The sequence below is a fragment of the Nocardia sp. NPDC006982 genome (assembly GCF_042869435.1).
Lineage (GTDB): Bacteria > Actinomycetota > Actinomycetes > Mycobacteriales > Mycobacteriaceae > Nocardia.
The window spans coordinates 57,672-244,972 of sequence record NZ_JBIAFV010000014.1; the positions used below are offsets into that span (position 1 = coordinate 57,672).

The following is a 187,301-nucleotide window of genomic DNA, read 5'->3' on the forward strand; positions in this document are numbered from 1 at the left end:
GGCGAGGTCACATCCCGACTGCTAGGGTTCCCCGGCGTGGCGGGATCGAGCTTTTCCCGCACATTCGCAAGTGACCTGTACGTCGACAATTGGGAGTTATCCACTGATGTCAACGATTCTTTTCGATTACCTGATGCCTCTGCTCGGTCCCGAGCAGGCGGCGTATTGGGCTCAGGTTTTCATGGTCAACCCGCTCTGACCTCACCGTCAACGATGCGGTTTTCGTCGCCTTCCGTTAACCGGACGGGAGGCGACGTTTCCCAAGTGCCGCTAGCATCCCGCTGCGTGACCAGAACTACCGCCGCTATCGCGGCCAGCTCCGCCGTGTTAGCCCTGCTCCTTGCCGGTTGCGGCGATGACAAAGACTCTTCCGCCGCTCCCGCGACGACCTCGGCGGCCAAGTCCGCGGGCGGCGAGACAATTGACAACATCAAGGCGGGGACGTTCGTCGTCAGCTACCGCAGCGCCTTCCCCAAGCTCGCCGAGGGCAAAGACGACGTCAAGATCAGCGGCATTCTGGTCGACACCTGCAAGGACATCAAGGGCGGCAAGGGCGAGGACGAAGTCGTCCAGAACGTCATCAAGCGCACGAAGGGCACCACCGAGGCCTCCAAGGAAGAGGCCCAGGCGATCTATCAGATGGCGAAGATGCTCTGCTGAGCGAAAACCTTCAATCCTTCAGCCACGGAAAGTAATTGGGCAGGTATTTCAACACATACCCCACGGTGATCATGAGAATGATCGCGATCACGGGAATCAGTATGGACATCGGCCCGGTTTCCTTACGTTGTGCTACCGATGCGGTGGTACGGCATTCAATAGCTGCCGTACCCGTATCGGTATACGCCTGTTGTGTTACGGGCGCGTTCCATCTTGTTCGACCGCTGGCGTGTTGCCCTGGCCGAGCGCCTGTGTCGGGTCGGGCGGGTTGATCTCCGGTGTGGATTCGGATGCGGTCGGGGTGGGCTCGGCGGTGCTCGCCGCGGACGGCGTACCGCGTTCCAGGAACCGCAGCAATTCCACCGGGAACGGCAGCACCAATGTCGAATTCTTTTCCGCCGCAACCTGAACCACGGTTTCCAGCAATCGCAGTTGCAGTGCCGCCGGTGATTCCGACATCTGCGCGCCCGCCTGCGCCAACCTCTTCGACGCCTGGAATTCCCCCTCTGCGGAAATCACTCGCGCCCGCCGTTCCCGCTCCGCCTCGGCCTGCCGCGACATCGAGCGCTTCAGCGAATCCGGAATCGAGACATCCTTGATCTCCACCCGATCGATATGGATACCCCAGGAGAGCGCAGGGCTATCGATCATGATCTCGAGCCCCTTGTTCAGCTCCTCGCGATTGGACAACAAGCTGTCCAGATCGCTCTTTCCGATGATCGAACGCAAGGACGTCTGCGCCACTTGCCCGACGGCGAACAGATAGTTCTGCACTTCAACCACCGCGCACACCGGATCGATCACCCGGAAATAGACCACCGCGTCGACGCGCACCGTCACGTTGTCTCGGGTGATGCCGTCCTGTGCGGGCACCGGCATGGTGACGATCTGTGTCGAGACCTTGCGCATCCGGTCGACGAACGGAATCAGCATGCGCAGTCCGGGATCTCGGGTTCCGACCACCCGGCCGAACCGGAATACCAGCCCTTTCTCGTATTGGCTGACCACGCGTGCGCTCATCGCGGTGAGCACCCCGCCCGCGATCGCCCCCATCCCGAAAATCGCCCCGATAACAGAAAGAATATCCATGGCTACACCCCATGCGAAGTGCCCGACCGCACCGAATTCCGGCTCAGCGGTCACTTCCATCATGGCACCGGCGAGCACCGGATTGCAGGGGCGGACGAGTTGACCTGTAAGCCGGATCCTGTCCCCGGTTCACACCGGGTGACGGCCATCCATCTGGACACACCGTTGCCGGGTGCCTCGAGCGGTCCACCCGCAGGCTCGGGCGAGCAACCCTCGAACACCTGCGCAGCCGCACCGCGAACGGTGCGACCTTCGACCTTGCTCCGGGCGGGGTTTACCTAGCCGCCCCGGTCACCCGGGGCGCTGGTGCGCTCTTACCGCACCGTTTCACCCTCACCGCACGATCCCGAGGGATCGTGGGCGGTCTGTTTTCTGTGGCACTTTCCCGCGGGTCACCCCGGGTTGCCGTTAGCAACCGCCCTGCTCTGTGGAGTCCGGACTTTCCTCGGCGACGGGCGGCGGCACTCGCGTGCCCGTTCCCATCACCGCGGCCGCCCGGCCAACTCGTCCGCAGCGTTTAGCCTACTTTGATCTAGGGGTACGTTGTTCACTGGCCTGACCCGCGATCGGTCGGGGGGCAATAGTTCGGACCGAAACAGTACGGTGAGGTGCCATGGAACGTGTCGAGGTCAGTTTTCCCTCGGGTAGCGAGCACTGCGCTGCCTGGCTGTATCCCCCCGCTGGCATTCCCAAGCCTCGCCCACTTGTCGTGATGGGGCACGGACTCGGCGCCAACCGGGAAATGGGTCTGGATAGGTACGCACGGCGTTTCGCCGCCGCCGGGATGGGTGTGCTGGTATTCGATTACCGGCATTTCGGGGCCAGTCAGGGTGCGCCGCGTCAGCTACTACATATCGCCCGGCAGCGTGAGGACTGGCGCTCGGCCATCGCTTACGCGCGTACGCTGCGCGGCTTCGACGCGACCCGAATCGCGCTGTGGGGTACCTCTTTCGGTGGCGGCCATGTGCTGACGGTCGCGCCCGATGACGACTACATCGCGGCCGTCGTCGCTCAGGTTCCGTTCACCAGTGGCTGGGCATCGGCCGTGGCGAAGGGGCCGACCAGCCTGACCAAGGTGGCCACCATCGCGGCCACGGATCTACTTGTCGGTCCGATCCGGCGCAAGCCCGTTCGCGTTCGGTTGGCCGGGCGCAAGCGTTCGGCGGCGCTGATGAGCGCGCCGGATGCGCCGGAAGGTTATGGCAGGCTCGCCGACGAGAGCGAGACCTACGAACCGAAAGTCGCCGCCCGCGTGGCATTCTCGACACTGTTCGATTCCCCCGGCCGCCGGGCGAAGGCATTGAAGATGCCGGTTTTCTACGCGATCGCGGACAACGACACCATCGCACCGCCGAAGCCGACACTGCGCGCGGCCGAACGCACCAAGCACGCGATCGTAAAGCGTTATCCGGTGGGGCATTTCGATGTCTACTTCGACGATGTCTTCGAGCAGACGGTGTACGACCAGACCGAGTTCCTGGTGTCGGTGCTGCGGCCCTAGGCTTGTTTCGAAGTGAAGTGTGGGGTGGAACCGCGTAGCGGTGCCACCCCACAGTTGATTTTGTTGAAAGATGTTGCCCGCGTTGGCGTATGCGTGAGATCTCCGGTCGGCGGTCAACCCGATACGAACGCCGACGCGGCGGGGTATTTGGCCAGCGCTTCGCCCGCCGCGATTTCTTCGGCGTCGGCAAGCAATTCGTAGATGGTGGCGTTGACGCCGGTGGCGTGGGTTTGGGCGGCGCGGGCCAGGATGGCTTCGCGAGATTCGACGGCGTCGCGGTGGTCGCCGAGTACGGTTTGCAAACGTTTCGCTTCGGTGCCGAGATCCTTTGCGGCACTGCCGAGTACGTCGGTCGCACCCTCGCATGAGTAGCGCAGGCGCTTGGCGCCCTTGCGGATATCGTGTAGCAGTTCGACGCGCTCGGCGGGGGAGACAGCGGGTTCGGCGTAGACCAGTCGCTGTAGGCGTTTGCGGTCCTTGCGCAGGATGCGTTCGAAGACTTCGGCGGCGGGCTGTTTCGACTTCTCGGCATCGAGGGGCGGGTCGGTGCGCCAGGCCGAAAGACGGTGGCGCAGTGCGTGATAGCGATGGTGATCGAGGGCGTCGAGGATCTCGGCATGCGCGCTTCGGTACCGGTTTCGCTCCGCGTCGACCAGATCGGTGCGCACGTACTCGGTGGTGCCGGGCACATAGGCGCTGCCCGCCGCCCTTGGCACAGCTGATTCCGTTGCGAGCCTGGCGAATTCATCCTGCGGTGCGTGTGCGGCCAGCAGTGCCGCGAACCGTTCCGCCCGCACCTCGGCATCGCGGGCAACACCGAGCAGGTCGGCCAGCCACTTCAGTTCGTCCTGCATCTCGGCGATCGGCGTGGCCTCGAAGAGCGTGCGGTACGAGCGCAGCACGCTGCGCAGTCTGCGCGTCGCGACTCGCATCTGGTGCACCGAATCCCAGGCGTCGGCGCGGACGTCCGGTTCGGCGGCCAGCAGCCGGTCGACGTCGTCGCGCAGTGCCGCGACGATGGCGGTTCCGGCCCTGACCATGATCAGCTCACTTTCGCGAATCCGTCGGTCGCCTCGACGAGATGGTGGGTGATTCCGGGTTCGGCGGCGGCGTGACCGGCGTCGTCCACGATGTGCAGTACCGATCCGGGCCACGCGCGATGCAGTTCCCATGCACTGGTCGCCGGGCAGACGACATCGTGGCGACCCTGCACGATGACGGCCGGGATGTGCGCGATCTTGTCGATATCACGCAGGAGTTGTCCCTCGTCGAGGAATCCGCCATTGACGAAGTAGTGGTTCTCGATCCGAGCGAAGGCCAGCGCGAACCGCGGCTGGGCGCTCTCCTGCACCCGATCCGGGTGCGGCAGTAGCGAACTCGTCGCGCCCTCCCAAGTGGACCAGGCGATGGCGGCCGCTTCGGCGACCTGCTCGTCGGGGGAGTGCAGCAGCCGGTGGTACACCTGCACCAGATCGCTGTCGCGCTCGTCCACTGGCACCGGGGCCAGGAACTTCTCCCACTCGTCGGGGTAGATGTTGCCCGCGGCGCCGTTGTAGTACCAGTCGATTTCCTTGCGCCGCAACAGGAATATCCCGCGCAGCACCAGTTCGGTGACCCGCTCCGGATGCTGTTGCGCATAGGCGAGTGCGAGCGTGGAACCCCAGGAGCCGCCGAATACCTGCCAGCGGTCGATGCCGAGACGAATACGCAGCGCTTCGATATCGGCGAGCAGATGTGCGGTGGTATTGGTCTCCAGGCTCGCACCGTCGGCGATATGCGGGGTGGACCGTCCGCAGCCGCGCTGATCCAGCAGCACGATCTTGTAGGCGGCCGGATCGAAGAACTGCCGGTGGAACGGTTCGGTGCCGCCACCGGGTCCGCCGTGCAGGAACACCACGGGCTTACCGTCGGGATTGCCGCTGACCTCCCAGTACACGGACTGGCCCGCACCGACATCGAGCATGCCGGTTTCGTACGGCTCGATCGCGGGGTAGAGGGTTCGCATCAGAAGGCGATTCCCGAAGCCAGATCGGGCAGTTCCAGCGCCTCGATTGCCTGCTGGTGTACATCGGCGCAGCTCTTGGTGGTGATCCGGTCGATCATCGCCTTATCGGCGAGCACATGGCCGTTGATGCCGCCATTGCGCAGCGCCCATTCGTGCACCAGCGCATTGAGCCCGATCCGGCCCAGCGTCGGACCCTGCACCCGCCAGTTCGACAGTTCCGGGCGGATCATGTCGCACAGCTGGGTGGCCGACGCGTCGGAGATCTCCAGGGTCGTCGTCGGTGCGCTGGTGGTCTTGCCCGCGCTGGTGGCTGTCGCCGATCCGGTGGTGGAACTCGAGCTGCCGGTGGGCGCCGGGCTCGAGTCGCTCCCGCAGGCGGTGAGCGCCGCGGCGGCGAATAGGCCCGCCACCACTAGCGTGCTGCGTGAAATCCAACGGGGTTGCGGCATCGGTACCTCTGCTCGTGTCGGCATTGTCGGCTTCGAGTCTGCCATTATTTGCCGCGCCTGGCCCGCGCGAGTTTGCTGTGCGCCGCCGATCAAACCGGGCCGAAGCCCGCGCGCAGATCGTCGAGCAAGCCCTGCAGGAAGCGCGCAAACCGCGGTGGTGACGCGTCGATGGTGCGCCACGGATGCAGGGCGACCAGCGGTGCCAGCCGGTCGACAAGGGCGATTTCGGCATCGGTGACGGCGCACGACTGCCGCCACCGGTCCAGGTATTCCGAGCGGTGCGGACCGCGCAGCACGCGCCAGGACAGCAGCGGATGGGTGATTACCGCATCGCCCCAGTCGAACAGCATGTCCGAATCGGTGAACACGTTTCCCGGATGCAGATCATTGTGTTCGATGCTCAGCCTGCCGAATTCGGCAAGCGCCGCGCCGGCTTCGGTGATCGCCGCGCCGAGGCCGGGAACGCGTGGCTCGAAATGCCGATACACCGTGATCAGTTGGGACGGTGGCAGATACGGTGTGCCGGTGGCGCGCAGCTCATCGATGTGATCGCCCATCGCCAACTGGAGGTCGGCGTAGCGGCGAACCAACTCTGACCACGTGGCCGCGGAATCTTGCGCGGTGGCACCACCGTCGGGACTGAGCAACCAGCCGTGATCCGGTTGCACCGCAAGCGGTTCGAGCACACTGCCGGGCCGCAACCGGGCCAATGCCCGCAGCAGCGGACCCTCGTGTGCACCGGCGCGAGCGTTCGCCTTCAACCAAGTCGGACCCGCATCGGTCGGGATGCGCACGATCAACGACCACGCCCGCCGTCGCGTTTCCTCCGGCGTACCAACGATTTTCACGCCGCGATCGGTGAGAACGCCCGTGGCCCAGTCGAGCATCGGTTGCACGGGTTGGCCGAGCAGTGCCGCTGGTGCGTGCACTGCTCGGCCGGTCATCGTGAACTCAGAAGCTGTGCTCGGGGCCGGGGAAGGTCCCTCGGCGCACCTCGTCGGCGTAAGTGGCTGCGGCGGAACGCAATTCATCGCCGATCCGGCCGAACCGCTTGACGAACTTTGCGGTCTTGCCGCTGGTGAAGCCCGCCATATCCTGCCAGACCAGCACCTGCGCATCGCATTCCGCGCCGGCGCCGATGCCGACGGTCGGGATGGTCAGCTTGCGGGTAACCTGCCCGGCCAGTTCGGCGGGCACCATCTCCATCACCACGGAGAACGCACCGGCCTCCTGGACCGCGATGGCATCGGCGATGAGCTGCTCGGCGCCGTCGCCGCGGCCCTGCACCCGGAAACCGCCGAGGGTATTGACGCTCTGCGGGGTGAAGCCGATATGCGCCATCACCGGAATACCGGCCGAGGTGATCAGCGCGATCTGCTCGGCGACCCGCTCACCGCCCTCCAGCTTGACCGCGTGCGCACCGCCCTCTTTCATGAACCGGGTCGCGGTGGCCAGCGCCTGCTGCGGCGAGGTTTCGTAGGTGCCGAACGGCAGATCGGCCACCACCAGCGCATGCGGTGCACCACGGACCACGCCGCGCACCAGCGGGATGAGCTCGTCGACGGTGATCGGCACAGTCGTGTCGTAGCCGTAGACGACGTTGGCGGCGGAGTCGCCCACCAGTAGCACCGGAATTCCGGCTTCTTCGAAGATGCGAGCGGAGGAATAGTCGTAGGCGGTCAACATCGACCACTTCTCGCCATCGGCCTTCATCTGCTGCAGATGAGGTACCCGCGTCTTGCGCTTGGCAGGCTTGGCAGCGGGGGCAGCGCCGTAGGCAGGGGTCTCCGATTCGGATACGGACATCATCGTCCCTTTCGTAATTGTCGCCTCGAGGCCCGTCCGGGTCCCCGGGTTGTGTGACCAATCCAGTCTGCCACCCGTGCGATCGCGACTTAAGGGCGATGACGGTGCATTTGGTCACAGCCGTATCCGCGCCGCCGGGCGACCGGACGCACGGCAATGGCAGGATCTTTCCCATGTCTGTGGTGCGGAGTGGGTCGCGTGGTGTGCTGGTCGCGGTGACGTTGGCGGTGGTGGCGGCCGGATGCAGCGCATCCAAGGATGCGCCGGACAATGCGTTACCCACACCTCCCCAGGGTCTCGAGAAGTTCTACAGCCAGACCGCGAACTGGGGTTCCTGCGACGATTTCGGCTCCCCGGACGACCGCCCCGCACCCAATACCGAATGCACCCGCATCACCGTGCCCGTCGACTACACAAAGCCCGACGGCGCGACCGCACAGATCGCGCTGGCCCGAATACCGGCCAGCGGCAAGCGGATCGGCTCACTGCTGCTCAATCCCGGCGGGCCGGGCGTATCGGGTCTGTCGATGGCGGGTATCGCGGGTAAGACGCCGCTGGCCGAGCGCTTCGACAGGGTCGGCTTCGATCCACGCGGTGTCGGCTCCTCGACCCCGACCATCGCCTGTCTGACCCCGCAGCAGAACGACGCCGAACGCGCCGAACCCCCCACCGACAACACCCCGGACGGCATCGCCAAGGCCGAGGACGAGAACCGTCAGTTCGTCGGTCACTGCGTCGAGCGCACCGGCACCGAATTCCTGGCCCATGTCGGCACCCGCGAGGTGGTGCAGGACATGGATGTGATCCGCGCCGTCCTCGGCGATCCGAAGCTCAGCTACCTCGGCTACTCCTACGGCACCAAGCTCGGCTCGGCCTACGCCGAGAAGTTCCCGGACAATGTGCGCGCGCTGGTGCTCGACGGTGCGGTGGACTCATCCCAGGATCCGGTGCAGGAATCACTGCGGCAGGCGGCGGGCTTCCAGCAGGCATTCGAAGCCTATGCCGCGGAATGCGCCAAGCAGGCGGACTGCCCGGTCGGCACCGATCCGGCCCAGGCGGTCGCGAAGTTCCGCGCGCTGGTGAATCCGCTGGAGACCAAACCGGCCGCGACCACCGATTCGCGCGGACTCAGCTACGGCGATGCCATCACCGGTGTGCAGCAGGCGCTCTACTCCGATGATTTCTGGCGGGTGCTCACCGTCGGCCTGTCCGAATTGCGCGACGGGCGGGGCGACACGCTGCTCAAGCTGGCCGATCTCTACGACGGCCGCCGCGACGACGGTAACTACGACAACACGCAGGAGGCTTTCAACGCCATCCGCTGCGTCGACGATCCGCCGATCAACGATCGTGCGGTGGTGGGTCGACAGGACACGGAATACCGCAAGGCGGCGCCGTTCCTGGACGACGGCCGCGGCACCGGGAGCGCACCGCTGGAACTGTGCGCCGTCTGGCCGGTGCCGAACACCGGCACACCGCACAAGGTTTCGGCGCCGGGTCTGCCGAAGACGGTGGTGGTGTCGACCACTGAGGATCCCGCGACGCCGTATCAAGCCGGTGTCGATCTGGCCAACCAGTTGGGAGCCGCACTGATCACCTACAAGGGCACCCGACACACCGCGGCACTGGTCGCGGGTGACCAGTGCCTTGACGACGCGGTGATCTCCTACCTCACCGATCTGAAGGTCCCTGAGGCCGGTCTGACCTGCTGATCCCCCGGCTCACAACGCGATCTTGCACCCCGTGCGATTCATTCCGAATGTTGGGATTGCAATCCCTAAGCGTGTATGTAACACGGATTTAACGCCGGGTGCTTACGCTCGGCGACATGGATCGCCAGAAGGAATTCGTGCTGCGGACGCTCGAAGAGCGGGATATCCGCTTCGTGCGTCTCTGGTTCACCGATGTGTTGGGCTATCTGAAGTCCGTTGCCATCGCTCCGGCGGAGCTGGAGGGCGCCTTCGAAGAGGGCATCGGCTTCGACGGCTCGGCCATCGAGGGCTTCGCCCGGGTGTCGGAGGCCGATATGGTCGCGCGGCCGGATCCCTCGACCTTCCAGGTGCTGCCGTGGTCGACCAGTAAAGGCCACCAGCACTCCGCGCGCATGTTCTGCGATATCACCATGCCCGACGGTTCGCCGTCCTGGGCCGACCCGCGCCACGTGCTGCGGCGTCAGCTCAACAAGGCCGGTGACGTCGGGTTCAGCTGCTACGTGCACCCGGAGATCGAATTTTTCCTGCTGAAGGACAGCCCGCAGGACGGCTCCATGCCGATCCCGGCCGATTCGGGCGGCTTCTTCGATCAGGCCGTGCACGATTCCGCCCCCAACTTCCGTCGCCACGCCATCGACGCGCTGGAGTCGATGGGCATCTCGGTGGAGTTCAGCCACCACGAGGGCGCCCCGGGGCAGCAGGAGATCGACCTGCGCTACGCCGATGCGCTGTCCATGGCCGACAACGTGATGACCTTCCGCTACCTGATCAAGGAAGTGGCGATCGACGAGGGCGTGCGCGCGACCTTCATGCCCAAGCCGTTCGCCCAGTACCCGGGCTCGGCCATGCACACCCATATGAGCCTGTTCGAGGGGGAGGCCAACGCCTTCCATGATCCGGACGATCCGATCAACCTCTCCGCGACCGCGCGGGCCTTCATCGCGGGCATCCTGGAGCACGCCCCGGAGATCAGTGCGATCACCAACCAGTGGGTGAACTCCTACAAGCGGCTCATCCACGGCGGTGAGGCGCCGACGGCGGCCTCGTGGGGCCGGTCCAACCGCTCCGCGCTGGTGCGGGTGCCGATGTACACCCCGAACAAGTCCTCCTCGCGCCGTGTCGAGATCCGCAGCCCAGATTCGGCCTGCAACCCATACCTGACCTTCGCCGTGCTGCTTGCCGCCGGTCTGCGTGGCATCGAGAAGGGTTACACGCTGCCGCCGGAGGCCGAGGACGACGTGTGGTCGCTGACCGTCGCCGAGCGGCGCGCCATGGGCTTCCGTGAGCTGCCCGGCACGCTCGACGAGGCGCTGCAGTCGATGGAGCGCTCGGAGCTGGTCGCCGAGACGCTCGGCGAGCACGTTTTCGACTTCTTCCTGCGCAACAAGCGCCGGGAATGGGCGGACTACCGCAGCCAGGTGACCCCGTACGAGCTGAAGGAGTACCTCGGCCTCTAGTCGGTTAAACCCGGCTCAGTCGGCTACGTTTGCGACTCTTTCCACCCGGGCGGGTGGAAAGAGATGATCGGCCATCTAAGTTGGACTTATGGTCCGGCCGCCGTCTGCTCGTTCTGCTGTCCCCGGTGTCGGTCGGCTCGGCTTGCTCGAGCCGACCGCCGCCGCCTCGTTACGAGAGTTGGCTTGGGACAATATCGACTCCATTCCGGTGCTGTGGGCGCTGTCTCGCGCGCCCGATGCGGATCTCGCACTGCTGACGCTGACGCGGTTGCAGGCGGCACTCGGCGAGGACTGGTCCGAACTCGATTCGACGCTGCGGATCGATACCGCCTTGCGCGGCAGGCTTTTCGCGCTCATCGGGTCATCGAGCGCATTCGCTGATCATCTGGTCGCAGACCCTCCCGCATGGCGAATTCTGCTGCGCGACAAGTTGCCCGCGCGCGAGGAGCTGATCGCCGATCTGTTGGCGGCTGTGCAAGCGGTACCGGCCGAGAGTCCGCACGCGGATGCCGTGCTGTACCGGGCCGAGCTGTCCGGTCCCGAGGCAGTTGCGCTGCTGCGCAAGCGATATCGCGATCAGCTGATGCTCTTGGCCGCGCTGGACCTGGCTGCCACCGTGGAGAACGAGCCGGTGCTGCCGTATCAGGTGGTCGGCCGCCATCTCACCGATCTCGCTGATGCCGCACTGACCGCGGCGCTCGCGGTAGCGGTGTCCCGGGTCTGCAAGGACGCGCCGGTGCCGGTGCGGCTGGCCGTGATCGCCATGGGCAAGAGCGGTGCTTGCGAACTCAACTACGTCAGCGATGTCGATGTCGTCTTCGTGGCCGAACCGGCCGATGCCACCGCCACCCGGTTGGCCGCCGAGATGATGAGCGTGGGTAGCGCGGCCTTCTTCGAGGTCGACGCGGCACTGCGGCCCGAGGGCAAGGCGGGCGCGCTGGTGCGCACCCTGGACTCGCATATCGCGTACTACAAGCGCTGGGCCAGGACCTGGGAGTTCCAGGCACTGCTCAAGGCGCGGCCGATGACCGGCGATCTGGCACTGGGAGAGCAGTACCGCGACGCGCTGATGCCGATGGTGTGGACCGCCTCCGAGCGCCCCGACTTCGTCGCCGATGTGCAGGCGATGCGGCGCCGAGTGGAGGATCTGGTGCCCGCCGATCTGCGCGAACGCGAACTCAAACTCGGCCACGGCAGCCTGCGCGATGTCGAATTCGCCGTGCAGCTACTGCAATTGGTACACGGACGGGTGGACGAGACCCTGCATGTGCAGGACACCATCGAGGCGCTGACGGCGTTGGCGGCGGGCGGCTATGTCGGCCGCGACGATGCCGCGAATCTCACCGCCTCCTATGAATTCCTGCGCCTGCTCGAACACCGGCTGCAGTTGCAGCGGCTCAAGCGCACTCACACGTTGCCCGCCGCCGATGACGAGGAGGGCATGCGCTGGCTGGCGCGCGCGGCCCATATCCGCCCGGACGGACGGCAGGACGCGGTCGGCGTGCTGAGCAATGAGATTCGCCGAAATGCGGTGCGGGTGCGGCGATTACACGCCAAACTCTTCTATCGGCCATTGCTCGAATCGGTGGTCAAGTTGGATCCCGACGCGCTGCGCCTGAGCCCGGACGCGGCGATCCGGCAGTTGGCGGCGCTCGGCTATGTGGCCCCGGAAAACGCGCTGGGACATCTGAAAGCGCTCACCGGCGGGGTATCGCGCAAGGGCCGGATTCAGGCGCTGCTCTTGCCGACCCTGCTCGAATGGCTCGGGGACACACCGAATCCCGATGCCGGACTGCTCGCTTACCGGCGGGTCTCGGAGGGCCTGGACGATCAGATCTGGTTCCTGCGCGAATTGCGCGACGAGGGCGCGATCGCGCAGCGGTTGATGATCGTGCTCGGCTCCTCGGAATATCTGCCGGATCTGCTGATCAACGCACCGGACACGATCCGGATGTATGCCGACGGTCCGGGCGGGCCGCTGTTGCTCAGCCCGCAGCCGGAAGACGTTGCGCGCGGGATCCTTACCGCGGCGGCACGCTACGACGATCCGAAACGTGCTGTGGCCGCGGCCCGTTCGCTGCGCCGGCACGAATTGGCGCGGGTGGCCTCGGCCGATCTGCTCGGCATGCTGGACGTGCCGCAGGTATGCCGGGCGCTGTCCTCGGTGTGGGTCGCGGTGCTGGAAGCCGCGCTGCGCGCGGTGATTCGAGCCAGCGAGGTCGAACTCGGGGCGCAGGCACCGGCCGATTTCGCGGTGATCGGCATGGGGCGACTGGGCGGCCTGGAACTCGGTTACGGCTCCGATGCCGATGTGCTCTTCGTCTGCGACCCGCGTCCCGGCGAGGACGAGACCAAGGCCGTGAAATGGGCGATCGGCATTGCGGAGAAGGTGCAGCGGTTGCTCGGTGCGCCGAGTACCGATCCGCCGCTGCAGGTCGACGCCGGACTGCGCCCGGAGGGACGCAACGGCGCGCTGGTGCGCACGCTGGCCGCCTATGCCGCCTACTACGAGCAGTGGGCGCAGCCCTGGGAGGTGCAGGCCCTGCTGCGCGCGCATCAGGTGGCCGGGGACCAGGACCTCGGTGTCCGGTTCCTGCACATCATCGACAAGGTGCGCTATCCCGAGGGCGGGGTATCGGCGGAGGCGGTGCGCGAGATCCGCCGGATCAAGGCCAGGGTGGATGCCGAACGCCTGCCGCGCGGTGCGAATCCGGCGACCCATACCAAACTCGGGCGCGGTGGTCTCGCCGATATCGAATGGACCGTACAGCTGATGCAGCTGCGCTACGCCGACGATGTACGCGCACTGCACAACACCTCGACGCTGGAATGCCTCGATGTCATCGAGCAGACCAAATTGCTTGCGATCGAAGATGTTTCGCTGCTGCGCGAAGCCTGGATCACGGCGACCAGGGCACGCAACGCACTGGTGCTCGTGCGCGGCAAGCCGGCCGATCAACTACCCGGCCCGGGCCGTCTACTATCGGCCGTCGCACGCGTCGCCGGCTGGCCGAACGACGACGGCAGCGAGTTCCTGGACAACTACATGCGCATCACCCGCCGCGCAAAAGCCGTGGTGGAGCGCGTCTTCGGCGGCTGACCCGCGCCGACGGTAGTCGAAAGGTGGTTCTCAGTGGGCGCGGCGGCCGCCATTTGACTACCGTCGTGATTTCGCTCAGGGCAGGGGGATGCCTGTGCGGTCGGCGCGTTTTTGGCCCCATTCGTAGAGGGCGGTGAGCACCGGGACCAGGCTCCAGCCTTCCTCGGTCAGGTCGTATTCGACCTGGGGCGGCACGGTATCGAAAGTGGTGCGGCGGATCAGGCCGTCGGACTCCAGGTCGCGCAGTTGCTGGACGAGCATTTTCTCGCTGGTGCTCGGCATCAGGCGCCGCAACTCGCCGTAGCGGCGCACGCCCTCCTTGAGGTGAGCCAGGATGACCGGCTTCCATTTGCCGTCGATGAGATCGACGGTCACCTCCACCGCGCAGTAATAGCGCTTCTCCGGCATTGCTCGCCTCCCGGTACTCACCAAAAAGTGCGTTCTTGTAACACTGTAATCATCGGGCTTACATGGAACTCGCACTGCGGCGCGGCCGCACCACATTCTGCAGACATGGAGTTCGATTCCCGTGAAAGTCATCGTTTTCGACAGCTTCAAGCCCGGCGTGACGATGGAGACCATCACCCCTTATCTCCCCGAGGAGGTCGCCAATGTGTGGCGGCTGTGGAAGGCGGGCATCGTGCGCGAGAACTATGCGCGCGCCGATGAGCCGGGCGTGGTGATCGTATTCGAGGTCGACAGCGTCGAGGAGGCGAAACGTTATGTCGCCGATTTCCCGCTGACCAAGGCCGGTCACCTGGAATGGACCTACGTTCCGGTGCAGGCGCCCTTGCCGCTGGAGGCGCTGATGGATCCGTCCGTCGACGTCGCCGAGCCCTACGACAGGACGAAGGTGGGGTCGGCCTGATGCAATACGCCTACGGTCTGAGCATTCCGCAGACTCTCGCGGATGCCTGCGATCCGACCAGGATGGCGCTGATCGTCTACGACATGCAGGTCGGCATCGTGCGGCAGCTGCCGGACGGCGACAAGATCGTCCAGGCCTGTGTGCAGCTGCGGGATGCTGCGCGGGAGAACGGTTTTCGCGTCTTCTACACCCGGCACATGTCCTTGCCGCCCGCGGCGGCCGGTGTCGCGCAACTGCGCACCGCCATGGAGTGGCAGCGGGTCGACAACGCTAACGAGGTGAATTCCAGCTTCCCGCAGGGGTCGCCCCAGTATCAGCTCGTCCCCGAGCTGACGCCCGGTCCGAACGAGGTGGTCATCGATAAGATCACCATGTCGGCCTTCTCGGCGACTCCGCTCGATATCGCCTTGCGCGACTTGGGCATCGACACTTACGCCATTGCGGGCATCGCTCTGGAGGTCGGCATCGAACCCACCGTCCGGCACAGCCTTGACCTGGGCTATCTCCCGATTGTGGTGACCGATGCCTGCGGCGCGGGCCATCCGGATGCGGCCGAACGTTCCTTGGCCACACTGGCTTTCGCTGGGGGCTCGCTCACCACGGACGCCGCGACGCTCGTCGAGCGGATGCACCGCCACTGAGCGCAAGTCGCGCCGGATCGACCGCGGTCAGCACCTGGAAGTGGCGCACGAATTCCCGCAGCGCAATGCGGTCCTCATCGTCGGGCGGGCGGTACCCTCGCTCGGCGGTGATCGATACCGTGCTGCCCGCGCACACCCGCAACTCGTCCCAACACGACGGCAGCACCGGTGTCAGCACCGTGTGCCCGTTGCACGTCACCGTGATCCGCGAGGTGAACCGGCCCGCGGTGTGGGCAAGATCTTCGGCCGCGTCCGCGGTGAGCGTACCCATCGCCGTGAACTCCTCGACATACATCGCGACCACCTCACTCTCTGCAGGCCAGTGTAGGAGGCGTGCTTCCACACGAGATCTCCACAATCGCCGCACGTGGCCTCCATGGCTGCCGGTTAGGGTCGGGGCATGCGTAAATGGGTGGACCGGGTGGTGCTCGGGCTGGGGTGGTGCGCCTTGGCGGCGGGAGTTCTGGGGATCGTGCTGCATTTCGGGACGTGGCGGCGGCAGGCTTTGGTGCTGTTGGCATCGGGTGCGTCGTATTTGATGCTCGGGGCAGGGTTGGGGTTGCTGTTGTTGCTGATCGCGCGGGGGTGGAAGAGTGCGGCGGCGGCCGGCGTGATCGTCGCGTCGGTGTTGTGGATGCAGGTGCCGATGTTCGTTCCGGAGGGTCGGGCGGCGAGTGGGCCGGAAGTTTCGGTCATGCAGTCGAATCTGTTGTTCGGGAAGGCGGATGCGGCGGCGGTGGTTCGGGCGGTGCGGGAGAACCGGGTCGAGGTGCTCACCGTCGACGAGCTGACACCGGAGGTGGCGCAGCGACTCGCGGCGGCCGGAATCGAAGAGTTGCTGCCACATCAGTTCCTACAGCCCCGTGGGGGCGGCAACGGCACCGGGATCTACAGCCGATATCCGTTGCGGGACACCAAGAAATACGACGGATTCTGGATGAACAATCTGTCCGCCACCATGGAGCATCCACAGCGCGGACCGGTCGCGGTGTTCGCATTCCATCCGGTGCCGCCGTCGGTCGACTTCCCGGCGTGGAGTTCCGAGCTGGACAGGATTCGCGAAATACTGGACGCGCAACAGGGTCCCGCGATCGTCGGCGCGGATTTCAATGCCACCCGCGATCATTCGGCATTTCGCGATCTGCTGCGCGGCCGGTTCGTCGCTGCGGCGGATCAGGCGGGTGCCGGGCCGCTGCTCACCTATCCGGCGGATCGCCGGTGGGGTCCGGTGATCGGCATCGACCACATTCTGGTCGCCGATGGCACGTCGGCCGACGTCCGCTCGCTTACCATTCCCGGATCCGATCATCGCGCGATACTGGCACAGGTGCAGTTGAACGCCTGACGGAGCGAATGCGCTCAGACGTATACGCGCGCAAGGGTTTCTGCGATTACCATGTGATCGCTCGACGGGCAGGCGTATGACCCATCGGGTCGGGGTTCGCCGAGGACGGACCCACAGTGAGTTCGGGGAGGAAAGACCTGATGAGGACTAGACGGCTGCGGTTCGGGGTGGTCGCGGTATTGCTGTTGGTCGGCGCGGCGCTGGTCGGCTGTGACAGCAAGGCGGGCCGGCCGGGGGCGAGCGCGGTGACCGCGGACAATCCGTGGGAACTGACCGGCGCGGTCTCCAACAGCGGTCCGAGTGGCCCGCGCAAGGGGGTCCCGGACGCACCGCTCACCGCGGAGAACGGCGACGGCGGCGCGGTCGACAAACTCGCCCTCAACACCATCGCCGATCTGGAAGATTTCTGGAAGACCGAGTACGGCAAGAACTTTCCCGGCACCTTCAAGCCGGTGAGCCGCTATATCTCCTGGGATGCCAAGGCCTCCAAGGAGCAGGCGATCACATTCTGCAAGTCCAGCACCTACCATCTGGTCAACGCCGCCTACTGCAGCGTGGACCACACCATCGGCTGGGACCGCGGTGTGCTGCTGCCGCTGTTGCAGGAAAAGTACAGCGATATGGCGATCGTGATGGTGCTCGCGCACGAATACGGTCACTCCATTCAGGGGCAGGCCAAGATCGCCGGATTCTTCACGGGGACACTGGTGAAGGAGCAGCAGGCCGACTGCCTGGCCGGTGTATTCCTGCGCCATGTGGCGGAAGGGAATTCGGCGCATTTCACGTTGAATATGACCGACGGGCTCAATGCGGTCCTCGGCGCGACCATCGCGGTGCGCGATACCGATCCGGATAACCCGAAGAATGTGCACGGTTCGGCCTTCGAGCGGGTGACCGCGGTGCAGATCGGCTACACCGACGGTGCCCAGGGCTGCAAGAAGATCAACAAGAAGGAGATCGAGCAGCGTCGGGGCACCCTGCCGACGACGTACGAGAACGGCGAACAGGACGCCCAGCTTCCGGTCGACGTGGCATCGCTGACCAGCCTGAGCAAGGCGCTGGCGAAGATCTTCCCGCTGCAGCAGGCGCCGCAGTACGACTACAACGGGATCATCAAGAACTGCTCGAAAGTAACTGCTACCGAGCCGGTCTCGTACTGCCCGAGTTCGAACAAGATCGGCACCGATGTGCCCGAACTCGCCAAACGCGGCGGGGCGATGAAGGGCGACGACGAACCGCTCTCAGCGGTGGTGGACGGTGATTACAACGCCTTCGCCGTGTTCATCTCCCGCTATGTCCTTGCGGTGCAACAGGAACGCAAGCTCTCCCTCACCGGGGCCGAGTCCGCCGGATTGCGCACCGCATGCCTCACCGGAGTCGTGACGACCAAGCTGAGCGAACCGGCCAGCGATCCGCGGCTGTCGGCGAACGATCTCGACGAGGCGGTCTCCGGACTGCTCGCCGACGGTCTGGTCGCCAGTGATGTGGACGGCAAGGTGGTGGGGAGCGGGTTCCAGCGGTTGGAGGCGTTTCGCACCGGAGTCCTCGACGGCGAGCAGACCTGCCTGACGAACTACCGCTAGCGGCTCACTCGTCCGCTACGTGGGCCTGCAGCCACTCCAGGACATCGGCGAGCACCTTGTCCTGTTCGGGCTCATTGAAGACTTCGTGGTAGAGGCCCTCGTAGCGGATCACCGTGAGATCCTTCGAACCCGCGCCCTGCTCGATCAGATCGGTGCTCGACGGTGCCGCGATGGCGTCGGCAGTGCCGTGCAACACCAGCAGCGGCACGGTGAGCTTGTCCAGACGGCTCTTGACGAACTCGGTGGCATTCAGCATCTCCATACCGGTTCGGGCCGGGAGCATGCCGCGGAAGACCAGCGGATCGTTGTCGTAGGCGCGCACCACCTCGGGATCGCGGCTGATCATCGACGAATCCAGTTTCAGCACACCGACATTCGGCGCGAACCGGGACAGCAGCGGACCGAGCAGGCGCTGCAGCGGATTGCCGACCGCGATATCCAGCGGCGGCGCCGACAATACGATGCCGTCGACGTCGATCGGCGCCCGGACCGCCAGATACAACGTGATCAGGCTGCCCATCGAATGCGCGAGCAGGAACCGCGGCACATCCGGATGCTCGCGGCTCGCGATCTTCAGCATCTCCGCGACATTGTCGGCGGAGCCGGCCATCGAACCGATATTCGCGTTGTTGCCCGCCGACTTGCCGTGGCCGAGATGGTCGAGCGCGTAGACCGCGAAACCATTGTCCGCCAGTCGCTTTCCGACATGGGCGTAGCGGCCGGAGTGTTCGGCGACGCCGTGCACGAGCACGATCGTCGCGCGCGCAGTTGTGTCGGGAAGCCATGCGCGCCAAGCGATTCGGCTGCCGATGCCGTCGAATTCGCCCTCGGTGACCGGTGTCGGCTCGGCGAACTCGCCGGCCTTCGGATCGGTTGTCATGCATCGGCTCCTCGGGTAGGTGTCGGCGCCGCGAGCTGATCTATCAGCCGCCGGTTGAACTCGATGAGCCGAGCGTAGTTCACCAGGGAGATGCGCTCGTCGGTTCCGTGGATCGTTTCCACACCCGCCTTGGTCAGCAGGATGGGGGCGAAGTTGCAGCGGGTGGCGGCGAGGTCGTCGTAGTGCCGGGAATCGGTGGCGCCGGGGACGATGCCGGTGGTCACCGCGATGCCCGGGACGACGGACTCGGCCAGGCCCGCGATCATGTCGAATGCCGGGCCGGGCGGTTTGCCGGGGGAGGGCTCGGAGGTCATACCGACGAGTTCGATCCGCACGTCCGCGTCGCGCACCACCTTGCGGCAGTGTGCGAGCACCGATTCGACCGAATCGCCGGGCAGGATGCGGAAATTCACCAGGGCCTCGGCCTGCTGTGGCAGCACATTGGGTTTGACGCCGCCACGGATGACCGTCGGCGCGGTCGTGGTGCGCACCATTGCCTCGGTCTGCGGACGGGCCGCGAGTATCCGGATGATCACCGGCGTGGCCAGTCCGGCGAAGCGGAGCAGGAGGCGGCGATATTCGGGCATGACGTGGCGCAGTCTGGCGACCATGTCGGACACCACCGGCGTCAACCGCAGCGGCATCGGATGGTCCTGGATTCGGCCGACCGCGCGGGCGATCCGTCCGACCGCGGTCTGTCTGCCGGGCATGGACGAATGTCCGCCCACCGCCGATACCGAAAGGCGAACGGTCGCATAGCCTTTCTCGCCCACCATGATCGAGGCCACCGGCCGGTCTATGCCATCGGCGATATCGTCGAGGATGACACCACCCTCGTCGAGCAACAGATCCGCGTGCACACCGGATTCGCGCAGCCGTTGCGCCATGCGCACCGCGCCGTCGTCCCCGAACACCTCCTCGTCGTGCCCGAATGCCAGATAGATGGTGTGCCGCGGGCGAACTCCCGCGGCGAGTGCGGATTCGACCGCCTCCAGAATCGCGATCAACCGGCTCTTGTCATCGATTGCCCCACGGCCCCAGATGAATTCGTCATCCACCACGCCCGCGAACGGCGGATGCGTCCACCGCCCCAGATCATCGACCGGCACCACATCCTGATGGGCGAGCAGAATCGCCGACACCCGATCCGGTTCGACGCCCGGCCAGCGATACAGCCTGCTGTGCCCGAACCGCTCCAATTCCAGTTCGGCGTGGACCAGTGGGAACGACTGTTCCAGGTGCGCGCCCAGCCGGACGAATGCTGCGTCGCTGGGTTCTGTGGGCTCCGCGGTATCCGATGGCTCGTAGGAAACCGTCGCGCAGCGCAAGGCCTGCGCGAGGCGTTCGGCGACGTGCGTATCGACGACCACCCGCGTGGTGTGGGTCTGCGCGGCGTTACCTGTCATCGAGGGCCGGTCTCATTCGGCAAGTTCATGGGCACCACTGCATTCAACACCTCGGGGCCGAGTGCGCGGACCTTCTGGTCGCGCCACTTCGCCCAGGCCTCGCTGGTGCCGGCGGTGAGGTCGGGGGTACGCGGGGTGCTGAGCAGAGGCAGGTCCAGGCGCGCCGAGACGACGGTGACCTGGGCATTGGCGGCGGTGTGGGACCAGACGTCGTCGACGACATCGGTGATCCGCACGCCGAGGCGGTGCCCGGCAATGATCGGCCAGTCCTGCGCCAACAGTCTGATCTCGGCGGTATCGGCGACCGGAGCAATGCCGCGGGTGATGATGGTGCCGCGGCCGTCGGGAGCGATATCGAACAACTCGACCGCGACCGTCGCGGTCGGCGGACCGGACAGGCGCAGCGACGCCGTCGGAATTCCGGAGATGTGCTGGGTGGTGCTCAGCTGTTCGGAAATGGACCAGATCTCGCGATCGGGTCCCGGCAGCAGGCCGCGATCGGTATAGGTGCCGGTGCGCAGGTCGATCGGAATGCGGCGCGAGTCAGGGGGCGGCCATGCGGTTTCGGAGCGCCAGCCGCCATCGAATTGGCCGACCGTCACGCGCGGGCCGGGCACCTCGATATCGCGGTCGGCGACATGCTTGTCGAAGAAGGCGAGTAGTTGGGTATCGAAATCCGGTGCGCCGCATTTGCTGTCGCAATCGCTGTGGCCCCATTGGCCGAACCAAGCACGATGATCGCCGGGACCGAGCGCATTCCAGACGTCGAAGATGCGATACGCCCGGGTGTTGTAATCGAGGAAGCCCTGGCCGACGAACAGCGGAATGGTATTGCCGCGCAACTCTGCCACGAGGTCGCGATCGCGCCAGAACGCAGTGGTGGCGTCATGGTTGGTGGTGTTCGCCGCGAATTGCTCGTAGCACCCCGCCGAAACCTGGACGGCATTGGACTGGTACTCGGGGGAGTCGTCGGGCCGGCCCGGTGTGGAGGCGATGAGCAGGTGCTCGAAACCGGTCATTTCGGCTGGGCGAATGCCGCTCTCGGTGACCGGCTTACCGGAGAACTTCCATGCGACCCCCTGCATGTACATGTACGCGTACGGGTCGACATCCGGTCCGAACGCCGCGACGGCGGCCAGCCCCGCGGGTTTGGCGGCCAGCCCCATCATCCCGGTCCAGGCCTCGTAGGAGGTGCCGATCATGCCGACCCGACCGGTCGACCACGGCTGCCCCGCCGCCCACTCCACGGCGGTGGCCACATCCGAGCGTTCACCCGGCCCACCGAAATCCGGACAACCGGACGAGCCGCCGTAGCCGCGCAGATCCACGATGACGTAGGTGTAGCCCGCATTCAGGAACATCGCGACGTGCAGGTCGTCGGTGGACGGCCCACCCTCGAGACGCGGCACGCTCAGATAGGCACTATGCGAGCGATACGGGCTGACGGTCATCACCACCGGCGTGCGCGCATCCGCGGAAATGCCCTGCGGGCGCAGGATATCGGCGTGCAGCCGGGTACCGTCCGGTGCGGTGATGAAGCTCTGCGACCACTGGAACGGCACACCGACCGGGTCCGCCGCCGATACCGGCGCCAGCAATCCGAGCATCAACAGAACCCCGGCCACACCACGCAACAGCACAGTCACCCGAGAACTATCGACCGCTACTGGTCGATAGTCCAGCCCCCGGAACGGGGGGTGTCACTCAGCGCTCAGCGGTCGGACCGAGCACCGGTTTCAGATCCAGCACCGGGGTGCCGTCGATCGCTTCCAAACCGTGCACGGTGAGCGTCGCCCCATCGATATCGGCGATTGTGACCCGGTGCAGCCCGATCGGATTCGGTCGATGCGGGGCGCGCGTCGCGAACACCCCGGTGACCGGGCGGGTGGGGTCGCCGCGCGGATGCACCGCGAGCACGTCCCGATCCGCCCGGTGCAACCAGGTGAACACCAGCACCTCAGCGCCGGGCCGCAAGCCCGCCGCGCCCGCCGCGACCTCGGGCTCGAGCACGATCTCGGCGGGCGGTGCGCCTTCGTCGCCTTGTTTCGGCGCATCCGCCGGATCGGTCAGCGGCGAGCGCACCCGGCCGATCGGGCGCACGTCATAGGTCTCGGAGGGCATGGTTCGATCCTCGCCTACGGCTGCATCAGGCCGAAGACATTCCCGTCGGCGTCCTCGACGGTCGCGATCAGCTTTCCGCCGCCGACATTCGTCGGCTGCTGGGTCACCTCGGCGCCGGCCTCGACCAGGGTGGCCAGCTGCTTGTCGATGTCATCGACGGTCCAGTAGCCGATCGGGCCGGTCATACCCTTCTTGTGGCCGTTCGGGTCCAGGCCGATGTCCTGGCCCGCCACCCGGTAGCCGACGTAGTACGGGGTGTCGGCGGTGGGCTCCGAGCCGAACAGCGCGCCGTACACGCTCTTCGCCTTGACCAGGTCGGTGACGGGGTACACGATGGTCTGCAGTCCAGTGGTCATCATTCGCTCCTCGTTCGCGGTTGCGGTTTCCGGTTCACGTACATGACCAGCCCGATCGGGAGAATGTGACAAGTGGACGAGAAATTTCTTGCCGAGCGCTTCGAGGAGCACCGCACGCATCTGCTCGCGGTGGCGTATCGCATGCTCGGCTCCGGCAGCGAGGCCGATGACGCCGTCCAGGAGGCCTGGCTGCGACTGAGCCGTTCCGATAGCGACGAGATCGAGAATTTGGGTGGCTGGCTCACCACCGTGGTAGCCCGGGTCTGCCTGAATATGCTGCAGTACCGCAAGACGCGGCGCGAGGAACCGCTCGACGAATGCGAACCGGTGCCCGATGTCCACGGCCCGGAACAGGAAGCGGTGCTCGGCGATTCGATCGGGCTGGCCCTACTCGTCGTGCTCGACACCCTTGCCCCACCGGAGCGGCTGTCTTTCGTACTGCACGATATGTTCGCCGTGCCGTTCGACGAGATCGCGCCGATCGTCGGCAAAACTCCCACGGCCGCAAGGCAATTGGCCAGTCGGGCGCGGCGGCGGGTGCAGGGTGTCAGAGCCGCCGCCGACCGCGATCGCCAGCGTGCGGTGGTCGACGCATTCCTCGCCGCCTCGCGCAGCGGTGAATTCGAGGCGCTGCTGACCCTGCTCGATCCGGATGTGGTGCTGCGCGTCGACGCCGCGGCCATCGCCACCGGTGCCGCGGGCGCGTCCGGTGCGGATGCCGTCGCGCAGACCTTCTCCGGCCGGGCCAGGGCGGCGCAGCTCGCGCTCATCGACGGACGGGCGGGCCTCGTGTGGTCCGTTGGTGGCGAACCGCGCGTGGTCTTCGATTTCACCGTGTCCGAGGGCCGGATCGTGGCGATCGACCTGCTGGCCGACCCGGAGACCTTGGCACTCATGGAACTGCAGGTGGGCTGACCCGTGCCTGTCACATCTCGGCCGCCGCGCTGGTCAGGGGTGTGACAGCGGGAAACGCTCGCGCACGAGGCAGGACCATGAGCAACGCACGATCGATCGGCTACTGGACCACTACCGGGTTGACGGTATTCGTCCTGGCATCGGGCGGTATCGCCGATCTGCTGCATCGCGGCGGGACCGCGGCGGGCATGACGGAATTGGGTTATCCGACCTATGTCATGACCATCCTCGGATTCTGGAAAGTGCTCGGCGCCATGGCACTTGCGGTCCCGCGCTTTCCGCTGGTGAAGGAATGGGCCTATGCCGGTGCGTTTTTCGACCTGACCGGCGGATTCGCCTCACATATCGCGCACCGTTCCGCCGCGAATCATCTGATCTACACCGGCTTTTTCGCGCTGTGTGTGGTGGCGTCGTGGGCAATGCGGCCTGCGAACCGCAGGCTGGACGTGCCCGTTTTCCGCGGGCTCGGCCGGGTTGCGGAATCGGAGGTTGTGACGTCCCGGCGGATTGCCGCGACCGCGTGAGGCAGGAGCCTGTCGTTCGCGAGAACGGCAGGCTATTTGCTCTTGCTATCGCCCAGCGGGAACGGCACATTCGGTCAATCAGATTCGGCTGGTGTCCCAGGCAGCGCGGCGTATGATCGGCCCAGTGCGAGTCCCCGGGGGGAGTATGAGTGAGCCGGTGACCACGGATTGGGATCTATTCGTGCGGTCGCTGGCACAGTGCCTATCGGAACTGCCTTCGCGGGCAACGCTGGTCATCGCCGCGCCCGGCAATCGATACGTCCAATTCGTGCAATACGACATCAAACTGTCCGTCGAACTGGCGGGCAATTCCTATCTCGCCCAGCCCATCTCGCCGACCGCCGAACGTATGCTGCGCGATCTCGGCTGGCGCGAACCCGTCGCACGGCGCGAGATCGACAATTGGACTCGCACCCTGCTCTGGCCACTGTCTTTGGAAACTTTGCGCGGACTCGCCCGCTCGGTCGCGGTCGGCCTGCGTGACGCGCTCGGTGTCGGCACGCCCGCGGAGTTGCGTGCCATGGGGTGGACCGAGACCTCAGGTGATCTGGATCTCACCGCTTTAGGTGAGATCGCGCGTCGCGGCGTCAACTGACGCGGTGGGGGCACCCATCCGACGTGCCACTATTCTGTGAATATGGCAGTAGGCAAGGGCGGCACGCCGTCGAAGGAAGCGAAGGCCGCGGCTAAGGCGGCCCGCAAGCAGCAGTCGAAAGAACGCCGCCAGCAGCTCTGGCAGGCGTTCCAGATGCAGCGCAAGGAAGACAAGCTGCTGCTGCCTTTGATGATCGGCGCTGTCGTCGGCATCACGGTCGTTTTCCTGGTGGTCGGCCTGATCTTCGGGCTGCAGTGGTTCCTGCTGCCGCTCGGTCTGCTGCTCGGTGTGCTCGTCGCGTTCATCATCTTCGGTCGCCGGGTGCAGCGGAATGTCTACGCCAAGGCCGAGGGCCAGGCGGGTGCGGCGGCCTGGGTGCTGGACAACCTGCAGGGCAAATGGCGGGTCAGCAATGGCATCGCGGCCACCACTCAGTTGGATGCGGTGCACCGGGTGATCGGTCTGCCGGGCGTCATCCTGATCGGCGAGGGTTCCCCGCAGCGGCTGAAGTCGCTACTGGCGCAGGAGAAGAAGCGCACCGCGCGACTCATCGGCGACACCCCGATCTACGACATCATCATCGGCAACGATGAGGGCCAGATCCCGCTGAAGGAGCTGCAGAAGCACCTCACCAAGCTGCCCCGCAATATCGACGCCAAGCGCATCGACCTCATCGAGGGTCGCCTGGCCGCGCTGAGTTCGCGCAGCGGTCCCGCACTGCCCAAGGGCCCGATGCCCGCGGGCGCCAAGATGCGCGGGGTGCAGCGCACCATCCGCCGGCGCTGATCCTGTTTCGAGGCCCGCATCCCATGGGATGCGGGCCTTCGCATTTCTAAGGAGTCGTTCCGGTTCGCCCGGTGCCGAGCAACCAGGTGATCCGGTCGTAGCCGACGACGTGGTAGACGACGAGTACCGCGGTGAAGACCAGGGCCCAACGCGGCAGCCCCGCGAGCCAGAATGCCGCCGCGCCACCGAACAGCACCACGATCTCGACCAGCAGACGCACCCAGCCGTCCACCGCGACCGGGGCATTTCCGCTGCGGCTCGGATCGCCGGGCACCGCGAACGTCCCCCAAGCCGCGGCGGCGGCGAGCGGCAGCAGTACAACCAGCACATAGCGCCAAGGCGAATCGAACGCGAGCCAACCGCAGACCGCGAACGACGAGATGGCGGCGAGTTCGAGGAACAGGCGGACCGCCAGCATGACCGGATTCAGAGACACCGCCGCAGCGTACTGTTCCGACGCCCGCCCGGAGGTGCTAGCGCGAGCGGACGACCGCGGTGCCGGTGGCGCGGTCGTGCATGCCGCGACCGTCGGCGTCGGTGAACAGCGCCGGAACCACGAAGACCAGCAGCACCTGGCGGGCCAGCGCGCGCACGAAGCCGACGGCCACCGGCGCATCGACGCGGATGACGCGCAGGCGCAGGAAGTACTGCCCCGGCGTGTACCCGAACAACGACACCGCGACGACGCCGATCACGAACCAGACGAGCAGGTTGGGTGTGGTGAGCGCACTCACAATCGCCTCGAAATTCGACGGGCGCGGCTTCCCGGCCGGAATATCCATGCCGGCGATGATCTTGTCCGGGTTCGGTCGAACAATGATTGCGGTCACACCGAGCGAGATGAACCAGTCCACCATGAGCGCGACGATGCGCCGCAACATGCCGACCAGTGACCCCGCGCCCGAGCGCGGCAGACCCAGGTGCTGACCGGGGAACTCGGGGGTTGCCGGATCGCCCGGGTCGGCCGAAGGTCCGGAGAGCCAGGATCCGCTGATGCGTGCCATGATCCCCAGAATAGGCCTCTACGACCGGTCGTAGGACATCGCATTAACCCAAGTGACCTCGGCGGGCGCTGGTAAAAAGGACAGGATTACGATGCTGTTCGAGCCCGGGTGGCCATCAACGCCCGGCCAGCCGCACGTGTAACACTGGCGAAACACAGCCTTGATTGCTGGGAAACATCGCGTCCATAGCGTCTGGACGCGACGAACCCATGCAATCGACACTGGCTGGGAACCGATCCGTAAGGAGAACAAGTGACGTTCAGCACGGCCGACGAGGTCATCAAGCACATCAAGGAAGAGGAAGTCGAATACGTCGACATCCGCTTCAGTGATCTTCCGGGTGTGCAGCAGCACTTCTCGATCCCCGCGAAGGCTTTCACCGCTGACCTCGCTGAGGAAGGGCTAGCGTTCGACGGCTCCTCCGTCCGTGGCTTCCAGTCCATCGATGAGTCGGACATGCTGCTGCTCCCCGACTTCAGCACCGCGCGGCTGGACCCGTTCCGCCAGGCCAAGACGCTGAACCTCAACTTCTTCGTGCACGACCCGTTCACCCGGGAGGCCTACAGCCGCGACCCGCGTAACGTCGCGCGCAAGGCGGAGGAGTACCTGAAGAGCACCGGCATCGCCGACACCGCCTACTTCGGTGCCGAGGCCGAGTTCTACATCTTCGACTCCATCCGTTACGACTCGGGCATGAACGGCGCCTTCTACGAGATCGAGTCGATCTCGGGCTCCTGGAACACCGGCGCGGAGTTCAACCCGGACGGCACCCTGAACCGCGGCTACAAGGTCCGTAACAAGGGCGGTTACTTCCCGGTCGCCCCGTACGACCACTACGTCGACCTGCGCGACAAGATCTCGACCAACCTGCAGAACGCGGGCTTCGAACTCGAGCGTGGCCACCACGAGGTCGGTACCGCCGGTCAAGCCGAGATCAACTATAAGTTCGGCACCCTGCTCGGCGCGGCCGACGACCTGCAGCTGTTCAAGTACATCGTGAAGAACACCGCGTGGGCCGAGGGCAAGACCGTCACCTTCATGCCGAAGCCGCTCTTCGGCGACAACGGCTCGGGCATGCACGTGCACCAGTCGCTGTGGAAGGACGGCAAGCCGCTGTTCCACGACGAGGCCGGCTACGCGGGCCTGTCGGATCTGGCGCGCCACTACATCGGCGGCATCCTGCACCACGCCCCGTCGCTGCTGGCGTTCACCAACCCGACCGTGAACTCCTACCACCGCCTGGTCCCGGGCTACGAGGCCCCGATCAACCTGGTGTACTCGCAGCGCAATCGCTCCGCCGCGGTCCGCATCCCGGTCACCGGTAACAACCCGAAGGCCAAGCGCATCGAGTTCCGTGCGCCCGACTCCTCGGGTAACCCGTACCTGGCCTTCGCCGCCATGATGATGGCCGGCCTGGACGGCATCAAGAAGAAGATCGAGCCGAAGGCTCCGGTCGACAAGGACCTCTACGAGCTCCCGCCGGAGGAGGCCAAGGGCATCCCGCAGGCCCCCACCAGCCTGGCTTCGGTCATCGACCGCCTCGAGGCCGACCACGACTACCTCACCGAAGGTAACGTGTTCACCCCGGACCTGATCGAGACCTGGATCAACCTCAAGCGCGAAAACGAAATCGCGCCGGTGAACCTGCGTCCGCACCCGTATGAGTTCGAGCTCTACTTCGACGTGTAAGTCGTTGTAAGGCAAGGAGCCCCATCCGTTTCGGCGGATGGGGCTCCGTCGTTTCTCGGGGAGCTTTTGGCTCGAAGCGCTGGTTATAGTGGGCACACCGGTTCAGTTACAAGGCAATTCGGAACCGGGAGTGCTGAGGGGGGTAGACGAGCGAAGTTTCGGTAGAGCCGGAAAAGTTGCGGACGCACGCCGCGAATGTGGAGAAAGTCGGCCAATCCTTGTCGCAGGCACTGGAGGCTGCGCAGGCGGTATCACTGCCGACGGATGCGTTCGGCAAGCTGTGTGCCTTCCTCCCCACCACTATTCGTCGATTCGGTGGAGACCGACGGCGTCGACGCGATTGAATCGGCGCAAACGGCGTTGTGGGAAGATGCGGGCAAGCTCCGCAGCGTCGCCGACAGCTTCGAAACCGTCGACGCCTCGCGAGCCGCACAGTTGAAGGCGGTCACCCCTGACGGGGCGTCGAATTGACCGAGACCTCATCGAACCCGCTGATCGCGCTGCGGGAGGATTCGGCGCAATGGTATTCGGGTGTCTCGGTTTTCGAAACGGTCTCGGACCTGCACTCGGCGATTTCGTCGGGATCGTACGGGCCAACTTGGTCGGCGTTGCCCAACGTCGTGCGGCTCAGAAGTAACGCGCGTCGTTTGCTCGCGCAAACACTGTGCTGGTCGGTGATACGCCGAACGACCTACGCGCTGGCCTTGACGGCGGAGCCAAAATTATCGCTGTCGCTTCTGGCAGTGACAGTGCCGACGTACTCGCCAACGCCGGGGCGGATCTGGTCCTTTCCAGCCTCGCCGATACAGCCGCTTTCCTGACGGCAATCGAGCAGACGCTCGGGGTCTGAGGTTCGCCGAGAACGCCTTCCAGAATGTGGAATCCATGATGGGCGAAGCGGTTTCCCATAGACGAACTACGAAGGGCGCGCGAGCAGTTCGATCGAGCGCGGGGGGAGGCGGTGGCGTCGGAAAACGTACGCGCGGTAGCCGGTAATGGTAATCGGTGCCGTGCAATCAATTTCGAGTAGGCATATACTGCTTCGGCACTGCCGCAACCGATCTCGGGTTTCGCTGGCTGGCGGTCCGCGTTAGTGCCGAAGGAACAGTCTGAATCTCATTGAGCGGCATGGGAATACCGGTGAGTGGGGTAACGGCGGCGGGATCGGTGGGAAGTGGCGCGCGAGGGGTGGGGTGGGTTCTACTGTCCCGCGCCATGAGGATTTCACTTGTTTCACTTATAGGTGCTGCTGCGGCGGCGTTGGCGTTGACTGCGACGGGGGTGCAGCCTTCGGCGGTGGCTGAGCCGAGTGTTGCGGCGGTCGGTGGGAAGATCGATTTGCAGGGGGCGGTCAATGTTCGGGATATCGGGGGGTATCGGACTTATGACGGGGCGAAGGTCAAGGCGGGAAAGGTTATTCGGTCGGATTCGTTGGAGAAGTTGACGGACTCCGATGTGCAGAAGCTGGGAACCCTGAATCTCAAAGCCGTTATTGATCTGCGGACGCCGGCGGAGGTGCAGTTCGCGGGGGCCGACAAGGTGCCTGCGGGGGTGCAGAAGGTGGCGCGGCCGATTGATGACACCGGGTTGTTCCAGCAGATGTTGGCGGCGATTCAGTCTCGGGATCCGCAGATGCAGGAGGAGCTGCTCGGGAACGGGAAGGCCGAGGAGATCATGGCGAACGTGTATCGGAGTTTCTTCACCGATGATTCGCGGGCGAAGTTCGGGCAGACGATTCGGGATCTGGCGGCGACCGATCGGGCGACGCTGTACCACTGCACCTCGGGTAAGGATCGGACTGGCTGGCTGACGTATGTGGTGTTGCGGGCCGTCGGGGTGCCTGAACAGACTGCGCGGCAGGATTATCTGCTGTCGAATCAGTATCGGGCCGCGGCGGATGCCAAGTTGCGCGAGCAGGTGAAGCAGGCGGGGCTGATGCAGAATCCCGATCTGCTGATTCCGCTGCAAGTGGTCAGCGACGAGTACCTGGATACCGCGATCGCTACGATGGAGCAGGCCTACGGCGATTTCGGGAAGTTCCTGACGCAGGGCTTGGGCCTCGACGGCGGCACCCTCGTACAACTTCGGAAGAACCTGGTGAGCTAGCGAGAACGGTTCGGGCCCATCCCTTTCCGAAGGCGTGGGCCCGACCCGCGTCCGCCGCCCTCGGACCGTCGCACAACCAATCACGATCGCGCACACCGTATAGAGCCTGTTGCCGATTATCGCGGATTTTGGTCGTGACATAGGTCATGCCTCTATTTCAACCGCTGCCGTGCAATCATCCTCAGCTGGAAGTGATTTGATCCCCCGACTGTGACGTTGATATGACGGAACAACCGCCCCGCGGCGCATTCGGCAACAGGCTCTACAGCCTGTGCGAACTCCTCACACTCTGTGCGACAGCAGGAGTTCAGATCGGGAGCACCATCTCCACCAGGTCCCATAGCGATACGCCTCCGGTGCCGAAAGCTGTGACCAACGCGTAGGCGATGAGCGCGTCCTCCAGGGTGGGCTGGCGAACGGTTACTCCGGGATCGCGCACGGTGAATGGCAATGCCCAGACGACCTCGATGTGGTGCGACCCCGTCAACATGAATTCGCCGAGCACGTGCTCGCCCCGATCCCGCTGTCCGACCACCAAGGCGCTGGAGTGCAGATTCGTCGGCATCAGCCGCAAAATCGTGCCATCGACCTCGGCGGCCACGCGATAGGTCCACCGGTAGTAGAAATGTCCGCGCCCGACCGTCAACCTGATCGGGCGATCATTGATCGATGCCCGCAGCCGCTTGGCATTTCGCGTACCGATGGGAACGCGCTGACGAGTGCGTGGACCGATCCGCTCGATGGTCACGGCAGTGGCATCGTCGAATACCGGTGTGGCGACCACTTTTTCGTCGGTTCGCGTGATCACGATCTTGCCGAAATGCTCGGTGTCGACGACGAAACGCTCTGGACTGCTCACCCGGCTCCTTCGACGCTAGCGAAAACATCCTGCGGCGCTGGGGATCAGCCCGACTTCCTGGCCTGCTCGCGGACCGAGCCGGCCAGCGCGTTCGGCATCGGTTCGTGCCGGATATACGAGCGCGTGAAATCACCCGCGCCATGTGAGATGGAGCGCAGATCTATTGCGTAGCGGGTGAGTTCGAGTTCGGGCACCTCGGCGTGGATGCGGGTGCGGCCGGTGCCGTGCGGTTCGGTGCCGAGGACGCGTCCGCGGCGTCCCGACAGATCGCTGAGTACCGGACCGACATAGTCGTCGGTTACCACCACCCATACTTCGGCGATCGGTTCGAGCAGGTCGATACCGGCGGCGGCCGCGGCCTCGCGCAACGCGAGCGCACCCGCTGTCTGGAAGGCGGCATCGGAGGAATCGACCGAATGCGCCTTGCCGTCGAAGAGGGTCACGCGCATATCGACGAGCGGGTATCCGGCCGCCACTCCGCGCCCGGCCTGGGCGCGGACACCCTTCTCCACCGACGGAATGAATTGTCGCGGTACGACTCCGCCGACCACCCGGTCGACGAATTCGATGCCCGAACCGCCCGGCAGCGGTTCCACTTCGATCTCGCAGACCGCGTACTGTCCGTGCCCGCCCGACTGTTTGACGTGCCTGCCCTTACCGGTCGCCTTGCCCGCGAACGTTTCTCGCAGCGCGACCTTGTGATCGATCACGTCGACCTGCACGCCGAACCTGGTGCGCAACCGCTCCAGCGCGACATCGCGGTGCGCCTCACCCAGGCACCACAGCACGATCTGGTGGGTGTCGGGATTCTGTTCCAGCCGGATCGCGGGATCCTCGGCCGCCAGCCGGGCCAGGCCGCTGGAGAGCTTGTCCTCATCCGCCTTGCTGCGCGCCTGAATGGCGATGGGCAGCAGGGGATCCGGCATCTGCCATGGTTCGATCAGCAGCGGCGCGGCGGTGCCGGACAGGGTATCGCCGGTTTCCGCGTGGCTCAGTTTGGTGACATAGGCGATATCACCGGCGATGGCCTGGCCGAGTGGACGCTGCTGTTTACCGAACGGTGCGGTGATGGCGCCGATGCGCTCGTCCACATCGTGGCTCTCGTGGCCGCGGTCCTCCAGGCCGTGACCGCAGACATGCACGGTGTCGTCGGGTCGCAGGGTGCCGGAGAATACGCGAACCAGCGAGACCCGGCCGACATATGGATCCGAGGCGGTGCGGATCACCTCGGCGGCCAGGGTGCCGTCCGGATCGCAGTGCAAGGGTGTCGACGCCGCGCCGTCGGAGGTGTTGATCGCCGAGACCGCATGTTCCGACGGTGTGGGAAATCCGCCGGTGATCAGCTCCAGCAGTTCGATGGTGCCTAGGCCCTGTTTGGCCCCTTCCGGGGCGGGCGCGCCGAACAGGACGGGATGGAAGCTGCCCCGGGCGACCGCGCGTTCGAGGTCCTCGACCAACGCCGCCAGCTCGATCTCCTCGCCGCCGAGATAGCGCTCCATCAGGGTTTCGTCTTCGCTCTCGGCGATGATGCCCTCGATCAGCCGGTTGCGCGCGTCCTCGAGCGGCGGCAGCTGATCGGCGGACGGTTCGCACTGGACCTCCTCGCCGGAGGAGTAGTCCGCGATGCAGTGCGGCAGCAGCTCGACCAATCCGGTCACCGGGCGATGACCGTCCGGACTCTTCGGTCCGTACACCGGAAGATGCAGCGGCAGAATGTTTTCCGAGGAACCGCCGCCGAGTACCTGTCGACAGGTCTCGGTCATCTCGTCGAATTCGGCGCGTGCGGTGTCGAGGTGGGTGATCACGATGGCCCGCGGCATCCCGACCGCCGCGCACTCCTCCCACAGCGCGCGGGTCGCACCGCTCACGGCCTCGGCGCCCTCGGCCGCCGAGATGACGAACAGGGCCGCATCCGCCGCACGCAGACCCGCGCGCAGCTCACCGACGAAATCGGCGTATCCGGGGGTATCCAGCAGATTGATCTTTATCCCGTGCCACACCATCGGCACCACCGACAGCTGCACCGATCGGTGCTGGCGGTGTTCGATCTCGTCGTAATCCGATAGCGACGTCCCGTCCTCCACCCGGCCCGCGCGATTCACCGCGCCCGCCGTGAGCGCCAACGCCTCCACCAACGTGGTCTTACCCGACCCGCTGTGCCCGACCAGCACTACATTCCGGATGTCCTCCGGCCGCTGTGCCATCACAGCCTTACCGTTGGTCCCTGCGGACGCACTCGCTTTCTCGACCATGTGTCTCGCTTTCTCGGTCGACACTTACGGTCCTTCGAGCTTCCCACCAGCCGTCCCGTCGCGTGCACGGATCGGGCGATCCGATGTGTTCATTTGCGTTTGGGTTGGCGTGTACGTGGGGTTCAGCATCCGGCCAGACGCGGCCCAGGTCTGTGTAAGTGTGCGACGCGACGGTGCGGTCGGCTGTTGCGCGTAATCGGGATAACAACTCGGGGCGCGAGCCGTTCCAGCAAGTCAGGTCGACCGACCAGTCTGTACAAGACTGGAGCGTCCGGGGGTGTTCGAAGATCAACGCTGGCCCAGCCGGATGCCAACGAACCGCACCGCCCCTTGGGGACGAAATCGGCGCCAGACCGCTGGCTCTCGCTTGGCCGGCTCGTATACCGATGGCGTGCGGCCTGGTCAGCGCCGTGCTCGCTCAGGTAGATCCGAAAGCTCGAGGTTGCGGCACTTTGTTGTGCACGCAGCGACAAATCCAGGACCGCGACTCTCGGGCAAGGTCAAGCGTGGCACTGAATGCGCGATGCTCAGCGCATGTTCGATACAGGACCCCGGTGCCGCGAATCCACTCATTTCGACGACCGGGGCGGCGGGCGTTGTGTCTGTTGCGCCGAATTTTCCTGCAGCGCCGGAGATCGGCAGCGGCGTGCCGGGCTCGATAGGTGGAACTGCTACGTTTGCGGACATCTGCGGAATCGACGCGGCTGGAAGATAATCGGGTGGTTGGGGCGGAATGACCGAGGACACTGAAGAGTTGGCCGCGCGGATCAAGCGGATCAATGAGGCGACCGAACGGGTGCGGGGGCGTGCGCAGTCCGCCGACGGCACTGTGTACGTCGAAACCGATGCCCGCGGGGCGATTACGGATCTGCGACTCGCACCCCAGGCGGTGGAGCATGGAATGAGCCGACTGGCCATGCTCATCGCCGATCGGCATCGGGTGGCGTATACGAACGCCGAAGCCGAGGCCCAGCAGATCTTCACGGAGCTATCGGCCGCGCCGTCGACGTACGTCCCGACGCACCTCCGCGGCAACAACGGCACTGACCGCAGTTCGTTTGGCGACCACGAATACGTCGTCTGAGGTCGTGGGATGTTCGAGATCGATCCTGGGCGAGTTCGTGAACTCGCAAACGGTGTGCGCGGACGCGCGACCACCATCGCAGGCAAGGCGCCGGTGGCCGTCCCGGCTCGCGATCAAGCCCGTGCCGGGGCGAAGGAATCGCTGGCACTGACCCGGGCCGAGGAGACGCTGAAGGCTCTCGATGAAGTACTGAAGTTCCATGCTGGTCGGTTCACTGGAATCGGGGATCTCGCGGAAAAGGCGGCGAACGAGTTCGAGGAGTTGGACAGGCAGCGCGCTGTAGAACTCGATCAGGCCGGGCCGCGATGAGTGAAACGGAGCCGCTGACGATCTCGAAGGTTCTGGCGTGGAATCTCAACCCGGCTCGGGACTTGGTCGCTGCCCTCAATCGGGTTGCCGGGGACGTCGAAGCCGAAGTCGAAGCTGCAGCCGGCGCGCTCGCCGGCTCGTATGAGTACTTCGACAGCGAGTCCGGTGAATCCGCTCGTCAGCGCGCTCAGGATGACCGCAAAGACGCGCTCACCACCGTCGATATCTACCAAGAACTGGCCGGGGTCATCAATTCAACGACAGCCGTTTTCGAAGGGATGATCCTGCTGATTCGCGCGGCGATCAAGGAGGTAGAGGATTCCGAGTGGGATCTCTTCTACCGAGATGACGGCGAGGTGATGTCGAGGAAGTCCAATTGGGAGTGGATGAAGAAGTACTGGTGGTCGCCGGGCACGGCCATCGCGCATAAGGAATTGGAGGAGGCTCGGCTGGGCGGTGGGCTGCGCGTCTGCTTGAACCGAATTCAGGAAGCGGACTTGATGGCAGAGGGAACGATTCAGGGTGTGCTCGAGAAGGTCCCGAATTCGGCCCGGCAGGCGCTCATCGCTATACCCGCCGATATCGAGCTGGCGAAGATTCTCACCGACTATCAAACCGATGCCACCAAAGAAACCGTGGTGTGGCCGAGCGGCTGGCTCCTCGATATCGTCCGCGGCTGGGATCCGACCTTCAAAGCGGGTGCGATGCCGCGTGAGGAAGCCACCGCGCTGGAAAACCTGGTCGGCAGGCACGGGGTCATCGGGCTCAAGGAGTTCTATGACATCAAGACCGAGGCAGAGCAGGCCGCTGAGGACCAATTCTCGGGATTGGATCCGAAGACGCAAGAACGAGTGCTCGCTGATGGTCATGGTGATGCGTTCCGGCATGCGTATTGGAACGCGCGGATGACGCAAGAATTCGGTGCGGAATGGACCCAAAATTATACAACGGCGCACGAAAAGACGGGTGGAAATCCGCCGGCGCGTGAGGCGATGGATCTGTACAACAATAAGCTCGGTCGTGAAATCGCGCTCGATAACCCCGATGCAAGCCCTGAACAGTTGCAGACCAAGATTGCGGAGTCGATTCGGGATGGGCATGCGGTCGTGCTCAAAACGCCGGACGGGCAATCTCAACCGCAGATCACCTGGAGCAATCAGGTGCAGGTCGGCACTACTGATATTCAATCCGGAGTTGGGCTTCCGCTGCCCGGGAAGCGATGAGGACTGATATGAAGATTCGGTTTCTTGCCGTCATTGCGGTAGTGATGCCGATGATGAGCGCGTGCTTCGGGAAGGTACCGCCGTCTGCGGAGGAAGTATGTGGCTCGGATATTTTCAATTTCAACAGCCGTAGTGAACCATTGGGATCTGGTCGACGCCTCGTGGAGGAGATCGGCAAGGCAGCCGCGGCGAACACCGCGACCACCCTCGGCGATATCGCTCACGCTGCCGGATGGTCTGACAGTTGGGACCGGATGATCACGGTCTACGCGGATCAGAAGGTCGACGCACTGAACAAGGCGGCACAGATCGACCGGCCCGCAGCATGTTGGCAGAACCTCCCGTATCGCACGAATTCCGATGGCCCAACGACGGCCTACTATCTCTTCCTCTCGAACGGAAAACGCGTACAGGCGGTGGAATGGACTACCGACGCCTGGCCTCCGCTGAATCCGCACTTTCTGCCATCACTCACCCCGCTGTCCGCGCTGGTTGTGGACGAAGAGGGGGAACTCGTACCCGCCGATTGACAGCAGCCATTGGCGAGGAGTGGCCCGATATCGGGTATCCCGGTGTTTTCTTAGTGTGCAGGCCCATGCTTACGTCCACGGATCGAGCAACCCAAGGGCATTGGATCGGGCGCGGCGCCCGGCGCCGGGTCTGGTAGAGCCCGATTCCCGCATTCCCACAGTTTTCCTGGCCGAGGTCGCTCATAGCTGATCTCAAATCAGCTTGTCGAACTATCCACCCGCAGGTAGACATCATGCGAGCACGTGACGGGTCCGCCGCGGGCTCCGTTGCCCCTTACCTCGCGTACGAAAGAGGCGCACAATGATTGCGGTACACCGGTTTCAGGGATTGTGATCGGCGGGTAGCTGGATGTCCGCCGACAACATTCGGACGGGCATCTGCCGTGATGAGAGCGTCCACATACCGGGTCGCGGCGCCTGGATCCGCTGCTGGCATCGCGGCCGCGCTCCAAACCACACTCAATGCCGGGCACCGCGAATGCTGCCCGTAGCGACTATGGCCGCCGCCAGTTCGGCACTATCAATCGAAAGGGAAGCGCCATGTCAGAGCAGAACAAGGCCACCGCCAAGCGCATCTTCGACGCATGGAACGCGCGAGACCTCGATGTATTCGACGAGGTGATCGCGGCTGACTGCATCAACCACGACCCACAGAACCCGTTCGCCGAGGTCCATGGCCCCGACGGCTTCAAAAGGCTCGTGCAGATGTATCTCGCCGCGTTCTCGGATCAACGGTTTTTGGTCAACGAACAGATCGCCGAAGGCGATTTCGTCACCACCCGGTGGACGGGGACAGGCACCAACGACGGCGAGATGATGGGCATGTCCCCGACCGGCAAATCAGCGGTCGTTCAGGGAATCACAATCAGTCGCTTCCAGGACGGCAAGATCGTCGAAAACTGGGCATGTTGGGACACACTCGGGATGATGCAGCAACTCGGTGTCGTCCAGGCGGCGCACTCTGCAACCACCTGACCCGCACCGTATCCCCGCTGCTGTTGGATAAAGTCAAGTGCGGCAGTGAAATTCGAGTGGCCGGTTGGGTACGCCCACTCCGTGCACCTCGCCAGAATGCGGCGGCTCGTCCGCGCGGCTGCCGCTCTTGACGATGTCTTCGGGGGAGAAGACTCGACTCGCCGCGGGGATCCGGCCTCCTCTGAACCGACAACACCGACCCGGTGGCTCGCCGCGACACTCGCGTCTGTCGCCGCCACGCCGGCGTAGTGACACCTTTTGTCGCCAAAACCACACTCTTACGGTGCCTTTCGAATTCTCGTCGGGCGGTCGCGCTGAATACCGTTGGTGGGTCGACTGCGCGGACGAGAGGGAGGGTGACCTCGATGCTGGTTGTCAACGAACGGGCGGCGGTTACGCGATCCGAGCAGTGCGTGCTCGACTGGATGCGAACGTGGACCGGTCAATATGTCATTGTGGGGCTTGCTATTTCGGGATGGCCCCGGCCCGACCGCGACTCCGGGGAGACTGTGCGGGAGGCGGGCCTGGTGGTGCTCACACCACGCGCGATGGTCGTGATCGAAGCCGAGGAGGCCGCCGCCGAGGTGGCTACCGGGGTTTCGGGCCAGGCCGACGGGCGTTCGCGGCTCCTCGAGTTCCAGGGCGATCCGGTTCCTGTCCGCGATTGCGACACCAGTCCGTTCGACCGAGTGACGAGCCATGTGCTCGATCTCGAGGAGTTGGTACGCAAGCGGCATCCGGACGCCTTCGTCGACGGATTGGTCGTGGTTGTGCCAGCTCGGGACGCGTCGGTCATGCTGGATATCGAAGCGTCCGAGCATGGCAACTGTGTGGTCCTCGGGTCGTCGGCCGGATTGCGGGCTTGGTTTCATCGGACGGCGAATCGGAAGCTGATCTGGACCGCGGAGCAGGTGCATGCGCTCCTCGGTGAGCTTCACCTGTCGCACGTGGTCACCGTCGAGGATCTCGCGGCCGAGGGATTTCCGTCAGAGTCGGGACGTCGTATGCGTTCGGAATCCAGGGCGCTGGTCGGCGCTGCCCGCGCATCTGCTCCGCTCGGTGCTATCTATGCTTCGGTCGACAGTTCGAGTGTGGCCGCCGGACAGCCGGACGCGGATGGGCTCTCCGAACCACGGTTCGAGTCGGCCCTGCCGCGGCCTTCCGATGTCACCGAAGTTCTTGTCGACGATCATTCGACAACGACGGTGGACAACTCGACGGCGCTGGTCGGAGCGGTATCACTGTCGAAGCACGATGGGGCGCAGTCTGTTTCGTCCGCGAAAGGTGATACGGGGACAGTATCCGCCGGACTGCAGCCGCCTCCCTCGGCTCCGTACCCACCATGGCTCGCAGCCGACATCGCCAGGGCTCAGGCGAGGGGTGCGCAACGCTCGCGGCTTGCGGTTCGCTCGGATACGGGGCATTCGCACGTATCCGTGCTACCGGCAGAGCCGGAACCGATCGCCGCTGTCGATGCCGATCAGGCGCAGTCGGCACCGCCACCGTCGTCGCCCTACGCCGACGCGTGGTCGTCGTGGGTCGACTCCGACCCGCAATCGATACCGACTCCACCACAGGCTGAGCCGGAACCCATGCGGCCGGCAACCCCGCGGCCGGCAACCCCGCCCGCCGCCGAGCGGGCGAACCAGGATCTGTTTCGCCGACAGGTGTCCGCAGTGCGCAGGCGTACTTCGACCGCGTTGGCGAAAGGAGTCGAGCTCATTCCCGGCCTCCCGCAACACCTCGCGACCTTGCTGATCGCTGCGGTCGTCATCGGCACGATCTGGATCCTGGTTTCCGCGGGGGTGAACCAGCGCGGTAGCGGCCTTCAGCCGCACCTCGTGCCGAATACCGAGACGGTTGCGCCGCCGGAGCCACCGGCTCCGGCTCGGCAGGCTGAACCGCAGTGCTTTCCGTTCCAGCCGGGATGTTGATCGACTAGCCGCCGAAGCGGGCCAATACGGAGCTGGCCTCCTGTGAGGCGGTGCCCTCCTGTGCGAGATGCGCCATGGCAGGGGCGATTTCGCGGCCGTGGTGGGCCATTGCCTGGGCGTAGAGGCGGCCCGCGCGGTACGAGGAGCGGACCAGCGGCCCGGCCATGACACCGGCGAACCCGATTTCCTCGGCCATGCGGGAGTGCTCGACGAATTCCTCGGGCTTGACCCAGCGGTCCACCGGATGATGGCGCGGCGAGGGCCGCAGGTACTGGGTGATGGTGAGGATGTCGCAGCCGGCCTCGTGCAGGTCGCGCATGGCCTGGGTGACTTCCTCAGGGGTTTCACCCATGCCGAGGATCAGGTTCGACTTGGTGACCAGGCCGTCTTCGCGGGCGGCGGTCAGCACGGCGAGGGAGCGCTCGTAGCGGAACGCCGGGCGGATCCGCTTGAAGATGCGCGGCACCGTCTCCAGGTTGTGCGCGAGCACCTCAGGGCGTGACGAGAAGACCTCGGCCAACTGCTCGGGGACCGCGTTGAAGTCCGGGATGAGCAGTTCGACGCCGGTGTTCGGGTTCAAAGCCTTGATGGCGCGGACGGTTTCGGCGTAGAGCCAGGCGCCACCGTCCTCGAGATCGTCGCGCGCGACGCCGGTGATGGTGGAGTAGCGCAGGCCCATCGCCTGGACGCTTTCGGCGACCCGGCGCGGCTCGTCGCGATCGAGTGCGGCGGGTTTGCCGGTGTCGATCTGGCAGAAGTCGCAACGGCGGGTGCACTGTTCGCCGCCGATGAGGAAGGTGGCCTCACGGTCTTCCCAGCATTCGAAGATGTTGGGACAACCCGCCTCCTCGCACACCGTGTGCAGGCCTTCGCGTTTCACCAGGCCCTTGAGTTCGGTGTACTCGGGGCCCATCTTGGCTCGGGTCCGAATCCATTGAGGCTTGCGCTCGATCGGGGTCTCCGCGTTGCGCGCCTCGATGCGTAGCAGTTTGCGTCCTGCCGGTGCTGAAGCTGAGGTCACTCGATCGACCTTACGCCTGCCGTGCGCCGCCGTCGGATGCAGTCCGTCACTGTCCCGGGCAACGCGACAGCAGCCGACTCATTCGGCTTTCGCGGGCTCCACGACCGGTGCGGCGCGCACGATGTCGCGTGCGGTCACCGGAAGTTCGCCATTGAGCGCACGGGTGATCGCATCGGCGACGAGCGGCTTGACTTCGGCCACCGTGACCTCGCGACCGAGTTCGCGCGTCAGCGTGGTGACACCGGCGTCGCGGATGCCGCACGGGACGATCGCCTGGAAGCCGTCGAGCGCCGAATTGCAGTTGAGCGAGATGCCGTGCAGCGCGACGCCCTGCTGTACCCGCACGCCGATCTGGGCGACCTTGCGCTCGGAGTAGAGCTCGGTCGCGGCCAGCCAGACACCCGAGCGACCCTCGACCCGTCCGCAATCCAGGCCGAGGCCGGTGCAGACGGTGATCAGCGCTTCTTCCAGCCTGCGCACGTAGTGCACGACATCCACCGGCTCGGCCAGCCGCACGATCGGGTAGCCGACCAGCTGGCCCGGACCGTGCCAGGTGATCTTGCCGCCGCGATCGACCTGCACCACCGGGCTGCCGTCGATCGGCAGATCCTCGGCCTCGGTGCGGCGACCAGCGGTGTAGACCGACGGGTGCTCCAGCAGGAGCAGATAGTCGGACCCCTCACCGGCGGCCCGCTGCGCGGCGATCGACCGCTGCATCTCCCAGGCGCTGTGGTAATCGATGAGTCCGAGATCCTCGACCACGATCGGGGTCGTATCGAATCTGGCGGACCAGGTGGTGCGCGTGTCGTTCACGTCCTCGACGGTACGCCGAGTGTGTCGATTCGATAAACCAACCCGATGTGGGCGATGCCACATGGTTGCCAGGTTTGGCATCGGTGCAAGTGGGTGCACTGGTCCGTGCGGCTCAGTCGCCCTCGACCGGCAGGGTCAGCTGCATCAGCGTCAGATCCATCCAGCGACCGAATTTGCGGCCCACTTCCGGCAGTTCCCCGACCGTGCGGAAATCGAATCGCTCGTGCAGCGCGATCGAACCGGTATTGCCGGATTCGATGGCGGCGACCATGGCGTGCACGGTACCCGCCTGGCGGGCGCGCTCGATCAGCTCGGTGAGCAGGGCACTCGCAATACCGCGGCGGTGGAAACGATCGGCGACGTAGACCGAATTCTCCACGGTGAAGCGGTAACCCGATCGGGTCCGCCACGGGCCGTAGCTGGCGTAACCGGCGACCTCGCCGCCGATATCGGCTACCAGAATCGGCAGCCGGGCGGCGGTGCGGTCGCTGAACCAGGCGCGCCGATCGTCGAGATCGACCGGCTCGTGATCCCAGATGGCGGTGGAGGTCGCGATATTCGCGTTGTGGATAACCAGGATCTCGGGCAGATCGCCCGCGCGCGCGTCACGGATGACGGTGGCGGGTCGGGTGTCCAGCTCGGTCATCGATCTACTCCATGGGGTCTTCGGATGCGGCGTCAGCGTTCGTCGTCGCGGCCGAGGGCGGCCGCAAGCGCCGCACCGATCGTCTGGTGCTGGAACGGATAACCCGCCTCCTCCAGCGCCGTCGGAATCGCGCGCGGCCCGTTCAGGATCGCCTCTTCGGCGAATTCGCCGATCAGCGCGCGTAATGCGAACGCGGGCACCACGAATGGGGCCGGCCGGTGCAGCACACGGCCCAGGGCCCGATTGAATTCGGCATTGGTGACCGGTGCCGGACCGACGGAATTGACTGGCCCGGCAATGCTGTCGTGGGTGAGCGCGAAGATGATCGCGCCGATCTCGTCGGCCATCGAGATCCACGGCGTGTACTGCCGTCCATTGCCGAGTCGGCCGCCGAGGCCGAGCGAATACAGCGGCTGCAGCATGCCGAGCATGCCGCCGTGATGGGACAGCACCACGGCACTGCGCAGCAGCACCGTGCGCACACCCGCATCGACGGCCGGTTTGGTCGCGGCCTCCCAGTCCCGGCAGAGGGTGGCGAGGAAACCCGTTCCCGCGGGGGTGGTTTCGTCGACCACCCGGTTGCCGGTGGCACCGCCGTAGTAGTGCACGCCGCTGGCATTCACCAGCACCGGCACACCAGCGGCGGCGACCGCATTGGCCAGGACATCGGTCGGGGTGAGCCGACTGTCACGCAGCTCCTGTTTGTAGCTGCCGTTCCAGCGCCGCCCTCCGATGCTCGCCCCGCAGAGGTTGACCAGTGCGTCGGCGCCCCGCAGGGCCCGCTCGTCCAGTTCGGCGCGAGCGGGATCCCAGCGGTATTCGTCCGGCGCGTTGGGTGAGCGGCGTACCAATCTGGCGACTTCGTGCCCCTCGCGGCGCAGCGCCGCGACGAGTGCCGTCCCGATCAGCCCGGACGAACCGGCGATCACCACTTTCATACGCGACAGACGACCCTTTCCGACTACAGACCGAGGTCCGCCTCGAACGCCGCTTCCTCGAGCCGGTGCCGGATCGTGGTCAGGAAGCGACCGGCGTCGGCGCCGTCGATGAGGCGGTGATCGTAGGTGAGTGGCAGGTAGCACATGGACCGAACGCCGATGGACTCGTTGCCGGTCTCATCGGTGACCACCACCGGACGCTTGACGATCGCGCCCGTGCCGAGCATGCCCGCCTGCGGCGGAACCAGGATCGGGGTGTCGAACAGCGCGCCCTGGCTGCCGATATTGGTGATGGTGAAGGTGCCACCGGCCAGCTCGTCCGGCTTGAGGCCGCCGGTGCGGGCGCGATTGGCGATATCGGCGATGGCGCGGGCCAGTCCGGCCAGCGACAGGTCGCTGGCGTTGTGGATCACCGGGGACAGCAGACCCTGCTCGGTGTCGACGGCGATGCCGAGGTGCACCGAGGCGTGGTAGGTGATCTCCTTGGTGGACTCGTCGTAGCTGGCGTTCACATTCGGGTGCACGCCGAGCGCCTCGACGACCGCCTTGGCGAAGAACGGCAGGAACGTCAGGTTGACGCCCTCGCGGTCCTTGAACGCGGCCTTGGCCTGGCTGCGCAGTGCCGCGATCTTGGTGACATCCGCCTCGTGCACCTGGGTCAGCTGCGCGGTGGTCTGCAGCGATTCCCGGGTCTTGGTGGCGGTGATCTGGCGGATGCGGCTCGCCTTCTGCACGGTGCCGCGCAGGTGCGCCAGCTGCGACGGGGCCGCGGGGGCGGGCGCCTTCGCAGCCGGTGCGGCCGCCGCGGGGGCGGCTGCGGCCGGTGCCTTCTTGGCCTCGACGGCGGCGAGCACATCCTGCTTGCGGATGCGTCCGCCGACACCTGAGCCGGTGACTGTGGCGAGGTTGACGCCGTTCTCCTCGGCCAGCTTGCGGACCAGCGGGGTGACGTACGGGGTCGCGCCGTTGCCGGAGGTGTCCGGGGTCGGCGCCGGAGCCGTGGCGGCCGGAGCCGGAGCAGGCTTGGGTGCCGGGGCGGGAGCCGGAGCAGGGGCAGGTGCCGGAGCGGCGGCCGCGGGGGCCGGAGCAGGCGCAGGCGCAGGAGCCGGAGCAGGCGCGGGGGCCGGAGCTGCCGGGGCCGGTGCGGGGGCGGCGGGTGCCGGTGCGGCGGCCGCGGGGGCGCCGCTGCCGATCACGCCGAGCTGTCCACCGACGGCGACGACATCGTCTTCCTGCGCGGAGATTTCCAGCAGGGTGCCCGCGACGGGCGAGGGGATCTCGGTGTCGACCTTATCGGTGGAGACCTCGAGAAGCGGCTCGTCGACGGCGACCTGGTCACCGACCTGCTTGAGCCAGCGGGTGACGGTGCCCTCGGTGACCGACTCGCCGAGTTCCGGCATCTTGACCGGGGTGCCCGACGCGGCGGCGGGGGCGGGGGCGGCCGGAGCCGCGGGGGCGGGGGCCGCAGCGGCGGCGGCCGGCGCGGGGGCCGGTTCCGGCTCCGGTGCGGGGGCGGGTGCAGGCGCGGCTTCAGGTGCGGGTGCGGCGGCGGGCGCGGGCGCTTCGCCGGCTTCGCTGATCACACCGAGCTCACCGCCGACCTCGACGACGTCATCCTCGGCGGCGACGATCTTCGACAACACACCCGCCGCCGGCGACGGGATCTCGGTGTCGACCTTATCGGTGGAGACCTCGAGCAGTGGCTCGTCGACCTCGACCGTGTCTCCTTCCTGCTTCAGCCACCTGGTCACCGTTCCCTCGGTGACGCTCTCACCAAGAGCCGGCATCTGGACGGAGAAGGCCATGTCCGTTGACTCCTCTGACTGCTCGACGGGTTCTACAACAGTTGATCTCACTGCGAACACCCACCGCGGGTCGCGATGGGTGTCCGAAAGCCACCGATCATTGTGCGTGGCACCGGAGATCTGTGTGGTTCTTGTACCGCGATCCATCCTTGCACTCGACCGCGAGACGTGTAGCACAGGGCAGCGAACTACACGGGGCTGGCAAGATGGAATGACCGATGCCGAGCACTCGGTCACCGGTGGAAGGAGGTCGGCGTCGTTGGGTTTGCTGGATCGTTTCCGAGGCGGCGCGGCGCGGGGAGGCAAGGCTTTACGTGCGGGTTCGGGTAGCGGCGACGATGCGCGCTATCTCGCCGAGTGGGTGCGTACCCATACCGGGGTGGAGGGCTACGTGGAGCCCAAGACGACCGTGACCGATGTCACTGTCGTGCTGGTCGCGGCCGACGGTGAATGGACTCGTCGCGTCGTCGGCGAGCGCGGTGCGCAGCGGCTAGCCGGAGATTTGCGGATTCCCGTTTACGACGTCCGCAAGACCGGTTATCCGCAACGGATGCGCGACTACGACGCCTGCAAGCGGATCGAGCGCCAGCGGGCGCTGGAACGCGAATTGGGCGACCTGTAGGGCTGTTCGTTTCGTTCAATTTGTTCGCGGCCCGCGGTGCGACGCCCGGGAATCCGGACGCCGCACCGGCATTCGATTACTCCGCCGCGACCTCGTGCGCGATGTCCTCGATCACCGAGACCAGGGTGCGGACCGGAACCCCGGTGCCGCCCTTGCCGATGTAGCCGAACGGGCCGCCGGTGTTGTACGCCGGACCCGCGACGTCCAGGTGCGCCCACTGCACACCCTCCGGGACGAACTCCTTGAGGAAAATCGCGGCCGAGAGCATGCCGCCCCAGCGGTGCGATGCGACATTCGCCAGATCGGCGACCTTGGAGTTCAGATCGGCCCGCAGTTCGGCGGGCAGCGGCATGGCCCAGCCGTTTTCACCGGCCAGCCGCGACAGCCGCGCGACCCGGTCGCGGAAATCGTCGGTGCCCATCACGCCGGGGGTACGGGTGCCGAGCGCGACCATCTGCGCACCGGTGAGGGTGGCGACGTCGATGAGGTACTCCGGATCGTCCTCACCCGCGCGCACAATGGCGTCGGCCAGGATCAGGCGGCCTTCGGCATCGGTGTTGAGCACCTCGACGGTCTTACCGCCGTACTGGGTGAGCACATCGCCGGGACGCTGCGCGGTGGCCGACGGCATGTTCTCGGCCATCGGCACGGTCGCGATCACGGTGACCGGTAGTTCCAGCTTGGCGGCGGCGATGGTCGCGGCGATGACCGCGGCGGCGCCCGCCATATCGGAGGTCATATTTTCCATATTCGCGGCGGGCTTGATGGAGATGCCGCCGGTGTCGAAGGTGATGCCCTTGCCGATGAGCGCGATCTTCTTGGCGCCGCCGTTGTAGGTCAGGCGCACCAGGCGCGGCTGGCGCGAGGAGCCCTTGCCGACGCCGAGCACGCCACCGTAGCCGCCGTCGGCCAGCGCCTGCTCATCGAGCACCTCGACCTGCAGACCCGCCGACTCGGCCAAAGCCTTCGCGCGGGTGGCGAATTCGGCCGGGTACAGGTGACTCGGCGGAGTGTTGACGAAATCGCGTGCGGTGGCGATGGATTCGGCGATCACCCAGTCGTGGCTGAAGCCCTTGCGGTAGGACACGCTCGGATCGCCGACCAGGAGTTCGACCTTGCGCACCGGCTGCTCGTCCGGCTTGCCGTCGGCACTCTCGGATTTGAACGCGGTGAAGGTGTACGCGCCGAGGAAGAACCCTTCGGCGGTGGGGCCGATGCCGCCCTCGAGACCCGACAACGTGGTCACGGCCCGGCCGACACCGGTCAGCGCACGTCCTGCGACACCGGCCGAGCGGCGGATCTGTTCGGCATCGATCTTGTCCGCGGCGCCGAGTCCGACGGCGAGCACGCTCTTCACATCGAGGCCGGTGGGGGCGGGAATCCGGGTGAGTTCCTCGGCCTTACCCTTCGCGCCGACGGCACGCAGCTGTTCCTGCAGCGCCGCGCGGACCTCCGGGGTGAGGATGTTGTCGACGAATTCGTCCTCCAGTGTGGCGATCGTCGGGCCGTCGTCACCGGACACCAGGCCGATCACCAACACATCGGTGTCGGCGCTGATGGTGTCGACCAGGTCCAGGTCCGGTCCGAGCGAGCGATCTGCAACAGCGGTCATGAGCACAGGCTATTCGGTCTGCTCCGGGTGGCGCATCGCGACGCCACCGCCGGGCTAAGCTCGGCCGGTGACCGATGCGAACCTGCTGCAAGGCCCGATCCATGGTGTCCACGTCGAACTCGGGGCGAAGTTCGCACCGTTCGGCGGATGGGAAATGCCGGTGTCATACGCGGGGACGGTCGGCGAACATCAGGCAGTTCGCACGACCGTCGGCCTGTTCGATGTGAGTCACCTCGGCAAGGCCACTGTCCGCGGCGCGGGCGCGGCGGATTTCGTGAACTCGGCGCTCACCAACGACCTCGGTCGGATCCGGCCGGGCAAGGCGCAGTACACGCTGTGCTGCGCGCCCGACGGTGGTGTGATCGACGATCTGATCGCCTATTACGTCAGCGATGACGAGATCTTCCTGGTGCCCAATGCCGCCAACACGGCCGCGGTGGTCGCGGAACTGCAGAAGGTCGCGCCGGACGGCATCACGGTCACCGACGAGCACCGCGATTACGGGGTGTTCGCGGTGCAGGGACCGCGCTCGACGGAGGTGCTCGCCGCGCTCGGGCTGCCGACCGATATGGAGTACATGGCCTACGCCGACGCCGAATGGGACGGCCGCCGGATTCGGGTCTGTCGCACCGGATACACCGGCGAACACGGCTACGAACTGTTGCCGCGGTGGGCCGATGCCGAGCCGCTGTTCCGCGCGCTCGTCGAGCAGGTCCGGGCGCACGATGGGCAGCCCGCCGGGCTCGGCGCCCGCGATACGTTGCGCACCGAAATGGGTTATCCGCTGCACGGACATGAACTGTCGCTGGAGATTTCGCCCGTGCAGGCGCGCTGCGGGTGGGCGATCGGCTGGAAGAAGGCCGAGTTCTGGGGTAAAGCCGCACTGGAGCAGGAGAAGTCGGCCGGTCCGCGTCGAATCCTGTTGGGGCTGAAGGCGCTTGATCGGGGCGTGCTGCGCCAGGGACAGACCGTGCTGCGTGCCGGTGCGCCCGTCGGCGAAACCACCTCCGGCACCTTCTCGCCGTCGCTGCAGATCGGTATCGCCCTCGCCCTGCTCGATACCGCGGCGGGCCTCGAACCCGGCGCGGAGGTCGAGGTCGACGTGCGCGGCCGCCGCCTGCGCTGCGAGGTCGTGCGTCCGCCGTTCGTCGACACGAAGACCAAATAGTCGGCGTCTCGCTGCGCACCGCGGATGTCGGCAGGGGACGCGGGTACATTCGCGGCGCGCCGACACTCGCACCGCGACGAAATCGCGCCCGATAGGATCTGCCTCATGACCGTTGCTGCACAGTTCACCCATGTTCCGCATCCCGCGCCCACCCCGGCGCAGCGGGTACAGGAGATTCTGGCGGCACCGGGCTTCGGACGCTTCTTCACCGACCACATGGTCTCCATCGACTACACCGAGGGCGAAGGCTGGGGCAATGCCAGGGTCGAGCCGTACGGGCCGTTGGCGATGGATCCGGCGACGATGGTGTTCCACTACGGCCAGGCCATCTTCGAGGGTCTGAAGGCCTACCGGCAGAACGACGGCAGCGTCTCCTGCTTCCGCATCGACGCGAATGCGACGCGCTTCCGCAACTCCGCGCGCCGGATGGCGATGGCGGAACTGCCCGAGGAACTATTCATCGAATCCGTGCGTCAGCTGCTCGAGGTCGACGGCGGCTGGGTGCCCGCGGCCGGTGGTGAGGAGTCGCTGTACCTGCGGCCGTTCATGTTCGCCACCGAGGCCGGGCTCGGCGTGAAGCCCGCCTCCGCCTACAAATACCTGCTGCTGGGATCGCCTGCGGGCGCCTACTTCCCGCGCGGTGTGAAGCCGGTGCGGGTCTGGCTGTCGACCGAATACGTGCGTGCGGCACCGGGCGGTACCGGTGAGGCGAAGGTCGCAGGCAACTACGCGGCCTCGCTGCTGGCGCAGGCGCAGGCCTCCGAGAAGGGCTGCGATCAGGTCGTCTGGCTCGATGCCTGTGAGCGCCGCTATGTCGAGGAGATGGGTACCAACAACCTGTTCTTCGTCTTCGGCTCCGGTTCCGAGGCCCGACTGGTCACCCCGGAACTGTCCGGATCGCTGTTGCCGGGCATCACCCGCGATTCGCTGCTCACCCTCGCCGCCGATTCGGGCTATGTGGTTGAGGAGCGCAAGGTTTCGGTGGAGGAGTGGCGCAAGGGCGCCGAATCCGGTGAGATCACCGAGGTTTTCGCCTGCGGTACCGCCGCCGTGATCACACCCGTCGGCTGGGTTCGGTCCGCCGATGGTGAGTTCACCATCGGTGGTGGTGAGCCGGGCGAGGTCACCATGGCGCTGCGTGACACTCTCACCGGGATCCAGCGTGGCACCTTCGCCGATATCCACGGGTGGATGCGCGGCATGTGACTGCGGCAGTCTCGTGAACGCCGCAGCCGTGTGCCGTTCGTGGGTCAGCTGGGCATGAAGGTGCGCCATTCCTCCAAGGTTTGCGGGCGCATGACGTAGTTGGCGTCCTTGACCGTGGAGAGCGCGGCGAAGGGATCCTGGGAATACCAGTGACCGGGGTAGACGACCGGGTCGCCGGATAGGTCGGCTAGGTAGCGCAGGCTACGGAACATGGCGTCGGAGTCGCCGCCGGGGAAGTCGGTGCGGCCGCAGCCGTCGATGAAGAGGGTGTCGCCCGCGATGAGGCGATTGTCGAACAGGAAGCACTGGCTGCCGGGGGTGTGGCCGGGGGTGTGCAGCAACTCGATCTCGAAGGCGCCGACGCTGACCTTGTCGCAGTGCTCGTGTCCGGTGAGTTCGCTCGGCGCGATACCGGTGACATTGGCAACCCAGGACAGTTCCTCGGCATTGACGTGCACCGGAACGCTCGTCTTTTCGAGCAGTTCCCGCACCCCGCGCAGGGTGAATCCCAGCATGGTGCCGCCGACATGGTCCGGGTGGTGATGGGTGGCGAGCACCCCGGTCAGCCGCAGCCCGTCGGCCTCGGCGATATCCACCAGATCGCCCGCCGCATACGCCGGATCCACCACCACACACTCGCCGGTCTCCCGATCGCCGATCAGATACGCGAAATTTCGCATCTGCGTCGCAATCGGATCACCCACGGCAAAATCTCGACCGGACAGCAGTTGACGAAAATACAGACGCTCGGAAGACATACCGTCCACTGTATTGCCTGACCCAGACAATGCGCGCACCGTGCCAGCTATCTCATCGCGGGAGTGCGTCCGCATGCGAGTGACGACATGCTCGTGTGCGTGATAAGCGGACTGAGGAAGCTGCGGTGCTGGCAGGCGCGGGCCCGATGCGAGTGAACACCGCCGCCGTTCGGGCCCGAGCGTTCACCTTTCCGCCGAGTCCGCACACCTCGGCGCTGCGTTCGGGGCGATGTACGGGAACACGATCCCCGAAATGTCCAGGGCGGCACGGTAACACGTTGCTGGCACGGGTCGGCCGAGTCAGGTGCCCGAGGCCAGTCCTGCGGCTGTGATGGCGACCGATATCTCTTATGTGACGCTACGGATATCGCCGGTTATGCAGCCGAAGGTGGGTGAAGTGCGATGACAGAGGCCGAAACGTCCGGGGCGGCACCGTAATGTAGGTATTCGCCGGTGCTTGGTGCGCGTTGGCCGACTCAGGCGCCCAGGGTCAGTCCGGCGGCGGTGATGGCGACGGATATCTCGAGTGTCGCGCCGAGGATGTCGCCGGAGAGGCCGCCGAAGCGGTGGGTGCAGTGTCGAATCAGTAGGGCTGAAATGCCCAGGGCGACAAGGACAACGGCGGGGCCGAGCCAGCGATGGTCCGGAACGGCGAGTATGCCCGCGGCAACGGCGAATGCGGACCAGAGTGCGATGGTGATCGGGTGCTGGGTCCCGGCGACCAAAGCGCCGAAGCCGGTGCCGGGAGCAGCGGCGGTGCCGCGCCGACATGCGAGGACCACCACCACTCGGCCGACGGCCACCGCGAGCAGCACCGCGAACCAACGCTCGGCCTGGGCCAGCGCGGCGAACGAAAACGCTTGGACCCCAACGGCGAACACAATTGCCGCTACCCCGAACGGCCCCGTGTCACCACTCTTCAATATCTCTCTGGCCCGCTCGGGTGAACCATACGACCCCAACCCGTCCAGCGTGTCGGCCAACCCATCCAGGTGCATCCCCCGGGTGATGAGCGCCATCCCCGCAACTACCACCAGCCCCGCGACCGCTGCACTCGTCCCACCCCACACCAACGCCCAGAGCACCCCGACCCCGGCCGCCCCGAGTCCCACGCCCACCAACGGCGCCAACGCAATCGCCCGCCCCGCCGCGCTCCGATCGACACTGTCCGGCCCCCGCACCGGCAGCACTGTCAGCCACGACACCGCAAGCCGCACACCGTTCATATTTGCCGACCTGTAATCGCTCGACCGTCGCCATCGTCGGATCCACGCAGCGAAACCGCCGCCGCGCTCGCTGTACGCCGTACGGCGTACATGCTGAGCGTTCCGCCGGCTCGGAGTGCCAGGTCCGCCTGTCGCTCGACGCGTGTGTTGCCGCTAACGGCCAGGATCGACCTGCAGGACGGGATCGTCTGCGGGTGATGGCGGTCGTCGCGGTGCTTCCGACCGAGAGCGCGGTCCGCTGGTCCGAGGTGCGAGTTTCGCTCGTCGCTGGAGGCGCGGGCAGCCAAGGTCTATTTCCGCAAGTCCGGTTGCGCGGTCGCTTGGGCGGCGATGCTGGTCCCGGCTTCGGCTTCGGCTTCGGCTTCGGCTTCGGCTTCGGCTTCGGCTTCGGCTTCGGCTTCGGCTTCGGCTTCGGCTTCGGCTTCGGCTTCGGCTTCGGCGGCCGAATCGGCTGTGCTCACACCGGCTTCCGCGAACGTGGCCATCTCGGCGAGGGTGGCTACGGCGGCGCGGAGGACGGGGAGGGCGGTCAGGGCACCGGATCCTTCGCCGAGGCGCATGTCCAGGTCGAGGAGGGGCTCGAGGCGGAGGTGGCGCAGAGCGAGGGTGTGCGCGGGTTCGGTGGAGCGGTGGCCCGCGAGCCACCAGGCGCTGGCACCGGCGGCCAAGTCCTCGGCGACCAGGGCGGCCGCGGTGACGACCACGCCGTCGAGGATGACCGGAGTCCGTCGGGTCGCGGCCTGCGCGAGGAAGCCCGCCAGGGCGGCGAAGTCGGCGCCTGCGGCTACCCGCAGCAGTTCGACCGGGTCCTTGGCCACCGGGCGGGCGCGGCGCATGGCATCGCGGATCGCGGCGACCTTGCGGATCCAGCCCGCATCGTCCACACCGGTGCCCCGGCCGACAGCGGCGATGGGTTCGGTATCGGTGAGGGTCGCGATGAGGACGGTGGCGGGTGTCGTATTGCCGATGCCCATATCGCCCGCGATGAGCAGGTCGGCGCCCGCATCGATCTCGTCGTCGGCGATCGCCTTGCCGGCGGCGAGCGCGGCATGGATCTCATCCTCGCTGAGCGCGTCTTCGCGATCGATCGCCCCGCTCGACCGCCGCACCTTGTGCTTGGCGACCTGCGGATCGGTGTCGGCGTCGACGGAAATATCGACGACCCGCACGCTCGCCCCCGCCACTGCGGCCAGCGTATTCACCGCCGCACCGCCGCCGAGGAAATTGGCGACCATCTGCGCGGTCACCTCACTCGGGTATGCCGAAACGCCGTGGCGCGCGATGCCGTGATCCCCGGCGAACACCACCACCCGCGCCCGCTCGAACTGCTTCGGCGGACACACACCTTGACATGCCGACACCCAATTCCCGAGTGTTTCCAGCCGCCCGAGCGCCCCACCGGGTTTGGTCAGCTGCGCCTGCCGCTGCTCCGCCGCCGCCCGAACCCCCGCATCGGGTGGCACAACCGGTCCGAATCCGTCTGTCACTATCGAGCCTTTCCGGGTCGGGGCAGTTCATTCCTACACCGCGCAGTCCATACCGGGCCCAATCTTGCCGCCACACCCGCCAGTCCGCACCACCACCCCGCACCTGATGTCTCGTCCCGCGTGCTCGCGGTCGGACCCGACGGTCCGACGGCGCAGCGTGCACGGCTGGCATGACACCGGATAGGGCGTGGCTCCCGCTGGTGACGCGACATGATCGTCGCAGCAGTGCGCTCGGACTGCACCACCCATGCCCTACCTGATGTCTCGTCCCGCGCGCTTGCGGTCGGACCCGACGGTCCGACGGCGCAGCGTGCACGGCTGGCACGACACCCCACAGGGCGCGGCTCCCAGTGACACGACATGATCGCCGCAGTCATGCGCTCGTATTTTGAGGCGGACTGCACCGTCCGCGCCCTACCTGATGTCTCGTCCCGCGTGCTCGCGGTCCGACCTGACGGTCCGCACTGCGCATCCTGCACGGCTGGCATGACACCCCATAGGGCGCGGCTCCCGCGAGTGACGCGACATGATCGCCGCAGCCGTGCGCTCGGACTGCACCACCCATGCCCTACCCGAGGCCTCGTCCCGCGTGCTTCCGGCCCACTCGGCCGTCGCATACTGCACGGTTGCGATGCGACAACCGGTAGGGCGTGGCTGTCGCGAGTGATCCGCGGTGCGTGGTCGCCGCCGGAGTTGCCTGCGCCGCGGAATTGGCGCGGTGCCCTACGGCCGGCCGAGGTCGTGACATGATCGCCGCAGCCGTGCGGTCCTATTTCAAGCGGAGGGGAAGCCCGGCGACAATTAAGAAGGCTTCATCGCAGGTTTGCGCGAGGCGCTGGTTGAGGGTGCCGATCTCGTCGCGGAAAAGGCGCCCGGAGCGGGTGGCGGGGATGACGCCCATACCTACCTCGGGCGTCACGATCACCAAGCGGCCGGGGTAGGCAGTGACCGCGGCGACCAAGGCGTCCGTGTCTGGTGCGATGGTGCCGCGCGGGGCATCCCAGGCCGCGCGCGCGTCGATGCGGGCGGTGAGCCAGGTCCCGATATCGTCGATCAGCGTGGTTCCGGCCGGGGAAGGGGCGGTGAGAACCGTTGCCGGATCAGCGCTTTCGAGGACCTTCCAGTCCGCGGGCCTGCGGTCGCGGTGGCGGGCGATGCGCTCGGCGAAGTCGAGATCGGCCGGATCGGGAATCGCGGTGGCGACATAGCGCACCGGGCCGCCCTCGGCCGCCAACACCTCCGCGAATGCCGACTTACCGGATCGCGCGCCGCCGAGCACGAGGATGCGGTGCGCGCGGCTGCTGGTAGATGAGCGATCCGACACGGCAGCACCGTATCAATCCGCCGCGCTCAGGCCCGCTGCTCGGTCGCCTCCGCGCCGCCGAACCGGCGGCGATACTCGGTCGGCGCGATGCCGACGACCTTCTGGAAGTGATGCCGCAGCAGCGCACCGGATCCGAAACCGGCTTGTGCGGCAATCTGTTCCAGGCCTTCGTCGGTGTCCTCCAGCAGATGCTTGGCGTACAGCACGCGTTGATTGGTCAGCCATTTCACCGGTGTGGTTCCGGTTTCGGCGGCGAAGCGGCGGGCGAAGGTGCGGGTGGACATCATCGAACGCGCGGCCAGATCGTCGATGGTGTGCGGCAGGTCGAGATTTTCGTTCATCCACTGCAGCGTGGAGCTGAGACTATCGGAGGTGCACTCTGGCACCGGACGCTCGATGAATTGGCGCTGTCCGCCGTCACGCTGCGGCGGCACCACCATCCGGCGGGCGATCGCATTCGCGACGGAGCTGCCGATCTCCCGGCGCACCAGATGCAAACAGGCGTCGATGCCCGCGGCCGTGCCCGCCGAGGTGATCAGATTGCCCTCGTCGACGAACAACACATCGGGATCGACCGTGGCCTGCGGAAACCGCGCCGCCAATTGATCGACATAGCGCCAATGTGTCGTGCATTTGCGACCGTCGAGCAGCCCCGCCGCCCCGGCCAGGAAAGCACCGGAACATACGGTGAGCACGATCGCCCCACCGTCCGAGGCGTCCCGTATCGCGTCGACGACCCGCGGATCGAGCCCCTGTTCCAAGGCCGATGCGGGGAAGGCCGGGATCGCCACCAGATCGGCCTTCGCCAACTCCTCCAGCCCGAACTCCGGTGTGACGGTGATACCGGGGGTGGTGGACGGCAGCGGCTTCCCCGGCTTGGCCCCGCACACCTTGAAATCGAATCCGGGCAGTCCGTCCGCGGTCCGATCGAGCCCGAAAACCTCGCAGACCACACCGAATTCGAACATGGCCAGGCGCTCCGACAGCACCACCGCGACCTTGGACAGCATGCGGACAGCGTACCTGGCTGGATCTTTACGAACAATGTCAGAACAGCCACTTTCGGCGGTAAATCACCGAGCGCAAAATTACTGCCATGATTACTTTTCTCGTAAGCATGGCGGTCGTGGTGGGCTTCGCGGTCCTTATCACACGAGGCGGCGGTCGCGCCGGATCAGCGAATGTCACCGATCGCGACGCCCAGCGCCTGCAGTCCGATCTGTCCGCCATCATCGCCCACTCGCATCACCACTGACTTGGAGTGCGATGGGCTGTGGGCTCGTCGCCGCTCTCGATGCCACCACGGAGCGAGTCTTACGAGCGACCGTTCGCGGCCCGTCTCGCGGCCGAGTCGTCGAAGCGCATGCGACGAAGTCGCGAGTCTCGACGGCTCGGCCGCGAGACAGCAGGGGGCCGCGAACACGCAGCGCCGAAGGCGCTGCAATCAAACACTGTCGCCGGGGCCGACCCGCGGCTTCGGCGCCCGCATCTTGCGGATCTGCGAGGCGCGGACGAAGGCGTACCACCCCAGCTTGTAGCCGGTATCGGTGCTCTCCGGGAAGCGCTCACGCACCCGTCCGTTGACGATCCGGCCCAACAGGAAGCCCTCGGCGATCATGAAGAACATCATCACCAGCATGGCCAGCGTCACAATCGTCTGCAGCGCGGGCGCGACGAACATCGACAGGATCAGGACCAGCGCCATCGGCATGAACAACCCCACCAGGTTGCGCCGGGCATCGACGATGTCGCGCACGAACGCCCGCACCGGGCCCTGATCGCGGGGCAGCAGGTATTTGTCCTCACCGGCCAGCATCCTCGCGCGCCGGTCCTGGGCCGCCAGTCGACGCTCGGCCGAGGCCGTCTTGCGGTCCTCGCGGCTGCCGCGGGTGGCCTTGCGCCGGGCCCGCGCCTCCTTCGCGGTGAGCGGGGCCGGAGCCACTGGGCCGCGCCGCTTGCCTTGGGCGTCACGGCGTTTCGGAGTAGGTCGGCCCTTGCCCTCGGTGGCGGTGGCCGCTTTCGTGATCGAGACTGCGGTCGAGCCGCCGTCCGAGCCCGCCGTCTGGTCGGCGCTCTCGTCGGTGGTGCTGGACTCGCCGCGACGGAACAATTTCACGCGACCAGGCTATTCGATGCGGTACCCCGCGGGAAATGAGGTCGGTGGGAGGTTGTGTCCACCGCAGTACCCGGTGGTGGCAAGATGGGGGAATAACAGCCCGCTGAGTGGTGTTGTAGCCACGAGCCGTGCGCTGTTCACGGGTTGAACACAGCTGTCCTGAGGAGAGTTCATGACTGTGCAAGACGAGACGACCACCCACGGTGTGACTCTGACCGACGCCGCCGCCAGCAAGGCGAAGGCACTGCTCGACCAGGAGGGTCGCGACGACCTCGCCCTGCGTATCGCCGTGCAGCCGGGCGGCTGTGCGGGCCTGCGCTACCAGCTCTTCTTCGACGACCGCTCGCTCGATGGCGACCTGACCGTCGACTTCGGCGGCGTCAAGCTGGCCGTCGACCGGATGAGCGCGCCGTACGTACAGGGCGCCTCGATCGACTTCGTCGACACCATCGAGAAGCAGGGCTTCACGATCGATAACCCGAATGCGACGGGTTCCTGCGCCTGCGGCGACTCCTTCAACTGACACCTCAGCCCCCGGCCGGTTGTCGCCGGGGCGAAGAAGTCGTTAGTGCTCGGCGGATGCAGTAGTTGATACGGTGAAGGCGCGGGTTTTGTGTCCCGCGCCTTTCGTCGTCTGCCGCCTACTCGAAGGGGCTCAGCCTCGTGTCTATCGCCGTGTCCGCGTCCATTGCAACCGACCACCTCATGCGTTTCCCCGGACGGTTCGCCGACGCGCTGCTGGCCGATCAGCTCGACCACGTCTCGGTGAGCTTTCTCGTCGATGATCTGCAGATCCGCAAGGGCGGTGTCGCGGGCAACATCGCCTACGCCATGGGCGTTTTGAACCGCACGCCGCTGCTCGTCGGCGCGGTCGGCGCCGATTTCGCCGAGTACGGTGCCTGGCTCGAGAAGCACGGTGTCGACTGCTCCACCGTCCGGATCTCGGATCGGGCGCATACCGCGCGCTTCGTCTGCACCACCGACGACGACATGGCCCAGATCGCATCGTTCTACCCGGGCGCGATGAGCGAGGCCCGCGACATCTCGATCGGCGAACTCGCCGAGCAGCACACCCTGGACCTGGTGCTCATCGGCGCCAACGATCCCGAGGCGATGCTGCGCCACACCGCCGAATGCCGTGAACTCGGCATTCCGTTCGCCGCCGACCCGTCCCAGCAGCTTGCCCGCCTCGACGGTGATCAGGCCGTGCAGCTGATCGACGGTGCCGCATACCTTTTCACCAATAAGTACGAGTGGGCACTGCTGCTGCAGAAGACCGGTTTGGCCGAGGAAGAGATCGCGCGCAAGGTCGGTATCCGGGTCACCACGCTCGGCAAGGACGGCGTACAGATCGTCGACCGCGACGGCACAGAGGTGACTGTCGGTGTGGTCCCCGAGGTGAACAAGGTCGAGCCCACCGGCGTCGGCGACGCTTTCCGCGCGGGCTTCCTCACCGGCCACACCACCGGGCTCTCGCTGGAGCGCTCCGCCCAATTGGGTTCGCTCATCGCGGTTCTCGTACTCGAGACCATGGGCACCCAGGAGTGGACCCTCAACAAGGACGACGCCCTCGAGCGCCTTACCAAGGCCTACGGTCCCGAAGCCGCCGCCGACATCAAGCCCCTGCTCTGAACGACGCCAACCGCAACGGCCGCACCGTATTCCGGTGCGGCCGTTCGCATCTGCTCACCGCGCGCCGCTCAGCGCTGCCCGTGCATCCGGTGCCGCGCACGCTATAGCGTGCCGCGCGCGATTCACCGGGCGTGCGCGTCGTGTGAAGGGTTTGCGCGGCGCAATCGCGTTGCACCGAGACGACGGTGCCGCGTTACCGCGGCACCAGCACTACAGCGAGACCGGGTAGACCGGCTCCTGGATGTCGGGAGTGATGCGCTTCTCCACGAAGATCCCGTGCCAGACCATGAAGACCAGCAGCGTCCACAACCTGCGGCTGTGGTCGCCGCGGCCTGCGCGGTGGTCTTCGAGCATGCCCTTGATCGCGCCCTTGTCCAGCAGGTGATCGGTCTGCGATTCGGCGATCTGCAGGTGCGCCCAGTCGTAGAGTTCGGTGCCGCGCAACCAATGCCGCAGTGGGACAGGGAAACCCAGCTTCGCCCGGTGCAGCACATGCGGCGGGACGATGCCCTCGAGTGCCTGGCGCAGCGCGTACTTCGTGGTCTCCTTGGTGATCTTCTGCTCGTAGGGCAGCTGTTCGGCGACCTTCAGCACCTCGGAATCCAGGAACGGCACGCGCAGCTCGAGCGAATTCGCCATGGTCATCTTGTCGGCCTTGACCAGGATGTCGCCGCGCAGCCAGGTGTAGAGATCCAGATGCTGCATGCGCGCGACCGGGTCCCAGCCGCGCGACTGCGCGTAGATCGGCGCGGTGACGTCCTGGTGGGTCCATTCCGGCCGGAATTCGCGCAGCACCGCACGCAACTGCGCATCGCTGAAGCTGCGCGCATTGCCGTAGTAGCGCTCCTCCAAGGGAAGCGAGCCTCGGTGCAGCAGGCTCTTACCGCGGGTGCCGTCCGGAATCCGCTCCGAGAGCTTGCCCGCCAGCTTGCGCACGCCACGCGGCAGGTATTCGAAGGGCTTGAGCGACAACGGTTCCCGGTAGATCGTGTATCCGCCGAACAGCTCGTCCGCGCCCTCGCCGGAGAGCACCACCTTGACGTGCTTGCGTGCCTCCTTGGCGACGAAGTACAGCGGAACCAGCGCCGGGTCGGCCACGGGATCGTCGAGGTACCAGACGATTTCGGGGATCGCGGCCGCGAATTCGGCGGGGGAGACCACCTTCACGATGTGCCGCGCGCCGATCGCCTCCGCGCTCTCGACGGCCACATCGACCTCGGAGTAGCCCTCGCGTTCGAAGCCGGTGGTGAAGGTGATCAGCTTCGGGTTGTGCCGCATGGCCAGCGCCGCGACCGCGGTGGAGTCGATGCCGCCGGACAGGAACGATCCGACCGTCACATCCGCGCGCATATGTTTGGCGACCGAGTCCTCCAGGGCCTCGGCGATATCGCGATAGCGGGCGGCCGCCGAACCGGGTGCGAACGCCCGCACCTTGAACTGCGGGTCGAAGTAGCGGGTGACCTGCGGCGCCTCGCCCGCCCGCACGGTCGCGTAGTGCCCGGATTCCAGGCGACGGATGTCCTTGTGCAGGGTCTCCGGCTCCGGCACGTACTGCAGCACCGTGTAGTGCTCCAAAGCCCGCGGATCCAGTGCATCGGACAGCCCGAGTGCGGGCAGCAGCTCCAGCAGGCTCTTCTTCTCACTGCCGAACGCGGTGCCGCCGGGACCCGTCGCCAGGAACAACGGCTTGATCCCGAACGGATCGCGCGCCAGGAACAGCTCCTGGGTTTCGGTATCCCAGATCGCGAACGCGAACATGCCGCGCAGCTTGCGCACCGCCTCCGGACCCCAGTAGTGGAAGGCCGCGACGATCGCCTCGCTATCGCCCTCGGTCTCGAAGATCTTCCCGTCCGGGTACTCCTCGGCGTGCGCCTTCGCGAGTTCCTCGCGGATCTCGATGTAGTTGTAGATCTCACCGTTGAAGGTCAGCGCGTAGCGCTCCCGGTTTTCCGCCGGACCCCAGCGCAGCGGCTGGTGCGAATGCTCGATATCGATGATCGACAGCCGGTTGAAGCCGTAGATCACATGATCGTCGTGCCAGGTGCCGCGCTCGTCCGGGCCGCGATGGCGCACGCAGTGCAGGGCGTCGTACACCCGCTCCACCACGTCCTCGGTTGCCGCATCAGATGTCAGAAATCCGAGCAGTCCACACACGGCGTCGGCAACCTCGTTTCCGCTTCGGTACGGGCGCTGGCCCGATTCATTGGGTGGCTGCGCCCGATAGGTGGGCGCGCAGGACGAAATCTCGTGTCCGAGTATGCCGCACCGGGCGGATTCGTGTGTCACGCCCACCGGACAGTTCCGCTGCGAAATGTTGTGTCCGCCTGCATCGCACCTGCCCGATCCGGTCGCGTCGCACGCCTTGTACTGCGACGATGTCCGGGTGACCGGATCAACCCCGCGTCGGCGGAGTGTCGAATGCGACCCGACGTCAAACGGGGCGCCGGTTTGGTCTACGCTGCGTAGTACTCAGGACATTCTCAGTTGGATCGCGCGCGAAGCAAGCGGCCGACGGAATGCCCTGAAACGTGCTTAGGACGTACCGCCGGGCGATCGCAACCCGTGCGGTGCACTGTCGGAATGTGTGGCGACCAGGAAGGCGTGAGCGTGGCGCACAAGGCGAGCGAAGAGATCGGGGCACGACCCGTGAAGGGTCGGCAGGGCCGTCTCCTTCGACGGGCCGGGCTGGCGGTGTCCCTGGGGATCACCGCGATGCTCGTCTCGGGCTGCTCGATCGACAATGTTTGGCTGCGATTCGGCTGGCCCTCTGGCATCACGCCGCAGGCCACCCGGATGCGGGAGCTGTGGACCTGGTCGGTCATCGCGGCATTGGCGATGGGTGTGCTGGTGTGGGGTCTGACCTTCTGGACCGTCGCCTTCCACCGCAAGAAGAAGGACTCCCCGGAGTTCCCGCGCCAGACCGGTTACAACGTGCCGCTGGAGCTGACCTACACGGCCGTGCCGTTCGTCATCATCGCGGTGCTGTTCTACTTCACCGTGGTCGTGCAGAACTACGTGCACGAGAAGGTCGACAACCCGGACGTGACCGTCGACGTGACCGCCTTCCAGTGGAACTGGAAGTTCGGCTACCGCAATGTCGACTTCAAGGACGGCTACCGCTTCGACGGCATCGACAAGGCCCGCGAGGACGCCAACCAGGAGCAGCTCGAGGAGTACAAGGAGCGGACCAAGGACGGTCACCCGCAGCCGGGCCCGGTGCACGGCAAGCCGGAGAACGAGATCCTGTCCTACCTGCACTACGACAAGGTCGAGACCGTCGGCTCCAGCACCGAGATCCCGGTGCTCGTGCTGCCGACCGGCAAGAACATCGAATTCCAGCTGGCCGCGGCCGATGTGGTGCACGCCTTCTGGGTGCCGGAGTTCCTGTTCAAGCGCGACGTGATGCCGAACCCGAAGGAAAACCACTCGGATAACGTCTTCCAGATCACCAAGATCGAGAAGGAAGGCGCGTTCGTCGGCCGCTGCGCCGAGATGTGCGGCACCTTCCACTCGATGATGAACTTCGAGGTCCGTGCGGTATCGCCGGAGAAGTTCACCAAGTACATGGATGCGCGCAAGGCGGGCAAGACCAACGCCGAGGCGCTCGAGTCCATCGGTGAATCCCCGGTCGCGACCACCACACAGCCGTTCAACACCAAGCGCGACATCAAGAGCGCGTCCGCGGTAGAGAGCAAGTGAGGACTGATCTGAAATGAAGATCGAAGCGCGGATTTTCGAACTGCTCACGGTGTTCTTCGTCATCGTGGCAATCGTGTACGGCTACTTCACCGGCCAGTCGCGGACCGGTGTCGAGTGGGCGGGCACCACCGCGACGGTGCTGACCGCCGGTCTGTCGCTGATCATCGGCACCTACTTCCGTTTCGTCGCACGTCGCCTCGACCTGCGCCCGGAGGATTACGAGGATGCCGAGATCGTGGACGGTGCGGGCGATCTGGGCTTCTTCTCGCCCGGCAGCTTCTGGCCCATCACCCTGGCAGGCGCGGGCGCCATCACCGCCCTCGGCCTGGCGTTCTTCCAGTTCTGGCTGATCGGCATCGGTGTGGTGTGCATCCTCGGTGCGGCCGCCGGTCTGGTGTTCGAGTACTACCTAGGCCCCGAAAAGCACTGAGCGAATAGCTCTTTCCGAAGCGCCCCACCGGATTCCGGTGGGGCGCTTCGGCGTTACTGGGGCTGGGATGTCGCCGACGGTAGTCGAATGGTGGTTGCCGAGGGGCCTCGAAGCCACCATTGGACTACCGTCGGCGCTGCTGCCGCGTGGGGTCAGAGCGAGGCGAGGCGGGACAGGATGCGGTTGGTGGAACGGGGGGCGACACCGGCCAGTCCGCGCAGGGTGCGCGCGAAGCGGGGTTGGAGGCGGGCCGGGCGGGTGCGGATGGCCGTTTCGATCAGCCGGGCGGCATCGGTCGGTTCCATAGCGGGCTCGGTGACGTAGTGCGCGATTGCTCCGGTATCCGGTTGGACGGCCGGATATTGGACGGCGGTCACCTGGATGCCGCGTGGCGAGAGCTCGGCGTCCGCGCATTGACCGAAGGTGGTCCAGGCGGCCTGGGAGCTGGCGTAGGAGGCGAAATTCGGTGTGGCACCGGTCTTCAGGCTCAACGGGCCCACATTGATCACGTGGCCGGAGCCGGATTCCAGCATGGCGGGCAGCAGGCCGAGCGTCAGGCGCAGCGGACCGAAGTAGTTGGTCGCCATCATGCGCTGGTAATCGCGGAAGCGGTCCAGGGATTGCGATACGGGTCGGCGCAGCGGACGGCCAGCATTGTTGATCAGCACATCGACCCGGCCGAAATCGCTGAGCACCCAGTCGACGAGCTGATCGACATCACCGAGTGCGGAGATATCGCAGCGGAACCAATTCGCCGCACCGCCCGCATCGACGATCTGATTGCAGCCGGCGACGAGTTGGTCCCCGCGCCGGGCGACCAGCAGCACCTGTGCACCGTGTGCGGCAAGCAGTGTGGCTGTGGCGTGACCGATTTCGGAACATGCGTCCGTCACGAGAACCCGCAGCCCCTCGACGGATTCGGGCCGCTGACGCTTACGATCCGGCAAACGGGTCGGGGCAGTGCGGAATTCGAGCATCAGAGCAACCTTCACCGTAGATGGGCTGAACCAACGCATCGACACCCCGCCGACAGTGCCGAGTCGACCGCCGTCGCCAACAGATAGCCGAACCGCCGCATGGGCGGTGAAGCTATTTGCTGGCGACTATATGCGGCGCGACACAGTCTAATCCGTGGAGTCGTACCGCAGGGCGTGTTCGGATGCGCAGATCTCATCGATTCCGGTAACGATGTCGCGCAACAGTTCTGAGGGCAGCGCCGAGGGCCGCAAACGGCAGGTGAAGGTGATCAGGCCGTGGTCCTCGACCGCGAGTCCGCGCGCTTGCGCCTCCTCACGCAGGTACTTCGAGCGCACGCCGTAGGTCATCGCGGAGATGACGGTGAAGCATCCGGTCCGCTCCCGGTGTCCAGCAAACAAATCGTGCAGTCTGTAGAAAACCGAGGTGTAGGTCGACAGTGGCGCGAAAATCGCGACCCGGTAGGCGGGCCCGCGTTCCGAGGAGCTGATGACCGTATCGGCCAGATACTCCGCATCGCGCAATGTCAGCACCTTCGGGGCGAACATGAGCGCGCCCGCCGCGGCATTGCGCACCGGTGCACCCGCGCGGCCGCCCGCGGCAGAGGCGATGACGCCCAACGACTTCCTGGTCTTGGTGCCGACCTCACGGCGCGCCCGCAGCGAGCGGGTGGGCGTGGTGGGATAGAGGCTCGACCACTGACCGAACCGCACGGTCCCCAACTGCACATGGCCGGTGCCGACCGGGCGCGAAACCTTCAGTGGCGCGGTATCGACCCAACGACCGACCTGCAATGCGACATTGCCCGGCCGGGCGATTTCGGCGTAGGCGTGTTCGACGAAGGAGTCGAAGTCCAGGAAGCGGTCGGCGTCGGTGGTGAGCCAGGTGTGGTCCTTATCGATATCGACCGCATCGAGGGTGAGTGCGGTGATGATGCCCGCGCGTCCGCCCGCGCCGAGGATCCGGTGGAAACGCTCGGTGTGGTGGTTGCGACCGCAGGTGCCGATGCGTCCGTCCGGATCGACGTACTCCAGGTCCACGATCTGGTCGATGAACATGCCGTACTTGTGCGATGCCGTGCTGACACCGCCGACCGAGGCGAAACCGCCTGCGGTGATATCGCGGTGGTCGCCGACGATCGGCAGACCGAGCCCGTGTGCGCCGAGGCGGCGATCGATATCGGAGAGTTTGGCGCCCGCCTGCACTCGCACGGTGCGCCTGCCGAGGTTGATATCGAGCACCGCATTCATCTTTCGCAGCGAGACCACCGCGCGCGGATCGGGTAACGACAGACCGTCGTCGATCGGTTCGCCGCCACGCACCGTGAGGTTTTCCGCGCGACCGCGTGAATTCCGCACCGTACGAACGACATCCGCGGTGTCACGGGGTAGATATTCTTCGGCGGCGACAGTGTGCGGCGTGCTCATGGACCGAAAGCTAACCACAGCGCGGCCTCCGATGCTCGTTCGATCTCTACGGTTACCGGACCGGCGGCGCGAGCCGCTGGCTGAACAGGACGGATCCGGTCGCATCGCACAGATTGACCGTCAGTTCCCTTGACCTGCCGTCGATCAGCACCTCACCGAAATGTTGGAAGCTGTCCAGCGGTGATGCGTTCTGAACGGTCGGTGCGTGCACGAAGACCGCCTCCGGACCGAAGGTGCCGTCGAGCGGATTCGGGCCGAACGCGCCGGCATTCAGCGGTCCGGACACGAACTCCCAGAACTCGTCGAAGTCGGTGAAGGCGGCGCGCTCGGGCGAATAGTGGTGGGCCGCGGTGTAGTGCACGTCCGCGGTCAGCCAGACCACGCCGCCCACCTTGTTCGCCTTGATCGCCGAGAGTACTTGGGCGATTTCGGTTTCCCGGCCGGACGGGGCGCCGTTGTCGCCATTGGCGGGGCCCTCGTAGGCCGTGACTTTTTGTTCACCGTCCTTGACGACAAGGCCGAGCGGTAGGTCGTTGGCGACGATTTTCCAGGTGGCCTTGGAATCGCGCAGACCCTCGATGAGCCACTTCGTCTGTTCCGGGCCGAAGATGCGACCGGTGGGTCCGTTGTCGATGTCGTTGGTGTCCTTATAGGTCCGCATATCCAGGACGAAGATGTCCAGCAGCGGGCCGTAAGAGATCTTGCGGTAGAGGCGGCTGTCGACCGCCTCCTTGGGCTCCAATGGCATCCACTCGTGGAAGGCCTGCCAGGAGCGCGTCGCGAGGGCGTCCATGCTGCGCTCGCTGTAGCCCTTGGTCTCGGCGACCAAGCCGCCGTGGTACCAGTTGTTGACGGTTTCGTGGTCGTCCCACTGGACCACCTGGGCGACCGAGGTGTTGAAGCGGCGGTAGTTCTGGTCGGTCAGGTTGTAGGCGTAGTTGCCGCGGAACTGGGCCAGGGTCTGCGCGACAGCGCTTTTCGCCTCGGAGACGGTATTGCGCCAGATCCGGCCGTCGGGCAGCGTCACCGATTCCTGCAGTGGGCCGTCGGCGTAGATCGAGTCACCGGAGTGGATGAACAGGTGCGGGTCGCGCGCGGCCATGGCGGAGAAGATCTTCATACCGCCGATTTCGGGGTTGATGCCGTAACCCTGGCCGACCACATCGCCGGACCACTGCAGTTTGATATCGGACGCGCCGGCGGGCACGGTGCGGAACACACCGGTAATCGGTTCGGAGGCGGCGCCGTCCTCGCCTTCCAGAGTGACCCGGTAGTGCACCTGCTGGCCTGCGGGCAGACCGTTGACGCGCACGCGTCCGGTGCCGTCGGAGTCCGGGGTGAGCATCGGGCCGGTGAATCGTTTGGCGTCGGTGAAGGATTCGGTGGCCGCGGTCTCCACGATCAGCTTCGCGGGCTGATCCGAGCGCGCCCAGATCAGCGCGCCGTCGGTGCGCGGATCGCCCACCGCGACGCCGTGGGTGAGTTTCGGGCGCGGACGGACCAGTGTGGGTCCGTCGTTCGAGCAGGCGGCGAGTGCGGGGACCGCGACGAGACCGAGGGCGGAGGAGCGCAGCAGGGTGCGCCGGGAGATGCCGAAGTCCGAACCAGTCATTGGCCCACCTTGGCGCAGGGAGTCCAACACCGTGTGAACTCCCATCGTCGGCTCGGCCAACAGGCGCCTGGTATCAGTTGCGCGGTCGGAGTTCGATGATCGGGATGAGCCGGTCGGTCTTCTTCTGGTAGCCGAGATAGCGCGGTTGCACAGCGGTGATCTGCTTCCAAGCCTGCTCACGCCGTTGCTCGTCCAGCTGTTCGGCCGTGACGTGGTACTTCGTACCGCCCACCTCGGCCCACACCTGATCCGGATGCGCGGCGATATTGTGATACCAGCCCGGATGTTGGATCGCGCCGCCCATGGAGGCGACGATCAGCCAGCCGCCGTCATCGGCCGGAAACCGGCTCACCGTCACCCGACGTTCCTGACCGCTCTTCGCGCCGACGGTGGTCAGATAGACCAGGTCCATGCCCATGAATCGGTCGTGGCGGAATCGGTGGTATCGCTCCATCGCCTGGATGAGGAAACGGAACACCGGATTGGGTGACGGCGGTCGGGATCCCCGGGTCCCCGGTGGAATCTTCTGAAAACTCATGATTCGCTCCCATACCGCTCGGAACTGTCTACCTGACAGCATTGCACTTCGGTGATCATTTCGTGGCTGGACGCCGGATGACCGAAGACCCCGAACCCGGATGGTTCGGGGCCTTCTGGTGCGAACCCTCAGATGGTGTTGTCGCAGAGGATTCCGAATGCGCGCACGGCGTCTTCCGGGAAGACGAGTACCCGGTGTCGGGCGGGCTGAGCCGGGCCGATGGTGGCGCGGATTCCGTTGTCGCGCAACAGGTCGCGGACCGTGCGGGCGGTGGCTTCGGCGGCCACCGTCGCGGCCGCGACGAGCAGGCCGTAGTCCTCGGTAGCCGGCTCATGCGAGCGCGTGAGCCACATCATGGGGTGTGCCTTTCGCCGTCGGTGCTTCGGTCCTGGTACTTCTGCAGCACGGCGAGCTGTTTGCGTTCCTCGGCGTGCTCGATCTCGAAGTGTCGCTCGGATTCCGCCACGGGATCGGGTCGCAGGAAGCTGCCGGTGCCCGGTTTGCCCGCCGAACCGAGTTTGTTCATTTTCTTCGGGATCGCCGCGCCCTGGTAGACCAGCGGCACCGGATGGCCGTGCTCGTCGACCGGTCCGAGCGCCTGGTGCACCTCGACGTACTCACCGTGCGGCAGTCGCTTGATTATGCCGGTCTCGATGCCGTGCTCGAGCACCGCCCGGTCGCTGCGCTGCAGACCGATGCAGAACCTATAGGTGATGAAGTACGCGATCGGCGGTGCGATCAACAGGCCGATGCGGCCCATCCAGGTGGTGGCATTGAGCGAGATATCGAACTTCAACGCGATGATGTCATTGACACAGCTGAGCGTCAGCACCAGATAGAAGGTGATCGCCATCGCGCCGATTCCACTGCGCACCGGCACATCTCGCGGCCGCTGCAACAGATTGTGGGCCGCGTAATCCTTGGTGAGCCGCTTCTCGATCCACGGGTAGGCGGGCAGGATCACGAGCACCAGGCCCATCACCATGGCAACCCAGAAAGCCGCCGGGATGGTGTAGTTGCCGAGGTAAATCTCCCACGGCGGCATGAGCCGGGCCAGGCCGTCGGTCCACATCATGTAGAAGTCCGGTTGTGAACCTGCCGACACCTGCGCCGGGTTGTACGGCCCGAGTTCCCAGATCGGATTGATCTGGAATACCCCGCCCATGATCGCCACGGTGGCGAGGGTGAACATGAAGAACGCACCCTGGTCCGCGGCGAAGACCGGCACGATGCGCGCACCGATGACATTGCCCTCGGTGCGCCCCGGTCCCGGGAATTGCGTGTGCTTCTGATACCAGACCAGCGCGATATGCGCGGCGATCAGCGCGAGCATGATGCCGGGGAACAGCAGCACATGTGTGATGAACAGCCGCGGAATCAGCACCTCGCCCGGAAATTCGCCGCCGAAAAGGGCGAAGTGGATCCAGGTTCCGACGATCGGGATGCTCATCGTGATCCCGCCGAGCGGTGAACGCAGGCCGGTGCCCGACAACAGGTCATCGGGCAGGCTGTAGCCGAAGTAGCCCTCGAACATGGCCAGGACCAACAGGGTCGAGCCGATCACCCAATTCGCTTCGCGCGGTTTGCGGAACGCGCCGGTGAAGAAGATCCGCAGGCAGTGCACGATGATCGCGGCCAGGAACATCAGTGCGGCCCAATGGTGTACCTGCCGGACGAACAGACCGCCGCGCACCTCGAACGATATGTCGAGGGAGCTCGCATAGGCCGCCGACATGTGCACGCCGCGCAGCGGTTGATACGCGCCGTCGTAGACCACTTCGGTCATCGACGGATCGAAGTACAGCGTCAGGTAGACACCCGAGATCAGCAGAATAATGAAGCTGTACAAGGCGATTTCGCCGAGCAGGAAGGCCCAGTGCGTCGGGAAGACCTTGTTGATCGAACGTTTCACGAAGGCCGCGGCGCGGTACCGCTCGTCCGCGGCGTCGGCATGCTGCGCCGCCTTCGAGCTCATCGCGGGCTCCCGTCCGAGCCGCGTGGCGCCACCTCGTTACGAATGAACAGCACAGGCATTGTCATCTCCTTCTCGATCGACAGCCGGCTACGCATAAGACGGTCGAGCGGTCCGAAACGTGACGGCCTGGATGCGAGAGGTACTACCGTGTGACGTAGATCTCGTCAGGGCTCGGGGAGTTCGTTCAATGCGGTGAGGAAGTCCTCCGACGGATAGATGCAGAGCGATTCACCGGTGTGCTGCGTGGCGGCGGCCAACTCGATGGTGCCGCCGTGCCACCAGTAGACGTCCTGGCTGACCGGCCACGGGCGCTGCGTGTAATCGAGCACCGCGACCTGGGCCAGCACCGTGGTGGCCTGGACCACCTGGAGATTCGCCACCGGGTGCGCGTAGATATGGCGCTGCGACGGCACTACGAATACCGCGCCCGCCGGTCCGATCACCGGATACGCGTCGAGCCAGCACGCGTGCGCGGTGATGTAGTCGGAGATGCCGGACAGCATCGTGATTTCGACACCGTCGGCACTCGGCGTATCGATCTGATGAGTGAGCACATCCAATGCACCGTCGCTGCGGGTGTTCCGCTGGGCGAGGGCGAACAGCTCGTATTCGTCGATCGGCCATTGCCGCAGCATCGGATAGGTGACCGGAGCCATGGTGTGCACCTGGTCGATCAGTACCCGCTGGATCAGGCCCGGTGCGACCTCGCGACGCACCACATCGGGCGCACCGCCGTGCCCGGAGTAGAGCCGAGTCCGGATGAGTCCCTGCATCATCGCGAAGTCGCCGGTATCGAGCGGCTCGCTGTCGACCTCCAGATCGACCAGTCCGGTACTCAGATAGTCCGCCACCAATGCCGGCCACTGATCCGGCGGCTCATCCGCGGCCATCCGCCGCAAATTCGTCAACCCGACCATCACATCCCCAGCGGGCCCGGACAACATCACGTCATCGGCCGCCGCCACCCGGCACGAATACCCCAACTGATGCGCCGCCGCCACGGCGAGAGACAACAACAGATCCGGCGCTACCTCCGACACCGTGACCCCCTCGCTCGTCTTGCGGTGCACCAGCTTTCGCCACTGCATGCCCGCAGTTGCCGCACTCGGAACACGCACACCGTGATTGTGCCTCCCCGGTGAGACCCGCACCCAGCTGTTGCCGAGATCGCTCGCTCCCGAGACACCACGGGCACGCGGTTACCGGTGGGCGTTGCGGCGATCGGATGCCACGACCACCGGGATTATCGGCGGCAAAAGGCCATTGTCGGCCCTGTGATCGCGGGCAGCCGCGGCGACGCTGCTCGCCGGACCCGGGGGCTCATGGCCGTGGAACTCGAGGTACGAATGCCCCGTGCGCCGCTGCCACGAACGTGGCACATGCGTCGGGATCTTTATCCCCGGTGGCAGTTTCGACGCCGCTATTGACGTCCACCGCGAACGGACGCACCCGTGCGATGGCATCGGCGACATTGTCCGGACCGAGACCACCGGCGAGGATCACCGGGCAGCCCAGCTCGTGCAGCGCTGTCACGACGGCCGCGCTCACCGACCAGTCGTGGGTGCAGCCGGTGCCGCCCAGGCGGTCGGCGGTGCGTGAATCGAGCAGTACCGCATCGCAATCCACGGCGGCCTGACGCGCGGTATCGACGGCTTCCGGTCCCGTGACGTGCACCGCCTTGATGACCTTCCGGCCACCGGCGGTCTTGCGGACTTCACGAACGGTGTCGATGGTGACGAGTCCGTGAACCTGGATCGCATCCACCGCGACTCGGTCGGCCAAGTCCACGATGGCGGCCGCGTCCTCCAGATGGGTGACCAGGACACGGGTGACGAAGGCCGGAGCGAGTCGTGACAGCGCCGCCGCGCGCGCGGCATCGAGGGCATCTTCGCTGAAATGGGTGATCCCGGAGATGAATCCGATGGCGTCGGCACCGGCGGCCAGCGCGATCCGCAGATCGTCTTCGGATCTGATCCCGCAAATCTTTGCGCGCACCGTCACGACTCAACGATATGTGCCGGGCTGTGGAACCGCCGAAAACCGAACGAGCCCGGTGCGTTCGGCACCGGGCTCGTGGAAGTGGAAGGGGCTAGCCGGCGGCCGTCTCCGGGATGCGGGTGGCTTCGGGGGCGGAGCCGCTGGGGACGCCCTTCTTCAGGCTGGCGGCGTAGACGTCGACGTATTCCTGGCCGCCGAGCTGCATGAGGTCGTACATGACCTCATCGGTGACGGCGCGTTCGACGAAACGGTTGCCGCCCATGCCTTCGTAGCGGGAGAAGTCGATGGGGGCGCCGAATTTGACGGTGACCTTGTGGCGGCGCCAGCGGAACGGGCCGGGCGGGCAGACCTCGAAGGTACCGATGACGGCGACCGGGATGACGGGCACGCCGGTCTCGAGCGCGAGCCGCGCCAAGCCGGTCTTGCCCTTGTATAGGCGACCGTCGGGGGAGCGGGTGCCCTCTGGGTAGAGGCCGACGAGGTGACCCTTGTCGAGCAGTTTGCGTGCGGCATTGAGCGCGTCCTCGGCCGCGGAGGCGCCGCTGCGGTCGATCGGGTACTGGCCGGTGGCGCTGAAGAAGAACTTCTGCAGCCGACCCTTGAAGCCGGGGGCGGTGAAGTACTCGGCCTTGGCGAGATAGCTGATCCGACGCGGGCTCATCAGCGGAGCGAACAACCAGTCCGAGAAGGACAGGTGGTTCCCGGCCAGGATGGCCGGTCCTTCGGCGGGGATATGCTCCACGCCTTCGACCGTCGGACGGTTGTAGAGGTGCATGAACGGTCCTGGGAACAGGTACTTCAGCATCCAGTAGAGCATGGCGTCCTAACCCCCGCGGCCGGGATCGTTTACGAGTACAACCGTCTGTTGCCGACTTTACCGCTGGGTACAGATCACATCCAAGCCGAGCGGTGTATCTCACCACATGTTCTCGAGGACTGATAACCGACCGCTCAGTGGGTGGAACGAGCCGCCCAGGAACGGCCGCGGCCGGTCTCGGCGAGGGTGGCCCTGGCGAGTTCCGCCGCGCCGATCATCCCCGCCGCCTCACCGAGCTGTGTGGTGCGGATCCTGGCGAGCGGCCGATGCCCGGCGCCGGTGATCGCCCGCGCGTACTCCTCGCGCGCCTCGTCCAAAAACTGCGGCGCCGAACTGCTTACGCCACCGGCGATCACGATCAGCCCGGGATCGAAGATATCGCTGACGAAGGCCAACCCGAGCCCGAGCCAGCGCGCGAAATCGGCCATGACCGCAACGGCCAACGGGTCGCCGTCCTGGGCGGCCCCGGCCACCCGGCGTCCGGTCAGCGAACCGGGATCGCGCAGCACCTCGCGTGCCAGCACCGTCGAATGCACCGGATCGGTGGCCAGCATTTCGATCGCGGTATCGACCAGAGCCGTTCCGCTGCAATACCTTTCCCAGCAGCCGCGTTTACCGCACGGACAGGACCGGCCCTGCGGCACCACCTGCAGATGCCCCAGCTCCGGTGCGACGCCGTGCGTGCCCCGATACAGTTCGCCGTCGATGAGCAGCGCCGCGCCGATGCCGGTGCCGATTGCGACGAGCACCGAATTGTGCCCGCCCGCTGCCGCGCCGAAGCGGTACTCGGCCCACATGGCGGCATTGGCGTCGTGTTCGAGGATCACCGGTAGTTCGAGGCGTTCGGTGAGCCGCTGCGCGACCGGGGTGTCCTGCCAGGGCAGGTGCGGTGCGAAGCGCACCGTCGAGCGATCGGCGTTGATGAATCCGGCCACCGCGAGGCCGACCGCGCTGATCGGATGTCTGCGGCACAGTTCGCGGACCGCGCGGTCCAGCGCGTTCTCCAGTGCCCGCGCCGAATGCGGTGTGGGCGCGACCACGGTGTCGAGCACCTCGCCGTCGCCGTCGACCACCGATGCGCGAATATTGGTGCCGCCGACGTCGATTCCGACGGTCAGCGGTCGCGCATCTGCTACTCGCGCCGTCATGCCTTGATCGTCACGGGGATGCCGACATAGCGGGATCGCTGGCGCCCGGACGAGTTCGACTGCCGTGTGTGGGTATCCGCGTCGGCGGGTGTGGATTCCGTGTCCGGTGGGTCGTCGTGCTGGCCGGCGGCAAACGAATGATCGTGCGGCACATCGTCTTCGGGCATCACCGGATCGACCGGCACACCGGCGAGCGCCTCGCGCAGCACCGTGACGATCGCGGTGCCGTGATCGGCCACCACCGAGAGCACATCGTGATGCTCACCGCGCACCAGCGCCGCGGCGGCACAGACCGGGCACCAACTGCAACTCGACCAGTCCGGCTCTCCGTCGGCGGCGCGCCGCAGCACGGGTTCGACCCGTTCGAGCACCGCCTCGGCCAGCAGTTTCAATTCCGCGGCGAATTCGCCGAGGCCGTCACCGGGCTCGGCAGCGCCGGGCCAGTCGTTCGAATCACTCATGCCCGCGCCTCGCTAGCGCTCGGCTCCGGCATGCGCGATGCGCGCTGTGACATGATTCGCTCGCTCATACCGGCCACGCCTCCGGGTCCGGGTGGAATCGAACGATCAGATAGCCGCTGTCGAGTTCGGCGCCGTCGACCGTGCACCGTCGCAATACCGGCGCCAGGCGCACCCGGCGCCGGACCCCGTCCGCTCCCACGATCAAATCGTCCTCCACTCGTCCCAGTCGCAGCGTCGCCGGATCGACGACGGGCAGGTGCATCCGCAACGCGTACACCGAATGCAGACCGGTGCCCGATTCCAATCGAACCACCGGCTCGCCGGAACTTGTGCGAACCTCCGCCGGATTGTCGCTCAGCTTCGAGTCGGCATTCAACCGCTCACCCGAATCCATCGCATACGACAGCGCGGACAGGGACGTGAGCCCGACCGGTTCGGGCCCGGTGTGCTGTGCGATCAGCACCCGTGTCTCGTTCATACCCCGTTGCAGCCGGTTCACCACATCCAATTGCTCGGCGCGTCGATTCACATACCACTGCACGGCGGGATGGGCGGCCACCTCGAGTGCGGTCGGCGGGGGCACGGCGGGCAGCACCTTGTTCACCACCACCGCGTCCAACCGCAGACCGAGCAGTGCCGCTGCCGAACGCACCCGCTCCGATTCGGCGATGGCGACCTGTTCGGCGACAGTGATCAGTCGCGCACCGGTTCGTCCGTGATCGGCGAGCAGATCGCGCACCTCGGTGACCGCCTTGACGATCCGCTCGACCGTGGTGGCCAGCACCGCGCGCCGCAGATCGGTGCCGACCATGCTCATCGTCCGTGCACGCGGCGGCCACATCCGCTCCACGTATCCGAGCAGGGTTTCCGGCGCGGTGATGATGCGCAACATATCCGCCGAGGGCGGGCAGTCCACGACGATCACATCCCAGTCGTCCTCGGCGGCGAACTGGGTGATCTCCACCAGCATCAGCAGTTCCTGCACACCGGGCAGCCCGGTCAGCTCGGCCGGATCCAGTGCGGCCAGGTCGATGCCGTGATCGTGGTCGGTTCCGGTCGCGAGCACGCGCACCACCTCGCGGAACCGATCCTCCAGCAGCGCAAGGGAATCGACCTCGATTACATCGAGTCCGGACAGTACGCTCGCGATCCCGGGCACGGTGCCGGCATCGTGCGGAAATCGGAAGCCGAGCGCGTCGCCGAGCGAATGCGCCTGATCCAGCGAGGCCACCAGCACCCGCTGCCCCGCCCGGGCATAGGCCATGGCGGTAGCGCAGGCCAACGTCGTCTTGCCGACTCCGCCTTTGCCGATGAATAGTTCGACCCGAGTACCGGCCGCCTCGGGCTTGTGTGTGATCAGCCTTCGACCCGTTTCTTCAGTTCCTTGAGCGCGGTATCGGTGATCACCTTCTCGGCCTTGCGCTTGAACATGCCGATCATCGGGATATTCAGGTCGACGGTCAGCTCATAGGTCACCTCGGTGGTGCCGTCGGGCTGGTCGACGAGTTCGTAGGTGCCGTCCTGCGCCTTCTGCAGTTCGCCGCTGATCAGCGTCCAGCTGACCGATTTATCGTCGGGCCGCCAAGTGTAGGACAGCACGTAGGTGTCCTTGACGACTCCGGCGTCGAGCACGAAGCGCGCGGTCCGGGCCCGGCCGTCGGCGCTCTTCTCCAGCACCTCAACGGTTTTCGCCGCCGAGACCCACTCCGGGTAGGACTCCAGATCGGCGATGACGGACATCACCCGCCGCGACGGTGCATCGATGATGATCGACCTCTGGGTCCTGTCGGCCATGGCGGACAACGATTCCTTTCAGCTGCTTTGCTGTGCGTCAGCGGGCGGTCGGTGCGGCGTGTGCCGGCGCGACACCGGCCGCGCGGCCCGCCTCCAGCCTCGTCTTGATCTCGAACGACATATCCTTGCCCGCGACCCGGCGCGCCCGGTTCGCGGCAGCCAGATCCCGTGTCGGCGCCTTCGGCTCGGCGTGCAGGAAGTAGTGCAGGATCACCCCGTCGAGTGCGGGCTCGAGCCATACCTCCATGGTTCCGGTCAGCGCACCGGTGACCGACCAGCGAATACCCTTGTCGGCCCGGTCTTCCCGGACGCCGAGGGTCAGATCGGGCCACCAGCGGCGCCAATTGTTCGCCCCGGCCAGGATCTCGGCGACCGCGGCCCCGGGGGCGGCGACAAACGTCTGATCAGCGACCTGAATACTGCTCACGGCTGCGCCTCGCTGACGCTCGGCTCCGCAGTGCGCAAATGCGCGCTGTGTCTTTGGTTCACTCGCTGACGCTCGTTCACAGCCCGAGCGTAGTAGATCACAGCGCGAACCTGTGAGCCGCCGTCGCCTTTATTGCAGCAGCTGACGCAGTCGCGCGCCCAGACTGTCCCAGCGCCACTGTTCCTCGACCCAGGCGCGTCCCGCCGCGCCCATCTCGGCGGCGGCGTCGCGGTCGGACAGGATCTCGACGATGGCGTCGGCGATCTCGGTGGTCTTACGTCCGTCGACGACGCGGCCGGTCTTGCCCTCCAGCACGGTCTCCGGCGCACCGCCCGAACGTCCGGCGACCACCGGTACTCCGGATGCCGAGGCCTCCAGGTACACGATGCCCAGACCTTCGACATCGAGTCCGGCCCCGCGGGTGCGGCTCGGCATGGCGAAGACATCGGCCAGGGTGTGATGGGCCGCCAGCTCGCTGGACGGGACCCGTCCGGTGAAGATCACGTCATCGCTGACGCCGATGGCTGCCGCGAGCCCGTGCAACTTGTCCTCGTACGGTCCGCCGCCCGCGACCACCAGTACCGCACCGGGAATCCGCGCGCGGATCTCGAGCATGGCGACGATCAACGCGTCCTGGCCCTTGCGCGGAACCAGCCGGGACAGGCACAGGATGGTCGGGCGATCGCCGAGGCCGTAGCGCTCGCGCAATTCCGCGCGCGCGGCCGGATCCGGCCGGAACACATCGGTATCCACTCCCGGCGGCAGATATTCGAGCGCGGCATCAGGCCCGAACGCCGAGGCGAACCGACCACGGGTATATCTGCTGACATAGGTGACGACATCGGTGTGCTCACCGATCGCGCGCAATGCCTGCCGCGCACCCGGCAGCATGGACCAGCCGACCTCGTGACCGTGCGTACTGGCCAGAATTCGAGTGGCGCCCGCTCGCCGCAGCATCGGCGACAGCAGTGCCAGCGGCGCCGCCGCACCGAACCACACCGTGTCGCAGTTCTCGCTGCGCAGCAGGCGCGCGGCCCGCCGCAGCACCAGCGGAGTCGGCAGCATCAGTGTGGTCGGGTGGCGCACCACCTGGAACTTCTGCATCGCATCGAATTTCAGATGACTGTCGCCACGCCACCGCGGGGCGTAAACGACCAGATCATCGGGCGGCAGCTCACCTGCCAACGCTTGCAGATACGACTGGATACCGCCCGGCCGCGGCGGGAAATCATTGGTAACCAGCAGAGTTCGGGCCATGCGAACAAACTACTGTGTTGGATTTGCCGCGCCTGCGGCGCTGTGTCTAATTTGCGGCGCATGCGCTTCGGCCACTCGGACGCGAGACGGGCCGCGAACGTCGCTCGTAAGACTCGCTCCGTGTGGGATGAGTTAGCAGTGGAAGTCGGGGCTTCGTGCACTGCGGTCGGTCGGCCGCAAGATAGGCCGCGAACTCCTCGCTCGTACGACTCGCTCCGTCGTGGTCAGGAGTGCAACGACGCTCGACTCAGGTGGCTCGGGCCGATAGCCAACTGCGCCAGTCGGCGACCAGATCGTCGCGGCTGGTGCCGAGCACATCGCGCAGGATGCGGTCCTCGCTCGCGTGGTCCTGTTTGCCCGCGGCGATGCGGCGGTACAGCTCGACCAGGCGCGGTTGGTCGAACTTATCGGCGACGAACGCGCAGACCGACCACGCCTGCTCATAGGCGGTGACGGCACCGCTGCCCGCGAAGTCGGCGGCGGAGGGGAGATCGCGGGGGACATCTCCGGCGCGAATGCGGGTGGCCACTGTCGGCGCGATATCGGCGAATTGATGTCCGGTGCCGAGGTGGGCCACGAATTCGGCGAACCCCTCGAGCATCCACTGCGGTGCGCCGTCGATGGTTTGGGCTCGCGTGGCGATATGGGTGAGTTCATGGCGCAGCAGGGTGCGCAGACCGTCGGCGTCGAGGCGGCGTCCGGCATCGGAGCTGAAAACGACGCGCTGGCCGGTCGGCTGAGTGCCGGGCACGAACGGATCGGCGACCGAGGCTGCGGCGACATCGGCGGGCATGCTCGCACCCGAGCGGACCAGCGCGGCGAACTCCGACGGATTCGACGCGACCACCACCATCGCGGACTGGGCCCAGCCCGGCCCCCATACACCGGTGACGGCAGTGGTCGCGGCGGCGAGTTCGCCCGCGAGCGTATCGATTTCGGCCCGCTGCGCCGGATGACCGACCACGAGGGACTCCTGGCCGTTCCCGGTCGGCACCTGCTCCGTGACGAGTTGCCCGAAAGGTTCGAGCGTGCGACGCACCGAGGAAAGGCGCGGATCGTCATCGGCGGCGCGCAGACTGCCGATCGAAGTCGGCTGAGCCGCACGCAGTTTCGGCAGTACCGAATTCGGCATCATCAGCAGTGCACCGCAGGTCCCCGTCAGTACGGTGACCATCACGACGGTGGCGACGAACTGGAAGCGGCGCCGCGCGAACAACCAGGCGTGGGCCCGCCGAAAGCTACTCATAGCTGATCAGTATCGCCGAGCCGAGTGATAGGGCGTCGACCCCATCGGCGCAACGGCTACTGGAACCCCGAATGTGGAGGCGTGCAGCATCATTCCATTGCCCGCATAGATGCCGACATGGGAGATATCGGAATAGAAGAACACGACGTCGCCAGGTTGCAGATCCGCCTTGTCCACCGGGGTGCCGTAAGAGGCCTGCTGTGAACTGGTCCGCGGCACATCCTTGCCGACCTGTTTGAAGGCCCACTGCACCAGGCCGGAGCAGTCGAACTGGTGCGGTCCGGTCGCGCCCCAGACATACGGGTCGCCGATGCGGGTGAGTCCGGCGGCCAATGCGCTGGTGCCGCTGCCGGGAACCAGCCCGCGCAGCAGGGTGTCGGTATCGAAACCGGGCGGGAACGGCGATCCGGCCAGAGCCGATTTGTCCTTGGTGGACAACTGACCCCACGCCTCGACTACCTGCGCGATGGATCCGGACAGACCGGCCCGCTTGCGCTCGAGATCGGCGCGCACCTGGTCGGCCTTATCGGAAGCGGCGCGGGCGGTGTCGGCGGCGGCACGTGCGGCCTTTTCCGCCTCGGTCGCGGTGGCGGTCGCCTGCCGGTAGAGATTGAGCTGCTCGGAGTTCTTGGCCGAGATCACGTCGATGGTGGACATCTGGTCCAGCAGACGCTGCGGCGAATCGCTCAACAGGACAGCGGCGAGTCGGCTCGTGCGCGCGCCCTGGTAGGCGGCGATCACGGTGCGATCGACGATCGGCTGGAACTTGCGGACTTCTTCGCGGGCCCCATCGGCGGTCTGTGTAGCCGCGGCGAGTTTGGCGTCGGCATCGTGCAGCACGCCGAGTTTGGTATCGAGGTCGGCCTGTGCGTCGAGTGCCTGTTGATTGAGCTGCTCGGATTCGCGGGACAGGTCGATCATCCGCTGTACGGCCTCACCGGCCGTGGTCGGCATGGCTGCCGGATCGGCTCCGGCTGGACTGCCACCGGAGAGTGCGGCGCCCAAGATCGCGGCCGCTAATGCCCCTCCCACCAGACGTTTCCTGCGATGTCTCCGGTGATGTGCTGTCACAGCGCGCCAGGCCCCGTTCTCTCGTGAAGCGATCTTGTCGCCTCCGCAAGCTGCGGAACTTCTGCGGCGAACCCCGCAAGCCGGGAAGGTCTCGATTAGGTTACGGAACGGCGTAGGTCTGTGTCCAGTGGGCCACAAAACGATCACTCATGCCGTCCCGACGCCCGGCCGTCTCGTACGGCCGGGCGGGATGCTCGAAAGAGCTGCTCAGAAGCGGCGCGCGCCGGCGACCGGCATGGAGGAGATCGGCGCGAGCTTCACCGGGGTGCCGGAGGTGGACGCGTGAACGACGTTGCCGTCACCGGCGTACAGGCCGGAGTGGCTGCCGCCGTAGAACGACACCAGATCGCCCGGCTGCAGGTCGTCGAGCGAGACCGGGGTGCCCGCGTTCAGCTGCTCACCGCTGGTGCGCGGCAGCTCCAGGCCGGCCTGCTGGTAGGACCACTTGACCAGACCAGAGCAGTCGAAGGCGTTCGGGCCGGCGGCGCCGTAGACGTACGGCGAACCGATCTTGCTCATCGCGGCGTCGAGCGCGATATCGCCGACGGACTTCTTCGGGGCCATGAACGGCAGCGGGCCGGGGTTGGGCACCTCGATGCCCGGGATGCCCTGCGGGATCGGGATTTCGTTTGGCACGTCGAAGGTGCCGACGCCGGGGATGGTGACCGGCTGGGCCGAGGCGGGCGCGGCGGGCAACAGGAAGACGCCGAGCGTGGCAGCTCCGACGGCTCCGGCCGCGACGGCACGCTTGGCATGTCGCTTGACGGTGTTGGTCGCCATGATGCGGTACTTCCAATCTGCCCCACGACGCCGCACCCGGTGGTACAGCGGACTGCGTGTCGAAGCACCGTCGGGTGGTGCGCCGAACTCCGTGAGGTCTCGAAAAGGTTACGAACACATCACGGTGTTTTGTAAAGCCGGAGACATCCGAAATGGCGATGCTCAACAAATTCTCCGCCGAATATGTGCGACTTATGTCACACCAATCACGAAACGATAACGACGAGTGATTTCCCAAGGATGGCGGCACCGCCGCCGGCCTGTCAGGCATCTGCGGGCGGCGTGTCTCAGACGCTGAGATTAGCGGAATTTCCCCAGGTCGCGAAGGCATCTCGGTACAATTGTGGCCGGGCGATCCGGACCGAACGGTCTTCTCGTTGGCGTCGCGGGCAGCACGCCGAGGGTGCCGACGCCGGGCACCCGGGCGTGTCCGTCCGATTGATGCAATTTGTCGAATAATGTGACGTGCACCACTTTTTGGTGTTCTAGATCATTTCGTGGGAAACGGAGCGAAATCCTCGCCGTGTAATTCGGACATTTCTCTGGTGAAATCCCAGGTGGCTTTCCCGGCGGTTCCTGTCGTACCGAGGCCCTACGCTGCACGCCGTGTCCGATCCGACGCCGCGCCAGGCCGCCGCACTGCAGTTGGCCTTCGACGAGCTCGAGACGCCGCTCTACGACACCACCTTCGTGGTCGTCGACCTCGAGACCACGGGCACCAGCCCCGAAGGCGACGCCATCACCGAGATCGGTGCGGTGAAGGTGCGCGGCGGTGAGGTGCTGGGCGAGTTCGCGACCCTGGTGAATCCGGGACGGGCCATCCCGCCCGCGATCGTGCAGATCACCGGGATCACCACCGCGATGGTCTACGAGGCCCCCCGGATCGAGGCGGTGCTGCCGGGTTTTCTCGAATTCGCCAAGGGCGCGGTGCTGGTCGCGCACAACGCCCGGTTCGATATGGCCTTCCTGCGCGCGGCTGCGGCCCGCATGGACACGCCGTGGCCGAGCGGGCCGGTGGTGTGCACGGTGAAGCTGGCGCGGCGCGTCCTCGCCCGCGACGAGGCCCCCTCGGTCCGGCTCGGGGTGCTCGCGCCGCTGCTCGGTGCGAGCACCCAGCCGAACCACCGTGCACTCGACGATGCAAGGGCGACAGTGGACGTGCTGCACGCCCTTATCGGTCGGGTCGGCAATCTCGGTGTGCACAGCCTGACCGAACTGCTCGACTATCTGCCGAATGTCACACCGCGCCAACGCGCCAAGCGCGTGCTCGCCAACGATCTGCCGTCGAGTCCGGGCGTCTATCTCTTCCGCGGGCCCTCCGACGAAGTCCTCTATATAGGGACGGCCGTGAACCTGCGCCGACGCGTGCGTAATTACTTCACCGGATCCGAGACCCGCGGCCGGATGAAAGAGATGGTCTCCCTTGCCATCCGGGTCGACCACGTGGTGTGCGCGCACGGTCTGGAGGCCGGGGTGCGCGAGCTGCGACTGATCGTCGCGCATACGCCGCCTTATAACCGGCGGTCGAAATTCCCGAAGCGCGGTTGGTGGATAACGCTGACCGACGAACCTTTTCCCCGATTCGCGATCGCGCGCACACCGACCGCGGATGCGTTGGGGCCCTTCCCTTCTCGGATGGACGCGAACGACATCGCGCTGACCATCGCGGAGCACGGCGGTCTGCGCACCTGCACCACGCGCCTGCCGCGCGACGGTCGCCACGACTGTCCGCCCGCGGTGGTCGGCGGATGTCCGGCGGCCGTCAGCGGCACTCCTATATATAGGGCGGAATACGAACCCGCCGCCGCGGCCGTCCGGGCGCTGTTCGCGGGGCATTCCGACGCGGCGCTGCGGGCCATGCTCGACCGCATCGAAACCCATTCGCACGCCGAACATTTCGAGGCCGCCGCCCGGCTGCGCGACCGAACCGTAGCGGTGGTGCGGGCACTGCACCGCACCCAGCGACTCGCCGCGGTGGCGCGGATCGCCGAGCTGATCGCGGCGCATCCGGACGGTGCGGGCGGTTGGGAGTACGCGGTGATCCGCTATGGGCGGCTGGCGGGGGCAGGCACCTCGGTGCGGGGTGTGCCGCCCATGCCGGTGATCGAACGCATCGTGGCGGCATCGGAGACCGTACTGCCGGATCCGGTGCCGCCGTTGCGCGGTGCCTCGCCGGAAGAGGTCGGTCTGGTGACGCGATGGCTGGGGCGGCCGGGGGTGCGGATCGTACGCACGAGTGAGGGGTACGGCGATCCGATCCGAAGTGCCGGACGCTGGGCCGGGTGGGCGGATCTCGCCGATGCGGCCGCACGGGCCCGACTGCGCGGGCCGGAGACCGAACTCGCGGAGTACAGGGGCAGTGACCGCCTAGGCTGACAGCCATGATTACCGCGATCGTGATGATCCAGGCCGAGAACGCCCGCATTCCGGAGACCGCGCAGGCGGTCGCCGACACCGTGGGCGTCACCGAGGTCTATTCCTGCGCGGGCGATGTCGACCTGATCGCGATCGTGCGGGTGCGCGATCACGAGGAGATCGCCGAGGTGGTGACCGGCCGGATCGACAAGACCCCCGGCGTCGCCCGCACCACCACCCACATCGCCTTCAAGTCCTACTCCAGCGCCGACGTCGAAGCGGGCTTCTCCCTCGGCGAGTGAGCCGTACTCAGCGAACCTGTACCGCCACAAGAGGTCTGCCGGCATGCGGCGCACGATTCGCGCCGCGGCAGTCAGTTGTCGCCGAGGGTGTTGGTGAGCTTGGCCCAGCGGTCGAGCAGGGCTGCGGATCTGCCGGTGTCGATGGCTTCGGCGGCGCGATCGATGCCCGCGGCGATGACGTCGTGGATTTCGGCATCCGGATCGCCGACCCCCTGGGACAACTCGTACGCGACGATGGCGGCGGCGGAATTCAGCAGTACCGCATCGCGCACCGGGCCCGTGGTACCAGCGAACACGCTGCGCGCGACACCGGCGTTGACCTCGGCGTCGCCGCCGCGCAATGCGTCCAGCTCGACGCGTGCGATGCCGATGCGGGTCGGATCGATGGTGGTTTCGCGCAGTTTTCCGCCGGATACCACCCATGCGTCGGTGGTGTCGGAGGTGGTGATCTCGTCCAGGCCGTCATTGCCGCGCACCACGATGGCGCTGGCGCCGCGCTCGGCGAAAACACCGGCGATCACCGGCAGTAGTTCGGGGAACGCGCAGCCGACCAGTCCGGCGCGCGGTTGCGCGGGGTTGGTGAGCGGGCCGAGCACATTGAAAACGGTGGGGATGCCGATCTCCTTGCGGGCCGGGCCGGCGAAGCGCAACGCGGGGTGGAACAGCGGCGCGAAGCAGAAGCCGATGCCGACCTCGCGCACGCAGCGAGCCACGGCCTCGGGGCCGAGGGCCAGCTTCACGCCCAATGCCTCCAGCACATCGGCGCCACCGCTCTTCGAGGAGGCAGCGCGATTGCCGTGCTTGACAACGGGCACACCGGCCGAGGCCACCACGATCGAGGACATCGTCGAGATATTCACCGAACCGGACCGGTCACCGCCGGTCCCGACAATGTCCACCGCGTCGCCGTCGACATGCACCAGGCGGGCGTGGCCGAGCATGCCCGCGGCCATGCCGGACAGTTCGGTAGGAGTCGGGCCCTTGATCTTCATCGCGACACCGAATGCGGCGATCTGCGCCTGCGTCGCATTGTCGGTGAAGATCTCGTCGATCACCCAGGTCGTGTCGTCCGCTGCCAGATCGCCGCCATCGGCAAGGGTCCCGAGTACTTGGGGCCAGCTGCGCATGTCCACTTCTCCTGTCACCACTGGTTCGCGCACCAGTCTGTCGCGATAGAGCGTAGTGGTCGAGACGTTATTACCGCTGCGCGGTCGCGGAACCCGGTTGCAGGGCGTCCCAGCCGTCCGTGACGCCGTCATGGCGCTGGGCGAGACCGACCATCCTGGCCCGCTCCTGCGAACAATGCAGTGCGTCGAGCAGCTGAACCCGTTGCAGGATCAGCGATTCCAGTTCGTGTGGACCTTCGGTGCGCGGCGCCGCGGCATAACCGTCCTGGGCCGCGATCGCACACACCTCATCGATCCGATCGGGCGGAATGCGCAAGTGATGGCGCAGCAGCGCGGGCTCGTCGGCTTTGAGAGCCGAAGCGCGCGCGAGTGTTGTCGAACACGCCTCGGAGTCATCGAAGCACTCCGCTACGACTACTAGATCGGAACGGGTCGGATCGAGCGGTTCGGGTTCGTCCCCGCCGAACAGCCGTTGCCACCAACGCGTCACATCCGCCTCCTGATCTCAGCTTTTCCTTACCCACGCCTGTCATGCTCGGACGGGAGCACGCAGGTCGTCCCACGTGCCGCGCCGCCGCTGTGCGCGCCTGTGAGCAACACGTCGGCCACCTCGGTCCAGACACCGTCTGTCCGTGCGTTTTCCGACACGGGAGGACAAGTTTCGCACCCGGGTACTTGTGTCGTACTACGACGAGTCATACTTACCCCCGTGACGACCGCAGTAGGGACCCCAGGATCGGCCATTACTCAGCGTGTGCATTCGCTGAACCGGCCCAACATGGTGAGCGTCGGTACCATCATCTGGCTGTCTAGCGAGCTGATGTTCTTTGCCGGGCTCTTCGCGATGTACTTCGTCGCGCGCGCCCAGGCCCACGGCAACTGGCCGCCGGAACCGACCGAGCTGAACCTGAAGCTTGCCGTGCCGGTCACCACCGTGCTGGTCGCCTCGTCGTTCACCTGCCAGATGGGTGTGTTCGCGGCGGAGAAGGGCGATGTGTTCGGCCTGCGCCGCTGGTACGTCGTCACCCTGATCATGGGTGCGCTCTTCGTTGCCGGTCAGGGCTACGAGTACACCAACCTGGTCAAGGAAGGCACCTCGATCTCGAGCAGTGCCTACGGCTCGGTGTTCTACATCACCACCGGTTTCCACGGTCTGCACGTCATCGGCGGTCTGATCGCCTTCGTGTTCCTGCTGGTCCGCACCAAGGTCAGTAAGTTCACCCCGGCACAGGCCACCGCCGCGATCGTCGTCTCGTACTACTGGCACTTCGTCGACATCGTCTGGATCGGGTTGTTCGCCACGATCTACTTCGTCCGCTGAGTCGGGCCAGTACCCCAAATCTTTTGCACAAGTCGGTTCCGTCTACTCCAAAGGGACACAGATGAGTTCATCTCCCCCGTCAGCGCCAGAGCCCGCCAGCCTCAGCGCGGCGATCAGCCGCCAAGATGTCGCGGCCGGCCAGGCAACCAAGACGCGCAAGCAACGCCGTATGCGGCGTCGCATCGCGGGTGGGCTTGCGCTGTTGGTGGGCCTCGTCGGAGCCGGATTCCTCGCCACCGCGATCACGCCGGACCCCCAGGTCGCGACCGCGCACGAGGACCAGTCCGCGCTGATCCGCGACGGTAAGCAGCTCTACGAGACCTCCTGCATCACCTGCCACGGCGCCAACCTGCAGGGCGTGCCCGACCGCGGTCCGAGCCTGATCGGCGTCGGCGAGGCGGCCGTCTACTTCCAGGTCTCCTCGGGTCGCATGCCGCTGGCCGCCAACCAGGCTCAGGCCACGCGCAAGCCGCCGAAGTTCGATGCCCACCAGACCGACGCCCTCAGCGCGTACGTCGCCGCCAACGGGGGCGGCCCCTCCGTGGTGCGCGACGCCAACGGCGAGATCGCGCAGGAATCGCTGCGCGGACCGGACATCGCTCGCGGTTCCGAGCTGTTCCGGATGAACTGCGCGTCCTGCCACAACTTCACCGGCCGCGGCGGCGCGCTGTCCTCCGGTAAGTACGCGCCGCCGCTGGAGCCCGCCAGTGAGCAGCAGATCTACGCCGCGATGCTCACCGGCCCCGAGAACATGCCGAAGTTCTCCGACCGGCAGCTGAGCCCGGAAGAGAAGCGCGACATCGTCGCCTACGTCAAGAACGCCACCGAGGAGAAAAGCCCCGGCGGCTGGGATCTCGGCGGGTTCGGTCCCGCGACCGAGGGTCTGGCCATGTGGGTGGTCGGCATCACGCTCGTCGTCGGCGCCGCGATGTGGATCGGATCACGTTCATGAGCGAAAACAAGGAGCCAACTGACATGGGTCGGCCGGATGAGGGCCACGACGGCGCGGAGCCGTCGAACGAGCAGGTGAACACCACACCGGCTGAGCCCACCGAGGAAGAACTCGACGCGATGTCGCGCGACGAGCTGGTCAAGCTCGGTACCGAGCGCGACGGCGTCGACGTCGCCTACCGGCGCCAGCGGTTCCCGGTGCCGGGCACCCGCGCCGAGAAGCGCGCCGAGCGGCAGGTCTCGTTCTGGTTCGCGGTCTCCGGTATCGCCGCCGCGGTCCTGGTCGGGGTGTTCTTGTTCTGGCCATGGGAGTTCAAGGGCTCGAACGAGGAAGGCCACGCCGCCTACTCGCTGTTCACCCCGCTGGTCGGCCTCAGCCTCGGCATCGCCGTGCTGGTCATCGGCGTCGCGGTCGTGCTGATCCGCAAGAAGTTCATCCCGGCCGAGCTGTCCATCCAGGTGCGCCACGACGGGCCCTCGCCCGAGGTCGAGCGCCGCACCCTGGTCGCCGAGCTGCAGGACGCGCTGGACACCTCCACGCTGGGTCGCCGCAAGATGATCACCCGGACCGCGGGCGCCGGTGTCGGCGTGCTCGGTATCGGTGCGCTGCTGGTCTTCGTCGGCGGCATGATCAAGAACCCGTGGGCCAAGGGCGACAAGTCGCCGCTGTGGGTCTCGGGCTGGACCCCGGACTTCCCTGGCGAGACGATCTACATCCGTCGCGACACCGGTCGCCCCGAGGACGTCATGCTGGTGCGTCCGGAGGATCTGGACGCGGGCGCGATGGAGACGGTGTTCCCGTGGAAGGAGAAGTGGCGCGGTGACGAGCACGCGTCGCTGCAGTCCCTGCGCGGTATCCGCAACGCCGTCATGCTGATCCGGCTGCGCACCGAAGACGCGCAGAAGGCCATCAAGCGCAAGGGGCAGGAGAGCTTCAACTACGGCGACTACTTCGCCTACTCGAAGATCTGCACCCACCTCGGTTGCCCGACGTCGCTGTTCGAGCAGCAGACCAACAAGATCCTGTGCCCCTGCCACCAGTCGCAGTTCCTGGCGACCGAATGGGGAAAGCCGGTCTTCGGTCCCGCCGCTCGCGCACTGCCGCAGCTGCCGATCACCGTCAACTCCGAGGGCTACCTGGTCGCCGCGGGCGACTTCATCGAGCCGCTCGGACCGGCCTACTGGGAGCGTCGTTCATGAGTCCTTCAGCCGCAGCCCAAGCCCACGAGGCCGACGAGCGGTATCGCGCCGCGGCGTTCGTGAAGCGGTCGATCAACAAGGTCTTCCCGACCCACTGGTCGTTCCTGCTCGGCGAGATCGCGCTCTACAGCTTCATCATCCTGCTGCTGTCGGGTGTCTATCTGACGCTGTTCTTCGACCCGTCGATGAGCGAGGTCGTCTACAACGGCGCCTACCAGCCGCTGCGTGGTGTGACCATGTCGCGGGCCTACGAGACGGCGCTGAACATCTCCTTCGAGGTGCGCGGCGGTCTGTTCGTGCGCCAGGTGCACCACTGGGCGGCACTGCTTTTCGCGGCCTCGATCATCGTGCACCTGTTCCGCATCTTCTTCACAGGTGCGTTCCGCAAGCCGCGTGAGGCGAACTGGGTCATTGGCTGCCTGCTGCTGATCCTCGCCATGTTCGAGGGCTTCTTCGGTTACTCGCTGCCCGACGATCTGCTCTCGGGTACCGGTCTGCGGGCCGCGTTCGGCGGTATCACGATGAGTATCCCGATCGTCGGCACCTGGATGCACTGGCTGATCTTCGGCGGTGACTTCCCCGGCGACATCATCATTCCGCGCCTGTACATCGCGCACGTGCTGCTGTTTCCCGGCATCATCCTGGCGCTGATCGCCGCGCACGTCGCGCTGGTCTGGTACCAGAAGCACACGCAGTTCCCCGGCCCTGGCCGCACCGAGAACAATGTCGTCGGTGCGCGCATCGTGCCGGTGTTCGCCTCGGATCAGGGCGCGTTCTTCGCCTTCACCCTCGGCATCGTGGCGATCATGGCCGGTGTGCTGCAGATCAACCCGATCTGGAACATGGGTCCGTACAACCCCTCGCAGGTGTCGGCGGGTTCGCAGCCCGACTTCTACATGATGTGGACCGACGGTCTGGCGCGTCTGATGCCGCCGTGGGAGCTCTACCTGGGTCGTTACACGGTGCCCGCCGTGTTCTGGGTGGCGCTGATCATGGGTCTGGTGTTCACGGTGCTGATCCTGTACCCGTGGATCGAGAAGCGCCTCACCGGCGACGATGTGCACCACAACCTGCTGCAGCGCCCGCGCGACGTGCCGGTGCGCACGGCGATCGGTGCGATGTCGATCGGTTTCTACGTGGTGCTGACGCTCTCGTGCGTCAACGACATCCTGGCGCTGAAGTTCGACATCTCGTTGAACGCCACCACCTGGATGGGTCGCATCGGCCTGCTGGTCGTGCCGCCGGTGGCGTACTTCCTCGCCTACAGGTTCTGCATCGGTCTGCAGCGCAGTGACCGGGCGGTGCTCGAGCACGGCATCGAGACCGGTGTGATCAAGCGTCTGCCGCACGGTGAGTACATCGAGGTGCACCAGCCGCTGGGCCCGGTCGACGATCACGGCCACCCGATCCCGCTGGAGTACCAGGGTGCGCCCGTGCCCAATAAGATGAACAAGCTGGGTTCGGCCGGTAAGCCGGGCACCGGTAGCTTCCTGCGCGCCGACCCGCCGCACGAGATCGAGCAGGCCTTCGAGGACGACCACGCGGAAGAGCACAAGCAGCTCGCCGTACTGCAGAAGGTCCAGGAGAAGGCGAACGGTCAGAACGGTAGTCACTCGCACTGACAGATGAACAGAAGGCCCCGAGTCGAATTCGACTCGGGGCCTTCTGCTTTAAAGGGATACCCGGCGGCGGGCGGCCTCGATGGCCTCGAATTTGGCCAGGTTGTGGCGGGCGTCGGCGAGGGCGTCGTGGGCGTCCGGGGGAACCGGGGGCAGTTCGGGACGACCGTGGGCCTCCCAGTGTTGCCGCAGTTCGTTGGTGTAGCGGGGGAGGGCGTTGGGCAGATCGATCATGGAGCCCCAGAGTTGGCACAGGGCGACGTGGTCGTAGGCGGCCACCCAGGCCCACAGTTCGGGGGTGACGCTGGGGCGCGGGACCAGGAATTCGTAGAGTTCTTTGCGGATCTGTTCGCGACTGCGCCAGAGCGGGGAGGCGGGCGGCGGAAGCTGCGGAAGCACGTATCTGCGTACCCATGGACCCGCCCGTTCGGGGTCGAATTCGGTTGAGACCGCGTAGTATTCGCGGCCGTCCTCGCAGACCACACCGATCGATACGAGGTCGATGGTCGACCCGTCCTCGATGAATTCGCAGTCATAAAAGTATCGAAGCGAGATCGGTCTCTCCTCCAAAGCTCGGTACGGTGCGGCGATACTGCCGGCAATTCACCCTAGGTGGGCAGAATCCACCCCCAATACCGGGTACCTGCATGCTTCGGGGTATCCGTATTCTGAACAGGTGAACTGGACCGTCGACGTACCCATCGATCGCCTGCCGGAGCTGCCGCCGCTGCCCGCAGAGCTGCGGAGGCGGCTGGACGACGCGCTGGCGCGTCCGGCGCTACAGCAGCCGGCGTGGGATCCGGAGCAGGCGGCAATGATGCGGACCGTGCTGGAGAGTGTGCCGCCGATCTGCGTACCCGCCGAGGTGGAAGAGCTGCGCGGGCAGCTCGCGGAGGTCGCTCGCGGCGAGGCCTTCCTGATGCAGGGGGGTGACTGCGCGGAGACCTTCGCCGACAACACCGAACCGCATATCCGCGGCAACATCCGCACGCTGCTGCAGATGGCCGTCGTGCTCACCTACGGCGCCAGCCTGCCGGTGGTCAAGGTCGCGCGCATCGCGGGCCAGTACGCGAAGCCTCGCTCCTCGGATACCGACGCGCTCGGCCTCAAGTCCTACCGCGGTGACATGGTGAACTCGCTGGTCGCCGATGCGAAGGTGCGCGAACACGACCCGTCGCGACTTGTGCGCGCCTACGCCAACGCCAGCGCGGCGATGAATCTGGTGCGTGCGCTGACCGGTGCGGGCATGGCGGATCTGCATCGTGTGCACGACTGGAACCGGGATTTCGTGGCCCAGTCGCCCGCGGGTGCGCGCTATGAGGCGATGGCCGGGGAGATCGACCGCGGCCTGGCCTTCATGACCGCCTGTCGGGTGAACGATCCGAGCCTGCAGTCGGCCCGCATCTACGCCAGCCACGAAGCGCTGGTGCTGGACTACGAGCGCGCCATGCTGCGGCTCGGCCAGAACCCGGCGGGCGAGCCGGTGCTCTACGACTTGTCCGCGCACTTCCTATGGATCGGCGAGCGCACCCGTCAGCTCGACGGTGCGCACATCGCCTTCGCGGAACTGCTGGCCAACCCGATCGGCCTCAAGATCGGCCCGACCACCACCCCGGATCAGGCGGTCGAATACGTCGAGCGGCTCGATCCCAATAACGAGCCGGGCCGGTTGACCATCGTCTCGCGCATGGGCAATAACAAGGTTCGCGACGTGCTGCCGCCCATTATCGAGAAGGTGCAGGCGACCGGGCACCAGGTCATCTGGCAGTGCGACCCCATGCACGGCAACACCCACGAGGCCTCCACCGGCTACAAGACCCGGCACTTCGACCGGATCATCGACGAGGTGCAGGGCTTCTTCGAGGTCCACCATGCACTCGGCACGCATCCCGGCGGTCTGCACATCGAACTGACCGGTGAGGATGTCACCGAATGCCTCGGCGGCGCGCAGGACATCTCCGACCTGGATCTGTCCGGTCGCTACGAGACCGCATGTGACCCGCGGCTGAACACCCAGCAGTCGCTGGAGCTGGCCTTCCTGGTCGCCGAAATGCTGCGCTGACCAAGGCTTTCCGACAGGAGCGCCGCGACATGCGGCGCTCCTGTCGTCAGGGCAGCGCCGTCAGCGAGATGGTACTGCCGGCCTCGACATTGGAACCCACGCCCGGAACTTGGCCGATCACCACGGAACTGTCGGACGGGGCGAGCTGACGCACCGCCACCACCAGGCCGAGCGCCTGCAGCTTGGAGCGGGCGTCGCCGACGCTCGAACCGACCAGCAGGGGCACCTTCACGGCATTCGAGACGATAAGGGTGATGCCGTCGCCGGACTGGATCGTGGCACCCGCGGCCGGTTCGGTGGCGATGACCTTGTCCGCCTCGATGCTGCGGTCGTACTGAGTTCTGGTCTCGCGCACCGTGATTCCGGCCGCGGTGAGCACCTTGTTCGCTTCCTCGGTGGTCTTGCCGCGCACATCGGGCATCTTCACCGGCTGAGATCCCTTGCTGCGGTACACCTTCACCTGTGCGGCCAGCGGCAGGACGGTGCCGGGAGCCGGATCCACCTTCGCGAGGGTGCCCTTGGGCGCGGTGCTGCCAGTTTCGCCCGCGTCCACCGGTTGCAGTCCGGCATCGCGAATGAGCTGGTTGACCTTCGAAATGTCATCGCCCGCTTTGATATCCGGCACCCGGGGTTTGCCACTGGAGATCAGCACGGCCACCGTCGAACCCTTGGTGACCTTGGATCCGGCCGAGGGATCGGTGCCGACCACCCCGCCGACCGGGATGGTGTCGGAGGTCTTCTGTCTGATCTCGGTGTCGAAACCGGCATCGGCCAGCGCCGAAATCGCGCTGGCCTGATCCTTTCCGGCGACCGACGGGACGGCCGAGTAGCGCCCGATGCCCAACCACCAGCCGCCGATCCCGACCAGCAAGGTGAGGACCGCGACGATGGCGACCCAAAGCAGGACCGTGCGGCGCGATTTGGTCCGATCGTCCGCGAAGGGTGACGGCTGCGGCGAATGCGATGGTGCGTAGTGATCGCGGTAGGTGTCCGGCGGCCCGTAGTTGTCGGGCGGACCGTAGTCGGGCACCCGCGGTCGCACCGCGGTGACGACCTTGGTGTGCTGCTCGGACTGCGGTGGCGGTGCCGCGGCCCTGGCCTGCGGCGGGGTCGGTGCGGCAACTTTGAAGCTGGCGCTGAGATGTTCGGCCGACTCCTGGGGCGCGGGCACCCGATACGGCGGCAGATTCAGCGCGACCCCGATCGAATGCAGTTCGGCCGCCATCTCGTTGGCGTCGGCGAAACGATGCGCGGGTTCGCGGTTGGTGGCCCGCGCGATCAGCTCGTCGAACTCCCGCGGGACACCGGAGATGAATTCGCTCGGGCTGGGCACATCGTTCTCGATGCGCTGATACGCCACCGAAAGCGAAGTGTCGCCGGTGAACGGGACCTGGCCGGTGAGCAGTTCGAAGATCAGGATGCCGAAGGAGTAGACATCGCTGCGGGAATCGGCGGTACCCGCGGTCACCTGTTCGGGTGACAGGTACGCGGCGGTGCCGAGAATTACGCTCGCCGAGGTGGTGTTCGCGGCCGCGACGGCACGCACCAGACCGAAATCTGCGATCTTGACCTCGCCGGAATCGGAGATCAGCACATTCTCCGGTTTGATATCCCGATGGATCAGGCCCGCCGAATGTGCGACGCCGATCGCGGCCAGTACCGGCTCAGCGACCGCGCGCACCGCATGCGGTGGCATCGGACCGCGTTCGCGCAGCAGCTCGCGCAGCGTGCCGCCCTCGACCAACTCCATGATCAGGAACGGATACTCGCCGTCCACACCCTGGTCATAGACCGCGACCAGGGACGGATGTTTGAGCTTGGCGACCGCGCGCGCCTCGAATTCGAACCGGGACAGGAACTGGGGATCGGCGGCGAACTTGGGATCCATCACCTTGATGGCGACCGGACGGTCCAGACGGGTATCCACCCCTCGGAAGACCATCGACATCCCGCCCCGCGCGATCGGCGCGTCGATGCGGTAGCGCCTCTCCAGGATTTGCCCGATCAAGTGATGTCCTCCGGCTTTCACAAACTTCTCACCCTCGCTCCGATGCGACAAGCGATTGACCGCCTCGCGCGGCCCGCTCACGATCGTAGCCGTGTCGAATAGCTCTGTTTCTGGCCGCGCGGGCGCGGCGTGTTCGCGGCCCCCTGGTGTCTCGCTCCGTTGTGGTTGGTTCGTGTGCAAACCGATGGTTCGTAGCCACGAGGGGTGTCGAATCGCGCGGGAACGGTCCAGGGTGTCTCGAGCCACTCGGCGCGGGACCGTCTACCGTTATCCGGGTGAGTGCATTTCCTTGCAGTGACGATGTTCTTCCTCAGTCGGAGGCGGTGATCCCGCTGCCCGAGGTGGCCGACAAGCTCGGGCTCGTGGTGACCCGAGTGCATCAGATGCTGCGCGACCACCAGTTGCTCGCCCTGCGCCGCGATGGCGTGGCCGGCGTGCCCGAGCGATTCTTCGACGATACCGGCGCGATCGTGAAGTCGCTGCCGGGCCTGATCACCGTCATGAAAGACGCCAAGTACACCGACGAGGAGATCCTGGAGTGGATCTTCACCGACGACGAGAGCCTGCCCGGTAAGCCCGTCGACGCATTGCACGGCCCGCTCGCACGCGAGGTCCTGCGCCGCGCGGCAGCCGAGCCTTTTTGAGTTACTACCTGCGCAGCGCGGCGGTGGTGAATTCCACCGCCGCGACGCGCAGTCGTCGGTGGCGGGGGACCACGGCGCGGCGCGCGAATACCGCGTAGTCGGAGTGTTCGATTTCATCGAGAATGCCGGAGTAGAGCGTGCTCGCGGTGCGGATGGCGGGGCGCACACGGGGGTCGAGTAGGTCGATGCCCGGGTTCGCGAAACGGTAGAGGTCGCGGTTGATCGCGATCAGGTGGGCCAGTGCGCGACGGACCCGCTGGTCGGTGTGGCCGACGTGGTGGCAGCGGACCAGCAGGTCCGCGTCCACGCCGAAGGCCGCGAGTTCGTCGGTGGGGAGGTAGATCCGGCCCCGGTCCAGATCCTCGGCGATATCGCGCAGGAAGTTGGTGAGCTGAAAGGCTTCGCCGAGTGCGGCGGCGGCGGGTTCGGCCTCGGCTACCGGGACGACCGTGCCGAGCACCGGCAGCAGTTGCAGGCCGATCGCGGCCGCGGAACCGCGCATGTAGTCGCGCAGTTCGGTCATGGTGGCGTAGTCGGCGCGGAAGTGCGCGGTTCCCGGCACATCCATGCGCATGGAGTCCAGGAAGATCCAGAAGTGCTGGGGCGCAATGTCGTAGCGCTGGATGGTGTCGGCCAGTGCGGCCAGTACCTGGGTGCGGCGGTCGGTGGGCGGCGTTGCCTGCTCCAATGCGACACGCAGTTGTTTCTCGACCAGATCGAGTTCGCCCGCGGGGCCGTGTTCGGCGTCGTGCGTCGGGTGATCGACGATGTCGTCGACCATTCGCGCGAAGGCGTAGAGCGCGTGCACCGCGGGTCTTCGTGGTGCGGACAGCAGGCGGGTGGCGAGGAAGTAGGTGCGTCCGTGTTCGGCGGCGATCGCCCGGCAGACGCGGTATGCCGTGGCCAGTTCCGAGCCGCGGGCAGGTAGCGCGACCTCGGTCATGACCGGGTGACGGCGACCGGATTGCTCTCCGGTGGGGTGGCGCGCAATCGCAAGGGGTCGACCCGCCGCAGCGACAGGGCCGCGACCACGGCGGCGAACGTCGCGGCGGCCACGTGGCCGAAGCTGTAGAGCCCGATCGAGCCGTCCGGCTGGAAGACCAGCATCAACCAGGTACACAGCCCGACCAGCACCATCAGCGTGGTGGTGGACAGTGCGAACCCGGCGGCCAGCGCCAGCGGCCAGGAGTAGTACCAGGGCAATGCGGCGGGCGAGAGGATGACGATGGCGACGAAGGCGATCAGGATGCCGAAGACCGCCTCGCGCTCGCTGTGCCGGAACCGCCACCAGGTCCACGCCAGCACGGCGATCAGCGCCAGCGCGCAGAGTGCGCGGGTCACCGCGAGCACCGGATCCATCTGGAACGGTGTCACCCAGCGGACCATATGCGCCATGATCGTCGGCAGCGAGAGCCAGTTGATGATCTTCTTCGAGCCCGACAGCGCGGTCAGCCAGCCGATGCCGACCCCGGCGATGGCCGAGGCGGCCACGAAGACCACCGCGAACACGCTCAAACCGAGTCCGGCGATCTTGGCGAACATCAGCGCTGGATGCGGTACTTCCGCACTCGGTCGCGCGGGCTCGGCCGCGCTCTCGACCTGCTGGGTCGCACCCGGTGATTGTGCTGCGCGTTGCAGCGCCCGGCGTTCACGTTCATGCAGCATCCAGATCCACACGAGGAATGGCAGTGCGACACCGGCGGTCGCCTTGATGGCGACGCCGATCGCGACGACCACGATTCCCGCCACATGATGGCGCTCGAGCACGAGTGCGATACCCGCGCACATGAGCCCGACCATGAGCATTTCGTTGTGCACGCCGCCGATGAGGTGAATAAGCACCAGCGGGTTGAGCACGGCCAGCCACAGCGCGACCGTTGGCTTACCGCCGAGATGTTTGGTCAGATACGGCACCGCCCACATCATCAGCGCCAGTCCCGGCAGCATGACCAGCCGCAGCGCGATGGTGCCCGCGACCACGTTATCGCCGGTGATCGCGGTGATCGCATTGCCGAGCAGCAGGAAGATCGGACCGTATGGCGCGGTGGTGGTGGTCCAGACCGGGCTCACATTGTCGAGCAGCACACCGGGATTGGCGACCGGCGGGGAAACGTAGGGATCGAAGCCGTCGCGTAGCAGTGCGCCCTGGGCCAGATACGAATACGCGTCCCGGCTGAACATCGGCACCGCGAACAGCAGCGGAAAGATCCAGATGCCGACGATCGCGCGCAGCTCGTTCAGCGTGACCCCGGCGTCGGGCCGATCGCCGAATCCGATCGTGGTCCGGCCAAGGCGCACCCACGCGGTGATCATCAACAGCACACCGACCCAGATGACCATGGTGGACAGCACATAGCCGTGCCCGAATCGCAGCCAGGACAAATGCATCGCCTCGAGCAGCGGATCGCGTTTTCGGACGCTGCCCGCGCCGAATCCGCCGAAGGTGATCATCAGCGCGCCGAAGAAACCGAGCAGTGCCGAATGTCCCTCAGGGCTGCGGGCGAAGTCGGCGGTGGTCCGCAGCCAGGCCCGGAACCCGTGTTCGTTGACGGTAGGCGGTGCCTGGCGCGCCGGGGCGCTCGATGGACGCGCCTCGTCTTCGGTCGCGGTGATCGAGTTGTCGGTGGGCGCGGCGGCCGTCGTCTCAGGGGGATGCATGTGGTGTCGGTCCCCCCGGAGTGGTCGGCGGTCGCAACCGCAGGCTGATAGGTCGGCCGTTAGTTTATCGGCTCGCCGGGAACACTATCCCGCTGGTGCGTGGGGATTCATCCCGAGTGGCTCGCGTGATGCCGATAATTCGGTTTGCCGCCAGTTTTCCGGAAAGCAAGGTGGTTGGCACGCCGACACCCGGAGTAGTGCCACAACCGGCGATAACCACGTTTTCGCTGCCGCCGGAAAAATTGCGCGGACGAAATGGACCGGTTTGCCGGAACAGATGCGCGGCGGAGAAGGGTGTGCCCGCCAGCATGCCCTGATCGCGCCAGGTGCCGGGTGTGTCGAGATGATCGACGGTGAAGTGTTCGGCGATTCCGTGATATCCGCGTTCCGCCAACACATTCAGGAGTTCACGCAGGTATGAGGGGCCGAGTCGGTCCCAGTCCAGCGGTGCGGCGTCGAGGTTGGGGCATGGGGCGAGCAGTGAGAACGGCTCGTACCTGCCGTCGGCGCGGTCGATGTAGAGCCCGGGATCGGTCAGCGCGGGCCGGGTGAGCAGCAACGACGGGTCGCTCATCAGACGCCCGCGGCCGGGGCGTGCGGCGATCTCATCGAAGGTTCGGTCCCAAGCGTCGCCGAAATCGATGGCGTGGTGGGCTTGGATCGGCCAGGTCTCGGCGATCGCGGCGGGGATGGTGCCGTGCGCGACGACGGCGGATGGTGCGGCACGCAGTCGACGACGGCGGCGCACGCCGAAGCGCTCGAGAGCGCCGAGGTCGGCGGTGAGCACCACGGCGTCGCAGCCGAAGGTGCGACCGTTCGCGGTGCGGACCCGCCTGGCCCGCCCGTCCGCGTATTCGATCCCGGTGACCTCGGTGTTCAGCTCGAGTGTGCCGCCCGCCGCGGTGAAGGCGTCGGCGAGTGCGGCAGTGATTGCGCGCATACCGCCCTCGGGGAAGTAGACGCCCAATGAGGTGTCCATATGCGGGATCGCGCCGTAGACGGCCAGTGCCCGCGCCGGGGCCATGCCCGCGTAGAGCGCCTGGAAGGTGAACAGTCGGGCCAGGCGGGGATCGCGCAGGAAGTGGGAGACGCGCGGGCCGAGCCTGCCGAATCCGCCCAGACGCACGAGCGTGGCCAGCGCGCGGCGCTTGGCCGGATAGCGGACCATATCGAGCGGTGAATCGAAGTTCGTATCCATGAACTCGGTGAATTCGGCCTGGTAGATCTCCGCGAGCCAGTTGCGCAGCCGTCGGTAGCGCAGTGCCTCGTCCTTGCCGCAGACACGGGCCACTTCGATGGCCATCGCCTCGGGATCGGCGTAGACGCGAATGGCGGAGTCGTCGGCGAAGCGGGCGTGATAGCTGGGGGCGAGTTGGTGGATGCGCAGTGGCGGAGTGCAGGTTTCGGGGGTTGCACCGACGGCGGCGAGGGCGTCGGCGATCAGCTCCGGCAAGGTGAGTACCGTTGCGCCGGAGTCGATTTCGTAATCAGGCCCGCGGTACAGGCCGACTCGGCCGCCGGGATGATCGGCGCGTTCCAGCAGGGTGACGGTGCGCCCGGCCCCGGTCAGATACAGGGCGGCGGCCAGGCCGGATAGGCCCGCGCCCACCACCACGACGCGATCGGTCGGTCCTGCAACGGTTTTCATGTGGATCTCCTCGCGCGGTCGCGGCTAGTGCGTGCGACTCGTCGCGGCCAGGGCCATGGCGCGCAACCGCTCCTTGGCATCGGGCGTGGCGGTACTCGAGGCCAGCGCGGCCAGGCCCTGTTCGGTGAGTTCGGTGATGCGGCGCTCCACCTCGTCGACCGCGCCGAGTTCGGTGATCACCGCACGCAACCGTTCGACCTGGTCCGTGGTCAGATCGGTGCCGATGCTGGTGCGCAGCAGGTCGGCGGCGGCCGGGTCGGTGGCGTCGGCGCGCTGCAGCGCCTCGGCGACCAGGACGGTGCGCTTGCCCTCGCGCAGGTCGTCGCCGGAGGGCTTTCCGGTGACCGCCGGGTCACCGAAGACGCCGAGCAGATCGTCGCGCAGCTGGAAGGCGATGCCGATATCGGTGCCGAAGGTCCGGTAGGCCTCGATCAGGTGCGGATCGGCGTCGGCGAGTGCCGCACCCAGGTGCAGCGGGCGCTCCACCGTGTAGGCCGCGGTCTTGTAGCGGTTGATGCGCAGCGCCGCCGCGACGGATTCGTCACCCGCCGATTCGCCGTGAATATCGAGCAGTTGCCCGCCGAGCACCTCGGTGCGCATCAGCGCCCAGACCGGTGCGAAGCGGCCGAGGGCTGCGGCGTCGAGTCCGGCGGCGTGCACCATGTCATCGGCCCAGGCCAGCGCCAGATCGCCGACCAGGATGGCGACCGAGGTGCCGAAGTGTTCGGCATCACCGGCCCAGCCGTGGTCGCGGTGGCGCTGTTCGAAGTCGACGTGCACGGTGGGGAAGCGGCGGCGGGTGCGCGAGGAGTCGATGATGTCGTCGTGCACCAGCGCGCAGGCCTGCACCAATTCCAGTGCGGCACAGGCGTTCAGGACCGCGGCGGCGTGCGGGCCGGTGGGATCGCCGCCCGCGCCGAGCCAGCCGGTCCAAGCGAAGGCCGGACGGGTGCGCTTACCGCCGCGCAGCACGAACAGTTCGAGCGCGTCCGCGGCCTGGACGAAAACCGGACCGAGCGGTTCGACGATCGGGCGTCGGGTCAGGAAAAACGCTTTGAGCGCGTCCTCGACTGCCGCGACGAATCCGGGGGTGCCCGGCGTGTGGTTCGCGGGCGGGGTGGGGTGAGGCGTCTGGATACCGGTTCCGGCGGACAGGGGAGCCTCCAAGGTCGTGCGGGTGCTGGTGCGCGGTGGATCGTGGGCGCTATAGGTACTTCGGTGCCGGACGGTGACCGTCGCGCGTGTCGTTCCCGGCGATTGCGAGCATGTCGCTTGCTCGCAGAATACGCGTACGGTTGCGACGACCTGACGGCCCGGTGACGGCCCACCACTACACTGGACCGGTGACTTTCGATAACGTGCGGGGACGTTCGACCCCTGGCCGGCCGTCCCCGACGCCACCGATCGTCTCTGGAACACCCTCGGTTGTACAGAGTCTGCGGACCCATTCCGAGGGTTCGGTGCCCTTCTCGGTGGAGTTCAATCCGCCGCGTGACGCCGCGGGCGAGGCGCGGCTGTGGCGCGCGGCGCGCACCTTCGAGCGCATGCATCCGGCCTTCGTCTCGATGACCTACGGCGCCGGCGGCACCACTCGTGACCGCACCGTGCGGATCACCGGCGCGCTGGCCGAGGAGACCACGCTGCTGCCGGTCGCGCACCTGACCGCCGTCGAGCACAGCGTCGCCGAACTGCGCTCACTGGTCGGCGCGTACGCCGATTCGGGCATCCGCAATATTCTCGTGCTGCGCGGCGACCCGCCCGGCGATCCGCTCGGCGAATGGCGCAAACATCCCGAGGGTGTGGCCTACGCCGAGGAACTGGTGCGCATCGTGCGCGACCTCGGTGACTTCCATGTCGGCGTCGCCTCGTTCCCGCAGGGCCACCACCGCTCCCCGGATCTGGAGCACGACACCGCGTACCTGGCCGCGAAACTGCGTGCGGGAGCGGAGTATTCGATCACCCAGATGTTCTTCGACGTCGAGCACTATCTGCGGCTGCGCGATCGCATCGCGGCCTTCGACCCGATCGAGGGCGCGAAGCCGATCATTCCGGAGCTGATGCCCATCACCTCGCTGCGCACGGTGACGCGCGCCGAGGAACTGTGCGGACGTCCCCTGCCGCCCGCGGTCATGGAGCGCCTGCGCGAGGCCGCCGGTGACGGGCCGGAGGAGAACAATGCCGCGGTCCGCGAGGTCGGCATCGAAATCGCCACCGAAATGGGCCAGCGCCTCATCGAAGAGGGCGCACCCTGCCTGCACTTCATCACGCTGAACTTCGCCAAGGCCACCGGTGAGGTCCTGACCAACCTCGGCTACGGCGTAACCGCCGCGCCCAGTTTCCCGAGCCTTGTGCCGGTCGCGGGAGCCGCACCTGTGGCATCACGGGCTGACAGCTAGGTAGGGGTCGGGTGTTGGGCGTACCCGACGAGTTACCAGTGTGCTCTCTGAACGCATCGCCGCTGGTCATTGGGCCGACAGTGCCGTGCGTTCTGTGGCCAATTGCCATCCAGTCGTCAAGAATCCGGCCGACGTGTGTGTCGGGCGGTGCTGAATGATGCGGTGTGTTGGTATCGCCCGGTCGGGCCGGGCCCAGCGTAGGGGGCGGGGTGCAGGGGGAAGACGGAGGATGGGTGCGGCGCGTTCTGTCGTTTGCCACCCCTGTTGTGGGACCACCGCGTTGCCAGTCGTGGGACCACCGACTTCGGAACAGAAGTGGAACAGGTTGTTGTGCTGTCGATGGGCGAACGCTTCGTTCCCGAACGACCGATATGCGGCTAATTGGAGACTGGTGTCAGGATCAGATCCCGGCCAGGATCTGGCTCAGGTGCTCGGTGGGGTGCTCTCTCGCGGCTGCCCACCGTCGATTTTGGTGTGGCTCTCTAATTGGTTTGCCTCCCACCGGGTGCCGTGCGTTCCTCGGGGTGTCGCCCGCTGGAGCCCAAGTGAGGAGATCAGTTTCCGTTCAGCCACTGCTGTCCGGATTCTTTGATGGCGGCTTCCTTTTCACTGCCACGGGTCGGGAGTATCTCGGTGAAGGTCACGCCTAACTTGTCCATAAAGTAGGCGAACGCGGCGTACTCCCTGGGATAACGAGCTAGTGCGTCGCGGTCGATCTCGACCGGGCCATCGGGGAAGGTGATGTCGGCGACATCGTAGATCGCGTTGCGCTGTTCGATGCGCCATACACCGTCGCGACGCGAGATCCTGTCGAAGAACCGTGCGTGCACCGTACATCCGAAGCCGACCTGAACACTGTCGCACGGGATCATCACATTGGTCTCCGCCAGAGCCCGATCTTTCCCGACTGTCATGTAGGGATAGCCGACGAAGTGTTTGCTGAGCATGCTGTTGGCCGTGCCCAGCGGGTTCGCGCTGAGGAAGTCATTCACGGTGCCGGTGAACCAGGAGACCGAGATCGTGGCGTCGTCGTGGAAGGTTGCGGCCAGCTTGTCGGAATCGTGATTGTCTCGGTGGATCCATGCCGCGATGAGGTCCGCGATCGCAACCCGATCCTCGGTTTCTGACATGCGCTCCTCTTCGAGTTGTATCGCCCGTACTCGACGATAACGGACCGTGGACCGCGATTGATCAGAACGGCGTCCCACCGGTCCACGAGTTCACCACCCGTGACGAAGCCGAAACGCACGCCGAATACAGCGGCCGCCTCGGCCACGGCTTGGCCCGGGGAAGCGGTCGCGTGAACCTCCAGCAGTTCGCCCAGATGGTCAACGCCCCGACGATCACGCCGGAAGTCCGAGCGCTCGACAATGCGATCCACCGCGTCGACTCGGCGCCCAGCCCGGCGATTGTCCGCGACATGGTCGGATCCGGCCGCCCCGGCCTGCGACACCCGAACCAGCCCCGTCCGCGCGGCCAGTCAGCACTCACCACCACGACCCGTCATGGCACACGGGTCGCTGACCCGCGGCCTGCCGCTTTCGGGCTTACTTGGTCTGTCCCCCTCATAGATCGTTGGGTCGCGCGTCTAGAGGATGTTCCTCTCGTCCCGATTCGGCGCGCTGCTTCAAACCGTGGGATTCCAACTCGAGGTAGCGCCGGGTAAGGCGCGCAGTCGCCCGCCCGAAAAGCCACGCGAGCGATCCTGCCTGGTCGATGACGAGGCGGACGGTCACCAAACCGGTCCGGTCGATCACCTCATGGCTGGCGGTAGTGGTGACACCCGGACTTGTCGCACGCCAGGTGAAACTTCTGCCTGGGATCAGTTCGGTGACTGTCCAGATAGTCGCGAGTAGCCGAGGCTGGCGGACCTCGGCTCGGCTGCCTGTGGTGAACTTGCCGCTGTCCAGCCGTCGCACACTGCGCATGGATTCAGTCCATTCCGGCCAGGTTTCGATGTCCGTGAGGATTCGCCAAACCGTTTCGGGGCTCGCGTCGATATCGACGGTGATCTCGAAGTGCATGGCATTCGATCGTGGCAGGAATGCGTACGCTCCACCCGGTAGACGATCAAAACCGAAGTCAGAAGTCTGCGCTGCCATGTCGCGCCACGCTTTGCGCATGCCCGGTCACTTGCGGAAACAGCGGAGGAGAGGAGCCCGCTGGACTGGACAACAGCCCCCGGCGGCGCCTTTGCCGCCGGGGGGCTGTCGCAGGTCAGGACGCTACCCGTCTACGGCCAGGCTGCCCACCCCAATGTCACGAATAGGTCACGGCGGTTGCCGGCCGGGCGAGCGGCTGATGGGCGTCGAGCCCAACGGATACACCGGTGCCGCGAGCAGCCGGGTGAGCGACGGTATCGGCCGAAACCCTCGCGCGACAACCCGCCCCACGCCGTCGAGTAGGCCGTCCGGCACCAGATTTACGACCGGTGTTCACGACCGCATGCCAGCTCGGATTGATGAACTATGTTGCAGCCCAAGTGCTCCCGGGGCGTTCTTCGCAGTCGATGTCGCCGAGGTCGCGGCCCGACACGACCAACCGGTACCGCTGGACTTCGAGGCCGCCGTACGGCAGGGCGCCGAGTTACTCACTGACGTCCAGTGGTCCTGGCGATACGGTATCGACATCGGGATGGGATTCGATCCCGACCAAGTGCCACCCGGTCCAGGATTGGCCTAGCAGAGATCCACCAACTACCTCCAACCCCGTCCGCTCTTGACAACGATGCCAATCGCAAGCAAGTTCGATGTGCGTACATGGAGTTGCCCATGCTCTTGCGGAACCAGTTGTTGCGCAGGCATCTCCATGCCGCGTGCTTCCTCAGCAGTCGAGAAGAAATCACCGAGGTAGTCGAATGGCGGCTCTAGCAGCAGTCAGGAGCGACCATTCGACTCCCCTCGGCGTTGGTTCAGGCGGCGCGGGCCGCTCGTAGGCCCCAGGTATCGGCGAGGAGGCGGTGGGATTCGAGGCGGTCCTCGTGGCGGTGCGTGATGCTGGTGACGAGGAGTTCGTTCGCGCCGGTGACCCGCTGCAGGGCCTGCAGACGTTCGACGACGGTGCGTGGGCTGCCGACGAATTGGGTGGCGAGGCGGTCGTCGACCAGTCGACGCTGCTCCGGTGTCAGCGGGGTGGCGGTATCCGGATCGAGGTAGTCCGCGGCGCCGGCACCGCTGCGGATGCTGTGCACCCAGTGACCGTAGGTGGCGGCCAGATGTTGGGCGCGCGCGTCGTCGGGGGCGACGACCACGTCCGCGGAGATCACCACATACGGCTCGGCGAGGTCGGCCGAGGGACGGAAGGCCGCTCGATAGGCCGCGACCGCATCCAGGGCGGTGCCGGGTGAGACGTGATAGGCGGCGGCGAAGGGCAGACCGAGTTTGCCTGCCAATTCGGCGCTTTCGCTGGCCGTACTGCCGAACAACCACAGCTCGACCTGTGCGCCCTCACCTGGAACCGCGTGCAGCGCAATGCCTTCGGCGCTCTTGTAGGTGCCGTTGAGCAGGGCGCGCACCTCGTCGACCTGGTCCGGGAAGTCCGGTGCCTGCGCGCCCTGCTGTTGCAGTGCGCTGAGCGAGGCGATGAACATGGACCGGTCGGTGATCCGTCCGGGATCGAACGGCGGCGGAACCACCACACCGTCGCGGACCTCGGTGCGCCCGGTCACGGTATCGACGACCGGGTGACCGCCCTTGGGATGCGCGGGCTGCGCACCGAACTGGGTGCGGCGATGGCCTGATCGGCCAAGGCCCAGGTCGAGCCGTCCCGGGTAGAGAGCGTCGATGGTGCCGAACGCCTCGACGATCGATGCCGAGGTGTGGTGGCCGACCTGAACCGCCGCCGAGCCGACGCGAATCCGGGTGGTGGCCGCCGCGACCAGGCCGATCAGTGTGATGGAGGAGGAACTCGCCACCGAAACGAAATGATGTTCGGCAAGCCAGTAGCGGCGGTAACCCCACTGCTCGGCGTGCTGGGCCAGATCGATGGTGTTGCGCAGGGCCTGCTGTGCGGTGGATCCGGCGCTGATCGGGGCCAGATCGAGAATGGAGAGCGGGATCGTCATGCGGACCGTCCTAGGCGCGGATGCTGCTCGCCCGCTTCGATGGCGACCCGCAGCCGGTTTTGCGCGGGTGCCAGCGGGCAGGTGGCGAAATCGGTGAAGGCGCAGGGCAGATTGGCCGCCCGATTGAAATCGAGACGCACGGTCCCATGGGCGTCGGGTGCCTCGACGGCCAGCGAGCGGGCCGCCGGGTAGGTGGTGACACCGCTGGTGGCGTCGGTGAACAGCACCCGCAGGTTGGTCGGCGCGCCGAAGGCGATGACGCGCTCGGTGACCTCGCCGATGCTGAATTCGATGGTGCCCGAGGCGGTGTGGTGGTGTTCGAGTCCGTCGACGACGGCGCCGGTGGTGATCGTGCGCGGCTCGTCGAACGGTTCGAAGCGACCCTCGACCACCCAGTGCTGGTCCGGGGCATAGGTCGGGATGCCCTCGAAGCTCAGCAATGTGGGTGCGGCGGGGTCGTGCACGCGCACGGCGTAGCGGCCGCTGCGGCGAATCACCTCGAGTACCCGATTCTCGTGCAGCACCTCGAGTCCCGGAGCGCCTTCGGCCGGTGTGACGATCTGTACGCCCGCGATGTCGCTGCCCTCGAACCGCAAGCGATCGGCGGGCTGGGCGGTGATGAACACCTTGTCGTCGGTGACCCACCAGGTGCCAGGGAGTCCGGCGATGCGCTCGGGTTGATCGGTGAGCCAATGCAATCCGGTCAGGCTGAGGAAGCCGAGCGGATCGCGCAACTGCTCTTGCCTGGCGTGATGCCAATGCGCCCACTCGGTTTCGAAAAGACTGGTGATGCTGGTCGTCATGACGCTCTGACTCCTTCGAGTGTGCGGTTGCGATGGGGATGGCTTAGTCGGGTGCCGGTCATCAGGCCGCCCCCGGCGCGGTGAGGTGCGGTGCGGGAATGGCCGACAGCAATTCGCGGGTGTACTCGTGCTGTGGGTTGTCGAAAATCTCGGCGGTGGAGCCGGATTCGACAATGCGACCATCGCGCATGACCGCGACGCGGTCGCTGATGCGGCGGACCACGGCTAGGTCGTGCGAGATGAACAGGTAGCTCAGTCCGAGTTCGGTTTGCAGGCGGTCCAGCAGCTCCAGGATCTGGGCCTGGACGGAAGCGTCCAGTGCCGAGACCGGTTCGTCGAGAACGAGCAGGTCCGGATGCAGGGCGAGGGCGCGGGCGATGGCGACGCGTTGGCGTTGTCCACCGGACAGTTCCGCTGGACGGCGTTGGGCGAAGTTCTCCGGCAGCGCGACCTGGCCGAGCAGTTCCCGTACCCGCTCCTGCCTGGCCTTGCGATCGCCGACGGCATAGGCCCGCAGCGGTTCCTCGATGATCGACCCGACCCGCCAGCGCGGATCCAGTGAGCCGTAGGGATTTTGGTAGACGACCTGGAAGCGCTGGCGCAGGTCGCGCAGCCGTCCACCTTTCACCGCGGTCAGGTCGTGCCCGTCGAACGTGATCGCGCCGCTATCGGGTTCGGTGAGCCGCAATGCGATTCGCGCGGTGGTGGACTTGCCGGAGCCGGATTCGCCGACCAGTGACAGGGTTTCGCCGCGATCGAGTTCGAATCCGACACCCGCCACCGCGGTGACCGAACCACCGGCCGGTGCCCGGAAGCGCTTGTGCACATCCCGTACCGTGAGCAGTGGTGGACCGGCGCTCAGCCGCGGCGGGCGGAACCCATCGAACGGGGCCAGACTCGGCGAGGCGGCGAGCAGTCGCTTCGTGTACGGATGACGCGGTTCGGCGAGCACCGTTGCGGTCGGCCCGGTTTCGACGATTTCCCCGCCGCTCAGCACCACGATCCGATCGGCCCGCTCGGCGGCGATCGCCAGATCGTGGGTGATCAGCAGCACCGCCGTACCGCGTGCCGCCGTCTGCGCGGCGAGTTTGTCGAGCACCCGCCGCGCGACCGTGGCGTCGAGCGCACTGGTCGGCTCATCGGCGATCACCAGTTCCGGTCCGGCGATGAGCGCCGCCGCGATCAGCACCCGCTGCCGCTGGCCGCCGGACAGTTCGTGCGGATACTGCGCCGCCCGCAGCTCCGGCAGATCCAGTCCGGCATCGGCGAGCAATTCGATCGCCCGTGCGGTCGCATCGCGGCGATCGGCGAGTCCGTGCACGAGCAGCGCCTCGGCGACCTGATCACCCACGCGCCGTACCGGATTCAGCGACAGTCCCGGATCCTGCGGCACGAATCCGATCCGGGCACCGCGAATCCGCCGCAGTGCCCGCTCGGATCCGGTATCCACCGTCTCTGCGTCGAAGGTGACGGTCCCACCGGTGATCTCGGCATTGGGGCCGAGCAAGCCGATCACCGATTGGGCGAGAGTCGACTTGCCGGAACCGGATTCGCCGACCAGCGCGACGACCTCGCCGCGAGCGACGGTGAGGGATACGCCGCTGAGTGCGGCGACATCGCCGCTGTCGGAGGCGTAGCGCACGTGCAGGCCGTCGATGCGCAACAGTGCTGCTGCCGACCCATCCGGTCCATTTGTGACGTCGCGGATATGTGGCGTACCGTCCGTCGGATCGGCGGACGTAATGCACTCACTCATGCGCTGTGACTCCTTCCTACGGCGCGGCCGAGGCGTTGGGCCGAGAGGACGACGACGATGATCACCAGGCCCGGCAGGGTGGTCATCCACCAAGCCGTGGCGAGGAAATTGCGTCCCTCCGATATCAGTGAGCCCCATTCGGGGGTGGGGGGTCTCGCGCCGTAGCCGAGGAAGCTCAGCGCGGAGACCGATAGCACCGCCATACCGAATTCGACTGCGGCCAGCGCAAGGACCGGCTGATAGGAGTTCGGAAGGACATGTCGGGCCAGCACCATGTACCAGCGGACCCCGGAAGCGTGTGCCGCCTCCACATACGGCGCCTGTCGCACCCTGAGCACCTCCGAGCGCATGACCCGCGCGAAGTTGGCGATCAGCGAAACACCCACCGCGACGGCCACATTGCGGGTGCCGAACCCCAGCGCGGTGACCAGGGCGAGCGATAGCAGCAGCGATGGAATCGACAGCAGCACATCGACGAACCGCATGATGACGGTGTCGACGAAGCCGCCGAGCGATCCGGACAGCAGCCCGAGTATCGATCCGGCGATCAGGGCGATGGCGACCGCGGACAGGGTGGCGGTGAGCGAGAGTCCCGCGCCGTGCACCATCCGGGTGTACAGATCGCGCCCGAGATTGTCGGTGCCGAACCAGTGCCGGGCACTCGGGCCCTGGAATTTCTGCGCGGGCACACCGGTCAGCGGATCACCGCCGGCGAAAACCGAAGGGAACAGCGCCCAGCCGAGCGCAAGCACCGCGACGGCGCCGGACAGGATCACCACGACATTGCCGCGCAACGACTTCCATCGCAGGGCGGGTCGGTGGAGTCCGGGAAGCGCGATCCGCCGCGACTCATCGGCGACATCAACCATGATCGGTCACCTGCTGTCGATGGTCAGGCCACGACGCGAAGCCACTGACGAGAGGGCCGGACGCCGCGCCGGCGTGGGTAACGAGTAGTTCAGGCACGGACGACCACCTCCTCCGCGATATCGTTCGCGGCGATCTCGGAATCGGTTGTCGCACGGCGGGATCGACTGGCGATGCGCGGATCGAGCAGCGGATACAGCAGATCCACCGCCAGATTCACGGTGACGAAGACCGTCGAGGTGAGCAGCACGATGCCCTGCACCACCGGAATGTCCTGGGCCAGTACCGAGGTCTGAGTGAGCCGACCCACGCCCTGACGGGCGAAAACGGTTTCCACCACCACGGATCCGGCGAGCATATTGCCGACCAGCACACCGGCGATGGTGAACGTTGGCACGCTGGCCGGGCGCAGTACATGCTTGCGCAGCACCCAACCGCGTGAGCCACCCTTGGCCAGTGCCACATCGACGAACGGCTGACGCCAGGTCGAGGCCAGCCCGGCGGCAAGCACCTGGGCGAGCACCGCGCCGATAGGTATGGCGAGGGTGAGCGCGGGCAGTATCGTGCCCTTGAAACCGTGTCCGCCGAAGGCTGGAGCGAGCCGCCAATGGAACGAGAAGAGTTGCAGCAGTAGCAGTCCGGTCCAGAATGTGGGCACCGAAACCCCGAGCGAGGGCAGTGAGCTAAGTGCGTCGCGTAACCACGGGCGGCGGACATAGGTCGCCGCGAAGGCCACGCCCACCCCGCCGAGTACCGCGAAGAGCAGTGCCAGACCGGCCAATCCGAGTGTATTGGGCAGCGCGTCGCCTAGTGCGCTGGTGACCGGCTGGCCGGTGGCGATGGAGTGGCCGAGGTCGCCGGTCAGCGCGTGGGTCAATGCTGTCCAATACTGTTCCCAGAGCGGACGATCCAGTCCGTAGCGCGCCTGGAGTTCGGCGATCGCGGCCTTGTCGATCGGGGTGCCCGCACCCGCACCGTCGGCCGCGATGGAGACCGGATCGGCGGGCAGCAGGTAGAGCACCACGAACGAGATGGTGAAGGCCGCCGACAGCACCCATATCGCCTGCAGGACCCGCACAACCACATACCGAGCCATGACTACCGCCCGCTCAACCAGGTATCGAAGAACTGCAGCCGGGCGGAGGCCTCGAACTTCAGATCCTGCACGCTCTGTGCCGCACCGATGGCTTGCGACAGTTCGACCGTCGGAATCCACAGCCCCGCATCGAGTACTGCCTGTTGCGCGGTGCGGATCAGTGCGGTGCGTGCGGCGGTATCCGAGGCGCTCAGCTGCCCGTCGAGCACATCGTCCAATGCCGGGATGCGTTCGCGGGCGTTGAGATTGCGTCCGTCGACACTGAAGGAGGTGCGCAGAATGTCACCGTCGGCGCGGGTGGTGTTGTAGTAGGTGGTGTCGAAATCCTTGACGTTCTGCCGAGCCGTGCTCTCCGGCCCCGACACCAGATCGAGCTTCAGCTCGACGCCCACCTGACGCAGCTGCTGCTGCACCAGCTCCAGGATGGCCTGATTACCCGCGAACACCTGACTGAAGAGCACCGAGAAGGACAGGCGCTCACCATTCTTCGCGCGGATACCATCACCGCCTGGCGTCCAGCCCGCCTGGTCCAGGATGCTGCGCGCCTTGGCCGGGTCGTAGCTCAACCGGGCCGAAAGGTCCTGGTAGCCGGGCGTACTGCTGGCCAAGGTGCTGGTTGCGGGTTTGAACTGCGGGCCGAGGACGGTGTCCACCAGCTGTTTCCGGTCGATCGCGGGCAGCAGCGCCTGGCGCACCACGGCATCGCGCAGCGGCCCGCGCGTGACATTGGTCTGGAAGCCGAACGGCACACCGGGATTCGCGGTACTCAGCACCCGCCCGCTCGCGGCCTCGATCTGCGGTGCGTCCTGCGGCAGCGCATCGCTGACGGCATCGAGCTGCCCGGAGATGAGACTGCCGGTGCGAACACCGGATTCGGGCACGACCGTGAACTCGATCTTGTCCAGATAGGCCTCGCCCTGATGGGCGAAGACCGTCGAACCCCAGCGGTATCCGGCGCGTTTGGCCAGGGTCGCCGAGGCGTCCTGGCGCCAGGCCGCATAGGTGAACGGTCCGCTGCCGACGTTGTCGCCGAGGCAGCGCTGATCGGCGGGTTTGGCCGTCGTAGTATCGCCCTGAATACCGAGCTGTGCGGTCGAGGACGCCTGCAGGAACTGGGCATTGGGCTTGCTGAATTCGACCCGCGCGGTCAGCTTGTCGACCGCGGTGGTGCCGATGTAATTGGTGAGATAGCTGGAGCCGAGCGGTGTCTTGCCCGCGCCCAGTTTGATCACCGAATCGAAGGTGTTGCGCACCGAATCCGCGGTGAGCGGGGTGCCGTCGCTGAAGGTGACGCCGTCTGCGAGATGGAAGGTGAACACCTTGGCGTCGGGGGAGATTTCCCAGCTCTTGGCCAGCCACGGCTTGATCTCACCGGTCTTCGGATCCTGATCGGTCAGTGAATCCACGATCTGGCGGGTCACGTACAGCGTCTGGTTGGTGCCGGACTGCGCCGGATCCGAGCAGGTCGGCGCCTGCGAAAGGCCATAGCGCAGTGTGCCGCCCGGCTGTGGCGGACCCGCGTCGGCGCCGCTGGTGGCCGAATCACTGCCGCAGGCCGCGAGACTCGCGGCCGCGGTGACGGCGGCGGCCACGGCCGCGAGTCGGTGGCGGGGACGGATCACTGTGGTACTCCAGATGTTTCGGTGCGGACGAGTTCGCCGCGGGAATCGATGTCGTAGTCGGTGGGACGTGCGGTATTGGGGGCGGTGGCCAGTGGTCGGCTCGGGATGCGTCGGCGCAGTTCGGGTGCGACCTCGGCCTGGAAGAGTTCGAGGCCGCTGCGATGTTGCGATTCGGTGCGGCCGTCGCGTTCGGCGGACAGGTGGATCACTTCGTGCCCGAAGGCCTCGTGCTGGCGACCCACTTTGTCGATCACCTGCTCCGGGCTGCCGACCAGCGCCGAACTGCGCGCGACGAAATCGTCGAGCGTCTCGAAGACGATCGGCAGCCCGAGCTTGCGCGCCAATGCCAGTCGTGCCTCGAAGATCGGGCGGTACACATCGAGGGCCTCCTGTGAGGTGCGCGCCACATGAAATCCCGCGGTGCCCGCGCCGACCAGTGCGTCGGCCGGATCGTGCCCGTAGTGCTCCCAGCGCTCCCGATAGTGGCGCACCAGTTCGGCATAGGGTTCGATCGGATTGGTGACATTCGCCGAGAACAGCGGGTCACCGTGGCGTGCGGCGAGTTCCACCGAATCGCGGCTGGTCGCGCTGCCGTGCCAGATGCGAATGCGCGGCTGCCAGGGCCGCGGCAGCGCCTTGGCCTCGACCAGTTCCGGCCGGAATCGGCCCGACCAGGTCACGGTGTCGCTGTCCCACAGCGCCCGGAACAGTTCGTAGCCTTCGCGATTGCGATCCCACTGGTCCTCGGTGGTGACGTGGTACAGCTTCGCCTGGGCCGCACCGTTGCCCTTGCCGATGATGAGTTCGAGGCGGCCGCCGGAGAGATTGTCCAGCGTCGAATAGTCCTCGAACGCGCGCACCGGATCCAACAGACTCAACGTGGTGACGGCGGTGAACAGACTGATCCGCGAGGTGACCGCGGCGATATGGGACAGGAGCACCGGCGGTGCGGCCGAGAGGAACGGATCCTCGTGCCGCTCGCCGACGGCGAACCCGTCGTAGCCGAGTTCCTCGGCGGTTCGGGCCTGGCCGATGACATCGAGCAGTCGCTCCCTGGTCTCGGGCAGCCGACCGGTATTCGGATCCGGCACCCGGGAGACGAGGGTGAACAGCAGGAACTTCATGCGATCACGACTTCTTCGGTAGGCCGGGCGGATTGATCCGCGAACTCGGCACGGTCTCGGTCTTCAACCCCCAGCGATCGATGACCTGCTGGTAGGTGCCGGTCTGGATGGCATTGTTGATGGCCTTGTTGATCGGGCCGATCAGCCCGTTGTCCTTCTTGGTGAGCACGCCGATCTCGCCTTGCAATGCGTCACCGGCACCCGAGAAGGTCGCGACGATCCGGGTCTGATTCGCGGTGGTGCTGTGGTAGATCGCGGACGGGTTCGGGCCGATGTAGCCGTCAAGGCGTTGCGAGGCCAGTGCCAGGTAATAGTCGGTGACCTGCTGGAAGTAGGCGATATCGATCGGGGCCAGGCCCTCGGCGATATTCTGCTCGTTCCACTTCACCAGCAGCTGCTCCTGATTGGTGCCGCTGCCGACGCCGATCCGCTTGCCCGCCAGGCTCTTACGGTCTTTGTAATCGAGCGTGCTCTGCTTCGGGATCTCCAGCGCGACCGTGTCATTGCGATAGGTGGCGAAGTCGTACTTCTCCTTGCGCTCCTCGGTCACGGTGACGTTGGAGATGAAGACATCGGCCTCGCCCGAGTCGACCCGCACGAAGTTCTGTGACCAATCGGCCACCTGCGCAACGAGTTTCAACCCGAGGATGTCCGCGATGAGCGAGGCGAAATCGATCTCGGACCCGACGATGGTCTTATCGTCGGTGGCGTAGAACCGCAATGGCGGTGCGGCACCGCCGGATCCGGTGACGACCAGTGTGCCGCGATCGCGAATGGCCTGCGGCAGTTCGGCGGCAATGGCATCGACCTTGGGGGCGTGGATCCGGCCGGACTGGCCGGGGGAGAGGTCGAAGGTGATCGAACCGGCGGGCTGCGCGGAGTTTTCCGCGTCCGGATCGGTGCCGCAGCCGGTGGCCAGCAAGGCGACCGTGGCGGCCAGGCCGACCAGGGCAGAGAGCTTCATCGAATACCTGTTCATCGGGGAGCGCGCACCGCGCTCAGCGGACTCGGGACAGAAATGCGCGGGTGCGCGGGTGTTGCGGGTTGTCGAGTACTGCGGCGGGCGGACCTTGTTCGACGATCACGCCGCCGTCGAGGAATACGACGGTGTCGGCGACCTCACGGGCGAAACCGATTTCGTGGGTGACGATCACCAGCGCGGTCCCGCCGTCGGCGAGGTCGCGGATCACATCGAGGACTTCGCCGACGAGCTCCGGATCCAGCGCGGAGGTGGGTTCGTCGAAGAGGATCACCGGCGGTCGCAGCGCCAATGCCCGCGCGATGGCCACGCGCTGCTGTTGTCCGCCGGACAGCCGCCGCGGATAGGCGTCGGTCAGGTCGCCGATGCCGACCCGCTCGAGCAAATCCCGTGCCTCGGACTCGATTTCCGCACGCGGGCGACCCTGCGCGGAAATCGGTGCGAGCGTGACATTGTCGAGCACCGTCAGATGCGGGAAGAGATTGAACTGCTGGAAGACGAAGCCGATATGCGAGCGCTGTTTTCGCACTTCGCGGTCCGGCAGCGCATGCAACTTATTGCGGCGCAGCCGATATCCGATCAGTTCGCCGTCGATGTGCACGGTGCCCGCATCCAGCGACTCCAGATGGTTGACCACCCGCAGCAGCGTCGACTTGCCGGATCCGGACGGTCCGATCACGGCGACCACTTCACCGGCCCGCACGGTCAGATCGATGCCGGCAAGGACCTCGGTGCTGCCGTAGGACTTACGCACACCGCGCACCTGTACCGCAGGGGCCTGGGCCACCGGCGCGCTCATCGAGTCGCTCCGCGCGGTGCGGCGGAACCGATTTCGGCGATTTCGCGCAGCCCGCGCCAGACCTTCTGCACCGGTGTCGGTGGGGGCGTGCGGTGCGTGCCCTTGGCGTAGTGGCGTTCGATATAGAACTGCACCACCGACAGAATCGTGGTCAGCACGATGTACCAGACGGTGGCCACCATGAGCAGTGGCACCACCCGGCCGTTGCGGCCGTAGATCACCTGGACCTGGTAGAAGAGTTCCGCGATCGCCATGACCGAGACGATCGAGGTGCCCTTGAACAGGCTGATCACCTCATTGGTCGCATTCGGCAGAATCGAGCGCATGGCCTGCGGGACGATGACCGTGCGGAACTGGCGGACCGGTGGAATACCGAGTGCCGCAGCTGCTTCCAGCTGCCCCGGATCGACCGAAATGTATCCGGCCCGGATGATCTCGGCCGCATACGCCGCCTGATGCAACGCGAGGCCGATGACCGCCGCGGTGAAACCGCTGATCACCCCGTTCACCTCGAAGGTGAGAAAGGAAGGGCCGAACGGGATTCCGAGCGAAAGCGTGTGGTAGAGGTAGGCGATGTTGAACCAGAACAGCAGTTGCACGATCAGCGGAATCGAGCGGAACGCCCAGATGTAGACCCACGAGATCACCCGCAGCACCGGATTGTTCGACAGGCGGGCGATCGCCAATGCCGTACCGATCAGAAAGCCTAGCGCCGTACCCCACAGGGTCAGCTCCAAGGTGACCTTCAGCGCCGACAGCACCGATTTCGCGGTGAAGTACTTGGCGAACGTCGACCAATCCCAGCCCGGATTGGTGGCCAGTCCGTGGACGAACTGTGCGAGCAGCACGAGCGCGACGGCGCTGACGACCCAGCGCCACGGATGCCAGGATTTGGCGATCGCCGGTGCGTCGGTACTGCTTACGGTGGCGGTGGGTGCAGCCGGTATCGGGACATCCGATACCGGAGTATCGGATGCGACGGATGCGCTCATATTTCGGTTCCTCCATCGTTCCCGGCGGAAGCACCCGCACCCGGTGACCGGGGGGTTGCTGCGACGTCGACGAGCCAGGTCTCTCGGTCGCTCTGGATGGTGTGTCCGACGCCGAGCACGGGTCGGTCAATGGGTCTAGCCGAAATATCATGCGAAGCAGGCGAAGTCCGGCACAAGGGTACGAATCAGCGTGAGCGCAGACCTTGCTTGCATGGTCGTGAGCAGTCACTATTGGTCCGGTCGCGCATTGGATCGCGGCATTTCGGAGCAAGTTTTCCGCGTGCTCTTCGTCCGGATTGCCCGCCTGGGCAGCGCCGCGGCGGTCCATCGGGACGCGCGGCGCGAACGTGTCGACCGCCAAAATAAACGCGGTTGCGAAGGTTTGCCGGAGTACTCTCGGACCTCGATTCGTGCCCGACGATGAGGAGGTCCGCCGTGACCCTGCTGCGCCGTCTGACCACGCTAGCCACCATCGCGACCGGTACGGCCGCGCTGACTCTCGCCGCCCCCGGCATCGCCGCCGCGGGTCCGGCGGCGATGCCCGCCCCCGCCGTTCCGGCCGCGACCGCACCGTCCACCCCGACCGCACCAGGTGATCTGTTCGCCGGTTACCGAGCCGTCGTGGACGCGCTGCGCACCTTCGACATCGACCCGTTCCTGTACCCGGCGCTCGCGCCGTTCTGCTCCGACACCGGCAGCCTCGGTCTGGTGCCCGCGGTTGCGGGCGCAGTCCCCGGGCCGTGGCCCAAAACCACGGTGGCCATTCCGGGACTCGACCCGAGCGCCGTCAAGGCGGGCCAGGTCATGTTCACCTTCGTCCCCTACGGCCTCGGCCCGGACAGCACGAATGCTTCAGGCATGAACGTCGCCTGGGTCAACCTGGCCAATGGCCGCAGCGGCATCACCGCCATGGGATCGATCTCCGATGTGGTCCGCACGATGGTGCCCGCCGAAACCCCGACCGAGATAAGGCCACTGGCCGAACGCGCCATCCAAGACTTCTTCGCCGTATTCCCGGTCGGCGGTGTGCGCGCGGTTCCCGTCGACACCGGATCCGGCACCGTACTCGCCGCCGTCTTCGGCACCGTGGACCACGGCACCAAGTCCTGCTTCTTCGTCCCGACCATAGGACTCACCACAGTGCGCTGATCCACGGGCCCTGGCCGAGACAGGCTCGGGGCCCGTGGACAGATCCCGGCCCCGCGGAATCGACTGCGGTCGCCGGCGCAGCCCGCCCCATCCCTGAGAGTCCTGAGGACCGATCAAGATCAGGTGGCACTGGCGGCTGGGTCTTCTCGGGCGATGCCGCCACGGATCCCACCTGATCTTGATCAGCGGGTCAAGGGGCGGGACTTCCAGGTCAACGCGCCGGTGCGGTGGGCGCGGCGGGAGCGGGTCCAGAGGCGGAGGTAGGCGTCGATGGAGATCGGATGTGCCAGGGCAGCAAGGGCGTCGGTGCGGGTCGTGGCGCCGCGTTCCAGTGAGCGCGCGAGCAGGCGGCTGGCGACCGCGGCGCCGTAGCCGATGAGACCGGCGGTGCGTATGGAGCCCTGGCCGCCGATCGCGGCCAGTGGGGGCGCCCAGTAGGCCAGTGTCGCAACGGCTCCCACCGCCGCGCCGCCGATTGTCGTGCCGCCGTAGGCGGACCACAGCCAACGGTTGTAACCGGTCTCCAGTTCGGCTGCGCCACGGTACATTCGGGTGCTCGCCGCTCGGCCTGCCGCGACCAGCGCGGTCCGGCGACCCGAGCGACGCAGCGCGCGAGCGATATCCAGGTCCTCGGTCGGGCTCGCGGCGACCGCGGCATGCCCGCCGATGGCGTGGTAGGCGGTGGCGTCGAACACCAGGAACTGGCCGCAGGCCACGGCTGTCGAGGGGCGCAGGCTGCGATTGGCGGCCGCGATCGGCAGGCTCGTCGCCCACGACCAGCACAGCAGCGGCTGCACCAGCGCCTCGGCCAGCGATTCGGTCACCTGGTACGGCCACGGTGACAACAATGCGGCTCGGCTGCGGCGCAATTCGGCGGTCGCCGCGGCGACCGCATTCGGTGCCAGTCGTACATCGGCATCGAGAAAGATCAGCACCGTGGCATCGGCCAACTCGGCCAGTCGCGCGCAGGCCGCGGCCTTTCCGGTCCATCCGGGTGCGGGTTCGGTCTCGGAGCGGAACACCGTGAAGCGCGAATCGTCCGCAATCGCGTCGAGCGCGGCCGCTTCGGTCCCGTCCGACGACGCGTCGTCGAGAATCAGCACCCGCAGTCGCGGCACACCCACCTGGCCACGGAGATCATTGATCAGCTCGGGCAGTCGCTGTGCCTCATCGCGTGCCGGGATACACACCGACACCGGCTCGATCACGGTATTCGGTCCGGCCGAGAGCCTGCGCACCGTCACGCGGTTGAACAACGCTGTCCCGCAACCGAACAGCGCGATACCCGCGCCCGTCCACGCGGCGATCGCCGCGCCCGCGCGCAGGGTTCGCGTCAGCGGCGGGTCAGCGAACGCCACAGATTGCTCGGTGAGAAGTTGGTTTCCGGTGCACCGGGCGGTGCCGGGTTGCGGTCCATGTAGGCGATGGCGGCGATGATGGCGGCGACGGCGAGGGTGATACCGCCGACGATGCCTGCCCAGCCCGCGAAGGAGCGGGTATTCGGGTCCGCGTAGCTGACCTCGGCGCGCAGGGTAGAGACATCGCCGGGCGGCAGTTTCCAGGAGACGGTCGAGTCGTCCTCGCGATTGCCGTTGGTCTTGGCGACGCGGGCCGGGAAAGCCACGGTGAACTGCACATCCGAACCGTGCGGTGGAACGGATTTCAGATCGACCCGGCCATTGAGGCTGACCAGGTCGCCGGTGCGCTGGAACGACAGGTTGAACATGCCCTGGGTCTGATCGGAGAGCGCGCCGAGCTGGCCGACCTCACCGAAGGACAGATCCTCGAAGAACACCTTGCTGCCCACATAGCCGTCCTGGCTGTACGGCTCGACCCGAACCTTCGCGGCCAGCGAATCGGGCGCCTTCAGCTGCGGGCCCTTGTCATTGGCGTCCGCGGGCACCACCGCGGCCACGATCCGTCCGGAGACCCGGTCATTGGACGACACACCCATCGACACCTGCACCCGCAGGCAGCCCGCGAGCATGGGCACCAGCATCGCGGCCAGCAGTACTGCCGCGGCCACCCGTGCTCCGGGCCGGGGAGAACGTGGCGGTCGAACCGATGTGTCGGGCATCGCGGTGAGAGGACTCGGCTGCACGGCTCACATCGTGCCAGGCGGTCGCCCCGAATTGCCACGCGACGGGCGGAACGCACGCCGACCGAAGTATCGGACAGCCGGTCCGCACCGCTTCAGACCCGCCGGGCCGCGACCGATCGCACCAGCAGCGGCACGCCGAGCACCCCCAGCCCGATGCACCCGTACCAGGCCGAATACGGCAGATCGAGGAACACCGCGTGCGCGAGCGTCGACCCGAGCCAGGTCCACATGAACACCGCCGCCGGGACCACCGCAGCTGCCGAGATCGGGGATACCGGCCCTCGGGATCCGTGCTCCGGACCGGTCGGGTCAGGCGTTCCCAACTTCAGCGCCGATGTTCCATCCTGCGCCTCATCAGGGGCTGTCGCCGGTGTCTGCGCTGTCGATGGCAGGCGCTCTGCCGCAGGTGCAAACGTATTCGGACTCCCCGTCCCCGCGACGCGATCCAACCCGGTCAGCAGCAACGCCATCACCAGCGCCACCGCGAACCACCCCAGATAGTTCGTGTACGGAATCTCATCGAGCCCGGGCAGCCCTCGACCGGCGGCACCCCAAGTCCACTGCCCGTCCGCCACCATCTGCGGATCGAGGAACAGATCCCAGCCCACAGCCCCGACCGCGGTCAAACCAACTCGCCCGCCCCACCGCCGAGTCGACAACCCGGCGACCACCCACACCGGATACAGCCCACCGGTCCAGGCCAGCGCGACCACCAATGGCACTCCCATCAGCGCGGGCCCCAATCTGCCGTCGGCATATTCATAACTACCGAATGGGAAACCCGTTGCCGTGCCAACGATTTCGGCAACCAGTCCGAGCCCGGAGACAATCACCACGAACCCCAACGCGTACCTGATGCCACGCGTCACCACCGCGTGCACCAGCGCAGTCCCCGCCGACAACAGCACGACCGCTACAGTCACCCGATCGCGAGCGACCCCCGAGGCAAGCGGATAACTGATCTGCACGAGCACGAGCAGCACCGCCGGGACCACGGGCGCCAGCAACCGCGGCGTCCATCGAAAGGCTGACGCCGACCGCGAGCGCCGACCTGGACCGCGCCGACTTGCCGGGTTCCCGTCAGCACCGCGGACGTCGGAGTCCGTTGTGTCGGAGGATTCGGTTCGTCGGGTGGTCTCCGGACTCGCCGGACTATGGAGCTCGGAATCCGTTGCGCGGGCGGACTCGACTTGCCCGGTGGTCCCCGGACCAGGGCTTTCCGGCCCTGATGTGGGTCGCTCGTCCGGCTCCGGCACGGTTGGCCCGGTGGTCTCCGTCATCGTCTGCGCAGTAGGGGAAACCGGTTGCGCCGTCGGTCGCGCAGCACCAACTGTGCCGCGCTGCGCCCGCTCGCTCCGGACACTCCGCCACCCGGATGCGTTGACGCCCCGGTGAGATACAACCCGGGTGCGCCGGGCACTCGCTGCCCGGACAACTCCGGCAGCGGCCGCCACAGCATCATCTGATCCAGCGACATCTCCACATGCATCACATTTCCGCCGCGCAATCCGAGCTCGCGCTCCAGATCGACCGGCGTCTGCACGTACCGTCGCAGCACACACGTCCCGAAACCCGGTGCGTAGGAGTCGACTTCGGCGATGATCCGATCGGCCTCCGACTCCGCGTGTGCGGCCCAGTCGCTCCCGTCGGCAAGCTCGTACGGATGCCACTGCGCCCACAGCGAGAGCTGATGTTCACCGGCCGGGGCGATGCTCGGATCCAGCGCGCTGAAGCTCATGGCCAGGACCACCGGTCGCGGCGGCAGATCGCCGGCCAGCGCCGCACCGTGCGCCCGCCGCAACTGCCGCCGATCGGAGACCAGGAACTGCAGACCATTGGCGGATTCAGCGGTCGAACTACCGGGATACTGCGGCAGCGCAGACGTCGCGAGTCGTACCACCATGCCGATACCGGGCCCGACCCGGATCCGCCGCTGCCAATCGTCGAGCACCGCATCGTCGAATCCGCCGCCCCGGAGCAGATCCAGCGTGGTCAGCACATGGGCGCCCGCGATCACGGTGTCCGCGTGCAGGCTTCGTCCCGACGCCGTGCGCACCTGCCAGCCCGCACCGACCTGCCGCAGCTCGGTTACCCCATCGCCCGCCGAAACCACACCGCCGTCGGCGCGCAGCCGCGCGACCAGTGCCGTCGTCAGCGCTCCACTTCCTCCCACCGCCCGTCCCGGCGGCAGCGTATGCATCAGCGCGGCGAATCCGACCATCGGCGCGGTCCCCGGTTCCGACATCGGCGGCCCGGATTGCGCACCGAACCAGGCCAGCGACGCCTTGAGCCGCTCATCGTCGAAGTAGCTGTCCAGCAGGGCGTCGCCGGTCTGCAGGAACTCCCGCGACAACGCACTCCCGCCATCGCCCGCGTCCAGCCCCCAGAACGAACGCAGCAGCCGCCCGGGCGTCGGCGCACCGCCGAACGCGCGCATCACCCGCGCCGACCGCGGCCCCCAGACCTCGACGAAGCGTCGATAGGCCACCGCATCCCGCGCACCACAAATCTCCGCGATTCCGGCACAGGTCCGATCGAGATCGCGATGGAAAACGATCGGCGCACCGCCATCCGGCCCCGTGGGCGTGAAACCCCAAGGATCGCAATCGATATAACGCAGCCCGAAGCGCGACAGCTCGAGTTCCTCGATGATCCCGGTATGGCGCACCATGATGTGCGCCGACGATCCGCGATCGACCAGATGGCCGGGAAAGCGTTCGACCGTCGACACCGCGCCGCCGAGCACCTCGTCGCGCTCGAGCACCTCCACTCGCTCCCCGGCCCGTGCCAGATAGCAAGCCGCGACGAGCGCGTTATGGCCCGACCCGACGACCACAACGGTCACAGAGGCAGCCGCCGTCCCAGTATCGCGAACGGCCTGGTATCCCCGGCGAAGACGAAATTCCGGATCACATCGGTGAATCCGAGTCGCCGATACAGCTTCCACGCGCGATTGGCCTCGCCCTGCACTTCCGGTGTGGACAGCAGCACCGCGCTCTCGGTGCGATTCGCCAGCAGCCGCGTCAGCAGTTCGCCGCCGATGCCGCGACCCTGCGCCGACGGATGCACGTGCAGTTCGGTCAGTTCGAAATAGTCCGAAAGCAGTTCGCGCGCAGAATGTTCCGGCCAGCCCGAGCGCCGCATCCCGCTGTGCACCTGCTGATGCCACCACTGGTGGGCGGCGCCGCGATAGCCGTAGGCGATGGCCACCATCGGCGCGGTCCGCAGGTCGATCTGCCCGGAATCATCGGGGATGACGGCGGCGACGCCCTGCCAGCCGACGCGGGTGGTGTGCTCGGTCCACATCGGCGCGCGATGGTGTTCGGTGCCGTGCGGATATTCCATCGCCGCGACGTACACCGCGAGCGCGTCGTGCAGCCGGGAGCGCAGCGCCGCGACGGAGAGGTCGATGACGACAGGGGCGTTGGCGGGGGTGTGTTTGGGCTTGACGGCTGTCATGGCTCTCGTCGGTCCGCGGAAAGTTGTCGGTGGGTGTCCCTATATTCAATCTCAATTCAAACGTTCGAATACCTGTTCGATCCCCGCGGTGCTGGGAACTCGGCATTCGCGCCCAGGATAGGCCAGGTGAGCGACTCGGAGGGACGGCTGATGTCTGGTCGGATCGAACACCCGGGGCAACCCGGCAAGGCGGGCAAGCTGCTGCAGCGGGCGGACGGCTTGCTGATGCAGGCGGCGGGGGAACACGACCCGCGCGAACGTTTTCGGACCGCGTATCTCGCCGCGCTGCGCGGGGCCGGGGCCGTGCTCGCGTTCACCGGGGCAGACGCAGCGCCGCGGGCGCGCTCGCGCAATGCCTGGGTGCTGATGCAGCGCGCCGCGCCCGAATTCGTCATGTGGGCCGACTACTTCAGCGCCCGTTCGGAGATCAGGGCGGCGCTGGAGGCGGGGTTGGATCGCAATGTGGATGATCGGCAGGCCGACGAGTTCTATTCGCGGGTGGGTGCATTCCTCCACGACGTGGAAGATCTGGTGAATGCCGGGGCTCGATTGCGTCCCGCGCCGGGCTGGTCCGGCGGTATGACCGCTTAGTTATCGGCGAGTAGGTGGTACGGCACTGATCGAACTCGTATCATTGGTGGCAGATAGCCGACCTTGGTTATCTGTCGCCTACCCGGAGGCGACAGCCACGCCTAGTGCCGGGGGAGGTACCGTGCCACTCTCCGAGCACGAGCAGCGCATGCTCGAACAGATCGAGAGCGCGCTCTATGCTGAGGATCCGAAGTTCGCGTCGTCCGTCCGCGGCGGACGCCTTCGCTCGACCTCGAGTCGTCGCAGACTCCAGGCCGCGGCCCTGTTCGTCCTCGGCCTGTTTCTACTTGTCGCCGGCATAGCCGCTCCGGTGAAGCTCGGCGACTTTCCGATCATCAGCCTGATCGGCTTCATCGTGATGTTCGCCGCAGGCGTGCTGTTGCTGCTCGGCAGTTCTAAGGGCATCGCCAAGGGCGACCGGTCGGGCAATGCCCAATCCGGTGGCGCGAGTGGCGGATCGGGCGGACGTGGGCGACAGCGCAAGTCCGGTGGTTTTTCCGAGCGCATGGAGGATCGGTTCCGCCGCCGCTTCGATCAGGAGTAGCGCGCCCGTAGCCGACACCTACATATCGAACGCGCCGCCGCACCGAACAGGTGCGGCGGCGCGTTCTCATGCGTGAACCGCCCGGCTGCTGAAGGTGCGCCGCGCGCGGTTCCCCACAACGCCCCACGATCTTCCCCCACAACCTCCCACCGCCCACCTCCGCGCCGCCCCGTGACTGGCCGAAACCTGGGGAACCATGGCGTTTGCTGATAGTTGTCGGGCCCTTGTCTCGCCGTGTGGCGCGTGTCGCCAGAACACGGAAAAAGTTCTCCACCACAGTGATAGCTGGGATGACCTGCGTAATCGACGACGCGGGGAGCCAGATCACCCCGCGTTTCGATTGAAAGTGGGGGAAAGTGGGGTAATGTGGAGCGCGCACAAGAGGAAGGGCATACATCCGAGGTGATCGTGCTCCCCGTACCACGGGGTTGATCCGGGAGGTAGCGGGTTGTTTCTCGGTACCTATACACCTCGGTTGGATGACAAGGGGCGACTGACGTTGCCTGCGAAGTTTCGAGACGATCTGGCGGGAGGGTTGATGGTCACGAAGGGTCAGGACCACAGCCTTGCCGTATACCCCAAGGAAGAGTTCACCGCTCTCGCACGGCGAGCCGCGGCGGCATCTCGAAGCAATCCACAGGCGCGCGCGTTCGTCCGGGCACTCGCGGCCGGTACGGATGAACAGCGTCCGGACGCCCAGGGCCGGATCGTGTTGTCGGCCGATCATCGTCGCTACGCGAACCTTTCGCGGGATTGCGTGGTGATCGGATCGGTCGACTTCCTGGAGATATGGGATAAGCAGGCGTGGGAGTCCTACCTCGCCGAGCACGAGGAGGACTACGCGCAAGCGAGAGATGAGTCGCTGGGCGGAATCTTCTAGCCCTGAGCGAACGAGTGCCACGCGGCCTCTGCCCGGACGCGCGGACCCTGACGTACTTCCCCGACGCCAGGTGCCGAGGCTCCGGTCAGAGACCCCGCGGCATTCGTATTTTCGAAAGTAGCTGTGTAACAAGGCGACCCCGCAGCGAGTGATCCCACTGACACGGCTCGATGCGCGACGACGCGAGGCAGGATTCCGGGAGGTCGAGGTGAACCGTGAACAGGACGGTCCTCGCCATGTTCCGGTTCTGCTCCAGCGGGCCGACGCGCTCCTCGGTCCGGCACTCGCCGAACCCGGCGCGGTATATGTCGACGCCACATTGGGTTTGGGCGGACACGCCGAACACTTCCTACGCACCTACCCGAATATCCACCTCGTCGGACTCGATCGCGATACCCATGCGCTGGCATTGGCCGGCGAGCGACTGGCGCCATTCGCGGACCGAATCACCTTGGTACACATCCGATATGACGGAATCGCGGCCGCGCTGAAGCAGGCCGGATTGCCGACCACCGGATCGGTGAGCGCCATCCTGATGGATCTCGGCGTGTCCTCGATGCAACTCGACGAGGCCGAACGCGGCTTCGCCTACTCTGTCGACGCGCCACTGGATATGCGGATGGATCCGACCACCGGCATCACCGCCGCCGATGTGCTCAACACCTATAGCCACGGTGATCTGGCGCGCGTGCTGAAAACCTATGGTGAGGAACGCTTCGCGGGCAAGATCGCATCCGAAGTGCTGCGCCGTCGGCAGCAGAAGCCGTTTCGCACGAGTACCGAATTGGTCGAATTACTTTATGCCACAATCCCGGCCGCCACCAGGCGGACGGGCGGGCATCCGGCCAAGCGCACCTTCCAGGCGCTGCGGGTGGAGGTGAACGGCGAGCTCGACTCGCTGCGGGCCGCCCTGCCCGCCGCTCTGGACTCGCTGCGGGTCGGCGGCCGGATCGTGATCATGTCGTATCAGTCGCTCGAGGATCGGGTGGTCAAACAGGAGTTGGCGCCGCGCACGACATCGCGGACACCGGTCGACCTGCCGGTCGAATTGCCCGGTATGGGACCGGAATTCAAGTTGCTGACCCGGGGCGCCGAGAAGGCGACCGAACAAGAGATCGAAGAGAACCCGAGGGCGGCACCCGTGCGGATGCGCGCGGCGGAGAGAATCCAGGAGGGGACAGCATGAGTGTGCGCACGCGTACCGTCGAGGCGCCGGGCCGGATCGCTCGCCGGGTTCAGGCCGCCGAGCGGGTGAAATCGGGTGCCGCACAACGGGCCTACGCCAAGCGTCGGATGCGGGCAGAGCAGTCGGGGGACCAGCATGATCTGCCGAAGCAGCGCGCATCGGCGATGGCTTCGCGAATTCCGTTCGTGGCGGCCATCATTGCGCTGCTCGGCTGCGGTCTCGCGCTCACCCTGCTGCTCACCACCCGTTCGGCGGAGGACAGCTATCAGCTCGGCGATGCCAGGGCGACCAACCGCAAGCTGGCCGACGAACGCGCGGCGCTGCAGCGCGAGGTCGAGGCCGCCGACTCCGCGCCCGAACTCGCCGCCAGGGCCCGCGAACTCGGAATGATCCCGGCCAAGGATCCGGCCCGGCTGGTGATCGGACCGGATGGCGGGGTAACGGTGATCGGCAAGCCGACTCCTGCGCAGGGCGCGCCGGTGCCGCCGCTGAACAGCTCGCCCGCAACACCGACCGTCCCGCCGACGGGCAATGCCCAGGCCCGCGGTGAACGATTGGTTCCGGTGACGACCACGCCGACCGCACCGCCCACCCAGCCGAATACCGGCCAGCCCGCGAACGCCGTTGCGGGACAGGCGAGTCCGACGCCCAGCCCGACACCGGCGAGCCCGGCGCCGACGCCGAGTCAGGTCGCGCAGGCTCCGGTGGAGACACCGCAACCGGAAACTCCGCAGCCTGTACCGACGCAAGCTCGAGCGCCGCAGTCCGAGACACCCCAACCAGCGCCCTCCCCTGACGAGGGCGCCCGATGAGCATGCGGCAGACCAGGCCCGCGTCGCGTCAGCGCCGCGGGCCGTCGGCATCCGCGGGCTCTACCAGAGCCTCCGGGACATCGAGGACGGCAACCGCATCCAGACCGCGGAAGGCCGCCCCGGATCGGCCGCTGCGCCTGCGTCTCGGTGTCGGCCGGGTGATCATGCTGATCGCACTGGCGGTCGTCGCGCTGCAATTGCTGTGGGTACAGAGCATTTCCGCGCCCAGCCTGTCGGCGCAGGCGGCCAGTCAGCGCACCACCCACGAGCCCGAGTACGCCACCCGTGGGCCGATCACCGATCGCAACGGGAAGTCCCTCGCGATCACGCTGAGCGCGCAGGCGCTGACCTTCCAGCCGGTGGTCGTGCGCAAACAACTCACCGATGCGAAGGAGAAGTCGGCCAAGGCTCCGGATCCCGATGAGCGGCTCAAAGCGATCGCCAAGACCATCCACGACAAGATCGGCAAGGACGCGCCCGCCGAATCGGCACTGTTGGACAAGCTGAAGAGCGATACAGAGTTCGTCTATCTCGCCCGTAATGTCGATCCGCGCATAGCCTCCGATATCAAGGTGCAATTTCCCGAGGTCGGCGCCGAGCGCCAGGATGTGCGCGATTATCCGGGCGGCTCGCTGGCCGCCAATGTGCTCGGCACCACCGGCTGGGACGGACACGGCCAGATGGGCCTCGAATCGTCGCTGGACTCGCTGCTGGCGGGTACCGACGGCTCGCAGACCTACGACCGCGGTTCCGACGGTGCGGTTATTCCGGGCAGCTGGCGCGATAAGCAGCCGGCGGTGAACGGCTACTCGGTCCAACTGACCCTGGACTCGGATCTGCAGTACTACGTGCAGCAGCAGGTGCAGCAGGCCAAGGAGATGTCCGGCGCGAACGCGGCCTCGGCCGTCGTGCTTGATGCGAAAACCGGCCAGGTGCTGGCGATGTCGAACGACAACACCTTCAACCCGGCGCTGGGACCGCAGCATTGGGGCAATGCCGAGATGCAGAACCCCTCGGTGCAGGACCCCTTCGAACCCGGTTCGGTCAACAAGATCGTGACCGCGGCCGCGGCCATCGAATACGGCTTGACCAATCCCGACGAGGTGCTGCAGGTGCCCGGCGAGATCCGAATGTCCGGGGTCACCGTGCACGATGCCTGGGAGCACAGCACTTTGCCGTACACCACCACAGGCATCTTCGGTAAGTCCTCCAATGTCGGCACGCTGATGCTGGCGCAGCGGGTCGGCGAGGACCGGTTCGCGGATATGGTCAACCGCTTCGGACTCGGCCAGCGCACCGGTGTCGGATTGCCCGGCGAGAGCCCGGGCCAGGTGCCCGCCCGTGACCAGTGGTCCGGCGGTACCTTCGCGAACCTGCCCATCGGACAGGGCCTTTCGATGACGACCTTGCAGATGACCGGGATGTACCAGGCCATTGCCAATGGCGGCGTGCGGATTCCGCCGCGCATCGTCAAATCCGAGACCGCACCGGACGGCACCCGCACCGAGGAGCCACAGCCCGACGGTGTGCGCGTGGTGAGCGAACAGACCGCGGCCACGCTGCGCACCATGTTCCAGGCGGTCGTGCAGCGCGATCCGATGGGTGTGCAGATGGGGACCGGTGGGTCCGCGGCGATCGATGGCTATCAGGTGGCGGGCAAGACCGGCACCGCCCAGAAGGTCGACCCGAGCTGCCGCTGCTATTCGACTTCGTCGTTCTACATCACTTTCGCCGGTATGGCGCCCGCGGACAACCCGCGCTACGTCATCGGTCTGATGCTCGACGCGCCGATTCGCAGCTCCGACGGCAGCGGTGGCGGGTCGGTGGCGCCGCTGTTCCACAACATCGCCTCCTGGGCGCTGCAGCGCGACCGTATCCCCCCTTCACCCGAGCCGTCGCGACGGTTCGTTCTGCAGGCTTCATAAGATTGGAGCCGCGTTGCCCAGCCGTGAGCCGACGTCGGTAACCTGACTCGACGTTCCCGCCTTTCCTATAGATCCACCCAGTCCCGTCCATGCCGATTCCCGAGAGGAGCCCTGTGCCCGCGCAGTCCAGCCAGCACGTGCTCCGGCCGACCCATCCGCGGTCGACGTCGTTGTCCACCGTACTGGCCATGACCGGTGCCGGCTCGTCGCGAGCCGACCTCGCGCAGATCCAGGTCACCGGCATCGAGCAGCGCTCGCATGCGGTGCAGCTGGGTGATCTGTTCGCCGCGCTGCCGGGCGCGCAGGCGCACGGCGCACGTTTCGCACGCGATGCCGTCGAACGGGGCGCGGTCGCGGTCTTCACCGACCCTGCGGGCGCCGAACTCGCCGGTGAGCTCGGCGTGCCGGTGCTGGTGCGCGAGCAGCCCAGGTCGGTGCTCGGCGAGCTTTCGGGCGCGCTCTACGGCAATCCGTCCGAGCGGCTGCACATCGTCGGTATCACCGGCACCTCGGGCAAGACGACTACTGCGTATCTGGTGGAGGCCGGTCTGGCCGCCGGCGGCCTGTCAACGGCCCTGATCGGCACCATCGAGACCAGGATCGGCGGTCGCCGGGTGCCGAGCGCATTGACCACGCCCGAAGCGCCGCAGCTGCACGCCATGTTCGCGCTGATGGTCGAGCAGGGTGTGGATGCGGTCGTAATGGAGGTTTCCAGCCACGCGCTGGCGCTGGGCCGGGTGGACGGTGTGCGCTTCGCGGTGGGCGCGTTCACCAATCTCTCCCAGGACCACCTGGACTTCCACACCGACTTCGAGGATTACTTCGCCGCCAAGCGCAGGCTTTTCGAACCGGAGTCGCCGGTCGCCGCACGCACCTCGGTCATCTGCGTCGATGACGAATGGGGACGGCGCCTCGCCGCCGATCTCACGGATCCGATCACCGTATCCACCACCGGTTCCGGCACGTGGCAGCTCACCGGCGAGGTGTCCGCGCACGGCGGCGAGCAGGAATTCACCGCTGCCGGACCGGGGGCGAATGTCGATGTGCGCCTGCGGCTTCCGGGCCGCTACAACGTCGCCAATGGACTGCTCGCGGTCGCGGTGTGCACCGCCGCTGGAGTGGAGCCCGCCGTCGCCGCGCCCGCACTGGCCACCGTCGACGTGCCGGGCCGCATGCAGCGGGTCGAGCGCGGACAGGACTTCCTTGCGATCGTCGACTATGCGCACAAGCCCGCGGCGGTGGAGTCGGTGATCGCCACGCTGCGCGGTCATCTGGCGGCCGATACCGGTGGTCGGTTGGCCGTGGTCGTCGGCGCGGGCGGCGACCGGGACGCGGGTAAGCGCCCGCTGATGGGTGCGGCCGGTGCGCGCGGCGCCGATCTGCTGATCATCACCGACGACAATCCGCGCAGCGAGGATCCGGCCGCGATCCGCGCCGCGCTGCGCCGAGGCGCGCTGGCGGTCCCGGAGGCCGAACGCGGTGAGGTACGCGAAATCGGGGACCGGGCCGCGGCCATCGCCGCCGCCGTCGACTGGGCCCGTCCCGGTGACGTGGTGCTGGTGGCAGGCAAGGGACATGAGGCAGGGCAGGAGATCCAGGGCGTGAAGCATCCGTTCGACGATCGCGAGGTGCTCGCGGCGGCGTTGGAGCGACGGGACCGGGGCCCGCAGGACGACAACACCGCCGCGGGAGCGACGGGCCCGGAGACGGTAGCGAAGCGTGACCACGTAGGGCCCCGCGAGCGCGGCCGATCCAATACTGAGCAGAGTCCGCAGGGGTCGGACGCGGAGGACATGACGGTTTCATGATCGAGATGACGCTGCGGGAGATCGCGGAGGTCGTCGGCGGCACGCTGCACGACGCTCCCGACCCGGAGGTGACGGTAACGGGTTCGGTCGAATTCGATTCGCGCCGAATCGGTTCCGGGGATCTTTTCCTGGCCCTGCCCGGTGAACAGGCCGACGGCCACGACTATGCGAAGGCTGCCGTCGACGCCGGTGCGGTCGCGGTGCTCGCGGCCCGTCCGGTGGGCGTGCCCGCGATCGTGGTGGCTCCCAGTCCGGGTACCGTGCCCGCGAAATCCGTTGCGCTGGCCGGTGATTCGGACGGGTCCGGCGCCGCGGTGCTGGTCGCGCTCGCTACGCTCGCCCGGGTGAGCGTCGAACGTCTTTCCGCGGCAGGCGGACTCACCGTGGTCGGGGTGACCGGCTCCTCGGGTAAGACCTCGACGAAGGACCTGCTCGCGGCCGTGCTCACGCCGCTGGGTCCGGTCGTCGCGCCGCCCGGATCGTTCAACAACGAACTCGGCCATCCGTGGACCGCACTGCGCGCCGATGCCGACACCCGCTTCCTGGTACTGGAACTGTCCGCGCGAGGTCCCGGCCATATCGCCGCGCTCGCACAGGTCGCGCCGCCGAAGATCGGTGTCGTGCTCAATGTGGGCACCGCCCATCTCGGTGAGTTCGGCAGTCGCGAGGCGATCGCGCAGACCAAGGGCGAACTCGTCGAGGCGTTGCCGTCGACGGGTCTGGCCGTACTCAACGCCGACGATCCGCAGGTGGCCGCGATGGCCGTACGCACGCAGGCCCGCGTGGTGACGGTCGGCCAAGCGGGCAATGCCGAAATCCGCGCCACCGATGTACATCTCGATGCCGAGGCACGCGCGGGCTTCACGCTGCACACAAGTAAGGGCAGCATCCCGGTGCGGCTCGCCGTGCACGGCGAACACCAGGTCGGCAACGCGCTGTCCGCCGCCGCCGTCGCACTCGAATGCGGTGCGGACCTCGAAACCGTCGCGCAGGCACTCGGCGGCGCACATGCCGCATCGGCCCGCCGCATGGATGTGCGGACCACCGCCGACGGCATCACCGTCGTCAACGACTCCTACAACGCCAATCCGGATTCGGTGCGCGCCGCGCTCAAGGCGCTGGTGACCATGTCGCGTGCGGGCGACGCCCCGCGCCGCAGTTGGGCCGTACTCGGCGAAATGGGTGAACTCGGCGAGGAATCCGTCATCGAACACGACCGGATCGGCCGCCTCGCGGTGCGCCTGGATGTCTCACGGTTGATCGTGGTCGGCACCGGAAGGCCATCCCACGCGATGCACCAGGGCGCGGTAATGGAAGGCTCGTGGGGCGAGGAGTCGATCCTCGTGCCCGATATCGGCGCGGCCGTCGCGCTGCTCGACAACGAGGTCGAACCGGGCGATGTGGTGCTGGTCAAGGCGTCCAAGGCGGTCGGACTGTGGGCGGTCGCCGAACATTTGACCAGCGCGGAACGTGCGGGAATTAGTCGGGGTAGCACGGAGGCGCTCGAATGAGGCAGATTCTGTTCGCGGCTGGGATCGCTTTGGCGGTCTCCATCCTGCTGACGCCGCTGTTGATACGGATTTTCGCCAGGCAGGGCTTCGGGCAGGAGATCCGGGTCGATGGTCCGGCCAGTCATCAGGCCAAGCGCGGCACCCCGACCATGGGCGGTGTGGCCATTCTGGTCGGCATGTGGGCCGGCTACCTGGGCTCACATCTGATCGGCATCGGCTACGACGCCGACGGACCTTCCGCCTCAGGCATTCTGGTGCTCGGGCTGACCACCGCACTCGGTGTGGTCGGCTTCCTCGACGACTTCATCAAGCTGCGCAAGCAGCGCAATCTCGGTCTGTCGGCCGCGGGTAAATACGTCGGTCAGCTCAGCGCCGCGGTCCTGTTCGGCATCCTCGCCTTGCAGTTCCGTGGCGGCAACGGATTGACTCCGGCGAGCAAACATCTGTCCTATGTCCGCGATATCACCACGGTGTCGATGGGCGTGATCATCTTCCTGTGCTGGGTCTGTCTGCTGGTCGTGGCCTGGTCGAATGCGGTGAACCTGACCGACGGCCTGGACGGCCTGGCCGCGGGTTCGATGAGCCTGGTGCTCGGTGCCTACGTGATCATCACGTTCTGGCAGTACCGCAATGCCTGCGCGACGATCCCGGAGGCGGGCTGCTACAACGTGCGCGATCCGCTGGACCTCGCACTGGTCTGCGCCTCGGCCGCCGCCGCGTGTGTCGGCTTCCTGTGGTGGAATGCCGCGCCCGCCAAGATCTTCATGGGCGATACCGGTTCGCTGGCCCTGGGCGGCATGCTCGCAGGCCTGTCCATCACGACCCGCACCGAACTGCTGATGGTCGTGATCGGTGCGCTGTTCGTCGCGGAAACCGCCTCGGTGGTGCTGCAGGTCGCGGTGTACCGCACAACCCGCAACCGGCTATTCAAGATGGCGCCGTTCCATCATCACTTCGAACTCAGCAAGTGGGCCGAGACTACGGTGATCATTCGGTTCTGGCTGTTGGCGGCGATGGCGTCGGCGGTCGGACTCGGCCTGTTCTACAGCGAATATCTCTCAGCGGTCGGGTGAAGTAGCGATGGTCGAACATTCTCCACGGGCCCTGCGAACACCGGGGCCTATGCTCGAATTCCTGCGTGGCCGTGACGTTCTGGTGGCCGGATGGGGTGTCTCGGGTCGCTCGCTGATCGAACCGCTGCGCGATATCGGCGCGCGTCCGGTGGTCACCGACGGCGGTGCCGCCGCATTGGCCGAGGCGGCCGGGCTCGGTCTGGACATCGCGACCTGCACCGAACTGGAAACCGCGGACTGGAGCCGCTTCGCACTGGTCATCACCAGTCCGGGCTGGCGGCCGGATTCGCCGGTGCTCGCCGCCGCGGTGACCGAGGGCACCCCGGTCTGGGGCGATGTCGAATTCGCCTGGTGGGTCGATCAGGCCAGGATCTACGGTCCGGTCCGCAAATGGCTGGTGGTTACCGGTACCAACGGCAAGACCACCACCACCTCGATGGTGCATTCGATCCTGCGCGCGGCCGGTATCGCCAGTGTCGCCTGCGGCAATATCGGACTGCCGATCCTGGATGCGCTGCGCCGCAATCCCGGTCCGCAGGTGCTGGCGGTCGAGCTGTCCTCGTTCCAATTGCATTGGGCGCCTTCGGTGCGGCCCGAGGCCGGTGTGGTGCTGAATGTGGCCGAGGATCACCTGGATTGGCACGGCGGCCTCGATGCCTACGCCGCCGCCAAGTCCAGGGCGCTCTACGGCCGAGTCGGTGTCGTCGGACTCGACGATCCGGTGGCCGCCTCGCTGGCCCGGCGCAGTAAAGCGCGCCGGACGGTCGGCTTCCGCATCGGTGTACCCGCCGACGGCGAACTCGGTGTCGTGGACGGCAAACTGCTCGACCGCGCCTTCACCAAGGCCGCGATCCTGGCCGAGGTCGGCGACATCAGCCCCAAGGGACCGGCCGGTGTCGCCAACGCACTCGCCGCCGCCGCGCTGACCAGGGCCATCGATGTGGCACCGCAATTCGTGCGGGAAGGTCTCATCGAGCACAGGGTCGGTCCGCACCGGGCCGCCTTCGTGCGCGAGGTGTCCGGTGTCGAATTCATCGATGACTCCAAGGCCACCAACCCGCATGCCGCCCGCTCCTCGATTCTCGGTCACCCGCAGGTGGTTTGGATCGCCGGCGGGCAGCTGAAGGGTGCATCGGTCGAGGATCTGGTCGAGGAGACCGCCGATCGCCTCGTGGCGGCCGTGCTGATCGGGGCCGACTCGCCGGTGATCGCGGCCGCATTGGCGCGACACGCGCCCGAGGTCCCGGTTGTCGAGGTCCGCGCGGGAGACCATGCAGGAATGGGTGACGCTGGGATCGATGGGGCTGCGAGCGCCGACGCCGTGATGGCGCACGCCGTGCGCGCCGCGGCCGGATTCGCCCGCCCCGGGGACACTGTGCTGCTGGCTCCGGCCGCGGCCTCCTTGGACATGTTCGCCGACTACACCCACCGCGGGCGCAGTTTCGCCGCGGCGGTGGCCGCGCTGGAAGACGGTGACATCGGGCGGCATCTATGACCGAGACGACCCGGCGGAATCGGCTGGCGGCCACCAAGTTCGGCGCCTGGCTGGCGCGCCCGCTCGCGTCGTTCCATCTCGTCGTCACGATCGCGACACTGCTGACGGTGCTCGGTCTGGTCATGGTGTTGTCGGCATCGAGCGTCGAGGCGTATGTCGACGGCGGGTCGGCGTATTCGTTGTTCATCCAGCAGGCCATGTTCGCCGCGATCGGTGCGGTGCTGTTCTATCTGGCACTGCGGATTTCGTTGCGCCGACTGCGGCAATGGTCGTTTCCGCTGTTCGCGATCTCGGTGCTGGCGCTGTTGCTGGTGCTGATTCCCGGCATCGGCTCGGAGGTGCAGGGTGCGCGGCGCTGGTTCTTCCTCGGGCCGGTCTCGGTGCAGCCATCGGAGATCGTGAAGGTGACGCTGGTGGTGTGGGGTGCGCATCTGCTCGCCTCGCGTCGCTCGGAACAGGCCGGCTTGAAAGACATTCTGGTGCCGCTGGTGCCTGCCGGTCTGCTGGTGTGTCTGCTCGTCGTGCTCGAGCCGAACCTGTCCACCACCATCGCGCTGGGCATCGTGCTCGCCGCACTGCTGTGGTTCGGCGGGCTGCCGGTGCGGCTGTTCGTCACCATCGCGATTTCGGGCATGATCGCCGCTGGCATCCTCGCGCTGTCCGCCGGTTATCGCTCGGACCGGATGCGCGCCTTCTTCAATCCGGGCGACGATCCGCAGGGCATCAATTATCAAGCGCGCCAGGCGCTGTACTCGCTGGCCGACGGCGGGATCTGGGGTCGCGGCCTCGGCCAGAGCCGCGCCAAATGGCAGTACCTGCCGAACGCGCACAACGACTTCATCTTCGCCATCATCGGCGAGGAACTCGGATTCCTCGGCTGCGCACTGGTTCTGGGCCTGTTCGCACTGTTCGTCTACACCGGCCTGCGCATCGCGAGTCGTTCGGTCGATCCGTTCCTGCGCCTGCTCACCGCGACCGCGACGACCTGGATCACCGGCCAGGCGCTGATCAATATCGGCTATGTGGTCAACCTGCTCCCGGTGACCGGTCTGCAGCTGCCACTGGTTTCGGCGGGCGGTTCGTCGCTGGCGATCACCCTGTTCATGTTCGGCATCATCGCCAATGCGGCCCGGCACGAGCCCGAGGCGATTTCGGCGCTGCAGGCCGGACAGGACGGCAGATTCAGCCGGCTGCTGCGATTGCCCAAGCCTGAGGTGTACTCACCGGCGAAGGCAGACGCGGCACGTGCCCGCTCGGCCGCGGCCAAGGCCAAGGCGGCCGAACAGCGGGCACGGGCCGAACGGGCCAAGGCCGACCGGGCACGGGCCGCACTGCCGCAGGGACGGCGCAGCCAGTCCGAATCCGGTCGACGCCGCGTGCCCGAGAGCCGGGGAACGAGTTCGCTGCGGGCGACCAGGGCGTGGGAGCCGAGCTATCCGATAAACCATGCGAGAGATCGGGGAAGATCCAGGTGAGTGCGGAGCGACCCCGCAAACCACTGTCGGTGATCGTCGCGGGCGGTGGTACCGCGGGACATATCGAGCCCGCGCTGGCCGTCGCCGACGCGCTGCGGCGGCTCGACGATTCGATCCGGGTCACCGCACTCGGCACCGAACGCGGCCTCGAGACCAAACTGGTGCCCGAACGCGGCTATCCGCTGGAGTTGATCCCGCCGGTGCCGTTGCCGCGCAAGCCGAGCGCGGATCTGCTGCGGCTGCCCGGCCGCGTCCGGGCCTCGGTGGCCAAGACCAGGGCGGTCATCGATGCGGTCGAGGCCGATGTGATCGTCGGCTTCGGCGGCTATGTCGCACTGCCCGCCTATCTCGCCGCAGGCCGTGGCGCGCTCGGCCGCAGGCGCGCGGTACCGGTGGTGGTGCACGAGGCGAATGCCAAGGCGGGGATCGCCAATAAGGTCGGCGCCAGGCGCGCGGCCAGAGTGCTTGCCGCCGTACCCGATTCGGGTCTGGCCAAGGCCGAGGTCATCGGCATTCCGGTGCGCGGGTCCATTACCTCGCTGGATCGGGCCGCACTGCAGGCCGAGGCCCGTGCGCATTTCGGCCTGCCCGCCGAGGGACCGGTCCTGCTCGTCTTCGGTGGCTCGCAGGGTGCGGTCTCGTTGAACAAGGCGATCTCCGGCGCGGCGCCACAGCTGGCCGCGGCGGGCGTCTCGGTGCTGCACGCGCACGGACCCAAGAACACCCTCGAGGTCGCGGAATCGGATGAGGGTGGGGCGCGGTATATCGCCGTGCCGTATCTTTCCCGGATGGACCTGGCCTATGCCGCCGCCGACGCGGTCGTCTGCCGCTCCGGCGCGATGACCGTCGCCGAGGTGTCGGCGGTCGGTCTGCCCGCGTTCTATGTACCGCTGCCGCACGGCAACGGTGAGCAGGAACTCAATGCCAGGCCGATCGTCCGTCAGGGGGGTGGCAGAATCGTCCCCGATGCCGAGCTGACCCCGAAATACGTGATCGACGAGGTGATACCTTTGCTGACCGACCACGCACGGCTGATCGAGATGAGCCTGTCCGCTGCAGGCGCCGGACACCGCGACGCCGCCGACGAGCTGGCGCGCATTGTCGTCGAGGTGAGCGGCCGGTGACCACGGGAGCCGATGCCACCGAATACGGGGCGGTCGAATCCGGTGCCGACGAGACGCGCTCGGCCCTGCCGCCCGAATTGGCGCGCGTGCATATGGTCGGTATCGGCGGGGCGGGCATGTCCGGCATCGCTCGCATCCTGCTTTCGCGTGGTGGCTCGGTCTCCGGCTCGGATGCCAAGGAGAGTCGTGGTGTGCTCGCGCTGCGGGCCCGCGGCGCCCAGGTGCGCATCGGTCACGATGCCAGTGCCCTGGATCTGCTGCCCGGCGGCCCGACCGCGGTGGTCACCACCTACGCGGCCATCCCGAAGACCAATCCCGAACTGGTCGAGGCGAATCGGCGCGATATTCCGGTGCTGTTGCGTCCCGCCGTACTCGCCTCGCTGATGCAGGGACATCGCACGCTGCTGGTCTCGGGCACGCACGGCAAGACCTCGACCACCTCCATGCTGATCGTGTCGTTGCAGCACTGCGGATTCGATCCGTCCTTCGCGGTCGGCGGTGAACTCAACGAGGCGGGCACCAATGCCCACCACGGCACCGGCGAGATCTTCGTCGCCGAAGCCGACGAGAGCGACGGCTCGCTGCTGCAGTACGACCCGGATGTCGCCGTGGTCACCAATATCGAATCCGATCACCTGGACTTCTTCGGCTCCGATGAGGCCTATGTCCAGGTATTCGACGATTTCGCCGATCGTCTCGGCCCCGGCGGGCTGCTGGTGGTGTGTTTGGACGATCCCGGTTCACGGGCGCTGGCCGAGCGGGTCGGTGCGCGATTGGCGGAGAAGAACGTTCGGGTACTCGGCTACGGGTCGGGTGAGCTGTCCGACGCGCCGGTTCCGGTGGGCGTGCGGCTGCACAGCTGGGAGCCGCGCGATGTCGGCGGCTTGGCTCAGTTCCAGCTCGCCGATGAGGCCGCGCCGCGCACCCTGCGACTCGCGGTGCCCGGTCGGCATATGGCGCTCAACGCATTGGCCGCGCTGCTCGCCGCACGCGCCGCCGGTGCGGATGTGGACGAAATCATCCAGGGGCTGGAGGGTTTCGGCGGTGTGCACCGCCGGTTCCAGTTCGTGGGCCGGGAAAACGGGGTGCGCGTCTTCGACGATTACGCCCACCACCCGACCGAAGTGCGTGCGGTACTCGGCGCGGCCGCGGAACTGGTGCAGCAGGAGGCCCGCGACGGTGCGCGCTCCCGACAGGGCAGGGTCATAGTGGTGTTCCAACCACACCTCTACAGCCGCACCGCCACCTTCGCCCAGGATTTCGGCGCGGCGCTGAGCCTTGCCGACGAGGTTGTCGTGCTCGATGTCTTCGGAGCGCGGGAGAAGCCGCTGCCCGGCGTCAACGGCGCACTCGTCGCCCAAGCCGTCACCAAACCCGTGCACTACCAGCCGGATATGTCGCGGGTCGGTCGTCAGGTCGCGGGTCTGGCACTGCCCGGCGATGTGGTGATCACCATGGGCGCGGGTGATGTGACGATGCTCGGCAGCCAGATTCTCGATGGGCTGCGAGCTCGTCCGCAATACGGGCGGTGACCCGCGATGCGAACCGCGGGTGACTGGTTCGACCGGGCACACCGGGGTCGCCTGCGCCTGTGGAGTTTGCTCGGTGTGTGCGTCCTTACCGTTGTCGTTGTACTGGCCTGGTTCACCCCGGTGCTTTCGGCGAGCACGGTCGAGATCGACGGTTTGGTCGCGGTGCCCGAGGAACAGGTGCGCGATAAACTCGAGATCCCGTCCGGCCGCTCGATGTTGCGCATCGACACAGATGCGATGGCCAGGCGGGTGGCGAGCATTCAGAAGGTCCGCACTGCACGGGTGCAACGCGTATTTCCGTCCACCGTCAAGGTAACGGTGGTGGAGCGCACGCCAGTACTGTTCTGGGACAGTCCGCAAGGCGCGCATCTGCTGGATGCGGAGGGCGTGGAGTTCGCGATCGAAGAGGCGCCCATCGGCGTTCCGAAGCTCACCACGGAACATCCCGGCGGCGACGATCCGGTCACCCGGGCAGCGGCCTCGGTTCTGTCGGTACTGCCCGCTGCGCTGGTCGTGCAAGTGGACGAGGTTGTCGCGCGGTCGATTTCGGATATTTCGCTGAACCTGCGTGACGGCCGCACGGTACTGTGGGGAGGAACTAATGACGCGGAACGCAAGGCGGCCGTGGTGATGCCGCTGTTGACCCGCGATGGAACGGTGTTCGATGTTTCGAGTCCGAATCTGGTCACGGTAAAGTGATCGATACCCATTGTGCCCAGGGGTTTTTCGATGGAACTGTGACCGCAGTGGGAACAGCCCAGCGAGACCGGGGGTTCGGGGGCAACCGTTCACGATACGACGTGTTGCGCGGTGAGACGAGAGGGATCACACAAGATTCTGTCAGTCGTTTCGGCGCGCCTGCGCGTCTATCGCGGCGGCTGCGAATAGCGTTCCGCAGCAGTCGGATACTTGACATAACGCTAACCCTGTGGTTGAGGTTTAGGGTTTGCCCGAACTGTCACAGGCCGAATGTCGAGAACCCGAAAACGACAGACTTTAGATCGAAGGAAGGCGAGAGCCCATGACGCCCCCGCACAACTACCTTGCTGTGATCAAGGTCGTCGGCATCGGTGGCGGCGGCGTGAATGCCGTCAACCGGATGATCGAACAGGGACTCAAGGGAGTCGAGTTCATCGCGGTCAACACCGACGCGCAGGCGCTGCTGATGAGCGATGCCGACGTCAAGCTCGACGTCGGCCGTGAGCTCACCCGCGGTCTCGGCGCCGGTGCCGACCCGGAGGTCGGTCGCAAAGCCGCCGAGGATCACAAGGACGAGATCGAAGAGGTGCTCAAGGGCGCCGACATGGTCTTCGTCACCGCGGGTGAGGGCGGCGGCACCGGTACCGGTGGTGCACCCGTCGTCGCGAGCATCGCGCGCAAACTCGGTGCGCTCACCATCGGTGTGGTCACCAGGCCGTTCTCCTTCGAGGGCAAGCGCCGTGGCAACCAGGCCGAAGTGGGCATCAACCTGCTGCGCGAATCCTGCGACACGCTCATCGTCATCCCGAACGATCGGCTGCTGCAGCTCGGCGATGCGGCGGTCAGCCTGATGGACGCCTTCCGCTCCGCCGATGAGGTGCTGCTCAACGGTGTGCAGGGCATTACCGACCTGATCACCACCCCGGGTCTGATCAACGTCGACTTCGCCGACGTGAAAAGCGTGATGTCCGGCGCGGGCAGCGCTTTGATGGGCATCGGCTCGGCGCGCGGCGAGGGCCGTTCGGTCAAGGCCGCCGAGTCGGCGATCAATTCGCCGCTGCTCGAGGCATCGATGGATGGTGCGCACGGCGTACTGCTCTCGATCGCGGGCGGTTCGGATCTGGGTCTGTTCGAGATCAACGAGGCGGCCTCGCTGGTGCAGGAGGCCGCGCATATCGAGGCGAATATCATCTTCGGTACCGTCATCGACGATTCGCTCGGCGATGAGGTTCGCGTCACGGTGATCGCGGCCGGTTTCGACGGCGGCGGTCCGGCCAGGCGCACCTTCGAGGCGGGTCGCGGCGCGATCGGGTCGGGTCGGGCCGGTGAGATCGGCCAGACCAGCCGGGCCAGCGAGATCGCCGCCGCCTCGCGTACCGAAACCGCTTCCGCCGCAGGTCAAACCAGCTCCACTCGGGGTGCGGTGCCCAGCTACCGGGATTCCGAGCGGGCGCGCACGCTGGCCGAGCCGACGGCAACGCACACTACGCGCTCACATATCGAGCCGCCGGATTCCGATGACGACGACGATGTCGACGTGCCTTCGTTCATGCGTCGGTAGGAAGGCCCAACCCTCCGAGCACTACTAGGCTCGGAGGTATGACAGCGCCGACATTGACCGTTCGACGAGTGACGACCACGAGAGCGGGCGGTTTCTCGGCGCCGCCATACGATTCGTTCAATCTCGGGGATCATGTGGGGGACGACCCGGCGACCGTTCAGCGGAACCGGGACCGGCTGGCCGAGGGGATCGGCCTGACACCGGATCGGCTCGTGTGGATGGAACAGATCCACGGGCGCAATGTCGAAATCATCGATGGGCCACCGGATGCACCGGTGCCCGCCACCGACGCACTGGTGACGACCGTGCCAGGCCTGGCACTGGTGGTGCTCACCGCGGACTGTGTACCGATCCTGCTATCCGATGACGAAGCGGGGGTGATCGCGGCTGTGCACGCCGGGCGAATCGGCGCGCGCATCGGCATCGTGCCGCGGGTATTGGACGCGATGGTTGCGGCAGGCGCCAGCATCGAGCGGATCGGCGCCTTCCTCGGTCCGGCCGCATCGGGCCGTCAATACGAGGTGCCCGCCGCGATGCGTGCCGATGTCGAGGCGCATCTGCCCGGCAGCGCGACAACCACCGCGCGCGGCACCCCCGGACTCGACCTGCGCGCCGGAATCAAAAGACAGCTGACCGAAGCCGGAATCGGCGGGGTGGCCATCGATCCGCGCTGCACGATCGAGGACAAGACGCTGTTCAGTCATCGCCGCGGCGCACCGACCGGGCGCATGGCCGGTGTCATCTGGATACAGGCGGACGCATGAGTACGGAATCCGTTGCGGCCGAGGCCATGGACGGCCGGACCGCCGAACTCGCGGCGAACCTCGCCGATCTGAACAAGCGAATCGGCGCGGCTTGTCATGCGGCCGGACGTGATCCGGATTCGGTGCGGCTGCTGCCCGTGACGAAGTTCTTCCCGGCCACCGATATCGCCATCCTGCATCGCTTGGGCTGCAGGGAATTCGGCGAGTCCAGGGAACAGGAGGCAACGGCGAAGGTCGCCGAACTGGCCGGGCTCGCGGATGTGCGCTGGCACATGATCGGTCGGCTGCAGCGCAACAAGGCTCGGATCGTCGCGCGCTGGGCACATGCGGTGCACTCGGTCGACAGCGAACGCCTGGCAACGGCCCTTGACACCGCGGCGCGGGCCGCGTTGGACGCGGGGGAGCGAGGCGAACCGGTTCGCGTCTTGATACAGGTGAGCCTGGACGAGGATCCGGGTCGCGGTGGCGTCGCTCCGGAAGATCTTGTGGCGCTGGCCGATCGGGTGGCCACCGCACCGGGACTGCAGCTCGCGGGCCTGATGGCGATTCCCCCGCTCGACGCCGTGCCCGACGACGCTTTTGCACGCCTTGCGCATTTGCACTCGCTGGTACGCGCGGACCATCCGGAAGCGACCGAACTCTCCGCGGGCATGTCGAGTGATCTGGAATCGGCGATCGAACACGGTTCTACCTGTGTGCGTGTCGGTACCGCCTTGATGGGCGCTCGACCGATAACCTCGGCGTAGCAAAGAAACCTCATCAGTCACATTCGACACATATGCTGGGACTGGAGAGGACTGAGCAAGACTTCAACACCCGGCCGCCACCGGGGCCGAAGGAAGGTCTATGAAATGAGCACGCTGCACAAGTTCAAGGCGTACTTCGGCATGGTTCCGCTCGAGGATTACGAAGACGACTATGTCGCCGAGCCGGCCCCGCGGGGTGTGGACGAGCGCGGCTCACGTCGTCCCCGGCCCCGTGACTATTCCGAGCGCGCCGGTTACGGCGCGGACCGCTATGCCGAAGACCGCTACGACGATGAGCCGGATTATCCTGAGCCGGCGTACAAGTCGCCGTACAAGGCGGGATACCCGGTGTCTCGGCGCGACGATTATGTCGATGAGCCCTATGTGGACGACCGCTATGATGCGCGGCCGCGTCCCACCAGGATCGATGCCGCGCCGGGCGCGTCCCGATTCCGTGCGGGCGGTAATGCGCCGATGCTGCGGGGAGCCACCAGGGGTGCGCTCGCCGTCGATCCCGAGGCCGAGGAGCGGCGACTGGAGGAGCGCGTGCGCCCCGAGCCCGCGCCCGCACGCCGGCCGGGGATCTTCGAGGACGGAGGTCCCTTGTCCAAGATCACGACGCTGCGCCCGCGCGACTACAGCGAGGCCCGCATCATCGGTGAGCGCTTCCGCGAGGGCAACCCGGTGATCATGGATCTGGTCGATCTGAGCAATGCCGATGCAAAGCGGCTGGTCGACTTCGCCGCCGGCCTCGCGTTCGCGCTGCGTGGCTCATTCGACAAGGTCGCGACCAAAGTGTTCCTGCTCTCACCGGCCGATGTCGATGTCTCGGCCGAAGAACGTCGCAGGATCGCCGAAACCGGCTTCTACAACCAGAAATAGCGCTGTGATCCGGGGGTTCTGTTAGACCCGTTGCGTATGGGGCGGTGTGGTCATTTTGCGCGACGCGGATTTTGGGGCAGAGTGAGGTCGTGGCCTTGTTTGCGGTGCTGTACTTCGTACTGTTCATCTTCTGGCTGTTGTTGATCAGCCGAGTGATCGTGGAGTTCATCCGCAGCTTTGCCCGAGACTGGCGCCCGAGCGGCTTCGTCGTCGTCATCCTCGAGGTGATCTTCACGATCACCGATCCTCCGGTGAAACTCCTGAGGCGGTTGATACCACCGGTGTCATTGGGAGGAATTCGGCTCGATCTGTCGATTATGGTCCTGCTTTTCGTCGTCTTCATCTCGATGACGTTTGTGGGCGGCCACGCCGACGGGTAGCCCTGGTGTGACAGAATGAACCGAGAAGATAGCTTGCTAGATCTGCTAGATCTCCAAAAGACGCGTGAAGGGATCCTTCCATGCCGCTGACCCCAGCCGATGTGCACAACGTCGCGTTCAGCAAACCGCCGATCGGAAAGCGGGGCTACAACGAGGATGAAGTAGATGCCTTCCTGGACCTCGTGGAGCAGGAGCTCTCGCGTCTGATCGAGGAGAACGCTGACCTGCGCCAGCGGGTTGCCGAACTCGATGCGGAACTGGCCGATGCCAAGAAAAATCGCGGTCCGGCCAATGTCGCCGCGGTGAAAGCGCCGGTCCAGCAAGCCCCGCCGCCCCCGCCCGAGCCCATCAAGCCGCCGGTGCAGCAGGCCCCGCCGCCACCTCCGATGCCGGTCGCGGCGCCGGTAGCCAAGGATGCGCCGAGCGCCGATGCGAACCTTCAGGCGGCCAAGGTGCTCAGCCTCGCCCAGGAGATGGCGGACCGGCTGACCAGCGATGCGAAGCTCGAGGCGGAGAACCTGCTTTCGAATGCGCGGGCCAATTCCGAACGCCTGGTCGGCGATGCGCGAACCCGCTCGGAAGCGATGATCGCCGATGCGCGGCAGAAGTCGGACGCGATGCTGTCGGATGCCCAGACCCGTTCGGACAACCAGCTACGGCAGGCCAAGGAGAAGGCCGATGCGCTGCAGGCCGACGCCGAGCGCAAGCACACCGAGATCATGGCCACCATCACCCAGCAGCGCAGCGTGCTGGAGAGCCGGATCGAGCAGCTCAAGACCTTCGAGCGGGAATACCGCGTGCGGCTGAAGTCGTACCTGGAGTCCCAGCTCGAGGAGCTGGAGAACCGTGGCTCGGCGGTGCCGGTGGATGGTGGCGAGGCCTTCGTCGACGCCAATACCGCGAACAATCTCGCTCCCGCCTCGTTCGCCAAGGGCGCCAAGTAATCTCGTAGTAGAGAGATATCTCCGCTGTAGTTGCTGTTCGAGTAGCTAGAGGTACGCCGAGCCGCCTGGCATGCCTAGGGGGTCAAAATGCTCGTCTTGACGCTCGTCCTTGCGGCGATCGGGTTCGCCCTGCTAGTGGCCGCGCTGACCACCGGGTCGGTGCTGTGGGCCTGGGGGTGCATCCTTATCTGTATCGTGGGCGCTGTGCTGTTGCTGGTGAGCGCGCTTTCTATGCGCAGCTCCGATGGCGATGCCGCGCCGCCACCTGGTCGGCATGCCAAACGGTAATCGTTGGGCCCGACAAACTGGTTTGACCGTCCTGGTTAGAATCAAACATGTAATCGGCGTAGATCCGGCCATCACCGGGGAGTCTTCGGAAGAACGGTGCGCGGGCCGCGCTCAGTAGAACCGAACGGGTGAGCCCGTCACAGCTCGAAACGAGAGGTCCTGGTTGGTCGCGCGGATCGGCGCGCCGCTCGGACAAGCGGGGTGGTACCGCGGTTTCGACGCAACCGGCGTCGTCATCGTCCCCGTGCTGACACATACGCGCCACGGCGCGGCGGCACGAGGAGACGGATCCGCAATGGCGGACGAACCTTCCAGCAACGCATACCCGCGCGTCGATCTGGGTGCTGGCAGCGGTGCATCCTTCCCCGACCTGGAACGTCGGGTACTCGACGCCTGGGCTACCGACGACACCTTCCGCGCCAGCATCGAGAATCGTTCGGGTGCGGCGGAGTTCGTCTTCTACGACGGACCGCCGTTTGCCAACGGATTGCCACATTATGGACATCTGCTCACTGGGTACGTCAAGGATCTCGTCCCGCGTTTCCAGACCATGCGCGGCAAGCAGGTCGATCGACGTTTCGGCTGGGACTGTCACGGACTGCCCGCGGAAATCGAAGCGGAAAAGCAGCTCGGTATCACGGACAAATCACAGATCGATGCCATGGGGCTCGCGGAATTCAACGCGGCCTGTAAATCATCGGTACTGCGCTACACCGGGGAATGGCGTAATTATGTGACGCGTCAGGCCCGTTGGGTGGACTTCGACAACGACTACAAGACGTTGGATCTCGACTTCATGGAGTCGGTGATGTGGGCGTTCAAGTCGCTGTACGACAAGGGCCTGATCTACCAGGGCTTCCGGGTGCTGCCCTACAGCTGGTACGAGCAGACCCCGCTGTCGAATCAGGAAAGCCGGCTCGACGACGCCTACAAGATGCGTCAGGATCCGGCCGTCACCGTGGATATGGTGCTACGCGTGCCAGGTGAGCATCCGCTGCACGAACTCGACGGCGCGAACGCACTCATCTGGACCACCACGCCGTGGACGCTGCCGTCGAACCTCGCGATCGCGGTGCACCCGGATGTGCGCTACGTGCATGTGCGCGGCGCCGACGGCAAGCGCTATCTGCTGGCCGCCGAGCGGGTCTCGCACTACGCCCGCGAATTCGGCGATGAGCCAGAGGTACTCGGCGAGTTCGACGGCGCCGCCCTCTCGGATCTGGCCTACGCACCGCCGTTCGACTTCTTCGTCGGTCATCCCAACGCGCACCGCGTGCTGACCGCCGACTACGTGACCACCGACTCCGGCACCGGAATCGTGCACCTCGCACCGGCCTTCGGTGAGGAGGATATGGATGTCGCAGGCGCCAACGGCATCGAACTCGTGCAGCCGCTGGATCCGGGCGGCAAGTTCACCTCGATGGTGCCGCCGTACGAGGGCCTGATGGTCTTCGACGCCAATCCGGTGATCATCAAGGACCTCAAGGCGGCCGGAAAGCTGCTGCGGCACGAGACGATCGAGCACTCCTACCCGCACAGCTGGCGCTCCGGCCAGCCGCTGATCTACATGGCGGTGCCGTCCTGGTTCGTTGCGGTGACCAAGTTCCGCGACCGGATGGTCGAGCTGAATCAGCAGATCACCTGGGTGCCCGAACACATCCGCGACGGACAGTTCGGCAAGTGGCTCGAGGGTGCGCGCGACTGGAATATCAGTCGCAACCGTTACTGGGGCAGCCCGATCCCGGTGTGGGTCTCCGATGATCCGGCCTACCCGCGTACCGATGTGTACGGCTCGCTGGCGGAGTTGGAGCGTGACTTCGGCGTGCGCCCGACCGATCTGCACCGGCCGAACATCGATGAGCTGACCCGGCCGAATCCCGATGATCCGACCGGTAAGTCGACCATGCGCCGGGTGCCGGAGGTGCTGGACTGCTGGTTCGACTCGGGTTCGATGCCATATGCCCAGGTGCACTACCCGTTCGAGAACAAGGAGTGGTTCGACAGCCACTTCCCGGGCGATTTCATCGTCGAGTACAACGGGCAGACCCGCGGCTGGTTCTACAACCTGCACGTGCTCTCGACCGCGCTGTTCGACAGTCCGGCCTTCAAAACCGTTGCCGCGCACGGCATCGTGCTCGGTGACGACGGACTGAAGATGAGCAAGTCCAAGGGCAACTACCCGGATGTGAACGACGTGTTCGACCGGGACGGCTCCGATGCGATGCGCTGGTTCCTGATGAGTTCGCCGATCCTGCGCGGCGGCAATCTCATCGTCACCGAGCGCGGCATCCGCGAGGGGATCGGCCATGCGCTGCGCCCGCTGTGGAACGCGTGGACCTTCCTGCAGCTCTACGCCTCGAAAACAGGTGTATGGCGCACGGATTCACCGCATGTGCTTGACCGCTACATCCTGGCCAAGCTGGCCGCGACCCGGGATGTGATGACCGAGGCGCTCGAGGTCTACGACATCGCGGGCGCCTGCGAGGAATTGCGTTCCTTCGCCGACGCGCTCACCAATTGGTATGTGCGCCGGTCGCGTTCGCGCTTCTGGGAGGAGGACCGGGATGCGGTCGACACACTGCACACAGTGCTCGAGGTCGTCACCCGGCTGGCCGCGCCGCTGCTGCCGCTGATCTCCGAGGTGATCTGGCGTGGGCTGACCGGCGAGCAGTCGGTGCACCTGGCCGACTGGCCCAAGGAGGGTGAGCTGCCAGAGGATCCGGATCTGGTCGCCGCCATGGACGAAGTCCGGGTGGTCTGCTCGACGGTGCTGAGCCTGCGCAAGGCGCAGAACCTGCGGGTGCGCCTGCCGCTGGCCGAGGTGACCATCGCAGCGCCCGATGCCGAGCGGCTGCGGCCGTTCGCCGACATCATCGCCGATGAGGTGAACGTCAAGAAGGTCGACCTGACCACCGATGTCGCAGTGCACGGCCGTTTCGAGCTGGTCGTAAACGCCCGCGCCGCGGGCCCGCGCCTCGGCAAGGATGTGCAGACGGTGATCAAGGCGGTGAAGGCGGGCGAATGGTCCGAGAACGCCGCCGGTGTGGTCACCGCGGCGGGCATCGAACTGCTGCCGGAGGAGTACACCCAGCGCCTGGTCGCGGCCGAACCGGAGTCGACCGCGGCCCTGCCCGGCAATGCCGGCCTGGTCGTGCTCGATTCGGTGGTGACCGAGGAGCTCGAGGCCGAGGGCTGGGCCCGCGATGTGATCCGCGATCTGCAGGAGACGCGAAAGTCCCTGGGGCTGGACGTATCCGATCGCATCACCGTGGTGCTCGCGGTGCCCGACGATAAGCAGGTCTGGGCACAGACCCATCGCGATCTCATCGCGGGCGAAATCCTCGCCACCGAGCTGACTTTCGGTGATCCGGGCGCGGATGCCGCCGACATCGTCGGTGGCGTGCGGGTGTCGATCGCCAAGGTCTGACCGGCCGCTCGGCTGGAGCACGGTCGTTCGAACGGCAGTCGGGGCGGGATCTCTTGAGATCCCGCCCCGACTTGCGCCTATAGCCCGCTCTTATGTGATGCAAATCACATGCCAAGAATTAGCTGATTCCCTTGTCGTGCTCGAACAATGCCCGGCACAATCGGGATGTTACTGCTGGTTCGCAGATCGACTTCTGTGACGGCAGTGAATGTTCGTGCTTGAACTGCTCTACCTGAAATACCTTGCGCCACATGCGGATACGTGCCGCAGCGCAGGTTCTGTGACGTGCGGTTCCATCCCCCCGATGACGAGGCCGGTACCGCGTGTTTGCCGGGTCGACGGAAGGGGCGAGCATATGACCAGCGCGCACAAGAAGGCATTTCGCGGGATAGCTATGGGGTTTCTGGTGTCGATCGTCATGTCGCTCGTCCTGGCCGGACCGGCGCGCGGTGATACCGGAAGCGCGTCCGGTTCGGGTAGTTCCGGCTCCGCATCCGGCAGTTCCGGCAGTTCCAGCGGATCCGCGGCGCTGCCGCTGCCCAGTACCGCCGGACTCGGCGCACTCACCGCGGCCTACACCCAGATCGGCAAACCCTACGAATGGGGCGGAACCGGCCCGTTCGCCTGGGACTGCTCGGGGCTGGTCCAGTGGGCATTCCGTCAGGTCGGGGTGAAGCTGCCGCGCACCACCTACGAGCAGGCCAAGGTCGGCGCTGCGGTGCCGTTCCGGGCCCTCTCACCGGGCGATGTCGTCATCCTCAATGACGACGCCTCACATGTCGGCATCTACGCGGGCTTCGGGCAGATCCTGGATGCGCACGACTGGGGCGTTCCGGTCGGTCTGCACCCGCTCCGCGACTTCGACATCTTTACGATCCGTCGTTTCTGATCCGGATCCGCCACGTTTCCACCGACCAGCGCCGGTCGGGGATCGTCGTCCTGTGTGCCCAGGTCGAACCCGCGCTCAATCGACGAGCTGGCGCAGCAGCGGTCCGTACTGCGGATGCGCCAGTGCCGAGGCGAATTGCGCGACCAGGTAGTCGGCCGGGTTGCCGGTGTCGTACCAGCGGCCCTGGATGACCTGGCCGAAGACCGGGTTCTCGGCGGCGTGCACATTGATCGCATCGGTGAGGTACACCTCGCCGGTGCGGTGTTCGTACCACTGCTCGGTCTGTCTGCGCAGTTCGCAGATGATGCCGGGGGTGACGACATAGCCGCCGATCGCGGCATAGTTCGACGGTGCGTCCTCGGGCTTCGGCTTTTCCCGCAGCCCGGTAATGCGCAGCAGGCCGTTGCCCTGGTCGTCCGCGACGACCGGGACGCCGTAGCGCTGGGATTCGGACGGATCCATCGGCATCAGCGCGAGCACCGGCGCGCCGGTCGCCTCATAGGCGTCGATCAGCTGCTGGGCGCGTGGCACCCCGGCGACGAAGACGTCGTCGGGCCACAGCACCAGCATCGGCTCGTCGCCGAGATTGCGGGCGGCATTGAGCACCGGGGTGCCGTTGCCGTAAGGCCCGTGCTGATCGAGGTAGGTGATATGCCCGAGCCGGGACAGCTCGCCGACCTCCTCCACCGCGTCGGCGTAGGCGTCCTTGCCGTCGGCGCGTAGCTGGGCCACCAGGGCCGGATTGGGGCGGAAATGGTCCTGGATCAGGGACTTTCCGCTGCTGACCACGATGGTGATATCGGTGATTCCGGATGCGACCAGCTCCCGGACGGTGTGCTCGATGACCGGCTTGTCGCCGACCGGCAGCATCTCCTTGGGGATGGCCTTGGTCAGCGGGAGCAGCCGGGAGCCGATTCCGGCGGCCGGTATCACGGCCTTGCGGATCTTCATGATCCGATCATCACATACCCGAGCGGGTCCGAACCGGTGATCCCCAGGCTTGGGCCGGCCATGTCGAGGCGGCAACACATCGGTATCGGACCTGGTCACGCGTGGTTGGGCAGGGCAGAGCGCCGCGCTCGCCGCTTCGTCGCGCCGCGAAGTTCGATAGCAATCTCGCAGAAACTACTCGGCTGACGTGCACCCGGCACTCAGGTTGCCGGTCGTCTTCACAGGTTGACGCGGTGTTGCGCGGTGGGCCGACCTGTCGGTGGTACGGCGTAGATTCCGGTGCGTGAGCACCGACAACATCGCTGTGGCCGCCGGGGGAGGCGCGGTGGGGTCCGCGTCCGCGCGCACGGCTCGGCGGTGGGTGCTGCATATCGATATGGATGCCTTCTTCGCTTCGGTCGAACAATTGACGCGGCCGACACTGCGTGGTCGCCCGGTGCTGGTCGGCGGCACCGGTGGGCGCGGTGTGGTCGCGGGGGCGAGCTATGAGGCGCGGGTCTTCGGTGCGCGCTCGGCCATGCCGATGCATCAGGCGCGGCGGTTGGTCGGAGTGACGGCGGTCGTGGTGCCGCCGCGCGGTGCGGTCTACAGCGTGGTCAGTGCGCGGGTGTTCGACGCTCTGCGTAGCCGCATCCCGGTGCTGGAGACGCTGTCGTTCGACGAGGCGTTCGGTGAGCCCGCCGAGTTGGTGGGCGCGACCGTCGAGCAGGTGCGCGAATTCTGCGAGGGGTTGCGTGCGCTGGTTCGGGAGCGGACCGGCCTGGTCGCCTCGGTCGGTGCGGGTACCGGTAAGCAGCTCGCCAAGATCGCCTCCGGAATGGCCAAACCCGATGGGGTACGGGTGGTTTCGCCGGATGAGCAGCAGCAACTGCTGGCCGGTCTGCCGGTGCGCAAGCTGTGGGGGATCGGTCCGGTCGCCGACAGTCGCTTGCGTTCGCTCGGTATCGAGACCGTCGGCGCCTTCGCGGCGCTGCCGGAATCGGAGGCGGCGTCCATTCTCGGCGGCAGCGTCGGCGCGGCGCTGCACCGGCTGGCCCGCGGCATCGACGACCGGCCGGTCGCCGAGCGGGCCGAGGCCAAACAGATCAGCGCTGAGAACACCTATGAGACCGATATCGTCACGCTGGCCCAGCTACGTCCGGCGATCGAGACCATGGCGGCGGCCGCGCACCGTCGTCTGGAAAAGGACGGCCGGGCCGCACGCACCGTGGTGCTGAAGTTGAAGAAATCCGATATGAGCATCGTGACCAGGTCGTTCACCCTGCCGTACGCGACGACCGAGCTGGCCACGCTGACGACGGCGGCACAGCGCTCGGCCATCGATCCGGCCGAGCTCGGGCCGATCCGGCTGGTCGGGGTGGGTTACGGCGGGCTGTCGACGGTCCGGCAGGAGTCGCTGTTTCCGGAGTTGGATCAGGCGCCGGTCGAGGACGGCGGCATCTGGGAGGGCGACACGCCGCACTCCGATGGTTGGGGCGCACAGGAAGGGCCGTCCGGAGCTGAAGACGGTGCTGTCGAGCTCGGCGCGGGTGCGTCGGTCGGGGCGGTAGGCGTCGAGGTGGGAGTAACCGCGACACCCCCGATCCCCTCGACCACGCAGCCGAGCGTCGGTGCAGCTCAGGGCGATTCGCCGGTGCGGAACACCACGCTGTGGTATCCAGGATTGGATGTCACGCACCCCGAATTCGGGCACGGGTGGGTGCAGGGCGCCGGGCTCGGTGTGGTTACTGTTCGGTTCGAGACCAGCTCGACAGGGCCCGGTCCGGCGCGTACCTTTGCCGCCGACGACATCAGTCTGTCCCGGGCCGATCCGCTCGGCAGTCTCCGCTGACAGGTAGCCTGGGTCATTCGTGCAGCGTCGCCGATTCGGGTGAAGGCTGCTGTTGGTGGAACGACATGTACCTACTCGAACGCAAAGGACGAGCAGTTGAAGCTTCGTAAGACTGGACGCATCGCCATCGCCGCCCTGGCCGTCGTCGCCGCACTCGGCATGACCGCCTGCAGCGATGACAAAGACAGCAAGCCGGCCGCGAAGACCAGTACCAGCGCCAAGGCCTCGCCCGGCGCGAGCGCCACCAATCTGCCGCCGGTCCCCTCCGTCGCGGAACTGAACACGCAGCTGCAGCGTGCCCTCGATCCGTCGATCCCCAATTCGGAGAAGCTCGACGGTGTACAGGGTGCCGAGGCCGATCCGGAACTGCCGAACCGCCTGGCCGAGGCCGCCAAGGGCGCCAATGTCACCATCACGGTCACCGATGTGACCAGCTTCGGCGACAGCGTCAATGCCAAGGCCAAGGTCTTGCTCAACGGCCAGGAGAACATGATCGACGTGCCGTTCGTCGCCGAGAACGGCAAGTGGAAGATACAGAAGGCCTGGGCCTGCACCATGCTGACCAACCTCGGCCAGCAGTCGGTGGCCTGCAGCTGATAGACCAGCGGTCGCGGCCGACCCCGTGTCGGCCGCGCCAGCTGTGTGCTTGCTGAGAATCAATGCCGCACGCAGGCAAGAACTTTCGTTTGAAATAGTTACCGTTAGGATCAGGCCCCGTGGCTGACACGATGGTGTGGGCGGGGCAGCCGTCCGTCGAGCACTCCGAACTCGGGACGGCACAATCGAAGACGCGGAGGGGTTGGGCCGGGCCGATCGCGCTGATCGCGGGCCTGCTCGGCGCACTGTTCGCGGTGGCGGTGCCGCTGCTGCCCGTGCGGGTGGACGCGGCGACGCTGACCTGGCCGCAGGCGGGTTCGGCGCGCAGCATCGAGGCGCCGCTGATCTCCTATGCGCCACTGACTTTCGACGCCACCCTGCCGTGCACGGCGATCAACCAGCTCAGCGCCAAGGGCGGCACTCTCGCGGCGACCGGACCCGATGGCGCGCCGGACCTCGAGCGCTACGGATTCGTCGCCCGCGTGCACGCCGGGGCCGACACGTCGGCGCGGCTGGATGTGGTGCTGCGCAATCAGGCATTGCTCAGTGTGCCGGTGGCCGAACTGGTTCCGGGCTGTGAGCTCACCGTGCATGCCGACAACACCAGTGCGACCGCCACCCTGGTCGGATTCGAAGCGCCCGGATTCCCGGTGGTGCTCAATGGCGACTACCGGCCGCAGATGGTGGGCATCTTCAGTGATCTGGCCGCGGCCGACGGTGCGCGCGTCACCGCCGAACTCGACACCAGGTTCTCCTCGACGCCCACTCCGGTGAAGCGCGCGGCGATCTGGCTCGCGGTGCTGAGCACGATTGTGGCGCTGGTCGCGCTGTACCGGCTCGATCGGCTGGACGGTCGGCGGGTGCGTCGTTTCCTGCCGCAGCGCTGGTGGACGTTCACGCTGCTCGATGCGGTGGTGCTGGGCACCATGATGGTCTGGTACTTCATCGGGTCGACCACCTCCGATGACGGCTATCAGTTCGGTATGGCCCGTGCATCGGGTGTCGCGGGTTATATGGCCAACTACTTCGCCTACTTCGGGGTGCCCGAAAATCCGGTCGGCACACCGTATTACGACCTGATTCGGATCATGACGGAGATCAGTACCGCCAGTCCGTGGGTGCGGCTGCCCGCACTGTGCTGCGGTGTGCTGATGTGGCTGCTGCTCAGCCGCGAGGTGGCGACCCGGCTCGGGGTCGCGGTGCGCGGCAACCGCGTCGCGATGTGGACCGGTGCGCTCGGCTTCCTGACCATCTGGCTGGCCTACGACAACGGGCTGCGTCCGGAACCGCCGGTCGCGCTGGGACTGCTGCTCACCTGGTGCCTGGTCGAACGTGCCATTGCCACGCGGCGTTTGTTGCCCGCCGGATTCGCGATCCTGGTCGCGGCCTTCGCCTGCACGGCCGGCCCGTCGGGTGTGATCTGCATCGCGGCGCTGCTGGCGGGCTTGCGGCCGGTCGCGCGAATCATCATGGACCGCACCGGAACTCGGGGAACATTGGGTGCCCGGGTGGTGAGCTATGCGGTGCTGCTCGCTCCGCTGCTGGCCGCCGGTATCGTCGCGCTGGCGATCATGTTCGCCGATCAGCCGCTGGCGGCGATGTTCGAGATGAAGCGGATTCACCACATCGTCGGCCCGGATGTCGAGTGGTTCAACGACTATCTGCGCTATCAGTACCTCTTCCAAGGCGAGACCGACGGCTCGGTAGGCCGCCGGATCGGTGTGCTCGCGATGTTCGCCGGGCTCATCGTGTGTGTCATCGTCCTGCTACGCAAGGGCGGTCGGATTCCGCTGCTGGCCGCGGGGCCGACCCGGCGCATTCTCGGTGTCACCGTCGGCGCGCTGCTGCTGATCATGGTCACGCCGACCAAGTGGACTCATCACTTCGGTGTGTACGCGGGCGTGGCCGGTGCCGTCGCCATGGTGACCGCGATGGCCGTCGCACCACGGGTTTTGCGGGCGCCGCGCTACCGTGCGCTGTTCGCCGCGGTGGTGGCGTTCCTGCTCGCGCTGGTGTTCTCCGGGCCCAATAAGTGGTGGTACGTCTCGTCTTACGGCATTCCGTGGTGGGACAAGCCGCCGGTGATCGCCGGTATCGAGCTCAACAAACTGTTCCTGCTTGCCGCCGCCGCACTGCTGGCCGTGGCCGCGTGGTGGCATGTGCGGTCGCCGGAACCCGGTACCCCGCATCGGGTTTCGCGTCTGGCATGGCGGGTGTCGGTGCTGCCGCCACTGACCATCGCGCTGGCGCTGCTCGTGGTCTGGGATGTCGGCTCCTTCGCCAAGGCGGCCGTGGCCCAGGGGTCTGCGTTCTCGCTGGCGCGTTCGAATATCGAAGCGCTCACCGGGAAGACGGCCGGCCTGGCCGGTCATGTGCTGGTGGAGACCGATCCGAATGCGGGCATGCTGCGCCCGCTGACCGGCGACGCGGTCAGCACGCTGTCGGGCACCGGCACCGGATTCACCGGTTCGGGTGTGGCCGCCGATCTGCGCCCCGACGACGATTCGAGTCCGACCGGCAGTATCGCCGACGCATTGAGCAGTAAGTCCGCCTCGGAGAACACCGCCGGAACCGCCACCGCCGCACTGCCTTTCGGGCTGAGCCCGGCGACCACACCGGTGCTGGGCAGCTACGGTTCCGGTGACGCGGGCCCCGCCGATCTGACCACGGGTTGGTACCGGCTTCCGGAACCCGGTGACCGCAATGGCATTATCGCGCTGACCGCAGCGGGCCGGATCCGCTCGGTCGACGCGGACGGCATCGTCACGCAGGGGCAGACCCTCGAAATCGAATACGGCGCAACCGATTCCGAAACCACTGCGCAGCCCATGGGCAAGGTCACCCCGATAGATATCGGACCGGCGCCGTCCTGGCGTAACCTGCGCGTGCCCTTCAGCGAAATCCCCACTGGCGCAGACGTTATCCGCATCGTAGCAGTCGACCGCGACCGCAATCCGAAGCAGTGGCTGGCGGTCACCCCGCCGCGGGTGCCGCAGACCAGAACGCTGAACGATGTTGTCGGCTCACAGGTCCCGGTTCTCACCGACTGGATGGTGGGCCTGCAATTCCCCAACCAGCGCCCTTACGACCACCGCGACAATATCGCCGAAGTCCCGGCCTACCGCATCCTCCCGGACCGTCCGGGTGCCGAGATCACCACCCTCTGGCAGAGCCACGACGGCGGCGGGCCGCTCGGCTGGTCAAATATGCTGCTGCGTCCCCGCACTCTGGCCACCTATCTGGACCACGACTGGCGGCGAGACTGGGGCGAACTCCAACAACTGGTCCGCATCGATCCCAAGGCCGACCCTGCGAAACCCGAAATCACCCAGCAGGACCACTCCGGTCTCTGGACACCGGGCCACATCAACACGTCGTACTAGCGGGTGATGCTGTTGGTCGCTATGCGGGTGGCCAAGGCGGTCAGGTCGGCGGCGGTGAAGCCCGGGTAGCCGTGCAGGAGTTGACGCCAGTGGTGCGGGATGGCGGTGGCGCCCCAGCGGGCGCCGAGGAGGCCGCCCGCGATGGCGGCGGTGGTGTCGGTGTCGCCGCCCGCGCGGACACACAGTTCGAGCGCGCGCGGGAGGTGATCCGGATCGGAGGCGTCGGCGGTGGTGATGGCCCACCACGCGGTCTGGAGGGCGTGCACGACCCAGCCGTTGTTCGAAAAGTCTTGCGGGCCACCGGCTTCGGCCTGGTCGAGCAGGTGGGTCCAGTAGGCGGCGCTCGGCGAGGCGTCGACGAACTCGCGGACACCGTCGAAGGTTCCGGTGAGCACGGCGTGCCGGATGCCGTAGGTCCAGATCTTGCAGGCCTCGATCGCCTGCTGGTCGTGATGGGTGAGCGCGCCGATCGCACCGGCCATGCGGACGCATTCGTCCGCCTCGCCGAGAAAGGCGAGGGCGACGGGGGCGGTGCGCATCAGCGAACCGTTGCCGCCGGTCTTGCCGTGCAAGGACATTGCCTGCACCTGCATCTCCCGGGCCGAGCGCGGGCGCACCGAGAGCACGGCGCGGGTCTGGATGCCGATATCCGGTGGATCGGAATCGAACCATTGGACGAATCCGGCTGCCACTTCGTCGAGATCGATGCCGGGGGCCGGCCCCTTATCGGCCGCCAGTGCGATGGCGATCGCCATCGATGTGTCATCGGTCCACTGTCCCGGCGCCCACCGGCAGGGCCCGCCGCCGATCATCTCGATCGCGACTTGCGTTCCCGGCCACGTGAATTCGTAGCCCGCTCCGAGCGCATCGCCCGCCGCGGTGCCGAGCAGCACACCCGCCGCTCGATCCAGTTGCGCATCGTCCAGCATCAAGAAACCTTCCGCCGCCTGCGGTTTTTCGCGGTCAATGTACCCGAGGACATAGGCTGTTCCGTCCTGTCGAACTCGACAAGCGATCGCGCGGAAAACTGTGCCCTCACTACGAAGCCATAGCTGGGAAGGGCAGATCAGCGAAGGTCTGTTGAACTGGCCGGTTCGGGCTGGGTGGTCCTGGCCCGACGGCGGCCGCGCACCAGTGCGTCAGCGGTGAAAATCGCCAGCGCCGCCCAGATGAGCGCGAAACCGGCCCACCGCGACGCGGGCATCGGCTCATGCGCGACGGCCACACCCCAGGCCATCTGCAGCGCGGGCGTGAGGTACTGCAGCAGTCCCATGGTCGACAGCGGTACCCGTTGCGCGGCAACAGCGAAAAGCAGCAGCGGCAGCAGGGTGACCGGACCGGTCGAGATCATCAATCCGGAATGTGCGACGCCACTGGCGAATTCACTACGTCCGGTCATCGCGAATACGATCACGAAGGCCAGCGCGAACGGTGCGGCGACCAGTCCCTCGGCCGCGATCCCGTGTAGCGCGTCGAGCGGAATCACCTTCTTCACCAGCCCATAGGTGGCGAATGAACAGGCCAGTGTCAGCGCGATGAGCGGCGGTCTGCCGTAGTCGACGGTGAGCACGGCGACCGCCACCGCACCCAGCCCCAGCGCCGCCCACTGCGCCCTGGCCAACCGCTCACGGAAGATCAGCACGCCGAACGCCACCGTCACCAGCGGATTGATGAAGTACCCGAGTGCACACTCGACCACATGCCCGGAGGTGACGCCGTAGACGTACACACCCCAGTTGATCGATAGCGCCGCGATGGCCACCGCCGCCATCCGCCAGGTCCGCGGGGCGATTCCGCGCAGCCCACCGAGCTGTCCGGTTATCGCCAGCACGACCAGCACCAGCACCAACGTCCACAGAATCCGCTGTGCCACCACCTCGGCCGGATTGGCGAAGGCCAGCAACCCGAAGTACGCCGGAAACAGCCCCCAGATCAGAAATGCGCCTGTACCGAACACAACACCTGGGACCGCTCTGCTTCGCTGCACCCTACCGACGGTAGTTCTCGGTAGCCTGGCGGTCATGTCGATTACCGTGCCCCAAACGGCCGTCACCGGGCTGACCGCGGCGGAGGTCGAGCAACGTCGCCGCGACGGGCTGACCAATGACGTGCCGGACCGGGCGAGCCGATCCGTACGCGACATCGTCCGCGCCAATGTCTTCACCCGGATCAATGCCATCCTCGGTGTGCTGCTCATCCTGGTGCTGGCGACCGGCTCGATCATCGACGGCATGTTCGGCCTGCTGATCATCGCCAATAGCGCGGTCGGCATCATCCAGGAGATCCGCGCCAAGCGCACCCTGGACCAGTTGGCCATTGTCAGCCAGGCCAAGCCGACCGTTCGCCGCGACGGAGAGTCGCTCGAGGTGGCGCCGAAGGAGGTCGTCCTCGACGATCTGATCGAGCTCGGCCCCGGCGACCAGATCGTGGTCGACGGCACGGTCGAGGAATCCGCACTGCTCGAGGTCGACGAATCGCTGCTCACCGGTGAGGCCGATCCGGTGGACAAGTCGATCGGCGCGTCGGTGATGTCGGGCAGCTACGTCGTCTCCGGTTCCGGCGCCTACCGTGCCACGAAGGTCGGCCGGGACGCCTACGCCGCCAAGCTGTCCGAAGAGGCGAGCAAGTTCACGCTGGTGAAGTCCGAATTGCGCAGCGGTATCGACACCATCCTCAAGGTCATCACCTATCTGTTGATCCCGGCGGGTCTGCTGAGCATCTACAACCAGCTGTTCTCCAGTAAGGAGTCCTGGCGGCCCGCGGTCACCGGCATGGTCGCCGCGCTCGTGCCGATGGTGCCCGAGGGCCTGGTGCTGATGACCTCGGTCGCCTTCGCGGTCGGCGTGGTGCGACTCGGCAGGCGCAAATGTCTGGTGCAGGAGCTTCCCGCCATCGAGGGCCTGGCCCGCGTCGATGTGGTGTGCGCGGATAAGACCGGCACGCTAACCGAGAACGGGATGCGCCTGTCGGATATCAAGACGCTCGGCACGTTCGACGACGCCGAAGTGCGACAGGCCCTGGCCGCCATGGCCGCCGACGATCCGCGCCCGAATGCGAGCGTGCAGGCCATCGGCGAGGAGCTCACCGATAAGCCGAATTGGCAGCACACCGCGGTCGCGCCGTTCTCCTCGGCGAAGAAATGGAGCGGGTTCTCCTACGGCGAGCACGGCGACTGGCTGCTCGGCGCGCCCGATGTGCTGCTCGACCCGAGTTCCGAAGATGCCCGTGTCGCAGAGGAACTCGGCTCCTCGGGCCTGCGCATTCTGCTGCTCGCGCGCAGCGACCGTCCGGTCGATGCCGCCGACGCACCGGGCGCCGTCGACCCCGCGGCCCTGGTCGTGCTCGAGCAGAAGGTGCGCCCCGATGCCCGCGAAACCCTCGATTACTTTGCCGGACAGCAGGTTTCGATCAAGGTGATCTCCGGCGACAACGCCGTCTCGGTCGGTGCGGTCGCGTCCTCGCTCGATCTGCGCGGCGGCGATCACGCGGTCGACGCCCGCGAATTGCCCGAGGACCGTGCCGCACTCGCCGACGTGCTCGAACGTGAGACCACCTTCGGCCGGGTGCGCCCCGATCAGAAGCGAGCCATGGTTGGCGCCTTGCAATCTCGCGGCCACACCGTAGCCATGACCGGTGATGGCGTGAACGATGTGCTGGCGCTGAAGGATTCCGATATCGGTGTGGCCATGGGTTCGGGCAGTCCGGCCACCCGCGCGGTCGCCCAGATCGTGTTGTTGGACAACAAGTTCGCCACACTGCCGTATGTGGTCGGCGAGGGCCGCCGGGTTATCGGCAATATCGAGCGGGTCTCGAATCTGTTCCTCACCAAGACCGTGTACTCGGTGGTGCTCGCTTTCTTGATCGGTGTCGCCGGTGTCGGCTCGCAGATCTTCGACTACGAAGCTATCGGATATCCGTTCCTGCCAAGGCATGTCACGATCGCGGCCTGGTTCACCATCGGTATCCCCGCATTCATCCTCTCGCTGGCTCCGAACAATGAACGCGCCCGGTCCGGATTCGTGTCGCGGGTCATGCGTTTGGCGATTCCGTCCGGCATGGTGATCGGCATCGCAACTTTCGTCGCCTACCTGATCGCCAATGCGGGGTCGTATGACTCCCTGGAGCAGCAGAAGGAGCAGGCAGGTACCACGGCGCTCATCACCTTGATCATGATCGCGGTGTGGGTGCTGGCCATCGTCGCCCGGCCGTATGTGTGGTGGAAAGTGGTGCTCATCGGTGCATCGATCCTGGCCTATGTGCTGTTGTTCACAATCCCGTTCACCAGGCATTTCTTCAAACTCGACCCCTCGAATATCGGGCTCACCGCCGCGGCGTTCATCTGCGGCGCCGTCGGCATCGTGCTCGTCGAGGCCGCCTGGTGGATCGCTGCCGCAGTTCAGGGGGAGAAGCACACGCTACTTCCGAGCTCACCGGGCGGGGGCGCCTGAACAATTGGACGCCCGACCCGCCGCGCCGCGAGATACCTTGTGCGAAGCGATCATTCAGGGTTGGAGTACCTTCTCGACTATGGAGGTATTGCTGCATCAGATCGACGCGTTCGCCGACGCACCGTTCTCGGGCAACCCGGCCGCGGTCATGCCGCTGTCGGCATGGTTGCCCGACGAGCTGTTGCAACATCTGGCCGAGGAGAACAATCTCGCCGAGACCGCCTTCTACACTTCGCAATTACCCGTCGAGGCGGGCGGTCCCCCCGGGGAGTGGCCCGCCGTCCACCTGCGCTGGTTCACCCCGACCCGGGAGGTCGATATGTGCGGCCACGCCACCATGGCGACGGCCGCGCAGATTCTCGAGGACATCCATCCCGGCGAGGACCGGGTGAGCTTCTTCACGCGCAGCGGTTGGCTACACGTCGACCGAACCGATGACGACGAATACGTACTCGACCTACCCGCGTTGGAATCCAAGGAGGTCACGCCCGATCCCGCGCTGGTGGAGGCACTCGGCGTCCGTGCGGTGCGTGCCTACACCGGATTCGACGAGGTGATCGTGGTGGGTTCCGAACGGGAAGTGCGCGAGGCTCGGCCGAATTTCGCAGCCTTTCCACCGCTTGCCTTCGACGCGGTGATCACCGCGCCCGGCGATACCGTCGATTTCGTCTCCCGGGTCTTCGGTCCGGGTCTCGGCGTGATCGAGGATTCGGTCACGGGATCGGCACACGCACAGCTGGTTCCGCTGTGGAGCCGCGAATTCGGCCGCGCCGAACTCAGCGCCCGTCAGCTGTCCCGGCGCGGCGGCAGGCTGCGCTGTGAACTCGCGGGCGACCGGGTACTGCTCATCGGCCGCTGCCGCCGGTATCTGGATGGTGTTGTGGCACTGCCGGATTGACCAGCCCGGCCGCCTTACTGATCCGGGACGGGACCGTCGTCCGTACCGGGCAGCGCGATGTCCTCGTACTCCGGCAGCAGCGGAACGATCGCGAAACTGGTGGCGACCGCGTCGGCAGGCAGGGCCTGCACGGCTCGGATTCCATTCTGGGCCGCCAGATTTCGGAGTTGGGGGAGCGGTCCACGGACCACGAGACCGACGGTGCATGCACACCCGGCGCGCAAGCGAGCCGCCGACACCGCATTGATGCGGTCGGTGCGTTCGTCGGCCGCGTGCTGAGCCAGTAGTTGCCAGGCGGCGTTATCGGCGGACGCCACGGCTACCGCATTTCCCGCGGGCAGTTGAACCGTGACGATCGGGGTGTTCACCCGCGGGATCGACACATGGTGGCTTGCCGCGGCAATGCGCAGGCCGCCGCTGTGCGCCGGAATCTGATCGGGGGCGAGGGGTTCGGTGAACGAGACCAGGGCCCAGTGCTCCTCGGCATCCGAACCCGACAGCGAATCCTGTGCCCGCGCAAGGTAATCCGCAACGTGCTCACCCCGCTCCGGCCCGAGCCGGTCGGTCGAAATGCCGGACGGTCGCGGGGGATTCAGCACACCGAGCACCACGATCAGGACTACGAAGCCGACGGCGCCGACGGCAATGGCAATGCGGCGCAATGTTTCAGGCATTGCGCAACACGTCGAGTGCGTTCTTCAGATCATCGGGATATTCGCTGGTGATCTCCAGATACCGGCCGTCGGCCGGATGGTTGAATCCCAGCGAACGCGCATGCAGCCATTGCCGTTCCAGCCCTAGCCGCTCCGCCAGCCGCGGGTCCGCGCCATAGGTGAGATCACCGCAGCAGGGGTGCCGGATCGCGGAGAAATGCACCCGGATCTGGTGGGTGCGCCCGGTTTCCAGATGAATATCGAGCAGGCTGGCCGCCTGGAACGCCTCGACGGTGTCGTAGTGGGTAATGCTCGGGCGTCCGTCGGCGGTGACCGCGAACTTCCAGGCATCGCCGCGGGCCCGGCCGATCGGCGCATCGATGGTGCCGCTGCTCGGATCCGGATGTCCCTGTACCAGTGCGTGATAGCGCTTATCGACGGTGCGCTGTTTGAATGCGCGCTTGAGCACGGTGTACGCGTGCTCGGACTGCGCGACCACCATGACCCCGGAGGTGCCGACATCGAGCCGGTGCACAATGCCCTGCCGCTCGTGCGCGCCCGAGGTCGAGATGCGATAGCCCGCCGCGGCCAGTCCACCGACCACCGTCGGCCCGGTCCAACCGACGCCGGTATGCGCCGCGACGCCGACCGGCTTGTCGACCGCGACGATGTCATCGTCGGCGTAGAGGATCTTCATACCCTCGACCGGTTCGGGCTCGATGGTGAGTTCACGCTTCGGTTCCGGGAACTCGACCTCCAGCCAGGCCCCCGCCACGAGCCGATCCGATTTGCCCGCGGCGACGCCGTCGAGCTGCACCGAACCTTCCTCGGCAAGCGCGGCCACGGCGGTGCGGGACAGACCGAGCAACCGAGATAGCCCGGCGTCGACGCGCATCCCGTCGAGTCCGTCGGGTACCGGCATGGTCCGAGTTTCTCTCACGCCTGCACCTCGCTGGCGCTCGGTTCCGGCGTGAGCGAAGCTCGCTGTGACATGGTTCGCTCGCTGCGCTCGCTCACGCCGCATTCCCCTTGCTGCTGGCCGCACCGTTGGCGCCGTTGTCCGAGGGCTTGTCCGGCTCCGCGGCGGTTTCGGTGGCGGTCGCTTCGGGGTGGTGGCCGTGGCCGGCGCGCGTGCCGTCGGGTTCGAACCCGAAGACCGTCAGCACCACCAGCAGGATCGCGCCGCACACGATCGAGGAGTCGGCCAGATTGAATACCGGCCACCAGCCGACGGCGATGAAGTCCACCACATGTCCCTGCAGTGGTCCGGGCGCGCGGAACAACCGGTCGACCAGATTGCCGAGCGCGCCGCCGAGCACCATGCCGAGCCCGATCGCCCACCACAGCGAGCGCAGCGTGCGGCCGATACGGATCACCCCGATTACGACGGCCGCGGCGACCAGGGTCAGCAGCCAGGTCATACCGGTGGCCATCGAGAATGCCGCGCCCGGGTTGCGTACCAGCGACAATCGCGCGAAATCGCCGATGATCGGCACCGGATCGCCCGGGGTCAGCTCGGCCACCACAATGGTCTTGGTGAGCAGGTCCAGGCCGAGCAATACCGCGGCGATGATCAGCAGCGTGCGTAGCCGCAGCGGTGCGGCGGGCTTCCGCGGATCGGCGGTCGGGGTCGGATTTTCTGCGTCGTCGCTGGGTGGCATCGCGCTATCGGCGGGCTTGTCCTCGGGCGGCCGGTCGTCACTCACGCCGACCATCATCTCTCGAGTAACGATTTGCGCTACGCACGCGGTCACCTGCATGTCCCAGCTGACACTCAGGAAGCGGTCGTACTCTGATGCTCGTGACGGTGTTGTCTTCCTCCCACGTACCCCGAATCGCGCGCTCGGGTGTGCTTCTGGTGGTGCTCGCGGTCGGGCTGTCCGCGTTCGGTGTCGGCTGTAGTGACGGTGCCGAGTCGCGCGTCGATTCCGACAGCACCGAGCCGGTCGGCATCGGCAAGGAAGTGACCGTGCCGATTTCGGCCGCGGTCGCCACTGTGGTCTCGGCGGGTGAGGAGCCGCGGTCGCTGCTGCGTCCCGGCTATCCGGCGGGCACGGTGCAGCAGGTGACGCTGCGCACCGATCACCACATCGAGCAGCAGATCAATGATCAGCCGCCGAGCGATTTCTCCTCGCCCGCATTGACGATTCCGATGACGGCGCAGACCAACGGTGACGGTGTTGAGCTGACCCTCGGCACCATTTCGACTCCGGATCCGTCGCTGGCCAAGGCGCTCACCGCCGCCGACGGTTCGCACGCCGGATTCGATATGAGCGAACTCGGCGCGATCACCGCGCTGCGGCTCGCCCCGGCACCGGACACCTCCAATAACGCCCGCGCGGCCTTGGAACAGGCTTTCTACCAGGCGGTCTACCGTTCGATCACCTTTCCCGACCAACCGGTCGGTGAGGGTGCGGTGTGGACGGTGCGGCAGGAGGTCGACGGCGGTGTCGCACTCGATCAGGTGACCACCGCGACGCTGACCAAGCGCGAGGGCGATCGGCTGACCATCGAACTCGAGGTGACGCAGAAACCGAAGACGCAGGTGTGGTCGCTGCCCAATAATGCGGGCACCCTCGATATCAAGGACTACGTCATGCAGGGCTCGGGAACGATCACCGTCGATCTCGGTCTGCCGCTGCCGGTCGCGGGCTCGATCACACTCGGCGGACACCAGGCCTACCGCGACCCGCGCAGCGCGAGCATGCTGCAGCAGACGATCAATACGCAGGTCACCTGGAACGAATGAGTCCGTAGCTGTTTTGCTCCGATCAGACATGTCGCCCTCGGGTGAGGAATAGGCTCGCACCTGTCCGACAAACGCCTCGATCGGAGGTATCCCATGTCCGATGTGAAACCGATCCCCGAGGGTTATCCGGTGGTCTCGCCGGGATTGGCAATCGATGGGGCCGCTGCCGCCATCGACTTCTACAAGAATATTTTCGGCGCATCGGAGCGGATGCGCATGCCAGGACCGGACGGCAAGATCGCACACTGCGAACTCACGTTCGGCAATTCGCTCATCATGGTCGGCGATCCGGCTCCCGATATGGATTTCCTCGACCCGAAGACGGTCGGCGGCACGCCGGTCAATCTCTACGTCTATGTCGAGGACGCCGATGCGGCCTTCAGCGCCGCCCTCGCCGCGGGCGCCAAGGAGCTCACCCCGATGACCACCCAGTTCTACGGTGATCGCAGTGGTGCGTTCGAGGATCCGTGGGGTCATCGGTGGACCGTGGCCACGCACGTCGAGGATGTGCCGCCGGATGAGATGGACCGGCGGATGGCCGAATTGTTCGGCGGGGCCTGAGCGTTTGTGCGATCTGCCGCGCGGTCGGCGTGCCGCGCGGCAGATACCGCGCTGGCTACCCCAGAACGATCGAGTCACCTTCGACGTGAACGGATTTCGGGGCGAGCGGCTGGGTGGCCGGGCCGTTGACGACCGAACCGTCGAGACCGAATTTGCTGCCGTGGCAGGCACAGTTGATGGTGCCGCCGGAAACCGTCGCGACCTTGCACCCCGCATGTGTGCAGGTCGAGGACAGGCCGACGAAGGAGCCGGCATTCGGCTGGGTCACCACCACGTCGCCCTTGATCACACCACCGCCGACCGGCACCTCGGCGGTGGTGGCGATGGCATTCGGCTGTCCGGCGGCGACATTCGGTCCGGTCGATCCGGCGGCGGCCTTGGGTGGTTCGGCCGCGGGGGCGTCGGTCTTGCCGTAGGTGGTGCACGCGGTCAATGCGGTTATGGCCGCGGCTGCCCCGGCGCCCGCGATTACGGCGCGGCGGCGGTCGAGGACGAGATCATCGTTGGTCATATCGGACTCCGATCAGAAGGTGATGCCGTTGTGCTGGAAGAACCACAGGGCCGAGGTGAGCCAGAGGCCGGTCAGCCCCGCGAGTACCAGGCCGCCCGCGACGGGAACGACCCAGCCGGGCAGGCCCTTTCGGGTCAGTAGCAGCATCTTGGCGACGAATGCTCCATAGAAGAAGCAACCGAGCAGGGAATGGATGAGTACGCGGTTCTCGTAGTCCTGAAAACCCAAGGCGAACAGGCAATGCACGGCGACCGGGACGGTGACGAGGACGGCGAGTCGACCCGACCAGACATGCGCAGGTGCGATCCAGGACGGGGTCTTCGGGAAAATCGCGCCGAGCTTGCCGTACATGGTCAGCGCGGAAAGCAATTGGAACAGCGCGAGTGCGGTGGCCAGGGTTGCCAGCCAGGTCTTCACCGCGACCGGACTGGAGAATCCGGCCACATTGATCGAAAAGAACCGTGGCTCATGCTGTTTCGCGTAGACGCCCAGCAGTACTGAGACTGCCGCGCCGACGAGCAACGGAATGATGATGGCCGACGCTCGGCCCGGATTCACCCGGACCGTCGGGGCTTCTCGATCAGCCGACACTGTCACCACCACTTACCTTGTTCGCGGTGACCTTTTTGCCGTTGACGATGGCCGTTCGCGTCCGGCGCGAGACCGACGGCAGGGGTGGTGGAGCCGTCGGGATTGCGTTGGACGCCGGTGACCCCGCCGTTCGCATCGACGATCCAGCTCTGGCGGGTGCCCGACTCGCTGTAGAGATAGAGTCCGGCGGGTGGTTGCACCGGATTCGCGGTATAGCTCCACTGCTTACCGCCGATCCAGAGTGTCCCGCGCACCGCCTTGCCGTCGAAGGCGCCGCTCAGTTTCGCGTCGTCTTTGCCGGTGAGCTGCAAGGACCCGTTCGTGGCGGGGCCTCGCAACCAGGACTCGATGCTCTTGCCATCACATGCATAGGCGATGGCCTCGTCGCCCGCGACGGTGATCTCGAGTGTGATGGTGCCGCCGGAGGCCAGCGGGACGGTGCCCACATAGTCGGCCTTGCCGGGGAACGGAACAGATGCGGCAGTGGTCGGCGGGGGCGTCTGTGTCGTGGCCACGGGGGTGGTTGTGACCACCGCATTCGTATTCGCGGTCGGTGGTTCGGTGTCCTTGGACATATTGATGACCAGTAGGACGAGGCCGAGTACGGCCACTGCCGCCAGGGTGAGCCACGGTCCCAGTCGTTTCATAGGGTCTCCTCGATATGCGGCCGCCGGCACCGCTGTTCGAATTGTCTACGTGGCAGACCCGGTGAGCGGTTCAAACGGGGCAATCGCGGCAGCCGACCCACGGCGTGTCTCGACTGGGACGTGAAGCGGCGGACCCGGTCCCCCTCATCGTCGTGGTGGCCGGGTCCGCCGCTGGGGGCGGCGCCTATCCGCGGGCGATGGCCTCGAAGACCAACGGATCGACGAGGGTCGACGTATCGCCGAGTTCTCGACCCTCTGCGACATCGCGGAGCAGGCGGCGCATGATCTTGCCGCTGCGGGTTTTCGGGAGTTCCGGGACGATATGGATCTGTCTCGGTCGGGCAATGGGGCTGATCTCCTGGGAGACAGCGGCTTTCAGTTCACCGATCAGCGCATCGCCGGAATTGTGCGCGCCCGCGGTGAGAATGACGAAGGCGACGATGGCCTGTCCGGTGGTCGCATCGTTCGCGCCGACCACCGCGGCCTCGGCAACAGAGGCATGTCCGACGAGTGCGGATTCGACCTCCGCGGTGGAGATGCGGTGGCCGGAGACATTCATGACATCGTCGACCCGGCCGAGCACCCAGAGGTCGCCGCTGTCGTCGAACTTGGCGCCGTCACCGGCGAAATACCAGCCGCGATCGGCGAATCGGTCCCAGTACGTCTCGCGGAACCGGTCCATATCACCCCAGATGCCGCGCAGCATCGAGGGCCACGGTTGATCCAGCACCAGCAGTCCGGAGCGGCCGTACGCGAGTTCGGCGCCGTCGTCGTCGACGATCTTCGCGCAGATGCCGGGCAGCGGGGTCATGGCCGCACCCGGTTTGGTCGCCGTCACACCGGGCAGCGGGGAGATCATGATGGCGCCGGTCTCGGTCTGCCACCAGGTGTCCACGATGGGAGTTCGATTGCCGCCCAATACCTCTCGGTACCAACGCCAGGCTTCCGGGTTGATCGGCTCACCGACGCTGCCGAGTAGTCGCAGCGAGGACAGGTCGTGCGCGTCCGGAATCGCGCGACCCCACTTCATGAAGGTCCGCACCAGGGTGGGGGCGGTGTAATAGATGGTGACGCTGTACTTTTCGATGATGTCGAAATGCCGGTGCTCATCGGGGGAGTTGGGGGTGCCCTCGTAGACGACCTGGGTCGCGCGGTTGGCCAGCGGCCCGTAGACGATATAGCTGTGTCCGGTGACCCAGCCGATATCAGCGGTGCACCAGTAGACATCTTGTCCCGCACGATGATCGAAGACGTTGTGGTGGGTATAGGCGGCCTGGGTGAGATAGCCGCCGGTCGTGTGCAGGATGCCCTTGGGTTTTCCGGTGGTGCCCGAGGTGTAGAGGATGAACAGCGGATGTTCGGCATCGAAGGCCTGCGCCTCGTGATCGGGGGATGCGTCGGTGACGGTGTCGTGCCACCACAGATCGCGGCCATCGGTCCACGGCACCTCGATGTTGGTGCGCCGCACCACGAGTACATGCTCGACGGTGTGCTCGCCATCGGCAAGCGCCTCGTCGACGGCGGCCTTCAGCGGTGCGGCGGTACCGCGGCGCCACTGCCCGTCGGTGGTGATCACCAGTCGTGCCCCGGCATCGTCGACCCGCTGGCGCAGTGCAGTCGGCGAGAATCCGGCGAATACCACCGAATGGGTGAGTCCGAGCCGGGCGCAGGCCAGCATGGCGACGATCGCCTCCGGCACCATCGGCATGTAGATGGCGACGCGATCGCCGGTCCGCAGCCCGAGCTCGGTGAAGTAGTTTGCCGCCCTGGATACTTCGGCGAGCAATTCGCCATAGGTGATATCGCGGGAGTCGCCCGGCTCGCCTTCCCAATGGATGGCCACCTGCTCGCCGTATCCGTCGAGTACATGCCGGTCCACACAGTTGTAGGCGACATTGAGTTTGCCGTCGACGAACCATTTCGCGACCGGCGCGTCGCTCCAGTCGAGGACCCGGGTCCACGGCTGATGCCAGTGCAACCGCCGAGCCTGTTCAGCCCAGAACTCCAGCCGATCGGCTGCGGCGCGATCGTACAGTGCCGCATCGGCATTGGCGCTCGCGGCGAATGCCGCATCCGGCGGGTAGGTGGTCGGGTCGGTGGTTGCACTGGTCAACGTCGATCTATCCTCTCGAAACAACAAGGGCGGCAAGCTCAGTCGGATGCGGTCAGTGCACGACCGCCTTCTCCGCGCCGACACCGGTGAGCGAGCGAACCTCCATCTCGGCCTGCTTCGCCGGGTCCTCCGGCTTACGTCCGCCTAGGAAGGTGCCGACCACACCGAGTACGAAAGCCAGTGGAATGGAGACGATTCCCGGATTCGACAGCGGGAACCAATCGAAATCCGATCCCGGAATCATCGAGGTCTTCGTCCCGGATACCGCGGGGGAGAACACGATCAGCACAATCGTCGAGATCAGGCCGCCGTACATGCTGAACAGGGCGCCGGTGGTGTTGAACCGCTTCCAGAACAGCGAGTACACGATGGTCGGCAGATTCGCCGCCGCCGCGACCGCGAAGGCCAGCGCCACCAGGAAGGCGATGTTCTGGCCATTGGCCAGGATGCCGAGGCCGATGGCCAGCGCACCGATCACCACCGCGGTGATCCGGGATACCCTGACCTGCTTGTTCTCGTCGACCTGGCCCTTCTTGATCACGCTCGCGTAGATATCGTGCGCGAACGATGCCGATGCGGTGATGGTCAGGCCCGCGACGACCGCGAGGATGGTGGCGAAGGCGACCGCGGAAATAATGCCGAGCAGGATCACGCCACCGAGTTCGAAGGCCAGCAGCGGCGCCGCCGAATTCTGCCCGCCCGCCGCGGCGAGAATGCGATCCGGTCCGACAATGGCGGCCGCACCGTAGCCGAGCACCAGGGTGAACAGGTAGAACGCGCCGATCAGGCCGATCGCCCAAACCACCGAGCGCCGTGCCTCTTTCGCGGTCGGCACGGTGTAGAAGCGCATGAGCACATGCGGCAGACCCGCGGTGCCGAGCACAAGCGCCAAGCCGAGCGAGACGAAGTTCAGCTTGGAGGTCGCGCTGCCGCCGTACTGTGCACCGGGGGCGAGCACGTCACGGGCGGCCACGCCCTTGGTCTTGGAACCGTGCACCGCATCCTGTGCCGAGCCGAGGATGTCGGAGAAGTTGAAGCCGAACTTGGCGAACACCATCACCGTCATCAGCGCCGCGCCGGTAATGAGCAGCACCGCCTTGATGATCTGCACCCATGTGGTGCCCTTCATGCCACCGACCAGCACGTACACGATCATCAGCACGCCGACGACGGCAATGACGATGCTCTGTCCGGTCTTATCGGAGATATCGAGCAGCAGCGCGACCAGACCGCCCGCGCCCGCCATCTGCGCCAGCAGATAGAACAGCGAGACCGCCAGCGTGGTCAGTGCGGCGGCGGTGCGGACCGGACCTTCTTTCAATCGGAAGCTCAGCACATCCGCCATGGTGAATTTGCCGGTGTTCCTGAGCATTTCGGCGACCAGCAGGAGTGCGACCAGCCAGGCCACCAGGAAGCCGATCGAGTAGAGGAACCCGTCGTAGCCGTATACCGCGATCGCGCCCGCGATGCCGAGAAAGCTTGCGGCGGAAAGGTAATCGCCCGCGATGGCAATGCCGTTCTGCGGGCCGGTGAAGCCGCGGCCGCCGGTGAAATAGTCGGCGGCGGTGCGATTATTGCGGCTGGCCCGGATCACCACGATCATCGTGATCGCCACGAACAGGCCGAAAATTGCGATATTCGCGGCTGGGTTGCCGACCTTCTCGGCGGCGGACAGATATTGGATGCTCACGCCTGGTCTCCCTCGAGGTGGTTGCGGATCGACGCGGCGCGCGGATCCAGTTCCTTATTGGCGAACCGGACATACAGCCAGGTGATCACGAACGTCGAGACGAATTGCCCGAGGCCGAGCAGCAGGCCGAGATTGATATTGCCGATGACCTGCGTGGCCATGAAGTCGTGCGCGTAGGCGCCGAGCAACACATAGCTCAGGTACCAGACCAGGAACAGTGCGGTCATCGGAAAGATGAAGCGGCGCAACCGGCTTCGCAATTCCTGGAACTGGGGACTCGACTGGACGGTGGCGAAATCCTCCGCTGTCGGCGTGCGCCGCGGTGGCGTGCCATCTTTGTCGAGGTCGATACTGGTCATCGCAGGGTCCTAGCGTGTGACGTGACTTGCTGTCCGCCGACCATAAGGGGACCCTCGTGAGGGATTCATGATGTGGCGTGGATCACTCTGTGAAGGCGCCGGTTTGTGCGGTGAACGGTCGGCCTGCCGCGACGAACGGTCAGCGGCTCAGGCCGATGGCGCGCTCCCGGTCCGCGCCCATACCCAGCCGCTCCGGCGCGTGCATTCGGACGAAGATGCGCCCGACCGTGCGAGCTTTCTGACCGCGCGTCAGGACGCTGACCAGGATCATCGATGCGAATGCCAGCGGTACGCTGAGCGCTGCCGGATAGCCGAGTACGGCCGCGAGCCAGCCGTCCGCGAGCTCGTCGGAGATACCGCCGGTCACCGAAACCGCCGTCGCGCCGCCCGCCGCCAGACCGCCAACGATCAGTCCGGTCGCCGCGCCCTTGGCCGTCAGACCGCGCCACCAGATGCCGAGTACCAGCAGCGGACACAGTGTCGAGGCCGCGACCGAAAAGGCAAGGGCGACAGTGCGCGACAGATCCAGCGAGACCACCATGATCGAAACAGCAAGGGGCACAGCACCGGCGAATACCGCGGCGGCCCGGAAGTCGCGAATCCGTCCGCGCAGCATATCCGTGCTGAGCACACCCGCGATGCTGACCAACAGCCCGGACGAAGTGGAAAGGAACGCCGCGATAGCACCCGCCGCGGCCAGTGCCGCCAGCAGTTGTCCCGGCAGCCCCGCCAGCACTGATCCGGGTAGCAGCACCACGGCGGCATCGGAGGTGCCGGTGATCAGCAACTGCGGCACGTACAGCCGCGCGAAAACCCCCAGCAAAATGGGGAAGAGGTAGAACACCCCGACCAGACCGATCACCGCGAGTGCGGTCGTGCGCGCCGCGCGGCCGTCGGGATTCGTATAGAACCGCACCAGCACGTGCGGAAGTCCCATCGTGCCCAGGAAAGTGGCGATGATCAGCGAATACACCTGGTAGGTGGGATGGGAGCCGCCGAATCCGCCGCCGGGCGCCAGCCAGGCCGCACCGTCCGTCGGCGCTCCGGCCACCACCGGGACGATGGAGCCCGCATCCAGGGTCAGTTCGGTGCCCGCCGCAAGTTCGTGTGCGCCGGGTGTGAGCAGAACCGGACCGTCCACCGTGCGATCGTCGAGTGTTCCGGTGATCGAAACCTGTTGCGGCGCACCTACCTGCACGATGACGCCGGTGCTGACATCCACCGTGGTGCGCTCGGTGACCACCGGTGGCGCGGGTGTGCCGAGTTCACGGTCCTCGGCCAGGAAATGTCCGAGCAGCACCAGTGCCGGAATCGCCACCGCGGTCAGCTTCAGCCAGTACTGGAAGGCCTGCACCAGCGTGATCGACCGCATGCCGCCGCCGGCCACATTCGCGATGATGATCGCGCCGACCGCCACCGCGCCGACCCATTTCGGCACATTCAGCAGGATGTGCAGCGTGAGCCCCGCGCCCTGGAACTGCGGAATGAGATAAACCCCGCAGACCAGCACCACCACGACCGCCGCCAGCCTGCGCAGCCGCAGCGAGCCGAGCCGGAACTCCGCGAAATCGGGCACCGTGTATGCGCCCGACCGGCGCAGCGGCGCGGCGACGAACAGCAGTAGGCCGAGATATCCGGCGGTGAACCCGACCGGATACCAGAGCGCGTCCGCGCCGTATTTCGCGATCAGTCCCGCGACCCCGAGAAATGAAGCGGCCGAGAGGTATTCACCGGAGATCGCCGCCGCATTCCAGCGCGGCCCGACACTGCGTGAGGCGACCAGGAAGTCGGAGGTGGTGCGCGCCAACCGAACACCGTAGACGCCGATCGCGACCGTGGCGAGGGCGGCGAACAGCAAGGCGAAAACCGTGAGCGCTGGTGTTGCGGCGGGGGACATAAGAGTCAGTCCTCGGCCAAATCCAGGAAATCTTGCTCATTGCGTTCCGCGAGTCGGACGTAAAGCCGGCCGACGCCGTACAGCACCGGATACACCGCAACACCGAGTAGCAACCACGGCAGCCGTACCCCGAGCAGAACGAACGATCCTACCGATCCGAGCCGGAAAAGCACCGGGAGCGAACACAATACGAGCACCATGACCAACCCGACCCGCACCGCCAACCCCAACTGTGCCCGAATCAGCCCGCCGATCAGTGCCTCGCCGATCTCGGTCTGCTCGACCACCTCTGTGCGGGTCCGCACGCGTCGCGCACCGCGGCGTTCGGCGAGCACGACGCGCTGTCTGGTCGGACGCTGCGGAGCGGTCACGGATTCGTCCACTGCTGTCGCGGCCCGTGCACCAGCCGTTGCTTCAGCTCGCGCACTTGCCGACGGCTGACCGGCAACTCCACCGCCGCGGCATTGCCGTCGGCCCGCAGCCGCACCACCGTTCCGGTGCCGACCGTGCGCAGTCCGGTCACCAACCGCAGCGCCACCAGATAGGACCGGTGCACCCGCAGGAATCCGGCGTTCTCCCACCGGGATTCCAACGCCGACAACGGAATCCGCACCAGATGCGAGCCGCCGCTGGTGTGCAGCCGGGCATAATCGCCCTCCGCCTCCACCCAGCTCACACTCGACCGGTGTACCAGGGTGGTGACCCCACCCAGCTCGACCGGAATCACCTCATTCGGGTCGGTGCGCGGGGCCGTGACGGCCGGGGCCGGCGTGGTGCGTGCCGTGACGATCCGCCGCACCGCCTCAGCCAACCGCGCCTCTCGCAGCGGTTTGAGCAGATAGTCGACCGCACCCAGATCGAAGGCCGCGATCGCCTGGTCATCGTGGGCCGTCACGAACACCACCGCGGGCGGGTTGGCGAACTCGGACAGGATGCCGGCCAATTCCATGCCGTCCAGTCCGGGCATATTGATATCGAGGAATACCGCGTCGATCGGGTGTGCCCGCATCAGCCGCAATGCGCTGGTCGCATCGCTAGCGTTGTGGATTTCACCGACCCCCGGCTGCGCGCGCAGCAAATACACCAGCTCGTCCAGAGCGGGCTTCTCGTCGTCCACGGCGAGCACGCGCAGTGCGGCGGCGGACTGGTCGGTGGTCCGGGTCACAGTTGTTCCATCGTAAGCGGAGCATCTTCAGCGTTGACCCGGACGCCGACACCGGGCTGCACGCGCGTTCGTCGGTGGAGCCGTGCGGTCGCGCAGGAGCCGGGTGCCGTGCGGAGCAGGCGTGTGTGGTCAGGCCTGGATGCCGGCGCGGAACTTCGGGACGCGCAGGCTCACCTTGGTGCCCGCGCCGGGGGCGGTCTCCACGATCAGGCCGTAGTCATTGCCGAAGGTCGCCCGCAGCCGGTCGTCGACATTGGCCAGGCCCACATGGGCGGATTCTCCGGAACCCGCTGGGCCGGTTCCGGTTTCGATGGCGTCGAGGGCGCCGGAGCGCAGCAGATCCGGATCCATCCCGATTCCGTCGTCCTCGACGCTGATCACACAGTCGGTACCCGCATCGATCGCGACAATGGTCACCGTGCCGCCGCGCGTCGCCCCGGCCAAACCGTGTCGAACCGCGTTCTCCACCAACGGTTGCAGCGCCAGGAACGGCAGCACGACGCCGAGCACTTCCGGTGCGATCTGCAACCGCACCTGCAAGGCATCACCGAACCGGGCGCGTTCCAGCGCCAGATACCGCTCGATATTGCGCAGTTCGTCGGAGAGCAATGTGAATTCGCCCGCGGCGCGGAACGAATATCGGGTGAAGTCCGCGAACTCCAGGATCAGCTCGCGCGCCCGATCGGGATCGGTGCGTACAAAGGACGCAACGGTATTGAGGGCGTTATAGATGAAATGCGGGCTGATCTGGGCCCGCAGCGCACGCACCTCGGCCCGATCGAGGCGGGCACGCGAGGCGTCCAACTCCGCCAACTCCAGCTGCCCGCAGGCGTATCGTGCCACCTCCGCGACCGCACCCAGCCGTCCGGGCTCCGGCTTCCCGGTGGTCACCACCCCCAAAGCCCCAGCCACCCCGCCATTTTCGATGAGCAGCGGCTGTGCGATGAGTGTTCGCCCGGCATGTTCACTGCGACCTGGCCCCGACACCAGTACCGGTCGTTCGGTCGCCACCGCCCGCCTGGCCGCATCGGCGAACGGCTCGGCCAGATCCGAATGCGGCCCGTCCCAAGCCAGCAGCGTGCCGTCCGGATCGGCAACGCCCAACGCGTCGGCCCCGGTGAGTGTCCGCAGATGCGGCGCGGCCTCCTGGGCAGACCGGTCGTTCAACCCCTGCCGCAACGGCCGCGCGGCCAGCGACGCCGTATGCAGTGCGCTGTACACCGCTCGCTCGGCCGGAGTGGTCACCACTCGCCGGGTCCGCGACCAGACCAGCAGCGCGCCGACGATCAATATCGCCCCGGCGACAACCGCGACACCGGCGGTCGTCATCGCGGGCTCACCGAACGTCTGCGCCACTTCATCGACTGATTATCGCGGCGGTCCCACCGAATCCGCGCCCGACGGTGCCGATCGGCCCAACAGCACCGGCAGAATCCGCGCCGATTGGTCCTACAGTGCCTGCAGAATCCGCGCCCGACAGCGCTGATCGAGCTGACGGCACCACCAGAATCCCCTTGGGGCTGGTTGCCGACTTGCGGAGCCCAGGGACCCTGCCGGATACAGTCGTGTCCATGACCGCGGGCTACTCCGGGACGCCGCTGGCGAAGAAGATCGGAATCAAATCCGGCCACCGTGTAGTGCTGCGGCATGCGCCCGCAGGTTGGCAGATTCCGGATCTACCACCGGACGTCGCGATCGCCACCGATGTGCCCGAGTCCGCGGATGTCATCCTCGCTTTCTTTCGTGAACTCGCCGACCTGGCCGACGAGGCCCCGGAACTGGCCGCCGGACTGAGGCGGGGCGCGATGCTGTGGATCGCCTGGCCGCGCAAGGCGAGCGGGCACGTCAGCGATATAGCCGAGAACGATTTGCGCGAGCTGCTGCTCCCCATCGGCGTCGTCGATGTGAAGGTGGCCGCGCTCGACAACGATTGGTCCGGTTTGAAATTCGTCTGGCGCAAGCGCGCTTGATCGAGGGCTCGCGTAGTGTCGAGCGATCCGCGGACCACCCCACTGTCGCGGAAATCGGACAGCCGCAATGCCGGGTCGGGAGACGCGCCGGTGATCTTCACCACCGACACGCCGAGCACCTGCGTCAGCCCGGCGCGGGAAGCCGAACTCGTCGGTGGGGACCCCTAGAATCGCTACACCAACCCCCGTCGAGACCTTGGGAGGAAGGACCGTCTTGGCCGCCTCGTCCGGATCGTTCGTTCACCTGCACAACCACACCGAGTACTCGATGCTCGATGGTGCGGCCAAAATCTCTCCGCTCTTCGCCGAGGCGAACCGGCTGGGAATGAACGCGGTCGGGATGACCGACCACGGCAATATGTACGGGGCTTCGGAGTTCTACAACTCCGCCAAGAAGGCCGGTATCAAGCCGATCATCGGCATCGAGGCCTACATCGCACCGGGTTCCCGGTTCGACACCAAGCGCGTGCAGTGGGGTGATCCCAGCCAGAAGGGCGACGACGTCTCCGGTTCCGGTGCCTACACGCATATGACCATGGTCGCGGAGAACGCGACCGGCCTGCACAACCTGTTCAAGCTGTCCTCGCTCGCCTCGCTGGAAGGTCAGCTCGGCAAGTGGGCGCGCATGGACGAGGAGATCATCGCCGAGCACGCCGCGGGCATCATCGCCACCACAGGCTGCCCCTCGGGTGAGGTGCAGACCCGCCTGCGCCTCGGCCACGACCGCGAGGCTCTCGAGGCCGCGGCCAAATGGCAGGAGATCTTCGGACCGGACAATTTCTTCCTCGAGATCATGGACCACGGCCTGTCCATCGAGCGCCGGGTCCGCGAGGGACTGCTCGAGGTCGGCAAGAAGCTCGGGATCCGGCCGCTGGCCACCAACGACTGCCACTACGTCACCAAGGACGCCTCGACCAACCACGAGGCGCTGCTGTGCATCCAGACCGGTAAAACACTCAGTGACCCAACGCGTTTCAAGTTCGACGGTGACGGTTACTACCTGAAGTCCGCGGAGGAGATGCGGGCGATCTGGGATATGGAGGTGCCCGGCGCCTGCGATTCCACTCTGTTGATCGCCGAGCGGGTGCAGTCCTACGACGAGGTGTGGCAGCACCGCGATCGGATGCCGATCTTCCCGGTGCCGGAGGGACATGACCAGGCCAGCTGGCTGCGCCGCGAGGTCGACCTCGGGCTGCGGCGCCGTTTTCCGGACGGCGCGCCCCAGGATTATCTGGACCGCGCCCAGTACGAGATCGGCGTCATCCTGGAGATGGGTTTCCCGGCCTACTTCCTCGTCGTCGGCGACCTGATCAACCACGCTCGCGAGGTCGGCATCCGCGTCGGTCCCGGCCGTGGTTCGGCGGCCGGTTCGCTGGTCGCCTACGCACTCGGTATCACCAATATCGACCCGATTCCGCACGGTCTGCTCTTCGAGCGCTTCCTCAATCCCGAGCGCGTCTCGATGCCCGATATCGATATCGACTTCGACGATCGTCGCCGCGGTGAGATGGTCCGCTACGCGAGTGAGAAGTGGGGCGCCGACCGGGTCGCCCAGGTCATCACCTTCGGCACCATCAAGACCAAGGCCGCCATCAAGGACTCGGCGCGAGTGCTGTTCGGCCAGCCCGGATTCGCCATCGCCGACCAGATCACCAAGGCGCTGCCGCCGCCGATCATGGCCAAGGACATCTCGGTGTCCGGTATCACCGATCCGGAGCACGAGCGGTACAAAGAGGCCGCCGAGGTGCGCGAACTCATCGCGAGCAATCCGGATGTCGCGAAGATCTACGAAACCGCGCGCGGCCTCGAGGGCCTGATCCGCAATGCGGGTGTGCACGCCTGCGCGGTCATCATGTCCTGTGATCCGCTCACCGACGCGATCCCGGTCTGGAAGCGGCCCCAGGACGGTGCGCTCATCACCGGCTGGGACTATCCGTCGTGTGAGGCCATCGGCCTGTTGAAGATGGACTTCCTCGGTCTGCGCAACCTGACCGTGATCGGTGACGCGCTGGAGAACATCCAGGCCAACCGTGGCATCGACCTGGATATGGACCGGCTGCCGCTCGACGATTCGCGCACCTATGAATTGCTTTCGCGCGGTGACACTCTCGGCGTATTCCAGCTCGATGGTGGGCCCATGCGCGATCTGCTGCGGCGCATGCAGCCGACCGCGTTCGAGGACATCGTGGCCGTCGGCGCGCTGTATCGCCCCGGCCCGATGGGCATGAACGCGCACAACGACTACGCCGACCGCAAAAACGACCGGCAGGAAGTCAAGCCGATCCATCCGGAGCTGGAGGAGCCGCTCAAGGACATCCTCGGCGAGACCTACGGCCTGATCGTCTACCAAGAGCAGATCATGCACGTCGCGCAGAAAGTGGCCGGCTACTCGCTCGGTCGAGCAGATATTCTGCGCCGCGCGATGGGTAAGAAGAAGGCCGAGGTGCTGGCCGCGGAGTTCGAGGGCTTCGAGGAGGGCATGCAGGCCAACGGATATTCCAAGGCGGCCATCAAGGCGCTGTGGGACACCATCCTTCCGTTCGCCGGTTACGCGTTCAACAAATCGCACGCCGCCGCCTACGGCCTGATCTCCTACTGGACCGCATATCTCAAGGCGAACTATCCCGCCGAATATATGGCGGCCCTGCTCACCTCCGTCGGCGATGATAAGGACAAGGCCGCGGTCTACCTGTCGGATTGCCGCCGCCTCGGCATTACCGTGCTGCCGCCGGACGTGAACGAATCCGAGCTGAACTTCGCCTCGGTGGGCAAGGACATCCGCTTCGGCCTGGGCGCGGTGCGCAATGTCGGCGCCAATGTCGTCACCTCGATCATCCAGGCGCGCAAGGAGAAGTCGAAGTTCACCGATTTCTCCGACTATCTGAACAAGATCGACGCCATCGCCTGCACCAAGAAGGTCACCGAATCCCTCATCAAGGCAGGTGGATTCGACTCGCTCGGACATCCGCGCAAGGGTCTGCTGCTGATCCACTCCGATGCCATCGATGCGGTGATGTCCACCAAGAAGGCCGAGGCGATCGGCCAGTTCGACCTGTTCGGCGGGCTGGACGACGGCGACGAGTCGGTGGCCTCGGTCTTCAATGTGAAGGTGCCCGAGGACGAGTGGGAGACCAAGCACAAGCTGGCGCTCGAGCGGGAAATGCTCGGCCTGTACGTGTCCGGGCATCCACTCAACGGCGTCGAACATGTGCTTGCGGCACAGGCGGATACGGCGATTCCGGCCATTCTCCAAGGTGATATCAAGGACGGCGCCCAGGTGACCATCGGAGGCATCCTCGCCTCGGTCAACCGTCGCATCAATAAGAACGGCCTGGCCTGGGCCTCGGCGCAGATCGAGGATCTGACCGGTGGTATCGAGGTGCTGTTCTTCCCACAGGCCTATTCGGTGTATGGCGCGGATGTAGTGGAGGATGCGGTCGTCCTGGTGAAGGCCAGGGTGTCGGTGCGCGATGACCGGATCTCCTTGATCGCCAACGATCTCGCCGTCCCCGACCTCTCTTCGATCGGTGTGGCCAAGCCGCTGGCGGTCGTCATGCCGACGCGGCTGTGCACCCCCGACAAGATCGGCGAACTCAAGCGCATCCTGTCCAGACATCCGGGCACCGCGGACGTCCATGTCCGCCACGTGGGTGCACGCGACAATACGTCGCTGTGGAAATTGGATGACAGCCTGCGGGTTTCACCGTCCTCGGCGTTGATGGGTGACCTGAAGGCACTGCTCGGTCCAGGCTGCCTCGCGGGCTGATGCTGTTCGTATGAATCGGTAGCGTCGGCGATTGCGGCGGCTCCTATGTTCTCGTGTCGCCATCGCCCGCCTCGACGGTATCGTCCGCAGCACCGTGGTGGCCGCCAGCGGCCGCCGCATCTCGGAGATCGTGCGTGCTTTCGGCGCGAACCTCAGCGCGAAGACTGTGCGCGGCCCCGAGCAGTCCACTGGGACAGGGCGAAATGCCCAATTGTCCGAGCCCGCACATGGGTTCGGACAATTGCGGCGACGGCGAAGATTGGGCAGTCGCGCGGTATTCACTGTCGGCGGGGGTCCGGTCGAGAAGCGTTGCGATGGTGCGTATTCAGACCGTGAGTCCGACCATCGCGCAATCCACCGGGCTGAGGGTCTCGGCCTGCTGGGGCAGGCAGTGCAGCGCGGTCGCCCAACCAGCGGTGGCCAGTGCCGCGACCACGATCCAGGCGATGACTTCCACCTGGAGCTACACGTTCAGACAGTAAATTCGGCCATTGCCCGATCCGCGGGCCTGACCGCATCGACTTGCTGAGCTCGACGGTGCAGCGCGGCCGCCCAAGCGACGGTGGCAAGTGCCGCGAAACCGAGGGCAACGCCGATCCAGGCGACCGACGGATAGCCGAGGCCGCCGCCGATGGCCATGCCGCCGAGCCACGGGCCGACGGTGATGCCGACATTGAATGCGGAGAAGTTGACCGCGGTCGCGAGGGTGGGTGCGGCCCCGGCCAGTGCGAATACGCGGGTGTTCAGGGCCGGATTCGTGGCGAATCCGAAGGCGCCCAATAGGAATACGAGGATTACCACCGGTGCGGGCATGGTCGCGGTCAGTGCCAGCGCTGCTGAGATGATGATCAACCCGATCATGCCGACGGTCAGTACGCGGAAGGGATGGGCATCGGCGGTCCGCCCGCCGGCCGTGATGCCGATCAGCGCGCCGATGCCGTACAGCGTGAGTACCAAGGGAATCCAGCTCTCCGCGATTCCGGTGGTGCGGGACAGGAGTGCGCCGAGGTAGGCGAAGGTCACCAATAGCGCGCCGGTCGAGAGTGCGGTTGTGCTGTAGGACAGCCAAAGGCGCGGATTGATCATGGTGCGCAGTTCGCGGCGCAGGTTCGGCACTTCGGCGGGACGTCCGCCCGGAATCTTGGCCGCTACCCCAGCCATGGCCAGCGCGGAGAGGATGGCGACCGTCCAGAACGCGGCCCGCCAGCCCAAGTGCTGGCCGATCACCGTACCTGCCGGGAGCCCGGCGATATTGGCCACGGTCAGCCCACCCGCGACAATGCTCATTGCCCGGCCGCGCGCGTTTTCCGGTACCAGACTCAGCGCCGTGGTCGCGGCGACCGCCCAGAATCCGGCGTAGACGAATGCGCCGACCACCCTGGTTCCGAAGAGCACCCAGTAGCCCGGGGTCAACGCGGCCACCACATGCGCGGCGATGAACACCCCGAGAAAGACCAGCAGTGCGGTGCGGCGTGGCCAGCGCAGGGTGATTACGGCCAGTGCGGGCGCGCCCACGAGCATGCCCAGTGCGAATGCCGAAATCAGCAGGCCCGCTTGGGGGATCGAGACGCCGAGGTCGGCGGCCATTTGGGTGAGCAGGCCGGAGAGCATCAGCTCCGAGGTGCCCTGGGCGAATATCGATAGCCCGAGTACGTAGACGGCGAATGGCATCCTGCAGTCCTCCCTTATTTTGGATTGATCGGTTCAAAATCGAGGCAAAGAGTAACGGCGATGTGCTGCTCGGGGCGAACGCTATGCCAAGCCACTTCACGGCGCGCTGGTGGTCTGGTTCCGGCTATTGCCTCACGTTCGCGTGAACGGAATCCGTTGCAGCGGTGGCGCTAGCGGACAGCCACCTCGCAAGTCCTCTGAACGTTGGTGGGCCGAAGTCAGAGGACGCTCAATGCGGTCGTGGCGATCGCCTCCAGGGTTCCCTTATCGGCTCCACCCCGCGCCGCTACGCGCATACCGCTGATCGTGGTGATCACGAAATGGGCCAGCGTGCGGGCATCTTTGCCCGCATCGATCTCGCCGGACCGCTGGCCGGCGCGGATAACCGTGGTCAGTGCGTCGAGCCTGCGCTCCAGGTCGGCGTGCAATGTCGCCGCCACCTCCGGATCGCGCGGCGCCAACTCGACCGTCGAGTTGACCACCAGGCAGCCGATCGGGTCGTCGGCCGGTGTGTCGATGGTCTGGCGCAGTAGCGTCCGGATCTTCGCCCGCGCGGGCAGGTCGCCGTCGAGCACTTCGAAGATCGAGGCGTTCTTACTGCTCATGTATCGCCGCAGTGCCCGGTCGAATAGTTCGTGCTTACTGGTGAAGGTGTTGTAGATGCTGCTGCGGCCCAGACCTGTTGCGTCGCAGAGGTCTTGGGTCGAGGTACCCTCGTAGCCCGCAGACCAGAACGCCCGCATGGCCGCGTCCACCGCCCGGTCCTCGTCGAATGCCTTCGGTCGTGCCATGGGTTCAAGCTAGCACGTTTTGAATTAATCGGTCCAATATGAATTGGGCTACGGCGAGACCGCGACTCCGAGCGACAGCGCGGCGAGGAACTTGGGTCCGTCCGCATAGAACTCGTCGAACTCGCGGATCTCGAATCCGGCGCTCTCGACGGTGCCGCGAATATCGCGATCGAGATTGCAGCCGCCCGCAATCGCCTTCTCGATCGGATTCAACCGGTGCTGCCACACCTGGACGCCCGGATCCGGCGCGAGCCCGTGTTCGACGAAATGCAGGGTCCCGCCGGGAACGAGCACCCTGCGCACCTCGGCCAGCGCGGCCGCGATATCCGGAATGGTGCACATAGTCCAGGTCGAGAGCGCGGAGTCGAAGCTGTTATCGGCGAAGGGCAGCGACTGGCCGTCGAGTCCGGCGCGTTCGATCGGCACGGTGGCTTTGGCCAGCCGCTTGTCCGCCAGGCGCCAGCCGAGGTCGGCGGGTTCCACGGCGCTGATCGACTCGACGGTACCCGGATAGAACGGGATATTCAGTCCCGATCCGAAGCCGAGCTCCATCACCCGCCCGTGCAGTCCGGCGCAGGCGCGCTCGCGCTGCGGATTGTTCATCTTGGCCCCGCAGACCAGATTCACCAGTCGCGGCACGAACTGATCGTTGTAGATGCCCACGTATCCCACTCTGTCAGGGTCGGTGCGCCGCAGGCAATGGTCAGCCTGCCGATCGCCGACATGCGATGCTGGCTCGGTGACCTTGTTCGAAGTATGGGCCCCGCTCCCGGAACGGGTGCGCATCGAGGTCGATGGCGCCCTGCATCCGATGACAAGGTCGCCTGACGGTTGGTGGCGGGCAGATGTGCACGCCGTACCGGGCACGCGCTACGGCTACCTGCTCGACGACGACCCGACCGTCCTGCCCGACCCGCGCTCGGCGCGCCAGCCCGACGGCGTGCACGGCCGCTCGGCGCTGCACGCCCTCGATCCGGCCGGGTGGACCGATGCGAACTGGACCGGCCGCCCACTGGCGGGCGCGATCATCTATGAACTGCATCTGGGCACCTTCACCCCCGAGGGCACCTTCGACGCCGCCGTCGAGCGCCTCGACCACCTCGTCGAACTCGGCGTAACCATGGTCGAGTTGATGCCGGTCAATGCCTTCGACGGCAGCCACAACTGGGGCTACGACGGTGTGCTCTGGTATGCGGTCCACGAGCCATACGGCGGACCAGATGGTTTGCAGCGCTTCGTGAATGCCTGCCACGCAAGGGGTTTGGCGGTCGCCCTCGATGTCGTCCACAACCATCTCGGTCCCTCCGGCAACTATCTGCCCCGCTTCGCACCCTATCTGACCGAAGGCCGCAATACCTGGGGGCAGAGCCTCAATCTGGACGGTCCGTACTCGGATCCGGTGCGCCGCTTCATTATCGAGAACGCCCTGCGCTGGCTGCGCGATTTCCATATCGACGCATTGCGACTCGATGCGGTGCACGCACTCGTCGACCGCACCGCCACCCACCTGCTCGCCGAACTGGCCGCCAACACCGAATCCCTTGCCGCACATGTGTGTAGGCCGCTGACATTGATCGCGGAGAGCGACCTGAACGATCCGCGGCTCATCACCCCACGCGCGGCAGGCGGCTATGGCCTGACCGGTCAATGGAACGACGACCTGCACCATGCGGTGCACACCGCGGTTTCCGGTGAACGCCAGGGCTACTACGCCGATTTCGGCTCGTTGCGCTGTCTGGCCCAGACGCTGACGCGCGGATTCTTCCATGCCGGAACGTATTCCAGCTTCCGCGGTCGCATCCACGGCCGTCCGATCGACACCCGGCTCATCCCGGCGAGCGCATTGCTCGCCTATACCTGCACTCATGATCAGATCGGCAATCGGGCGATCGGGGACCGGCCCAGCGCCTACCTGACCGACGGACAGCTGGCGATCAAGGCCGCGCTGGTGCTGTTCTCGGCGTATACGCCCATGCTGTTCATGGGGGAGGAGTGGGGCGCGCGCACCCCGTTCCAGTTCTTCACCTCGCACACCGATCCGGTGATCGCGGCCGCCACCGCCACCGGCCGCAAGGACGAATTCGCCGAACACGGCTGGGACAGCGCCGAGATTCCGGATCCGCAGGACCCCGAAACCTTCCTGCGGTCGAAGCTGAATTGGTCCGAACTCGAACATGATCGCCACATACGGCTGCTGTCCTGTTACAGAAAGCTGATCGGTTTGCGACGCGAGCGAGCCGAAATAACAGACCCGCGGCTCACGCATGTATCTGTCGACTATGACGAAAATGCCCGCTGGATCGCGGTGCGCCGTGGCCCGCTGACGCTGGTGTGCAATCTTTCCGAAGAGCAGGTCAGCGTGCCTATCGCTGGTCTTTCGCTGCTGTCTTGGGAACCCGCGACCGAAGGCGTCTCCGCGACGGGGATACCGGGCCACTCGTTCGTGATTCTCACCGGCGCATAGCGGAACCCCAGGTCGGAACGCGTTTACCGAAAACCTCCTGAATATAACTGTCCGAGACACAATATTGCCGAGTGTGACCAGCGCCATTACCTTTGGAATATGAGCAACGTGGCTTCACCCGGGGACCTAGCGAATCTCCCCGACGGGGTGGGTGGCAGTGCCGCCACCGAATTCGCACCATTGGTACGCGCATTCGCGAAGGTCTTCGGGCGCCGTCGGGGGGCGGGCGGCGCGTTGGCCGTCCATCTGCACGGTGAGCCGCTGGTCGATATCTGGACCGGGAGCGCGGGTGACAAACCCTGGAGCCAGGACACCGGCGCGATCATCTTCTCCGCCACCAAGGGCATCACCGCGACGGTCATCCACCGGCTGGCCGATCGGGGTCTGCTCGACTACGAAGCGCCGATGGCCGAGTACTGGCCGGAGTTCGGCCAGAACGGCAAGGGCGATATCACCATTCGTCAGGTGATGACGCACAGCGCGGGACTCGGTGGTCTCAACCCGATCGCGGCCGGGCTCGAGGATGTGCTCGACCACCAGCTGATGGAGCAGCGTCTCGCCGCTGCGAAACCCGATCGCTTGCTCGGCACTCCGGCCTATCACGCGCTCACCTTCGGTTGGCTGCTCGCCGGATTGGCCCGCGCCATTACCGGCCAGGGGATGGCGGAGCTGTTTCGCACCGAGGTCGCCGAACCGCTCGGCATCGATGGGCTGCACCTGGGCAGGCCGTCCGCGCAATCGTCGACCGTCTATGCGCCGTTGGCGGGATCCCAGCTCAGTCTGATCGGGAAGCCGGTCAGCACAAGGGTTTTGGGTCGCAGCTATGGTCTGCCCGGTGCGCTCGGCGCGGCCGCACGGTGCCTGTTCCTGCCCGGACTGGAGACCATCTTGGAGGGCGAAATCCCGCCGATTCTCGATACCGAACTCGGTGCTGGCAACGGCGTCTGCACCGCCCCGGCGCTGGCCACCATGTACGGCGCACTGGCCAATGGCGGCATGGCGGGCGGCGTGCAATATCTGACGCCGCAAACCATCAAGGCGCTCAGTCGAATTCGGACCTACCGGCTCGACCGCACCTTGTTCTACGCGCCGATGCTCTGGCGCCTCGGCTATCACTCACTGCCGATGCCGAGCGCACGCGGCGGCTTCGGCCATATCGGCCTCGGCGGCTCCTTCGGCTGGGCCGAACCCCGCCTCGGCCTATCAGTCGGATTCGTCCACAATCGCCTCTCGGCCGCGCAGCTGAGCTTCGACCAGGCCGCGGCCGGTTGGCTGTTGCCGATGGTCATGACTGGTGTGCGCACGACCCGCCGGTCCGTCACCGTGGTGGAGACCCCAGCGGCTGCATAAACGCTGGAACCGGCCGCGCGGACGATATCGCGCGGCCGGTTCGGGGTCGAGCGCGTTTTCTAGGTGAGGTAGCGATAAGCCGGGGAACCGGGATCCAGTTGCTCGCACTGAATCGGCGAGTCTTCCATCCGCTCCAGCAGTGGGCCGAGCCCCTCCGGCGCACCGAGTTCGATACCGACCAGCGCGGCACCGGTTTCCCGGTTGTTGCGCTTGACGTACTCGAACAGCGTGATGTCGTCGTCGGGACCGAGCACTTCGTTGAGGAAGCGCCGCAGCGCGCCCGGCTCCTGCGGGAAGTCCACCAGGAAATAGTGCTTCAGGCCGCGGTGCACCAGCGAGCGCTCGATGATCTCGCCGTAGCGGGACACATCGTTATTGCCGCCGGAGACCAGGCACACCACCGTCGAACCGGGTTCGATCGTGATCTCGGCCAGCGCCGTCGCCGACAGCGCGCCCGCGGGTTCGGCGATGATGCCCTCGTTCTGATACAGCTCGAGCATGGTGGTGCAGATCGCGCCCTCGTCGACCTGCATCAGGCGAAAAGCGCCTGCACCACTTGGTGATTCGGTCGCGGTCAGCAGCGGCAGCGAGCCGTGCGATACCACCCGGCCGCCGAATGCGGCGATCGCCGCATAGGGTAGGCGGCCGATCCGGCGCACGGCGGCGCCGTCGACGAAAGGATCGATCTCCGGCAGCGTCACCGGGCCGCCGGCGACCAGGGCCGCGGTCATCGAGGCCGCGCCCGCCGGCTCCACACCGAGGATGCCGGTGCTCGGCGAGCGCTCCCGCAGGTAGGTGCCGATGCCCGCCAGGCAACCGCCGCCGCCGACCGGGATCACCACCAGATCGGGGGTCCGACCGCCGAGCTGTTCCAGGAATTCGGGGGCGATGGTGCCCTGTCCCGCCGCGGTGCGCGGATCGTCGAACGGCGGCACCATGGTCGCGCCGGTGCGCTCGACATCCTCGGCGGCGGCGGCCGCGGCGGCGTCGTAGGTTTCCCCGACCGCGATCAGCTCGACGAACTCGCCGCCGTGCACCCGGATGCGGTCACGCTTCTGCTTCGGTGTGGTGGTCGGCACGTAGATGCGGCCCTTGATGCCCATCGCATTGCAGGCGAAGGCCACGCCCTGGGCGTGATTGCCTGCGCTGGCCGCGACCACGCCCGCGGCTCGCTCGGAGTCGGTGAGCTGCACGATCAGGTTGTAGGCGCCGCGCAGCTTGTAGGAACGGACGGCGGTGAGGTCTTCGCGCTTGAGGTAGACCTGCGCCCCGGTCAGCGCGGACAGCCGCGGACTGTGCTGCAGCGGGGTGGGCTCGATAATGTCGGCAATTCGCTTGGCGGCGGCGTCGATCTCGTGTGCGGTCAGCGCCGGACGAGAAGTGGACTGGTCGTCGAGGAGTTCAAGCGGATTGGACACTCGAAATATGGTGCCACCCGCCGCGTCGGGCGGACGCGCCGGGTGGGCGTCGGAGGAGGGCAATCGGTCGGGTTTCCCGGCCGGAGCTACCGCGGGGTCAGGACGAAAACCGGAATCTCGCGGGTCGTCTTGGTCTGGTAGTTCGCGTAATCGGGCCAGACCTCGACCGCCCGCTCCCACCACAGCGCCTTCTCTTCGCCGACGACCTCGCGCGCGGTGTAGTCCTTGTTCACGGAGCCGTCACGCAGCTCGACATGCGGCTCGGCCTTGATGTTCCAGTACCAGACGGGATGCTTCGGCGCGCCGCCCAGCGAGGCGACGACCGCGTACTCGCCGTCGTGCTCGACCCGCATCAGCGCGGTCTTGCGCAGCAGCCCGGTCTTCGCGCCCTTGGTGGTCAGGACGATGACGGGCTTGCCCTGCAGGGTCAGGCCCTCGGTGCCGCCGGAATTCTCGATCAGCTCGGCCTGTTCACGGGCCCAATCGGATGTGCTCGGTGCGTACTCACCTGTCAATGGCATGACACCCGCAACAACTCGGCGGCCGCCTCTGTTCCCGCCGAAATGTTAGGTGGCCCGAACTTCCCCATCCGTGTAGCCTGACAACATGGCAGTGGTCCCCCTTCAGACTCGCCCGGCGGTGGATATCGCCGGCAGCGCGTGGCCGATGTACAAACTCGAGGCGCTCGCCCTCGGTCTGCTCATCTGCCTTGTCCTCGCGCTGATCACCGGGTCGCTGCAGGTCGCGGTGCTGGTCGCCGCCGGTGTCGGAACCGGCCGCTGGCTTATCGGCCGGGTCGGCGCGCGCGGCACAGCGTAGGCAAACGATGCATCGTCCCTGAGCAGCATCGTCGCTGAGCAGGGTCGCTCTCCGCGGGGCCGGAACCATCGAACAGCCCGGCGCGCCCGCCGAGGGGAGTCAAATTGCGGCTCGAGCTCATCGAGCGCAGTCTATTGGTGGCCCATAACCCCACCACCAACCACCATTTGACTACCTTCGACAATGCCCGAGAACGTAACCACAGCTGGTCGACTGAGCTGGAGGTGCGGGCCTTTGCGCCTGACTGCGGAAGGTAAGCCGGGTACGGCACTCGACGCGCCCAGCATTACCCCGGCAAAACCACAGGACGGCAAACTATCCGAGGCCACCGAACACGAGGAGTCGGTGCCCGACCACAGGACCCACCGCAGCTCAGCCAACCAAACAGTCGACGTGGCCATGGACGGCACCCACATTTCAAGATCAGGTGGAATCCATGCTGGCATCGTCCGAGAAGCCCTACCACCTGATCTTGATCCAGGCCTAGGACGCTGCTGAATAACGTGGCGTGTTGTCCCCGGTCCTTTGGGTCGGGGTCAACGAGGATGGTGGGGTGCAAGGTGAGGGCAGGTCGGATC

At 66.3% G+C, this 187,301-nt stretch carries 172 protein-coding genes, 1 other RNA gene, 1 pseudogene and 1 riboswitch; of the genes and pseudogenes, 78 read left to right on the top strand and 96 right to left on the bottom strand.

Annotated features, from left to right (window positions below):
- The first annotated feature begins 285 nt into the window (after window positions 1-285).
- Window positions 286-660, top strand: coding sequence for a hypothetical protein (locus ACFYOW_RS37390; RefSeq protein ID WP_387294788.1), 375 nt, complete (start codon window positions 286-288; stop codon window positions 658-660).
- 195 nt (window positions 661-855) lie between these two features.
- On the opposite strand, the gene ACFYOW_RS37395 is transcribed toward ACFYOW_RS37390, so the two are convergent.
- Together ACFYOW_RS37395 and rnpB are read right to left on the bottom strand one after the other, a co-directional pair.
- The gene (locus tag ACFYOW_RS37395; RefSeq protein WP_387295023.1) at window positions 856-1,713 is read right to left on the bottom strand and encodes a slipin family protein; all 858 of its coding nucleotides are present in this window, start codon (window positions 1,711-1,713) and stop codon (window positions 856-858) included.
- A gap of 127 nt (window positions 1,714-1,840) precedes the next feature.
- Window positions 1,841-2,256, bottom strand: an RNA gene (rnpB, locus tag ACFYOW_RS37400) — RNase P RNA component class A.
- A gap of 106 nt (window positions 2,257-2,362) precedes the next feature.
- Between rnpB and ACFYOW_RS37405 the strand changes: the two genes are divergently transcribed.
- Window positions 2,363-3,250 carry an alpha/beta hydrolase gene (locus ACFYOW_RS37405; protein WP_387294789.1) on the top strand — a complete coding sequence of 296 codons (888 nt, stop codon included), beginning with the start codon at window positions 2,363-2,365 and terminating at the stop codon, window positions 3,248-3,250.
- A 113-nt stretch (window positions 3,251-3,363) separates the two neighbouring features.
- Here ACFYOW_RS37405 and ACFYOW_RS37410 read toward each other — a convergent pair whose 3' ends face one another.
- From ACFYOW_RS37410 to panB, 5 genes are all read right to left on the bottom strand, one after another.
- Complete coding sequence (locus tag ACFYOW_RS37410) at window positions 3,364-4,290, bottom strand: CHAD domain-containing protein (RefSeq protein ID WP_387294790.1); 927 nt, start codon at window positions 4,288-4,290, stop codon at window positions 3,364-3,366.
- A gap of 2 nt (window positions 4,291-4,292) precedes the next feature.
- A complete protein-coding gene (gene pip, locus ACFYOW_RS37415) occupies window positions 4,293-5,255 on the bottom strand; it encodes a prolyl aminopeptidase (RefSeq protein WP_387294791.1) in 963 nt (320 codons plus the stop codon).
- Entirely contained in the window at window positions 5,255-5,665 is a 411-nt protein-coding gene (locus tag ACFYOW_RS37420) for a hypothetical protein (RefSeq protein WP_387294793.1), read from the bottom strand. The genes pip and ACFYOW_RS37420 overlap by 1 nt, the downstream gene beginning before the upstream one ends.
- A gap of 128 nt (window positions 5,666-5,793) precedes the next feature.
- On the bottom strand, window positions 5,794-6,648 hold the full coding sequence (locus ACFYOW_RS37425; protein ID WP_387294794.1) for a phosphotransferase: 855 nt from the start codon (window positions 6,646-6,648) through the stop codon (window positions 5,794-5,796).
- 7 nt (window positions 6,649-6,655) lie between these two features.
- Complete coding sequence (panB, locus tag ACFYOW_RS37430) at window positions 6,656-7,510, bottom strand: 3-methyl-2-oxobutanoate hydroxymethyltransferase (RefSeq protein WP_387295025.1); 855 nt, start codon at window positions 7,508-7,510, stop codon at window positions 6,656-6,658.
- 173 nt (window positions 7,511-7,683) lie between these two features.
- Here panB and ACFYOW_RS37435 point away from each other — a divergent pair, with 173 nt between their 5' ends.
- From ACFYOW_RS37435 to ACFYOW_RS37445, 3 genes are all read left to right on the top strand, one after another.
- Window positions 7,684-9,222, top strand: a complete 1,539-nt coding sequence (locus ACFYOW_RS37435; protein ID WP_387294795.1) for an alpha/beta hydrolase — start codon at window positions 7,684-7,686, stop codon at window positions 9,220-9,222.
- A 116-nt stretch (window positions 9,223-9,338) separates the two neighbouring features.
- On the top strand, window positions 9,339-10,679 hold the full coding sequence (glnA, locus tag ACFYOW_RS37440) for a type I glutamate--ammonia ligase (protein ID WP_387294796.1): 1,341 nt from the start codon (window positions 9,339-9,341) through the stop codon (window positions 10,677-10,679).
- Between the two features lie 88 nt (window positions 10,680-10,767).
- A complete protein-coding gene (locus ACFYOW_RS37445; RefSeq protein ID WP_387294797.1) occupies window positions 10,768-13,779 on the top strand; it encodes a bifunctional [glutamine synthetase] adenylyltransferase/[glutamine synthetase]-adenylyl-L-tyrosine phosphorylase in 3,012 nt (1,003 codons plus the stop codon).
- Window positions 13,780-13,854: 75 nt separating this feature from the next.
- Here ACFYOW_RS37445 and ACFYOW_RS37450 read toward each other — a convergent pair whose 3' ends face one another.
- The gene (locus tag ACFYOW_RS37450) at window positions 13,855-14,187 is read right to left on the bottom strand and encodes a winged helix-turn-helix transcriptional regulator (protein WP_387294798.1); all 333 of its coding nucleotides are present in this window, start codon (window positions 14,185-14,187) and stop codon (window positions 13,855-13,857) included.
- 121 nt (window positions 14,188-14,308) lie between these two features.
- On the opposite strand from ACFYOW_RS37450, the gene ACFYOW_RS37455 reads away from it, so the two are divergent.
- Window positions 14,309-14,647, top strand: coding sequence for a hypothetical protein (locus ACFYOW_RS37455; RefSeq protein ID WP_327096773.1), 339 nt, complete (start codon window positions 14,309-14,311; stop codon window positions 14,645-14,647).
- Window positions 14,647-15,288, top strand: coding sequence for a cysteine hydrolase (locus ACFYOW_RS37460; protein WP_387294799.1), 642 nt, complete (start codon window positions 14,647-14,649; stop codon window positions 15,286-15,288). Before ACFYOW_RS37455 ends, ACFYOW_RS37460 begins: the two co-directional genes overlap by 1 nt.
- Here ACFYOW_RS37460 and ACFYOW_RS37465 read toward each other — a convergent pair.
- Window positions 15,242-15,583: a hypothetical protein gene (locus tag ACFYOW_RS37465; protein ID WP_387294800.1), complete on the bottom strand. Its 342-nt coding sequence runs from the start codon at window positions 15,581-15,583 to the stop codon at window positions 15,242-15,244. The two genes, ACFYOW_RS37460 and ACFYOW_RS37465, sit on opposite strands and share 47 nt — an antisense overlap.
- 105 nt (window positions 15,584-15,688) lie before the next feature.
- Between ACFYOW_RS37465 and ACFYOW_RS37470 the strand changes: the two genes are divergently transcribed.
- Together ACFYOW_RS37470 and ACFYOW_RS37475 are read left to right on the top strand one after the other, a co-directional pair.
- Window positions 15,689-16,633, top strand: a complete 945-nt coding sequence (locus ACFYOW_RS37470) for an endonuclease/exonuclease/phosphatase family protein (protein ID WP_387294801.1) — start codon at window positions 15,689-15,691, stop codon at window positions 16,631-16,633.
- A 140-nt stretch (window positions 16,634-16,773) separates the two neighbouring features.
- Entirely contained in the window at window positions 16,774-18,216 is a 1,443-nt protein-coding gene (locus tag ACFYOW_RS37475) for a metallopeptidase (RefSeq protein WP_387294803.1), read from the top strand.
- A 4-nt stretch (window positions 18,217-18,220) separates the two neighbouring features.
- Here ACFYOW_RS37475 and ACFYOW_RS37480 read toward each other — a convergent pair whose 3' ends face one another.
- From ACFYOW_RS37480 to ACFYOW_RS37500, 5 genes are read right to left on the bottom strand one after another with little or no spacing between them, the layout of a single operon-like run.
- The gene (locus ACFYOW_RS37480; RefSeq protein WP_387294804.1) at window positions 18,221-19,096 is read right to left on the bottom strand and encodes an alpha/beta hydrolase; all 876 of its coding nucleotides are present in this window, start codon (window positions 19,094-19,096) and stop codon (window positions 18,221-18,223) included.
- Window positions 19,093-20,502, bottom strand: coding sequence for a M20 family peptidase (locus tag ACFYOW_RS37485; RefSeq protein ID WP_387294805.1), 1,410 nt, complete (start codon window positions 20,500-20,502; stop codon window positions 19,093-19,095). Before ACFYOW_RS37485 ends, ACFYOW_RS37480 begins: the two co-directional genes overlap by 4 nt.
- Window positions 20,499-22,148: a CocE/NonD family hydrolase gene (locus ACFYOW_RS37490; RefSeq protein ID WP_387294806.1), complete on the bottom strand. Its 1,650-nt coding sequence runs from the start codon at window positions 22,146-22,148 to the stop codon at window positions 20,499-20,501. The genes ACFYOW_RS37485 and ACFYOW_RS37490 overlap by 4 nt, the downstream gene beginning before the upstream one ends.
- A gap of 58 nt (window positions 22,149-22,206) precedes the next feature.
- Entirely contained in the window at window positions 22,207-22,623 is a 417-nt protein-coding gene (gene tsaA, locus ACFYOW_RS37495; protein ID WP_387294807.1) for a tRNA (N6-threonylcarbamoyladenosine(37)-N6)-methyltransferase TrmO, read from the bottom strand.
- 14 nt (window positions 22,624-22,637) lie between these two features.
- Window positions 22,638-22,982, bottom strand: a complete 345-nt coding sequence (locus ACFYOW_RS37500; protein WP_387294808.1) for a VOC family protein — start codon at window positions 22,980-22,982, stop codon at window positions 22,638-22,640.
- A gap of 69 nt (window positions 22,983-23,051) precedes the next feature.
- Here ACFYOW_RS37500 and ACFYOW_RS37505 point away from each other — a divergent pair, with 69 nt between their 5' ends.
- From ACFYOW_RS37505 to ACFYOW_RS37520, 4 genes are all read left to right on the top strand, one after another.
- The gene (locus tag ACFYOW_RS37505; RefSeq protein WP_387294809.1) at window positions 23,052-23,894 is read left to right on the top strand and encodes a sigma-70 family RNA polymerase sigma factor; all 843 of its coding nucleotides are present in this window, start codon (window positions 23,052-23,054) and stop codon (window positions 23,892-23,894) included.
- A 77-nt stretch (window positions 23,895-23,971) separates the two neighbouring features.
- Window positions 23,972-24,418 (top strand): DoxX family protein, encoded by a 447-nt coding sequence (locus ACFYOW_RS37510; protein ID WP_387294810.1) that lies wholly within the window; start codon window positions 23,972-23,974, stop codon window positions 24,416-24,418.
- A 145-nt stretch (window positions 24,419-24,563) separates the two neighbouring features.
- Complete coding sequence (locus tag ACFYOW_RS37515; RefSeq protein ID WP_387294811.1) at window positions 24,564-25,013, top strand: hypothetical protein; 450 nt, start codon at window positions 24,564-24,566, stop codon at window positions 25,011-25,013.
- Between the two features lie 42 nt (window positions 25,014-25,055).
- Window positions 25,056-25,799 carry a DUF4191 domain-containing protein gene (locus ACFYOW_RS37520; protein ID WP_387294812.1) on the top strand — a complete coding sequence of 248 codons (744 nt, stop codon included), beginning with the start codon at window positions 25,056-25,058 and terminating at the stop codon, window positions 25,797-25,799.
- 46 nt (window positions 25,800-25,845) lie between these two features.
- Here ACFYOW_RS37520 and ACFYOW_RS37525 read toward each other — a convergent pair whose 3' ends face one another.
- Window positions 25,846-26,235 carry a YrdB family protein gene (locus ACFYOW_RS37525; RefSeq protein ID WP_387294813.1) on the bottom strand — a complete coding sequence of 130 codons (390 nt, stop codon included), beginning with the start codon at window positions 26,233-26,235 and terminating at the stop codon, window positions 25,846-25,848.
- A 37-nt stretch (window positions 26,236-26,272) separates the two neighbouring features.
- Complete coding sequence (locus tag ACFYOW_RS37530) at window positions 26,273-26,803, bottom strand: RDD family protein (RefSeq protein ID WP_387294814.1); 531 nt, start codon at window positions 26,801-26,803, stop codon at window positions 26,273-26,275.
- 252 nt (window positions 26,804-27,055) lie between these two features.
- Here ACFYOW_RS37530 and glnA (ACFYOW_RS37535) point away from each other — a divergent pair, with 252 nt between their 5' ends.
- The 5 genes from glnA (ACFYOW_RS37535) (at window position 27,056) to ACFYOW_RS37555 (ending at window position 30,598) form a co-directional block, all read left to right on the top strand.
- Window positions 27,056-28,492, top strand: coding sequence for a type I glutamate--ammonia ligase (gene glnA / locus ACFYOW_RS37535; protein WP_387294815.1), 1,437 nt, complete (start codon window positions 27,056-27,058; stop codon window positions 28,490-28,492).
- Between the two features lie 197 nt (window positions 28,493-28,689).
- Complete coding sequence (locus ACFYOW_RS37540; RefSeq protein WP_387295027.1) at window positions 28,690-28,836, top strand: hypothetical protein; 147 nt, start codon at window positions 28,690-28,692, stop codon at window positions 28,834-28,836.
- On the top strand, window positions 28,808-28,963 hold the full coding sequence (locus ACFYOW_RS37545; protein ID WP_387294816.1) for a hypothetical protein: 156 nt from the start codon (window positions 28,808-28,810) through the stop codon (window positions 28,961-28,963). Before ACFYOW_RS37540 ends, ACFYOW_RS37545 begins: the two co-directional genes overlap by 29 nt.
- Before the next feature lie 193 nt (window positions 28,964-29,156).
- A complete protein-coding gene (locus ACFYOW_RS37550; protein ID WP_387294817.1) occupies window positions 29,157-29,342 on the top strand; it encodes an HAD family hydrolase in 186 nt (61 codons plus the stop codon).
- A gap of 446 nt (window positions 29,343-29,788) precedes the next feature.
- Window positions 29,789-30,598: a tyrosine-protein phosphatase gene (locus ACFYOW_RS37555; protein ID WP_387294818.1), complete on the top strand. Its 810-nt coding sequence runs from the start codon at window positions 29,789-29,791 to the stop codon at window positions 30,596-30,598.
- A 307-nt stretch (window positions 30,599-30,905) separates the two neighbouring features.
- Here ACFYOW_RS37555 and ACFYOW_RS37560 read toward each other — a convergent pair whose 3' ends face one another.
- Both ACFYOW_RS37560 and ACFYOW_RS37565 read right to left on the bottom strand, forming a co-directional pair.
- On the bottom strand, window positions 30,906-31,457 hold the full coding sequence (locus ACFYOW_RS37560) for a hypothetical protein (RefSeq protein ID WP_387294819.1): 552 nt from the start codon (window positions 31,455-31,457) through the stop codon (window positions 30,906-30,908).
- A 44-nt stretch (window positions 31,458-31,501) separates the two neighbouring features.
- The gene (locus ACFYOW_RS37565) at window positions 31,502-33,709 is read right to left on the bottom strand and encodes an elongation factor G-like protein EF-G2 (RefSeq protein ID WP_387294820.1); all 2,208 of its coding nucleotides are present in this window, start codon (window positions 33,707-33,709) and stop codon (window positions 31,502-31,504) included.
- A gap of 733 nt (window positions 33,710-34,442) precedes the next feature.
- Between ACFYOW_RS37565 and ACFYOW_RS37570 the strand changes: the two genes are divergently transcribed.
- From ACFYOW_RS37570 to ACFYOW_RS37595, 6 genes are all read left to right on the top strand, one after another.
- On the top strand, window positions 34,443-34,793 hold the full coding sequence (locus tag ACFYOW_RS37570; RefSeq protein WP_387294821.1) for a YbaB/EbfC family nucleoid-associated protein: 351 nt from the start codon (window positions 34,443-34,445) through the stop codon (window positions 34,791-34,793).
- Window positions 34,794-34,802: 9 nt separating this feature from the next.
- The gene (locus tag ACFYOW_RS37575) at window positions 34,803-35,102 is read left to right on the top strand and encodes a hypothetical protein (RefSeq protein ID WP_387294822.1); all 300 of its coding nucleotides are present in this window, start codon (window positions 34,803-34,805) and stop codon (window positions 35,100-35,102) included.
- Window positions 35,099-36,325 (top strand): DUF6973 domain-containing protein, encoded by a 1,227-nt coding sequence (locus ACFYOW_RS37580; protein WP_387294823.1) that lies wholly within the window; start codon window positions 35,099-35,101, stop codon window positions 36,323-36,325. Before ACFYOW_RS37575 ends, ACFYOW_RS37580 begins: the two co-directional genes overlap by 4 nt.
- A gap of 8 nt (window positions 36,326-36,333) precedes the next feature.
- Window positions 36,334-36,855 carry a hypothetical protein gene (locus ACFYOW_RS37585; RefSeq protein WP_387294824.1) on the top strand — a complete coding sequence of 174 codons (522 nt, stop codon included), beginning with the start codon at window positions 36,334-36,336 and terminating at the stop codon, window positions 36,853-36,855.
- A 462-nt stretch (window positions 36,856-37,317) separates the two neighbouring features.
- A complete protein-coding gene (locus ACFYOW_RS37590; RefSeq protein ID WP_387294825.1) occupies window positions 37,318-37,830 on the top strand; it encodes an ester cyclase in 513 nt (170 codons plus the stop codon).
- 365 nt (window positions 37,831-38,195) lie between these two features.
- On the top strand, window positions 38,196-39,764 hold the full coding sequence (locus ACFYOW_RS37595) for a hypothetical protein (protein WP_387294826.1): 1,569 nt from the start codon (window positions 38,196-38,198) through the stop codon (window positions 39,762-39,764).
- Between the two features lie 4 nt (window positions 39,765-39,768).
- Here the strand turns inward: ACFYOW_RS37595 and lipA are convergent, their stop codons facing one another.
- The 5 genes from lipA to sucB form a co-directional block, all read right to left on the bottom strand.
- Window positions 39,769-40,785 (bottom strand): lipoyl synthase, encoded by a 1,017-nt coding sequence (lipA, locus tag ACFYOW_RS37600; RefSeq protein ID WP_387294827.1) that lies wholly within the window; start codon window positions 40,783-40,785, stop codon window positions 39,769-39,771.
- Window positions 40,786-40,863: 78 nt separating this feature from the next.
- On the bottom strand, window positions 40,864-41,598 hold the full coding sequence (lipB, locus tag ACFYOW_RS37605) for a lipoyl(octanoyl) transferase LipB (protein WP_387294828.1): 735 nt from the start codon (window positions 41,596-41,598) through the stop codon (window positions 40,864-40,866).
- Between the two features lie 112 nt (window positions 41,599-41,710).
- On the bottom strand, window positions 41,711-42,244 hold the full coding sequence (locus ACFYOW_RS37610; RefSeq protein ID WP_387294829.1) for a GNAT family N-acetyltransferase: 534 nt from the start codon (window positions 42,242-42,244) through the stop codon (window positions 41,711-41,713).
- A 32-nt stretch (window positions 42,245-42,276) separates the two neighbouring features.
- Window positions 42,277-43,182, bottom strand: coding sequence for a TIGR01777 family oxidoreductase (locus ACFYOW_RS37615; protein WP_387294830.1), 906 nt, complete (start codon window positions 43,180-43,182; stop codon window positions 42,277-42,279).
- Between the two features lie 23 nt (window positions 43,183-43,205).
- A complete protein-coding gene (sucB, locus tag ACFYOW_RS37620) occupies window positions 43,206-44,987 on the bottom strand; it encodes a 2-oxoglutarate dehydrogenase, E2 component, dihydrolipoamide succinyltransferase (RefSeq protein WP_387294831.1) in 1,782 nt (593 codons plus the stop codon).
- A gap of 259 nt (window positions 44,988-45,246) precedes the next feature.
- Between sucB and ACFYOW_RS37625 the strand changes: the two genes are divergently transcribed.
- Entirely contained in the window at window positions 45,247-45,609 is a 363-nt protein-coding gene (locus ACFYOW_RS37625; protein ID WP_387294832.1) for an oxidoreductase, read from the top strand.
- Between the two features lie 76 nt (window positions 45,610-45,685).
- On the opposite strand, the gene ACFYOW_RS37630 is transcribed toward ACFYOW_RS37625, so the two are convergent.
- Window positions 45,686-47,221 carry a leucyl aminopeptidase gene (locus tag ACFYOW_RS37630; protein ID WP_387294833.1) on the bottom strand — a complete coding sequence of 512 codons (1,536 nt, stop codon included), beginning with the start codon at window positions 47,219-47,221 and terminating at the stop codon, window positions 45,686-45,688.
- 67 nt (window positions 47,222-47,288) lie between these two features.
- On the opposite strand from ACFYOW_RS37630, the gene gcvT reads away from it, so the two are divergent.
- Window positions 47,289-48,389: a glycine cleavage system aminomethyltransferase GcvT gene (gene gcvT, locus ACFYOW_RS37635; protein ID WP_387294834.1), complete on the top strand. Its 1,101-nt coding sequence runs from the start codon at window positions 47,289-47,291 to the stop codon at window positions 48,387-48,389.
- Window positions 48,390-48,494: 105 nt separating this feature from the next.
- Window positions 48,495-49,595 carry a branched-chain amino acid aminotransferase gene (locus ACFYOW_RS37640; protein WP_387294835.1) on the top strand — a complete coding sequence of 367 codons (1,101 nt, stop codon included), beginning with the start codon at window positions 48,495-48,497 and terminating at the stop codon, window positions 49,593-49,595.
- 44 nt (window positions 49,596-49,639) lie between these two features.
- On the opposite strand, the gene ACFYOW_RS37645 is transcribed toward ACFYOW_RS37640, so the two are convergent.
- From ACFYOW_RS37645 to ACFYOW_RS37665, 5 genes and pseudogenes are all read right to left on the bottom strand, one after another.
- Window positions 49,640-50,353 carry an MBL fold metallo-hydrolase gene (locus tag ACFYOW_RS37645; protein ID WP_387294836.1) on the bottom strand — a complete coding sequence of 238 codons (714 nt, stop codon included), beginning with the start codon at window positions 50,351-50,353 and terminating at the stop codon, window positions 49,640-49,642.
- A 476-nt stretch (window positions 50,354-50,829) separates the two neighbouring features.
- The gene (locus ACFYOW_RS37650; RefSeq protein ID WP_387294837.1) at window positions 50,830-51,579 is read right to left on the bottom strand and encodes an adenosylcobinamide-GDP ribazoletransferase; all 750 of its coding nucleotides are present in this window, start codon (window positions 51,577-51,579) and stop codon (window positions 50,830-50,832) included.
- Window positions 51,580-51,986: 407 nt separating this feature from the next.
- A pseudogene (gene cobT, locus ACFYOW_RS37655) lies at window positions 51,987-53,066 on the bottom strand (nicotinate-nucleotide--dimethylbenzimidazole phosphoribosyltransferase); the annotation flags it as partial.
- Between the two features lie 769 nt (window positions 53,067-53,835).
- Window positions 53,836-54,390 (bottom strand): bifunctional adenosylcobinamide kinase/adenosylcobinamide-phosphate guanylyltransferase, encoded by a 555-nt coding sequence (gene cobU / locus ACFYOW_RS37660; protein ID WP_387294838.1) that lies wholly within the window; start codon window positions 54,388-54,390, stop codon window positions 53,836-53,838.
- Between the two features lie 26 nt (window positions 54,391-54,416).
- Entirely contained in the window at window positions 54,417-55,400 is a 984-nt protein-coding gene (locus tag ACFYOW_RS37665) for a helix-turn-helix domain-containing protein (RefSeq protein ID WP_387294839.1), read from the bottom strand.
- Window positions 55,401-55,486: 86 nt separating this feature from the next.
- Here ACFYOW_RS37665 and ACFYOW_RS37670 point away from each other — a divergent pair, with 86 nt between their 5' ends.
- Window positions 55,487-55,645, top strand: coding sequence for a hypothetical protein (locus ACFYOW_RS37670; protein ID WP_387294840.1), 159 nt, complete (start codon window positions 55,487-55,489; stop codon window positions 55,643-55,645).
- Between the two features lie 189 nt (window positions 55,646-55,834).
- Here the strand turns inward: ACFYOW_RS37670 and ACFYOW_RS37675 are convergent, their stop codons facing one another.
- On the bottom strand, window positions 55,835-56,506 hold the full coding sequence (locus ACFYOW_RS37675) for a DUF3043 domain-containing protein (RefSeq protein WP_357475081.1): 672 nt from the start codon (window positions 56,504-56,506) through the stop codon (window positions 55,835-55,837).
- Between the two features lie 172 nt (window positions 56,507-56,678).
- Here ACFYOW_RS37675 and ACFYOW_RS37680 point away from each other — a divergent pair, with 172 nt between their 5' ends.
- Together ACFYOW_RS37680 and ACFYOW_RS37685 are read left to right on the top strand one after the other, a co-directional pair.
- Entirely contained in the window at window positions 56,679-57,029 is a 351-nt protein-coding gene (locus ACFYOW_RS37680; RefSeq protein WP_040688522.1) for an iron-sulfur cluster assembly accessory protein, read from the top strand.
- 140 nt (window positions 57,030-57,169) lie between these two features.
- Window positions 57,170-58,138, top strand: coding sequence for a carbohydrate kinase family protein (locus tag ACFYOW_RS37685; RefSeq protein ID WP_387294841.1), 969 nt, complete (start codon window positions 57,170-57,172; stop codon window positions 58,136-58,138).
- A gap of 210 nt (window positions 58,139-58,348) precedes the next feature.
- Here the strand turns inward: ACFYOW_RS37685 and asnB are convergent, their stop codons facing one another.
- Window positions 58,349-60,292 (bottom strand): asparagine synthase (glutamine-hydrolyzing), encoded by a 1,944-nt coding sequence (gene asnB, locus ACFYOW_RS37690; protein WP_387294842.1) that lies wholly within the window; start codon window positions 60,290-60,292, stop codon window positions 58,349-58,351.
- Window positions 60,293-60,784: 492 nt separating this feature from the next.
- Between asnB and ACFYOW_RS37695 the strand changes: the two genes are divergently transcribed.
- Window positions 60,785-61,837 (top strand): cytochrome c oxidase subunit II, encoded by a 1,053-nt coding sequence (locus ACFYOW_RS37695; RefSeq protein WP_387295029.1) that lies wholly within the window; start codon window positions 60,785-60,787, stop codon window positions 61,835-61,837.
- A gap of 13 nt (window positions 61,838-61,850) precedes the next feature.
- A complete protein-coding gene (locus ACFYOW_RS37700) occupies window positions 61,851-62,267 on the top strand; it encodes a cytochrome c oxidase subunit 4 (protein ID WP_387294843.1) in 417 nt (138 codons plus the stop codon).
- 152 nt (window positions 62,268-62,419) lie between these two features.
- On the opposite strand, the gene ACFYOW_RS37705 is transcribed toward ACFYOW_RS37700, so the two are convergent.
- The 18 genes from ACFYOW_RS37705 to ACFYOW_RS37790 all read right to left on the bottom strand — a co-directional run bounded on the left by ACFYOW_RS37705 (window position 62,420) and on the right by ACFYOW_RS37790 (window position 79,793).
- On the bottom strand, window positions 62,420-63,244 hold the full coding sequence (locus ACFYOW_RS37705) for an SDR family NAD(P)-dependent oxidoreductase (RefSeq protein WP_387294844.1): 825 nt from the start codon (window positions 63,242-63,244) through the stop codon (window positions 62,420-62,422).
- Window positions 63,245-63,391: 147 nt separating this feature from the next.
- The gene (locus tag ACFYOW_RS37710; protein WP_387294846.1) at window positions 63,392-64,669 is read right to left on the bottom strand and encodes an FAD-binding oxidoreductase; all 1,278 of its coding nucleotides are present in this window, start codon (window positions 64,667-64,669) and stop codon (window positions 63,392-63,394) included.
- Window positions 64,670-64,721: 52 nt separating this feature from the next.
- Window positions 64,722-66,281: an alkaline phosphatase D family protein gene (locus ACFYOW_RS37715; protein ID WP_387294847.1), complete on the bottom strand. Its 1,560-nt coding sequence runs from the start codon at window positions 66,279-66,281 to the stop codon at window positions 64,722-64,724.
- A 73-nt stretch (window positions 66,282-66,354) separates the two neighbouring features.
- Window positions 66,355-66,819 (bottom strand): nitroreductase/quinone reductase family protein, encoded by a 465-nt coding sequence (locus ACFYOW_RS37720; RefSeq protein WP_387294848.1) that lies wholly within the window; start codon window positions 66,817-66,819, stop codon window positions 66,355-66,357.
- A gap of 128 nt (window positions 66,820-66,947) precedes the next feature.
- Window positions 66,948-67,175 (bottom strand): hypothetical protein, encoded by a 228-nt coding sequence (locus ACFYOW_RS37725; protein WP_387294849.1) that lies wholly within the window; start codon window positions 67,173-67,175, stop codon window positions 66,948-66,950.
- Window positions 67,172-68,794, bottom strand: coding sequence for a cytochrome bc complex cytochrome b subunit (locus tag ACFYOW_RS37730; protein WP_387294850.1), 1,623 nt, complete (start codon window positions 68,792-68,794; stop codon window positions 67,172-67,174). Before ACFYOW_RS37730 ends, ACFYOW_RS37725 begins: the two co-directional genes overlap by 4 nt.
- A gap of 164 nt (window positions 68,795-68,958) precedes the next feature.
- Window positions 68,959-69,912: a hypothetical protein gene (locus ACFYOW_RS37735; RefSeq protein ID WP_387294851.1), complete on the bottom strand. Its 954-nt coding sequence runs from the start codon at window positions 69,910-69,912 to the stop codon at window positions 68,959-68,961.
- Window positions 69,913-70,114: 202 nt separating this feature from the next.
- On the bottom strand, window positions 70,115-70,795 hold the full coding sequence (locus ACFYOW_RS37740; RefSeq protein WP_387294853.1) for a phosphoribosylanthranilate isomerase: 681 nt from the start codon (window positions 70,793-70,795) through the stop codon (window positions 70,115-70,117).
- A gap of 88 nt (window positions 70,796-70,883) precedes the next feature.
- A complete protein-coding gene (locus ACFYOW_RS37745; protein WP_387294854.1) occupies window positions 70,884-71,609 on the bottom strand; it encodes a lysophospholipid acyltransferase family protein in 726 nt (241 codons plus the stop codon).
- Window positions 71,610-71,743: 134 nt separating this feature from the next.
- Window positions 71,744-72,757: an ROK family protein gene (locus ACFYOW_RS37750; RefSeq protein WP_387294855.1), complete on the bottom strand. Its 1,014-nt coding sequence runs from the start codon at window positions 72,755-72,757 to the stop codon at window positions 71,744-71,746.
- Window positions 72,754-73,218, bottom strand: a complete 465-nt coding sequence (locus tag ACFYOW_RS37755; protein WP_387294856.1) for a hypothetical protein — start codon at window positions 73,216-73,218, stop codon at window positions 72,754-72,756. The genes ACFYOW_RS37750 and ACFYOW_RS37755 overlap by 4 nt, the downstream gene beginning before the upstream one ends.
- Window positions 73,219-73,282: 64 nt before the next feature.
- A complete protein-coding gene (locus ACFYOW_RS37760) occupies window positions 73,283-74,578 on the bottom strand; it encodes an ArsA family ATPase (RefSeq protein WP_387295031.1) in 1,296 nt (431 codons plus the stop codon).
- The gene (locus ACFYOW_RS37765) at window positions 74,575-75,012 is read right to left on the bottom strand and encodes an SRPBCC family protein (RefSeq protein ID WP_387294858.1); all 438 of its coding nucleotides are present in this window, start codon (window positions 75,010-75,012) and stop codon (window positions 74,575-74,577) included. The genes ACFYOW_RS37760 and ACFYOW_RS37765 overlap by 4 nt, the downstream gene beginning before the upstream one ends.
- A gap of 37 nt (window positions 75,013-75,049) precedes the next feature.
- Entirely contained in the window at window positions 75,050-75,439 is a 390-nt protein-coding gene (locus ACFYOW_RS37770) for a polyketide cyclase / dehydrase and lipid transport (RefSeq protein ID WP_387294859.1), read from the bottom strand.
- A gap of 129 nt (window positions 75,440-75,568) precedes the next feature.
- On the bottom strand, window positions 75,569-76,696 hold the full coding sequence (locus ACFYOW_RS37775) for a glycosyltransferase family 4 protein (RefSeq protein ID WP_387294861.1): 1,128 nt from the start codon (window positions 76,694-76,696) through the stop codon (window positions 75,569-75,571).
- 247 nt (window positions 76,697-76,943) lie between these two features.
- Entirely contained in the window at window positions 76,944-77,942 is a 999-nt protein-coding gene (locus tag ACFYOW_RS37780) for a hypothetical protein (RefSeq protein ID WP_387294863.1), read from the bottom strand.
- Window positions 77,943-77,948: 6 nt separating this feature from the next.
- Window positions 77,949-78,974, bottom strand: coding sequence for an NlpC/P60 family protein (locus tag ACFYOW_RS37785; RefSeq protein ID WP_387294864.1), 1,026 nt, complete (start codon window positions 78,972-78,974; stop codon window positions 77,949-77,951).
- A gap of 246 nt (window positions 78,975-79,220) precedes the next feature.
- Complete coding sequence (locus ACFYOW_RS37790) at window positions 79,221-79,793, bottom strand: C40 family peptidase (RefSeq protein ID WP_387294865.1); 573 nt, start codon at window positions 79,791-79,793, stop codon at window positions 79,221-79,223.
- A 606-nt stretch (window positions 79,794-80,399) separates the two neighbouring features.
- Here ACFYOW_RS37790 and ACFYOW_RS37795 point away from each other — a divergent pair.
- Both ACFYOW_RS37795 and ACFYOW_RS37800 read left to right on the top strand, forming a co-directional pair.
- The gene (locus ACFYOW_RS37795) at window positions 80,400-82,169 is read left to right on the top strand and encodes a DEDD exonuclease domain-containing protein (RefSeq protein WP_387294866.1); all 1,770 of its coding nucleotides are present in this window, start codon (window positions 80,400-80,402) and stop codon (window positions 82,167-82,169) included.
- A gap of 5 nt (window positions 82,170-82,174) precedes the next feature.
- The gene (locus ACFYOW_RS37800) at window positions 82,175-82,450 is read left to right on the top strand and encodes an Lrp/AsnC family transcriptional regulator (RefSeq protein WP_040688558.1); all 276 of its coding nucleotides are present in this window, start codon (window positions 82,175-82,177) and stop codon (window positions 82,448-82,450) included.
- 71 nt (window positions 82,451-82,521) lie between these two features.
- On the opposite strand, the gene trpD is transcribed toward ACFYOW_RS37800, so the two are convergent.
- Together trpD and ACFYOW_RS37810 are read right to left on the bottom strand one after the other, a co-directional pair.
- Complete coding sequence (trpD, locus tag ACFYOW_RS37805) at window positions 82,522-83,577, bottom strand: anthranilate phosphoribosyltransferase (protein ID WP_387294867.1); 1,056 nt, start codon at window positions 83,575-83,577, stop codon at window positions 82,522-82,524.
- Window positions 83,578-83,647: 70 nt separating this feature from the next.
- On the bottom strand, window positions 83,648-84,067 hold the full coding sequence (locus ACFYOW_RS37810) for a hypothetical protein (RefSeq protein WP_387294869.1): 420 nt from the start codon (window positions 84,065-84,067) through the stop codon (window positions 83,648-83,650).
- Window positions 84,068-84,286: 219 nt separating this feature from the next.
- Between ACFYOW_RS37810 and ACFYOW_RS37815 the strand changes: the two genes are divergently transcribed.
- The 4 genes from ACFYOW_RS37815 to ACFYOW_RS37830 all read left to right on the top strand — a co-directional run bounded on the left by ACFYOW_RS37815 (window position 84,287) and on the right by ACFYOW_RS37830 (window position 88,671).
- A complete protein-coding gene (locus tag ACFYOW_RS37815; protein WP_040688563.1) occupies window positions 84,287-84,898 on the top strand; it encodes a heme-copper oxidase subunit III in 612 nt (203 codons plus the stop codon).
- 61 nt (window positions 84,899-84,959) lie between these two features.
- On the top strand, window positions 84,960-85,850 hold the full coding sequence (locus ACFYOW_RS37820; RefSeq protein WP_387294870.1) for a c-type cytochrome: 891 nt from the start codon (window positions 84,960-84,962) through the stop codon (window positions 85,848-85,850).
- Window positions 85,851-85,873: 23 nt separating this feature from the next.
- A complete protein-coding gene (locus ACFYOW_RS37825) occupies window positions 85,874-87,049 on the top strand; it encodes a ubiquinol-cytochrome c reductase iron-sulfur subunit (protein ID WP_387294871.1) in 1,176 nt (391 codons plus the stop codon).
- Entirely contained in the window at window positions 87,046-88,671 is a 1,626-nt protein-coding gene (locus ACFYOW_RS37830; protein ID WP_387294874.1) for a cytochrome bc complex cytochrome b subunit, read from the top strand. Before ACFYOW_RS37825 ends, ACFYOW_RS37830 begins: the two co-directional genes overlap by 4 nt.
- 48 nt (window positions 88,672-88,719) lie before the next feature.
- Here the strand turns inward: ACFYOW_RS37830 and ACFYOW_RS37835 are convergent, their stop codons facing one another.
- Window positions 88,720-89,238 (bottom strand): polyadenylate-specific 3'-exoribonuclease AS, encoded by a 519-nt coding sequence (locus ACFYOW_RS37835; protein ID WP_387294876.1) that lies wholly within the window; start codon window positions 89,236-89,238, stop codon window positions 88,720-88,722.
- A 106-nt stretch (window positions 89,239-89,344) separates the two neighbouring features.
- Here ACFYOW_RS37835 and ACFYOW_RS37840 point away from each other — a divergent pair, with 106 nt between their 5' ends.
- Window positions 89,345-90,730 carry a class II 3-deoxy-7-phosphoheptulonate synthase gene (locus tag ACFYOW_RS37840; RefSeq protein ID WP_327096843.1) on the top strand — a complete coding sequence of 462 codons (1,386 nt, stop codon included), beginning with the start codon at window positions 89,345-89,347 and terminating at the stop codon, window positions 90,728-90,730.
- 46 nt (window positions 90,731-90,776) lie between these two features.
- Here ACFYOW_RS37840 and pknB read toward each other — a convergent pair whose 3' ends face one another.
- On the bottom strand, window positions 90,777-92,738 hold the full coding sequence (pknB, locus tag ACFYOW_RS37845) for a Stk1 family PASTA domain-containing Ser/Thr kinase (RefSeq protein ID WP_387294878.1): 1,962 nt from the start codon (window positions 92,736-92,738) through the stop codon (window positions 90,777-90,779).
- A 275-nt stretch (window positions 92,739-93,013) separates the two neighbouring features.
- On the opposite strand from pknB, the gene ACFYOW_RS37850 reads away from it, so the two are divergent.
- Window positions 93,014-93,382, top strand: coding sequence for an Rv2175c family DNA-binding protein (locus ACFYOW_RS37850; RefSeq protein WP_040688576.1), 369 nt, complete (start codon window positions 93,014-93,016; stop codon window positions 93,380-93,382).
- 4 nt (window positions 93,383-93,386) lie between these two features.
- Here ACFYOW_RS37850 and ACFYOW_RS37855 read toward each other — a convergent pair whose 3' ends face one another.
- The 4 genes from ACFYOW_RS37855 to ACFYOW_RS37870 form a co-directional block, all read right to left on the bottom strand.
- Window positions 93,387-94,325, bottom strand: a complete 939-nt coding sequence (locus tag ACFYOW_RS37855; RefSeq protein ID WP_387294880.1) for a phytoene/squalene synthase family protein — start codon at window positions 94,323-94,325, stop codon at window positions 93,387-93,389.
- Window positions 94,322-96,040, bottom strand: a complete 1,719-nt coding sequence (locus tag ACFYOW_RS37860) for an alpha-(1->6)-mannopyranosyltransferase A (RefSeq protein WP_387294882.1) — start codon at window positions 96,038-96,040, stop codon at window positions 94,322-94,324. The genes ACFYOW_RS37855 and ACFYOW_RS37860 overlap by 4 nt, the downstream gene beginning before the upstream one ends.
- 64 nt (window positions 96,041-96,104) lie before the next feature.
- Window positions 96,105-97,688, bottom strand: a complete 1,584-nt coding sequence (gene crtI / locus ACFYOW_RS37865; protein WP_387294884.1) for a phytoene desaturase family protein — start codon at window positions 97,686-97,688, stop codon at window positions 96,105-96,107.
- A gap of 24 nt (window positions 97,689-97,712) precedes the next feature.
- Window positions 97,713-98,855: a polyprenyl synthetase family protein gene (locus tag ACFYOW_RS37870; RefSeq protein ID WP_387294887.1), complete on the bottom strand. Its 1,143-nt coding sequence runs from the start codon at window positions 98,853-98,855 to the stop codon at window positions 97,713-97,715.
- A 176-nt stretch (window positions 98,856-99,031) separates the two neighbouring features.
- On the opposite strand from ACFYOW_RS37870, the gene ACFYOW_RS37875 reads away from it, so the two are divergent.
- Complete coding sequence (locus ACFYOW_RS37875) at window positions 99,032-100,084, top strand: methylenetetrahydrofolate reductase (protein ID WP_387294889.1); 1,053 nt, start codon at window positions 99,032-99,034, stop codon at window positions 100,082-100,084.
- 554 nt (window positions 100,085-100,638) lie between these two features.
- On the opposite strand, the gene ACFYOW_RS37880 is transcribed toward ACFYOW_RS37875, so the two are convergent.
- From ACFYOW_RS37880 to ACFYOW_RS37935, 12 genes are all read right to left on the bottom strand, one after another.
- Window positions 100,639-101,214 carry a nuclear transport factor 2 family protein gene (locus ACFYOW_RS37880; protein WP_387294891.1) on the bottom strand — a complete coding sequence of 192 codons (576 nt, stop codon included), beginning with the start codon at window positions 101,212-101,214 and terminating at the stop codon, window positions 100,639-100,641.
- A gap of 435 nt (window positions 101,215-101,649) precedes the next feature.
- A complete protein-coding gene (locus ACFYOW_RS37885; protein WP_387294893.1) occupies window positions 101,650-102,108 on the bottom strand; it encodes an SRPBCC family protein in 459 nt (152 codons plus the stop codon).
- A gap of 887 nt (window positions 102,109-102,995) precedes the next feature.
- Window positions 102,996-104,147: an LLM class flavin-dependent oxidoreductase gene (locus tag ACFYOW_RS37890; protein WP_387294895.1), complete on the bottom strand. Its 1,152-nt coding sequence runs from the start codon at window positions 104,145-104,147 to the stop codon at window positions 102,996-102,998.
- Window positions 104,144-104,950 carry a DUF1684 domain-containing protein gene (locus ACFYOW_RS37895; protein WP_387294897.1) on the bottom strand — a complete coding sequence of 269 codons (807 nt, stop codon included), beginning with the start codon at window positions 104,948-104,950 and terminating at the stop codon, window positions 104,144-104,146. The genes ACFYOW_RS37890 and ACFYOW_RS37895 overlap by 4 nt, the downstream gene beginning before the upstream one ends.
- Before the next feature lie 61 nt (window positions 104,951-105,011).
- Complete coding sequence (locus ACFYOW_RS37900; RefSeq protein WP_387294899.1) at window positions 105,012-106,706, bottom strand: dipeptide ABC transporter ATP-binding protein; 1,695 nt, start codon at window positions 106,704-106,706, stop codon at window positions 105,012-105,014.
- Window positions 106,703-107,575, bottom strand: coding sequence for an ABC transporter permease (locus tag ACFYOW_RS37905; protein WP_387294901.1), 873 nt, complete (start codon window positions 107,573-107,575; stop codon window positions 106,703-106,705). Before ACFYOW_RS37905 ends, ACFYOW_RS37900 begins: the two co-directional genes overlap by 4 nt.
- A gap of 89 nt (window positions 107,576-107,664) precedes the next feature.
- Window positions 107,665-108,669, bottom strand: a complete 1,005-nt coding sequence (locus ACFYOW_RS37910; protein ID WP_387294903.1) for an ABC transporter permease — start codon at window positions 108,667-108,669, stop codon at window positions 107,665-107,667.
- 2 nt (window positions 108,670-108,671) lie between these two features.
- Entirely contained in the window at window positions 108,672-110,291 is a 1,620-nt protein-coding gene (locus ACFYOW_RS37915; RefSeq protein ID WP_387294905.1) for an ABC transporter substrate-binding protein, read from the bottom strand.
- Window positions 110,288-111,415 carry an LLM class flavin-dependent oxidoreductase gene (locus ACFYOW_RS37920; RefSeq protein WP_387294907.1) on the bottom strand — a complete coding sequence of 376 codons (1,128 nt, stop codon included), beginning with the start codon at window positions 111,413-111,415 and terminating at the stop codon, window positions 110,288-110,290. The genes ACFYOW_RS37915 and ACFYOW_RS37920 overlap by 4 nt, the downstream gene beginning before the upstream one ends.
- A gap of 4 nt (window positions 111,416-111,419) precedes the next feature.
- Complete coding sequence (locus tag ACFYOW_RS37925; RefSeq protein ID WP_387294908.1) at window positions 111,420-112,394, bottom strand: ABC transporter substrate-binding protein; 975 nt, start codon at window positions 112,392-112,394, stop codon at window positions 111,420-111,422.
- Between the two features lie 19 nt (window positions 112,395-112,413).
- Complete coding sequence (locus ACFYOW_RS37930; RefSeq protein WP_387294910.1) at window positions 112,414-113,193, bottom strand: amino acid ABC transporter ATP-binding protein; 780 nt, start codon at window positions 113,191-113,193, stop codon at window positions 112,414-112,416.
- A complete protein-coding gene (locus ACFYOW_RS37935; protein ID WP_387294913.1) occupies window positions 113,190-114,185 on the bottom strand; it encodes an amino acid ABC transporter permease in 996 nt (331 codons plus the stop codon). Before ACFYOW_RS37935 ends, ACFYOW_RS37930 begins: the two co-directional genes overlap by 4 nt.
- Window positions 114,186-114,194: 9 nt before the next feature.
- Window positions 114,195-114,288, bottom strand: a riboswitch (SAM riboswitch).
- A 332-nt stretch (window positions 114,289-114,620) separates the two neighbouring features.
- Between ACFYOW_RS37935 and ACFYOW_RS37940 the strand changes: the two genes are divergently transcribed.
- A complete protein-coding gene (locus ACFYOW_RS37940; protein ID WP_387294915.1) occupies window positions 114,621-115,334 on the top strand; it encodes a hypothetical protein in 714 nt (237 codons plus the stop codon).
- A 182-nt stretch (window positions 115,335-115,516) separates the two neighbouring features.
- On the opposite strand, the gene ACFYOW_RS37945 is transcribed toward ACFYOW_RS37940, so the two are convergent.
- The 5 genes from ACFYOW_RS37945 to ACFYOW_RS37965 form a co-directional block, all read right to left on the bottom strand.
- The gene (locus tag ACFYOW_RS37945; RefSeq protein ID WP_387295033.1) at window positions 115,517-116,659 is read right to left on the bottom strand and encodes a glycosyltransferase; all 1,143 of its coding nucleotides are present in this window, start codon (window positions 116,657-116,659) and stop codon (window positions 115,517-115,519) included.
- An 8-nt stretch (window positions 116,660-116,667) separates the two neighbouring features.
- Complete coding sequence (locus tag ACFYOW_RS37950; protein ID WP_387294917.1) at window positions 116,668-117,411, bottom strand: LppM family (lipo)protein; 744 nt, start codon at window positions 117,409-117,411, stop codon at window positions 116,668-116,670.
- Window positions 117,412-117,527: 116 nt separating this feature from the next.
- Entirely contained in the window at window positions 117,528-118,442 is a 915-nt protein-coding gene (locus ACFYOW_RS37955; RefSeq protein ID WP_387294919.1) for a carotenoid biosynthesis protein, read from the bottom strand.
- Window positions 118,443-118,711: 269 nt separating this feature from the next.
- The gene (locus ACFYOW_RS37960) at window positions 118,712-120,280 is read right to left on the bottom strand and encodes a phytoene desaturase family protein (protein ID WP_387294921.1); all 1,569 of its coding nucleotides are present in this window, start codon (window positions 120,278-120,280) and stop codon (window positions 118,712-118,714) included.
- Entirely contained in the window at window positions 120,277-120,894 is a 618-nt protein-coding gene (locus ACFYOW_RS37965; protein ID WP_387294923.1) for a GNAT family N-acetyltransferase, read from the bottom strand. The genes ACFYOW_RS37960 and ACFYOW_RS37965 overlap by 4 nt, the downstream gene beginning before the upstream one ends.
- A 150-nt stretch (window positions 120,895-121,044) precedes the next feature.
- Here ACFYOW_RS37965 and ACFYOW_RS37970 point away from each other — a divergent pair, with 150 nt between their 5' ends.
- The 23 genes from ACFYOW_RS37970 to ACFYOW_RS38080 all read left to right on the top strand — a co-directional run bounded on the left by ACFYOW_RS37970 (window position 121,045) and on the right by ACFYOW_RS38080 (window position 147,430).
- On the top strand, window positions 121,045-121,485 hold the full coding sequence (locus tag ACFYOW_RS37970; RefSeq protein WP_387295035.1) for an SAV_6107 family HEPN domain-containing protein: 441 nt from the start codon (window positions 121,045-121,047) through the stop codon (window positions 121,483-121,485).
- A gap of 121 nt (window positions 121,486-121,606) precedes the next feature.
- The gene (locus tag ACFYOW_RS37975; RefSeq protein ID WP_040688643.1) at window positions 121,607-122,029 is read left to right on the top strand and encodes a DUF3040 domain-containing protein; all 423 of its coding nucleotides are present in this window, start codon (window positions 121,607-121,609) and stop codon (window positions 122,027-122,029) included.
- A 448-nt stretch (window positions 122,030-122,477) separates the two neighbouring features.
- Window positions 122,478-122,909, top strand: a complete 432-nt coding sequence (gene mraZ / locus ACFYOW_RS37980) for a division/cell wall cluster transcriptional repressor MraZ (protein ID WP_036535307.1) — start codon at window positions 122,478-122,480, stop codon at window positions 122,907-122,909.
- 208 nt (window positions 122,910-123,117) lie between these two features.
- Entirely contained in the window at window positions 123,118-124,095 is a 978-nt protein-coding gene (gene rsmH / locus ACFYOW_RS37985; protein ID WP_387295037.1) for a 16S rRNA (cytosine(1402)-N(4))-methyltransferase RsmH, read from the top strand.
- Entirely contained in the window at window positions 124,092-124,907 is an 816-nt protein-coding gene (locus tag ACFYOW_RS37990) for a hypothetical protein (RefSeq protein WP_387294926.1), read from the top strand. The genes rsmH and ACFYOW_RS37990 overlap by 4 nt, the downstream gene beginning before the upstream one ends.
- Before the next feature lie 2 nt (window positions 124,908-124,909).
- On the top strand, window positions 124,910-126,832 hold the full coding sequence (locus tag ACFYOW_RS37995) for a peptidoglycan D,D-transpeptidase FtsI family protein (RefSeq protein WP_387295039.1): 1,923 nt from the start codon (window positions 124,910-124,912) through the stop codon (window positions 126,830-126,832).
- A gap of 89 nt (window positions 126,833-126,921) precedes the next feature.
- The gene (locus ACFYOW_RS38000) at window positions 126,922-128,640 is read left to right on the top strand and encodes a UDP-N-acetylmuramoyl-L-alanyl-D-glutamate--2,6-diaminopimelate ligase (protein ID WP_387294928.1); all 1,719 of its coding nucleotides are present in this window, start codon (window positions 126,922-126,924) and stop codon (window positions 128,638-128,640) included.
- Entirely contained in the window at window positions 128,637-130,151 is a 1,515-nt protein-coding gene (murF, locus tag ACFYOW_RS38005; protein ID WP_387294931.1) for a UDP-N-acetylmuramoyl-tripeptide--D-alanyl-D-alanine ligase, read from the top strand. Before ACFYOW_RS38000 ends, murF begins: the two co-directional genes overlap by 4 nt.
- Entirely contained in the window at window positions 130,148-131,224 is a 1,077-nt protein-coding gene (mraY, locus tag ACFYOW_RS38010; RefSeq protein WP_387294933.1) for a phospho-N-acetylmuramoyl-pentapeptide-transferase, read from the top strand. Before murF ends, mraY begins: the two co-directional genes overlap by 4 nt.
- A gap of 49 nt (window positions 131,225-131,273) precedes the next feature.
- Window positions 131,274-132,719, top strand: coding sequence for a UDP-N-acetylmuramoyl-L-alanine--D-glutamate ligase (gene murD, locus ACFYOW_RS38015; protein WP_387294936.1), 1,446 nt, complete (start codon window positions 131,274-131,276; stop codon window positions 132,717-132,719).
- Window positions 132,716-134,194, top strand: coding sequence for a putative lipid II flippase FtsW (ftsW, locus tag ACFYOW_RS38020; RefSeq protein WP_387294938.1), 1,479 nt, complete (start codon window positions 132,716-132,718; stop codon window positions 134,192-134,194). Before murD ends, ftsW begins: the two co-directional genes overlap by 4 nt.
- Window positions 134,191-135,318 (top strand): undecaprenyldiphospho-muramoylpentapeptide beta-N-acetylglucosaminyltransferase, encoded by a 1,128-nt coding sequence (gene murG, locus ACFYOW_RS38025; RefSeq protein WP_387294940.1) that lies wholly within the window; start codon window positions 134,191-134,193, stop codon window positions 135,316-135,318. The genes ftsW and murG overlap by 4 nt, the downstream gene beginning before the upstream one ends.
- 92 nt (window positions 135,319-135,410) lie before the next feature.
- Window positions 135,411-136,850 carry a UDP-N-acetylmuramate--L-alanine ligase gene (gene murC / locus ACFYOW_RS38030; protein ID WP_387295041.1) on the top strand — a complete coding sequence of 480 codons (1,440 nt, stop codon included), beginning with the start codon at window positions 135,411-135,413 and terminating at the stop codon, window positions 136,848-136,850.
- Between the two features lie 6 nt (window positions 136,851-136,856).
- The gene (locus ACFYOW_RS38035) at window positions 136,857-137,549 is read left to right on the top strand and encodes a cell division protein FtsQ/DivIB (protein ID WP_387294943.1); all 693 of its coding nucleotides are present in this window, start codon (window positions 136,857-136,859) and stop codon (window positions 137,547-137,549) included.
- 322 nt (window positions 137,550-137,871) lie between these two features.
- Window positions 137,872-139,110 (top strand): cell division protein FtsZ, encoded by a 1,239-nt coding sequence (gene ftsZ, locus ACFYOW_RS38040; protein WP_387294946.1) that lies wholly within the window; start codon window positions 137,872-137,874, stop codon window positions 139,108-139,110.
- 38 nt (window positions 139,111-139,148) lie between these two features.
- Complete coding sequence (gene pgeF / locus ACFYOW_RS38045) at window positions 139,149-139,874, top strand: peptidoglycan editing factor PgeF (protein ID WP_387294948.1); 726 nt, start codon at window positions 139,149-139,151, stop codon at window positions 139,872-139,874.
- A complete protein-coding gene (locus tag ACFYOW_RS38050; RefSeq protein ID WP_387294950.1) occupies window positions 139,871-140,620 on the top strand; it encodes a YggS family pyridoxal phosphate-dependent enzyme in 750 nt (249 codons plus the stop codon). The genes pgeF and ACFYOW_RS38050 overlap by 4 nt, the downstream gene beginning before the upstream one ends.
- 105 nt (window positions 140,621-140,725) lie before the next feature.
- Window positions 140,726-141,502, top strand: coding sequence for a cell division protein SepF (locus ACFYOW_RS38055; protein ID WP_387294952.1), 777 nt, complete (start codon window positions 140,726-140,728; stop codon window positions 141,500-141,502).
- 89 nt (window positions 141,503-141,591) lie between these two features.
- Window positions 141,592-141,882 (top strand): YggT family protein, encoded by a 291-nt coding sequence (locus tag ACFYOW_RS38060; protein WP_040688811.1) that lies wholly within the window; start codon window positions 141,592-141,594, stop codon window positions 141,880-141,882.
- An 80-nt stretch (window positions 141,883-141,962) separates the two neighbouring features.
- Entirely contained in the window at window positions 141,963-142,826 is an 864-nt protein-coding gene (locus tag ACFYOW_RS38065; RefSeq protein ID WP_387294955.1) for a DivIVA domain-containing protein, read from the top strand.
- 87 nt (window positions 142,827-142,913) lie between these two features.
- On the top strand, window positions 142,914-143,114 hold the full coding sequence (locus tag ACFYOW_RS38070) for a hypothetical protein (protein WP_040688662.1): 201 nt from the start codon (window positions 142,914-142,916) through the stop codon (window positions 143,112-143,114).
- Window positions 143,115-143,409: 295 nt separating this feature from the next.
- Window positions 143,410-146,541 carry an isoleucine--tRNA ligase gene (gene ileS, locus ACFYOW_RS38075; protein WP_387294957.1) on the top strand — a complete coding sequence of 1,044 codons (3,132 nt, stop codon included), beginning with the start codon at window positions 143,410-143,412 and terminating at the stop codon, window positions 146,539-146,541.
- A gap of 355 nt (window positions 146,542-146,896) precedes the next feature.
- Window positions 146,897-147,430, top strand: coding sequence for an NlpC/P60 family protein (locus ACFYOW_RS38080; RefSeq protein ID WP_387294958.1), 534 nt, complete (start codon window positions 146,897-146,899; stop codon window positions 147,428-147,430).
- 75 nt (window positions 147,431-147,505) lie between these two features.
- Here the strand turns inward: ACFYOW_RS38080 and ACFYOW_RS38085 are convergent, their stop codons facing one another.
- Window positions 147,506-148,381: a UTP--glucose-1-phosphate uridylyltransferase gene (locus tag ACFYOW_RS38085; RefSeq protein WP_387294960.1), complete on the bottom strand. Its 876-nt coding sequence runs from the start codon at window positions 148,379-148,381 to the stop codon at window positions 147,506-147,508.
- Between the two features lie 376 nt (window positions 148,382-148,757).
- On the opposite strand from ACFYOW_RS38085, the gene ACFYOW_RS38090 reads away from it, so the two are divergent.
- The 3 genes from ACFYOW_RS38090 (at window position 148,758) to ACFYOW_RS38100 (ending at window position 154,192) form a co-directional block, all read left to right on the top strand.
- On the top strand, window positions 148,758-150,212 hold the full coding sequence (locus ACFYOW_RS38090) for a DNA polymerase IV (protein ID WP_387295043.1): 1,455 nt from the start codon (window positions 148,758-148,760) through the stop codon (window positions 150,210-150,212).
- A 96-nt stretch (window positions 150,213-150,308) separates the two neighbouring features.
- Window positions 150,309-150,809, top strand: coding sequence for a hypothetical protein (locus ACFYOW_RS38095; protein ID WP_387294962.1), 501 nt, complete (start codon window positions 150,309-150,311; stop codon window positions 150,807-150,809).
- A gap of 131 nt (window positions 150,810-150,940) precedes the next feature.
- On the top strand, window positions 150,941-154,192 hold the full coding sequence (locus ACFYOW_RS38100) for an arabinosyltransferase domain-containing protein (protein WP_387295045.1): 3,252 nt from the start codon (window positions 150,941-150,943) through the stop codon (window positions 154,190-154,192).
- On the opposite strand, the gene ACFYOW_RS38105 is transcribed toward ACFYOW_RS38100, so the two are convergent.
- Both ACFYOW_RS38105 and rarD read right to left on the bottom strand, forming a co-directional pair.
- Window positions 154,189-155,121 (bottom strand): ADP-ribosylglycohydrolase family protein, encoded by a 933-nt coding sequence (locus tag ACFYOW_RS38105; RefSeq protein WP_387294964.1) that lies wholly within the window; start codon window positions 155,119-155,121, stop codon window positions 154,189-154,191. The two genes, ACFYOW_RS38100 and ACFYOW_RS38105, sit on opposite strands and share 4 nt — an antisense overlap.
- Before the next feature lie 137 nt (window positions 155,122-155,258).
- On the bottom strand, window positions 155,259-156,215 hold the full coding sequence (gene rarD / locus ACFYOW_RS38110) for an EamA family transporter RarD (RefSeq protein ID WP_387294966.1): 957 nt from the start codon (window positions 156,213-156,215) through the stop codon (window positions 155,259-155,261).
- On the opposite strand from rarD, the gene ACFYOW_RS38115 reads away from it, so the two are divergent.
- A complete protein-coding gene (locus ACFYOW_RS38115; RefSeq protein WP_387294968.1) occupies window positions 156,214-158,640 on the top strand; it encodes an HAD-IC family P-type ATPase in 2,427 nt (808 codons plus the stop codon). The genes rarD and ACFYOW_RS38115 overlap by 2 nt on opposite strands.
- A 79-nt stretch (window positions 158,641-158,719) precedes the next feature.
- Entirely contained in the window at window positions 158,720-159,538 is an 819-nt protein-coding gene (locus tag ACFYOW_RS38120) for a PhzF family phenazine biosynthesis protein (RefSeq protein ID WP_387294970.1), read from the top strand.
- Between the two features lie 14 nt (window positions 159,539-159,552).
- Here ACFYOW_RS38120 and ACFYOW_RS38125 read toward each other — a convergent pair whose 3' ends face one another.
- From ACFYOW_RS38125 to lspA, 3 genes are all read right to left on the bottom strand, one after another.
- Window positions 159,553-160,212 carry a hypothetical protein gene (locus ACFYOW_RS38125; protein ID WP_387294972.1) on the bottom strand — a complete coding sequence of 220 codons (660 nt, stop codon included), beginning with the start codon at window positions 160,210-160,212 and terminating at the stop codon, window positions 159,553-159,555.
- Window positions 160,205-161,131: an RluA family pseudouridine synthase gene (locus tag ACFYOW_RS38130; protein WP_387294974.1), complete on the bottom strand. Its 927-nt coding sequence runs from the start codon at window positions 161,129-161,131 to the stop codon at window positions 160,205-160,207. Before ACFYOW_RS38130 ends, ACFYOW_RS38125 begins: the two co-directional genes overlap by 8 nt.
- A gap of 73 nt (window positions 161,132-161,204) precedes the next feature.
- Window positions 161,205-161,909, bottom strand: a complete 705-nt coding sequence (gene lspA / locus ACFYOW_RS38135) for a signal peptidase II (RefSeq protein WP_387294976.1) — start codon at window positions 161,907-161,909, stop codon at window positions 161,205-161,207.
- A gap of 77 nt (window positions 161,910-161,986) precedes the next feature.
- Between lspA and ACFYOW_RS38140 the strand changes: the two genes are divergently transcribed.
- Window positions 161,987-162,940, top strand: a complete 954-nt coding sequence (locus ACFYOW_RS38140; protein WP_387294978.1) for a hypothetical protein — start codon at window positions 161,987-161,989, stop codon at window positions 162,938-162,940.
- Between the two features lie 93 nt (window positions 162,941-163,033).
- Window positions 163,034-163,501 carry a VOC family protein gene (locus ACFYOW_RS38145; protein WP_357474891.1) on the top strand — a complete coding sequence of 156 codons (468 nt, stop codon included), beginning with the start codon at window positions 163,034-163,036 and terminating at the stop codon, window positions 163,499-163,501.
- A gap of 55 nt (window positions 163,502-163,556) precedes the next feature.
- Here the strand turns inward: ACFYOW_RS38145 and ACFYOW_RS38150 are convergent, their stop codons facing one another.
- The 10 genes from ACFYOW_RS38150 to ACFYOW_RS38195 form a co-directional block, all read right to left on the bottom strand.
- Entirely contained in the window at window positions 163,557-164,012 is a 456-nt protein-coding gene (locus ACFYOW_RS38150) for a Rieske (2Fe-2S) protein (RefSeq protein ID WP_387294980.1), read from the bottom strand.
- A 12-nt stretch (window positions 164,013-164,024) separates the two neighbouring features.
- On the bottom strand, window positions 164,025-164,603 hold the full coding sequence (locus ACFYOW_RS38155; protein ID WP_387295047.1) for a DUF6529 family protein: 579 nt from the start codon (window positions 164,601-164,603) through the stop codon (window positions 164,025-164,027).
- 2 nt (window positions 164,604-164,605) lie between these two features.
- Entirely contained in the window at window positions 164,606-165,250 is a 645-nt protein-coding gene (locus tag ACFYOW_RS38160; RefSeq protein WP_387294982.1) for a hypothetical protein, read from the bottom strand.
- Window positions 165,251-165,434: 184 nt separating this feature from the next.
- On the bottom strand, window positions 165,435-167,363 hold the full coding sequence (gene acs, locus ACFYOW_RS38165) for an acetate--CoA ligase (RefSeq protein ID WP_387294984.1): 1,929 nt from the start codon (window positions 167,361-167,363) through the stop codon (window positions 165,435-165,437).
- Window positions 167,364-167,415: 52 nt separating this feature from the next.
- The gene (locus ACFYOW_RS38170; protein ID WP_387294986.1) at window positions 167,416-169,053 is read right to left on the bottom strand and encodes a cation acetate symporter; all 1,638 of its coding nucleotides are present in this window, start codon (window positions 169,051-169,053) and stop codon (window positions 167,416-167,418) included.
- Window positions 169,050-169,412, bottom strand: coding sequence for a DUF485 domain-containing protein (locus ACFYOW_RS38175; RefSeq protein WP_387294987.1), 363 nt, complete (start codon window positions 169,410-169,412; stop codon window positions 169,050-169,052). Before ACFYOW_RS38175 ends, ACFYOW_RS38170 begins: the two co-directional genes overlap by 4 nt.
- 139 nt (window positions 169,413-169,551) lie before the next feature.
- Complete coding sequence (locus ACFYOW_RS38180) at window positions 169,552-171,309, bottom strand: cation acetate symporter (protein ID WP_387294989.1); 1,758 nt, start codon at window positions 171,307-171,309, stop codon at window positions 169,552-169,554.
- 5 nt (window positions 171,310-171,314) lie between these two features.
- Complete coding sequence (locus tag ACFYOW_RS38185; protein ID WP_387294991.1) at window positions 171,315-171,680, bottom strand: hypothetical protein; 366 nt, start codon at window positions 171,678-171,680, stop codon at window positions 171,315-171,317.
- On the bottom strand, window positions 171,677-172,474 hold the full coding sequence (locus ACFYOW_RS38190; RefSeq protein WP_387294993.1) for a LytR/AlgR family response regulator transcription factor: 798 nt from the start codon (window positions 172,472-172,474) through the stop codon (window positions 171,677-171,679). The genes ACFYOW_RS38185 and ACFYOW_RS38190 overlap by 4 nt, the downstream gene beginning before the upstream one ends.
- Before the next feature lie 129 nt (window positions 172,475-172,603).
- Window positions 172,604-173,803: a histidine kinase gene (locus ACFYOW_RS38195; RefSeq protein WP_387295049.1), complete on the bottom strand. Its 1,200-nt coding sequence runs from the start codon at window positions 173,801-173,803 to the stop codon at window positions 172,604-172,606.
- A gap of 242 nt (window positions 173,804-174,045) precedes the next feature.
- Between ACFYOW_RS38195 and ACFYOW_RS38200 the strand changes: the two genes are divergently transcribed.
- From ACFYOW_RS38200 to dnaE, 3 genes are read left to right on the top strand one after another with little or no spacing between them, the layout of a single operon-like run.
- On the top strand, window positions 174,046-174,444 hold the full coding sequence (locus ACFYOW_RS38200; RefSeq protein WP_387294995.1) for a DUF3052 domain-containing protein: 399 nt from the start codon (window positions 174,046-174,048) through the stop codon (window positions 174,442-174,444).
- A gap of 15 nt (window positions 174,445-174,459) precedes the next feature.
- Entirely contained in the window at window positions 174,460-174,612 is a 153-nt protein-coding gene (locus ACFYOW_RS38205) for a hypothetical protein (protein ID WP_387294997.1), read from the top strand.
- A 46-nt stretch (window positions 174,613-174,658) separates the two neighbouring features.
- Complete coding sequence (gene dnaE / locus ACFYOW_RS38210) at window positions 174,659-178,210, top strand: DNA polymerase III subunit alpha (protein ID WP_387294999.1); 3,552 nt, start codon at window positions 174,659-174,661, stop codon at window positions 178,208-178,210.
- Window positions 178,211-178,535: 325 nt separating this feature from the next.
- On the opposite strand, the gene ACFYOW_RS38215 is transcribed toward dnaE, so the two are convergent.
- The 4 genes from ACFYOW_RS38215 to ACFYOW_RS38230 form a co-directional block, all read right to left on the bottom strand.
- Window positions 178,536-178,667, bottom strand: a complete 132-nt coding sequence (locus ACFYOW_RS38215) for a hypothetical protein (RefSeq protein ID WP_387295001.1) — start codon at window positions 178,665-178,667, stop codon at window positions 178,536-178,538.
- Window positions 178,668-178,681: 14 nt separating this feature from the next.
- Complete coding sequence (locus ACFYOW_RS38220; protein ID WP_387295003.1) at window positions 178,682-179,881, bottom strand: Cmx/CmrA family chloramphenicol efflux MFS transporter; 1,200 nt, start codon at window positions 179,879-179,881, stop codon at window positions 178,682-178,684.
- Window positions 179,882-180,099: 218 nt separating this feature from the next.
- Entirely contained in the window at window positions 180,100-180,672 is a 573-nt protein-coding gene (locus ACFYOW_RS38225; protein ID WP_387295005.1) for a TetR/AcrR family transcriptional regulator, read from the bottom strand.
- 48 nt (window positions 180,673-180,720) lie between these two features.
- Window positions 180,721-181,335, bottom strand: a complete 615-nt coding sequence (locus tag ACFYOW_RS38230; RefSeq protein WP_387295007.1) for a class I SAM-dependent methyltransferase — start codon at window positions 181,333-181,335, stop codon at window positions 180,721-180,723.
- 76 nt (window positions 181,336-181,411) lie between these two features.
- Between ACFYOW_RS38230 and treZ the strand changes: the two genes are divergently transcribed.
- Together treZ and ACFYOW_RS38240 are read left to right on the top strand one after the other, a co-directional pair.
- Window positions 181,412-183,136, top strand: coding sequence for a malto-oligosyltrehalose trehalohydrolase (treZ, locus tag ACFYOW_RS38235; protein WP_387295009.1), 1,725 nt, complete (start codon window positions 181,412-181,414; stop codon window positions 183,134-183,136).
- Window positions 183,137-183,235: 99 nt separating this feature from the next.
- On the top strand, window positions 183,236-184,486 hold the full coding sequence (locus tag ACFYOW_RS38240) for a serine hydrolase domain-containing protein (RefSeq protein ID WP_387295011.1): 1,251 nt from the start codon (window positions 183,236-183,238) through the stop codon (window positions 184,484-184,486).
- 59 nt (window positions 184,487-184,545) lie between these two features.
- On the opposite strand, the gene ilvA is transcribed toward ACFYOW_RS38240, so the two are convergent.
- A complete protein-coding gene (gene ilvA, locus ACFYOW_RS38245) occupies window positions 184,546-185,904 on the bottom strand; it encodes a threonine ammonia-lyase IlvA (protein WP_387295013.1) in 1,359 nt (452 codons plus the stop codon).
- An 86-nt stretch (window positions 185,905-185,990) separates the two neighbouring features.
- On the bottom strand, window positions 185,991-186,425 hold the full coding sequence (locus ACFYOW_RS38250) for a nitroreductase family deazaflavin-dependent oxidoreductase (protein ID WP_387295015.1): 435 nt from the start codon (window positions 186,423-186,425) through the stop codon (window positions 185,991-185,993).
- Window positions 186,426-186,510: 85 nt separating this feature from the next.
- Between ACFYOW_RS38250 and ACFYOW_RS38255 the strand changes: the two genes are divergently transcribed.
- Window positions 186,511-186,723: a hypothetical protein gene (locus ACFYOW_RS38255; protein WP_387295017.1), complete on the top strand. Its 213-nt coding sequence runs from the start codon at window positions 186,511-186,513 to the stop codon at window positions 186,721-186,723.
- Window positions 186,724-187,301: the final 578 nt, after the last annotated feature.

What these genes read in the sequence shown, in the direction of transcription:
- glnA (WP_387294796.1), top strand. Translation starts at nt 9,339, where the DNA reads ATGGATCGCCAGAAGGAATTCGTGCTGCGGACGCTCGAAGAGCGGGAT.
- ACFYOW_RS37580 (WP_387294823.1), top strand. Translation starts at nt 35,099, where the DNA reads ATGAGTGAAACGGAGCCGCTGACGATCTCGAAGGTTCTGGCGTGGAAT.
- ACFYOW_RS37860 (WP_387294882.1), bottom strand. Translation starts at nt 96,040, where the DNA reads ATGCATCCCCCTGAGACGACGGCCGCCGCGCCCACCGACAACTCGATC.
- panB (WP_387295025.1), bottom strand. Translation starts at nt 7,510, where the DNA reads ATGTCCGTATCCGAATCGGAGACCCCTGCCTACGGCGCTGCCCCCGCT.
- ACFYOW_RS37665 (WP_387294839.1), bottom strand. Translation starts at nt 55,400, where the DNA reads ATGCTGTCCAAGGTCGCGGTGGTGCTGTCGGAGCGCCTGGCCATGTTC.
- ACFYOW_RS37465 (WP_387294800.1), bottom strand. Translation starts at nt 15,583, where the DNA reads ATGTATGTCGAGGAGTTCACGGCGATGGGTACGCTCACCGCGGACGCG.
- ACFYOW_RS37780 (WP_387294863.1), bottom strand. Translation starts at nt 77,942, where the DNA reads ATGAGTAGCTTTCGGCGGGCCCACGCCTGGTTGTTCGCGCGGCGCCGC.
- ACFYOW_RS37680 (WP_040688522.1), top strand. Translation starts at nt 56,679, where the DNA reads ATGACTGTGCAAGACGAGACGACCACCCACGGTGTGACTCTGACCGAC.
- ACFYOW_RS38240 (WP_387295011.1), top strand. Translation starts at nt 183,236, where the DNA reads ATGAGCAACGTGGCTTCACCCGGGGACCTAGCGAATCTCCCCGACGGG.
- ACFYOW_RS38120 (WP_387294970.1), top strand. Translation starts at nt 158,720, where the DNA reads ATGGAGGTATTGCTGCATCAGATCGACGCGTTCGCCGACGCACCGTTC.
- ACFYOW_RS37745 (WP_387294854.1), bottom strand. Translation starts at nt 71,609, where the DNA reads ATGCTCTACTGGATGCTGAAGTACCTGTTCCCAGGACCGTTCATGCAC.
- pip (WP_387294791.1), bottom strand. Translation starts at nt 5,255, where the DNA reads ATGCGAACCCTCTACCCCGCGATCGAGCCGTACGAAACCGGCATGCTC.
- ACFYOW_RS37925 (WP_387294908.1), bottom strand. Translation starts at nt 112,394, where the DNA reads ATGAACAGGTATTCGATGAAGCTCTCTGCCCTGGTCGGCCTGGCCGCC.
- ACFYOW_RS38080 (WP_387294958.1), top strand. Translation starts at nt 146,897, where the DNA reads ATGACCAGCGCGCACAAGAAGGCATTTCGCGGGATAGCTATGGGGTTT.
- ACFYOW_RS37595 (WP_387294826.1), top strand. Translation starts at nt 38,196, where the DNA reads ATGCTGGTTGTCAACGAACGGGCGGCGGTTACGCGATCCGAGCAGTGC.
- ACFYOW_RS37725 (WP_387294849.1), bottom strand. Translation starts at nt 67,175, where the DNA reads ATGATGTGGCTCACGCGCTCGCATGAGCCGGCTACCGAGGACTACGGC.
- ACFYOW_RS38050 (WP_387294950.1), top strand. Translation starts at nt 139,871, where the DNA reads ATGAGTACGGAATCCGTTGCGGCCGAGGCCATGGACGGCCGGACCGCC.
- ACFYOW_RS37890 (WP_387294895.1), bottom strand. Translation starts at nt 104,147, where the DNA reads ATGACGATCCCGCTCTCCATTCTCGATCTGGCCCCGATCAGCGCCGGA.
- ACFYOW_RS38255 (WP_387295017.1), top strand. Translation starts at nt 186,511, where the DNA reads ATGGCAGTGGTCCCCCTTCAGACTCGCCCGGCGGTGGATATCGCCGGC.
- ACFYOW_RS38145 (WP_357474891.1), top strand. Translation starts at nt 163,034, where the DNA reads ATGTCCGATGTGAAACCGATCCCCGAGGGTTATCCGGTGGTCTCGCCG.
- ACFYOW_RS37885 (WP_387294893.1), bottom strand. Translation starts at nt 102,108, where the DNA reads ATGCACTTCGAGATCACCGTCGATATCGACGCGAGCCCCGAAACGGTT.
- ACFYOW_RS38000 (WP_387294928.1), top strand. Translation starts at nt 126,922, where the DNA reads ATGCCGATTCCCGAGAGGAGCCCTGTGCCCGCGCAGTCCAGCCAGCAC.
- ACFYOW_RS37855 (WP_387294880.1), bottom strand. Translation starts at nt 94,325, where the DNA reads ATGACCGAGGTCGCGCTACCTGCCCGCGGCTCGGAACTGGCCACGGCA.
- ACFYOW_RS37650 (WP_387294837.1), bottom strand. Translation starts at nt 51,579, where the DNA reads ATGAACGGTGTGCGGCTTGCGGTGTCGTGGCTGACAGTGCTGCCGGTG.
- ACFYOW_RS38100 (WP_387295045.1), top strand. Translation starts at nt 150,941, where the DNA reads ATGGTGTGGGCGGGGCAGCCGTCCGTCGAGCACTCCGAACTCGGGACG.
- ACFYOW_RS37775 (WP_387294861.1), bottom strand. Translation starts at nt 76,696, where the DNA reads ATGGCCCGAACTCTGCTGGTTACCAATGATTTCCCGCCGCGGCCGGGC.
- ACFYOW_RS37965 (WP_387294923.1), bottom strand. Translation starts at nt 120,894, where the DNA reads ATGACAGCCGTCAAGCCCAAACACACCCCCGCCAACGCCCCTGTCGTC.
- ACFYOW_RS38140 (WP_387294978.1), top strand. Translation starts at nt 161,987, where the DNA reads ATGCTCGTGACGGTGTTGTCTTCCTCCCACGTACCCCGAATCGCGCGC.
- ACFYOW_RS37445 (WP_387294797.1), top strand. Translation starts at nt 10,768, where the DNA reads ATGGTCCGGCCGCCGTCTGCTCGTTCTGCTGTCCCCGGTGTCGGTCGG.
- ACFYOW_RS37900 (WP_387294899.1), bottom strand. Translation starts at nt 106,706, where the DNA reads ATGAGTGAGTGCATTACGTCCGCCGATCCGACGGACGGTACGCCACAT.
- ACFYOW_RS37970 (WP_387295035.1), top strand. Translation starts at nt 121,045, where the DNA reads ATGTCTGGTCGGATCGAACACCCGGGGCAACCCGGCAAGGCGGGCAAG.
- ACFYOW_RS37500 (WP_387294808.1), bottom strand. Translation starts at nt 22,982, where the DNA reads ATGATGACCACTGGACTGCAGACCATCGTGTACCCCGTCACCGACCTG.
- ACFYOW_RS37995 (WP_387295039.1), top strand. Translation starts at nt 124,910, where the DNA reads ATGCGGCAGACCAGGCCCGCGTCGCGTCAGCGCCGCGGGCCGTCGGCA.
- ACFYOW_RS37515 (WP_387294811.1), top strand. Translation starts at nt 24,564, where the DNA reads ATGAGTGAGCCGGTGACCACGGATTGGGATCTATTCGTGCGGTCGCTG.
- ACFYOW_RS37485 (WP_387294805.1), bottom strand. Translation starts at nt 20,502, where the DNA reads ATGACAGGTAACGCCGCGCAGACCCACACCACGCGGGTGGTCGTCGAT.
- ACFYOW_RS37640 (WP_387294835.1), top strand. Translation starts at nt 48,495, where the DNA reads ATGACCGTTGCTGCACAGTTCACCCATGTTCCGCATCCCGCGCCCACC.
- ACFYOW_RS38065 (WP_387294955.1), top strand. Translation starts at nt 141,963, where the DNA reads ATGCCGCTGACCCCAGCCGATGTGCACAACGTCGCGTTCAGCAAACCG.
- murF (WP_387294931.1), top strand. Translation starts at nt 128,637, where the DNA reads ATGATCGAGATGACGCTGCGGGAGATCGCGGAGGTCGTCGGCGGCACG.
- ACFYOW_RS38175 (WP_387294987.1), bottom strand. Translation starts at nt 169,412, where the DNA reads ATGACCAGTATCGACCTCGACAAAGATGGCACGCCACCGCGGCGCACG.
- ACFYOW_RS38055 (WP_387294952.1), top strand. Translation starts at nt 140,726, where the DNA reads ATGAGCACGCTGCACAAGTTCAAGGCGTACTTCGGCATGGTTCCGCTC.
- ACFYOW_RS37670 (WP_387294840.1), top strand. Translation starts at nt 55,487, where the DNA reads ATGATTACTTTTCTCGTAAGCATGGCGGTCGTGGTGGGCTTCGCGGTC.
- trpD (WP_387294867.1), bottom strand. Translation starts at nt 83,577, where the DNA reads ATGCGCAGCTGGCCCCAAGTACTCGGGACCCTTGCCGATGGCGGCGAT.
- ACFYOW_RS37935 (WP_387294913.1), bottom strand. Translation starts at nt 114,185, where the DNA reads ATGAGCGCATCCGTCGCATCCGATACTCCGGTATCGGATGTCCCGATA.
- ACFYOW_RS37475 (WP_387294803.1), top strand. Translation starts at nt 16,774, where the DNA reads ATGAGGACTAGACGGCTGCGGTTCGGGGTGGTCGCGGTATTGCTGTTG.
- ACFYOW_RS38200 (WP_387294995.1), top strand. Translation starts at nt 174,046, where the DNA reads ATGACCGCGGGCTACTCCGGGACGCCGCTGGCGAAGAAGATCGGAATC.
- ACFYOW_RS37425 (WP_387294794.1), bottom strand. Translation starts at nt 6,648, where the DNA reads ATGACCGGCCGAGCAGTGCACGCACCAGCGGCACTGCTCGGCCAACCC.
- ACFYOW_RS37825 (WP_387294871.1), top strand. Translation starts at nt 85,874, where the DNA reads ATGGGTCGGCCGGATGAGGGCCACGACGGCGCGGAGCCGTCGAACGAG.
- ACFYOW_RS37590 (WP_387294825.1), top strand. Translation starts at nt 37,318, where the DNA reads ATGCCGGGCACCGCGAATGCTGCCCGTAGCGACTATGGCCGCCGCCAG.
- ACFYOW_RS38250 (WP_387295015.1), bottom strand. Translation starts at nt 186,425, where the DNA reads ATGCCATTGACAGGTGAGTACGCACCGAGCACATCCGATTGGGCCCGT.
- ACFYOW_RS37830 (WP_387294874.1), top strand. Translation starts at nt 87,046, where the DNA reads ATGAGTCCTTCAGCCGCAGCCCAAGCCCACGAGGCCGACGAGCGGTAT.
- ACFYOW_RS37950 (WP_387294917.1), bottom strand. Translation starts at nt 117,411, where the DNA reads ATGCCCGACACATCGGTTCGACCGCCACGTTCTCCCCGGCCCGGAGCA.
- ACFYOW_RS37480 (WP_387294804.1), bottom strand. Translation starts at nt 19,096, where the DNA reads ATGACAACCGATCCGAAGGCCGGCGAGTTCGCCGAGCCGACACCGGTC.
- ACFYOW_RS38035 (WP_387294943.1), top strand. Translation starts at nt 136,857, where the DNA reads ATGCGAACCGCGGGTGACTGGTTCGACCGGGCACACCGGGGTCGCCTG.
- ACFYOW_RS37405 (WP_387294789.1), top strand. Translation starts at nt 2,363, where the DNA reads ATGGAACGTGTCGAGGTCAGTTTTCCCTCGGGTAGCGAGCACTGCGCT.
- mraY (WP_387294933.1), top strand. Translation starts at nt 130,148, where the DNA reads ATGAGGCAGATTCTGTTCGCGGCTGGGATCGCTTTGGCGGTCTCCATC.
- ACFYOW_RS37790 (WP_387294865.1), bottom strand. Translation starts at nt 79,793, where the DNA reads ATGGCGACCAACACCGTCAAGCGACATGCCAAGCGTGCCGTCGCGGCC.
- ACFYOW_RS37765 (WP_387294858.1), bottom strand. Translation starts at nt 75,012, where the DNA reads ATGGCCGACAGGACCCAGAGGTCGATCATCATCGATGCACCGTCGCGG.
- ACFYOW_RS38115 (WP_387294968.1), top strand. Translation starts at nt 156,214, where the DNA reads ATGTCGATTACCGTGCCCCAAACGGCCGTCACCGGGCTGACCGCGGCG.
- murC (WP_387295041.1), top strand. Translation starts at nt 135,411, where the DNA reads ATGGTCGGTATCGGCGGGGCGGGCATGTCCGGCATCGCTCGCATCCTG.
- ACFYOW_RS37450 (WP_387294798.1), bottom strand. Translation starts at nt 14,187, where the DNA reads ATGCCGGAGAAGCGCTATTACTGCGCGGTGGAGGTGACCGTCGATCTC.
- ACFYOW_RS38180 (WP_387294989.1), bottom strand. Translation starts at nt 171,309, where the DNA reads ATGTCCCCCGCCGCAACACCAGCGCTCACGGTTTTCGCCTTGCTGTTC.
- ACFYOW_RS37610 (WP_387294829.1), bottom strand. Translation starts at nt 42,244, where the DNA reads ATGACCGAGCTGGACACCCGACCCGCCACCGTCATCCGTGACGCGCGC.
- ACFYOW_RS38160 (WP_387294982.1), bottom strand. Translation starts at nt 165,250, where the DNA reads ATGAAACGACTGGGACCGTGGCTCACCCTGGCGGCAGTGGCCGTACTC.
- murD (WP_387294936.1), top strand. Translation starts at nt 131,274, where the DNA reads ATGCTCGAATTCCTGCGTGGCCGTGACGTTCTGGTGGCCGGATGGGGT.
- ACFYOW_RS38090 (WP_387295043.1), top strand. Translation starts at nt 148,758, where the DNA reads ATGGATGCCTTCTTCGCTTCGGTCGAACAATTGACGCGGCCGACACTG.
- tsaA (WP_387294807.1), bottom strand. Translation starts at nt 22,623, where the DNA reads ATGCCCTCCGAGACCTATGACGTGCGCCCGATCGGCCGGGTGCGCTCG.
- ACFYOW_RS37520 (WP_387294812.1), top strand. Translation starts at nt 25,056, where the DNA reads ATGGCAGTAGGCAAGGGCGGCACGCCGTCGAAGGAAGCGAAGGCCGCG.
- ACFYOW_RS38195 (WP_387295049.1), bottom strand. Translation starts at nt 173,803, where the DNA reads ATGACGACCGCCGGTGTCGCGGTTGTCGCCGGGGCGATATTGATCGTC.
- ACFYOW_RS37895 (WP_387294897.1), bottom strand. Translation starts at nt 104,950, where the DNA reads ATGACGACCAGCATCACCAGTCTTTTCGAAACCGAGTGGGCGCATTGG.
- ACFYOW_RS37395 (WP_387295023.1), bottom strand. Translation starts at nt 1,713, where the DNA reads ATGGGGGCGATCGCGGGCGGGGTGCTCACCGCGATGAGCGCACGCGTG.
- ACFYOW_RS37575 (WP_387294822.1), top strand. Translation starts at nt 34,803, where the DNA reads ATGTTCGAGATCGATCCTGGGCGAGTTCGTGAACTCGCAAACGGTGTG.
- pgeF (WP_387294948.1), top strand. Translation starts at nt 139,149, where the DNA reads ATGACAGCGCCGACATTGACCGTTCGACGAGTGACGACCACGAGAGCG.
- ACFYOW_RS37930 (WP_387294910.1), bottom strand. Translation starts at nt 113,193, where the DNA reads ATGAGCGCGCCGGTGGCCCAGGCCCCTGCGGTACAGGTGCGCGGTGTG.
- crtI (WP_387294884.1), bottom strand. Translation starts at nt 97,688, where the DNA reads ATGAAAACCGTTGCAGGACCGACCGATCGCGTCGTGGTGGTGGGCGCG.
- ACFYOW_RS37510 (WP_387294810.1), top strand. Translation starts at nt 23,972, where the DNA reads ATGAGCAACGCACGATCGATCGGCTACTGGACCACTACCGGGTTGACG.
- ACFYOW_RS37470 (WP_387294801.1), top strand. Translation starts at nt 15,689, where the DNA reads ATGCGTAAATGGGTGGACCGGGTGGTGCTCGGGCTGGGGTGGTGCGCC.
- ACFYOW_RS38085 (WP_387294960.1), bottom strand. Translation starts at nt 148,381, where the DNA reads ATGAAGATCCGCAAGGCCGTGATACCGGCCGCCGGAATCGGCTCCCGG.
- ACFYOW_RS37645 (WP_387294836.1), bottom strand. Translation starts at nt 50,353, where the DNA reads ATGTCTTCCGAGCGTCTGTATTTTCGTCAACTGCTGTCCGGTCGAGAT.
- ACFYOW_RS37720 (WP_387294848.1), bottom strand. Translation starts at nt 66,819, where the DNA reads ATGAGTTTTCAGAAGATTCCACCGGGGACCCGGGGATCCCGACCGCCG.
- ACFYOW_RS37990 (WP_387294926.1), top strand. Translation starts at nt 124,092, where the DNA reads ATGAGTGTGCGCACGCGTACCGTCGAGGCGCCGGGCCGGATCGCTCGC.
- ACFYOW_RS37910 (WP_387294903.1), bottom strand. Translation starts at nt 108,669, where the DNA reads ATGGCTCGGTATGTGGTTGTGCGGGTCCTGCAGGCGATATGGGTGCTG.
- ACFYOW_RS37920 (WP_387294907.1), bottom strand. Translation starts at nt 111,415, where the DNA reads ATGAAGTTCCTGCTGTTCACCCTCGTCTCCCGGGTGCCGGATCCGAAT.
- ileS (WP_387294957.1), top strand. Translation starts at nt 143,410, where the DNA reads ATGGCGGACGAACCTTCCAGCAACGCATACCCGCGCGTCGATCTGGGT.
- ACFYOW_RS37715 (WP_387294847.1), bottom strand. Translation starts at nt 66,281, where the DNA reads ATGACTGGTTCGGACTTCGGCATCTCCCGGCGCACCCTGCTGCGCTCC.
- ACFYOW_RS37800 (WP_040688558.1), top strand. Translation starts at nt 82,175, where the DNA reads ATGATTACCGCGATCGTGATGATCCAGGCCGAGAACGCCCGCATTCCG.
- ACFYOW_RS37700 (WP_387294843.1), top strand. Translation starts at nt 61,851, where the DNA reads ATGAAGATCGAAGCGCGGATTTTCGAACTGCTCACGGTGTTCTTCGTC.
- ACFYOW_RS37710 (WP_387294846.1), bottom strand. Translation starts at nt 64,669, where the DNA reads ATGAGCACGCCGCACACTGTCGCCGCCGAAGAATATCTACCCCGTGAC.
- ACFYOW_RS37570 (WP_387294821.1), top strand. Translation starts at nt 34,443, where the DNA reads ATGACCGAGGACACTGAAGAGTTGGCCGCGCGGATCAAGCGGATCAAT.
- ACFYOW_RS37750 (WP_387294855.1), bottom strand. Translation starts at nt 72,757, where the DNA reads ATGACGGCGCGAGTAGCAGATGCGCGACCGCTGACCGTCGGAATCGAC.
- ACFYOW_RS37435 (WP_387294795.1), top strand. Translation starts at nt 7,684, where the DNA reads ATGTCTGTGGTGCGGAGTGGGTCGCGTGGTGTGCTGGTCGCGGTGACG.
- ACFYOW_RS38070 (WP_040688662.1), top strand. Translation starts at nt 142,914, where the DNA reads ATGCTCGTCTTGACGCTCGTCCTTGCGGCGATCGGGTTCGCCCTGCTA.
- ACFYOW_RS37730 (WP_387294850.1), bottom strand. Translation starts at nt 68,794, where the DNA reads ATGAGCTCGAAGGCGGCGCAGCATGCCGACGCCGCGGACGAGCGGTAC.
- ACFYOW_RS37410 (WP_387294790.1), bottom strand. Translation starts at nt 4,290, where the DNA reads ATGGTCAGGGCCGGAACCGCCATCGTCGCGGCACTGCGCGACGACGTC.
- ACFYOW_RS37460 (WP_387294799.1), top strand. Translation starts at nt 14,647, where the DNA reads ATGCAATACGCCTACGGTCTGAGCATTCCGCAGACTCTCGCGGATGCC.
- ACFYOW_RS37630 (WP_387294833.1), bottom strand. Translation starts at nt 47,221, where the DNA reads ATGACCGCTGTTGCAGATCGCTCGCTCGGACCGGACCTGGACCTGGTC.
- ACFYOW_RS37585 (WP_387294824.1), top strand. Translation starts at nt 36,334, where the DNA reads ATGAAGATTCGGTTTCTTGCCGTCATTGCGGTAGTGATGCCGATGATG.
- sucB (WP_387294831.1), bottom strand. Translation starts at nt 44,987, where the DNA reads ATGGCCTTCTCCGTCCAGATGCCGGCTCTTGGTGAGAGCGTCACCGAG.
- ACFYOW_RS37530 (WP_387294814.1), bottom strand. Translation starts at nt 26,803, where the DNA reads ATGGCACGCATCAGCGGATCCTGGCTCTCCGGACCTTCGGCCGACCCG.
- ACFYOW_RS38125 (WP_387294972.1), bottom strand. Translation starts at nt 160,212, where the DNA reads ATGCCTGAAACATTGCGCCGCATTGCCATTGCCGTCGGCGCCGTCGGC.
- ACFYOW_RS37880 (WP_387294891.1), bottom strand. Translation starts at nt 101,214, where the DNA reads ATGTCAGAAACCGAGGATCGGGTTGCGATCGCGGACCTCATCGCGGCA.
- ACFYOW_RS37905 (WP_387294901.1), bottom strand. Translation starts at nt 107,575, where the DNA reads ATGGTTGATGTCGCCGATGAGTCGCGGCGGATCGCGCTTCCCGGACTC.
- ftsW (WP_387294938.1), top strand. Translation starts at nt 132,716, where the DNA reads ATGACCGAGACGACCCGGCGGAATCGGCTGGCGGCCACCAAGTTCGGC.
- ACFYOW_RS38105 (WP_387294964.1), bottom strand. Translation starts at nt 155,121, where the DNA reads ATGCTGGACGATGCGCAACTGGATCGAGCGGCGGGTGTGCTGCTCGGC.
- ACFYOW_RS38225 (WP_387295005.1), bottom strand. Translation starts at nt 180,672, where the DNA reads ATGGCACGACCGAAGGCATTCGACGAGGACCGGGCGGTGGACGCGGCC.
- ACFYOW_RS37565 (WP_387294820.1), bottom strand. Translation starts at nt 33,709, where the DNA reads ATGGTCGAGAAAGCGAGTGCGTCCGCAGGGACCAACGGTAAGGCTGTG.
- ACFYOW_RS37615 (WP_387294830.1), bottom strand. Translation starts at nt 43,182, where the DNA reads ATGAAAGTGGTGATCGCCGGTTCGTCCGGGCTGATCGGGACGGCACTC.
- lspA (WP_387294976.1), bottom strand. Translation starts at nt 161,909, where the DNA reads ATGATGGTCGGCGTGAGTGACGACCGGCCGCCCGAGGACAAGCCCGCC.
- ACFYOW_RS37705 (WP_387294844.1), bottom strand. Translation starts at nt 63,244, where the DNA reads ATGCTCGAATTCCGCACTGCCCCGACCCGTTTGCCGGATCGTAAGCGT.
- ftsZ (WP_387294946.1), top strand. Translation starts at nt 137,872, where the DNA reads ATGACGCCCCCGCACAACTACCTTGCTGTGATCAAGGTCGTCGGCATC.
- rarD (WP_387294966.1), bottom strand. Translation starts at nt 156,215, where the DNA reads ATGACCGCCAGGCTACCGAGAACTACCGTCGGTAGGGTGCAGCGAAGC.
- ACFYOW_RS38220 (WP_387295003.1), bottom strand. Translation starts at nt 179,881, where the DNA reads ATGCCATTCGCCGTCTACGTACTCGGGCTATCGATATTCGCCCAGGGC.
- ACFYOW_RS37820 (WP_387294870.1), top strand. Translation starts at nt 84,960, where the DNA reads ATGAGTTCATCTCCCCCGTCAGCGCCAGAGCCCGCCAGCCTCAGCGCG.
- ACFYOW_RS37755 (WP_387294856.1), bottom strand. Translation starts at nt 73,218, where the DNA reads ATGAGTGATTCGAACGACTGGCCCGGCGCTGCCGAGCCCGGTGACGGC.
- ACFYOW_RS38150 (WP_387294980.1), bottom strand. Translation starts at nt 164,012, where the DNA reads ATGACCAACGATGATCTCGTCCTCGACCGCCGCCGCGCCGTAATCGCG.